At 66.3% G+C, this 176,394-nt stretch carries 156 protein-coding genes and 4 pseudogenes; 61 read left to right on the top strand and 99 right to left on the bottom strand.

What is annotated here, in order from left to right; translation table 11 throughout:
• Positions 1-39 precede the first annotated feature (39 nt).
• Positions 40-999 (bottom strand): SIR2 family NAD-dependent protein deacylase, encoded by a 960-nt coding sequence (locus ACX9NE_RS20080; RefSeq protein ID WP_459364214.1) that lies wholly within the window; start codon positions 997-999, stop codon positions 40-42.
• Positions 1,000-1,177: 178 nt separating this feature from the next.
• On the opposite strand from ACX9NE_RS20080, the gene ACX9NE_RS20075 reads away from it, so the two are divergent.
• Positions 1,178-1,459, top strand: coding sequence for a hypothetical protein (locus ACX9NE_RS20075; protein ID WP_459364215.1), 282 nt, complete (start codon positions 1,178-1,180; stop codon positions 1,457-1,459).
• 128 nt (positions 1,460-1,587) lie between these two features.
• Here the strand turns inward: ACX9NE_RS20075 and ACX9NE_RS20070 are convergent, their stop codons facing one another.
• From ACX9NE_RS20070 to ACX9NE_RS20050, 5 genes and pseudogenes are all read right to left on the bottom strand, one after another.
• Positions 1,588-1,830, bottom strand: a complete 243-nt coding sequence (locus tag ACX9NE_RS20070) for a hypothetical protein (RefSeq protein WP_459364216.1) — start codon at positions 1,828-1,830, stop codon at positions 1,588-1,590.
• Positions 1,827-2,822, bottom strand: coding sequence for a hypothetical protein (locus ACX9NE_RS20065; RefSeq protein WP_459364217.1), 996 nt, complete (start codon positions 2,820-2,822; stop codon positions 1,827-1,829). Before ACX9NE_RS20065 ends, ACX9NE_RS20070 begins: the two co-directional genes overlap by 4 nt.
• A complete protein-coding gene (locus ACX9NE_RS20060; RefSeq protein ID WP_459364218.1) occupies positions 2,823-3,122 on the bottom strand; it encodes a hypothetical protein in 300 nt (99 codons plus the stop codon).
• Positions 3,123-3,640: 518 nt separating this feature from the next.
• Entirely contained in the window at positions 3,641-4,237 is a 597-nt protein-coding gene (locus ACX9NE_RS20055) for an aldehyde dehydrogenase family protein (RefSeq protein WP_459364264.1), read from the bottom strand.
• A gap of 72 nt (positions 4,238-4,309) precedes the next feature.
• Positions 4,310-5,188: pseudogene (locus tag ACX9NE_RS20050) on the bottom strand (PE family protein); the annotation flags it as partial.
• Positions 5,189-5,511: 323 nt separating this feature from the next.
• Here ACX9NE_RS20050 and ACX9NE_RS20045 point away from each other — a divergent pair.
• A complete protein-coding gene (locus ACX9NE_RS20045; RefSeq protein ID WP_459364219.1) occupies positions 5,512-6,684 on the top strand; it encodes a pyridoxal phosphate-dependent aminotransferase in 1,173 nt (390 codons plus the stop codon).
• Here ACX9NE_RS20045 and ACX9NE_RS20040 read toward each other — a convergent pair.
• Genes ACX9NE_RS20040 through ACX9NE_RS20025 form a run of 4 tightly spaced genes read right to left on the bottom strand, consistent with a single transcriptional unit; the run spans position 6,681 to position 9,252 of the window.
• A complete protein-coding gene (locus ACX9NE_RS20040; RefSeq protein WP_459364220.1) occupies positions 6,681-7,118 on the bottom strand; it encodes an SRPBCC family protein in 438 nt (145 codons plus the stop codon). The two genes, ACX9NE_RS20045 and ACX9NE_RS20040, sit on opposite strands and share 4 nt — an antisense overlap.
• A gap of 37 nt (positions 7,119-7,155) precedes the next feature.
• Positions 7,156-7,611, bottom strand: a complete 456-nt coding sequence (locus ACX9NE_RS20035; RefSeq protein WP_459364221.1) for an SRPBCC family protein — start codon at positions 7,609-7,611, stop codon at positions 7,156-7,158.
• A gap of 57 nt (positions 7,612-7,668) precedes the next feature.
• Positions 7,669-8,802 carry a CaiB/BaiF CoA transferase family protein gene (locus tag ACX9NE_RS20030; protein WP_459364222.1) on the bottom strand — a complete coding sequence of 378 codons (1,134 nt, stop codon included), beginning with the start codon at positions 8,800-8,802 and terminating at the stop codon, positions 7,669-7,671.
• 6 nt (positions 8,803-8,808) lie between these two features.
• Positions 8,809-9,252: an SRPBCC family protein gene (locus tag ACX9NE_RS20025; RefSeq protein ID WP_459364223.1), complete on the bottom strand. Its 444-nt coding sequence runs from the start codon at positions 9,250-9,252 to the stop codon at positions 8,809-8,811.
• Positions 9,253-9,304: 52 nt separating this feature from the next.
• Here ACX9NE_RS20025 and ACX9NE_RS20020 point away from each other — a divergent pair, with 52 nt between their 5' ends.
• Positions 9,305-11,002: an alpha-keto acid decarboxylase family protein gene (locus ACX9NE_RS20020; RefSeq protein WP_459364265.1), complete on the top strand. Its 1,698-nt coding sequence runs from the start codon at positions 9,305-9,307 to the stop codon at positions 11,000-11,002.
• Here ACX9NE_RS20020 and ACX9NE_RS20015 read toward each other — a convergent pair.
• From ACX9NE_RS20015 to ACX9NE_RS19980, 8 genes are all read right to left on the bottom strand, one after another.
• Complete coding sequence (locus ACX9NE_RS20015) at positions 10,997-13,762, bottom strand: cellulose binding domain-containing protein (protein WP_459370752.1); 2,766 nt, start codon at positions 13,760-13,762, stop codon at positions 10,997-10,999. The genes ACX9NE_RS20020 and ACX9NE_RS20015 overlap by 6 nt on opposite strands.
• Before the next feature lie 137 nt (positions 13,763-13,899).
• On the bottom strand, positions 13,900-14,112 hold the full coding sequence (locus ACX9NE_RS20010; protein WP_459364225.1) for a (2Fe-2S)-binding protein: 213 nt from the start codon (positions 14,110-14,112) through the stop codon (positions 13,900-13,902).
• Between the two features lie 12 nt (positions 14,113-14,124).
• On the bottom strand, positions 14,125-14,754 hold the full coding sequence (locus ACX9NE_RS20005; protein ID WP_459364226.1) for a fatty-acid--CoA ligase: 630 nt from the start codon (positions 14,752-14,754) through the stop codon (positions 14,125-14,127).
• A gap of 7 nt (positions 14,755-14,761) precedes the next feature.
• Complete coding sequence (locus tag ACX9NE_RS20000) at positions 14,762-15,280, bottom strand: twin-arginine translocation pathway signal (RefSeq protein WP_459364266.1); 519 nt, start codon at positions 15,278-15,280, stop codon at positions 14,762-14,764.
• Positions 15,281-15,393: 113 nt separating this feature from the next.
• Positions 15,394-16,227 (bottom strand): hypothetical protein, encoded by an 834-nt coding sequence (locus ACX9NE_RS19995; RefSeq protein WP_459364267.1) that lies wholly within the window; start codon positions 16,225-16,227, stop codon positions 15,394-15,396.
• A 349-nt stretch (positions 16,228-16,576) separates the two neighbouring features.
• Positions 16,577-18,025 carry a FadD3 family acyl-CoA ligase gene (locus tag ACX9NE_RS19990; RefSeq protein WP_459364227.1) on the bottom strand — a complete coding sequence of 483 codons (1,449 nt, stop codon included), beginning with the start codon at positions 18,023-18,025 and terminating at the stop codon, positions 16,577-16,579.
• Positions 18,022-19,212: an amidohydrolase family protein gene (locus ACX9NE_RS19985; protein WP_459364228.1), complete on the bottom strand. Its 1,191-nt coding sequence runs from the start codon at positions 19,210-19,212 to the stop codon at positions 18,022-18,024. The genes ACX9NE_RS19990 and ACX9NE_RS19985 overlap by 4 nt, the downstream gene beginning before the upstream one ends.
• A gap of 108 nt (positions 19,213-19,320) precedes the next feature.
• On the bottom strand, positions 19,321-19,749 hold the full coding sequence (locus ACX9NE_RS19980) for a lipoprotein LpqH (protein WP_459364229.1): 429 nt from the start codon (positions 19,747-19,749) through the stop codon (positions 19,321-19,323).
• Between the two features lie 112 nt (positions 19,750-19,861).
• On the opposite strand from ACX9NE_RS19980, the gene ACX9NE_RS19975 reads away from it, so the two are divergent.
• Both ACX9NE_RS19975 and ACX9NE_RS19970 read left to right on the top strand, forming a co-directional pair.
• The gene (locus ACX9NE_RS19975) at positions 19,862-20,626 is read left to right on the top strand and encodes an enoyl-CoA hydratase/isomerase family protein (protein WP_459364230.1); all 765 of its coding nucleotides are present in this window, start codon (positions 19,862-19,864) and stop codon (positions 20,624-20,626) included.
• Entirely contained in the window at positions 20,623-21,054 is a 432-nt protein-coding gene (locus tag ACX9NE_RS19970; RefSeq protein ID WP_459364231.1) for a hypothetical protein, read from the top strand. The genes ACX9NE_RS19975 and ACX9NE_RS19970 overlap by 4 nt, the downstream gene beginning before the upstream one ends.
• On the opposite strand, the gene ACX9NE_RS19965 is transcribed toward ACX9NE_RS19970, so the two are convergent.
• Positions 20,970-21,665: a TetR/AcrR family transcriptional regulator gene (locus ACX9NE_RS19965; RefSeq protein ID WP_459364232.1), complete on the bottom strand. Its 696-nt coding sequence runs from the start codon at positions 21,663-21,665 to the stop codon at positions 20,970-20,972. The two genes, ACX9NE_RS19970 and ACX9NE_RS19965, sit on opposite strands and share 85 nt — an antisense overlap.
• Positions 21,666-21,872: 207 nt before the next feature.
• Between ACX9NE_RS19965 and ACX9NE_RS19960 the strand changes: the two genes are divergently transcribed.
• Positions 21,873-23,144 carry a cytochrome P450 gene (locus tag ACX9NE_RS19960; protein WP_459364233.1) on the top strand — a complete coding sequence of 424 codons (1,272 nt, stop codon included), beginning with the start codon at positions 21,873-21,875 and terminating at the stop codon, positions 23,142-23,144.
• Between the two features lie 5 nt (positions 23,145-23,149).
• Here the strand turns inward: ACX9NE_RS19960 and ACX9NE_RS19955 are convergent, their stop codons facing one another.
• From ACX9NE_RS19955 to ACX9NE_RS19940, 4 genes are read right to left on the bottom strand one after another with little or no spacing between them, the layout of a single operon-like run.
• Complete coding sequence (locus tag ACX9NE_RS19955; RefSeq protein WP_459364268.1) at positions 23,150-23,410, bottom strand: cytochrome C oxidase subunit IV family protein; 261 nt, start codon at positions 23,408-23,410, stop codon at positions 23,150-23,152.
• A gap of 24 nt (positions 23,411-23,434) precedes the next feature.
• Positions 23,435-24,013 carry a cytochrome c oxidase subunit 3 gene (locus ACX9NE_RS19950; RefSeq protein WP_459364234.1) on the bottom strand — a complete coding sequence of 193 codons (579 nt, stop codon included), beginning with the start codon at positions 24,011-24,013 and terminating at the stop codon, positions 23,435-23,437.
• Positions 24,010-24,765: a hypothetical protein gene (locus ACX9NE_RS19945; protein ID WP_459364235.1), complete on the bottom strand. Its 756-nt coding sequence runs from the start codon at positions 24,763-24,765 to the stop codon at positions 24,010-24,012. Before ACX9NE_RS19945 ends, ACX9NE_RS19950 begins: the two co-directional genes overlap by 4 nt.
• The gene (locus ACX9NE_RS19940; RefSeq protein ID WP_459364236.1) at positions 24,762-25,541 is read right to left on the bottom strand and encodes a hypothetical protein; all 780 of its coding nucleotides are present in this window, start codon (positions 25,539-25,541) and stop codon (positions 24,762-24,764) included. Before ACX9NE_RS19940 ends, ACX9NE_RS19945 begins: the two co-directional genes overlap by 4 nt.
• Before the next feature lie 109 nt (positions 25,542-25,650).
• Between ACX9NE_RS19940 and ACX9NE_RS19935 the strand changes: the two genes are divergently transcribed.
• Together ACX9NE_RS19935 and ACX9NE_RS19930 are read left to right on the top strand one after the other, a co-directional pair.
• The gene (locus tag ACX9NE_RS19935) at positions 25,651-26,229 is read left to right on the top strand and encodes a TetR/AcrR family transcriptional regulator (RefSeq protein ID WP_459364237.1); all 579 of its coding nucleotides are present in this window, start codon (positions 25,651-25,653) and stop codon (positions 26,227-26,229) included.
• Positions 26,230-26,288: 59 nt separating this feature from the next.
• Positions 26,289-26,576: a hypothetical protein gene (locus ACX9NE_RS19930; protein ID WP_459364238.1), complete on the top strand. Its 288-nt coding sequence runs from the start codon at positions 26,289-26,291 to the stop codon at positions 26,574-26,576.
• 15 nt (positions 26,577-26,591) lie between these two features.
• On the opposite strand, the gene ACX9NE_RS19925 is transcribed toward ACX9NE_RS19930, so the two are convergent.
• A complete protein-coding gene (locus ACX9NE_RS19925) occupies positions 26,592-26,987 on the bottom strand; it encodes a hypothetical protein (protein WP_459364269.1) in 396 nt (131 codons plus the stop codon).
• 181 nt (positions 26,988-27,168) lie between these two features.
• Between ACX9NE_RS19925 and ACX9NE_RS19920 the strand changes: the two genes are divergently transcribed.
• The 3 genes from ACX9NE_RS19920 to ACX9NE_RS19910 all read left to right on the top strand — a co-directional run bounded on the left by ACX9NE_RS19920 (position 27,169) and on the right by ACX9NE_RS19910 (position 28,990).
• The gene (locus tag ACX9NE_RS19920) at positions 27,169-27,876 is read left to right on the top strand and encodes a hypothetical protein (RefSeq protein ID WP_459364239.1); all 708 of its coding nucleotides are present in this window, start codon (positions 27,169-27,171) and stop codon (positions 27,874-27,876) included.
• A gap of 74 nt (positions 27,877-27,950) precedes the next feature.
• Complete coding sequence (locus tag ACX9NE_RS19915) at positions 27,951-28,397, top strand: twin-arginine translocation pathway signal (protein ID WP_459364240.1); 447 nt, start codon at positions 27,951-27,953, stop codon at positions 28,395-28,397.
• A gap of 77 nt (positions 28,398-28,474) precedes the next feature.
• On the top strand, positions 28,475-28,990 hold the full coding sequence (locus ACX9NE_RS19910) for an Rv2253/PknI dimerization domain-containing protein (protein ID WP_459364241.1): 516 nt from the start codon (positions 28,475-28,477) through the stop codon (positions 28,988-28,990).
• 12 nt (positions 28,991-29,002) lie between these two features.
• Here the strand turns inward: ACX9NE_RS19910 and ACX9NE_RS19905 are convergent, their stop codons facing one another.
• The 10 genes and pseudogenes from ACX9NE_RS19905 to ACX9NE_RS19860 all read right to left on the bottom strand — a co-directional run.
• Positions 29,003-30,634 carry an MCE family protein gene (locus ACX9NE_RS19905; protein ID WP_459364242.1) on the bottom strand — a complete coding sequence of 544 codons (1,632 nt, stop codon included), beginning with the start codon at positions 30,632-30,634 and terminating at the stop codon, positions 29,003-29,005.
• Positions 30,635-31,888 (bottom strand): MCE family protein, encoded by a 1,254-nt coding sequence (locus ACX9NE_RS19900; protein ID WP_459364243.1) that lies wholly within the window; start codon positions 31,886-31,888, stop codon positions 30,635-30,637.
• Positions 31,885-33,294, bottom strand: coding sequence for an MCE family protein (locus ACX9NE_RS19895; protein ID WP_459364244.1), 1,410 nt, complete (start codon positions 33,292-33,294; stop codon positions 31,885-31,887). The genes ACX9NE_RS19900 and ACX9NE_RS19895 overlap by 4 nt, the downstream gene beginning before the upstream one ends.
• Positions 33,291-34,373 carry an MCE family protein gene (locus tag ACX9NE_RS19890; protein ID WP_459364245.1) on the bottom strand — a complete coding sequence of 361 codons (1,083 nt, stop codon included), beginning with the start codon at positions 34,371-34,373 and terminating at the stop codon, positions 33,291-33,293. Before ACX9NE_RS19890 ends, ACX9NE_RS19895 begins: the two co-directional genes overlap by 4 nt.
• Positions 34,366-35,397, bottom strand: a complete 1,032-nt coding sequence (locus ACX9NE_RS19885) for an MCE family protein (protein ID WP_459364246.1) — start codon at positions 35,395-35,397, stop codon at positions 34,366-34,368. The genes ACX9NE_RS19890 and ACX9NE_RS19885 overlap by 8 nt, the downstream gene beginning before the upstream one ends.
• Entirely contained in the window at positions 35,394-36,653 is a 1,260-nt protein-coding gene (locus ACX9NE_RS19880; RefSeq protein ID WP_459364247.1) for an MCE family protein, read from the bottom strand. Before ACX9NE_RS19880 ends, ACX9NE_RS19885 begins: the two co-directional genes overlap by 4 nt.
• A 19-nt stretch (positions 36,654-36,672) precedes the next feature.
• Positions 36,673-37,518, bottom strand: coding sequence for an ABC transporter permease (locus ACX9NE_RS19875; protein ID WP_205874702.1), 846 nt, complete (start codon positions 37,516-37,518; stop codon positions 36,673-36,675).
• Between the two features lie 43 nt (positions 37,519-37,561).
• Positions 37,562-38,368 (bottom strand): MlaE family ABC transporter permease, encoded by an 807-nt coding sequence (locus ACX9NE_RS19870; RefSeq protein ID WP_055580562.1) that lies wholly within the window; start codon positions 38,366-38,368, stop codon positions 37,562-37,564.
• 267 nt (positions 38,369-38,635) lie between these two features.
• A complete protein-coding gene (locus ACX9NE_RS19865) occupies positions 38,636-39,841 on the bottom strand; it encodes a CaiB/BaiF CoA transferase family protein (protein WP_459364248.1) in 1,206 nt (401 codons plus the stop codon).
• Positions 39,838-40,020, bottom strand: a pseudogene (locus ACX9NE_RS19860) (aldehyde dehydrogenase family protein); the annotation flags it as partial. The pseudogene ACX9NE_RS19860 and the gene ACX9NE_RS19865, both read right to left, overlap by 4 nt.
• Before the next feature lie 468 nt (positions 40,021-40,488).
• Here ACX9NE_RS19860 and ACX9NE_RS19855 point away from each other — a divergent pair.
• Both ACX9NE_RS19855 and ACX9NE_RS19850 read left to right on the top strand, forming a co-directional pair.
• On the top strand, positions 40,489-41,190 hold the full coding sequence (locus tag ACX9NE_RS19855) for an SDR family NAD(P)-dependent oxidoreductase (protein WP_459364270.1): 702 nt from the start codon (positions 40,489-40,491) through the stop codon (positions 41,188-41,190).
• 267 nt (positions 41,191-41,457) lie between these two features.
• The gene (locus ACX9NE_RS19850) at positions 41,458-44,280 is read left to right on the top strand and encodes a PE family protein (protein WP_459364249.1); all 2,823 of its coding nucleotides are present in this window, start codon (positions 41,458-41,460) and stop codon (positions 44,278-44,280) included.
• A 104-nt stretch (positions 44,281-44,384) separates the two neighbouring features.
• Here ACX9NE_RS19850 and ACX9NE_RS19845 read toward each other — a convergent pair whose 3' ends face one another.
• Together ACX9NE_RS19845 and ACX9NE_RS19840 are read right to left on the bottom strand one after the other, a co-directional pair.
• Positions 44,385-45,572, bottom strand: coding sequence for an acyl-CoA dehydrogenase family protein (locus ACX9NE_RS19845; protein WP_459364250.1), 1,188 nt, complete (start codon positions 45,570-45,572; stop codon positions 44,385-44,387).
• Positions 45,556-46,554 carry an acyl-CoA dehydrogenase family protein gene (locus ACX9NE_RS19840; protein WP_459364251.1) on the bottom strand — a complete coding sequence of 333 codons (999 nt, stop codon included), beginning with the start codon at positions 46,552-46,554 and terminating at the stop codon, positions 45,556-45,558. Before ACX9NE_RS19840 ends, ACX9NE_RS19845 begins: the two co-directional genes overlap by 17 nt.
• 98 nt (positions 46,555-46,652) lie before the next feature.
• On the opposite strand from ACX9NE_RS19840, the gene ACX9NE_RS19835 reads away from it, so the two are divergent.
• Positions 46,653-47,153, top strand: a complete 501-nt coding sequence (locus tag ACX9NE_RS19835) for a nuclear transport factor 2 family protein (protein WP_459364252.1) — start codon at positions 46,653-46,655, stop codon at positions 47,151-47,153.
• A gap of 415 nt (positions 47,154-47,568) precedes the next feature.
• Here the strand turns inward: ACX9NE_RS19835 and ACX9NE_RS19830 are convergent, their stop codons facing one another.
• On the bottom strand, positions 47,569-48,210 hold the full coding sequence (locus ACX9NE_RS19830) for a nitroreductase family protein (RefSeq protein WP_459364253.1): 642 nt from the start codon (positions 48,208-48,210) through the stop codon (positions 47,569-47,571).
• A 480-nt stretch (positions 48,211-48,690) separates the two neighbouring features.
• Here ACX9NE_RS19830 and ACX9NE_RS19825 point away from each other — a divergent pair, with 480 nt between their 5' ends.
• Positions 48,691-51,294 carry a PE family protein gene (locus tag ACX9NE_RS19825; protein WP_459364254.1) on the top strand — a complete coding sequence of 868 codons (2,604 nt, stop codon included), beginning with the start codon at positions 48,691-48,693 and terminating at the stop codon, positions 51,292-51,294.
• 40 nt (positions 51,295-51,334) lie between these two features.
• Positions 51,335-52,123, top strand: coding sequence for a class I SAM-dependent methyltransferase (locus ACX9NE_RS19820; RefSeq protein ID WP_459364255.1), 789 nt, complete (start codon positions 51,335-51,337; stop codon positions 52,121-52,123).
• Positions 52,124-52,133: 10 nt separating this feature from the next.
• Here the strand turns inward: ACX9NE_RS19820 and ACX9NE_RS19815 are convergent, their stop codons facing one another.
• Entirely contained in the window at positions 52,134-53,681 is a 1,548-nt protein-coding gene (locus ACX9NE_RS19815; protein WP_459364271.1) for a CocE/NonD family hydrolase, read from the bottom strand.
• Positions 53,682-53,778: 97 nt separating this feature from the next.
• On the bottom strand, positions 53,779-54,783 hold the full coding sequence (locus ACX9NE_RS19810) for a LysR family transcriptional regulator (RefSeq protein WP_459364256.1): 1,005 nt from the start codon (positions 54,781-54,783) through the stop codon (positions 53,779-53,781).
• A gap of 175 nt (positions 54,784-54,958) precedes the next feature.
• Between ACX9NE_RS19810 and ACX9NE_RS19805 the strand changes: the two genes are divergently transcribed.
• Complete coding sequence (locus tag ACX9NE_RS19805; protein ID WP_459364257.1) at positions 54,959-55,609, top strand: TetR/AcrR family transcriptional regulator; 651 nt, start codon at positions 54,959-54,961, stop codon at positions 55,607-55,609.
• 267 nt (positions 55,610-55,876) lie between these two features.
• A complete protein-coding gene (locus ACX9NE_RS19800) occupies positions 55,877-56,599 on the top strand; it encodes a PPE family protein (protein ID WP_459364258.1) in 723 nt (240 codons plus the stop codon).
• 156 nt (positions 56,600-56,755) lie between these two features.
• On the opposite strand, the pseudogene ACX9NE_RS19795 reads toward ACX9NE_RS19800, so the two are convergent.
• The 6 genes and pseudogenes from ACX9NE_RS19795 to ACX9NE_RS19770 form a co-directional block, all read right to left on the bottom strand.
• A pseudogene (locus tag ACX9NE_RS19795) lies at positions 56,756-56,845 on the bottom strand (PPE domain-containing protein); the annotation flags it as partial.
• Positions 56,846-57,074: 229 nt separating this feature from the next.
• The gene (locus tag ACX9NE_RS19790; RefSeq protein WP_459364259.1) at positions 57,075-59,480 is read right to left on the bottom strand and encodes a PE family protein; all 2,406 of its coding nucleotides are present in this window, start codon (positions 59,478-59,480) and stop codon (positions 57,075-57,077) included.
• Between the two features lie 163 nt (positions 59,481-59,643).
• Positions 59,644-60,366, bottom strand: a complete 723-nt coding sequence (locus ACX9NE_RS19785; RefSeq protein WP_459364260.1) for an amidohydrolase family protein — start codon at positions 60,364-60,366, stop codon at positions 59,644-59,646.
• A 26-nt stretch (positions 60,367-60,392) separates the two neighbouring features.
• Positions 60,393-63,050: a PE family protein gene (locus tag ACX9NE_RS19780; protein WP_459364261.1), complete on the bottom strand. Its 2,658-nt coding sequence runs from the start codon at positions 63,048-63,050 to the stop codon at positions 60,393-60,395.
• 133 nt (positions 63,051-63,183) lie between these two features.
• Complete coding sequence (locus ACX9NE_RS19775; protein WP_459364272.1) at positions 63,184-65,406, bottom strand: PE family protein; 2,223 nt, start codon at positions 65,404-65,406, stop codon at positions 63,184-63,186.
• Positions 65,407-65,587: 181 nt separating this feature from the next.
• Positions 65,588-66,505, bottom strand: a complete 918-nt coding sequence (locus ACX9NE_RS19770) for a LysR family transcriptional regulator (RefSeq protein ID WP_459364262.1) — start codon at positions 66,503-66,505, stop codon at positions 65,588-65,590.
• Positions 66,506-66,929: 424 nt separating this feature from the next.
• Between ACX9NE_RS19770 and ACX9NE_RS19765 the strand changes: the two genes are divergently transcribed.
• Positions 66,930-75,581: a PPE domain-containing protein gene (locus ACX9NE_RS19765; RefSeq protein ID WP_459370751.1), complete on the top strand. Its 8,652-nt coding sequence runs from the start codon at positions 66,930-66,932 to the stop codon at positions 75,579-75,581.
• 9 nt (positions 75,582-75,590) lie between these two features.
• Here the strand turns inward: ACX9NE_RS19765 and ACX9NE_RS19760 are convergent, their stop codons facing one another.
• Positions 75,591-77,189: a PE family protein gene (locus tag ACX9NE_RS19760; RefSeq protein ID WP_459363428.1), complete on the bottom strand. Its 1,599-nt coding sequence runs from the start codon at positions 77,187-77,189 to the stop codon at positions 75,591-75,593.
• A 206-nt stretch (positions 77,190-77,395) separates the two neighbouring features.
• On the opposite strand from ACX9NE_RS19760, the gene ACX9NE_RS19755 reads away from it, so the two are divergent.
• Together ACX9NE_RS19755 and ACX9NE_RS19750 are read left to right on the top strand one after the other, a co-directional pair.
• A complete protein-coding gene (locus ACX9NE_RS19755; protein WP_459363427.1) occupies positions 77,396-78,610 on the top strand; it encodes a CaiB/BaiF CoA transferase family protein in 1,215 nt (404 codons plus the stop codon).
• Positions 78,611-78,715: 105 nt separating this feature from the next.
• Positions 78,716-79,618, top strand: a complete 903-nt coding sequence (locus ACX9NE_RS19750) for a LysR family transcriptional regulator (RefSeq protein WP_459363426.1) — start codon at positions 78,716-78,718, stop codon at positions 79,616-79,618.
• Positions 79,619-79,661: 43 nt separating this feature from the next.
• Here the strand turns inward: ACX9NE_RS19750 and ACX9NE_RS19745 are convergent, their stop codons facing one another.
• Complete coding sequence (locus tag ACX9NE_RS19745) at positions 79,662-81,371, bottom strand: PE family protein (RefSeq protein ID WP_459363425.1); 1,710 nt, start codon at positions 81,369-81,371, stop codon at positions 79,662-79,664.
• A 476-nt stretch (positions 81,372-81,847) separates the two neighbouring features.
• Between ACX9NE_RS19745 and ACX9NE_RS19740 the strand changes: the two genes are divergently transcribed.
• From ACX9NE_RS19740 to ACX9NE_RS19720, 5 genes are all read left to right on the top strand, one after another.
• Positions 81,848-82,228 (top strand): carboxymuconolactone decarboxylase family protein, encoded by a 381-nt coding sequence (locus ACX9NE_RS19740; protein ID WP_459363424.1) that lies wholly within the window; start codon positions 81,848-81,850, stop codon positions 82,226-82,228.
• Between the two features lie 186 nt (positions 82,229-82,414).
• Positions 82,415-83,512 carry an amidohydrolase family protein gene (locus ACX9NE_RS19735; protein WP_459363423.1) on the top strand — a complete coding sequence of 366 codons (1,098 nt, stop codon included), beginning with the start codon at positions 82,415-82,417 and terminating at the stop codon, positions 83,510-83,512.
• A 32-nt stretch (positions 83,513-83,544) separates the two neighbouring features.
• A complete protein-coding gene (locus ACX9NE_RS19730; RefSeq protein ID WP_459363422.1) occupies positions 83,545-84,690 on the top strand; it encodes an amidohydrolase family protein in 1,146 nt (381 codons plus the stop codon).
• A complete protein-coding gene (locus ACX9NE_RS19725) occupies positions 84,691-85,083 on the top strand; it encodes a Rieske (2Fe-2S) protein (RefSeq protein ID WP_459363421.1) in 393 nt (130 codons plus the stop codon).
• A gap of 17 nt (positions 85,084-85,100) precedes the next feature.
• Positions 85,101-85,967 (top strand): alpha/beta fold hydrolase, encoded by an 867-nt coding sequence (locus tag ACX9NE_RS19720; RefSeq protein WP_459363420.1) that lies wholly within the window; start codon positions 85,101-85,103, stop codon positions 85,965-85,967.
• Positions 85,968-85,972: 5 nt separating this feature from the next.
• Here ACX9NE_RS19720 and ACX9NE_RS19715 read toward each other — a convergent pair whose 3' ends face one another.
• Entirely contained in the window at positions 85,973-86,446 is a 474-nt protein-coding gene (locus tag ACX9NE_RS19715) for a hypothetical protein (RefSeq protein WP_459363419.1), read from the bottom strand.
• Between the two features lie 27 nt (positions 86,447-86,473).
• Between ACX9NE_RS19715 and ACX9NE_RS19710 the strand changes: the two genes are divergently transcribed.
• The 7 genes from ACX9NE_RS19710 (at position 86,474) to ACX9NE_RS19680 (ending at position 93,938) form a co-directional block, all read left to right on the top strand.
• Positions 86,474-87,742: an NADH-ubiquinone oxidoreductase-F iron-sulfur binding region domain-containing protein gene (locus ACX9NE_RS19710; RefSeq protein WP_459363418.1), complete on the top strand. Its 1,269-nt coding sequence runs from the start codon at positions 86,474-86,476 to the stop codon at positions 87,740-87,742.
• Entirely contained in the window at positions 87,739-88,035 is a 297-nt protein-coding gene (locus tag ACX9NE_RS19705; protein WP_459363417.1) for a ferredoxin, read from the top strand. The genes ACX9NE_RS19710 and ACX9NE_RS19705 overlap by 4 nt, the downstream gene beginning before the upstream one ends.
• Entirely contained in the window at positions 88,032-89,696 is a 1,665-nt protein-coding gene (locus ACX9NE_RS19700) for a thiolase C-terminal domain-containing protein (protein WP_459363416.1), read from the top strand. Before ACX9NE_RS19705 ends, ACX9NE_RS19700 begins: the two co-directional genes overlap by 4 nt.
• A gap of 38 nt (positions 89,697-89,734) precedes the next feature.
• Positions 89,735-90,613, top strand: coding sequence for an alpha/beta hydrolase (locus ACX9NE_RS19695; protein WP_459363438.1), 879 nt, complete (start codon positions 89,735-89,737; stop codon positions 90,611-90,613).
• 117 nt (positions 90,614-90,730) lie between these two features.
• Positions 90,731-91,936: a cytochrome P450 gene (locus ACX9NE_RS19690; protein WP_459363415.1), complete on the top strand. Its 1,206-nt coding sequence runs from the start codon at positions 90,731-90,733 to the stop codon at positions 91,934-91,936.
• The gene (locus ACX9NE_RS19685; RefSeq protein WP_459363414.1) at positions 91,933-92,124 is read left to right on the top strand and encodes a ferredoxin; all 192 of its coding nucleotides are present in this window, start codon (positions 91,933-91,935) and stop codon (positions 92,122-92,124) included. Before ACX9NE_RS19690 ends, ACX9NE_RS19685 begins: the two co-directional genes overlap by 4 nt.
• A gap of 113 nt (positions 92,125-92,237) precedes the next feature.
• On the top strand, positions 92,238-93,938 hold the full coding sequence (locus tag ACX9NE_RS19680; protein ID WP_459363413.1) for a PE family protein: 1,701 nt from the start codon (positions 92,238-92,240) through the stop codon (positions 93,936-93,938).
• Between the two features lie 5 nt (positions 93,939-93,943).
• Here the strand turns inward: ACX9NE_RS19680 and ACX9NE_RS19675 are convergent, their stop codons facing one another.
• From ACX9NE_RS19675 to ACX9NE_RS19655, 5 genes are all read right to left on the bottom strand, one after another.
• Positions 93,944-94,132 (bottom strand): ferredoxin, encoded by a 189-nt coding sequence (locus tag ACX9NE_RS19675; protein ID WP_459363412.1) that lies wholly within the window; start codon positions 94,130-94,132, stop codon positions 93,944-93,946.
• Positions 94,129-95,406, bottom strand: a complete 1,278-nt coding sequence (locus tag ACX9NE_RS19670; protein WP_459370750.1) for a cytochrome P450 — start codon at positions 95,404-95,406, stop codon at positions 94,129-94,131. Before ACX9NE_RS19670 ends, ACX9NE_RS19675 begins: the two co-directional genes overlap by 4 nt.
• Positions 95,407-95,775: 369 nt before the next feature.
• Positions 95,776-96,924 carry a thiolase family protein gene (locus ACX9NE_RS19665; protein WP_459363411.1) on the bottom strand — a complete coding sequence of 383 codons (1,149 nt, stop codon included), beginning with the start codon at positions 96,922-96,924 and terminating at the stop codon, positions 95,776-95,778.
• A gap of 96 nt (positions 96,925-97,020) precedes the next feature.
• Positions 97,021-98,187, bottom strand: a complete 1,167-nt coding sequence (locus tag ACX9NE_RS19660) for an acyl-CoA dehydrogenase family protein (protein ID WP_459363410.1) — start codon at positions 98,185-98,187, stop codon at positions 97,021-97,023.
• A 90-nt stretch (positions 98,188-98,277) separates the two neighbouring features.
• Complete coding sequence (locus ACX9NE_RS19655; RefSeq protein WP_459363409.1) at positions 98,278-99,576, bottom strand: amidohydrolase family protein; 1,299 nt, start codon at positions 99,574-99,576, stop codon at positions 98,278-98,280.
• A 303-nt stretch (positions 99,577-99,879) separates the two neighbouring features.
• On the opposite strand from ACX9NE_RS19655, the gene ACX9NE_RS19650 reads away from it, so the two are divergent.
• From ACX9NE_RS19650 to ACX9NE_RS19620, 7 genes are read left to right on the top strand one after another with little or no spacing between them, the layout of a single operon-like run.
• Complete coding sequence (locus tag ACX9NE_RS19650; RefSeq protein ID WP_459363408.1) at positions 99,880-100,431, top strand: carboxymuconolactone decarboxylase family protein; 552 nt, start codon at positions 99,880-99,882, stop codon at positions 100,429-100,431.
• Positions 100,432-100,433: 2 nt separating this feature from the next.
• A complete protein-coding gene (locus ACX9NE_RS19645) occupies positions 100,434-101,729 on the top strand; it encodes an aromatic ring-hydroxylating oxygenase subunit alpha (protein WP_459363407.1) in 1,296 nt (431 codons plus the stop codon).
• The gene (locus ACX9NE_RS19640) at positions 101,710-102,036 is read left to right on the top strand and encodes a hypothetical protein (RefSeq protein ID WP_459363406.1); all 327 of its coding nucleotides are present in this window, start codon (positions 101,710-101,712) and stop codon (positions 102,034-102,036) included. The genes ACX9NE_RS19645 and ACX9NE_RS19640 overlap by 20 nt, the downstream gene beginning before the upstream one ends.
• 3 nt (positions 102,037-102,039) lie before the next feature.
• Complete coding sequence (locus ACX9NE_RS19635; protein ID WP_459363405.1) at positions 102,040-103,254, top strand: metal-dependent hydrolase family protein; 1,215 nt, start codon at positions 102,040-102,042, stop codon at positions 103,252-103,254.
• Positions 103,238-103,657 (top strand): nuclear transport factor 2 family protein, encoded by a 420-nt coding sequence (locus ACX9NE_RS19630; RefSeq protein WP_459363404.1) that lies wholly within the window; start codon positions 103,238-103,240, stop codon positions 103,655-103,657. The genes ACX9NE_RS19635 and ACX9NE_RS19630 overlap by 17 nt, the downstream gene beginning before the upstream one ends.
• A complete protein-coding gene (locus ACX9NE_RS19625) occupies positions 103,654-104,742 on the top strand; it encodes an acyl-CoA dehydrogenase family protein (protein ID WP_459363403.1) in 1,089 nt (362 codons plus the stop codon). Before ACX9NE_RS19630 ends, ACX9NE_RS19625 begins: the two co-directional genes overlap by 4 nt.
• Position 104,743: 1 nt before the next feature.
• Entirely contained in the window at positions 104,744-105,532 is a 789-nt protein-coding gene (locus ACX9NE_RS19620; protein ID WP_459363402.1) for an acyl-CoA dehydrogenase family protein, read from the top strand.
• A 66-nt stretch (positions 105,533-105,598) separates the two neighbouring features.
• On the opposite strand, the gene ACX9NE_RS19615 is transcribed toward ACX9NE_RS19620, so the two are convergent.
• Positions 105,599-106,774: an acyl-CoA dehydrogenase family protein gene (locus ACX9NE_RS19615; RefSeq protein ID WP_459363401.1), complete on the bottom strand. Its 1,176-nt coding sequence runs from the start codon at positions 106,772-106,774 to the stop codon at positions 105,599-105,601.
• A 200-nt stretch (positions 106,775-106,974) separates the two neighbouring features.
• On the opposite strand from ACX9NE_RS19615, the gene ACX9NE_RS19610 reads away from it, so the two are divergent.
• The 4 genes from ACX9NE_RS19610 to ACX9NE_RS19595 all read left to right on the top strand — a co-directional run bounded on the left by ACX9NE_RS19610 (position 106,975) and on the right by ACX9NE_RS19595 (position 110,739).
• Positions 106,975-107,628 (top strand): TetR/AcrR family transcriptional regulator, encoded by a 654-nt coding sequence (locus ACX9NE_RS19610; RefSeq protein ID WP_459363400.1) that lies wholly within the window; start codon positions 106,975-106,977, stop codon positions 107,626-107,628.
• Positions 107,629-107,831: 203 nt separating this feature from the next.
• Positions 107,832-109,034: a cytochrome P450 gene (locus ACX9NE_RS19605; protein ID WP_459363399.1), complete on the top strand. Its 1,203-nt coding sequence runs from the start codon at positions 107,832-107,834 to the stop codon at positions 109,032-109,034.
• Between the two features lie 18 nt (positions 109,035-109,052).
• A complete protein-coding gene (locus ACX9NE_RS19600) occupies positions 109,053-109,892 on the top strand; it encodes a mycofactocin-coupled SDR family oxidoreductase (RefSeq protein WP_459363398.1) in 840 nt (279 codons plus the stop codon).
• A gap of 10 nt (positions 109,893-109,902) precedes the next feature.
• The gene (locus tag ACX9NE_RS19595) at positions 109,903-110,739 is read left to right on the top strand and encodes an SDR family NAD(P)-dependent oxidoreductase (protein ID WP_459363397.1); all 837 of its coding nucleotides are present in this window, start codon (positions 109,903-109,905) and stop codon (positions 110,737-110,739) included.
• Between the two features lie 66 nt (positions 110,740-110,805).
• Here the strand turns inward: ACX9NE_RS19595 and ACX9NE_RS19590 are convergent, their stop codons facing one another.
• The 11 genes from ACX9NE_RS19590 to ACX9NE_RS19540 all read right to left on the bottom strand — a co-directional run bounded on the left by ACX9NE_RS19590 (position 110,806) and on the right by ACX9NE_RS19540 (position 121,964).
• The gene (locus ACX9NE_RS19590; RefSeq protein ID WP_459363396.1) at positions 110,806-111,621 is read right to left on the bottom strand and encodes an SDR family NAD(P)-dependent oxidoreductase; all 816 of its coding nucleotides are present in this window, start codon (positions 111,619-111,621) and stop codon (positions 110,806-110,808) included.
• An 88-nt stretch (positions 111,622-111,709) separates the two neighbouring features.
• Positions 111,710-114,088: a CaiB/BaiF CoA-transferase family protein gene (locus ACX9NE_RS19585; protein ID WP_459363395.1), complete on the bottom strand. Its 2,379-nt coding sequence runs from the start codon at positions 114,086-114,088 to the stop codon at positions 111,710-111,712.
• Complete coding sequence (locus ACX9NE_RS19580; protein WP_459363394.1) at positions 114,088-115,059, bottom strand: enoyl-CoA hydratase/isomerase family protein; 972 nt, start codon at positions 115,057-115,059, stop codon at positions 114,088-114,090. The genes ACX9NE_RS19585 and ACX9NE_RS19580 overlap by 1 nt, the downstream gene beginning before the upstream one ends.
• Before the next feature lie 3 nt (positions 115,060-115,062).
• The gene (locus tag ACX9NE_RS19575; protein WP_459363393.1) at positions 115,063-116,181 is read right to left on the bottom strand and encodes a M24 family metallopeptidase; all 1,119 of its coding nucleotides are present in this window, start codon (positions 116,179-116,181) and stop codon (positions 115,063-115,065) included.
• On the bottom strand, positions 116,171-117,403 hold the full coding sequence (locus ACX9NE_RS19570) for a M24 family metallopeptidase (RefSeq protein WP_459363392.1): 1,233 nt from the start codon (positions 117,401-117,403) through the stop codon (positions 116,171-116,173). The genes ACX9NE_RS19575 and ACX9NE_RS19570 overlap by 11 nt, the downstream gene beginning before the upstream one ends.
• Entirely contained in the window at positions 117,400-118,557 is a 1,158-nt protein-coding gene (locus ACX9NE_RS19565; protein ID WP_459363391.1) for an amidohydrolase family protein, read from the bottom strand. Before ACX9NE_RS19565 ends, ACX9NE_RS19570 begins: the two co-directional genes overlap by 4 nt.
• A 13-nt stretch (positions 118,558-118,570) precedes the next feature.
• Complete coding sequence (locus tag ACX9NE_RS19560; protein ID WP_459363436.1) at positions 118,571-119,803, bottom strand: cytochrome P450; 1,233 nt, start codon at positions 119,801-119,803, stop codon at positions 118,571-118,573.
• Positions 119,804-119,818: 15 nt separating this feature from the next.
• Positions 119,819-120,013, bottom strand: coding sequence for a ferredoxin (locus ACX9NE_RS19555; RefSeq protein WP_459363390.1), 195 nt, complete (start codon positions 120,011-120,013; stop codon positions 119,819-119,821).
• The gene (locus ACX9NE_RS19550; protein WP_459363389.1) at positions 120,010-120,672 is read right to left on the bottom strand and encodes a TetR family transcriptional regulator; all 663 of its coding nucleotides are present in this window, start codon (positions 120,670-120,672) and stop codon (positions 120,010-120,012) included. Before ACX9NE_RS19550 ends, ACX9NE_RS19555 begins: the two co-directional genes overlap by 4 nt.
• Positions 120,673-120,717: 45 nt before the next feature.
• The gene (locus ACX9NE_RS19545; RefSeq protein WP_459363388.1) at positions 120,718-121,125 is read right to left on the bottom strand and encodes a DoxX family protein; all 408 of its coding nucleotides are present in this window, start codon (positions 121,123-121,125) and stop codon (positions 120,718-120,720) included.
• Positions 121,126-121,139: 14 nt separating this feature from the next.
• Positions 121,140-121,964, bottom strand: coding sequence for an SDR family NAD(P)-dependent oxidoreductase (locus ACX9NE_RS19540; RefSeq protein ID WP_459363387.1), 825 nt, complete (start codon positions 121,962-121,964; stop codon positions 121,140-121,142).
• Between the two features lie 193 nt (positions 121,965-122,157).
• Here ACX9NE_RS19540 and ACX9NE_RS19535 point away from each other — a divergent pair, with 193 nt between their 5' ends.
• A complete protein-coding gene (locus tag ACX9NE_RS19535; protein WP_459363386.1) occupies positions 122,158-123,093 on the top strand; it encodes a sulfotransferase domain-containing protein in 936 nt (311 codons plus the stop codon).
• Here the strand turns inward: ACX9NE_RS19535 and ACX9NE_RS19530 are convergent.
• Both ACX9NE_RS19530 and ACX9NE_RS19525 read right to left on the bottom strand, forming a co-directional pair.
• Positions 123,054-125,150, bottom strand: a complete 2,097-nt coding sequence (locus tag ACX9NE_RS19530; protein WP_459363385.1) for an MDR family MFS transporter — start codon at positions 125,148-125,150, stop codon at positions 123,054-123,056. The genes ACX9NE_RS19535 and ACX9NE_RS19530 overlap by 40 nt on opposite strands.
• Positions 125,151-125,245: 95 nt before the next feature.
• Complete coding sequence (locus ACX9NE_RS19525; RefSeq protein WP_459363384.1) at positions 125,246-126,055, bottom strand: SDR family NAD(P)-dependent oxidoreductase; 810 nt, start codon at positions 126,053-126,055, stop codon at positions 125,246-125,248.
• Between the two features lie 277 nt (positions 126,056-126,332).
• Here ACX9NE_RS19525 and ACX9NE_RS19520 point away from each other — a divergent pair, with 277 nt between their 5' ends.
• Complete coding sequence (locus tag ACX9NE_RS19520; protein ID WP_459363435.1) at positions 126,333-127,103, top strand: SDR family oxidoreductase; 771 nt, start codon at positions 126,333-126,335, stop codon at positions 127,101-127,103.
• 128 nt (positions 127,104-127,231) lie between these two features.
• Here ACX9NE_RS19520 and ACX9NE_RS19515 read toward each other — a convergent pair whose 3' ends face one another.
• Complete coding sequence (locus ACX9NE_RS19515; RefSeq protein ID WP_459363383.1) at positions 127,232-128,875, bottom strand: PE family protein; 1,644 nt, start codon at positions 128,873-128,875, stop codon at positions 127,232-127,234.
• 294 nt (positions 128,876-129,169) lie between these two features.
• Between ACX9NE_RS19515 and ACX9NE_RS19510 the strand changes: the two genes are divergently transcribed.
• A complete protein-coding gene (locus tag ACX9NE_RS19510; RefSeq protein ID WP_459363382.1) occupies positions 129,170-130,801 on the top strand; it encodes a multicopper oxidase family protein in 1,632 nt (543 codons plus the stop codon).
• Between the two features lie 173 nt (positions 130,802-130,974).
• Here the strand turns inward: ACX9NE_RS19510 and ACX9NE_RS19505 are convergent.
• From ACX9NE_RS19505 to ACX9NE_RS19465, 9 genes and pseudogenes are all read right to left on the bottom strand, one after another.
• Positions 130,975-131,461: pseudogene (locus ACX9NE_RS19505) on the bottom strand (PGRS repeat-containing protein); the annotation flags it as partial.
• Between the two features lie 4 nt (positions 131,462-131,465).
• Positions 131,466-132,284, bottom strand: a complete 819-nt coding sequence (locus ACX9NE_RS19500) for an alpha/beta fold hydrolase (protein WP_459377740.1) — start codon at positions 132,282-132,284, stop codon at positions 131,466-131,468.
• The gene (locus ACX9NE_RS19495; RefSeq protein WP_459363380.1) at positions 132,284-133,273 is read right to left on the bottom strand and encodes a cyclase family protein; all 990 of its coding nucleotides are present in this window, start codon (positions 133,271-133,273) and stop codon (positions 132,284-132,286) included. Before ACX9NE_RS19495 ends, ACX9NE_RS19500 begins: the two co-directional genes overlap by 1 nt.
• On the bottom strand, positions 133,273-134,088 hold the full coding sequence (locus ACX9NE_RS19490; protein ID WP_459363379.1) for a coniferyl-alcohol dehydrogenase: 816 nt from the start codon (positions 134,086-134,088) through the stop codon (positions 133,273-133,275). Before ACX9NE_RS19490 ends, ACX9NE_RS19495 begins: the two co-directional genes overlap by 1 nt.
• Positions 134,089-134,108: 20 nt before the next feature.
• Entirely contained in the window at positions 134,109-135,413 is a 1,305-nt protein-coding gene (locus ACX9NE_RS19485; protein WP_459363378.1) for an LLM class flavin-dependent oxidoreductase, read from the bottom strand.
• A 2-nt stretch (positions 135,414-135,415) separates the two neighbouring features.
• Positions 135,416-137,140, bottom strand: a complete 1,725-nt coding sequence (locus tag ACX9NE_RS19480) for an FAD-binding protein (protein WP_459363377.1) — start codon at positions 137,138-137,140, stop codon at positions 135,416-135,418.
• The gene (locus tag ACX9NE_RS19475) at positions 137,137-138,057 is read right to left on the bottom strand and encodes a 3-carboxyethylcatechol 2,3-dioxygenase (protein ID WP_459363376.1); all 921 of its coding nucleotides are present in this window, start codon (positions 138,055-138,057) and stop codon (positions 137,137-137,139) included. The genes ACX9NE_RS19480 and ACX9NE_RS19475 overlap by 4 nt, the downstream gene beginning before the upstream one ends.
• Positions 138,005-139,711 carry a bifunctional 3-(3-hydroxy-phenyl)propionate/3-hydroxycinnamic acid hydroxylase gene (locus ACX9NE_RS19470; RefSeq protein ID WP_459363375.1) on the bottom strand — a complete coding sequence of 569 codons (1,707 nt, stop codon included), beginning with the start codon at positions 139,709-139,711 and terminating at the stop codon, positions 138,005-138,007. Before ACX9NE_RS19470 ends, ACX9NE_RS19475 begins: the two co-directional genes overlap by 53 nt.
• Complete coding sequence (locus tag ACX9NE_RS19465) at positions 139,711-140,574, bottom strand: alpha/beta fold hydrolase (RefSeq protein WP_459363374.1); 864 nt, start codon at positions 140,572-140,574, stop codon at positions 139,711-139,713. The genes ACX9NE_RS19470 and ACX9NE_RS19465 overlap by 1 nt, the downstream gene beginning before the upstream one ends.
• Before the next feature lie 115 nt (positions 140,575-140,689).
• Here ACX9NE_RS19465 and ACX9NE_RS19460 point away from each other — a divergent pair, with 115 nt between their 5' ends.
• Together ACX9NE_RS19460 and ACX9NE_RS19455 are read left to right on the top strand one after the other, a co-directional pair.
• A complete protein-coding gene (locus tag ACX9NE_RS19460) occupies positions 140,690-141,355 on the top strand; it encodes an IclR family transcriptional regulator (RefSeq protein WP_459363373.1) in 666 nt (221 codons plus the stop codon).
• A 14-nt stretch (positions 141,356-141,369) separates the two neighbouring features.
• Positions 141,370-142,998: an FAD-dependent oxidoreductase gene (locus ACX9NE_RS19455; protein ID WP_459363372.1), complete on the top strand. Its 1,629-nt coding sequence runs from the start codon at positions 141,370-141,372 to the stop codon at positions 142,996-142,998.
• On the opposite strand, the gene ACX9NE_RS19450 is transcribed toward ACX9NE_RS19455, so the two are convergent.
• Positions 142,988-144,205, bottom strand: a complete 1,218-nt coding sequence (locus ACX9NE_RS19450; protein ID WP_459363371.1) for a sensor histidine kinase — start codon at positions 144,203-144,205, stop codon at positions 142,988-142,990. The genes ACX9NE_RS19455 and ACX9NE_RS19450 overlap by 11 nt on opposite strands.
• Positions 144,206-144,297: 92 nt before the next feature.
• On the opposite strand from ACX9NE_RS19450, the gene narL reads away from it, so the two are divergent.
• The gene (narL, locus tag ACX9NE_RS19445; RefSeq protein ID WP_459363370.1) at positions 144,298-144,951 is read left to right on the top strand and encodes a two-component system response regulator NarL; all 654 of its coding nucleotides are present in this window, start codon (positions 144,298-144,300) and stop codon (positions 144,949-144,951) included.
• Between the two features lie 11 nt (positions 144,952-144,962).
• On the opposite strand, the gene ACX9NE_RS19440 is transcribed toward narL, so the two are convergent.
• From ACX9NE_RS19440 to ACX9NE_RS19410, 7 genes are all read right to left on the bottom strand, one after another.
• Complete coding sequence (locus ACX9NE_RS19440) at positions 144,963-146,177, bottom strand: sensor histidine kinase (protein WP_459363369.1); 1,215 nt, start codon at positions 146,175-146,177, stop codon at positions 144,963-144,965.
• Positions 146,178-146,196: 19 nt separating this feature from the next.
• Positions 146,197-147,411, bottom strand: a complete 1,215-nt coding sequence (locus tag ACX9NE_RS19435; protein ID WP_459363434.1) for an MFS transporter — start codon at positions 147,409-147,411, stop codon at positions 146,197-146,199.
• Positions 147,412-147,535: 124 nt separating this feature from the next.
• Positions 147,536-149,032, bottom strand: a complete 1,497-nt coding sequence (locus tag ACX9NE_RS19430; RefSeq protein ID WP_459363368.1) for a glycosyltransferase family 2 protein — start codon at positions 149,030-149,032, stop codon at positions 147,536-147,538.
• A 32-nt stretch (positions 149,033-149,064) separates the two neighbouring features.
• Positions 149,065-150,312: an MFS transporter gene (locus tag ACX9NE_RS19425; RefSeq protein ID WP_459363433.1), complete on the bottom strand. Its 1,248-nt coding sequence runs from the start codon at positions 150,310-150,312 to the stop codon at positions 149,065-149,067.
• 225 nt (positions 150,313-150,537) lie between these two features.
• Positions 150,538-151,647 carry a PPE family protein gene (locus ACX9NE_RS19420; protein ID WP_459363367.1) on the bottom strand — a complete coding sequence of 370 codons (1,110 nt, stop codon included), beginning with the start codon at positions 151,645-151,647 and terminating at the stop codon, positions 150,538-150,540.
• Between the two features lie 16 nt (positions 151,648-151,663).
• Entirely contained in the window at positions 151,664-151,966 is a 303-nt protein-coding gene (locus ACX9NE_RS19415) for a PE family protein (protein WP_459363366.1), read from the bottom strand.
• 103 nt (positions 151,967-152,069) lie between these two features.
• On the bottom strand, positions 152,070-152,942 hold the full coding sequence (locus ACX9NE_RS19410; protein ID WP_459363432.1) for an ArgK/MeaB family GTPase: 873 nt from the start codon (positions 152,940-152,942) through the stop codon (positions 152,070-152,072).
• A 135-nt stretch (positions 152,943-153,077) separates the two neighbouring features.
• Between ACX9NE_RS19410 and ACX9NE_RS19405 the strand changes: the two genes are divergently transcribed.
• Together ACX9NE_RS19405 and ACX9NE_RS19400 are read left to right on the top strand one after the other, a co-directional pair.
• Entirely contained in the window at positions 153,078-153,938 is an 861-nt protein-coding gene (locus tag ACX9NE_RS19405) for a proline iminopeptidase-family hydrolase (protein ID WP_459363365.1), read from the top strand.
• An 85-nt stretch (positions 153,939-154,023) separates the two neighbouring features.
• Complete coding sequence (locus tag ACX9NE_RS19400; RefSeq protein WP_459363364.1) at positions 154,024-154,827, top strand: transglutaminase-like domain-containing protein; 804 nt, start codon at positions 154,024-154,026, stop codon at positions 154,825-154,827.
• Between the two features lie 3 nt (positions 154,828-154,830).
• Here ACX9NE_RS19400 and ACX9NE_RS19395 read toward each other — a convergent pair whose 3' ends face one another.
• Genes ACX9NE_RS19395 through ACX9NE_RS19380 form a run of 4 tightly spaced genes read right to left on the bottom strand, consistent with a single transcriptional unit; the run spans position 154,831 to position 158,973 of the window.
• On the bottom strand, positions 154,831-155,598 hold the full coding sequence (locus ACX9NE_RS19395) for an enoyl-CoA hydratase/isomerase family protein (protein ID WP_459363363.1): 768 nt from the start codon (positions 155,596-155,598) through the stop codon (positions 154,831-154,833).
• 1 nt (position 155,599) lies between these two features.
• Entirely contained in the window at positions 155,600-156,700 is a 1,101-nt protein-coding gene (locus tag ACX9NE_RS19390) for an acyl-CoA dehydrogenase family protein (RefSeq protein WP_459363362.1), read from the bottom strand.
• Positions 156,687-157,592, bottom strand: coding sequence for an acyl-CoA dehydrogenase family protein (locus tag ACX9NE_RS19385; protein ID WP_459363361.1), 906 nt, complete (start codon positions 157,590-157,592; stop codon positions 156,687-156,689). Before ACX9NE_RS19385 ends, ACX9NE_RS19390 begins: the two co-directional genes overlap by 14 nt.
• Positions 157,570-158,973 (bottom strand): class I adenylate-forming enzyme family protein, encoded by a 1,404-nt coding sequence (locus ACX9NE_RS19380; protein ID WP_459363360.1) that lies wholly within the window; start codon positions 158,971-158,973, stop codon positions 157,570-157,572. The genes ACX9NE_RS19385 and ACX9NE_RS19380 overlap by 23 nt, the downstream gene beginning before the upstream one ends.
• A 91-nt stretch (positions 158,974-159,064) precedes the next feature.
• Between ACX9NE_RS19380 and ACX9NE_RS19375 the strand changes: the two genes are divergently transcribed.
• Entirely contained in the window at positions 159,065-159,346 is a 282-nt protein-coding gene (locus tag ACX9NE_RS19375) for a 2Fe-2S iron-sulfur cluster-binding protein (RefSeq protein ID WP_459363359.1), read from the top strand.
• Positions 159,347-159,365: 19 nt separating this feature from the next.
• Positions 159,366-159,680: a hypothetical protein gene (locus tag ACX9NE_RS19370; protein ID WP_459363358.1), complete on the top strand. Its 315-nt coding sequence runs from the start codon at positions 159,366-159,368 to the stop codon at positions 159,678-159,680.
• On the opposite strand, the gene ACX9NE_RS19365 is transcribed toward ACX9NE_RS19370, so the two are convergent.
• The 5 genes from ACX9NE_RS19365 to ACX9NE_RS19345 all read right to left on the bottom strand — a co-directional run bounded on the left by ACX9NE_RS19365 (position 159,677) and on the right by ACX9NE_RS19345 (position 164,572).
• Entirely contained in the window at positions 159,677-160,528 is an 852-nt protein-coding gene (locus ACX9NE_RS19365; RefSeq protein ID WP_459363357.1) for a pyridoxamine 5'-phosphate oxidase family protein, read from the bottom strand. The genes ACX9NE_RS19370 and ACX9NE_RS19365 overlap by 4 nt on opposite strands.
• A gap of 71 nt (positions 160,529-160,599) precedes the next feature.
• Positions 160,600-161,580: a CaiB/BaiF CoA transferase family protein gene (locus ACX9NE_RS19360; RefSeq protein ID WP_459363431.1), complete on the bottom strand. Its 981-nt coding sequence runs from the start codon at positions 161,578-161,580 to the stop codon at positions 160,600-160,602.
• Between the two features lie 47 nt (positions 161,581-161,627).
• The gene (locus ACX9NE_RS19355) at positions 161,628-162,584 is read right to left on the bottom strand and encodes an LLM class F420-dependent oxidoreductase (RefSeq protein WP_459363356.1); all 957 of its coding nucleotides are present in this window, start codon (positions 162,582-162,584) and stop codon (positions 161,628-161,630) included.
• Positions 162,569-162,994 (bottom strand): cobalamin-dependent protein, encoded by a 426-nt coding sequence (locus ACX9NE_RS19350; protein ID WP_459363355.1) that lies wholly within the window; start codon positions 162,992-162,994, stop codon positions 162,569-162,571. Before ACX9NE_RS19350 ends, ACX9NE_RS19355 begins: the two co-directional genes overlap by 16 nt.
• A complete protein-coding gene (locus ACX9NE_RS19345; RefSeq protein ID WP_459363354.1) occupies positions 162,995-164,572 on the bottom strand; it encodes a methylmalonyl-CoA mutase family protein in 1,578 nt (525 codons plus the stop codon).
• A gap of 375 nt (positions 164,573-164,947) precedes the next feature.
• Here ACX9NE_RS19345 and ACX9NE_RS19340 point away from each other — a divergent pair, with 375 nt between their 5' ends.
• Positions 164,948-165,670, top strand: a complete 723-nt coding sequence (locus ACX9NE_RS19340; RefSeq protein ID WP_459363353.1) for a cutinase family protein — start codon at positions 164,948-164,950, stop codon at positions 165,668-165,670.
• Between the two features lie 3 nt (positions 165,671-165,673).
• On the opposite strand, the gene ACX9NE_RS19335 is transcribed toward ACX9NE_RS19340, so the two are convergent.
• Positions 165,674-166,489: a methyltransferase domain-containing protein gene (locus ACX9NE_RS19335; RefSeq protein WP_459363352.1), complete on the bottom strand. Its 816-nt coding sequence runs from the start codon at positions 166,487-166,489 to the stop codon at positions 165,674-165,676.
• Between the two features lie 156 nt (positions 166,490-166,645).
• Positions 166,646-167,422, bottom strand: a complete 777-nt coding sequence (locus ACX9NE_RS19330; protein WP_459363351.1) for a M15 family metallopeptidase — start codon at positions 167,420-167,422, stop codon at positions 166,646-166,648.
• A gap of 110 nt (positions 167,423-167,532) precedes the next feature.
• Between ACX9NE_RS19330 and ACX9NE_RS19325 the strand changes: the two genes are divergently transcribed.
• A complete protein-coding gene (locus ACX9NE_RS19325) occupies positions 167,533-169,245 on the top strand; it encodes a CocE/NonD family hydrolase (protein ID WP_459363350.1) in 1,713 nt (570 codons plus the stop codon).
• Here ACX9NE_RS19325 and ACX9NE_RS19320 read toward each other — a convergent pair.
• Positions 169,242-169,874, bottom strand: a complete 633-nt coding sequence (locus ACX9NE_RS19320; protein WP_459363349.1) for a sensor domain-containing protein — start codon at positions 169,872-169,874, stop codon at positions 169,242-169,244. The two genes, ACX9NE_RS19325 and ACX9NE_RS19320, sit on opposite strands and share 4 nt — an antisense overlap.
• 203 nt (positions 169,875-170,077) lie before the next feature.
• Between ACX9NE_RS19320 and ACX9NE_RS19315 the strand changes: the two genes are divergently transcribed.
• The 3 genes from ACX9NE_RS19315 to ACX9NE_RS19305 all read left to right on the top strand — a co-directional run bounded on the left by ACX9NE_RS19315 (position 170,078) and on the right by ACX9NE_RS19305 (position 171,798).
• Positions 170,078-170,662, top strand: a complete 585-nt coding sequence (locus ACX9NE_RS19315) for a TetR/AcrR family transcriptional regulator (RefSeq protein ID WP_459363348.1) — start codon at positions 170,078-170,080, stop codon at positions 170,660-170,662.
• Positions 170,663-170,739: 77 nt separating this feature from the next.
• Positions 170,740-171,390: a biliverdin-producing heme oxygenase gene (locus ACX9NE_RS19310; RefSeq protein ID WP_459363347.1), complete on the top strand. Its 651-nt coding sequence runs from the start codon at positions 170,740-170,742 to the stop codon at positions 171,388-171,390.
• A gap of 210 nt (positions 171,391-171,600) precedes the next feature.
• The gene (locus ACX9NE_RS19305) at positions 171,601-171,798 is read left to right on the top strand and encodes a hypothetical protein (protein WP_459363346.1); all 198 of its coding nucleotides are present in this window, start codon (positions 171,601-171,603) and stop codon (positions 171,796-171,798) included.
• Between the two features lie 202 nt (positions 171,799-172,000).
• Here ACX9NE_RS19305 and ACX9NE_RS19300 read toward each other — a convergent pair whose 3' ends face one another.
• Both ACX9NE_RS19300 and ACX9NE_RS19295 read right to left on the bottom strand, forming a co-directional pair.
• On the bottom strand, positions 172,001-173,512 hold the full coding sequence (locus ACX9NE_RS19300) for a wax ester/triacylglycerol synthase domain-containing protein (RefSeq protein ID WP_459363430.1): 1,512 nt from the start codon (positions 173,510-173,512) through the stop codon (positions 172,001-172,003).
• A gap of 191 nt (positions 173,513-173,703) precedes the next feature.
• Complete coding sequence (locus tag ACX9NE_RS19295) at positions 173,704-174,279, bottom strand: DUF5994 family protein (RefSeq protein WP_459363345.1); 576 nt, start codon at positions 174,277-174,279, stop codon at positions 173,704-173,706.
• Between the two features lie 651 nt (positions 174,280-174,930).
• On the opposite strand from ACX9NE_RS19295, the gene ACX9NE_RS19290 reads away from it, so the two are divergent.
• On the top strand, positions 174,931-175,734 hold the full coding sequence (locus ACX9NE_RS19290) for a transglutaminase-like domain-containing protein (protein ID WP_459363344.1): 804 nt from the start codon (positions 174,931-174,933) through the stop codon (positions 175,732-175,734).
• 170 nt (positions 175,735-175,904) lie between these two features.
• Entirely contained in the window at positions 175,905-176,393 is a 489-nt protein-coding gene (locus ACX9NE_RS19285) for a DUF5994 family protein (protein ID WP_459370749.1), read from the top strand.
• Position 176,394 lies beyond the last annotated feature (1 nt).

The raw sequence follows: 176,394 nt of genomic DNA, 5'->3' as shown, positions 1-176,394 counted from the left end.
CTAAGTTCCCTAGGCCGAAGTTACGACGGTTTGCACACTCTACTTCGCGAGCGCTTCCGCTGGGCCGATCCTTGTCAAGAAGTCGGGGAGGTCGTTCCAACTGTCAAGCCAGATCGTATTGATATCCAGAGAACGTAAGTAGCGCTGCTTTACCGGGTCGCGGCGTCCTTGGACGGTGTAGGAGGCGGGCACATTCATGCCGTATACCAGGCGGATGTCGTCGTGGAGCAGGTTGAAGTTAGGGTCGCTCAGGCTGAAGCCGACGAACAGGAATGCGGTTTCGATCATCTCGTTCCGGAGGAAGCTCAACATTTCTTTGCGCTGGGCTCTTGCCCGCGCGTAGTCGCTGCGTGTCAACACGATCGTCTCGGGCTGGTCGATCGATCCGTGTAGCTTGACCAAGTGGTGTGCCGGGGTATCGGCTCGCCGTGCTTTGAACTGCTGCTCGGAGATGCTGACCCGCAGTTGCAGGTCCGCTTGCCGGTACGCGTCTTCGATCAATTCGTCATAGTTCGTTGTAAACACCAATGGCAGATTCAAATGGACAAGCGCGGTATGGCTGGGCGTGGTCCGTACCAATGGGTAACGCGACGCGTCGAATTGGGAGAGTAGGAACTCGCGGTAGTTAGCGTCGCCGACTGTCTGGCGGAACAGCTGCGCGCAGTCGAGCGGCCCTTCCTCAATAAAGAAAGCTCGCAGTGAATCATGTTCCCTTGCTTCCGATTGGCTCACGATCTCGCGGCACATGCGGTTGATCAATTGCGGCCAGGATGGCAACGGTAAGTCATCGTCGTGGGGCACGATGTCGGTGAACGGGAAGTCGCGGGGCCACCAGCGGTCATAGCGGTTGTAGTCGAACGTGAACCGACTTTGAAACCGGGCAGCACCAAACGACAGCCCGGCTCCAAGGAATACGAGCAGCCGGCCTTGCCCGGCGATCAGGCTCTGCAATCGGTGCAGGAAGCTTGCGTTAGCTGCGTCTTCATGCCAGAAGGTCACTTGGGCTATTTTCAGCACTGCAGTCCGGGTGGGGCGAGATCGACCAAATCTGCCAGGTATCTCTTTGCTTGCCAAGCACAGGTAGTAGGAGATCGAGCTAGGAGCGGTGTTGTCGGTCGGTGTCGTTAGCTTCGCCATTAGTACTTTCCATCGCTTGCTAAGGACCCAGGAGGCAGCGTTGCGGGTTCAACAGGTGCGGTCCTCGGGTGGTGGCCCGGAGTCGTGGACGGTGGTAGATGAGCGGTTCGCGGTGGTGGATGAGGTCGATGAGATCCTGGCGCATCTGAGCGCGATCAAGCTTTCACCGGGCACGGTGCGTTCCTATGCGTTCGATCTGCGGGATCAATTCGAGTTCCTTGGTTCGCACGGGGTCGATTTGGCGCACGGTCCGTCTAGAACATTTGGGCCGATTCGTCGGGTGGCTTCGGCTGACGCCGTCGGCCCCGGTCGTCGACGGTGACAGCGTTGGCGAGTGGGGATGCGCATTGCTCGGCGGCCACGACTAGTCGCCTGTTGGCGGCGGTGGGTTCGCCTTACAAGTATCACCACCGTCACGGCGTGGACCAAGAAGCGCAATCGATCGTGAGGTCAGCTTCGTGAGTCCCGGGCTTTCTTGCCGATGAACACTGTCAATCCGCCGATCATCGCTGCTGTGGCCAAATATGTGACGTCGGAGCCGGTGGGCCGGTGCAGGTACCAGTCGATGACGGTCACGGCACCCAAGGCGGCCAGCAGTAGCGTCAACGTGATCCAGGCTCGCCGTGATCGTGCCGGAGCAGCGATGATCAAACCGACCCCGACTGCAGCAATGATCAGGGGTAGATAGCTCATTTGCATTGTGGTGGAAGCGGATGTTCTTTTCGGGTTTCGTTGAGGAACTCGCCCACGCCGCCCATTAAAGCTCCGCCTAGGGCGCCTTGGATGACACCGACGCCCTCGGTCGGTATTCCTGCAGCCAGACCGCCCAAGACCGCGCCACCGAGGGTCGCGCCCCCGAGGTCTTGCAGCAGGCTTTGCTGCTGCTCATCAAGTTTCTGCTGGCAGGCGGCGCTGCCCGGACCGGTCGCGGGTCGTGGCGCCGGCGATGGGGATGCGGGCATCGGTGGACCCGGCTGTGCAGGCGCTGGCGGTGCGGTGAGGTCCTGCTGGTACCGCGGAACGAACGCGGGCTGTGGCGGCGTCGGCGTTCCATCAGGGGTGTCCCACGGCGCAAATGGAGGTGGGTCGCCGCCGTTCTGTTTGAAGTCGGCCAGCTGGATTCCATTGCGGTAGGTGGCCGGAGCTTGCGCAACAGGGTTGGAGATCGGGTTCTCCGCAAAGCCGACGCTACCGAGACCAGCGGCTGCGGCGGCAAGTTGGCCCGCAACCTTGACCTCTGCCCCGTCCAGCTGTCCCGCGCGCAAGCGGATATCCCCGGCGAATGCATGCGCCTGGGCTTGTCGAGCGGCCTGCTCTGCCGCCGTACTGCTCGCACGGGCATCAGTGACCGATAAGTCTTCTCCCACAGTGAATCCCGCGTCCTGAGCGTCCTGGACGGCATAGAGGACCCTGCGCTGGGCTGCACTGATCTTGCTGGCGCCATTGCGCGCAGTCCAAGATGCCTGACGCAACAGATCGGCCTTTGCACTGACAATCGGCAGGTCGGCGCTCGTTCGTTGCCGCAGCGCGTCACCACCGGCGCCGTTCCAGGCAATCGCATAGGACTGGTTTCGCATCTGCAGGAACACGTCTTCCCACTGGTCGGCGGTCTTAGTCCAGTAGGCGGCTGCATCGATGAGGTGCTCGGTGCTCCATGCTCGGATTTGCGACAGGGTGGCTGGCATCTAGACCACCGTCACCTGCGTCACGGCGGCCATCTCGCTTGCGGCGCTGGCCTCTTGGTTGGCGTAACCTACGGTTGCTGTGGCTACCGCGGCAGCCGTGGCCTGAGTTCGGGTGGCCAAGGCCGCCGCCGTACCGCCGATCGCTGCGTCGATACCACTCACCGCCGCGGTAGTGGCTTGGAACGGGTGGCCAGCTGCCGGCGGCGTTGCTGTGGCGGCGAGTTGGGCGCCAAGGCCTTGCCATTGACTGGCCGTAACCCCCAGCTGACCAAGGACGACCTTCAATTCTTCCGATCCCACCCGCGCGAGTGTAAACGAGGGCACGTGGACGGGCCATACAGAGCGATCCCGCGAATCCGTTGACCATCTGACCGCATGGATCGTTGGATGCTAGGCGCACCGCCGACCACGTGGTCTCTCACTCCGGCAGGATGCCCAAACCCGAGAAATCCGATCTAGTCCCCCCGCCTCGGCCACCGCATCGGCAATTCCACTTGGCTGTTGGCAACGGCGCGTACGGCATCGCCACTGCGGCGCAACCGGCTTGCATCCGGCCTACCTCCCTCGCACAAGTTGCCTTGCATCGTTGTGCAGATGGCGATAGAAGCTGTGATCACCCCCGATCTCGGGAAACAAGACAGCCGATCTGACGACACCGACGCATTGTCGCAAGCCGGGCAAAACGGTTCGCTGGCCTACCGCAACGACCCGCTGCGGCGGCGCCGAGCCCGTGGCACGACTTTGCCAGCGGCACAATCGCTTTCAGCCGGACCCGGCGCGAGCTGGCGAACAGCACCGGCAGGGCGGCGACCAGGGCGTCATAGCTGCGCTGACGGTACGGGTACCAGTAGAACGCATGTCGCAGGTGAACGAGCTCCTCGGAGATGTGCAACTCGTCGACCATCTCCAGCAGACCGCGTTCGCCGCGCGTGAACCCCAGCCCCGCTGGCGCCCTGCCCGCCCCAGGGCGTCTCGATCGACGTGGCGACGGCGACGGCGTCGTTGTGCAGCACCACGTCGGCCAGGACCCGACGGGTCAGCCGCATCGCGTCGCAGCGGTTGCGGGTCCAGATCCAGGCGGTCAGGCCGTACTCGGTGGCGTTGGCCAGCGCGACCGCCTCGTCGGCGTCACGGACCCGGACGATCGGCAGCACCGGCCCGAAAGTCTCCTCGCGCAGGATCCTGGCGTCGTTGGGGACGTCGACGAGAACGGTCGGCTCGAACGGGGTGCCGGGTAGGTCGTCGCGCGCGCGGCCGCCGGCCAGCACCCGGGCCCCGCGGCCGACGGCGTCACCAACGTGGGCGGCGACCAAGTAGCGCTGGCCGGCGTCGATCACCGAGCCGACGTCGCCTTCAGGGCCGAGCCGTAGCTCGCGGGTGCAGGCGACGATCCGCGCGGTCAGTGCATCGGCGATCTCGTCTAACGGCTCAGACCCGCTCGACGCTGGCGCAGATCTGGCACACGTTGGCGAACGTCTGCGGCTTCAGCCACCGGGGGGCCTGCAGCCGCCGGTGCCGCCCGCACCGAACAGCGCACTACCGCCGGCACCGCCAGCCCCACCGGTGCCGGTTCCGAACCCTCCGGCGCCGCCGGCGCCGGCCAGAAACACCCCAGCGCCGCCAGCACCGCCAGCCCCGCCGAGCCCGCTAGCCACGAAAGCGGTCCCGCCAGACCCACCCGGACCGCCGGCACCGAACAGCCCGCCGGCCCCACCCACCCCACCGGCCCCGCCGCTCCGGAAGGCTGCTCTTGTCAACCCACCGGTACCGCCGGCCCCCCCGTCACCCCACAGCAGCCCCCCGGCCCCCCCGGCCCCACCCGCCCCGCCAGAGGCGACGTTCGAGTTCCCGCCCGCGCCGCCAGCCCCACCGGCGCCGAACAGCCCGGCGGCCCCGCCGGGCCCGCCGGGCCCGCCGGGCGCCCCGGACCCGCCGGCCCCGCCGTTGCCCCACAAGATCCCGCCGGCACCCCCGGCCGCCCCAGTGCCCGGGGCCGCGTTGGCGCCGTTGCCGATCAACGGGCGCCCCAACGCCGACCGGAAGGGCGCGTTAAGCACATTGAGCACGCTCTGCAGCGGCGAGGCCGCCGCCGAATCCGCAGCCGCATAGGTCTCTGCACCCGCACGCAATGACTGCACAAACTGGTTATGGAACGCCGCTGCCTGCACGCCCAGGGCCTGATAGGCATGGGCGTGGCCGGAAAACACCGCCGCAACGGCAGCCGACACCTCATCGCCGCCGGCCGCCAGCAGCCCCGTCGTCGCGGCCGCCGCGGCCGCGTTGGCGTCGCCCAGCGTCGCGCCGAGACCGGCTAAATCCATGGCCGCCGCTCCCATTGGGTCCGGAGCCGAGATCAGAAACGACATCTGACACCTCCAGCGAGTCATCACCACCACGGCAACCCTGCGATCGCCCGATCGTCATCGACCAGCAGGACAACATCGTCGCGCGGCGGGGCGCGGCGCGGCGGGGTTTCCGCGGTATTTCTGAGTCTTCGCCGTCGCGTGCCGCGGCCGTTTCGCCGGGAGCGGGTGCAATCGGTGCATGGCCCATCCAGCATGCCGACCGCATGCGCCTGGGAAGCCGGACTAGCACTGGTCCAGCTCGAGTCGTAGCGATGCTCGTCGCTCAATTGGGCCAAGCGCTCAAGCCGAGAGGTCGCAGAACTAAGGACCTAAGCTCGACCACCATGACGGTCACGCGGCTACAGCCCTACGCGACCACCGTGTTCGCTGAAATGTCGGCTCTGGCCGCGCGGATCGGCGCGGTGAACCTCGGCCAGGGTTTTCCCGACGAGGACGGCCCGCCGGAAATGCTCAGGGCCGCCCAGGACGCCATCGGCGCGGGGGTCAACCAATACCCGCCCGGCCCGGGCGCCGCACCGCTGAGGCAGGCGATCGCCGCCCAACGCCGGCGGCATTTCGGCATTGAATACGACCCTGACACCGAGGTGCTGGTCACGGTCGGCGCCACGGAGGCCATCGCCGGGGCGGTGCTGGGGCTGGTGGAACCCGGCTCGGAGGTGCTGCTGATCGAGCCGTTCTACGACTCCTACTCCCCCGTGGTGGCGATGGCCGGCGCCCACCGAGTTGCCGTACCCCTGGTCGCCGACGGCCGCGGCTTCGCGCTGGACGCCGATGCCCTGCGACGCGCGATCACCCCGCGGACCAGGGCTTTGATCATCAACTCACCGCACAATCCGACCGGCGCGGTGCTCAGCGATGCCGAACTGCGGGCGGTCGCCGAGGTGGCGGTAACGTCCGACCTGTTGGTGATCACCGATGAGGTCTACGAACATCTGGTGTACGACGGGCACACCCACGTGCCTCTTGCCGCCTTAAACGGCATGGCGCAGCGCACCGTCACCATCTCGAGCGCCGCCAAGATGTTCAACTGCACCGGGTGGAAAATCGGCTGGGCCTGCGGTCCCGCACACCTGATCGCCGGAGTGCGGGCGGCCAAGCAGTACCTGAGCTACGTCGGCGGGGCGCCGTTCCAGCCGGCGGTGGCGCTGGCGCTCGATACCCAGGACGACTGGGTGGTGACCCTGCGCAATTCGCTGCAGGACCGACGGGACCGCCTGGCGAAGGGGCTGAGCGAGATCGGCTTCGCCGTCCACGACAGCTGCGGCACCTATTTCCTGTGCGCCGATCCGCGGCCGCTGGGGTACGACGACAGCACCGCCTTCTGCGCGGCGCTGCCGGAGAAAGTCGGTGTGGCCGCGATCCCGATGTCGGCGTTCTGCGATCCGGGGGCAAAGCACGCCGAACTGTGGAATCACCTGGTGCGCTTCACCTTCTGCAAACGACCCGACACTCTCGACGAAGCGATCAGTCGACTCGCGGGGCTGCGCGACGGCTAGGGCCCCATCATGACCCGGCGTCGCAGCCCCTCGGTCGCCGCATCGAGGATCTTCTTGCGGGCCCGACTAGCCAGGAATTCGGGCAGTGGCGCCGACGGTTCGACCGTGAGCGTGAACCGCACCCGCGTCTTGTCGTCGCCCACACGGCTCAGGTTGTATTCACCGTGCTGGCCGTGTTGCTGCTTGGTCTTCTTGGCATCCCAAACCACCCAGTCCGGGCCCCAGTGATACTCGAGCAGTTCACGATCCCTGAAGCCGACCACTTTGATTGCGACCTTCACATATCGCGGGCGACCGTCCGGCCAGGTTTCCACAACCTCGGCCTGCTTGTGCACCGACGACCACAACGGCACCGCCTGCATGTCGGCAAGGGCGTCGATAATCACGTCCGGAGGTGCGTCTATGACGACTTCACTTGATGCTTGAATGGCCACTGCTGTTCAAACTAGCAATCACTGACCGGCAATAAAGTCACTTCGCATCCTGATCGTATTCCTCGCCCATAACACGTTTCTGCAGACCCTTGGCCGCTGCGTCCAGGATCTGCTCACTCGCCCGCCGGACGATGAATCCAGGTATCGGACCAGAGGGTTCGACGGTGACGTCGAACCGCACCCGCGTCCTGTCGACGCCCTCGGGTGTGAGCTTGTACTCCACGTGTTGACCGTGCTGCTGGAAGGTCTTGTCGGCGTCCCAGCACACCCAGTCCGGGCCCCAGTGGTATTCCAGAATCTCTTTGTCGACCAGACCAAGGATCTTGACCGTCGCCCGAACGTGATGTGGCCGACCGTCGGGGTAATAGTCGATCACTTCGACGTTTTTGTGCAGTGATGACCAAGACGTCAGATTGCTGACGTCTGCCAGCGCCTCCATGACCACTTCCTGGGGCGCATCAATGACGAATTCTCGTGATGCTTTTACGGCCACCGACTTCAAGCTAGCAACGACGCCGTGCACCCGGACACGGTTCGGGCAAATACTGTGTTACCAGCCTATGTCGCTGAGCGCCGTAATCACGGCCGGCGGTGGCCCCACGGGCGGGGCCGGCGTCCGGGAGAAGCGCGGCGCGGGCGCGGCCTGCTCGACACCGTGCGCAGTGATCACCGTCGACCGCGCGGTCAAATGAGCGTCCTGCGCGGCCTCTGCCCAGGTCAGCACCGGGGTCACGCACGCGTCGGTGCCGGCGAAGACCTCGGTCCACTCGTCGCGCGTTCGGCTGGCGAATTTCTCGGTGAACACCTCGCGCATCCGCGGATAGGACCCGGCGTCGAGCTGGCCGGGTACCTCATCAGCCGCCAATCCCAGGCCGCGGAGCAGGGCGGCGAAGAACTGTGGCTCGATGGCCCCGACGGCCATGTACTTGCCGTCGGCGGTCTCGTAGCACCGGTAGAACGGGGCACCGCCGTCGAGCAGGAACGATTCGCGTTGTTCGGGTAGCGCGCCGGTCGACTTCATCGTCCACATCATCTGCGCGAGCACGCTGACGCCGTCCACCATCGCCGCGTCGATGATCTGGCCCTGCCCCGAGTGCTCCCGCTCGTAGAGCGCCGTCACGATACCCAGCAGCACCAACATCGAGCCACCGCCGAAATCGGCTACCAGGTTCAGCGGCGGCATCGGTGGCCGGTCGCGATAACCCAGCGCCGACATGGCACCGGTCTGCGACAGGTAGTTGATGTCGTGGCCGGCGGTGGACGCCAGCGGTCCATCCTGGCCCCAGCCGGTGATGCGCGCATAGATCAGCCGCGGGTTGACGGCCGCGCATTCATCCGGGCCGATGCCGAGCCGCTCGCAGGTGCCGGGCCGGAAGCAGTCCAGCAGCACGTCGGCTCTGGCCGCCAATTCCAGCAACACACCGGGCTGCGACTTCACATCGAGGTCCACGATCCGCTTTCCGCGGTGCAGCAGATCACGGTCCTGGGCCGGCATCTGGAGGCCGCCTTTTCGGTGGCGACCCGTTTCCCCCGGCTTCGCCGCGCTCGCGATCGCCACGCCGGGCCGGCGCACCCGCACCACGTCTGCCCCCAGATCGGCGAGCACCATTCCGGCGTGCGGACCCGGTCCGATGCCGCCGAGTTCGATGACCTTGACCCCGGCCAGTGGCCCCCCGGCAACCACCGTCGCCTACTTGCCCTTCTTCACCTTCAGCACGCGCTCGCGCAAATCCCGGGTCGCCGAGTCGATCGTGCCCTTGACGGCCCGCTTGAGGACGAAGCCGGGCAGCGGCACATTCGGGTCCGCCAGTAGATCGAACTTGACCAGGGTGGAGTTTCCCTTGGGCTCCAGAACGTACTTTCCGTCCTGGGCCTTCTGCTGAGCCGAGCTCACCAGCTCCCAACTCACTTCGTTGTCACCCCAGGTGTAGGCCACCACTTGCTCGTCGGTGATTCCCGCGACCTTCACCTTCATCTTGACTTTGCTGGGCCGCCCGTCGGCTCCCGTCTCGAGGATCTCGGCGCTCTGATGCGGTTCGGACCACTCGGGCATCGCCTCAAAGTCGGCGATGACATCCAGGATCTCCTCTGGACTGGCTTCGATGACGATCTCGCGGGATTCTTTGATTGCCATGGACCGCACGATATCGCGGGCAGTGGCCGGCGGGAATAGCCGCGTCGGCGAAATATCCACTGCCTGGCGTACCGTCTTTTTCGTGACTGATCCCGCATACACCGTCGGTGATTATCTGCTCGATCGACTTGCCGAACTCGGCGTCACGGAGGTCTTCGGCGTTCCCGGTGACTACAACCTGGCCTTCCTTGACCACATCGTGGCCCATCCGAAGCTGCGCTGGGTCGGAAACGCCAACGAGCTCAACGCCGGCTATGCCGCCGACGGCTACGGTCGACTTCGCGGAATGTCGGCTGTGGTAACAACTTTCGGGGTTGGCGAGCTCTCGCTCGCCAACGCCATCGCGGGTAGTTACGCCGAAAACGTGCCGGTCGTCCATATCGTCGGTGGCCCGTCCAAAGACGCCCAAGCCACCCGCCGCGCCCTGCACCATTCGCTCGGCGATGGCGACTTCGAGCATTTCTTCCGGATCAGTCGCGAAATCACCTGTGCTCAAGCCAATCTGATGCCGGCAACGGCCTGCCGCGAAATCGACCGGGTGCTGTGCGAGGTGCGCGAACACAAGCGACCCGGCTACATCCTGATGTCCAGCGACGTGGCCCGCTTTCCTACCGAGCCACCTGCCGACCCGTTGCCTCGCTACGGCGGTGGCACCAGCCCCCGGGCTCTTGCGATGTTCACCGAGGCCGCCGCCACGCTGATCGGCGACCGGCAACTGACCGTGCTCGCCGACCTATTGGTCCACCGCCTGCAAGCGGTCAACGAACTCGAGTCCCTCTTGGCCGCAGACGTTGTGCCGCATGCCACGCTGATGTGGGGTAAGAGCCTGCTCGACGAGAGCTCCCCGAACTTCCTGGGCATCTACGCCGGCGCGGCCAGTGCCGAACGCGTCCGCACGGCGATCGAGCAGGCGCCGGTGCTGGTGACGGCGGGGGTGGTGTTCACCGACATGGTCAGCGGTTTCTTCAGCCAGCTGATCGATCCGACTCGCACCATCGACATCGGGCAGTACCAAAGCAGTGTCGCCGACCAGGTTTTCGCGCCGCTGGAAATGAGTGCCGCACTCACCGCGCTGGCGACAATCCTGACCGAGCGGGGGGTCACGTCCCAGCCCGTCCCACCACCGGCGGCCGAGCCACCGGCCCCCACACCAGGACACGACGAGCCGCTCACGCAACGGATGCTGTGGGACCGGCTGTGCGCGGCGCTGACTCCGGGAAACGTGGTGCTGGCCGACCAGGGTACTTCTTTCTACGGCATGGCCGACCACGTGCTGCCGCGGGGAGTCACCTTTATCGGCCAACCCCTTTGGGGCTCAATCGGTTACACGTTACCCGCAGCAGTCGGTGCGGCGGTGGCGCACCCGGATCGCCGAACGGTTTTGCTGATCGGCGACGGAGCGGCGCAGTTGACCGTGCAGGAGCTGGGCACCTTTTGCCGGGAAGGGTTGTCGCCCGTCATCGTCGTGGTCAACAACGACGGCTACACCGTCGAACGCGCCATCCACGGACCAGCCGCGCCATATAACGACATCGTCGGCTGGCGCTGGACGGAGGTTCCCCACACGCTGGGCGTCACCAATCATCTGACGTTCAGAGCGACAACCTACGGCGAACTCGACGAGGCGCTCACGGCCGCCGCCGAACACAAGGACCGCATGGTGTTCGTGGAGGTGGTATTGCCGCGACTCGAAATCCCACCGCTGCTGGGCCAACTCGTGGGGAGCATGCACCCGACACCCCGCTCATAGCCGGGGCGCGCCTTCGATCTGCTCGAAGATCTTCGAGAACTGGAACGGGGATTGCACGATTCCGCTTCCGTTGACGGCATCCACCGCACCCAAGGTGCCGGAGACATCGCGCGGCAGCTCCCACATGGAAAGTTCGCCGATGTGGTTCTGCACGGCAAAGCTGGTCAGCTTCTGCGCGTCGGCCAGGGTGAAGATCTCGAGCGGGTCGTCGTTGATGCCAACCAGTGGCGTCACCCCGAGCATCGACCAGGCCTGCTGGCTTGACATCGACGGATACAGCGTCAGCAACTGACTGTGGGTGGCCGTTGCGGCGTCGATCGCGTACTGGCCCATGCCGGGGTTCCCAGGTTGATCGAATCCGTTGCCGTAGTCCATCGCCATGATATTCACGTGTGAGATGTTCACGCCGTTGGCCGTTGCCGTCTGCAGAACATTCAAGCCCCCGCCCTGCCCCGGGGTCAGGCCGGTCGGCAGCACCGGAAGAGTGTAAGAGACGGATACGGGTGTGCCGTTGGCCGCCATCTGCTGCTGCAGCAGGGCGATGGCCTTCGACTGGGTCGACATCGCCTGGGTGTTGCCCTGCAGCGCGCCTTCGACATCGAAGTCGAGGTTGTAGATGTGATAGGTGTTCACTACCGACGCGTACTGCTGCGCCAGTGCGGCAGGGGTCTGACCGCTGACCGCGGACAGGTCCGTGCCCGAAGCGCCACCGAACGAGATGGTGCCGGTGATGCCGGCGTTTCGCATGCTGGCGATCTGGTTTTCGATGAAGGCGCTCTGCGAGCCGCCGGTGACGTCGTACGCCGGATAGCCACCCCAGGCCGCGTGACCGGAGGGGTCGGCGTTAATGAACGCGAGGGTCGCGTGGGTCACCCCGTTCTGGGCAGCGGGGGCGAAGTCGTAGCCGTTCGGTCCGGGCCAGAGGGTGACGTCGACATAGGGCGAGTACACGCCGGTGCCGGTGCCGGTGCCAGTTCCGGTGCCAGTGCCAGTTCCGGTGCCGGTGCCAGTTCCGGTTCCGGTTCCGGTGCCGGTGCCGGTGCCGGTGCCAGTTCCGGTTCCGGTGCCACCCGTCGATGTGCCACCGCCCGTCGTGCCGCCGCCGGTCGTGCCGCCGCCCGTCGTGCCGCCGCCGGTCGTACCGCCGCCGGTCGTGCCGCCGCCGGTCGTACCGCCGCCTCCGGTGACATGCTGGCCGTTGAGCATCACATTGGTTGGCGGCGAGTAAGAGCCGGTCTGTGTGCCCTGCAAGCCGACGGTCACCGAGCTACCGGGGGCAATCGTCTGCGTCCACGACTCCGGGGTCACCGTGTAATGCGTGCCTGATTGAGCAATATGACCACTCCAGGCACTGCTGACGGATTCGTTTGCCGGCAGATCGAATTGGAGTTGCCAGTTGGTCACCGGAGTCGTACCGGTGTTGGCGATCTTGTAGTCGGCGATGAAGCCGTTGTCCCAGTGCGACGTTGCGGTATACGTCGCGGTCAGCCCAGTGCCGCCGGTGCTCGTTCCGCCACCCGTCGTCGTCCCACCCGATGTACCCGTGCCCGTGCTGCCGGTTCCCGTGCCTGTTCCGGTTCCCGTGCCCGTTCCCGTTCCCGTGCCCGTTCCGGTCCCCGTTCCCGTCCCCGTGCCCGTTCCCGTCCCCGTGCCCGTGCCCGTTCCGGTCCCCGTGCCCGTGCCCGTTCCGGTCCCCGTGCCCGTGCCCGTTCCGGTCCCGGTCCCCGTCCCTGTTCCGGTCCCCGTTCCGGTGCTGCCGGTGCCCGTGTCACCGACCGGGTGGCCGTTCACCAAGAGATTTGTCGGTGGCGAGTACGACCCGGAGTGCGCCGCTTGGAACCCCACAGTGACCGAGCTACCAGGGGCAATAGTGCTGTTATAGCTTTCCGGCGTCACCGTGTATTGCGTGCCCGATTGTGACACGTGTCCGTTCCACAAATTTGTGATGGATTCATTTGCCGGCAGATTGAATTGAAGCTGCCAGTTGCTCATAGGGGCGGTCCCGGTGTTCGTGATCGTGTAATTGGCGACGAACCCGTTATTCCACTGCGAGGAGGTCGCATAAGTGGCCGTCAGGCCGGTGCCGGCACTGCTGGCCGCAGTCGTCGCGGCGCCGACCGCGGCTGTCGCAGCCGAGGGCGTGGTCGCGGCCGTCGCCGGCGAGGGCGTAGTCGCGGCTGTCGCAGCCGTCGCCGCCGAGGGCGTCGTCGCGGCCGTCGCCGCGCCGCCACCCGAGGCGCTCGCGGCACCCACTCCGCTTCCCGCGCCGGCAGTGCCGGCGCGCGGCGCGGCAGTGCCTGAGGAGGGCTGTGCCGCCGCAGTACCGGACGTCGTCGTGTCGGACGATCTCAAGCTCGCCTGGGCTTTCGCTGCGTCACCCGACGCCGAGGCGGCCGCAGCGGCACCACCGCCGGCCCGTCCGGTGGCGGCATTCACCACACTGGACACCTGCTGACCGAGCCCCCGCAGCAACGACGCACCGCTTGCCTCAGCGCCGGCGTACGACCCGGCGGCCGCCGTCAGGCCTTGCACCACGCGAGACGCGAACGCCGAGGCTTCTGCACTGAGCAGCTGATACTCAAGTGCATGGGAGTTGAACAACCCCGCGATGGCTCCCGAAATCTCGTCGGCAGCAGCCGCCAGTATCTTCGTTGTCGGAGCCGCCGCGGCGTTATTCAAACCACTCAAATTAGAATTGATTTCTGAAATAGAATTTGCAGTTGCCGCCAGAGCATCAGGTGTTGTTATCAGGTATGACATGCCCATCTTCCTTGATCACGTGCCAATAACTTGCTTATAACGAGCGGATAACAAGGAGAATTGCGGACGCATCACAGCGTGTCAACCATTTGACCTGCCCAGAATTTCTAAGGTTTCCGTAAGCCGTGGTCAGGGAGTTAGGAACCGAGCGCAGGGCGACACGCGGGCACCGCGGGATCTTCGGCAGATCGGTCCGCGGCGGCGATGATGGCCCGGACGGTACGCCGACAGCGCCCGCAATCGGTACCGGCCCCGCAAGCAGCGGCGACCTGGTTGGTCGTCGACGCGCCGGCCGCAACGACGTCCGCCACCTGTTGGCTCGTGACGCCGTTACACAGGCACACGAACATCGAGTGATCCGATCACTCCGCCTCGATCCGCATCATGTCGAAATAGCGACCGACGAACAGCGGCGGGTAAGCACCCACGCCCGCACCGCCCCGCATCCACTGCGCCGTCGCGTCGGGGTGGTCGATCCACTCTCGCGCGCTGTCCTCATCGGGGAACTCCTGCAGGATCAATACTTCATGAGAATCATCGAATGCCCGGAACACCCACGTCTTTCGCACGCCCGCCGCGGTGAACCGGTCCACGGCCTCGCCGACCTGGGCGGTCAGCCCCGACACGTCGTCCACCGACGCGAATGCGGCCAACACCACGCCGGGCGCCTTCGGTGCTGTGGGCGCGGTGGTAATGAACCTTTCGACGATCTCGCCGGCGAACACCGCCGGAATGTCCTCCACGCCAGCCTCATCGAACCAATCGAAGAACACTCGCGAACGCAGTAGCTCCACTATCGGCTCGCGACTGTGCACGCCGATCATCACCAGCACACGGCCGTAATCATGCGTCGACACGTAGACAAGCACATGGTGGGCGCCAATGTCAGCGAGCGCCGCTTTGTTGCGTTCGAGCAGCGGCCACACCCGGGTCGGGTCAGGGATGCGGTAGTCCGACGCGATCACCATCGAGTGAATGTCGCCGTCGCTCATCGCACCCCTAAGCCGGATTGAACTGCGAAATCAGCCACTTTCCATCGGCTTTCGTCAAAGTGACGAGCACGCTGCTGGAACTTGTCGCGGGCTCGGGCCGGTCCCGGCTCTGCGTGCTCTGGTTGATGAACAGCAGCACGACGGCCGAGTCGGGATGAAATTCGGTCAGTGCGCCACGCAATACCACCGCCGTGGTCTTGACGGCCTTCTGCTTGGCAGCGGGGGCGACGATCTGCTGTGTGAACTGGTCGTAATACGACAGGAAGTCACCGGTCAGATGAGCCCGCGCGGTGGAGAAGTCGCGGTCGAGAGTGTCCGGGGAATACGACAGGATGGCGATCGTTCCATCGCTGGCAGCCGCGATCGCCTCTTTGGCCGCAGCGGCATTTACCGCGTGGTCCGGTCGGTACGAGAACCAGTACACACCTGCCAGGCCCACAAGCGACCCCAGGGTAACCAGAGTCAATATGACGACACCGACCTTCGGCGACCACTTGCTCCGCTTCCGGGACGTGCGATTCCTCATCCGGCCGGTCAGGCGGTGCAACCGTCCGGCACGCGGTTCCTCGACAGCGCCGGCCACTTCGGCGACTTCGGTGTCCTGCGCGACCTCGTCGTCGATCGCGGTTTCCTCGGGGGTCACGGGACGAACTCGACCTTCGACATCTTGAGCTGCCCACCGTCACGAGTGACCGTCACGATCAGTCGGTACTTTCGTGGATCCTGTTTGGCACCAGCGGCATTGGTGACCTCTGAGGTGCTGGAGACCAGCACCACCGCCGAATTATCGGTCATGGAGTCGAGCTCCACCGCCGTGGCTTGAACGGACCCTTGCGACACCACCTTTGACTGCTCGACGACGTTGGTGAAATCCTCAGCCATCTTCAAGAAGTCGTCCTTGAACGTCCCTGTTGAGACGTCCAGGATGTTCTTCACCCCTTCCTTGGCGTGCTCGAAGTCCAGCGATGTCAGGGTCACGACGCCCTGTCGCGCCGCTGCGGCGTACTCGGCCACCTGCTGACGCTCGCGGACCGCCTGCTTGTGCAGCATCGCCATTTCGACGCCGGCCCCCACGGCGACGAGCGATACGACGACGGCAACCACCGCAGCGACCGACGACCACTTGGGAATTGCCGGCCAGCGTCGATCGGGCTCGGAAACCGCGATTTTCGGCGTACCGTCGTCGGCCCCGGCCGTTTCAGCCTCGGCCGCCTTCGGCTCAGTCTCGGCTACCGGGGATCCTTCGGCGGGCTCGCGTTCTTCGGTCTCCCCCCCGGCTACGGCTTCCACAGGTGCCGGAGGCCCGTTTGCCTCGGCGGGTGCGACCACGGTGTCTGCTTCGGCAGCTGCCCCGGCATCGGCGAGGCCAGCCTCACGACGCAGCTTGATCGCACGGGCGCGAGCACGGGCCGCAGCGGCAAGCGCTTCAGCTTCGGCGGCCTCCGCCTCGGCTTGATCAGCCAGCGAGCGCATCTCCTCGGCAGTGCGAGGTTGCTCGTCGCTCAATCTCAACTCCTCTACCGCTTGCCCGCCGGCGCCAGATTTGCTTGTAGCCGCCGGCTATCCGGCCGGGTCCGCTGAGTCCGATGCCGCGCCGGACACGACGGGCCGGTGTTGGCCAACCCTACTCGGCACCCACAACGGCGGCGAACAATCCGAAGGCGTACCACCACTCCCATCGGCAGTCCGCGGAGAGGAAGATTATCATCTTGCGCCCGACAGGCCACCGCCAGCTTCCCTGTCTGGGGCAACTGAGGCCGCTCACGCTGGGGAAATGGCGTTCTCCTTTTGGGTATACCGTCTCAAGGATCGCGGTCTGCGGTCAGCGGAGTAGGTCTTTGACTACCTTGCCGGTCGCATTCAGCGGTAACGCCTCGAGGAACTCGACCGATCGCGGCACTTTGTACCCCGCCATGCGGTCCCGGCACCAGCCGATCAGTTCTGCCGCGCTGACCGGACCTTTGCGGACGACGAACGCCTTCCCGATCTCACCGAGCCGCTCATCCGGAACGCCGATCACCGCCGCCTGCGCCACCGCTGGGTGATTGAGCAGAAGGCCCTCGATCTCGGCCGGATAGGCATTGAATCCGCCGACGATGAACAGGTCCTTTTTCCGGCCGGCGATGCGTAGCCGACCGCCGTCGTCGAGGTACCCCAGGTCGCCGGTATGCAGCCAGCCGTCGTCGTCGATCGTCTCCGCGGTCGCGCGAGGATCGTCAAGATACCCCTGCATGACGCCGTAGCCGCGCACCAGTACCTCGCCGTCGCCACCGATGCGCACCTCCACCCCGTCGCAGGGCAGACCCGCGGTTGTGGCCACCTCCTCGAGGGAATCGCCGGGCCTCGACAAGGTCACGTTGCCGGCTTCGGTCAGGCCGTAACCGGTCATCAAGGTCTGAAACGGCAACTCGTCGTGAACGCGGCGGACGAGTTCGACCGGAATGTCTGCGGCACCGGTCACGCCTGCACGCAACGTCGACAGCCGCGTTTTGTCGGCGACGGCAAGTAGCGACTGGTAAATCGTCGGTGGACCGGGAAGCATCGTGATATGTTCACGCTCAATAAGATTCACCATGGAGTTCGCGTCGAACACCGGGACCGGCAGCATCGTGGCGCCGCGCAGGAACGAGGTGACCAGTCCGGCTTTGAGCCCGAACGTGTGGAAGTAGGGATTGATCTGCAGATAGCGGTCGCCTGGACGCAGATCGGCGAGCGTCGCCCACTCGTCGTACATCCGCAGCGTCTGTTGATGATTCATCATCGCGCCCTTCGGGCGCCCGGTCGTACCGGAGGTGAAGATGATGTCGGAGATGTCGGACCCGGCTACCGGGCACTCGAAAGGCGTACCGGCGGAAAGGAAGCCAGATTTGAGGTCGATGACGGGGACGCCCGCGGGCACCGAGTAGTCCTGGCCGAGGAATCCCTGCTCGATCAGTACGGCCTTGACTCGGCTGCGCAGGATGATGTCAGCCGCCTCGTCCGCCTTGAAGCGGGTGTTGATCGGAACCAGGACCCCGCCCGCGGTGAGCAGCCCGAACGCCGCGACGATCCACTCCGCCGAATTGGGCGCCCAGACGGCCACCCGGTCGCCCCTGCCGACTCCGAGCTGAGCAAAAGCGCCTGCGGCGCAACGTATCCGATCGACAATCTCATCGAAGGTGTAGCGCAGCGGACCGTCGACGACCGCTTCGGCATCCCCGAATCGGTCCGCCGCGCTCAAGACCATCTCCGGGATGGTCTGCCAGGCCTGATGGGCCGGGTGGCCCGTCACACCGTGACGAGCCGACCGAGATTACCGCCCATGATCTTCGCCTGATCCTCGACGGCGAGATGCGACAGCGCGTTGATGTAATAAGTCGGCTCCGCCAGTCCCTCCGGGTGCGGCCAGTCCGAACCGTAGAGCACCTGGTCCACCCCGACCAGGTTGATCAGATCGTCGATGCCGTCTTCGAAGAACGGGCTCACGTAGATCCGGTTCTTGACCGTCTCGACCGGGTCGCTGGCGAACGCTTCCGGGGCCTTCCGGAAGACCTCGGCCAGCCCGTCCAGCAGCGGGGTCATCCACTTCGAACCAGCCTCGACGATCGCGACCTTCAGCTTGGGGTGGCGGTAGAGCGCACCGTGGATCACCCACGAGCCCACCGCATCCTGGATCGGCCGCCATTCGTTGAGGATGCCCATCGCATTGGTCTGGAACGGCAGCATCTCCTGGTCGGCGCCGTCCCACTCGGAGGTGTAACGAGAGTAGCCGCTGTCGCTGGAGTGCATGCCGACCAGCAGGTCGTACTCCACGACCCGCTCCCAGAACGGGTCGAACTCGGGCAACGCAAACGACCGCGGCCCGCGGAATCCGGGGACCGGCGCCGGACGGATCAGGATGCAACGGGCGCCACGCTTGACCACCCACTCCAGCTCCTCGATGGCCTTCTCCACGATCGGCAGGGTGATCACCGGGGTGGTGAAGATGCGGTTCTCGTAGTTGAAACCCCAGACCTCGTCCAGCCACTGGTTCAGCGCATGGATCAGGACGTGGATGGCCACCGGGTCGTCGCGCAGCCGCTCCTCGATCAGGCTCGCCAGCGTCGGGAACATCAGGGTGCGGTCCAGGCCCAGTTCGTTCATCTTCTCCAGGCGCGGCCCGGGCTCGAAGAACGCCGGTATCGCCCGCATCGGTTCTCCGAACAGCTCGCGCTTGGTCTTGCCGTCCGGGTTGCCGTACTTGAAGTACTCCTCCCAGGCCCCCGGCCGGGCGACGACCTCGAAGGTCGGGTTGGGAATGTAATTGCTGATCACGCCGCGGAGCGCGATCTTGGTGCGCCCGTTGACCTGGACGTACTGGACGAAGTCCCGGTACTCCTTGGGCAGGAACTTGGTCAGCGCCTCCGGCGGCTCGTACAGGTGGTTATCCGCGTCAAAGAGCGGGAACGGGACGTCCTCACGATGCGACAGCTGCCCCATGAAATCCTCCTTCGCAATTTACGAGAATCCTATTCTCTAGGCCTGCTGTTTGGCAACGCGGGTCCGCGAGCTGGGGGCATCTCCCGCTTGCGGGGCAGGCAAGTCTGATCAGCACTTGGCGGTGATCCGGAAATCCACCGTGGCCGCCTCGGTCGGTTTCGCCGTCGTGGCGCCGTTGACCGTTCCGGTGATCACGAAGTTGCCGCCGTCGAAGCGGGTGTCGGCAGCGCCGCCGCCGCCCGGCGAAGAGGTCGTGGTTCCGGTGAAGCCGCCGAAATTGTGGAAGCGCACCGAGATGGTGGTGGCGGGGTGCTGACGCTGGTCGAGGACGGCAGTGGCTCCGGACTCGTCGTTGCCCAGGGCGATGGTTCGGTACCACTCCTGCTGATAGCACCTGACCAGGTCGGGTCGCACTTCGGTGCCGTTGACGGTCACCGTTGCGGTACTCGCGAGCTGCCCCTGTGACGGTGTGCTGCAGGCGCCGAGGATAGCCACCGCGAATGCCGCCGATGTCACTGCCGCGGTTCTGTTCTGCACCTGCCACCCCCATGAACAACTTCCGTCAGCTTCTGGACCTGCACCGATGATGCTATTCTCCGGATACGAGAATGCCAATATCGCTGTTCTCGCGCCCGAGGAGCCAATCAGCATGGTCGACCTGGAGTTCGACGAGTTCGACGCCGGGGTGGCGGTGCTCACCATCGATCGCCCGCATGCCCGCAACGCCATCGCGCCGGAGACGATGGGACAGCTGGAGCAGGCCCTGCACGCGGCCGCCGGTGCCCGTGCCCTGGTCATCAAGGGCGCCGGTGACCGCGCTTTCGTCTCCGGTGGTGACCTCAAAGAGCTGAGCGCGCTGCGCACCGAGGAGGACGCGGCGGCGATGGCCAGACGGATGCGGGCCGTGTGCGATCAGATCGCCGCCTTCCCGGCTCCGGTGATCGCGGCGTTGAACGGTCACGCCTTCGGCGGTGGTGCCGAAGTGGCGGTGGCCGCCGACATCCGGGTTGCCGCTGACGACGTCAAGATCGCGTTCAATCAAGTGCAGCTGGAGATCATGCCGGCATGGGGCGGTGCCGAGCGGCTGGCCGCAATCGTGGGCAAGAGCCGGGCACTCCTGCTGGCGGGCAGCGGCATTGCGCTCGGCGCTGCAGAGGCCGAGCGCATCGGGCTGGTGGACGTGGTGCTGCCGCGCGAATCGTTCGATACAACCGACAAGGGTTGGCGGTCGGTCGCCACCTCGCTGGCCCGTCGTCCGGTGGCTGAGATAAAGCGGGTGATCGGCGGAGTTCCCGCCGATGACGCGATAGCATCGTTTGCGCGCCTGTGGGTGGCCGACGCGCATTGGCAGGCCGCAGATCGGGTTATGAACCGCACAGTCGATCCGCACCCGGCAGCCGGAGGAGCGATATGACGACTAGCACAAGCAGACCGCTCAGCGCTGGTGCCGCAGCGCTGCTGGCCGGAGCTGGTCTGCTGTGTGGCCCCGGACAGGCGAACGCCGACGACGACCCACCCATGCATCAGGTGGTCTACACCATCTCGGCCAAGAACCCGATCTACGCCGACATCTACTACCAAGACCAGGACCCGACCAAGTTCTCGGATTACAGCCACAACCCATACACCTTCACGCCGAACATCCAGGCCGACATCGCCCCTGGCCGGTCGTGGGTCCAGCAGGTGATGCTCATCAATCCCGAAGCGTGGGCGATGGTCAGCGTCAGCACCGGGCGCCAACCGGGTACGCCGGGGTTTCACTGCACCTTGTCGGTTGACGGGAACGTCGTCGTCTCCAAGGACGGAGACAAGGGCGTGCTCTGTTCGTTGCGGACCTGGTGACCTGCCGGCTGCGCAGGCATGTCCGTCACTGGTTCGCCTTCCAGACGGCGCAGGTGGTACTCGACGAAGTCGATGGTCTCGGTGTGACCGCTCGACATGCCCAGGGCCTGTTCGAGCACCAGAAACCGGGACAGGCTACTCATGAGCACGGTCCACACCACCGGCGGTACATCATCGGTGTTCACCGCATACCGTTTCAAGGCCGAAGCGATGACCCGGCGTTGTTCTTCGCGGAATCGTTCGGCGTAGTAAGCGATTTCCGCCCGCATCTCCTTGCGGTGGTTGGCCAGCGCCATGAACTCCATCGAGATGCGGGTGAAGCCCGGGTCGGCTCCGAACCTCCACAGGGCCCATAACGGCTGCGGCGACTGCAGTACCCGCGCCTGCGCCTGCAGGCCCTCCTCGGCGCGCCGGCGGAAGACGGCCAGAAACAGCTCTTCCATGGTCCTGAAGTAGTAGTGCACCAGCTGCGGCTTCAGCCCGGCCTTGTTCGCCAGCCGCCTCGAAGTCACTGCGGCGTAGCCTTCTTCGAGCATCAACCGTTCGGCCGCGTCGAGCAGCAAACCGCGATTCTTCGCGTCCGGCGCCCCGATCCTGCGGGCCGATGTCATGCCGCTTCTCCGCACTGTCTGCACTCACCTGGTGGTCACGCCGATCGTAGTCACCGGACTGCGCTGGTCCGACCGCGCAACCTTGACCCTGACATTACCTGTCTGCTAAGCAAGTGCTCAGCAGAGCATCTCATCCGGGCGGCGCCAGCTCTCGTCGCCGACTCAGCATGGCACCTCACGGAGCCGGCTTAAGGAGGCACGCACGACATGAGCAACTACGACACCATCGACTTTTTCACCGATCCGGCGCTGGTCCCCGATCCACACCCGTACTTCGACTATCTGCGTAGCCGCAACCCGGTCTTGCGGCTCCCGCACTACGGGGTCGTTGCCGTCACGGGGTACGAAGAGGCCACCGCTGTCTACAAGGACACCGATTCGTTCTCGAACTGCGTAGCACTGGGCGGTCCGTTCCCGCCGTTGCCGTTCACGCCGGAGGGCGACGACATCAATGCCCAGATCGACGCACATCGGGAAAGCTTTCCGATGTATGAACACATGGTCACCATGGACCCGCCCGAACACAGCCGGGCCCGGTCGATCCTGAGCCGTCTGCTGACCCCGAGCCGGCTCAAACAGAACGAGGAGTTCATGTGGCGCCTCGCCGACCGTCAGCTCGACGAGTTCCTGGTCAACGGGGAATGCGAGTTCATCGGCGAATATTCAAAGCCGTTCGCCACGCTGGTGATTGCTGATCTGCTCGGGGTTCCTGAAGAAGACCATAAGGAGTTCCGGGTGGTCCTGGGTGCTGACCGCCCCGGCCGTGTGGGAGGTCTCGACCACGAGTCGGTTGGCGTCAACCCGTTGGAGTTTCTGGACGAGAAGTTCTCCGCCTACATCGACGACCGGCGCGCGCACCCGCGCGACGATGTGCTGACGGCACTGGCCACCGCCAGGTACCCGGATGGTTCAACGCCGGAGGTCATCGACGTAGTCCGCTCGGCCACTTTCCTTTTCGCGGCCGGGCAGGAGACCACAGCCAAGCTCCTGAGCGCTGCATTGCAGGTGATCGGCGAGAGGCCGGACATCCAGCGGCAGCTCCGTGAGGACCGGGCCCTGATTCCCGGGTTCATCGAGGAATCGCTGCGCATGGAGAGCCCGGTCAAGAGCGACTCGCGGCTGGCCCGGCGGAACACCCAGGTGGCCGGGGTTGAAATTCCAGCAGGCACCGTGGTGATGGTGTTACCCGGTGCGGCCAACCGTGACCCGCGCCGGTTTGAGAATCCGCATGAGTTCCAGCTCGACCGCAAGAACGTCCGGGAGCACATGGCTTTCGCACGTGGTGTGCACTCCTGCCCGGGCGGGCCGCTGGCTCGGGTGGAGGGCCGGGTCTCCATCGAGCGCATCCTGGACCGGATGGCCGACATCGGAATCGACGAGGCACATCACGGACCCGCCGGCGACCGCCGCTATACCTACGAACCGACGTATATCCTGCGGGGGCTCAACCAATTGCACCTCACGTTCACGCCGCAGTAGGGGCTTCAGCGAAGGGCCAAGCCGACGAAGTAGCTGCCGAACAGTCCGGCGGCGATCAGCAGCACCCAGGCGTCCGTCAGCCGGCGAAGCAGTGCCGGGGCTTGCCTGACTTCCATGAACTCGCGAAAAATGATGCGCACCTTGACGAGTGCGATGACGATGACGCATGACGTGATCACGACGTTGGACCGCAGCGAGCCATCGGCGGAATGGTCCAGCCATAAGTAGCTCACCGTCAGCGCGGCCAGCGCCACCCACACAACCATGAGCCTCTTGTTGAATCTCACCCGTCACCTCACCACGTACAGCAGCGCAAAGATCAACACCCACAGGAAATCGACCGTGTGCCAGTAGGTCGCGCACGTCTCGATGAGCACCTGGGAGCGCCTGGCCGGGCTCCGCAGCTGATAGAGGACTATGCCCAGCGCGACGAAACCGATCAGCAGGTGCACGAAGTGGATCCCGGTGAGGAAGAAGTAATAGGTGAAGAAATCATTGCTGTCCAGGCCATTTCCGCCGCGCACCAACCGGACCCACTCGAGCACCTTGAAGAGCAGGAAGACTCCGGCACACCCGGCCGTGACGACCGCGTCCCGAAGTCCCGCCCGATAGCAGCCGGCGCGCGACGACTGCACACACCGCGCGACCGACCAGGAACTCAGCAGCAGGACAAGGGTGTTGAGTACCCCGATGTGGAGCTCCAGCCGTGCCTGCGAAAGCAGGAACAACTCAGGACTTCGGGCACGGTAGAAGAGGTAGCAGCCGAGGTACGCGGTGAAGACCAATGTCTCGAACAGCACGAACGCCCACATGTCCGGTTGACCCGGAACGAATTTCGCGCGCTCGGTCTTGGCGGTGAGGTCCGTCATGACACGGCAGCTCGTTTCCGAGACACGTCCGGCAATGGCCCGGTGCCGAAGTCTTCCCGCCGGATCAGCTGAAAGAGCATCACAACGAACGTCACCTGGTATACGCCGAACACGACCATGTCCAGCCACCAGGCAATCTGACCGTTCCAGGCCAACACCCCGCGCCCGAAGATCCAACACGGCGCCACCACCACCTCCGTGAGCGCGTTACACAGGTTCAGGTATCCGAACCACTTCGGAAATACCCGGTTGTTGTCGATCAGGATCGCAATCATCCAGATCAGCGAGCCGATCAGGAACACTCCCATGGTGCCGTCGAAAGACAGGAAGGCAAAGTCATAGAGCCAACCGAGCACTCTGGGGTCTCGGTGCGGACGAAGCGTGCCGACGATCAATGCGATACACAGCAACAGCAGGCCGGGAATCGCACTGAGCGAGTAGATGATCAGGTAGGTGTATCCGAAGATGCGGCTGACCGACATGCGTCGCATGGAGTATGCGATGAGGGCGTTGTTGATCGCGGTCATGCCGGCGATGACGAAGATGATGCCGAAGCCTACGGGTATACCGAGGTGGCGTTCGCGGAACCAGTGGGCCTGGGTCGCGAGGTCCCAGGTCGGCTGCGGCGGGGGCTGGACCTGCGCCACCACGAAGAACACCGGGAAGAAGATGGTGTAAAAGACCAGAAGTGTCCACCAGGCCAGCCACAGTTCGCGCTTCGGATTGCGCCGCAGCTTCGCCACCACGCTCACGCGCTGCCCAATTCTGTTGGCCGCGTAAGGTTCTCAGTCCGTTCTCGGTAAATTGCCCGAGCCAACACGATACCCATCACGACGATCCAGGCGCCGATAGCGACGTTTTTCACCCAGAACGACAAGACACCGTCCCACGCCAGCGGGCCGGACAACGACACGCCGGTGAAGGCCGCCGGCATCAGTGCAACGGCAACGAGCAGGTTGAAGTGGGCCACCCAGCGGCCGAAGACCGGTTGCGGCTGGTCATCGAAATAGATTGCCAGGCAGAGGATCACGCTTTGGCCGATCAGAAAAGGAACCAAAATGGTGAAGGTGATCCACGCGAAGTCGTTCAGCAATTGCGTCAGTTCCGGACTCCGCTCCGGGCGAAAGGCCGCCAGCAGCCAGCAGACATCGGCGACGAGAAACAACGTCGGAGCACCCGCCACGCACCCCAGCATCGCGTAGGAGAAGATCGGCGTCCGATGTGCCATCCGCCGTATCTGCATCACGATCAGCGTCAGGACCGGGACGAGGCACACACCGAACCAGTTGAAGATGATCATGCTGTAACGGATTTCGGGCAGATGTGCCGGGTCGCGGTAAAACGCGGCGACCTGCTCCGCCGACATGGTGGGTGACATCGGCGGGTTGAAGCCGGGAAACAGTAGGAAGGCGGCGAGCCAGATGGCCGCGGTAACGGGCAACGTCCATAGCAGGATCAACTCACCATCGCTGCGCCGCAACCCCACTCGCGACGGTCCCGGGTCACGAGCCGTGCCGATGTCTGTCATCAATTGAATCCTTCCACCGCACATCATCGTGTGGCTACGACCGGCCCAGCCACGAAAGTAGCCGATCGGCTAGTCCGGGGTCAATAGCCGATCGGCTACGCTTGCTGCTGTGGTCGAGTCGAAGGCGCGCAGCCAGTTCCGATTCATCACTCGCAGCGCTGCGCAAACGCGCGTCCTGGATGCCGCGCTGAGCTTGATCGGCGAGCACGGTGTCGGCGGAACCTCCCTGCAGATGATCGCCGACGCCATCGGCGTGACGAAAGCGGCGGTATACCACCAGTTCCGCACCAAGGAGCAGATCGTGATCGCACTGACCGAGCGCGAATTGGGCGGGCTCGAGGAGGCGCTGGAGGCAGCCGAAGCCCGCGACCACCGGAGCGAGGCACGCGACGTTCTGCTCACGCGCGTCATCGACGTGGCCGTGCAACGGCGGGGTGCGACAAGCACCCTGCAGTTCGACCCCGTCGTCGTCCGACTGTTGGCTTCCCACGAGCCTTTTCAGCACTTCATTGAACGACTCTTCGGCGTGCTGGTCGATGACGTATCTGAGGGTGCACGAGTATCGGCCGCGATGCTGTCGGGGGCGCTCGCCGTCGGAGTCATGCATCCACTTGTGGCCGGCATCGACGACGAGACACTGCGCATCCAGCTGCTGCGCATCACTCGACGGCTCTTGGATACCGAATAGTTCGAACGCATGCCCGCCGTTCCATTTTCACAAGCGTGCCACTCCGATAACGTTCTGGTATGCACAACCTCAGACGTCTTGTCACCGTGGCGCTGACGGTCGCGGTCGGCTTTGGGCTGGCGAACACGTCCAATGCGCGAGCCGACGACGGCGACGTCCCCTGGCCTTTCGTGGGATATCACTGGTGCCCGGGTAACCCCTTCAGCGCTGACTGGGGACCTCAGTGGGATCCGACCACGTGCCATGACGCGCATCATCGGGACATGGACGGCACGATGCACAACCGGGATTACTTCGGCCCCAGCCCCTTCCAGGACTGGCCCGAGATCCCGAACAACCGGCCGTGAGGTCCGGCCCCTTGTCTACGTGTCGCCGCGCTCCCAGATCTTCTTGCCGTCATGGGCATTACAAACCAGGAACAGCCCGTCGGGTGCCTGCGCTACGTAATACTCCGGGTACTCGACGCACGACGAGTTCTCCGCCTTGACGCCGGCCATCGGAGGCGAACGGAACCAGCGCGGCTCATACCTTCTCGGCGAACCGCAGAACATGAGACGTCCGGGTTCGGTAGCGAAGGACACGTAGTAGTCCGCGGTACCGAACACGTAGTAGGTGGTGTTATCGCACGGAGCGCCCAACACGACGTGCCCGGTGATACCGGGCGTGCAGTCCGGGTAATCGCAGGTTACCGGATCGGCAGCGGCCTGCGGTACCGCCACCACTCCCAGGCCGAGCAATGCGGCGATCGCTGCCACCATGAATCGCACTAGCTTAATTTGCCACAGCCGGAAAGAAAATTCATTACCTTGCCGAGAGCCGGTAAGAAAATTCTCCCAATCGGAGAGGACCTGGGATACCCCCGTCGATCCCTTCGGCACGGGCGTCAACGCCGGTCGATGATAATGTGACTGCTCGTAGTGCGGGGCGAGGAGGTGATTGGTGCCGCCACGCGAAACTTCGGCCCGGGAGCTCGATGCTGAGGATGGCGATCCAGCGACTGCTTCGGCGATCGAACCGGATGACCTCGCCGAGGCAGAGGCTCGCGCCGAGGCCGCCCGTGCCCGCGCCCTCGAGTTGCGCCGCCAAGCCGACGCGGCATCGCGTCAGGACGAAGCCGACGAGAAGCCGTCCCGCCGGCGCCGCGTGCGCTGGCGGCCGGGCTTTTCGAGCCGAAAGGCACGCGTCTTAGCTGCCGCGGTCCTTATCACCTGCACCGCTTCGGCCGGCAGCGGTTATCTTATGTGGCACCACCACCGCGTCGTGCAGCAAACCCAGCGTTCGGCGGAATTCGCGGCCGCCGCACGCAAGGCAGTTGTGATGATGATGTCGATCGACCCGAATAGGGCGAGAGACGACATGCAACGGTTCGCCGACGAAACCACCGGGCAATTCAAGGCCGGCGTGTTGATGGGCGCCGAGGATATGGTGCGGGCTCTCGAGCAGTCGAAGGTCGTTGCCAAAGCCGCGGTGCAAGCCGTCGGCGTGCAATCCATGACCGAGAATTCGGCGGTGGTCCTGGTCGCGGCGAAGTCTGAAATCACCAAGCCGGATCAGGCCAAGCCGGAACTGCGGACGTGGCGACTGGTGGTCGACGTCGAGCGAGAAGGCGGCCAACTCAAGATCTCCAAAATTGAGTTCGTTCCGTGACAAGTCCGCGGACGCTCCCGCGCTGGTTGCGTCGGTGCAGGTCACGGTGGCGCTCGATCCTGTTGATTCTTCTGGTGGTTACCACCGTGGGGTACGCCACCGGCTACTTCTTCTTCGTGTACCGCACCGATATGGACACCGATCGCGCGGTGTCACGACAGGTCGTCAAGGCGGCCGGCGACGGCGCCGTGGCGCTGCTGTCTTACTCGCCCGAGACGCTGAGCCGGGACCTGGCCAACGCCAAATCCCGGGTCACCGAGAATTACCTGCCCTACTACCAGCAGTTCGTGGACCAGATCGTGGGCCCTTCGACGCAGCGGGCACAAGTCACCACGTCGACTTCTGTTGTCAAGGCAGCGGTGGCCGAACTGAATCCGAATTCCGCCGTGGTCGTGGTTTTCGTTAAGCAAAAAACGGCGAGCAAGGAAAAGCCGGAACCGGTGGTGACATCGACCGCCCTTCGGGTAACGTTGAAAAAGGTCAACGGTTCATGGCTTATTGAGAAATTCGACGGCATGTGAGCGCACATCGTCTTTCGCTTTAATCTTTGGACTCCACGTGAAAATGCCGCAATGTAGCGCGTCGAGGAGCAGCAGTGATGCGTTCAATAACTGCGACGGTGAGCGCAGCCATGGCAGCGGCCGGCCTGACCGTCATGGTTCACACAGCTCCACCGGCACGGGCCTACAACCCGGCCGTCAACGGGCGGTTCACCGCCACCCTGATCGGCGACTGGGCGCGTACCAGGACCGTGTATCGCGACGAAGCCGTGGTGCAGAGCACCTGGACGATCAGCTCGTCGTGTTCGACCGCCCAGGACTGCACCGGTCAGGTCGTCAGCGATCAGGGCTGGTCAGCGCAGATGACCATGCATGACGGCCTCACCTGGTATGTCAAACGCGACATTCCGAACTGGGAGACTTGTGATGACGGCACCTCGTTCACCGGCCACGAGGTATTTTATTTCTATCCGGCCAACCCGGAAACCGGCGAAAACGCGCTCGGCTCATCGGTTCTGGCCGGTCGCGAACACACTGCGGGACCCAGCGGTGCGTGCGGAACCAATGCCCCGCTGTATGTCGAGCAGCCGTTCAGGCTGGACCGGATCGGTTGACCGCCGGCCGATTCAGGTGGCGAACATGTCCTTCCACGTCTTGGGTGCCTTCGACGGAACCAGATCCGTCTGACGGAAGACCTGTCCGTCGGGGGTCACGTAACTCCCGGTCTCCGGACTGTACTGAGCGAAAGCCACCGATGGACCCGACGGTAATCCGTTGCGGCCGAAGGCACTGGGAGCAGCCGAGGGTGTCGGACCGGGTGGGGCGGCAGCCGGGGTCGGGTTATTGGCCACGTCGAGCGGAGCGATCGAGGACACCTGACCCATCGGTGCCTGCGGGGTGATCCCCGGGGCTGCCGGTGCTCCCGCCGGCGGCGGCACCACCCCTGGAGGCAGCGGCGTTCCGTCGATCGGCCCGAAGATCCGTTCGCGGTTCCAGTTGACCCGGTCGTCGGGCGGGATGCCCTGCGCAAGCAGGTTCGGGTCCAGCGGGTAGGTGCCGAACGCGTGCTGCCTCATCGCCAGCGGCATGAACGGCTTGTCGCTGTCGCAGATCTCGACCGTCGGTGCCCGCTTTCCCGGGTGCCCCATACAGGGGTAGTTCCGCGCGCCGCGCACCCCGATCGGTGAATCCTGCGGCAGTTTGCAGTACAACCCGTCCGGCGTGTCGATGGTCGAGGTGTCTGACGGCGAACGCCATTGGCTCGGCGGAAGGAAACCCACGGTACACGCCGGCGGATCGCTGATCACGAGATTGAAAGCGCCCGTGGCCAATCCGGTCGGACTCTTGGTGCCCAGGAACGACTGAATGGCCGCGGTGAACGGCGGCAGCAGCACCAGCACCTGTTCCAGCGAGGCGTGGTAGGTCACGCCGATCTGGCCGATGGTGGTGAGATTGGCAAGCAGGACCGGCAGTGTGGGTTTGATCTGATCAAGCAGCCGAGACGCCTCGTTCAGCGCTTCGGGGCCGTTCTCGAGCAGGGTGCGCACCTGCGGATCGTTGGTCGCCAGCTGTCCGGTGAACCCGGCGAGGCTGTGGGCCCAGCGCCGGATGCTGTTGCCGGTCTGCGCTTGGGAGTCCAACAGCGGCCCGGTGTCCTCGGTCAGACTGCGCGCCCGGTCGGCCACGCCGTTGAGGTCGCCGGAGATCTGCGCCGAAGAATCGAACAGCGAGCCGAAATCGTAACTGGCGCCGTTGAACGCCTTGAACGACTCATCGAGCAACTGGGTGAGCCTGCCCTGCGGGATGCTGTTGAGTAGGGCACTGGTCTGGTCCAGCACGGGACCGATTGGCTGCGGAACCTTGGTGTCCTTGACGGCGATCACCGATCCGTCGTGCAGATAGGGCGGCGAGTCGGTCCGCGGCCGCAGGTCGACGTACTGCTCGCCCACGGCGGAGATGCTGCGCACCTCGGCGTCCAGGTCGGCCGGGATCTTCGGCGAAGTATCAAGGCGCAAAGTCGCTTTCGCTCCGCGTGCGGTCAGCTCTACGCCGGTGACCTTACCGATCTGCACACCGCGATACGTCACGTTGCTGAACCGGTAGAGGTTACCCGTCTCGCGAAGTTCCAGCGTGACAGTCATCTTGCCGATCCCGAGCAGTGTCGGAGCCTGGACGTAGTAGACGACCATGACGAACAGGCCGATGACTCCCACGATCGCGAAGATGACCAACTGGATACGGATGAAGCGGGTCAGCATTCAGCCACCCCCCTCCGCCGGTGCCACTGCGGGCGGCAGACCGTTGGGCAGCGTGGCACTTTGATCGGTGGCGGGTGCAGCGGCCGGCGGCGGCCCCGGCGCCTGCGGTGCCGCCGACGGGGGCGGGCCGGGCAGATATGAGCCGGGCGCCCCTGGCGCGCCGAATCGGAATTGCAGGTATTCCGGATCCCCGGGTGCGGGCACCCCCTCCGCGCCCAACCGCTCCCAGTGGGTACCGCGCAGAAGGCTCTTGCGCAGCCCGGCGTTCGTCAGGTCGATGATGAAATACCCGTTGACGTAATCGCCTCGGACGTAGCGGTCGATGAAGCCCTGCGTGAACGGGAAGGTGGGCGCATACGCAATCGCCGCATCGAGATCCGGCCCCACATCGGCCAGCGCGCTGATGGTCGGCTCCAGATTCTTCAAGTTGTTCACCAGGTCTGACCCGGCATCGTCGACAAGTCTGGTTGCGGTGTTGCTAAATGTCCCAAGCTTTTTCAGTGCGGTGGTGATGCGGGGGCGTTCCCGGTTGAGTACATCCAGCGCCGGTGGAATCTCGTTCAAGGCTCGGGTGATGATGTCGCGTTGCCCGGCGAGCGTGCCCGACAGCCGGTTCAGCGCCTGGACCGACGCCACGATGTTGTCGCGTTGCTGATCGAACGTGCCCACGAACCGGTCGAGCCGATTGAGTAGATCGCGCACATCGCCGGCGCGTCCGGACAGCGCGGCATTGAAATTGTTGATGATGTCGCCGATCTGACCCAGTCCCCCGGCGTTGAGAACCACCGACAGTGAGGACAGCGTCTGCTCCGTCGACGGGTAGGTCGACGAGCGGTTGAGCGGGATCGTGGCGCCCGGCTGCAGACGCCCGGCCGGCGCCTGACCCAGCGGCGTATTCAATTGCAGATGCATCGAGCCCAACAGGCTGGTCTGCCCCACACTGGCCACCGCGTTGGCCGGAATCACCACACCGGGCTGCACCGAAACCTCGACGTCGGCGTGCCAGCCGCGCACCGACAGCTTCCGGATGCTGCCGACGATGACATCGTTGATCATCACCGGTGAATTCGCTTCCAGCGTCCCGACGTTGGCGACCTCGACATGATACACGCTGGACCCTGGCCCGCGGCCCACGGCACCCGGCAACGGCAGAGAGTTCAAGCCGCTGAACGCACACCCGGTCGCGGTCAGCATGACGCACATACCGATGCCCAGCACCCTTCGGATGCGGCGCACCGCGACTCGGCGGGTCATGGTTGTGGCCTCTCTGCGGGCAGTAGCAGTTCCGGCACGGTTTGCGGTGCGGGAGCCGGCTGAGACGCCACGCTCGGCGGGGGCGGCTCCGGCATGGCCGCACCCGGTATCCGCGCGGGCGGACCGGGCGGTGGCGGCGCCTCCGGGACGTCGCCGGGCAGGCCGGTGTACGCGGACACTGCGGGCGGCAACTCGGGTGCCGTCGGCTTGGGGCCCTCGCCGCCGGGTGCGAGCCGTTGCTCGGTGTAGACCACGTTCTGCGGGTCGAAAGCCGGCGCCAGGATCGGGTTCACCGGAATCGGAAGGTAGTTGAAGTTGAAGTAGGTCAACGGGTTGAACACCTTCAAGGCCGGGCTCAGGTACAAACCACACAACTTGCCGGTCTCGACCGAGGTGACGTTCTCCAGCGCTCCGATCTGCGAGCAGAAGGCGTTCGTGGGATTACTGAGGTTCTGGACGCCGACCCCGCCGCGGACGTTGCCGACGTCGGGGTCGTAGTCGTTGTAGGCGTTGGCAATCGCGTTCGGCGCGACGTGCAGCACGTTCTGCAATGCGATCTTGTTGTCGACGAGAATCTGGGTGAGGTCAGCCAGTCGGGTGATCTGCTCGGCCGTCTGGTCACGGCTGCCCGCGATGAACCGCTGCACTTCGCCGACGGCACTGGACAAGTCGGTCAGCGCGGCGTCGAGATTGGCCTTGTTGTCGTCGAGCACGCTGGTGAGGGTGGCAAGCCGATCATTGAACTGGACGAGCTGAATATTGCTGTCGCGCAACGCACCGACGAAGGTCTGCAGATTCTTGATGATGTCGACGAGGTTGCCACTGCCGTTGGCGAAGATACGCCCCAGTGCTGACAATTGGGCCAGGGTCTCACGCAGCTTGTCGCCGTTTCCGCCGAGCGCGTTGGCGGCGGCATCGATGAATCGCGAGACCGAAGGCGTCGAGACCCTGCTATTCGGCCCGAAATCGGTTGCCAGGCGCATCAATTGGTCTTTGATCTCGTCCCACTCGACGGGTGTCGCGGTCCGATTGACCGGTATCACCGCGCCGTCGGCCATGGTGGCGCCCGCCGACCGGTAGGCGGGCGTGAGCTGAACGTAGCGCGCCGCCACCAGGTTCTGGGCGACGATCACCGCTTTGGCATCCGCCGGAATGGAGATGCCGTGATCGACGTGCATCACCATCTTGGCCTGGGTTCCGGCCGGTTCGATCGACTCGATGGTGCCGACCTTCAGACCCGATACCCGCACGTCGTCACCGGGATAGATCGCGGTGGCGGTGTGAAAGTAGGCGATTATCGTCGTGGGACGGAAGAACGTGTTGCGGATGGCGACTCCCGCGCCGACCACGAGCAGCAACGCCAGCACGATCGCCAGTGCGAGCTTGACACCCCTGCGCCGCATCATCGCGACCCTCCGGGGTTCTGGTTGAACGGGAACGGCAGCAACGCTCGCGGCCCTGCGTTGTCCGGTGGTTGTCCAGGAGCGCCATAGGCACGGAATCCGAACGCGTAGTCGAACAGCCATTGGAAGAACTGCATTGTGAACAAGTTCGGAATGAACGGGTTGTAGTAGAACCCGCTGGACACCGTCTCGCCCTGGGTCAGTTCGAACTTCGCCAGACCGGGGATCGCCTTGCCGAGGTTGTCGCGATTGTTCTCCAGCATCGCGGTCACCGAATTCAGCTTGGTCAGCGTCGGTGCCAGTTTGGCTTCGTTGTCGTGCACCAGGCCGGAGAGCTGCTTGGCCACTGCCGACGTGCTGGCCAGCAGCCGCACAATCGCCTGCCGCCGCTCCACCAGCATGGATAGCAGATCGTCGGCGTTGAGTATCAGGGTGTTCAGCTGTTGACTGCGCTCGGACAGAATGTGGGTGACATCCGCGGCGCCCTTGAGCAACTGGCTCAGTGTCTGATTGCGGTTGTTCAGCGTGGACGACAACCGGCTCACCCCGTCAAACGTCGGGCCCAGTTGCGGCGCAATCTGATTCAGAGTGTTCGACAGTGTGTCCAGGGACTGGTTGAGAGTGTCGGTGTTCGTTCCCGCTATGTCGGTCGCCAGGTCGCCGACAGCCTCGGACAGCGAATACGGCGAGGAGGTGCGCGACAGCGGGATGACGGACATCGGACGCATCGTGCCGCTTCCGGCGGATTCGACGGTCAACACCCGCTGACCCAGCAGCGAACCCGTGCGGATATGTGCGGTACTTGCCGACCCCAGTTGCACCGCCCCTTTGACGGTGAACGTCAAAAGCACATCGCCGTTCTGCAGTGACATCCCGGACACGCTGCCGACCTTGATCCCGGACACTGTGACGTCATTGCCGGTCACCAGTCCGCCGGCATCGCCGAACACGGCCTGGTAGCGGACCGTGGTGGCCCGCTGCAGCAACTGGTCGGGCGACAACCCGACGGCGATCACCAGCACTATCAACACCACGCCGATGAAGCCGGCCCGGATGAGGCGCGCTCCGCGGTACTTAAGCATCGGGTTCCGCGCACCTTCCGGTCACCTGGTGGGTGACGCCCACCTCTACCGTTCGGTACTGCAGATCGGAGACCCGCAGTGCGAGTCCGCACAGGTAATAGGGGAACCAGGCACCGTAGGCGCCCAACCTGGTCAGCTTGCGGTAGTTGTTCGGCAACTTCTTCAGCGAGATGTCGATGAGATCTTTGTCCTTGTCCAGCAACGGAGCCAGCCGATTCAGTTGATCGATGGTGCCGGACAACGGGGGACGAGCGCGGGTCAGCAGATCGGCGATCGAGGCCGTACCGTTGTCCAGCGCGGTGATCGCGGTGCCGATCGTGTCGCGGTCCGCTGACAGCCCGCTGATCAAGCGCTCCAGCCGATCGATCGCACCGGAGAACTTGGTGCCTTCCGCGTTGACGGTCCCCACCACGGTGTTCAGGTTGTCGATCAGAGCCTGCACCGTTTCGCTGTTGTCGGCCAATGTATTCGAGAACGATGACGTCTTGGACAGCAGCGACTGTAGGGTGCCTCCCTCGCCCTGGAACACTTCGATCAGTGACGCGCTGAGCGCATTGACGTCTTCGGCCTTGAGGCCCTTGGTAACCGGCTTCAGCCCGCCCAGCAGCAGATCCAGGTCGAGAGCCGGCGCCGTCCGATCGATCGGGATCTCTGAACCGGGCGGCAGCACTCTCGTATTGCCCGGCCCGTCGAGGAGTTCGAGATAACGGTCACCGACCAGGTTCAGATAGCGGATCACGGCCCGGGTGCCGCTGGTCAGCACGACGTCGCGATTGGCGTCGAATTTCACCAGAACCTTTTTGTCGGCCCGCAATTCGACGCTGTTGACGGTGCCCACCCTAACCCCGGCCACCCGTACCGTCTGCCCCCCTTTGAGACGTGAGACATCGGTGAAAACCGCGGAATACTCTGTGGTGGAACCGGTTTGGTACTGGCCGAAGATGAAGAACAGCGAAATGGTCAGCAGTACCATGATCAGCGCGAACGCGCCGAACTTGATGATCACCCCACGTGAGTTGCTCATCCGGGTTGTCCTACCTGGAAAGAGTTCCGCGGCGGCCCGTCGATCGGCCCGTACAGCAGTTGCTTGAGCGCGTCGGAGTTCAGCAGCCACTGGGGGTTGCCGTACTCCTGCGGGTTGGCGCCGACGTCGGCCACTATGAACGGCGGTGCCACGTCATAGGGCACCACCGGCAGAGTCTGGCACTGCGGACCACCGGTCGCGGCCACCTTCGGCAGGTTGCTCGGGTACCGATAACGTTCGGCTCCGACTCCGATGTAAACCAGCACCTTGATCATCGGCTCAGGAAGATTCGGGGCATGCAGATTCACCAGTGAACCGGACAGACCGCACCACAGCGCCTGGTGATACTCGTTGGTCAGGTTGGTGGTCGGCAGTAGCAGGTGCAGAACATCGGTCAGTGCCTGCCGGTTTCCGCCGATGACCTCGTTGCCGATGTCAGCCAAACCGATCGAGCTGATCAGGAATGCGTCCAGGTTCTGTTGCTCTTCGACGATCGACTTGCTGATCCGGATCGCATGCTCGGCCGACCCGATCAGGTCTGGTGCCGCATCGGCGTAGGCATTGCTCACCACCGGCAGGACGGAAAGGTCGTGATTCAGCGCGGGCAGCGCCGGATCCTGCTTGGCCAGAAACGCATCCAGGTCAGACAGTGCCTGCCCGATCTTGTGGCCGCGGCCATTCACCGCCGCGGCGATCGCGCCGAGCGTCTCGTTGAGTTTGGCGGGATCGATGCTCGACAGCAGGTTGGTGAGCTGTTGGAAGACCGTGTTGACCTCGACGGTGACGTTCTTGCCTTCGAGTACCTGATGCGGTTGCAGGCTCTGGTGGGACGGCTCATCGGAGGGGACCAGTTCCACGAACTTCGCACCGAAGACCGTCGTCGATGCGATGTCCACCAGAACGTTGTGCGGGATGAGGTGCATCGCCGACGGTTGCATCGCCAGGTGCAGCACGGCCTGTCCATTGGGGCGCTCCTCGATCGAATCGACCTTGCCCACGACGACACCGCGCATCTTCACTTTCGCCTCTGGGTTCATCACCAGGCCCGCGCGCGGCGACACGACGGTCACCGGCACGCTCTCGGTGAACTCGCTGTTGAACAAGCCGATTGCGACGGCGACGATCGCCAGGATCACGACCACGGTGGCCAGGCCCATCAGCGGGCGCACGTAACCGCGCGGCTTGGGGCGGCCGTGATGGTGCGACCGCCCCTTTGGACTCGGGCCATGGCGGCCCGCCGGCACGTTGGCAATCACTGAACTCTTTGCACCTCCCCTAGCCCGATAGGTTGAAGTTGCCGTTGGAACCGTAAATGGACAGCGAGATGAGCAGGGTCACCGAGACGACCACGATCAGCGATGTCCGCACCGCGTTTCCCGTGGCGACGCCGACGCCGGCGGGACCTCCGGAGGCGAAAAAGCCGTAATAGGTGTGGATCAGCAGAATGGTGATCGCCATCAGGACGGCCTGCAAGAAGGACCACAACAGGTCGATCGGGTTGAGGAACGTCGTGAAGTAGTGCTGATACAGCCCACCCGACTGCCCGAACAGGATCACCGTGGTGAACTGGCTGGCCAGGAACGACAGGCTGACCGCGATGCTGTACAGCGGCGTGATGGCCAGCATTCCGGCGACGATCCGGGTGCTGACCAGATACGAAACCGGCCGGATGGCCATGGATTCCAGCGCGTCGATCTCCTCGTTGATCCGCATCGCGCCCAGCTGCGCGGTAACGCCGGCGCCGAACGTGGCCGCCAGGCCGATGCCGGCCACGATCGGCGCGGCGATGCGGACATTGATGAACGCGGCCAGGAACCCGGTCAGCGCCTCGATTCCGATGTTGCCCAGCGAGCTGTACCCCTGCACGGCCAGTGTGCCGCCGGCAGCCAAGGTCAGGAAGCCGACGATCACCAGCGTCCCGCCAATCATCGCCAATGTGCCTGCGCCCATGCTGATTTCGGCGATGAGACGAATGATTTCGCGCCCGTAGCGGGTAACCGCGAAGGGGATACCGCCGAGCGCTTTGCCGTAGAACAGGGTGTGGTCGCCGATTCGGCCCAGGCTGCCGACCGGTCTCTGCAGTTGCCGCGTCAGACGCGGGTAGACGGCTCTCAGCGCCACAGCGTGTGCTCACACCTCCTTCGGCATGTTGGTCTCCCGGCGCCTACTTGGCCGACATTCGGATACCGATAGCGGTGACAACCACATTGACGACGAACAGCGACATGAACGCGTACACCACCGTCTCGTTGACGGCGTTGCCGACCGCCTTGGCGCCACCACCGGTGATCGTCAGTCCGCGGTAGCAGGCCACCAGACCTGCGATCAGGCCGAACAGCGCCGCCTTGACACAGGAAATGATCACCTCGGGCACCCCGGTCAACAGGGTGATGCCCGCAGCGAATGCGCCGGGATTCACGTCCTGGACGAACACCGAGAAGATGTAGCCGCCCAGAATCCCGATGATGACCACCAAGCTGTTCAACAGCAACGCGACCAGACCGGAGGCCAGCATCCGCGGCGTCACCAGACGCTGAATCGGGTTGATACCCAATACCTCCATCGCGTCGATCTCTTCGCGGATCGTTCGCGATCCCAAGTCGGCGCACATCGCCGTGGCGCCTGCGCCCGCAACGATCAACACCGTCACCAACGGGCCGACCTGCGTGACCGCGCCGAACGCAGCACCCGCGCCCGAGAGGTCGGCGGCACCGAGTTCACGCAGCAGAATGTTCAGGGTGAAACTCACCAGGACGGTGAACGGGATGGCTACCAACAACGTCGGCGCGAGCGCGACGCGGGCGACGAACCACGACTGCTCCAGGAATTCCCGCCACTGCACGGGCCGGCGGAACGCGAATTTGATGGCGTCGGCCGACATCGCGAACAGCGCGCCCACGGCCTCCATAGGTTTGGAGCCGCGGCCGAGCACGATGCCCGGCGTCCAGCGCTCGGCCCCCTTACTCGCCATCGGCCGAAGATCCCTTCCGGATCATGCTGTGCACCAGATGGATCCGGGCAGCACAACGCGTCATCGCCGGCGGCATCCCGCCCTCAACACGCGCTACCAATCTCACGCCGCTTTCTCCGTCCGGTTGCGTGAGCTGCCGCTTCCTGACCGTGTCAGCGTCCCGCGCGCCAACCCTGGAAGCGTTCGGCGATTATGACTCATGCCGAGTCCCGTGGGAACCGAAATCGCACAACCGTTATCTGCACCGACATCGTTGCTCCCCCGGTCCTAAGTGACCGCGCCCGCGGTCTTGAGTTCGATGATGCGGTCCCAGTCCAGTCCCAGTTCCAACAGGATTTCGTCGGTCTGCTCGGCGAAACCGGGGGCCGGGCCGGGCCGGGGCGCGGTGACGTCGAACTGGACCGGGTTGGCGACCAAGTCGAGTTCGCCTGCGCGCACCAGATATTCGTTGGCCCGGATCTGCGCGTCGTCGGCCGCTTGCAGGGTGTCCTGCACCGGCGCCCATGGTCCCGCGAGCGTCGCAAAGCGTTCGCTCCACTCGGCAAGAGTGCGGGTTGCGATGACTTTGGTCAAGATCTCCACCGCATCCGCGGTGTTGGCGGCGATGGTCTCCCCGGTTGCGAAACGCGGATCTTCGATGAGTTCGGGTCGGTCGATGTGCCGGCACACATCCGCCCAGAACTTTCCGGGCTGCATCATCACCAGGGAGATGTAGCGGCCGTCGGATGTCGGGTACACGCCCACCAGAGGATTGACCGGCGATCCGTGGATCCCTGGTGGCGGTGCCTGCATCAGCTGACCGAGGTGCCTGGTCAGCGCCACCGTGTGTCCGAGCGACCACAGCCCACTGCCCAGCAACGAGACGTCGACAACCGAGGGTTCGCCGGTGCGTTCGCGTTTGAGCAACGCCGCGGCGATGCCGCCGGCCAGGTTGGTACCCGAGATGGTGTCTCCGTATGCCGGTCCGGGCGGGTTGATGATGCCCTCATAGCCCATCGGGGTGATGGTGGCGGCGGTTCCGGCGCGGCACCAGAAGGCGGTCATGTCGTAGCCACCCTTAGTCGCCTCGTTACCGCGTGGCCCCAGCGCGCTCCCGCGCGCGTAGACGATCCTCGGGTTCACCGCTCTGATGTCGTCGACGTCGATGCCGAACTTCTGCCGGTGGTCGGGCAGGAAGCTGGTGAGGAACACATCCGAACGCCGGGCCAGTTCGTAGAGCACTTCCTTGCCCTGGGGGACCGACATGTCCAGGCCGATGCTGCGCTTGCCGCGATTGGCGTGCTCGATATTGGGGTTGGGATCGCCTTCGACTCGAAGCATGCCGGTCTGGCGGAGTCCACGTTGCGGGTCACCGGTCACCGCATGCTCGACCTTGATGACGTCGGCGCCCCACTCGCCGAGCACCGCACCCGCTGACGGGACAAAACCGTACATGGCCACTTCCAGTACCCGGATGCCTTCCAGCGGCCTCATGCGCCGGCTCCGATCGCGGGTAGGGCAAGGGTTTTGCGTCCCGGGAACTCTTGGAGCCCGGCCACACCCATCTCGCTGCCGACGCCGGACTGCGTGCAGCCACCGAACGGGCTGTCCGCACCGAAGTAGTTGCCGCCGTTAACCGAGAACGAGCCGGCGCGCCGGGCCGCCGCGATGGCTTGGCGGGCCTCTTTTTCCCCAGCGTCGGGGGCATGTCCCAGCACCTTGCCCGACGCGGGATTAATCGTGGCAAACGTCTGCTGCATCGCCACCAGCTGACCGTCGATCAGAATTCTGCGTGCGGGCTCACCGCCGGACTCGGCACTACCGGCCCGTTCCCCGACGTCGGTGTCCGCCGTGTCCTGCGCTGACATTGGGCCCCTCGCGCTCGGTGTGGTCGACATCACGATAATTTCATTCTCATCTCCGGCGAATCTTACATTCGAGATGCGAGAAGACAAGCCAGTCGTCTTGCCGGAGCCCCCAGGTCAAAGGCTGAGCGACCGCTCAGCGAGCGACCCTGTTAGTGACTTGCCGCGGGCTGTGCAGGGCTCTCGGGATTGCTTGCACCGCACTTTGGCGCGAGAGTACGATTCTCACAAATGTAAGGGAGATTCTTTGTGAATGAGATCGGCGACGTAACGCCTATCCGAACCGCGGTCGTCACCGGTGGCGGGTCCGGCATCGGGCTGGCGGTCGCGCGCCGGCTACGCGCCGACGGCCGCAACGTCGCGGCCATTGATCTCAAGCCTTCCGATGATGACCTCTGCTACACCGCCGACGTCACCGACCGCGGGCAGGTCGACGCGGCACTGTCGGCGATCCGGGAACGTCTGGGACCGGTCACGATTCTGGTCAACGCGGCGGGCCTGGACGGGTTCAAGCGCTTCACGAACATCACGTTCGGGGATTGGCAGCGGGTGATCGACGTCAACCTCCACGGGGTCTTCCACATGATTCAGGCAGTGCTGCCCGACATGCTGGAGGCGGGCTGGGGACGGATCGTCAACATCTCGTCGTCGAGCACGCATTCCGGGGTCCCGTACATGACCCACTACGTCGCCGCGAAATCAGCGGTCAACGGGCTCACCAAGTCACTGGCCCTCGAGTACGGGCCCAGCGGCATCACGGTCAACGCGGTACCGCCGGGTTTCATCGACACACCGATGCTGCGCAATGCCGACACGCAAGGGTTTCTGGGCGACATCGAACAGAACATCGCCAAGACGCCGGTGCGCAGGATCGGTCAACCCGAGGACATCGCTGCGGCCTGCGCCTTCCTGACTTCCGACGAGGCCGGCTACATCACCGGTCAGATACTGGGGGTCAACGGCGGTCGGAACACTTAAGCAAATGGCTGTCGGACAATCCCGATCAGCGTGAGCGGCTGAGACGCGAGCGCGCCACCCTGCTGGGCTCGGAGAGACCGACGAGTTTCTCCACTATTTCACGCCACAGCCACCGATGGCGCGTTGTAGCACGTCTTCGCGGGCCAGTATCCGCCACCGATCGATGTGCGCCCAGCGAAGTTTGTCCTCGTGCGCCGCAAACGTTGACTGAAGATAATCTCGTATATGAGACTTCCTTCACAAGAACCTCGAGGAAGGGCTGCGTCGATGTCGTACTTTCTGATCGCACCGGAGGTGGTCGACACTGCAGCAACGGAGTTGTCGGGCATGGGCTCGCTCATCGACGCCGCGAACGCGCGGGCAGCGGCCGCTACGACAGGGTTGCTGGCGGCGGGCGCCGACGAAGTATCGGCCGCTACCGCGTCGCTGTTCGATGCGTACGGCCAGGCTTATCAGGTGGCGAGCGCTCAGGTCGGCGCGTTTCACGACCGGTTTCTGGCGGCCTTGCGCGCCGCAGCGGGCTCCTACGCCGCCGCCGATGCCGCGGCCGCATCGCCGCTGCAAAGTCTGCTGGACGCGATCAACGCACCCGTCCAGGCGGCGACGGGGCGCCCGCTGATCGGTGACGGCGCCAACGGTGCCCCGGGCACCGGGGCAGCCGGCGGGGCAGGCGGCTGGTTAATCGGCAATGGCGGCGCGGGCGGCTCCGGGGCGGCCGGCATCGGCGGAAGGGGCGGCGCTGGCGGGTCCGGCGGGTTGATCGGGAATGGCGGGGCCGGCGGAGCAGGCGGGTCCTCAACGGTCGGCGCCGGCGGAGCGGGCGGCGCCGGCGGAAACGGCGGGTTGATCGGAGCCGGTGGTGCCGGCGGGGCAGGCGGTTTCTCTTCGGTCGCCGGTGCCAACGGCGGAGCCGGCGGCGCAGGGGGCAACGCCGGCGCGTTCTTTGCCGGCAGCGGCGCAATCTTCGGCGCTTCTGGTGCGGGTGGGGCCGGTGGCGCCGGCGGGTCTGCAGGTTCCGGAGGCACCGGCGGGGCCGGGGGCGCCGGCGGGGCGGGCGCACTGTTTGGCACCGGTGGGACGGGCGGCGCAGGCGGGTGGGGCCGAGGCGGGGACGGTGGGGCCGGCGGTAGCGGCGGCGCCGGCGGGTTGTTGGGCGCCGGTGGCGCGGGGGGCGCCGGCGGGTACGGGCTCGGCGCCACCGGCGGAGCCGGCGGCGCCGGCGGGGCTGGCGGACTGTTCTCCGGCGGTGGGCTATCCGGCGCCGGCGGCCCGGGCGGTACCGGCGGAAGCGGTAGTTTCGGCGGCGCGGGCGGTGCCGGCGGAAACGCCGGTTTGCTCGCCCTTGGCGCCGCAGGCGGCACCGGCGGTGCCGGCGGCGAAGGTTTGCTCGGCGCGGCCGGCGCGACTGGCGGGGCCGGCGGCGCCGGGGGCGACGCCGGCCTGCTGTTCGGCTCCGGCGGGGCCGGCGGGCCCGGCGGGTTCGGCGTCTCGGGTGGCGGAGCCGGCGGAGCAGGTGGAAAAGCGGGTCTGCTGTTCGGTTCCGGTGGCGCGGGCGGAAGCGGCGGTGCGTCCACCGACCTCATCCCCGGCGCCACCGGTGGCGCCGGGGGGGCCGGCGGAGCAGCCGGGGTGATCGGTAACGGCGGTAACGGCGGCGACGGCGGCGCCAGTGCGGCGACGCCCGGGACGGGGGGCGCGGGCGGCACCGGCGGCAATGGCTGGCTCATCGGTAATGGCGGCAATGGTGGTAGCGGCGGCACCGGTGCCACCGCGGGCGGCACCGGCTCCGGCGGCATAAGCGGACTACTACTGGGTCTAGACGGATCCAACGCTCCCACCAGTACGTCACCGCTGCACACGCTGCAGCAACAAATTCTCACCGCCATCAACGAGCCCATCCAGATCGTGACGGGGCGCCCTCTGATCGGCAACGGCGCCAACGGGACCGCCGGGACCGGTACTGACGGCGGAGCCGGAGGGTGGTTGTTCGGCAATGGCGGCAACGGCGGATCCGGGGCGGCCGGCCCGGACGGTTGGGCCGGCGGAGCAGGCGGGGCAGGCGGATTGCTCTTCGGCGCCGGCGGCGCCGGGGGGGCCGGCGGAGACAGCATCTCCGCGACCGGCGGGACAGGTGGGAACGGCGGGGCCGGCGGGGCCGCCTTCCTGAGCGGCAACGGAGGCACCGGCGGGGCAGGAGGGTTCGGCGCCGCCGCCGGCGGGACCGGCGGAGCAGGCGGAAATGCGGGCACGATCTTCGGCGCCGCCGGCGCTGGCGGTACCGGCGGGTTCAGCACCCTCGGGGGGCCGACCGGTGGAGCCGGCGGCGCCGGCGGAGCTGGAGGACTCTTCGCAGGCGGTGGGACCGGTGGCCGGGGCGGACTCGGCAGCGTTAGCGGCGGAGCCGGCGGGGCCGGCGGGGCCGGCGGCGTGTTCGCCGCGGGTGGAACAGGCGGCACCGGTGGCGTGAGTTCTTCGGGCACCGCCGGGGACGGTGGCGCCGGTGGCGCCGGCGGGTTATTCGGGGCCGGCGGAACCGGCGGCTCCGGCGGGTTCGGGATCACGGGCGGGGCCGGCGGAGCGGGCGCTTCAGCAGGCCTGCTCTCACTCGGTGCGTCGGGCGGGGCCGGCGGTACCGGCGGTGAGGGCGCGACCACGGGCGGAGCCGGCGGTGCCGGCGGAGACGGCGGAGAACTGTTCGGTTCCGGCGGTGCGGGCGGCGCCGGCGGGTACGGCCGATTCGGCGGCGGCGCGGGCGGGGCCGGCGGCAATGCCGGCCAGCTCCAAGGTTCCGGTGGTGCCGGCGGCGCCGGCGGCGCGGGCGGCAATTTGAACGCCAGTGTCATCGGTGGGGCCGGCGGGGCAGGTGGCAGAGCCGGCCTCGTCGGTGACGGTGGCGCCGGCGGTGCCGGCGGCGCCAGCGCCGCGTCGGCGGGTACCGGCGGCGCGGGCGGCAGGGGAGGTGACGCTGGGCAGATCGGCAATGGCGGCAACGGCGGCAACAGTGGAACCGCGACAACCAACGGTACCCCCGGCACCGGCGGGAACGCCGGCCAGCTGTTCGGCATCAATGGCAACAACGGGTTGTCGTAACCGGCGAATACCCGTCTTGCTCGCGAGGAACATGGCGCCCCCTGCGGCCGAACGTGAAGCTGGCTTCACGCTCGTCGCCGAACGTGAAGCTAGCTTCACGCTCGTCAGGCGCGTGGCAGGCCCAGCACTCGCTGGGCAATGATGTTGCGCTGGATCTCCGAGGTGCCCCCGGCGATGGTGCCGGAGAAGCTGCGGGCGTAGCGCTCGAACCAGCTGGCGAAATAGTGATCCAGGTTCATCGGCGCGTACGGTCCGGTGAGCGCGGGGTGAACCAGGCCATCTCCACCCGCGGCCGCCAGCGCGTGCTCGCTGATCCGCAGTTCCGCCTCGGAGCCAAGTAGTTTCAGCACCGAGATCGCCGAGGTGTCGTCCTCACCGCGGGAAGCGCGCGCCAGCGCCACCGAACCCAGCAGGCGCAGGGCCTGCTTGTCCATGATGGTGGTGGCGTACTGATCCCGGTCGAGGTCGCCGTCGGGACGGAAGTCGGCGAGCATGTTGTCCATCCGGTCGGCGAATCCCAGCCACATCATGGTGCGTTCATGCCCCAGCGAGCCATGGGCCACCCGCCAGCCCTGATTGAGCTCGCCCACCAGGTTCTCCGCGGGCACCTTCGCGTCGGTGAAGAACACTTCGTTGAAGTCCAGGTCATCGTCGGCGCAGATGGACGCGAACGGCCGCCGCACCACACCTTCGGTGTCGGTTGGGATCAGTAATGCGCTGATGCCCTTGTGTTTCGGAGCGTCGGGATCGGTCCGCACAAACGTCAGCAGCACGTCGGCGTCATGGGCACCGGAAGTCCACACCTTCTGTCCGTTGACGACGAAGTGATCCCCGTGCGGATCGGAGACCAGCACCGCCCGGGTGCGCAGCGACGCCAGGTCCGACCCGGCACTCGGTTCGCTCATCCCCAGCGACGCGGTGATCTCGGCCCGCAGGATCGGCACCGCCCAGCGTCGCTTCTGCTCCGCGCTCCCGAACGAAATCAGCGACGCCGCAACGATATTGACGCCCTGTGGGTTGAGGCTGTGATAGATCCGACGGCGGCACAGCTCTTCGAGGTAGACGTACTGCTGCAGGACCGTCGCATCGCGGCCGCCGAACTCCGGAGGCTGGGTCGGCAGCAGCCAGCCGTTGTCGAACAACAGTCGCTGCCAACGACGTGCCCAGGCCGGCATGTGCGACACCGAGCGTGGGCGCTCCACCGCTTCACTGGCCTCGGGCTGGTTTTCCTCGAGGAAAGCGACGAACTGCGCCCGGAATTCCTCGACGTCGGAATCAAAAGTCAGCTGCACGGTACTCCTCTGCGATCCGCGCGCGATGTTCGGCCGCGCCGCCGAGCATCAACTCACCCGCCTTGGCGCGCTTCAGCGCAAACTGCAGGTCATTCTCCCAGGTGAAACCCATCGCGCCATGCAACTGCAGGCCGTGACGGAACACCAGCGACTGACACTCCCCCGCCGATGCTTTGGCCATCGCCGCGGCCAGGCGGCGGCGCGGATCGTCGGCGGAGATGGTCAGCGCAGCGAAATACGCCAGCGCCCTGGCTCTTTGCACCGCGACGTGCATGTCGGCCGCCTTGTGCTGCACCGCCTGGAAGGAGCCGATGGGAACGCCGAATTGGTGCCGGCTGCGAACGTGCTCGAGCGCGAGGTCCAAGATCCGCTGGCAGGCACCCACCATGGTGATAGCCATTCCCGTCAGGGCGATGTGGTGCGCACGTTCACGGTCGACGGTCATCCGGTCGCTCTCGGGGACCCGCACGTCGTGGAACGATAGGTCGGCCACGTGCAGCACCGGGTCGAACACCGATTCGCGCCGAGCCGATACTCCGCCGGCATCGACGAGGAACACGCCGGCTTCGGCGACCACGGCGACGCGCTCGGCTCGATCACCGTCGAGAACGTGGCGGGCCGTGCCGTCCAGCACCCAGCCCTCGGCATTGCGGCGCGCGGACACACCGCTGTAGACGGCGGTGCCGGACTGGTTCGGGTCGAATCGGTCCCCCGCCAGCGGGGCGAACTGGCTCATGGTTGCCAAAAACGGCGTGGGGTCGGTCGCGTGGCCGAGTTCTTCCAGCACGATCGCCAGTTCGACCGCGCTGGCCGGATCGTTCAGCTCCGTCCAGCCGAGCTGGCGATAAAGCTTCCAGAGCGGCTCGGTGTCAGCGCCGTTCTCGGCCACACTGCGAACCAGAGTGGGCGGGCATTGCTTGGTGACGACGTCGCGCACCGTGTCCTGCCACAGCCGCTGATCAGCATCGAACTCCAAGAGCATCCGGGCCGCCTCCCGTCACGGGTACCTGGCGAGAATACCATTCTCCATGGTGAAAGTAGTAATCTCAGATTCTGCCTACGATCTACGGAGGGCCCGCCATGCCGGATGCCGCAGCCGCGCTGTGGGAGGTCGAGGCGATCAAGACGCTGAAGGCCCGCTACTGCCGTTACCTGGACACCAAACGGTGGGACGACTGGCGGCGACTGTTCACCGACGACTTCGTCAGCGATACCTCGGCGGCCGGCGGAAAGCTGATCGTCGGGGCCGACGAGTTCGTGGCCTTCGTGCGCGGCACGCTGGGCAAGCCCTCCCGGCCCACCGCCCATCAGGTGCACGCGCCGGAGATCGAGTTGACGTCGGAGACGACGGCAGCCGGGATATGGGCCCTCGAGGACGTGGTGCGCCTGGGCCCCGGCCTCAATCTCCTGGGGCGCGGGCACTACCACGAAACCTACGAGAAGGTCGACGGACGCTGGCTGATCAAGTCCTCGACGCTGACCAGGCTGCGCGAGGATGTCTCCAATCCGCTTTTCTCCGTGCGCGTCACGCCGAGGCTCCGAGCTGCCGGGGCGACGCTGGCACGCAGGCTGGGCCGCTGAGGCGCGATCAAGAAGCTCGTCATCGGCGCCAGTGGCTTTCTGGGCTCCCACATACCCGGCGAAGACGTGCGGGTCATGGTGCGAAAGACCAGCTCTACCAAGGGCTTCGATGAGCTCGGCGGCGCGCGCTGTCACGGAGACGTGTTCGACGACGAGATCGCGGCTCCAGCCGTCGGCCGGCGCCCGCCGCGTATCCCCGATCCCGATGAGTGTCATGTACGCGGTCTCCCGCATCAACGACATTGCCGTGCACCTCTTCAACCGTGACCTGCCGATCGCATACGTCGGGGCACGGATGGCGGACCCGATGTCGCCGCTGGACCACAGTAAAGCCGAGCGCGAACTCGGTGGGACACCAGAGCCTGTCGAGGAATCCGTCGAAGGCGGCGAGGTGGTTCATCGCACCGTCCGCCGGCTAGCCGCTCGCGGGGAAGGGCTCACCCCAGTGGTCGAGGTTGACGGCTTGGGCCAGCGGGCGCCGCCGCACCGGTCCGTGCCTGCCCTTGGGCCAGCCGACCGCGACGTGCCCTGCCAACATCCAATCATCAGGCACACCAACAGCGTTCCGCAACAACGGCTCACCGCCGTAGGAAGCCCAACTCGTCATACAGGCACCGAGCCCCTGAGCGCGAGCCGCGAGGAGGAAGTTTTGCATGGCGGGAAAGATCGATCCGCGCAGCAACAGTTCGGACGCCGTCGGATAGTGAATCTGCGCAAACAGCACAGAGGTGAATTCTCCTGCCCGGTAGTGCAATTCGTAGGTGGCGCGGTTGTTGCGGGCCTGGCGGCTGTCATCGTCGGAAGTAGGGCGGCTCATGCCGTATACGGCCTCGATCACCGTTAGAGCCTGCGCCGCGGCCCTGGCCACCACCGCGCGCATCTCCGGTGACCGCAGCACGATAAAACGCCAACCCTGCGCGTTGGCACCCGACGGCGCCCACCTTGCCGCGTCCAGGCATCGGGTCAGGGTGGTGTCATCGACCGGCTCGTCGGTGAAGCGCCGGATGGCGCGCGCGGTCGACATCACTTCCCAGACGTCATCGCTTGAGGCGGTCATCGGCCTCCCTCCGAATTTTGCCTGCGTCAGTGACTTTCGCGCCTCTCGCCGGTGCGCAACCAGGAGCACGGGGCGTGACAGTACGCGTCATGACTGTAACGGGTCGGCCCCAGCCACCCGTGGGCGGCATCGCCGATCGCGACACCCGTTGCGCCGCCGAGCCTTGATCATGCGAGATGTCGCAAACCTTGTAGGCCCTGCAAGAAACCGCGTGACGGCTTCCACGGCTCACGTTGTCGTCAGCAGCGTCAACGCAAGTTGCACCAGCCGAACGACCGGGACTCGCCCCGCTACTGCAACTTAGCGTCCGAAAAGTCCGAAATGTCCTGTCGAGCAGTCTATTTGGTTCGAAACGTTCTACTGGACGCCACGCTGCGCGGGCCGCACGCTGCTAGAGCGCCCTGTGAGCAGCGTGGTACTCACACCGGAGCTTCCTCGCATGGCGCATCACTTGTCTCGCACGTCGGCGGAAGGAACGCGATGTCGTTTGTCAACGTGGCGCCCGAATATCTGGCAGCCGCAACCGAGGACCTGTCAGGCATCGGTGCGGTAATCATCGAAGCCAATTCGGTCGCGGCAGCGAAGACCACTGTCATTGCTGCCGCGGGAGCCGATGAAGTCTCCGCGGCCATTGCTGCGTTGTTCGGTTCGCACGCCCACGACTACCAGGTTCTCAGTGCCCAGGCCGTGAGGTTTCACGACCGGTTCGTGCGCACGCTGACAAGTGCGGGAAGCTCCTACGCCGCCGCAGAGGCACTCAACGCTTCGCCCCTGCAGACCTTGAAGAGCGATGTCCTGGGCCTGATCAATGCCCCTACCGAGACGCTGCTGGGCCGCCCGCTCATCGGGGACGGCGCAAACGGATCGGCACCGGGGCAGGCCGGCGCCGCCGGCGGGCTGCTCGTTGGCAACGGCGGCAACGGCGCTGCCGGCACCAATCCCGGTATGACCGGCGGTGCGGGCGGTGCTGCCGGGTTGATTGGTAGCGGCGGTGCAGGCGCAGCCGGAGGCGCCGGTGCTTCCGGAGGTGCCGGCGGTAGCGGCGGTTGGCTATGGGGCAACGGCGGCGCCGGCGGATCCGGTGGCGTCGAGGCAGGGTTCGGCGGCAACGGCGGCCGCGCGCTGTGGTTTGGCAACGGCGGTGCCGGTGGCGCCGGCGGATCCAGCAGCGGGACCGGCGGGGCGGGCGGCAACAGCGGCTGGTTCTGGGGCGACGCGGGTGCCGGTGGCATGGGGGGCGCTTCCACGAGCACGGACATCTCCGGCGGGTTGGGCGGTAACGGCGGCCATGCGGGACTGATCGGCCTCGGCGGCGCGGGTGGCTCCGGAGGCCTGGGAGCTCCCGGCGCGCCCGGCAGTGGCGGTACCCTCATCGCCCCCGCAGGCCCGGGCGGCAGCGGGGGAACCGGCGGAGCCGGAGGGGTTGGCGGGTCTGGCGGGATTCTGTGGGGTGACGGTGGGGCCGGAGGCGTCGGCGGAGTCGGAGGCACGGGCGGCGCCGGAGGTCTTGGTTGGTTTGGCTCGACTGGCGGCGCCGGAGGCGACGGCGGTATCGGGGGCCACGGTGGCGCCGGCGGGACTGGCGGCGATCTCCGGATCGGACCGCTGGGCAGCCACGGCGGCGCCGGCGGTGCCGGCGGTGCCGGCGGCGTGGCTGGCGACGGCGGCGCCGGCGGTGACGGCTCCATCCTTATCAATCGAGGAATCGGCGGCGACGGCGGACACGGCGGCAACCCCGGTGCCGGCGGCGCCGGTGGCCCCGGCGGTTCCGGCAACATCGCCGGCGCAACCGGTGCGACCCCTACCAGTGGCGGAAACGGCGGAGTTGGTGGCGCCGGCGCCCCGGGGCCCGACGGCAATGGCGCCCGGGGCGGAAACGGCGGCGACGGCGGCCTGGTAGGTAACGGCGGCAACGGCGGAAGGGGTGGCAACGGCGACGCAGGCGCCCCCGGCCTCAACGGCGTCAATCCGGGCGACAGCGGCGGCTTCGGGAGCGATGGTGGCACCGGCGGTGACGGCGGGACCGGCGGGGCGGCGGGGGCTCATGGTGGCAACGGCGGGCAGGGCGGAGCCGGCGGCAATGCCGGCAACGGCGGGACCGGCGGCAACGGCGTCGACGGCGCCTACGGCGGCGACGGCGCCGACGAGGGCAACGGGGGTACGGGTCAAAACGGAGGAGCCGGCGGCAACGGCGGAAAGGGCGGAACGGGCGGAAACGGCGGAGCGGGCGGGACCGCGACCGTCGGCAACCACGGCACCCAGGGCGATGGCGGCACGGGCGGGGACGGCGGCGCCGGCGGCACACCGGGCGGCGGCGGCAACGGAGGCAATGCCGGCAACACGGACAGCGATGCCGGCCACAGCGGCGGCAACGGTGGCAATGGGGGCGATGCGGGTGCCGCTGGCACCGGAGGCACCGGCGGGACAGGGTTCACTCACGGTGCGAACGGCACGGCGGGTGCCACCTCGCCCGGCGGTGCCGGAGGGAGCGGCGGCAATGGTTCAGAGGCGTACGGCATTCACCACAACAACGGCGGGGCCGGCGGCAACGGCGGCGCGGGCGGCGCGGGCGGCGGAGGTTCCCAGACTGGCGGTGCCGGCGGGACCGGAGGTGCCGGAGGCAGCGGCGGCGCGGGGGTTCCGTGGGGTGGCAACGGCGGGCCCGCCGGGAATGGCGGTAAAGGCGGCGCGGGTGGCACAGGACTTCATACCGGCGGGGCCGGCGGGACCGGCGGGGCCGGCGGTACGGGCGGCATCGGACTCGACGACGGCAGCCCGGGTGGATCCGGCGGCACCGGAGGAAACGGTGGAGACGGCGGCAGTGTCGGCGGCGTGGGTGGCACCGGCGGTCAGGGCGGTTACGGCGGCACCGGCGATGGAAACCAGCCTGGTGGTCAAAGCCATGGTGGCACCGGCGGAACCGGCGGACCGGGCGGAACCGGTGGCGCCGGCAAGAGCGGCCCCGGGGCCCCGGGGCTGCCCGGCACGCCGGGAGTCGCCGGCACCGAGGGATACCCGGACCCGAACGGGATGTCCTACGGCGGTGCCGGCGGTGCCGGCGGCACCGGCGGAAACGGCGGATAGTACTTCGCTGCAATGACAATGGAGATTGGAAAGGCCTGAGATGACGACGTCAGCACTCTCCGCTATCGGTTCGATGCCGCGCGGTGGCCCGGATTCGTCATGGCTGGACCGTCGGCTGCAAACCAACATTTTGGAATACACCGACCGCTACGACGTCCCGGACCAAACCAAGCAATACGTCATCACCGCGCTCGACGACATGGGGACCCGCAACGCCACCCACCAGACGATCGCTCGATACGTCGTCGATCTGGTTGCCGGAATCGAGAAGCCGCGCATCCTTGAACTCGGCGCCGGTCATGGCCGCCTCTCGGAGCAGATTCTGCGGCAACACCCGACCGCGGCGCTCACCATCTCCGACCTCGACGCGCACTCGGTGCACAACGTCGCCCGCGGTCCGCTCGGACGCGACCCGCGTGTGAGAACGAAGGTCGTTGACGCGACCGGCATCGACGATCCCGACAATAGCTACGACCTGGTCGTCTTCGCCTACGCGTTCCATCATCTGCCGCCGTCGGTCGCGGCCAGGGCGATCGCCGAGGCCACCCGCGTCGGCAAGATATTCTTGGTCGTCGACATCATGCGGTGGCCATCCCCGGCTCTGTTGGCGGTGCCGCTCGTCATACCCCTCATCATCGCCTGGCGCGTGCGACCGTTCGCGGCCATACGAGCGGTCACCCATGACGCCCTCATCAGCCATCTGCGTGCGTACAGTCCTTCGGCCTTCATCGCACTGGCAAAGGCCGTGGACCCGGAGATGCGGGTCGAGTTCTTACCGACGCCCACCTTTCGCCCCCGCGCCCGCGCCCTGACGTTTCGGCGGTCCTGACGACCGGAGCTCAGCGCGCAATGTCTCTCGGGATGACGGGCACCCGCAGCCGCGCGGGTCGGTCGGATCCCCAATGCAGGGTGCACCGCGCGGGTGGACTGGGAACATATCGGGCAGGAAATGAACCGTATAGCGGATTGCGTGGAGCGAGTTGCCGACCGGCGATGAGTAGACGAATGCGGTCGCCGGTGTGAAACACGGTGGCCGACGGCCCGAGCGCGATTTCGAGGGGGACGACTTCGCCGCGTGAAAGGGGTTGGCGGCGCATAAAAGTGTGGACCGGCTCGTAGGGGGTGGACTGCTGTCGATCGAGTTCACGCAAGGACGCGCGCTGCCATCCCGTGGTAACCCGTTCCCGCCCAAAGCCGTAGGATCCTTCGAACGGAATCCATTGTTCACCAATCCATTTCTCCACTCCGACGAACAGTGTCACGTCGTCGGACCCGTCGACTGACACCCACAGCGCCACGCTCATCGGGCCGGTGAGTTCGAGATCACCGTCAACGGCAAGAGTGAATGCCGCCGCACGCCGACGGGTGTGGAAGGTGACCGTGCCGTCGGCCGTCGGCGGCACCGCACCGAGCCAGCCGTTGTCGCCTAGGTAGAGATCGCGCCATTGCGTGCGCGCCAGGGGCCATTCCTGCTCGGTACGAATCTCGGCAACAGTATCGCCGCGCTCACGCACCTCGAGCCGGACCGGCGGCGGTTTGGGCACGTCCCGGTGCTTGAGGTAACACTCGAAGAAGTCCAGCTGGGCCCGCCGTGCAGCGTCGCTGTAGAAGGTCGCCCATTTTCCGCTTCGGTGGGTGTAGGCGAATTTGTCTGTCGCACCGACCCTCTCGAACGCACGGAAAGAGCCCCTGCTGTGCAGGTTGTTGTCCGAGAAGCTGGCGCAGACGAGCATCGGAACCTCGATCTTGCCGAGGTCGGGAACCAGCGACTGCCACCACTGGTCCCGAAGGGGGTGGTCCCTGCGCTGCGCTGCGATGTCCTCGGTGGTGCGCATGACATGTCGGACACCGGTCTGCCAGATGCGCGAAAAGCCGTTCTCGACCACTCCACCCGGGGCGAACATATCCCGGTAGGCATCGGTGAATCCCTCCCAGGGGCAGATCGCCTGGAGACTGGACGGAGCGAGCGCGGCCGCCTTGTATTGCGACATCGCCAAGTACGACACACCGAGCATGCCGACGCTGCCGTTGGACCACGGCTGCGCGCCGGCCCACTCGATCAGGTCGTACACATCCTGGGCCTCCTGATCAGAACACAGCGCTCCTGCGCCGTCGGAGTTGCCGGCACCGCGTAGATCGGCGTTGACAAAGGCGTATCCCTGCGTGAGCCACCAGACGGGATCCGGCGCTTCCCAACTGGTTTGGCTGGAGATGTCGATTGGACCAGTTTGGCGCATGACGTGAAACTGCGGATTGAGACTCCACCGGCGCCGCCTGCGCCTGGGCAATCTGTCTTTGCCATACGGGTGGGCCGACATGAGCACCGGAAACGGGCCCTTACCGGGGGGCCGAAAGACATTGACTCGCAGGACGACACCGTCCCGCATCGATACCGGGACGTCATGATCTACCAGCAGATCCGCCGGGGCTGCCGCGACCCGCACGGGCGGACGCACAATCTCTCGCAGCCGCGCAACCGCATACCTAGTGGCTCCGGGACGCTTCCAGGGGCGGTCGTAAATTGGATGCGGTATCGCCACAATAACTCCTTGCTTCACAACAGATTTCACCCTGCGACGGGAGACGCAGGCTGTTCAGGTCGTGTTCCGGCAGGCCACGAGACGCGATGACGGTGTCTCGAAACGCGGCAGCCGACGGCGGCAGATACCTGTCCGCCACCCAGCCGACCGCGATCGGCCGGAACAAATGTTGGTCGTCGATCGCGATTTCAACGATGCCGGGAAGCAGTACGGCCGCTTTGGGCAGCACGCCGACTCCCAACCCGGCGCCGATCAAGCCGCGCAGTGTCGTGATGTCGGTTCCCTCGAGCGCGATCGTGGGGGTGACGCCATGGCGCGCGCAGGCCTCGTCGAAGATCCTGCGCAACGTGTGTCCTCGGTCAAGGGCCACGAACGCGCAGTCAGCGAGCTCCTCGAACCCGATCACCGCTCGGCGAGCCAAGGGGTGCTCGGGGTCGACCACGGCGTAAAGCCGCTGTGTGAACAAGTTGTGCCACCTCACGCCGGGAGCATCGTCACACGTCATGGGATATCCGAGGCAAACGTCGATCACGCCCTTGGCCAGATCCTCGGCGAGGGCTGGTCCCGAGCCCTGGCGCAACACAAAATGCGACCCGGGATGACGCTCGTGATGACGACGCAGCAAATTGGGCACGGTCGAAACACCGAGTGAGCCAAGGAATCCGAAAGCAACCGTGCCGGCATCGAACCCCGCGAGTTGGCGAACGTCGGAGACGGCCGCCTCGAGACCGCGCTGAGCACTCCGAATCGCCCGCAAGAACGCCTGCCCGAAACGGTTGAGTTCATTGGCACGCCCGCGTCGGGTGAAGAATTCGACCCCGATCTCGGCTTCGAGCATCGCGATGGCCCGGCTGACCGACGATTGCGAGACCGCCAACTGCTCGGCTGCGTCCCGCAGCGTGCCGACATCTGCGACCGTCTGAAAATACCGCAGCTGATAGAGCTCCATACGGCCTCCGACTCTCTTCGAACACTGAGTGGTGCGCGATAGGCCCGTGCAGGTGTGTCGATCGCGCGTCGGACCGATGAAGGTCTGGCTCAGACTTTCCCTGGTCGGACCTTATTAGAGTAGCACTCTAACCGATTTAGGTGCCACTCTAATTTTATGCGGTAGGGTGTGGTGGGTGGAAGGCAAACGGCCACGCAACACCGCCCGACTGCGTGAGGCGGGAGCGGCCTCACGCGCTGAAACTCGCAGACTGCTACTCGAAGCCGCCGCCGCGGAATTCGCTCGCGTGGGCTATGTCGCCGCCACTGTCAATCGCATCGCCGAAGGCGCCGGGGTCACCGTGCAGACGCTCTACCTCGCGTGGGGCAGCAAACGCGCGCTGCTTCGGGCGTACCTGTACAGCACACTTACTCCGGGCACGAGTCCGTCGCCGAAGTACTATGCCTCGCAACTAGTTCCGGACACACCTGCCGCTGTCCTCAGCCAAGTTGCGTCATTGTTCTGCCGGATCGCCCAGCGGTCCGCCGTAGCGTGGCAGGCCTATCGAGACGGAGCCGCCGTCGACACGGCAATCGCCGAAGAATGGCAGGAACTCCAGAAGCTGCGCCATGGGACGTTCGGAGAGCTGCTGTCGAGTATCCCCGACGAGGCCCTGCGGCTTCCGCGACAGGAAGCCGTCGACACGGCGTGGGCGATGGCCAGCCCGGCCGTCTATGAACTGATGACCGGTCCCGGTGGGTACACCCTCGAGCAGTTCGAGACCTGGCTTGCCACGAATCTGCAGAGCGCCGTTCTGCGATCATCTGAGACCACGACGCCGTCCTGACCCAGCGGCCCCCGGGCGCAGAAATTCCCGCCGGGGGCGCCGAATCGTCGAGCCCGATTGATGTCGAGCGCCTGATCGAACGCATTATTCGATATTATGTACGCTTTCACCCTCCGATTCCTACTGATATTGATGCCGAATAGCGATATCGTCAGCTCACCATTCACTGTGCATTGAACAATTCAATCGTCCAACTCACCGGCACAATACCTATAGTGATCATCCAACGGCGCTGACGGCGCTGCTTTTCCACGGAAAGAATCCGAAATGAATTACGCTGCCCTCCCCCCGGAAATCAATTCAGCGCTCATGCACGCGGGCGCCGGCCCGGGACCCATGCTCGAGGCGGCCTCTTCCTGGGCCGGCCTTGCCGGCGAGTTGCGTTCGGCCTCAGAGTCGTTCGCGTCGGTGACGAGGGAACTCACCGGCGGCCCCTGGCAGGGTCAGGCAGCTGCGAAGATGGCCGAAGCGGCGGCGCCATACGCAGCGTGGCTCGCAGCGGCGGCGGCTCACTCCGAATGCGCGTCCAACCAAGCCGCCGCCGTGGCTGCTGCCTTTGAGGCGTCGTACGCCGCCACCGTGCAGCCGGTGGTGATCGCTGCCAACCGCACGGTGATCGCCGCTTTGGCCAACACGAACTTCTTCGGGCTCAACCTCCCGATAATCGCCGCCCTGGAAGCGGATTACGAAGAAATGTGGGCCCGGGACGTGAATGCGATGTTCGCCTACCACGTCGACGCCTCAGCGGCCCTCTCGAGACTGGCGCCCGTTGCGCAACTGCTCGGGCCTCTTCCCGGCTCGTCCCCCGCCACGCCAACCAGCCCGTCGAGCACATCGGTAATCACCGCACCGCAGGCCCCGGCCTCACCAGCCCTGCCTGGAACACCCTCCACCCCGGCGGTGCCACCACCCACCAAGATGCCCGCGCCACCACCCGGCAGCGGCAGAATCTACCCGCCAGGACCAGTGAAGATTCCTGTCTACGGATGACGACCAGGCCGGTCATCGAATTCGAGACAGGTTCCCCGGGGCCGTGTTGCTGTCCGCTGCTTGCACCTTCTGGCCGTAAGCAGTGGCCTGCCACAGAGCACCTGCGGAGCAAAACGCCCCGCCATGTCCCGCATGGCGTGCGGGTCGGTCATGAACCGACAGCCCGTCCCAGGCAGCCGCCGCACGATACATCGGATCCGCACCGGCGCCCGCATAAATAGGTGCTGAATTAATTTCCGGTGGCAGTGCCGCGAATCCATGACATGCTCCTCAACGGGACCACCAAAGGAATGATTGGTACCCATCACGCGGCGCTCAAAGCCAATGTTTGCGAACTTTATGCGGGAACTGTGCCCACGGCAACCACCGTCATCCGCGGTCCAGCTTGCGCGGCAAACAAAGTGGTGCTTACCCACATAATTTCCCAAAGTGATTCACGGAGCGGGGATGCGCATAGCACCGCAGATCGGCCGTGTCAGCCGCGCTGGCCGGCTTTGCCGGCATGGCCGGCAATGCCGTTGGCGCCTGGCCGCCCGTTTCGGCCGCCGACGGTGGTGCCGCCTGCACCCCCGGCTCCCGAATCACCACCGGCGCCGGCCGTACCGCCCGCACCACCGTCGGCGGCCGATCCGCTGCCACCCGGACTCCCGATCAGGCCGCCCTGGCCGCCGGCACCGGCGAGCCCAGCGGCGCCACCATTGCCGCCGTTTCCACCATTGCCGCCATTGCCTCCGTCACCGCCATCCCCGGCGGTGACGTCGGTGCTCCCAGTGAGCCCGGTGGCATTTCCGCCGTGGCCGCCGGCCCCACCGCCGCCGCCCGCGCCGCCCGAGCCACCGGCCCCGCCCGCGCCGGCGCTACCGCCGGCGCCCCCGGTGCCGAAGACCTTGCCGGCGCTGCCGCCGTGACCGCCCGCGCCGCCGCCGCCGCCGTCACCTCCTCTGGAGGCGGCGTCGGCACCATCGCCTCCGCCACCACCGGAACCGCCGACCGCCTGGGTCGAAGCGTTAGCACTGCCGCCGTCTCCACCGGCCCCGCCGGCAGTGCCGGAGCCGCCGCTACCGCCGGACCCGCCGACACCGCCCGCTCCGCCCGCGCCGCCGTCGCCAAACAACAGCCCGGCGTTACCCCCATTGCCTCCGGCGCCGCCCGCTCCTCCATTGCCACCGGAGACTTTGCTTGCGTCGCCGAGACCGCCGCCTCCGCCGGCCCCCCCATAGGCCTGTCCGTTCGTGGCGGTTGCCGCGCCACCGGCACCACCGGCCCCGCCGGCACCACCCGGGTGATGTCCACCCATTCCACGGCCGCCGTCGCCGCCCTGGGCGATGGCGAACTGGCCGTTGACATCCGCGAGTCCGCCGGCACCACCCGCGCCGCCGTTGCCCCCCGGGCCTGGACGACCGCCGTCGCCCCCGGCCCCACCCGTTGCATAGTCCGCCCCATAGGCGTTGCCACCAGCGCCACCGGCGCCGCCGCTCGGGTTGGTGCCGCCATTGGCACCGGCTGAGCCTGCATCAGCGGTCGCGAAGTCCGGTCGGTCGCCGTTTGGGCTCCCGGCATTCTGCCCGTTGGTGGGAGGAGTGTCGTTGATGGGGGGCACGTAGAGTTTCGCGTCGGCTCCGGCCAGACCGGCGCCGCCATGACCGCCGTTGCCGCCGGAGCCAGATAGCGCCGCGGCGTTGCCGCCGTCCCCGCCGCGACCGGCGTTACCGTTGTTGAAGCCGGCGATGCCGGCACCACCCTGGCCGCCGTCTCCACCGTTGCCGATCAGCAGTCCACCGTTGCCACCCTGGCCGCCCTGGGCACCGGCGCCGCCCACGCCGCCAATCGCACCGTTCCCGAACAGCAGCCCGCCGTTGCCGCCGTGCCCGCCGAACGCGCCGATACCGCCCGCGCCCCCGACACCGCCCGTCCCAATCCAACCGGCGGAACCGCCGTAGCCTCCGGCGCCCCCAGGGCTGTAGAAGCCGTGCACCACGTCCTGTCCACCGGCACCCCCCGCGCCACCCGCGCCGCCGGCGCCGTACAAAAGCCCACCCGTGCCACCATTTCCGGCTGCGCCTCCCCAACCGCCGGTGGCGCTCGAAGCACCGACCCCTCCAGCACCTCCGGCGCCGCCGAATCCGATGAGCCGAGCGGCCCCGCCGTCGCCACCAGCGCCCCCGGCACCGCCTGTCAACAGGTCGTCCCCGCCGAGCCCGCCGTTCCCGCCGGCACCGCCGGCACCGATCAGCCAGGCAGACCCGCCCACGCCGCCGTTACCACCCGTCCCACCCGCCAACCCGATACCGCCGGGCCCGCCGGTCCCACCGTTGCCCCAGAGCCATCCGCCGGATCCGCCGTTGCCCCCCGCGGCAGCATCCCCGCCGGCGCCGCCGGCCCCGCCCTGGCCGAACAGCCCGGCGGCCCCGCCGTTGCCGCCAGACTTCCCGACCGCCCCGGATCCACCATTTCCGCCGTTGCCGAACAGCAAACCACCGGCGCCGCCGTTCGTGCCCGTGCCCGGTGCCCCGTCGGCACCGTTGCCGATCAGCGGACGCCCCAACAATGCCTGGGTCGGCGCGTTGACCACCTCCAGCAGCCCCCCCAACGGCCCGGCGTTGAGGGCCTCCGCACCGCCGTAGGCACCCGCACTCGCCGTCAGTGCGGCGACGAACCGATCATGGAACAGCGCCACCTCACGACTTGCCGTCTGAAACTCTTGACCGTGGCCGGCGAATAAGGTCGCGATCGCCGCTGACACCTCATCGGCTCCGGCAGCCGCCAGCTGCGTGGTCGACCGCGCCGCCGCATTATGGGCCGCGGAGACTGCCGAACCTATCCCGGCCACGTCGGAAGCCATCGCCGCGACCAGTTCCGGTGAAACACTGATAAACGACATCGAGGCACCTCCGCGATGAGGATGTGACCCCGAGGTTCACCGAACCTTCCGGCCGAACCACGTGATCTCGGTCACTCTGGACGCTAGGCAGGCCTGGTAGCAGCGTCTAGCAAAAGATTCAGAAGACAACGATGCGCTGGTCGCAAGTGTCCTAGCAAACGCTTCAGGAGCGATACCAAGTGCGGGCGTTCGCGCTAAGCCGTTGCAGTGCAGTGTCTCCGAGGGTTGTGGCGATGAGGTCGAGATCTTCACGGGCGAACACGCGTGGGGCCCGGGTGCCGGGCAGGTCGGTGCCGAACAACAGCGCTTGCGGATTGACGGCGTCGATGCGGCGCAAGGCGTCGGCGACGTCGAGTTGCAGGCGACCGAATCCGGTCGCTTTGACTCGGAGTCCCCGGTCGACCGCGTCAAGGAGATGAGGCAGCCCGGCCGCGCTCAGGCCGAGGTGGTCGATGCTTACCCGGGGTAGTCGGGCCAGGCGTGGGGCCAGCTCGGGAAGTTGCGCCGAATCCACGTAGAGCTCGGTGTGCCAGCCACACATGTCATGGACGCGCAACGCCAAATCGACGTCCAGTGCGCCGCCTCGAGCCAGGGTGAAGCGGACCGCGCGCACTCCCGCCAGGTCCAGACTCACGATGTCGTCATCGGGCGTGGCAGGGTCGAGGTGGGTGACGCCGACCCAGCCCGGTCCCAGTTGCGACAACGCAGAGGTGAGGTAGCCCTGGTCGAAGCCCTGGAACGATCCCGAGACCACGGCCCCGCCGGCGATGCCGTACGGCGCCACACGTTGGAGGTAGTCGGAGACGGTAAACGGAGTGGGAACAAACCCCTCGTTCGGGATCAGGGGATGCGCGGGGTCGATGACGTGGAAATGGGCATCGAACATGGCAGGCCATTCCACCATGCGACGGGTCAGCCCGGCAGGCCGGGCGTTCCATCGGCGCCCGCTTTTCCGTTTGTGCCGGGGCTTCCAGCGCCGGTTCCCTGACTGACCGTGCCGCCCGCTCCGCCGGTTCCATAGGCACCGCCGGCCCCGCCCGGGCCTCCCGCACCGGCCGCGCCAGCGGCGCCATGGGTGCCCGGGAGCCCGATCAGCCCGCCCTGTCCGCCTGCGCCGCCAGTGAGCCCGGGTGCCCCGCCGTTACCGCCGTTTCCGCCGTCGCCGCCGTCACCGCCGTCACCGCCGTTGCCGGCAACAACCCGAATTGCACTGTCGATAGGGGCAACAGCGTTACCCCCTTGGCCACCGGCTCCACCTGCCCCTCCGGCACCTCCGGCACCACCGAATCCGCCGTCGCCTGCACTACCGCCGGCGCCGCCGAAACCGAGCAGCCGACCGGCGTTGCCGCCGTTGCCGCCCGTGCCGCCGGTCCCGCCCGTGCCTCCGGTGGACGCCGCGTCGGCGCCATTGCCTCCGTCGCCACCAGAGTTCGGGTTGCCGTCGGGATACCCCAAGGCCCCGGTGCTACCGGTTGCAGTGCCTGCCGCCCCACCGGCACCGCCAGCACCACCGGCAGCACCCGCACCGCCGTCGCCGCCGATCCCGCCAGCACCGCCGGTGCCACCATTACCGACCAGCAGGCCCGCATTGCCGCCGTTGCCACCTGCGCCGCCGGCTCCGCCGCCACCACCGGAGTTGCCACTGTGGGCACCGTTACCACCTTGGCCGCCGCTCCCAGCGAAGGCCCCGCCCCCGGCAGAGTTGCTGGAACCGCCGGTACCCCCGGCGCCGCCAGCACCCCCGGGCCCGCTGCCGTTGCCCCCGTTGCCGCCGTTCCCGCCGACCGCAGCGAAGGCTGTTGCTTGCGCAAAACCGCCTGCCCCTCCGGTACCGCCGTTGCCTCCAGTGCCGCCGGTACCGCCGTCGCCGCCGCTGCCGCCAATGGTGGGGTTGTTCGGGTCTCCGCCCGAATAGATGCTGCCGCCGGATCCACCGGCGCCACCGTTTTGGCCGAAACCACCGTCCGGTCCGGGACCGCCGGCACCGGCGGTATAGGTACCGGATTCGGGTTGTGAGGGGCTGCCGTAGCTCTGCCCGTCAGTGCCGGGCGTGTTGGCAGAGCCGGCCGGGTTCACACCCGGTGATCCGGCAAGGCCCCCGCCACCCTGCCCGCCATGGCCGCCCGAGCCCATCAGCGCTGCGGCGTTGCCGCCGTCACCGCCTCGCCCGGCTACGCCGCCGTTGACGCCCGCCTGCGCGGACCCGCCCTGGGCGCCGTCGCCGCCATTGCCGAACAACCGGCCGCCACTACCTCCGTGACCACCGTCCGCACCGGCGCCGCCCTGCCCGCCCGCTCCGCCATTGCCGAACAGGAGTCCACCGCGGCCGCCGTTGCCGCCGGCCGAGCCCAGGGCTCCGGCTCCTCCGTCACCGCCATGTCCCCACCAACCCGCAGCACCACCGTTCCCGCTGTATCCCGATGCGGCCGGATTTTGGTCACTGTCGAAACCACCGGCTCCACCGACACCCCCGGCGCCGCCCGCGCCACACAACAACCCGCCGTCACCGCCGCTACCGGCCGCCCCGCCTGGTCCAGCGCCCGTACTCGACTGACCGGGCCCACCGTCGCCTCCAGCCCCGCCGACGCCGAACAGCCGCGCCGCGCCACCGTCGCCTCCGGTCCCCCCACCGCCGCCGATGTATCCGCCGCCGCCGTTGCCGCCGCCGCCGCCGATGCCCCCGTTGCCGTAGAGATATCCGTTGGCGCCACCCTGACCACCGTCGCCGCCGTAACCGCCCTGGGTGCCGGAACCGCCGCCGCCGCCCACCCCGCCGGCGCCACCGGACCCGAGCAGCCCTCCGCTACCCCCCACTCCGCCGGTTCCGCCGGTACCACCGGTTCCTTCGAAGCCACCGGACGCGCCGCCAGTTCCGCCTGCCCCGCCTACTCCACCTGTTCCGATCAGGCCGGCGACCCCGCCCCGACCGCCCATGCCTCCTTGCCCGGCTATGCCGTTTGGCGAGAATGCGCCGACTCCGCCCGTCCCGCCGGCGCCGCCGTTACCCAATAACCAACCGCCAGATCCGCCGTTTCCGCCGGTTGCGAGGCTGCCGCCGGTGCCGCCCGTGCCGCCGCTCCCGATCAGCCCGGCAGCCCCACCATTACCGCCGTTCTGCCCCGGGGCACCAGAGCCGCCGGCCCCACCGTTTCCGACCAACAATCCACCGGCCCCCCCGTCGGCGCCACTGCCCGGCGCCGCATCGGCGCCATTGCCGATCAGCGGACGGCCCAGCAGCGCCTGAGAGGGCACATTGACCGCGTTCAGCAAACCCTGCAGCGGCCCGGCATTGAGCGCCTCGGCACCGGCATACGAGCCGGCGCTCGCACCCAGCACGGCGGCAAACTGTTGGTGGTAATGCGCCGCCTGCCGGCTCGCTGCTTGAAAGTCCTGAGCATGGCTGCCGAAGAGCTTCGCGATGGCCGCCGAGATCTCGTCGCCCGCGGCGGCACTCAGCACCGTGGTCGGGCCGGCCGCGGCTGAACTGGCCTCCTGGATCGCTGCACCGATTCCCACTACATCCCGGGCCACACCCGCGACAACGTCGGGCGCCACGCTGACAAGAGACATTCGACCTACCTTCCCAATGCGAACGTGGCCACCGCCGATGTGGTCCGGGTCACACCACGACGCTAAACAGGGGCGAATCAACGCGTCTATCAGAAGTTTCTGAATATTTCTTTTCGTTTGAAGCAAGTGACTGTTAGCCGGGTTGCCCGTTCGTGCCATCGCTGCCCTGCAGACCGATGGCGCCTTCGCTCCCGGACAGGCTGCCGCCGCCGCCTGCGCCGGCTGGTCCATAGGCGCCACCGGGTCCTCCGGCACCGCCGATGCCACCCAAGCCACGGCCCCCGGGGATACCTGCCAGTCCAATCAGCCCGCCGGACCCGCCAGAACCACCAGTCGTCCCCGCCGGGCCGCCGTTGCCGCCGCTGGCGCCACCCCCGCCGTTCCCGCCGTCGCCGCCGCCACCGCCAATGGAAATGGCCCCACTCGATGCATCGCCGCCTCTGCCACCCGAGCCGCCGGCTCCTCCAGCCCCGCCCGTACCACCTGCCCCGCCGTTGCCGCTGTCGCCTCCCGCACCACCGATGCCGAAGAGCCGGGCTCCATTTCCGCCGTTGCCGCCGGCGCCACCGGCACCACCGGTGCCGCCGCTGGACGTGGAGTCGCCGCCATTACCGCCATGACCTCCGGAAACGGTCTGACTGTCGACGTTCGGATACCCATAGGCGGCCCAGTCTCCGGTAGCCGTTCCGCCGGCCCCGCCCGCGCCACCGGCTCCGCCCGGGGCGCCGCTACCGCCGACTCCTCCGGTCCCACCGGCACCGCCTGCGCCTCCGCTTCCCACCAGCAGGCCTGCGCTACCTCCGTTGCCTCCGGCGCCGCCAGTACCGCCGATACCGGCGATCGCGTCGCTTGAGGCAGCCTGTCCACCGTCGCCGCCCACACCCCCATACGCGGTTCCCTGCGATGCGATGCCCGGGCCACCGGCGCCGCCCTCACCCCCGGCACCCCCAGGTCCGGCGCCGTTTCCGCCGTCGCCACCGTCGCCACCGCTACCGTACGAGAGAACGCCGTTGGTGCTTCCGAGCCCGCCAGCCCCTCCGGCGCCGCCGTTGCCGCCGCCGGGTGCGCCGTTACCGCCTGTTCCGCCGTCGCCACCCTTCGTGCCGGGCGAGGTGTAGTCCGTTGCGGTCGAATCGCCGCCCTGGCCCCCGGCGCCACCACTTTGGCCGGCAGTGATCCCGGCGACCCCGGCTTCGCCGTTTCCGCCGTTGACAGGAGCACCGCCCTCGTAACTCTGCCCCGGTGTTCCCACTGCGGAGTTGGGCACGGCTGTTGGATTGGCGGCGTCAGCACCGGAAAGGCCGGCACCGCCCGCCCCGCCGTTACCTCCCGACCCGATCAGGCCCCCGCCATCGCCGCCGTCGCCTCCCCGTCCGGCGCTGCCGCCAAACACTCCCGCCATTGCCGCCCCACCATGACCCCCACCGCCGCCATTGCCGACCAATCCCCCGCCGGCACCCCCGTGGCCACCGCCGGCACCGGCTCCGCCGGCCCCGCCCGCTCCGCCATCTCCCCACCACAAGCCGCCGCCACCCCCCTGCCCCCCAGCCATCCCCAATCCGCCCGCACCCCCGGCCCCGCCGCTGCCGAACAATCCCGCTGCGGACCCCCCGTCACCACCGGCCCCGCCGGTCAGGGGGTATCCATGCGCGTCGGCGGTGCCGGCCCAACCACTGCCGCCGCTCCCGCCGTCGCCGTAGAGCAACCCCCCATTGCCGCCGCTTCCGGCTGCCGCGCCGATGCCACCATTACCGCCGATGCCACCGGAACCGAATACCACCGCGGACCCACCCTGGCCACCGACTCCACTGACCCCGCCAGAGCCGCCTGACCCGCCGTTGCCCCAGATGGTGCCGCCAACTCCGCCGTTGCCGCCGGCCGCGCCGACACCGGCGACTCCTCCGGCTCCTCCGTTGCCGATGAGTCCCGCCGCTCCGCCGCGGCCGCCGTTCTGGCCAGGCGCGCCGGAGCCGCCAGTACCGCCGTTGCCGAACAGCACACCGCCCGCGCCGCCATCGGCGCCCGTCCCCGGCGCCCCGTCGGGACCGTCACCGATCAACGGACGGCCCCACAGCGCCCGCGTCGGCGTATTTACCGCATCCAGCAGGCTTTGCAGCGGGCCGGCATTTGCCGCTTCAGCACTGCCATAGGCGCCTGCCGCCGCACTCAACGCCGCGACGAACCGCTCGTGAAGCCAGGCCGCCTGCCGGCTCACTTCCTGGAACTCGTGCCCGTGACCCTCGAACAACGCCACCACGGCCGCAGACACCTCATCGGCACCCGCAGTCGCAAGCGATGTAGTCGGTCCTGCGGCCGCCCCATACGATCGGCTCACGGCCGAACCGATTCCGGCCATATCCGAAGCCGCCGCGGCCAATGCCTCGGGATTCACGTCGACAAACGGCACCGACTACCTCCAGTCGACAAACAGATCACCGGTTGATATGTCGACGCTAAGGAGGGTGGGTACCGGCGTCTAGCACAAGCTTGCGATCACGCTGTTGCGTACTGCGCAATTGGGGAGAGCAGTGACGCTGTCAACCCGGCAGTCCGCAACTGCCGATCGCCGTGTCGCGAAACGACGCGGCTGATGGCGGCAGATATCTGTTGGTCATCCAACCGACTGCGATGGGACGAACCAGTCGTGGGTCGTCGACGGCGATCTCGACGATGCCGGGCGCCGGAATAGCCGCCTTCGGTAGTAGCCCGACGCCCAACCGCGCCCCGATCAGACCGCGCAAGGTGGTGATGTCGGGGCCCTCGAACGCGATTGTCGGTGTCACGCCGTGACGTTCGCATGCGTCGTCGAATATTCTGCGAAGCGTGTGGTCCCGGTCCAGAGCAACAAACGGTTCGCCGGCGAGTTCCTCGAATCCGATTATTTCGCGGCGGGCCAGTGGATGCTCTCGGTCGACCACCGCGTAGAGCCGCTCGGTGAATAACGGATGCCATTTCACGCCGGGCGATTCGTCGAACGGCAGCGGATAGCTGAGGCACACGTCGATAACACCGCTGGCCAGCTCGCCGATCAACGCCGGCGCAGCGCGTTGGCGCAGCTCGAACCTGGTCCCGGGATGGCGGTCGTGATGGCGGCGGATCAGGCGGGGCACGGTTGCTACGCCCAGTGAATTCAGAAAACCCAGGGCCACCGTCCCGCCGTCGACGCCGGCGAGTTGGCGTACCTTGACCACCGCCGTCTCAAGGTTGCGCTGAGCGGCCAGGGTTGCTCGCAAGAAAGCCCGCCCGAATTTGTTGAGTTCGTTGGCCCGACCGCGCCGGGTGAACAATTCGACGCCAATCTCGTGTTCCAACAAAGCAACTGCCCGGCTGACCGCCGATTGCGACACCGCCAGTTTCTCAGCGGCGTCGCGCAGCGTGCCGACCTCTGCGACGGTCTGGAAGTAGCGCAATTGATACAACTCCACCGGACTCACCATCCCGACCCGGTTGCACACACGACCGAAACTCCTTGCAACACTGTGAAGTTCGGGACCGAGAGCTTCGGGCACAGCTGTCCACGACAAAGCCGATGTTGTGTTCGCATGAGACGACCTTCGGTTTGAGTGCGTTCGGACCGACGCTATCCAGGGCGATTCATGGCGTCTAGTAGAAGCTTGTTCAAACTATCTTGCGCAAAGCGCAACTCAGCTCACCGTCTCACGTTTGCATCAGTCACAACAGTTTGTTCGTAAGCTTCTGCTAGACGCAGATAAACACTGCTGCATAGCGTGGTGGCACAGCGAAAACGCGCTAAGGAACGCCCGACATCCAGCGTGTTTCACGCGATAAACGCAGACCGAAGTCCGGCGGCATCAGTTCTCACCAGGATTCCTGGTCCAAACCCACGGTCACGGCCTCGGATCCAGTGAGGACGGTGTGATGAGTTTTGCGGTGTTGCCGCCCGAAATCAACTCGGCGCGAATGTATCTTGGCGCCGGCTCGGAAACTTTCCTGCAGGCCGCGACCGCCTGGGCGGGACTTGCCGACCGGCTGGGCGCTGCCGCGGCGTCGTTTTCAACGGTGACCACGGAGCTGGTGGGCTCGTCATGGCAAGGTCCCGCCTCGGTGGCGATGACCAACGCTGCCGCACCATATCTCAGATGGTTGAATGCGGCATCCGCACAGGCGGAGCAGGCGGCGGCTCAGGCTCAGCTGGCTGCCGCCGCCTTCGAGGCGGCGCAGGCGGCGACGGTTCACCCGGGCCTCATCGCCACCAACCGCGCCCGCATGGTGTCGCTGGTGAGCTCGAATCTTCTGGGTCTGAATACTCCCGCGATTGCAGCGGCCGAGGCTCACTACGAGCAAATGTGGGCCCAGGACGTGACCGCGATGTTCGACTATCACGCGCGGGTGTCGGCTGCGGCCGCGGCACTGACGCCGTACCCCCCGAGCTTGCAGAGCCTGCTGGGTCTGTTCGGACGGACCGATTCGTCACCCTCCCTCAGCACATTCGCCAAGGATGGTCTGGCAAACATCGGCGCGGACAACCTCGGCGCGGACAACCTCGGCAGTGGCAACCTCGGCAGCGGGAACCTTGGCAACGGGAACCTTGGCGACAACAATGTCGGCTCCGGCAATCAGGGGAACAACAATTTCGGCCCGGCCAATTCGGGCGACCGTAATCTCGGGTTCGGCAACGCCGGCGACAGCAATCTGGGGATAGCAAACAGCGGCATCGGCAACATCGGCCTGGGCAACACCGGTACCGGCAACATCGGCATCGGACTGACCGGCGAGAACCAGATCGGGTTCGGCGCCGTGAACTCCGGAAGCGGCAACCTCGGCCTATTCAATTCCGGCAGTAATAATGTCGGCTTTTTCAACTCAGGCAGCGGAAACGTCGGTATCGGTAATGCCGGCGTCGGGAACTGGGGCTTCGGCAACTCCGGCGCCGAAAACGTCGGCATCATGGACGCCGGGAACTACAACACCGGGTCTTACAACACCGGAATTGCCAACTCCGGCGTCGTCAACTCAGGCAGCTACAACACCGGAGTTTTCAATACCGGAGACGTCAACACAGGCAGCTTCAATGCCGGGAGTCACAACAGCGGCGACTTCAACACCGGAAATTACAACACGGGCTGGTTCAATTCGGGTGACCTCAACACCGGGGGCTTCAACTCGGGCAGTTTGAACAATGGATTTTTTGTCAGTGGCGACAACCGCGGCCAAGTCAGCATCAACCTCGGGATCTCGATCCCCACCGTGCCGTTCAATTTCAGCTACACCGTCCCGATCAATGAAGTCGAACAGTTCGGGGGCAACACAGTCACCATTCCCGGTTACTACTACTCGCAGACGTATTTCCTCAACGGCTACTTCTACCTGGGCCCCATCAACATCCCGACATCCGCAATCACCCTGCCGGTGGTGACGATCAACATCGGCGGACCAAACACTGCCATCGCGATGAATTTCGCCGGCGCCCTCGAGGGTCGGACGATTCCCATTCTGAGCATTCCGGGCGGCCCCGGCTTCGGGAACGCGACCACCGGTCCGTCCTCGGGCTTCTTCAACAGCGGCACGGGGAGTTCCTCGGGATTCGGCAACTTCGGTCCCGGCAACTCTGGCTGGCAGAACGTGTCGACGGCGGCGTTGGGCAACTCGGGCCTACAAAATATGGGTGCGCTCCAATCCGGCGTCGCCAACCTGGGCAACTCGATCTCCGGCTTCTACAACACCGGCACCACCGGCCTGACCACACCGGCCGGGGTCGCCGGAATAGCCAACGTCGGCTCTCACCTCGCCGGCATCCTGCAGGGTCCCAACGGCACCATCGTCAATGTCGGATTGGGCGATCTGGGCCAGTTGAACCTCGGCCTGGGCAACGTTGGCGATGCCAATATCGGCAGCGGCAACATCGGCAACCTCAACCTCGGCAGCGCCAACCTCGGCGACTTCAACATCGGCAGCGCCAACATCGGCAGCTCCAACATCGGCTTCGCCAACACCGGCCCCCAGCTGCACGCCGGCCTGGCCAACATCGGCCTGGCCAACATCGGCAACCACAACCTCGGCTTCGCCAACTCCGGCGACGCCAACACCGGCTTCGCCAACACCGGCACCAACAACATCGGCATCGGCCTGACCGGCGACCACCAAATCGGCATCGGCGCCCTCAACTCCGGCACCGGCAACCTCGGCCTGTTCAACTCCGGCACCAACAACATCGGCATCGGCAACTCCGGCACCGGCAACTTCGGCCTGTTCAACTCCGGCACACTCAACACCGGCCTGGCCAACACCGGCACCCTCAACACCGGCCTGCTCAACACCGGCACCCTCAACACCGGACTGGCCAACCCCGGCACCTACAACACCGGCGCCTACAACACCGGCCACACCAACACCGGCCTCGCCAACACCGGCAACTACAACACCGGCATCGCCAACCCCGGCAACACCAACACCGGCATCGCCAACCCCGGCAACATCAACACCGGCGCCTTCAACACCGGCAACATGAACAACGGCATGCTCTGGCGCGCCGACTCCCAAGGCCTGCTCGGGGCCGGCTACACGATCCATATTCCGGAAATCCCGGTACACATGGTCGGAACCATCCCGATCAACATTCCCATCACCTCCACCGTGACGGACGCCGTCTACAGCGGGATGGTCATCTCCAACATCCCGTTCGGCTTCACCGTCGGCATCGGGCCGGTGCCGGCCTTCACCGGCGTAATCAACAGCCTCACCGTTCCTCAGATCGCGATCGGCTACATGCCCGGGGTGCCGACGCCGCACGGGTTGATCGGGGGCCCCAACACTTCGATCGATATCACCGGATTTGCCGGCATCGGCCCAGTCGACTGGACCATTATCGGGTTCGGCGGGCAGCCGGGTTTCGGGAACTCGACTGCGGTACCGTCTTCGGGCTTCTTCAACAGCGGCACCGGTAGTTCCTCGGGCTTTTTCAACGTCGGAGCCAACAATTCCGGTTACCGCAACATCGACTTCGGAAATTCGGGCCTGGCCAATATCGGTGCGCTGCAATCCGGGATTTCGAACCTGGGCAACAGCATTTCAGGCTGGGGCAACACAAGCTCGCTCGGGTTCGGCGCCCCCGCCAACCTCTCCGGGCTGCAGAACGCCGGCTCCGATGTAGCCGGGCTCTTGCGCGACGGCACCAACGGCACCGTGCTCAACGCCGGAGCGGCAAACCTCGGCGGCCTCAACCTGGGAAGCGCCAACGTCGGCGGGCTCAACATCGGCAGCGGCAACATCGGCAGTCTCAATTTCGGCAGTTCCAACACCGGAAGCTTCAACCTCGGCAGCGCCAACTTCGGCGACTACAACCTCGGCAGCAGCAACATCGGCAGCTCCAATTTCGGCGTCGCGAACACCGGCCCCTTGTCCACCGCGGGCCTGGGCAACGTCGGCCTGGGCAACACCGGTAATCACAACCTGGGGCTGGGCAACTTCGGTGACGGCAACATCGGCCTGGCCAACACCGGTACGGGCAACCTCGGCATCGGCCTGACCGGCGACCACCAGATTGGTTTCGGCGCCCTCAACTCCGGCACCGGCAATCTCGGCCTGTTCAATTCCGGCAGCGACAACGTGGGCATCGGAAACTCCGGCACCGGCAACTTCGGCCTCTTCAATTCCGGCAAATACAACAGCGGAATCGGCAACACCGGCAGCACCAATACCGGGTTCTTCAACACCGGCGTCGCGAATACCGGCATCGCCAACAGCGGCAACTACAACAGCGGCAGCTTCAACGCGGGTAACTTCAACACGCTCGGCTTCAACACCGGCAGTTACAACACCGGCAGCTTCAACACCGGTGATTACAATACCGGAATAGCGAATACCGGCAGTTTCGACACCGGCGCGTTGATTTTCGGCAGTTACTCGAACGGGTTGCTGTGGCGCGGCGATTACCAGGGTTTGTACGGGACCTACGTGGGGCTGTCGGTGCCCACGACGGCTATTCCGGTCACCCTGGACGTCAGAATACCGATCAATATTCCGGTCGAGTTCTTGTTCGGTACGATTGTTATTCATCAGTTCGTATTGCCGCAATACACCGCCGACATCGACATACTCGGCATTGGTGGCCGTGCCCTCCAGGTAGGGCCCATAATATTCCCGAATGCCGGGTTTGATCTGCCGGGTATCGTAGGGAACATCGGGAGCGCCGATACGGTGATCGAATTCAGCGGCAGCGGCGGCCTCGGCCCGATCAGGATTCCGATCATTGACCTGCCGGCCGTTCCCGGCTTCGGAAATTCGACGACCGGGCTGTCATCCGGGTTTTTCAACAGCGGAACCGGCAGTGCGTCGGGTTTCGGCAATAGCGGCGCCAACCTGTCCGGGTTCTTCAACATCGCCTCCGGCAGTTCGGGAATTTCGGGGTACCGGAATTTTGGCGAGTTGGTGTCGGGCATCGCGAATATCGGGAATTCGGTTTCCGGTTACGTCAATACCAGCGAACTGAATCTCTGGACCCCGGCCGATGTCTCCGGCCTCGGAAACGCCGGTAGCCGGCTTTCCGGCGTGCTGCACAATCCATGGCACTTCAACGCCGGCTTCGCAGATGTCGGCGGATCGAATGTCGGGAGCGCGAATATAGGCAGCCTTAATCTCGGCACTGGGAACATCGGCGACGTCAACATCGGCAGCGCGAATATCGGCGTGTCGAATCTGGGCGGCGCGAACCTCGGCTCGTTCAACATCGGTATCGGGAACCATGGCAACAACAACATCGGTGTCGGCAACCTGGGTGCTCACAACCTCGGCTTCGCCAACCTCGGCGACGACAACGTCGGATTCGGGAGCGCCGGCCACGCCAATATCGGTGTCGGTAACAGCGGTACTGGCAACGTCGGCTTCGGCAACACCGGCGTCAACAACATCGGCTTCGGTCTCACCGGCGACCATCAGGTGGGGTTCGGCGCCCTGAACTCCGGCACCGGCAACATCGGTCTGTTCAATTCCGGCACCGGCAACATCGGTTTGTTCAACTCCGGCACCGGCAACGTCGGGATCGGCAATGCGGGCAGCTACAACGCAGGAGTAGGCAATACCGGCAACTCTAATACCGGCATCTTGAACTCCGGCGACATCAACACCGGCTTGGTCAACGCCGGTAACTACAACACCGGGGCACTCAACACCGGCAACACGAACACGGGTGCTTCCAACTCGGGCAACTACAACACCGGTTCGTTCAATGCGGGCAGCTACAACACCGGTCTTGCGAATTCGGGCAACGTCGACACGGGCGCGTTCAACACCGGCAGCTACTCGAATGGATTCTTCTGGACTCAGGACTATCAGGGACTCGTCGGCATCCACGCCGGTATCTATATTCCCGAAATACCACTACTGAACATGGGCGTGACGGTGCCCATCAACATCCCGATCGCCGTTGACTTGGGAGGCACCGATTTCCAGGGCTTCAGCATCCCGGGGTTCGACATCAAGGTGCTGGGATTCTTCGACCTCCAGCTCGGCAACATAGATATCCCGAACCCCATCATCGGCCGCCTGCCCGTCGTCACAGGTCTCATCGGTGGCCCCGATACGACGATCGACATCGGCATCACCAGCGGAGTAGGCCCCATCAGCATTCCGGTGATCGACATTGCGGCGGCTCCCGGTTTCGGCAATTCGACCGCTGGACCGTCATCAGGTTTCTTCAATCAGGGCACGGGCAGTTCGTCGGGCTTCGGCAACGCCGGCGCCAACACCTCCGGCTGGCACAACGTGGCGACGGGCTTGCTCGGAAATTCCGGACTTGGGAACGCGGGCGCCCTGCAATCAGGTCTGTACAACATGGGCAATTCCGTCTCGGGCCTGTACAACACCGGCATCACCGGCCTGACCACACCGGCCGGGGTCGCCGGAATAGCCAACGTCGGCTCTCACCTCGCCGGCATCCTGCAGGGCCCCAACGGCACCATGATCAATGTCGGATTGGGCGATCTGGGCCAGTTGAACCTCGGCCTGGGCAACGTTGGCGATGCCAATATCGGCAGCGGCAACATCGGCAACCTCAACCTCGGCAGCGCCAACCTCGGCGACTTCAACATCGGCAGCGCCAACATCGGCAGCTCCAACATCGGCTTCGCCAACACCGGCCCCCAGCTGCACGCCGGCCTGGCCAACATCGGCCTGGCCAACATCGGCAACCACAACCTCGGCTTCGCCAACTCCGGCGACGCCAACACCGGCTTCGCCAACACCGGCACCAACAACATCGGCATCGGCCTGACCGGCGACCACCAAATCGGCATCGGCGCCCTCAACTCCGGCACCGGCAACCTCGGCCTGTTCAACTCCGGCACCAACAACATCGGCATCGGCAACTCCGGCACCGGCAACTTCGGCCTGTTCAACTCCGGCACACTCAACACCGGCCTGGCCAACACCGGCACCCTCAACACCGGCCTGCTCAACACCGGCACCCTCAACACCGGACTGGCCAACCCCGGCACCTACAACACCGGCGCCTACAACACCGGCCACACCAACACCGGCCTCGCCAACACCGGCAACTACAACACCGGCATCGCCAACCCCGGCAACACCAACACCGGCATCGCCAACACCGGCAACATCAACACCGGCGCCTTCAACACCGGCAACATGAACAACGGCATCCTCTGGCGCGCCGACTCCCAAGGCCTGCTCGGTGCCAACTACACGATCACCATTCCGGAAATACCCGGATACTTCGATATCAAGATTCCCATCAATATTCCGGTCACGGCTTCTGCCACCCCCGCCGATATCCAAGCGTTCGGAGCGGATCCGGTCGAATTCTCGGCGCTCGACGGCGCGGTCTTCGGCTTCATCGGCCCCTTCAAGTTCTCCCAAATCGAGTTCGACATCGCCAATCCCGCCGTAGTGCTCAACATCGGCGATCCGGACGGCTCGACCGTGATCGACATCGCCGGAACCGGTGGCATCGGCCCGATCCGCATCCCGCTCATCGACATTCCCGCGACACCAGGATTCTTCAACTCCGGCGGTTCCTCGTCGGGCTTCTTCAACAGCGGCACCGGCAGCTCCTCCGGCTTCTTCAACAGCGGCGCCAATAATTCGGGAGTGCAGAACATCGCGTTGGGAAGTCTCGGCAATTCGGGCTTCAGCAATGTCGGGGCGCTGCAATCCGGCCTGCAGAATCTGGGCAACAGCATCTCCGGCTGGGGCAATGCGAGTCCGCTGGGTTTCTCCACGGCTGCCCAGTTGTCGGGTATCGACAATGTAGGCGACAACCTGACCGGGCTGTTGCGCGACGGGGTCAACGGGACGACATTCAATGTCGGCCTGGCCAACCTCGGTGGGTTGAACCTCGGCAGCGGCAACATCGGCGAGGCGAACCTCGGCAGCGGCAACATCGGCAGCCTCAATCTCGGCAGCGGCAACATCGGCAGCTTCGACGCGGGCAGCGGCAACATCGGCAGCTTCAATATCGGCAGCGGCAACCTCGGCAGCGGCAACCTCGGGTTCGGCAACTCCGGCCCACTGCTCACGGCAGGCCTGAGCAACGCCGGCTTGGGAAACACGGGCAGCCACAACCTCGGCCTGGGCAACTCAGGCGACGGCAACATCGGCTTCGGCAACACCGGCACCGACAACATCGGCATCGGCCTGACCGGCGACCATCAGATCGGCTTCGGCGCCCTCAATTCCGGCACCGGCAACATCGGGCTGTTCAACTCCGGCACCAACAACGTCGGCATCGGCAACTCCGGGACGGGCAACCTCGGCCTGGGCAACTCCGGCACCAACAACATCGGCATCGGCAACACCGGTAGCGCCAATACCGGGTTCTTCAACGCCGGCACCGGGAACCTGGGGATCGCCAACGCGGGCAGCGCGAATACCGGTCTGTACAACACGGGCAACGGCAATACGGGCAGCTTCAACCCCGGCGATCACAACACCGGCGGGTTCAACTCGGGTAGGTACAACACCGGTTACTTCAATGGGGGAAATTTCAACACCGGCCTAGCCAACACCGGTGACGTCAATACCGGCGCATTCAACATCGGCAGTGACAACAACGGCTTCTTCTGGCGGGGCGATGACGAAGGTCTGGCCAGGATCGGCTACCACATCACCATCCCCGAAATCCCCTATCGTTATGACATACACATCGACATGTCGGTGCCTATCACCGGCACCATCGGCGCAATCACGTCGGCGCAGTTCACGATTCAGGAGATTCACTATGTGATCTTTGCCGCCGGCGGCGAGAAACTCAAAGAGGGTGACTTCGGTGGATGGACCATCGACCAGAGCACACTCTTGTCGCCGACGCCCATTGATTACGTCATCCACGAGGTCCTCGACTACCCCGGCACCGGCACCTTCGGCCCGTTCACGATCGGTTTCGACTTTCAGCAGCGTCCGGGATTCTTCAATACCGCGGGCGCTCCGTCGTCGGGATTCTTCAATTCCGGTAGTGGCGTTTCGTCCGGGTTCTTCAACGATGGCGCGTTCATCTCCGGCATCGCGAACTTCGGTACCGATGTGTCCGGCTTCTTCCGAAACCTCAGGCTGCCCTAGGAAACCCTGTCAGCGGCTCGGCCACCCGTTGGTGCCGCGCAACCCGAGCAGCAACCCTCCGATTCCACCGGTGCCGCCGTTGCTGCCGAAGTCCGAGCCGAAACCGGCGTCACCACCGTCACCGCCGTTCCCGAACAGCCGCGCATCGCCGCCGTTGCCACCGGCACCCCCGCCGCCAGAGGCAGCCATTCCTCCGACGCCGCCGTCACCACCCACGCCCATCAAGCCGGCCCTGCCGCCACCCCCGCCGGTACCACCGGCGCCGAACGCGGCAAACCCGCCCGAACCGCCGACGCCACCCGGGCCCCCGAAACCGTAAAGCAGGCCGGCGTCCCCGCCCGCGCCACCGGCCCCGCCGTCCGTGCCGCTGGCTCCGCCGGGCCCGCCTGCCCCACCATCACCGAACAAGAGGCCGGCATGGCCGCCGGCACCGCCCGGCCCGCCCTGGATATGACCGATGCCGCCGGCACCTCCGGCGCCACCGGTTCCGTAGAGCATGCCGGCCTCTCCGCCGGTTCCGCCGGCCCCGCCCAGAGCGCCGCTGGTTCCGCCCTCGAGGTGGCCCGCGCCGCCTGTCCCGCCGGCACCACCTACGCCGACCAGCCTTGCGGCACGACCACCGTCTCCACCCTCACCACCCGCAGCACCGCCGGTACCGCCGGCCCCGCCCGCACCACCCGCGCCGTACAGCAAGCCGGCGTCCGCACCGGCCCCGCCGCTGCCACCGTCCACTCGACCCGCGCCGCCGGACCCTCCGGTCCCTCCGGTACCGAACAGCCAGCCGGCATGGCCGCCGGCACCGCCTGCTCCACCGGTGCCGTTGACGCCCAACCCGCCCGTGCCGCCAACCCCGCCATTTCCCAACAACTGGGCGGCTCCCCCGGCCCCACCGACTCCGCCGACACCCGTTACGCCGAGCCCACCGATACCGCCGGAGCCTCCCGCGCCGAACAGACCGGCCACTCCGCCGGCACCGCCGGCCCCGCCGCTCACCTGCCCGCTGCCGCCACCGCCGCCGGAGCCGCCCTTTCCGAAGGCTCCACCCGGCCCGCCGGCGCCGCCCGCGCCACCGTTGCCTGTCGTGGACGACCCCCCGGCGCCGCCGGCACCACCTCGGCCGAAAAACCCACCGGCTCCGCCACTTCCACCATTCTGACCGCTCGCACCCGAGCCCCCGTTACCCCCGTCGCCGTAGAGCATGCCGCCGGCGCCCCCCGCGGCGCCGGTTCCCGGCGCCCCGTTGGCGCCGTCACCGACCAATGGGCGGCCCCACAACACTTGCGCCGGAGCATTGACGGCGTCGAGCAATTCCTGAAGTAGTGCGGCACTGCCGGCCTCGGCGGTCGCATAGCTTTCCGCACCGACGGCCAACGTCTGCGCGAACACGTCGTAGGACGCTGCCGCTCGTGCGGTGACGACGCGGAACTGCTGCGCGTAGGCCCCGAATAACGCGGCCACTGCGGCCGACACTTCGTCCGCTGCCGGGGCGAGGATCTCAACCGTTGAACCGGCTGCGATCAGGCTGGCGTCGCTGATGATTGAGCCGATGCCGGTCAGATCGGCGGCCGCGGCTGCCAGCATGCCGGGCTCCACGTTGACAAATGACATCGTGTTCCTAACGCAAGCGTGACGAACGTCACCTTTGACGCTAGGCAGGGCGGCGATCGGGGACCAGCACAATGTTGAGAACAGACCGTTGCGCGGCTCACAACTGTCGGCGCACCCGTAACAAGTTGCGCCTCAAGCAATCTTAGGTGCAAAAGCTTCTGATAGACCCTCGATGCAGTGCACCGATAGCCTAGGTTGCGAGCAGAATGGAGCGCTGTTATGGAAACCTGGCTGGGCTGTCGATGAAATATACCGGCAATCAACCACTTTCATCGCTATTGGTCGCCGACTTCTCCCGGATACTGGCCGGGCCCTATTGCACGATGACACTCGGGGATCTGGGCGCTGACGTCGTGAAGGTGGAAAGACCCGACGGAGGTGACGACACTCGGGCCTGGGGTCCTCCCTACGTCGACGGGGACAGTACCTACTACCTCGGAGTCAATCGCAATAAACGCAGCCTCGTCCTCGATCTGCGCGACGCCGAAGACCTGCGGCTGGCCAAGATACTGGCCGACAACGCCGACGTGCTGGTGGAGAACTTCCGACCCGGCACCATGGCCCGATTCGGCCTGGACGAACCCACCACCCGACAGACCAATCCCGCGTTGGTGTATTGCAGCGTAAGCGCTTTCGGAACCGGCCCCGGCGCTCGTCTGGCCGGCTACGACCTGCTCGTACAGGCGCTCGGCGGCTTGATGAGCGTCACCGGCACAGACCCGGAACACCCCACCAAAGTCGGGGTGGCTGTTGTCGATGTGTTGGCGGGTCTGTTCGCCACTGTGGGCATCCTGTCGGCGCTGCGGGAGCGCGACCGCACCGGGCTGGGCCAGCATGTGCAAATCGACTTGATGTCGGCGCTGTTGTCCGCGCTGGCCAACCAGTCGGCCAGTTACGTTCTAGCGCAGGAAATCCCACGTGCCATGGGAAACTCGCATCCCAGCATCGTCCCGTACGGCACGTACCCGACCGGTGACGGAATGATCGTGCTGGCGGTAGGAAACGACAAGCAGTTCAGCGGACTGTGTGAGGTCCTCGGTGTGACCGAACTCGCACAGGACGAGCGATTCAGCACCAACGACGCAAGGGTGCGCAATCGGGCACAGCTGCGGGACCGGCTGGAATGGGTGCTGTCTGCCCAGTCCGCTGAGCATTGGACCACCGCGTTGGCCGATCGGGGCGTGCCCGCCGGAGCGGTCAACAATCTCGCCGAGGCTTTCAGCTGCGCGGACCACCTGGGGCTGCACCCGATCCGCCAGACGAGCGACGACGACGGACCCCTCGGTCGGCAAGTGGCCAGCCCGATCAATTTGTCCGGCACACCGGTGAGCTACCGGACCCGGGCCCCTCGACTGGGAGAGCACAGCACCGAGATCCGTTCCTGGCTCGCCGGTCTCGAGGCAGAACGTCAAACCGCCTAACGGAAGCAACCATGACCAACACCGCCCGCCCATATCGACCAGCCTGGCCCTCAATCGAACGTTTTGTGTCATTTCTTGCCGCTTGCGCAACTAACATCTGACCTCGTGGAGCTTTATCAGCTGCGTTACTTCCAGACCGTCGCCGAAGTCGGCACGCTTCGCGACGCTGCGGAAAAACTTGCCGTGTCGCAATCGGCCGTTAGTAGGGCAATCGCGATGCTCGAACACGAAATCGGAGTGGAGTTGTTCACCCGTCGCGGCCGGGCCAACGAACTCAACCGGTTCGGGGAGGCGTTCTTGCGAACCAGTCTGGCCTCTCAGCGCAGCCTGGAAACAGCCGTCGCGGGCGTGCGCCAGCTGGCGGGCGTCGACGCGGGGACGGTAGCACTCGGTTTCCTGGTGTCGCTGGGCGTGTCCACGGTTCCGCGACTCATCCGCCGCCATCACGACCAGCATCCGGCGGCGCGCTTCGAGCTGCGTCAGTGCGCCGGTCCCGCCTTGGTCAACGATCTGACCACCGGTGTCATCGATGTCTGCCTGAGCTATCCGATGGCGTTCGACGAATCGCCAGGAGTGAAGTGGCACAAGCTTTTTACCCAGCAGCTCTACGCTGTCGTGGACCGGGACCACCCGCTGGCACACCGGGACGTGATCGGCTTCGAGGAACTCTGCGATCAGAAGTTCGTGGCCCTTGACCGCAACCACACGCTGCGCAGAATCTTCGACGACGCGTGCGCACGCCATGACATGACGCCCGCCATTGCCTTCGAAGGCACCGACATCACCACCCTGCGCGGTCTGATCGGGGCCCGGTTGGGCGTCGGAGTGCTCCCGAGGGCAGCCACCCCACCGCCGGACATCGTCGAAATCGCAGTCGACGACCCGCAGTTGGTTCGGCCCATCGCCGTGGGATGGATGATCAACCGATACCTACCGCCTTCGGCCGCTGCATTCCGCGACACGGCGATAGCATCGTGCGGCCTGCCAGATCAGGACTTCAACGCGTGACTACGCGGTCGACGATCCGGCAGCACAACCCCCATTGGGATTTCTAGGCGGGTCCGTCAGACCCGCTCTGACCCAACAGCTGACCGCCACGGCCACCGGCACCACCGGTGCCGCCCTGGGCCGCTCCGGCGCCGGCGCCGCCGTCGCCGCCGTTGCCGAACAGTTGGGCGCTGCCGCCATTGCCGCCCACGCCATTGTTCAGCGGCGCCGCGAAACCCGGCGGTATGGCGCCCGCGTTGCCGCCGGTGCCGCCGTTGCCGAAGAAGAATCCGCCCTGTCCGCCGTCGCCACCGACACTGGTCTGCCACACTGCGCCTTGGGCGCCCGGGGTGCCGGTAGCTCCTCCATCGCCGCCGGCGCCGCCGCTACCCCAGAGTTGGGCGTCTCCGCCGTATCCGCCGAGCGCGCCCGGGCCGGCATCGCCGCCGTGGTTGCCGCCGTTGCCGCCGTTGCCGCCGGTGCCACCGGCACCGGCGTTGCCCCCGTTACCGATGAGGCCGCTCTGGCCGCCACCGCCGCCGAAACCGCCGAAGCCGCCGTTCCCATTGAATGTCAGGCCGCCCGGATTGACGCAATCACCGCCGTTGCCGCCGGTCCCTGCGGCGCCGCCGGCTCCGCCGTTGCCCCAGATCAAGCCGCCGTTGCCGCCGCTGCCGCCGTCGGCGCCGAAGCCGCCCGCACCGCCGCCGATTGCACCTGCCACGGTCGCTGGTTGGCCCGCCCCGCCATCCCCTCCGGCGCCGCCCGCCCCACCATTGCCAAACAGCCCGGCGTTGCCGCCGGCCCCACCCCTGACGTCGAGATTACCTCCGTTGGCGCCGCTGACCACGGTGGTATCCGGCACGAATGCGCCGCCGTTGCCGCTGTTTCCGCCGGCTCCGCCATCCCCGTACAGCCAGCCCCCGTGGCCCCCGTCGCCCCCGTTGCCGGCGGCTCCGGCGCTGCCGCCTACCGGCCCTGACGCAGCCGTACCGGTAGCGGCGCCGCCGTCGCCGCCCGTGCCGCCGACTCCGCCCTGCCCGAACAGCAGTCCTCCGGCGCCGCCGACGCCACCGGCACCGCCATTGCCACCGTTCTGGCCGGGATTGAAGCCGGGAACGGCGGCACCGCCGACGCCACCGTCGCCTCCAATGCCACCCTGGCCGCCGAGCCCGTACAACCACCCGCCCGCGCCGCCGGCGCCACCATTGCCGCCCGCCTGCCCGGGCTGGCCCACAGCGCCGTCAACGCCCGCCCCACCGGCGCCGCCCACTCCGCCGGCGCCGAGCAGGCCGGCCGCGCCGCCGTTGCCGCCGTTCTGCCCGGCACCGCCGGAACCGCCGCTACCGCCGTTGCCCAGCAGCCAGCCGCCGTTGCCGCCGTTCTGACCCGTCCCGGGGGCGCCGTCGGCGCCGTTGCCTATCAGCGGACGCCCCGTCAGCGTCTGTACGGGGTCAGCAAGAAAGCCCGAAAGTTGTTGTAGCGGTGAGGCATTGACGGACTCAGCGATGGCGTAGCGGCCCGACCCGGTCGCGATCAACTGGACGAATTGATCGTGGAAGAGTCCCGCTTGAGCACCGAGGGTCTGATACCACTGACCGTGCGAGCTGAACAGGCTCGCAATGGCGGCCGATACCTCATCAGCGCCGGCGGCCAGGACCGCGGTGGTGGGCCCCGCCGCGGCGACGTTGGTGTCGCTGATCATGGAGCCGATAGCAGCGAGATCGGAAGCCGCCGCGCTGAGAATGTCCGGCGCTGCAATCACATACGACATCGAAACTCCCTACCGCTCCACAGCGTGAAGCCAACTGACACCAACGGTATGGACAGCGGATATCGGCTTCCAGTAGAAGTTTGCGATCAGACTTTTGCGCGGCGCGCAAAGGAGGCGCCCCATGCCGCGCCGAACAGAATCGTCTGACGACTATGAAAGCCGTCGTGGCACAGGCCCGCTCAGTCATCGGCCGGGCCGCACACCTGGGTTGCGGCATCGGCCGGGTCAGGACCAACGCGGTCCTTGGCGGCAGGGCCGGCCTGCCGCGTACCTGCCCACGACCGCACGACCTATCACGGCGGGGTGGGCCTCTCCCGACAGGCTGCCGAACAACGCGCCATCGCCAATCTCGGCGGCGGCTGGGTCGTCAACTGGGCTTGCCATTGACCTGAGCGCTCAATCCCGTTTTCCGGCAGAATATTTCGCAGGCCGCCTAGACTCCTGGCTACTCGCACTCGTAGCAAAGGAGCACGGCATTGGACAGCGAAACCTACCAACGGGGACGGCAGATTCGCTCCGAAGTTCTGGGCAAGGAATATGTCGACAACGCGATCGCGCAAGCCGATGACTTCACCGGACCGTTGCAGGATCTGGTCACCGAGTACTGCTGGGGTGCGGTGTGGGGACGGGACGGCCTGACACGCAAGACTCGCAGCATGCTCAATCTGGCCATGACGTCGGTGCTGAATCGGCCGCACGAACTGCGCACCCACCTTCGGGCCGCGGTGACCAACGGTGTCACCCGCGACGAGATCCGCGAGGTCTTTCTGCAGGTCGCGGTCTACGCCGGTGTTCCGGCCGCGGTCGACAGCTTCCGTACCGCGGGTGAGTTTTTCGCCGAACTGGACGACGCTTAGCACATGACCATCGGCTTCATCGGTCTTGGCAGCACGGGATTTGCCCACGGCGCGGACCGCTTTTGGGGTTGAGTTACATTTCTTCGAGAGAATGTTATTATCCGGATTTAAGAACAACGCTCACGCTCTGGGCAGCAAAAGCTCCGTTAACAGGACAGATGCAGCTACGGCGGGAGGAAGGCCTTCGTGATCGAACGCCCGGACGGGACACGCACGCCGGTTATCGACGCCAGCGTGCACATCTTCTTCCCGACCAATCAGGACCTGCGTAGCTTCCTGCGCGAGCCGTTCAGGAGCCGCGGCTTTCCCGACTACGAGATGGACTGGTACGGCGCCCCCGGCAGTGAGTACGCGCCCCACACCGAGGGGCCGGAGCGCGACCGGCGTTACCCCGGTTCGGATCCGGATTTCGTTGCCAATGAGCTGTTTTCGAAGCGAGGGGTGGATGTCGCGGTTCTGCACCCGATGGGACGCGGCATCATGCCGGACCGTCACCTGGGCACCGCGCTGCATGCGGCACACAACGAGATGATGGTGTCGCGCTGGCTCGAGCACCACGAATTCGGCGAACGGTTCCGGGGCACGATCCGGGTCAACCCGGACGACATCTCCGGTGCCGTGCGTGAACTCGACAAGTGGCGCGGGCATCCGCGGGTGGTGCAGATCGGCGTGCCGCTGCAGTCGCGCGAGGTCTACGGCAAACCGCAGTTCTGGCCATTATGGGAGGCCGCGGCCGACGCGAACCTGCCGGTGGCGGTGCACATCGAGTCAGGCGAGGGCATCGGGTTCCCGCCGACCCCGTCCGGGCACACCCGCACCTACGAGCAGTACGTCAGCTTCATGGCGCTGAACTACCTGTATCACCTGATGAACATGATCGCCGAGGGCGTGTTCGAACGCTTTCCCGCGTTGAAGTTCGTCTGGGCCGACGGTGCCGCAGATTTCGTGACACCGTTCATCTGGCGGATGGACACGTTCGGCCGCCCGCATCTCGAACAGACGCCGTGGGCGCCGCGCATACCGAGTGACTACCTGCCCGGTCACGTGTACTTCGTGCAGGGCGCCATGGACGGCCCCGGCGACGCGGACTTCGCCGCTGAATGGCTGAGTTTCACCGGCAAGGACGACATGGTGATGTTCGGGTCGAGTTATCCGCACTGGCAGTGCGGCGACGTCGGCAAGTTACCCCGGGCACTGTCGGCCGAGCAGCACGAGAAGTTGTGTTGGCGCAATGCCGCCGAGCTGTACGGCATAGACATCGCCGTCGGCTCGGGCGCACAGTAGAAGTACGCAAGACCTATGGCAGGGAGAACGCAATGTCGCTGACTCACATGCACGAGCGGGTACCGGCCGCCGAACGCATCGCTGTGAGGTGCGTGGACTCCGACGTCCACCCGGTGCCCCGGCGGGGGGAGATCACCCAGTACATCCCGGAGCCGTGGCGCAGCACGTTCTTCCTCGACCACAAGGTCGGTGAGTTGATCTACTACGACGCACCCGATTACGCGCACTCGTTCGCGATGCGGGTCGACACCTTCCCACCCGACGGCGAGTTCCCGGGCAGTGACCCGGACATGGCGTTTCGTCAGCTGATCATGGAAGCCGGCTCCGACATCGCGATTCTCGAGCCGGGCGGGCGCACCCCGCGACTACCCGAAGCCCATCAGGCCTACTCGACGGCGCTCAACCACTGGCAGGCCAACCACTGGCTGGACAGCCACAACAACTGGCATCAGCGCTGGCGCGGTTCGATCTGTGCCGCCGTCGAAGACCCGGCCGGCGCGGCCCGCGAGATCGAGGAGTGGGCCGGCCACCCCTACATGGCACAGATTCTGATCAAGGCCGAGCCGCGCCCCTCATGGGGCCACCCCATGTACAACCCGATCTGGGAAGCGGCCACCAAGCACGACATCACGGTGAGCTGTCACCTGTCCCGCAGCAACTACGAGATGCTGCCGACACCGCCCGTCGGTTTTCCCAGCTACAACCACGACTTCATGGTCACCTACTCGCTGCTGGCCGCCAACCAGGTGATGAGCCTGATCTTCGACGGCGTCTTCGACCGGTTCCCGACGCTGCGCATCGTTTTCGTGGAGCACGCCTTCACCTGGATCCTGCCGCTGATGTGGCGGATGGACTCCATCTACGAGGCCCGCAAGTCCCGCGTCGACATCAAGCGCAAGCCGTCGGACTACGTCAAGGAACACATCAAGTTCACCACCCAGCCGCTCGACTATCCCGAAGACAAGACCGAGCTGACCCGCGCGCTGGAATGGATGGAGTGCGACAAGATCCTGTTGTTCTCCTCGGACTATCCGCACTGGACGTTCGACGACCCGCGCTGGCTGGTCAAGCATCTGCCCAAAGGTGCCCGAGACGCGGTGATGTACAAGAACGGCATCGCGACCTACCACCTGCCGGAGACCGTCCCGGTCCTCGAGGGTCAGGTCCGGGTGCTCTGAATGCCGGAGGACAAACCGCGACCCCGCCTGGCTCAGGGTCGCGAACATGTCGTCGCGACGGTGGACGAGATCCCGCCGGGGACACACAAACTGGTGCCGATCGGACGGCACGGCGTGGGTGTGTACAACGTGCACGGCACCTTCTATGCAATCGCGAATTACTGTCCCCATCAAGGCGGCCCGCTGTGCTCGGGACGGGCGCGTGGCCGCACCATCGTGGACGAGACCGCGGCCGGCGATGCCGTCATGGTGCGCGATCTGGAGTACATCTACTGCCCTTGGCATCAATGGGGTTTCGAGTTGGCGACGGGCACCACCGCCGTCAAGCCGGAGTGGAGCATTCGCACCTACCCGGTCCGGGTGATCGGCAACGACGTATTGGTGCAGGCGTGACGCGACAGGAGCGTGACGTGTCTTCGATCGAGATCAACGGCGGCAACGTCGTCTATGAAATCCTCGGCGATTCAGGCGATCTCATCGCCTTGACGCCGGGCGGACGGTTCAGCAAGGACATCGACGGATTGCGTCCGCTGGCCGATGCTCTGGTCGGCGGCGGCTACCGGGTGCTGCTGTGGGACCGGCCCAACTGCGGCGCCTCCGATGTGCAGTTCTACGGGCAGAGTGAATCCCACATGCGCGCCGAAACCCTGCACAAGCTGGTGACGGGCCTGGGATTTCACCAGTGCATCCTGGCCGGAGGTTCCGGCGGCGCAAGGGATTCCATGCTCACCACGATGCTGTATCCGGAGATGGTCACCAAGCTGGTGGTGTGGAACATCGTCGGCGGAATCTACGGCACGTTTGTGCTGGGATCCTTCTACATCGTCCCGAGCATTCTCGCGGTGCGGGGCACCGGCATGGACGGCGTGATCAAGGTGTCGGAGTGGCGCGAACGCATCGAGGAGAACCCGGCGAACAAGCAGCGGTTCCTCGACTTCGACTCCGGCGAATTCCTGAAGGTCATGCTGCGCTGGCTCAACGCGTTCGTCTCCAAGCCGGGGCAGACCATTCCCGGTGTCGAGGACGAGATGTTCGACCGCATCAAGATCCCCACGCTGATCATCCGCGGCGGCGAGAACGACATGGACCATCCCAAACGCACGTCGCTGGAAGTGCATTGCCTGATCAAGGGTTCCGAGCTGATCGACCCGCCGTGGCCGGAGGACGCCTGGGAGCGCGCGTCCGAAGACCGTGCGGCCGGCCGGGTCACCCACTTCAACATGTTCGACACCTGGGTGCAGGCCGCGCCGGCGATCCTCGAGTTTGTGGGTCGCTGATGGATTCACCTGGTGCGGATGTGGACCTCGCAGTTGAGCGAGGCCTCGAGCGCGGTGTGGACGCGACTTTCCGGGACCCGATCGAGGTCGGTCTCGCGCAACGTGACGTACACGATGTCGTAGCCGTCGTCGCCGGGTTCCCGCGCGATGTCGCCGGCGAGGCCGAACGCCGACAGCACACCGTACGCGTCGTCGTCGGTCCCGCGGCTGATGAAGGTGACCACGCCGACCACCGGCTTTGTGCCGAAGGCTTTGCCGCACAGCTCTATTGCCGCGGTCTTGGTCACCTCGACGTCCTCGCCGGCGATCAGCAGTTCAACCTCCCGGCGGTGGGGCGGCCGGTCTGCGAGGTCGTTCTCGACGACATCAGCACCCATTTCGCGAGTAAGACCGAGGAGCGTGGCCATGCCCTCACCTAACTGCGCCGCCGAGAGTACCCCGGTCTGGTCGACATTGACGCGCACCACCGCAGTCCGCATGCGGCCAAGCCTAACGGGAGCCGTGCGATGACCGCCGCGGACATCGCGATCAGCACGGTCGCCTGGCCCGGTTTCCCACCGCGGCTACTGGCGGAAGGTCGCGAGGACTTGGCCGCCTACCGCGAGCGGGGTGGATACCGGCTGTTGCCTGACGCCGATGAACTGCTGGCCGAAGTCGAGGCCAGCGGGCTGCTCGGCCGGGGCGGTGCGGCCTTCCCGCTTGCGATAAAACTGCGCGCCGTGCGCGCCAATGGCCGCCGACCCGTCGTCATCGCGAATGGCGAAGAGGGCGAGCCCGCTTCGGTCAAGGACCGCTGGCTGCTGCGCAACCGGCCGCACCTGGTGCTCGACGGGCTGCGTCTGGCGGCGGCGCTGGTTGGTTCAACCCGCGCCTATGTCCTTGTCTCCGAGACTGATTCGGCGCACAGCATCGAGTCAGCGTTGGGCGAACTCGACTCCCGCGATGTCAGCATCGAGGTGTTCTCGGTGCAGCCGGGCTATGTCGCCGGCGAGGAAACCGCTGCCGTGCAGGCAATCAACGGTGGGCCCGCCAAGCCGACCGACAAGCCGCCACGCCCCTTCGAAGCCGGCGTCGGCGGACATCCCACGCTGGTGAGCAACGTCGAGACACTGGCCAACCTGGCTTACATCCACGGTCACGGCTCGGTGGTTTTCCGCTCACAGGGCACCACCAACTCGCCCGGCACCTTCCTGGCCACCATCACCGGGGCGGGTAAAGCGCCCGTGCTCTATGAGCTGCCACACGGTCTGCCGTTCACCGAACTGCTTGCCCGGCATGGTGTTTCACCGGCCGAGGTGCGCGGTGTTCTGATGGGCGGCTATTTCTCCGGCCTGGTCAACCGGCGGGTGCTGGACACCACGCTGGATCACGAGACCATCCGCGGCATCGGCAGCGGACTGGGTTGCGGCGCAATATCTTTGATCACCGGCGAATGCCCGGTCGCGGTGGCGGCCGCGGTGGCGAGCTATTTCGACCGTGAGAACGCCGGACAGTGCGGTTCATGTTTCAACGGGACTGCGGCCATGGCCGCCGCGGCCGGGGCGTTGCGCGACGGTGTAGCGACGACTGAAGACCTCGACCGGCTCCGGCGCTGGTCGGTGGTGCTCCGTGGCCGCGGGGCGTGCGCGACTCTGGACGCAGCCTGCAACGTGGCCGGCACCCTACTCGACCAGTTTCCCGACGAGGTGGCGCGCCATCTCGACGGAACCTGCCCGGACTGCGGTCGCGGCGCATATCGCGCCGAACGCCCCTACGAGGCCATTGGGGGATCATGAAGATTCGTCTGGACCGCACCGTGTGCGACGGTTTCGGCTTGTGCGGTAAGCGTGCGCCGGGCTATTTCTCGCGCGACGACTGGGGCTATGCCTGCCTGGTCGGCGACGGCAACGTGCCGGAAGAAGACCACGACAAGGTCATGCGGGCATTACTGGATTGCCCGGTGCATGCCATCACCGAGATCGGCGAGCCCAAGCCGAGCATCCCGCACCCCGAACTGCACGACGAGGACGATCCCGCCTCGCACCTCAAGACCGAGGACAACGAAGCGGAGTGGGGTTTCATCCGTTGACAGGCGGGTCAGCAGCACCGGGACGTCCGCTGCCCCAGCTCACGGACGAGAACGAGTTTTTCTGGACCTCCGGCGCCGACGGCGTATTGCGGTTTCGGGAATGCCGGACGTGCGAGTCGCTGATCCACCCACCCGCACCGGTGTGCCGCTACTGCCGCGGCCGCGACATCGGTGTGCGTGACGTCTGCGGCAAGGCGACGCTGGCCGGGTTCACCGTAAATCACCGCTTCAGCGTTCCCGGCATGCCGGCGCCCTACGTCATCGCGCAGGTCGCCGTCGTCGAGGACCCCCGGGTCCGGTTGACCACCAACATCATCGACTCCGATCCCGGAGAATTGCGGCTCGGCCAAACCGTCGAGGTGGTGTTCGAACACATCGAAGATGTGTGGCTGCCGCTGTTTCGCCCCGTCCCCGACGTTGAGCCGGTCCCGCTGCCCGAGGACGAGATCGCGCCGGACTGCTTCGGCGAGTACGTGCGCCCGATGCTGACCACAGAGAAGTTCGAGGACAGAGTCGCGCTGACCGGGATCGGCATGTCACCGATCGGTCGCCGGCAGATGGTGTCCGCGTTGTCGCTGACGGTGCAAGCCTGCGAGGCGGCGATCGCCGACGCCGGACTGACATTCGCCGATATCGACGGTCTGTCGACCTACCCAGGCGGTGGCAACTTCGGCGGCTTCGGCGAAGGGGGTGTCACCGCGCTGGAGGCCGCCCTTGGCCTGCGTCCCACATGGCACCACGGCGGTATGGAGACGTTCGGCCCCGGCGGGTCGGTGATCGCGGCCATGCTCGCCGTCTCGGCCGGTCTGGCGCGTCACGTGCTGTGTTTTCGGACGTTGTGGGAAGCCACCTTCAACGAGCTGATGAAGCAGGGCAAGATCCTGCCCTCGGGCGGCCGCACCGCCAGCTGGCAGTGGCCGTTCGGCGCCACCTCGGCCGCACACACGCTGGCACTCAACGCGCAACGACACTTCCATCGCTACGGCACCACAAGGGAGACGCTGGGCTGGATCGCGTTGAATCAACGCGCCAACGCCGCACTCAACCCCACCGCCATCTACCGCGACCCGATGACGATGGATGACTACCTCAATGCGCGACCGATCACCACACCCTTCGGCCTCTACGACTGCGACGTCCCCTGCGACGGTGCCGTCGCCGTCATCGTCTCGGCCGTCGAAGCGGCCCGCGATCTGCCCAAGCCACCCGTGCTCGTCGAGGCGGTCGGAACCCAGATCATCGAGCGCATCGACTGGGACCAAAGCACGCTCACCCACGAGCCGCAGGTGCTCGGTCAGGCAGCGCACCTCTGGACCCGAACGTCACTGCGTCCCGGCGATGTTGACGTGGCCGAGCTCTACGACGGGTTCACCATGAACTGCCTGTCCTGGATCGAGGCCCTCGGATTCTGCGGCATCGGTGAAGCCCGGGAATTCCTGGACGGCGGCAAGAACATCGCCCGCGACGGCGCCATACCGCTGAACACCCACGGCGGCCAGCTGTCCCATGGCCGCACCCACGGGATGGGCTTGCTGCACGAGGCCGTCACCCAGTTGCGCGGTGAGGCGGGCGAGCGCCAGGTCGCCGACGCCCGCGTCGGCGTGGTCAGTAGCGGCGGCCTCACGCCCAGCGGCGTGATCCTGTTGCGGGTTCAGACGTGAGTCCCCGCCCGCGGGTCGTCATCGTCGACGGCGTGCCGATGTCCGGCGTGATCGCGGAGACGGCCGATCCCACGGCGGTGATCGTCGCCATCCACGGCGGCGGCACCACCGCCGTCTACTTCGACTGCCCGGGCCATCCCGAATTGTCGTTGCTGCGGGTGGGTTCGGAGCTGGGCTACACGGTGATCGCGCTGGACCGCCCGGGCCATGGCAGTTCGGCGCCCTACCCGGAGGCGGTGCAGACCCCGCAGCAGCGCGTCGATCTCGCTTACGGTGCCGTCGAACGGATTCTCGGTGAGCGGTCACGCGGTGCGGGATTGTTCCTGCTGGGCCATTCCGGCGGGTGCGAGCTGGCCACCCGGATGGCGGCCGACGACCGGGGCGCCGGATTGCTGGGACTGGAACTCGGCGGCACCGGCCGGCGCTACCACGACGCCGCCAAAGAGATCATGAAGGCCGCCGCCGTCAAGGAGCGTCCGCCCGGTACCCGGGAGCTGCTGTGGGAGCCGTTGCGCCTGTACCCGCCCGACGTCTCGCGCGGGGTCACCAACGCGGCGACGGCACCGGCCTACGAGCGGGATGTGGCGGTGAATTGGCCGCACCGATACTTTCCCGAGCTGGCGCCTGCGGTGCGGGTGCCGGTGCGGTTCACCATCGGCGAGCACGATCGGGTGTACCGGGGCGACGACCACAACCTTGCCGAAATCGCCGAAATGTTCTCTCGGGCAACCATTTTCACTAGTAACCGGTATCCGGACGCAGGCCACAACCTGAGTCTGGGCCGCAACGCCGCCGACTATCACCGCAGCGTGTTCGCGTTCGTCGACGAATGTGTGGCGGCGCGCGCCTCGAGTGTGAAGCCGGCTTCACAGTCGGACTCGAGTGTGAAGCCAGCTTCACACTCGGCGGAAGACTGACGAAGTCGGGACCATGCGCTCCTTTTCGGCACGCCCGGAAGCCGCTACCGTTAGCGTTACAGTCAGGCGTTCAGCTGTAATGGCCTCAGCCCGCAGCTCAGCAGCAAGGAGCGGTACATGACCAAATCGAAGGTCACCTTCGATCCGTTCTCCGAGGACTTCTTCAACGGCGCCTGGGACACGTACCGGCGCATGCAGGAAGAAGCGCCGGTCTACTACAGCCAGGAGTACGACTTTTATGCCCTGACCCGGCACGCCGACGTGGCGGCGGGTCTGAAGAATTTCCAGACGTACTCCTCGGCGTTCGGCATCGACCTGTCGATGGTGCGGACGGGCAAACCGCCGCAACAGAAGTCGATCATCTTCATGGACCCTCCGGACCACCGGCACATGCGCAGCCTGCTCAACAAGGTCTTCACGCCGCGTGCCATCGAGGCCCAGCGCGAGATGGTCGGCGAGAAGATCGACAAATATCTCAGCAGGGTCGATCCGGAGCGGTTCGACGTGGTGCAGGACTTCTCCGGGCCGTTCCCCGTCGAGGTGATCACCACGATGCTCGGCGTGCCCGAAGAGCACGCCCAGCGGATCCGGTATCTGATCGACGAGTCGCTCCATCGCGAGCCGGGGCAGGTGGAAGTCGGCGAGCGCGGCATGCAAGCCAACATTGAAACCGGAATGCTGTATTACGGACTCCTGCAGCAACGCCGCGCCGAGCCGCAGAACGACCTGTTCACCAAGTTGATCAACGCCGAGATCGAACGTGAAGACGGCCAGATGACCAAGCTTGATGACATCGAGATAGCCGGCTTCGCAACGTTATTGGGCGGGGCCGGTGCGGAGACGGTGACCAAGCTGCTGGGCAACGCGCCGGTGGTGTTCGCGCGCTTTCCCGAACAATGGCAGAAGCTGCTGGATGACCGCAGCAAGATCCCGGCGGCGGTCGAGGAACTGCTGCGGTACGAGGCGCCCTCCCAATATCAGGTGCGTTGCTCGCTGAAAGACGTTGAGCTGCACGGCGTCACGATCCCGGCAATGAAGCCGGTTTTCCTGATCAACGCCGCGGCCAACCGCGATCCGTCAGCCTGGACCAATCCCGATGAGTTCGACATCGACCGCGACCGGCACGAAGCACTGAACCTGAGCTTCGGCTACGGGATCCACAGCTGCCTGGGCGCGGCACTGGCACGCATGGAGAGCTGTATCGCGCTGGAAAAGCTGCTGGACTTCATGCCACGTTATGAGGTGGACTGGGAGAACTGCAACCGCGTCCACATGCAGAATGTTGCGGGTTGGAAGAACGTACCGGTAAAGGTGCTGCGATGAGAATCGAAGTTGACTGGGATCTCTGCGAGAGCAACGCGGTGTGCATGGGCATCGCACCCGACATATTCTTGCTCGGCGAAGACGATATGCTGACCGTCTTGCAGCCGGAAGTCACTCCGGAGAACGAAGAACTGGTTCGCGAAGCGGTGCGCCAGTGCCCGCGGCAGGCGATCTCGATCGTCGACTAGCTGGCTGTACCTTTGCCGAAAACGCGGGTGCGCTGACAACAGCGGCGATACCATTGCCTCTCCGCCGGTGCGCGGGATGACCCTGCGCAATCCAAGCTCTAACGGGGGGCATCATGTCGTTCGTTGTCGCCGAACCAGACTTATTTGCCTCCGCAGCAGCAGATTTGGACGGCATCGCCAACACACTGAGGGTCGGTAACGCGGCCGCAGCTGTTCCAACCACGGCGCTGGCGGCCGCGGCCGCAGACGAGGTATCGACCGCGATCGCAGGTGTCTTCGCCGCGCACGCCCAGGCGTATCAAGTACTCGCGGGGCGGATGGCGTTCTTCGGCGAGCGATTCACCGAAACCCTCAGTTCCTGCGCGCAGTCTTACGCCGCCGCCGAAGCCGCCAATGCATCACCGCTCGAGCAATTGCTGAACGTCATCAACGCACCCACCCAGGCGCTGTTGGGCCGCCCACTGATCGGCAACGGCACCGATGGTGCGGCGGGGACCGGCGCGAACGGTGGTCCTGGCGGTCTGTTGTTCGGCAACGGCGGCAACGGTGGCTCCGGCGGCTCAACGCATCCCGGCGGTGGGCACGGCGGCGCCGCCGGACTACTCGGCAACGGCGGCAGCGGCGGGCTGGGCGCGCCAGGGGCAAACGGCGGCAACGGCGGAGCGGGCGGGTTGCTCTATGGCAATGGCGGCGCCGGGGGGTCCGGCGGCAACGCCGCCGTTGCAGGCGGCAACGGCGGCAGCGGCGGCACCGGCGGACCTGCGGTCTTCTGGGGGCAGGGAGGCGCTGGCGGCAACGGAGGGCTGGGGGCGACCGGCGCCGCCGGCGTCAACCCCACCCCGCTGCCGGCAGGTCCGGCAGCGCAAGCAGGCACCCCGGGTGCGAACAACAGCGCAGGCAACGGCAACCCCGGCGGACCCGGTGCCCATGGAGTCAGCACGGCGACCGTCGGTGAGCCCGGCGGCAACGGGGGTACCGGCGGCGCCGGCGGCGCGACGGGCTTCACCAGCGCGGTGATGGGCGGCGCCGGCGGAGTAGGCGGCGACGGCGGCTATGGCGCCCCAGGCGGGACAGGAGGAACCGGCGGGACCGCATCGTCCAACTTCGTCAATGTGCCGCCCTTCAGAGGCACCATCGGCGGTCCGGGTGGCGCCGGCGGTGCCGGCGGCGCCGGCGCCTCGGGCGGCCCGGGAGGCACCGGTGGTAACGCCCTCTTTGCCGGTGTAGGAGGCCCGGGCGGCACCGGTGGACCAGGCGGCACGGGCGCCTCGGGCGGTACCGGCGGCACAGGTGGGGAAGGCAGTTCCACCAGCACATTCATGGGAATGGGAGGCGCAGGGGGGACTGGCGGCGCCGGTGGTGTCGGTGCCGCAGGCGGACATGGCGGTAACGGCGGAGCTGGCGGTGTCGGCGGTCGTGGCGGTCTGCTGATCGGCGACGGCGGAGCGGGCGGCGCCGGCGGAGACGCCGGTGCCGGCGGCGCAGGCGACACCGGCGGACGAGGCGGGACAGGAGGCAACGGCGGATTCGGGTTCAACTCCGCGCAGGGCGTCGGCGGCAGCGGCGGCACAGGCGGCGACGGCGGCGACGGCGGCGACGGCGGTGACGGCGGCAACGGTGCTGCCGGTGGCGCCGGTGGCTTGTTCGGGCATTCGGGAGCCTCCGGCGCGGGCGGATTCGCACGCGCTGGTGGGGATGGTGGAACTCCGGGTCAGGGCGGCACGGGCGGTGGGGGCGTCCCAGGCGGCCTACCTGGTCGTTCCGGCCAACACGGCGCCCAGGGCAATGCCGGCGTCGACGGCCTGCCGGGCTGATCCGGTCAGCGCTCTTTGATCGCCTGCTCCGGGCAGCACTCGATAGCCTCGCGGGTAGCCGCCTCGAATGCCATTGGGACTTCCGTGGTGATCGCCTCGGCATAGCCGTCGTCGGTCAGGCTGAACACTTCCGGGCACAGCGTCAGGCACATGCCGTGGCCCCGGCACGTGCCGTCGTCGACCCACACCCTCATGCCGGCGTGAACTCCAGATGCAACTCGGTCAGCCCACGCAGAATGTAGGTCGGAACATATTGATAGCGGCGATCATTCGCCGGACCGTGCTCCCTCTCGTCGAGCCGGATGTCGGAGGTTCGGTCCAGCAGGCGTTCCAGAGCGACCCGGGTTTCGGCCCGCGCCAGCGGGGCGCCGGGGCAGCTGTGAATGCCGCGCCCGAAAGACAGATGCTGGCGGGCGTTCTTGCGGGCCGGGTCGAATGTGGCGGGATCGTCGAAGCGACGCGGGTCGCGGTTGGCGGCGGCTTGCAGGATCATCAGGGTGGTGCCGGCCGGCAGGTCCACACCGCCGACGTTGACGGGGACGCGGTTCAGGCGGAAATCACCTTTGACCGGACTCTCGACGCGCAGCGCCTCCTCGATGAAGTTGGGAATCAGACTGCGATCCCGGCGCAATTGCCGCTGGATGTCGGCCCGCTCGGCCAGGAACTGCAGCGCCGCGCCCAGCAGCCGCACGGTGGTCTCCTGCCCCGCTGAGAAGACGTTGCTGGCAACGCGGGCCACGTCCTGGATCTCCGGCACCGAGCCGTCAGGGTAGGTGGCGGTCGCCAGGCCGGTCAGCACGTCATCACGGGGTTCCCGGCGGCGATCCCGGACATAGTCGGAGAACAGGCCATAGAGGAATTCCAGCGGGCTGTGTGCCAGCGCCTCCTTGCCGGTGCTCCCGACGCCACCGCCCGAGTGCCGGCGGATGCCTTTGACGAAGGAGTCGCGGTCTTCCATCGGCACGCCCAGCAGGTCGGCGATCACCAGTAGCGTGAACGGGCCGGCGAAGCCCTTGATGAACTCGCCCTCGCCCGGCGCCAGGAACCCGTCGAGCACCTGGTCGGCCAGCACCCACATGGCGTCCTCGTTCTCCTTGAGGCGCTTCGGGGTGATAAGCCGCATCAACAACGAACGGTGATTGGTATGGGTGGGTGGGTCCAGCGTGGGCAGCTGGTCGCTGAAGGGCAACTCGTCACGGTGCTGCTCGATCAGCTCGGTGATGTCGGTTCGGCCGGTTAGCGACACCGGGAAGCCCGGGAACGGACCGGTCACCGAGATGCACGAGGAGAAGGTCTGCGCGTCGTTCAGTACGGCGCAGGCCTCGTCCCAACCGGTCACCATCGCGACGTCGTGGTGCGGCTCGCGGGTGACCGGGCACCGCTGCCGCAGCGCCTCGTAGTACGGGTAGGGATCCTCGACGAGCCGGCGGTCACGGAAGAAATCCATCTCGGTGAAGTCATCCACCATGTCACGCTCCGTTAGAATCTCGACAGGCGAGAATGTGCCTCTCACTGATGAGTATTACATTTCCACACGGCATAGCGCACCGCAATGCCGCGGGGCGGCGTCTCAGGCGGGAGGCAGATCGGGCGGCGACCGACGGGCAGGCCATCAGGCCGCTGCGTAACGTCTCAACAGGCGGCACCGGCGGGTGCGACGCCGCAGCGCCAGTGCTGGACTCGCCCCACGCTGTCGTCGAGTTCAATCGGCCAGCTGGTGCCCCACAGCGCGACTTCTGGCACCAAATTCCTCGTCGAACCGTCGTGGTAATCGACCTAGTCAATACGCAGTAGGTTGGTTGGGCCGGACGTGGCAAGGGTTGGATCGCGGTGCGCGTCAGCCCACCAACTCCACCAGGGTGGCGTTGGCGGTGCCGCCGCCTTCGCACATGGTCTGCAGCCCGAAACGAATGCCGTTGGCGCGCATGTGATGCACCATCCGCGTCATCAGCACCGCACCGGACGCACCCAGCGGATGGCCCAACGCGATCGCGCCGCCCAACGGATTCATTCGCTGCGGGTCGGCGCCGGTCTCGGCGAGCCAGGCCAGCGGTACCGGCGCGAACGCCTCGTTCACTTCGAAGACGCCCACCTCGTCGATCCGGACGCCGGACTTGACCAGCACTTTCTCGGTCGCCGGAATCGGGCCGGTCAGCATCAGCACCGGGTCGGCACCGGCGACCGCGCCGGCCCGGTAACGCACGATCGGCGTCAGACCCAACTCCAGGGCGAGCTCCGACGTCGTCACCAACAACGCGGCCGCGCCGTCAGAGATCTGCGACGAGTTGCCCGCGTGGATCACGCCATCGTCGACGAAGGCCGGTTTCAGTCCGGCGAGTTTCTCGACCGTCGTCCCGCGCCGCACACCCTCGTCCTGGTGTACTACCGAACCGTCGTCGCAGAACACCGGCACGATCTGCTCGACGAAAGCGCGGCTGTCCTGCGCGGCGGCGGCCAGCTCATGGGACCGGGCCGAGTATTCGTCGAGCGCCGTGCGCGACAGCCCCCACTTCTTGGCGATCAGCTCCGCACTGATTCCCTGATTGAATGAGAAATCGTCATAGCGCGCAAGGACTTTCGGGCCGTAGGGCATGCCGGTCGCCCGGGCCGCGCCGAGCGGCACCCTGCTCATGACTTCGACCCCGCCGGCCACCACCACATCCTGCTGGCCCGACATCACGGCCTGGACCGCGAAGTCGAGGGCCTGCTGGCTGGATCCGCACGCGCGATTGACGGTGGTCCCCGGGATGCTCTCCGGCCAGCCGGCGGCCAGCACGGCGTAGCGGCCGATGTTGGCGGACTGATCGCCAACCTGGCTGACGCAACCCCAGATCACGTCGTCGACGAGCTCAGGGCTGACGCCGGCGCGCTCCATCAGCTCGTTGAGGACGACGGCAGAAAGGTCGGCGGGGTGCACACCGGACAGTCCGCCGTTGCGCTTGCCGACCGCCGTGCGCACCGCCTCGACGATGACTGTTTCGCGCATGCCTCGCTCCGCCTCTCAATCGCCGAACGTGCATCCGCGGCGGAGAAAACGCGAAAAACTCGCCATCAGTTCACGTTCGATGGCTATTAAGGTACGTCAGTAGCTCCTGGGCAGCTTCAGCGCATGTGTGCCGAGGAAGTTCAGGATCATCTCCTGGCTGATCGGCGCGATCTTCATCAGCCTTGCCTCGCGGAAGTAGCGCGTGATGTGATACTCCTCCGCGTATCCCATGCCCCCATGGGTCTGCAGCGCCCGGTCGGCGGCGGCGAATCCGGCGTCGGCGCACAGGTATTTGGCGGTATTCGCCTCGCGCCCACAGGGTTTGCCGCTGTCATACAGCCATGTCGCCTTGCGGAGCATCAGTTCGGCGGCGTCGAGGCGGGCCAGTGAATCCGCCAGGGGGAACGCGATGCCCTGGTTCATTCCGATCGGCCGGCCGAACACCTCGCGCTCGTTGGCGTACTTCACCGCCTTGTCCAGTGCCACCCTGCCGATGCCCAGCGCCTCGGCCGCGATCAGCATCCGCTCCGGGTTCAGTCCGTCGAGGATGTACTGAAAGCCCTTGCCTTCCTCCCCGACCCGGTCTTCGATCGGGATTTCGAGGTTGTCGATGAACAGCTCGCTGGAGCTCACGGCGTTTCGGCCCATCTTGTTGATCGGCCGGACGTCGATCCGGCTGCGGTCGAGGTCGGTGAGAAACAGGGTCATGCCGTCGGTCTTTTTGGAGACTTCGTCATAGCCCTGCGTCCGGGTCAGCAGCAGTATCTTGTCGGACTCCATTGCCTTGGAAATCCAGACTTTTCGGCCGTTGACGATGTAGTGATCGCCGGTGCGCTTGGCGAACGTGGTGATGCGTGACGTGTCAAGCCCGGCGCCGGGTTCGGTGACGCCGAAGCAGACATGGACCTCCCCAGTCGCCACCTTGGGCAGGGTGCGCGCCTTGAGCTCGTCGGAGCCGTGCACCACCACCGGTTGCATGCCGAAGATCGTCAGGTGGATGGAGCTCGCCGCGTTCATGGCGCCGCCGGACTTGGCGACCTCTTCGAGCAGAATCGTGGCCTCGGTGATACCCAGGCCGTGGCCGCCGTACTCGGCGGGAATCGTCATCCCCAGCCAGCCGCCGTCGGCGATGGCGCGGTAGAACTCGGTAGGAAACTCGTGTGCCTGATCTTTTTCCATCCAGTAGTGGTCGTCGAACTTGGCCGCCAGCTCGGCGACCGACCGCCGGATGAGCTCCTGATCATCGGTGAGCTCGAATTCCATGCGCCCGCACCTTTCATTGCGCGAGCAGCCGCAAAAGCGCCCTACAATCACCGGATTTGGGGGCTTTTGCGTCTGCTCGCCGGTGGAACCTCAGTCCGTGTTGCCGGTGAGAGATTTCGCGTTGGCCGCGAATTCGGCGAACGACGAACCAGCCCGGGTGTCCTTGTGATGGCTCGACGGCCGGATGGACACGTCATGGCCTTCGGCGGCCTTGCGCAGCGCGCCGACCGTCGCCTGCTCAGGCGTGATGTGGGTGAACGGGTCGAACGAGTACCAACGCATTGCGTTCTGGTGGGTGATCTTGTGGATCTCGTCGTCGGGCACGTTGTTGAGCGACAACACGTCCCACAACTCTTCGGGCGCGCCGGGCCACATGGAGTCGCTGTGCGGGTAGTCGGCCTCCCAGCAGATGTTGTCGATGCCGATCATGTTGCGCAGCGCCACACCGACCTTGTCGCTGATGAAGCAGGTGAGGAAGTGCTCGCGGAAGATCTCGGACGGCAGCTTCCCACCGAAGTTCTGGTGTGTCCAGGTCGAGTGCATCTCGTAGGTCCGGTCGGCCCGCTCGAGGAAGTAGGGAATCCACCCGGTGCCGCCCTCCGACAGCGCGACCTTGAGGTCCGGGTACTCCTTGATCGGCCGCGACCACAGCAGGTCAGCTGCGGCCTGCACGATGTTCATCGGCTGCAGGGTGATCATCACGTCCATCGGCGCGTCGGGCGCGGTGATCGCCAGCCGGCCCGAGGAGCCGATGTGCACGTTCATCACGGTGTCGGTGTCGCACAACGCTTTCCACAGTGGATTCCAGTAGTCGTTGTGGAAGCTCGGGTAGCCCATCGCGGCCGGGTTCTCGGTGAAGGTCAGCGCGTGCACGCCCTTCTTGGCGACCCGGCGCACTTCTGCGGCGCATGCCTCGGCATCCCAGATCACCGGGATCGCCATCGGGATGAACCGCGCCGGGTAGGCGCCACACCACTCGTCGATGTGCCAGTCGTTGTACGCCTGCACCAGCGCGATCGAGAAATCGTGGTCGTCGGTGGCGAACAGGCGTCCGGCGAAACCCGGGAAGGAGGGGAAGCAGATCGAGGCCAGGATCCCGCCGGCATTCATGTCCTTGACGCGTTCGTCGACGTTGTAACAGCCGGGCCGGATCTCGTCCAGACCGGTGGGCTCGATCCCGTACTCCTCCTTGGGCCGGCCTGCCACCGCGTTGAGCGCCACGTTCGGGATCACGGTGTCGCGGAACTTCCACATGTCCGAGCCGTCCGGGTTGTGCACCAGACGCGGCGCGTCGTCCAGGTACTTGGACGGGAGATGGTTCTTGAACATGTTCGGCGGCTCGACGGTGTGATCGTCCACGCTGATCAGGATCATGTCCTCTTTGTTCACGGGTATTCCCTTCTCGTCTGATCCACTGATCGGGTGCCCAGAGCGGGCTCCAAGCCGCAGAGCAGAGCCCACCTGCGCCGAGCTCTCTATATGTTGAAAACTATCTTCTCGCGAAGCGAGAATCAACATCCAGCATAGCCGCCCGGACCGCCGACGACCGCTTTGTGCCGCGGTCACGTGCCCGCTGCCGGGCACCCGTCGGGCCAGCATTGACCCGCCGACCGATACATGCAAGTCTGTTGGTTGGAAATGAGAATATAATTCTCTCTCAGTGAGAGGACGCACGTGAGAAGGATCGAACCGATGCGTTTAGCCCCACTGCCCGCCGACCAGTGGGACGAAGCCGTCGACGGTGCGCTGGCCGTCATGCTCCCCCCGGAGCGCCGCAATCCGCGCGACGCCTCCAACGTCTTGGCGACGTTGGTCAACCACCCGGTACTGACCAAGGCGTTCCTTCGGTTCAACGTCCACCTCTTGTTCTCGTCCACCCTGCCGCCACGGGTCCGCGAACTGGCCATCCTGCGCGTCGCGCACCGCCGCGAGTGCGCATACGAGTGGACCCACCATGTCGACCTCGCCAAGCGAGAGGGCATCACCGATGCCGAGATCGACGCGGTCCGCCGGGGTGACGGCGCCTTCGACGAGTTCGAGCGCGCGGCGCTCACCGGTGTCGACGAGCTCGACGAGAAATCCCAACTGTCCGACGAGACCTGGACCAGGCTCGGTACCCGCTTCGACGACCGTCAGCGCATGGACTACGTCTTCACGGTCGGCTCCTACATCATGCTGGCCATGGCCCTGAACACTTTTGGCGTTCAGCTCGAGACACACACCGAACTTGACGAGGAGAGCTAACAGTGGCCCACTTCCCCAAGCCAGCCGCCGGGAGCTGGACGCAGAACTACCCCGAGTTAGGGACCGCCCCGGTCGACTACACCGACTCCATCGATCCCGCGTTCTTCGAAGCCGAGCGCGAGGCGATCTTCAAGCGGACCTGGCTCAACGTGGGCCGCGTCGAGCGTCTGCCGCGCACCGGCAGCTACTTCACCAAGGAGCTGCCATCGGCCGGCAAAGGGATGTCGGTGATCGTCGTCAAGACCCGGGACGGCTCGGTCAAAGCGTTCCACAACGTCTGCCGGCACCGCGGAAACAAGCTGGTGTGGAACGACTTTCCGAACGAGGAGACGTCCGGCACCTGCCGGCAGTTCACCTGCAAGTACCACGCCTGGCGCTACAGTCTCGACGGCGATCTGACCTACGTCCAACAGGAGGACGAGTTCTTCGACCTCGACAAGGGCGACTACGGGCTGGTGCCGGTGCGCTGCGAGGTGTGGGAAGGCTTCATCTTCATCAACCTCGACCGCAACGCCCGGCCGCTCGTCGACTACCTGGGCTCGTTGGGCAAGGGCATCGAGGGTTACCCCTTCCACCAGATGACCGAAACCTATTCCTACCGAGCCGAAGTCGGCAGCAACTGGAAGCTGTTCATCGACGCATTCGCCGAGTTCTACCACGCGCCGGTGTTGCACCAGGGGCAGTACACCAAAGAAGAAGCCGCCAAGATCATGAAGTACGGCTTCGAGGCGCTGCACTACGAGCTGGCCAGCCCACACGGGATGATCTCCACCTGGGGCGGCCAGGCACCGCCGGCCGATATGAGCATGGTGAAGCCGATGGACCAGGTGCTGCGCAGTGGGCTGTTCGGTCCCTGGGACAAGCCGGAAGTCATGGCGAATCTCGACACGCTTCCACCGGGTGTCAACCCGAAAAAGGTCAAGCAGTGGGGTGTTGACTCCTGGCACTTCTACCCGAATTTCATGCTGCTGATCTGGGAGCCGGGTTGGTTCCTCACCTACCACTACTGGCCGACCGCGGTCGACAAACACATCTTCGAGTGCACGCTATATTTCGTCCCGCCGCGAAATGCCCGGGAGCGCCTGGCTCATGAGCTGGCCGCGGTGACGTTCAAGGAGTACGCGCTGCAGGACGCCAACACCCTGGAAGCGACGCAGACCATGATCGGCACCAAGGTGGTCAACGACTTCCCGTTGTGCGACCAGGAGATCCTGCTGCGCCATCTGCACAAGGTGACCGGCGACTACGTCGCCGACTTCGCAAAGGAGAGCCGCAACAATGGCAAAGTTACCGTCTGAATTCGCCGACCTGGAACCGTATCTGGATTGGGATCTGGCCACCGAGCCAGAGCGCTACGCCAAGCGGCTGGCCTCCACGATGGGCCAGATGCAGCAGTTCTACGACGTTGCGTTCCCGCGCCTGAACGACGTCATCGCCTACTGTGACAGGTACCCACTGGACGATCTACCCGAGGACGCACGCACGCTGATGCATTTGATGCAGTCGCTGGTGATGGTGTCCTTCCCGATCGAGGCGTGGAAGCAGCCGAGGGTGCCCGACAGCGGCGCCGCCTGGGTGGAGTGCATCAGGGAACCGGTGATCTGAAGCGTGTTGACGCTCAAGGCGGCCGGGCTACTCGATGTCGATGCCGGCGAGATCGTCTCGCCGGGCGTCGTGCGGATCGACGGCGACCGGATCGTCGGCATCGGAGGTGAGCCCCAGGGCGAGCTGATCGACCTGGGCGAGCAGATCCTGTTGCCCGGGTTGATGGACATGGAGGTCAACCTGCTGATGGGCGGCCGCGGCGAGAAGCCGGGACTGTCCCAGGTGCAGGACGACCCGCCGACCCGGGTGCTGCGCGCGGTCGGCAATGCCCGGCGCACGCTGCGCGCCGGGTTCACCACCGTGCGAAACCTGGGTCTGTTCATCAAGACCGGCGGCTATCTGCTCGATGTGGCGCTGGGCAAGGCCATCGACGCGGGCTGGATCGAGGGGCCCCGCATTGTGCCTGCCGGACATGCCATCACACCCACCGGCGGACACCTGGACCCGACGATGTTCGCGGCCTTCGCGCCGCACGTGCTGGACCTGACGATCGAGGAGGGCATCGCCAACGGCGTCGACGAGGTCCGCCGGGCGGTGCGCTACCAGATCAAGCACGGCGCCCAGCTGATCAAGGTCTGCTGCTCCGGCGGCGTCATGTCGCTGACGGGACCACCCGGCGCACAGCACTATTCGGATGAAGAGCTACGCGCGATCGTCGACGAGGCGAACCGGCGCGGCCTGCGGGTGGCCGCACACACGCACGGCGCCGATGCGGTCAAGCACGCGGTGGCCGCCGGCATCGACTGCATCGAGCACGGATTCCTGATCGACGACGAAGCCATCGCCCTGATGGTCGAGAACGGCACCTTCCTGGTGAGCACCCGGCGACTGGCCGAGGGCATGGACGTCTCTCACGCCCCGCCCGAACTGCAGGCCAAGGCCGCCGAGATGTTCCCGAAGTCGCGCACCTCGATACTGGCCGCCTACCAGGCCGGGGTGAAGATCGCCCTCGGAACCGACGCGCCGGCGATACCGCACGGGCGCAACGCCGACGAGCTCGTCACCCTGGTGGACTGGGGTTTGCCGCCGCTGGCGGCGTTGCGTGCGGCGACCACGACCGCCGCGGAGCTGATCAACTCGACCGACCTGGGCCGCCTGGCCGAGGGCATGCTCGCCGATGTGATTGCGGTGCCCGGAAATCCGTTGCAGGACATCACCGTAACCCGCAACGTCAGCTTCGTCATGAAAGGCGGCAAGGTTTATGCCAACCAGAACTGACGACCTGGTGGAGATCCAGCAGTTGCTGGCCCGGTACGCCGTGACCATCACCCAGGGCGACATCGAGGGACTGATCGGTGTGTTCACGCCGGATGGCACCTACAGCGCGTTCGGCGACACCTACACCCTGGACCGGTTCCCGGAGCTGGTCGCCGCCGCACCCAAGGGCCTGTTCATGACCGGCACCTCTCTGGTTGAACTGGACGGTGACTCGGCCACCGGGACCCAACCGCTGTGCTTCATCGAACACTCGGCCCACGACATGCGCATCGGCTACTACCGCGACACCTACCTGCGTACCGCCGACGGATGGCGGCTGAAAACCCGCGCCATGACCTTCATTCGGCGCAGCGGCGCCCACGACTCGGGGCGACCGCACGCGGTGGGCCGCCCCTCTCCGTGAAGGTCGAGCAGTTCCGGACGGGACTGTGCGCGTGGCTCGACGAGCACGACCTGACTCCGGGGCCCGACCATTCGCTAGCGGGCCACATGCGCCAGTTCGCCCGCGTCAGCGAAGCGCTCTACCAAGCCGGTTGGATGCGCTACGGCTGGCCCACCGAAGTCGGCGGCCTGGGCGGGCCCGCCCTGCTGCGCGCGATCGTCGGCGAGGAAGTGGTGGGCCGGAGGCTGGCCGAACCGGGCCCCTACTCGATGGTGGAGGTACTGGCACCCACGATGATCGATTACGCGCCAAGCGAACTCGCCGCCGAGATGGTGCCGCGGCTGCTCAGCGGCCGCGAGCGGTGGTGCCAGGGGTTCTCCGAGCCGGGCTCCGGCAGCGATCTGGCGTCCTTATCGACCCGGGCGGTCCCGGACGGCGACAACTGGATCGTCAACGGGCAGAAGGTCTGGACCAGTTTCGCGCAGTTCTGCACCCGGTGCGTCCTGCTCACCCGCACCGCGCCGGGCCATAGCGGTATCACCGCGTTCTTCGTCGACTTGGACACGCCGGGCATCACCGTCCGCCCGCTGCGCACCATGCACGGCGTCGACGAGTTCTGCGAGGTGTACTACGACGATGTGGTGATCCCGTCCAGCCGCATGCTGGGCAAGCCGGGTGACGGTTGGCGGCTGGCGATGGACCTGTTGCCGTATGAACGGTCGACCTGTTTCTGGCAGCGCATCGCCTACCTGTACTCGAGATTCGACGCGCTGATCGCCGAGACAACCGACCCGGACGAGTCCGCTTTAGGGGCAGCCTATCTCGCGTTGCACACGCTACGTTGCCGATCCCGCGCCACTGCGCACCGGCTGGCCGACGGGGCGCGGCTCGGCCCGGACACATCCATCGACAAGGTGCTGTTGGCCGCCGCCGAACAACGGCTCTACGACACGGTCCGCGACCTGCTCCCCGGCACGCTCGAACTCGACGACACCGCCTGGCGCCCCGAGTACCTCTATTCGCGGGCGGCGACCATCTACGGCGGCACCGCGGAGATCCAGCGCAACATCATCGCCCGTCGGTTGCTAGATCTGGGCAAGGAGTGACATGGACCCGGAGCTGACGCTGCTGGCCGACTCGTTGCGGACCGCGATGACGGCCGCTAGTGGCGCCACGCTGGACGCCGCGCTGGCCGATCTCGGCTGGCTCGACATGCTCGACGAAATACCTTCGACTGCAATCCCTTTGGTATTCCGGTTACTCGGTGAGACCGGCGCGCACGCACCGGTGCTCAACGACGTGGTGCTGCGAGCCGCCGGGCGGGTCGGCGGCTCTACGGTGCCCCTGCCGTATGCGGGCGGTGCCTGGGTGATCTGGGAGCGCACCAACTCAGCAGCTTCGACACTCGACGACGAACTCCCCATCCACCGGACCGCGGCCGGGGATCCCTTGCCGCTCGGCACTGGCCGGCAAGCGCTGGGCTGGTGGCTGGCCGGCACCAGCCGGGCCATGCTGTCGCTGGCCCGCCGGCACGCACTGGACCGCGTCCAATTCGGCAGGCCCATCGCCTCTTTCCAAGCGGTGCGCCACCGGCTTGCCGAGACGCTGGTCGCCATCGAGGGCGCCGAGGCCACGCTGCAGGCCGCCACCGATCAGCCCGATGAGCTGGTCTGTCTACTGGCCAAGGCCGCGGCCGGCCAGGCGGCACTGACCGCCGCCCGGCACTGCCAGCAGGTGCTCGGTGGCATCGGCTTCACCGCCGAGCATCGACTGCATCGCCACGTAAAGCGGGTGCTGGTGCTCGACGGATTGCTCGGCAGCACAGAGGAGTTGACGCGCGAAGCGGGAGCGCACCTACGTGCCGTGGGCTCGGCGCCCCGGCTTGTCCACCTCTAGGCGCCGAGTGTGAATCCTGCGACGCGACCCGCCGTCGCAGCGTCGTGAAATTCGCACTGGCGCAGCCTAATTGCGCGGCATCCCGAGCACCCGCTCGGCGATGATGTTGCGCTGGATCTCTGACGTACCGCCGGCGATGGTGCCGGCGAAGCTGCGGGCATACCGGTCGAACCAGCTGCCGTAGTGGGCGTCCAGGTTCAGCGGCGCGAACGGTGCGGTCATCGCCGGATGAACCAGGCCCTCGGCGCCCTTGACGTTCAACGCGTCTTCGGAAGCGCGCTGGACCGCCTCCGAGCCGAGCAGCTTCAGCACCGACTGGCCGGGCACGTCCTCTTCACCGCGCGCCGCTTTGGCCAGGGTCACCGAGCCGAGCAGCCGCATCGCCCAGGCATCCATCACCAGTGTGGCGTAGCGATCTCGCTGCAATGCTCCGGTCGGCGTGAAATCCGTTGTCTGCTGGTCCAATAGGTTGGCGTAGTCCAGCCAGAGCATGGCGCGCTCGTGCCCGAGCGCGCCGGTCGCCACGCGCCAACCACCGTCGAGGTCGCCCACCAGATTCTCGGCGGGCACCCGCGCGTCGGTGAAGAACACCTCGTTGAATTCGATGTCGTCGTGGTCGCACACCGAGGCGAACGGCCGACGGACCACGCCCGGTGTGTCGGTCGGAATCAGCAACGCACTGATGCCCTTGTGTTTTGGGACATCGGGGTTGGTGCGCACGAAAGTCAGCAGCACGTCGGCGTCGTGCGCCCCCGACGTCCACACCTTCTGTCCGTTCACCACGAAGTCATCGCCGTCCCGCACTGCCCGTGTCTTCAGAGACGCCAGATCCGAACCGGCTCCGGGTTCGCTCATGCCCAGCGACGCAGTGATTTCCGCGCGAAGGATCGGCACCGCCCAATGCTGCTGCTGTTCGGGGGTTCCGAAGGACAACAGGGACGCCGCGATGATCCCGACGCCCTGCGGATTGAAACTGCGGTAGATCCGCCGCCGCGCCATCTCGTCGGCATGCACGTACTGCTGCAACAAGGTCGCATTGCGGCCACCGAATTCGGGCGGGTTTCCCGGCAGCGACCACCCGGTGTCGAACAGCAAGCGCTGCCAGCGGGCCGCCCAACCCGGCACATGCGAGCACGACCGCGGGCGTAGGACGCCCTGAGCCTCATCGGGCAGGTGCTCGTCGAGAAACGCGACGAATGCTGCGCGAAATGCCTCGACATCGGCGTCGAAAGTCAGCTGCACGCAATCCCCTTCCGCGCCGATGGGTGCCACTCTCGCCGATGTGCTTCCCAAACACCCGATCAAGAGAATACTATTCTCGTCGTGAGGAAGTTACAATCTCCAAGACATCGTCCGTGAGGAGGTCGAGCACAGCGATGGCGCGACGTTCTCCGGTACAGTCCAACCATGTTCTTTCCTCGCGGCAGCCTGCTGAGCCGCCCGTGACCAGCCCGGGCGAAGAGCCGGCTTGGAAGCAGCGGGCGGTCGAGCGATCCATCAAGACCGCGAAACTGCGGGCGGCACAGCGTGTTCAGCGCTTCCTGGACGCGGCGCAGGCCATCATCATCGAAAAGGGGAGCACGGACTTCACCGTGCAGGAGGTCGTCGACCGGTCACGTCAGTCGTTGCGCAGCTTCTACCTGCAGTTCGACGGCAAGCACGAGCTGTTGCTCGCGCTGTTCGAGGACGCGCTGAGCCGGTCCGCTGATCAGATCCGCGCGGCCACCGAGAGTCACAGCGACGCGTTGGAGCGGTTGCAAGTCGCTGTCGAGCTGTTGTACGAAGCGTCACGGCCGGACCCCACCGCCAAGCGCCCGCTGTTCACCGACTTTGCACCGCGTTTGCTGGTTTCGCATCCCGCGGAGGTTAAGGTGGCCCATGCGCCGCTGCTGGCATTGCTCACTGAGTTGATGGAGGCCGCCGGCGAAGCCGGAGAGCTGCGCTCCGGCGTCAACCCCAAGCGGATGGCCGCCATGACCATGCAGACGGTGATGTTCATCGCGCAGTCCAGCGGCGGGTCCGACGACGCGACGGTTCACCCGATCAGCGCCGACGAGGTGTGGGACTTCTGCTCACGGGGGTTCGCCGGCAGCTAGGCCTTCCGGGTCGATGACGCTGGAGTGAATTTCGCTCACCCGCTGCCTGTGAGAACACAATTCTCTGATGTACAGAATCATGATTAGCAGAAATGAATTCCACGTTGACACTCATCGGTGGGTGATGCCAGAGTTCTAGGGGCGGCATGATCGCGCGTCCGTAGCAGTGGCGGCGCGCGCAACCGGCGGGAGGGCCATTGCTCGTGACAGTAAGCGCAGCCAGCGATGTCTATTTCGACCCCTACGATGTCGAGTTGATCGCCGACCCCTACCCGACGTTCCGGCGGTTGCGCGAGGAGGCGCCGCTGTATTACAACGCGAAGCACGACTTTTACGCGCTCAGCCGATTCGCCGATGTCGACAACGCGATCGTCGACTACCAGACGTTCAGTTCCGCGCGCGGCGCGATCCTCGAACTCATCCGGGCGAATATCGAGATGCCGCCGGGCGTACTTATTTTCGAGGATCCACCCGTCCACGACATCCACCGCAAGTTGTTGTCGCGCATGTTCACTCCGCGCAAGATCAGCGACTTGGAGCCCAAGATCCGCGAGTTCTGCGCGCGCAGCCTGGACCCGCTGATCGATAACGGCAGGTTCGATTTCGTCAGGGACCTCGGCGCCCAGATGCCGATGCGGGTGATCGGTATGCTGCTGGGTGTCCCGGAGGAGGATCAAGAAGCCGCGCGTGATTTCGCCAATGCGCAGATGCGCACCGAGGCCGGCAAGCCGATGGAGTTCTCGGCCGAAACCATGCTGAACGGCCAGTTTTTCGGCCAGTACATCGACTGGCGTGCGCAGCATCCCTCCAACGACATCATGACCGAACTTCTCAACGCCGAGTTCGAGGACGAGACCGGAACCGTCCGGCGCATGCGACGCGACGAACTGCTCACCTACGTCACCGTGGTCTCCGGCGCCGGCAACGAGACCACCACCCGGCTGATCGGTTGGGCGGGAAAGGTTTTGGCCGAACACCCGGACCAGCGTCGCGCGCTGGTGGACAATCCGGGCCTGATTCCGGCAGCCGTCGAGGAATTGCTGCGCTACGAGCCACCGGCGCCGCACGTCGCCCGGTATGTCACGCGCGACGTCGAGTACTACGGCCGACGGGTGCCGCAAGGCAGCGTGATGATGATGCTGATCGGCGCGGCGAACCGCGACCATCGCCAATTCCCGCCCGACGGAGACGTTTTCAATATCCACCGCGAACCGCGTCAGCACCTGACTTTCAGCGTCGGCACGCATTACTGTCTCGGCTCGGCACTGGCCCGGCTGGAGGGCCGGATCGCGCTCGAGGAGATTCTGAAGCGATTCCCCGACTGGGATGTCGACCTTGCCGAGGCCACGCTTTCCCCGACGTCGACAGTGCGGGGTTGGGAGTCCATGCCGGCTGTCTTCGGCTGAATCACGCAGGAAGGAAACATGACTGGACGGGTAGAAGGAAAGGTCGCCGTCGTCACCGGGGCGGCGCGGGGCCAGGGGCGCAGCCACGCGCTGCGGTTGGCCGAGGAAGGCGCCGACATCATCGCCGTCGATGTCTGCAAACCGATCGTCAAGAACACCACCATCCCGGCGTCCACCCCTGAGGATCTGGCCGAGACCGCCGATCTCGTCAAGGGCCTCAACCGCCGAATCGTCACGGCCGAAGTCGATGTGCGCGACTTCGACGCGCTCAAGGCGGCCGTGGACAGCGGGGTGGAGCAATTGGGGCGATTGGACATCATCGTGGCCAACGCCGGTATCGGCAACGGCGGCGACACCCTGGACAAGACCAGCGAATACGACTGGCAGGAGATGATCGACGTCAACCTGTCGAGCGTGTGGAAGACGGTCAAAGCGGGGGTGCCCCACATCCGGGCGGGGGGCAAGGGCGGCTCCATCATCCTGACCAGCTCGGTCGGCGGGCTCAAGGCTTACCCGCACTGTGGTAGTTACGTCGCCGCCAAGCACGGCGTGGTGGGCATCATGCGCTCGTTCGCAGTCGAGTTGGGGCAGCACATGATTCGCGTCAACTCGGTACACCCCACGCATGTAGCAACGCCGATGCTGCACAACGAGGGAACCTTCAAGATGTTCCGGCCGGACCTGGAGAATCCCGGACCTGACGACATGGCCCCAATCTGCCAGATGTTCCACACCTTGCCGATTCCGTGGGTCGAAGCGCAGGACGTCAGCAATGCGGTGCTGTTCTTCGCATCCGACGAATCCCGGTACATCACCGGCGTCACCCTGCCCGTCGACGCGGGGGCCTGCCTCAAATAGGGTTTTGACCATGGACGGATTTGACGGGCGCGCAGCGGTCATCACGGGCGGGGCGAGCGGTATCGGCTTGGCTACCGCCACCGAATTCGCGCACCGCGGTACGCGGGTCATGCTGGCCGACGTCGACCAGCCGCGGTTGGAATTGGCGGTCGCACACCTGCGTGGCCAGGGCTTCGATGCCCACGGCGTGATGTGCGACGTCCGGCATCTCGAAGAGGTCGTGCACCTTGCCGATGAAGCCTTTCGGTTACTCGGCCAGGTCGACGTGCTGTTCAGCAACGCCGGCATCGTGGTGGCCGGACCCATTGCCCAGATGACGCACGACGACTGGCGCTGGGTGATCGACATCGATCTGTGGGGCTCGATCCACGCCGTCGAGGCGTTCCTGCCGAGGTTGCTCGAGCAGGGCACGGGCGGCCATATCGCGTTCACCGCCTCCTTCGCCGGCCTGGTGCCCAACGCCGGGCTCGGCGCGTACGGCGTTGCCAAGTACGGCGTGGTGAGCCTGGCCGAGACGCTGGCGCGCGAGGTGAAGGGCAACGGCATCGGGGTGTCGGTGTTGTGCCCGATGGTCGTCGAGACCAAGTTGGTGTCCAATTCCGAACGCATCCGCGGCGCGGACTACGGTTTGGCTTCGGCACCCGACGTGACCGGATCGGTGGGTCCGCTCCCCGAGCAGGATGCGACGCTGGGCGTCGCCGATCTGGCCCGCCTGACCGCCGACGCGATCCTGGCCAACCGCCTGTATGTGCTTCCGCACGAGGCATCGCGGGCGTCGATCCGGCGCCGGTTCGACCGCATCGACCGGACTTTCGACGAACAGGCCGCCGAGGGCTGGCGCCACTAGCTCCCGCGAGCAGTCGCAAAATCGCACGCGCGGGGCCCGCGCCGTGCGATTTTGCGACTGCTCGCGCTAACTGGGGCCCAGGCGGTAGTTCCCGGTCCGCGGGTCGTGGTACCAGCCGCCCGCGGCGTGGGTACCGCCGTCGACGTGCAGCGTCTGCCCGGTGATGTAGGTCGACATGTCCGAGGCGAGAAATATTGCAGTGCCGGCTATTTCGTCGACGTGCCCAGGACGTTCCCATGGCACTATGGCATCCATGGCGGCCGTGGCGGCCGTGGCGGCCTCGCCGCCGAGCTGAGCCAGTCCTTCGGTCAGGGTGATGTCGGGTGCTATCGCGTTAACCCGGATGCGGTGCGGCGCCAGTTCGAGCGCGGCGGTCTTCGTGTAGTTGATGACCCCGGCTTTCGCGGCGGCGTATGCCGCGTAGCCGGGCGCCGCCCGCACCCCTTCGATGGAGGTGACCGCCATGATGCTGCCGGGCAGACCATCGGCCACCAGCAGGCGGGCGACCCGCTGGGTGCACAGCAACACATGCCGCAGGTTGGCGCGATACAAGGCGTCCCAGCCGTTTTCGCTGGTCTCCAGCAGCGGCGAGGTGAATACGCCACCTGCGTTGTTGACAAGAATTGTCGGCGTCCCCAGTTCGGCCACCGTCTGCGTCAGGGCGGTATCGACCTGGCCGCTGTCTCTGACATCGGTGGTGATACCCAGTGCGCCAATCGATTCCGCGGCCAGGGCGCAGGAATCGGGGTTGCGTTCCCAGATAGCCACTCGCGCGCCGAAGGCCGCGAAGCCCGCGGCGATGCCGCGTCCGATGCCCGCTCCCCCACCGGTGACCACCGCGACCCGGCCGGTCAGCAGAATGTTCAACGGATCGATCGCCACGGCGCCCCCTACCCCGCGCGAGCAGACCCAAAATCGCACGCGCGGAGCCCGCGCCGTGCGATTTTGCGACTGCTCGCCCCAGAGCGGGTCATGCGGGGCTCCGGCCGATCACCCCGTCGGCTTCCAGCTCCGCGATCTCGGCACCGCTCAGCCCCAACTCCGTCAACAGCTCCCGGTTGTGTTGACCCAGCAGAGGTGCCGGTTGGGTGTGGAATCGGCACGGGCCACCGGACAGTCGCATGGGCACGCTGCTGAGCCTAGCCGGGCCGCACACCGGATGATCGACGACTTCGAAGAAGCCCCGCGCGGCGAGCTGCTCCAGCTCCGTCTGCCGGTGCGGCTGCATGACCTTGGCGACGGGCACCCCGGCCTCCCAGAGGGTGGTCACGATCTCGTCCCGCGTGCGACCTCCACACCATTGCGCGAGCCGTTCATCGATCAGGTCCTCGTGCGCGCGCCGACCCTCCGCGTTAGTCAGCTCCGGAGCCGTTGCCCAGGAGGGGCACCCGAGCACGCGGCACAACCGGGCCCAATGCTGGTTGGTGGCCACCGCGATCGCGACCCAGCTGTCGAGGCGGCCGAACTCGTCGACATCGGCACTCAGGTAAAGGTTCTGGGGCACCGCCGCCGGACCGCGATTGCCGGCCCGCTCCAACAGGGCGCCGTAAGCGGAGTATTCGATGACCTGCTCGGCGGCGATGTTGAGGGCCGCATCGACCATGGCGGCCTCCACCATGACGCCCTGACCGGTGCGGCGGCGGTGGTGCAGCGCCAGTAACAGGGCGTTGAGCGCGTGAACGCCGGCGTTGGGATCGCCCACGGAATAGGGCTCGAAGGGCGTGCGGTCGGGGTAGCCAGTCAGCCAGCTCAACCCCGACGCCGACTCGATGACGTAGGCGAACGCCGGATTGTCGCGCCAGGGACCGTCCAGTCCGAAGCCGGGCATGCGCAACAGGATCGCGTCGGGCCGAACCGCTTGCACCGCCGCGAAATCCAAGCCGAGGTGATCGAGCACGCGAGGGGTGAAGTTCTCCGCGATCACGTCGCAGGTGCCGATGAGCCTGAGCAGGAGTTCACGCCCCCGCGGGCGCTGCAGGTCCAGGGTCAGGCCCTTCTTGTTGGTGTTGAGCGCCGCGAAGATCGGCGACTTCTCCCACCATTGGTCCTCAGTGACCGGAATGCCGGCGATGAGCCGGGTGCCGTCCGGGCGCCGTGCGGACTCGATGTGGATCACCTCGGCGCCGAACAACGCCAGCAGGTGCGTGCAGGACGGCCCGGCCCAGAACGCGGTCATGTCCAGCACCCGAAGTCCGGCCAGCGGCAATCCTGTTGCGGCCCTGGCCGCCACCGCCCGCGGCGCCGCCGTCGCCGCGCGGTAGCGAGCGGTGTGTTCGCCGAGCCGGGGTGCCCTGCCCGGATCCCGCAACTGTGCCTGGCGCATCCGGTAGGGGTGACCCGGTTGCTGAAATCCACGGCCGGGATTGCGCTGGAACGAACCGCGCTCGACGAAGTGATCCAACGCAACGATGTTGGCGCCGTTGGCCACCGGGGCGTTGGGGATCCGGAAGGCGGTGGCCAGTTCGCGGATCTCGTCGGCCCGGTGGCTGCGCACCCACTCGTAGATCTCGTCGGCGTAGACGTTGGCCAGTTCGGTGATCGACAGCGGGGATTCCTCGTCGATCCACTCCGGGTGCCCGACCATCGCACACAGGTCGAACCATTGTTGCGCGGTCCCGCAGCCGAGGTCCACCAGTCCGTCCTGAGCGGCGGCTACGCCGGGGACGGTGAGGCGGCGGGCGTCCCGCCAGGGCCTGCCGAGCATGTCGAAATAGGTCACCGGATAGTAGGTCAGGCCGAGGATCTGAGTCTCCAGCATCGACAGGTCGATGAGCTGGCCCTGACCGCGGCCGCCGTAGAGCGCGGCCAGGATGGCGGCACTGGCGTAGGCACCGGCGAGGTACTCGCCGACCTGACCGCCGACGTACACCGGGGCGCGATCTGCCACACCGCGCCCCACGCCGATGATCCCACCGGACCAGGCCTGCAGGGTGAACTCGGTTGCCGGGCGGTCCCGCCAGGGGCCATCCAAACCGAACGGGGTGATCGACGCCACGATGAGGTGCGGACAACGCTCCAGGATCGCAGCAGGCGAGACACGCTCGGCCACAGTCGATCCCGCTGACCACACCACGGCGTCGGCGCCGGCCAGCAACTGGCCGACGAACTGGGCATCCGCGTCCGGATCGGCGACCACACTGTGTTTGGACCCAGCCAGGAAGCTGAACAGCGCGCCGTCGCCAGCCAGGTCAGACCGCGACGCCGACCACGATCTCAGCCAATCACCCTCGGGTGACTCGATTTTGACGACGTCAGCGCCACCGTCGGCGAGCAGCTTGGTGCAATAGGCGCCCGCGATACCGGACGAGAGGTCGATCACGGCGTAGTCGGACAGTGGTGGTTGCGTCACTACTGCTTGGCCTTTCGGGCCTTGCGGCGCGCTTTCTTGCTCAATCGCCACTCCGGCGGGAAGTTGTCGTCGTTGGCCTTGACGGCGCCACCGAGACCCCGGCCGATCGCGTCGTCGAGCAGGAAGTCGTCGCCGTCCGCGCGCACGTTCGCGCCGGTGGATTCGAAGAACCCGCTGAGCAGGCTGCCCATGTACTCGCCTTGAAACTGCTTCATGATCTCGAAGAAGGTCTTCTGCATGAAAACCGTGTCTGTGGGGCGGTTGCGGGCGCACGCCAGCGCGTACTTCTCCACCTCGGCCTCGAGCGCCGCACGTGGCACCACGCTGTTGAGAAAGTTGCAGTCATACATCTCGGCGGCGGTGAACGCCCGGCCGGTGAACACCATTTCCTGAAACTTCCGGATGCCCATGGTCTGCGCCCACCACCACATCCGCGGGCCCCAGCCGTAGTAGCGGAATGACGGATGCCCGAAAAGCGCGTCGTCAGAGGCTATTACCAGGTCGGCGTCGGCAGCCTGATAGAAGTGCCAGCCGTAGCAGTACCCCTTGACCTCGAGGATGGATATCTTCTTGAAGTCCTGCAGTCCGCGGATCCCCGAGTTCGGGTTGGCATACCACTGCCCCACCGAGGCGCTGTGCCGGAACGACCCCTTCGGCGGGTAGGTGACGTCGCCGGTCCCCAGCCGGAATTCGGCCAGCAAGGGTCCCGGATCATCAGAATCCCTGGCCTGCATGAACTCTTCGAGATCCGCGCCGGATCCCAGGTCGTCACCGCTGCCGCGGATCACGACGACCTTGACGTCGTCGTCGATGCCGGCCCGGTGCAGCAGGTCGGCATAGCGTTGCCGCGCAGCGATGGTCGGCGCGTTGAGATACTCGGGCCGGTCGAACGTGATGGTGGCGATTCGGGTCCCGGCGTCCTTCTCGTACCGAATCATCTTCTTGGCCTTCGGATCCGGTCGCGATGACATGGGCTAGACCCGCCAGAAGGGACTGCCGGTCAGCACCTCCGGACCCTCGGCGGTGATCAGCACCGCTTCGCGCCCGAACACCGCTCCGACTCCCTGCTCCCAGACGTAGCCGGTGACCGCCAGCATCATGCCAGGCTCGAGCCGCTCCTGCGCCGCGGTGCGGGGCAGGCGTGCGGAGATGACCGGCGGGTCGAACCCCATGCCCAGACCCCGTGCCACCGGCATCGGGGGCGCCGATTCACCCGCTGCGGCATAGGCAGCCAGCAGTTCACCCGCGCCCGCGCCCGGCCGGCACACCGCGATCAGCATGTCCCACAGTCGGTCCCAACGGCCGAACAGCGCCGCGGCACCGGAGACGTCTCCCACCGGCCAGGTGCGACCCACCTCTCCGATGTAGCCGCCCGCAAGGACGCCGGCGGACAGCGCCACCAGGTCGCCGGGCTGCGCGCGGCCGTCACCGGTTGCGCGCCGCCAGGGATGATCACGCGAAGTCACCCAGGCCACATCCTGATTCGACGGCGTGCTCACCCCGCCCGCGGCCACCGCCTCGAGCAACACCCCGGCAAGTTCCCGTTCGCTCACACCGGGCCGCAGTTCGGCCACCGCCGCGGCCAGGCCGGATTCGGCCACCGCGATGGATTCGCGTAACGCAGCGATCTCCTCGTCGGTCTTGATCCGCCGGGCCGCGCGCATGGCCAGTTCACCGTCGACCAGTTCGGCGTCGGGAAACGCGGTTGGCAACAGCTGCGCGAAAACCGGTGACAACGCGTCGGTTCCGACGCGGCGGGCGGTGGACGCACCTTCGATCCGGCTCAGCGCGGCAATGGTGTTCGCCGGATTCCAGGATATGCCGTACAGGTTCTCCCGGGGGATGTCCTCGGGGATGCCCTCGTCCCAGGTACTGAGCAGATGAACGGCACCCGTCGCCCGCACCAGCACACAGGTGGGCCCGAACGGCCGCGTGCCGGCCACCCAGAGTTGCGGGGCGCCAGTCACATAGCGGACGTTGGCCTGCCGCCCCAGCACGAGCACATCCAGGTCATGGGCGGCCATCTGGGCCAGGGCACGCTCCCGGCGTCCCAGGCGCAGCGCTTTGGTGTCGGGCAGGACTTCAGTCGACATAGGGGTCATAGGGGTAGTCGGTCAAACGAATCGAGCCTTCCTCGGTGATCACCAGTACCTCTTCGCTGCGATAGCCGCCGGTGCCGTCTTCCCATACCACCGGTTCCAGCACCAGCACCATGCCCGGCTGCAGGACGAAGTTCTCGTCGAACTCCTCGCCGAGATCCGTTCCGATCATCGGCATTTCGGCGGCATTCGCCCCGATGCCGTGGCCCAGGTAGAAGTGCGGCAGCCAGGGCCGGATACCGCCGTTGGCCGCGGTCGCCGCCCGGCCCAGATCGGCCGCGGTGGCTCCGGCGCGAGCGACGCCCAGCACGGCGTCCATGATCGACCGCCACCGGTGGAACTGTGCCAGCTGGCGCGGCGACGGGTCCTGTCCGACGATCCAGGTGCGGCCGAAATCGGAGCAGTAGCCGGCATAGGTGATGCTGACATCGGTCCACAGCACGTCGCCCTTGACCAACTCGCGTTCGGTACTCAACAGCGGCAGGGCCAGATCCCCGTGGGTGGTCCAGACACCTTCGGCCTTGCTGTGCGGCATCACCTGCCAGATCGGTTCCAGCATGCTGGTCATCGCCCCGAGCTCGAAGGCCCGGCGCACAAAGCGTGCCGACAGGTCGATCTGGCGGATCCCCGGAGCCAGTGCCCGATGGACTTCAACCATCGCCTCGTCGGTGATGCGCACCGCGGTGCGGATGCAGGCCAGCTCATCCGGAGTCTTGATCACCTTGGCGGCGCTGATCACCGCCGCCGCGTCGACGGGAAAACCGCTGGGAAACAACACGTTGCGGGCTCGCGACATGGCACCGGTCAGTTCATCGGCCGCGACCGTGGCCCCGGCCGGAACCAGATCCGCCAGTACCCGCGCGAAATCGGCCACCCCCTCGTCGAATTCGAGGTAGACCGGCCCGTGCAGGTGATCGGCCGGCAGTTCGGACTCCTGAGCGGCGCCCTCGCGGAACGGCAGGAACAGGTGCGGCCACTCGTCGTCGGCGAGCACCACGGCCACCGGCCGTTCGACGTACGACAGGCCGGCATCGCCCAGCGGCCAACTGGTCCCGGTGGCATAGACCACCGCGTTGTTGCCGAGCAGCACCAGGGCGTCGACACCACGCTCGGTCATCGCCGTGCGCAGCCGCACCCCGGTTTCGCGGCGCATCCGCGACAGGTCAGGAGCCTCGGGTATCGCCAGCCCATTGTCTGGTTGCGCGAAAATGGTCATAGGCCAAGGAATTTGCTGATGTTGCCGCTGACGATCCGGACGGCGTTGTCCGGTCCGACAGCCTCGACGACGGCCGCCAGTGATTTCTCGGAATATCCGTACGTACTTTCGTTGTGCGGGTAGTCCGATGACCACATCACCTTGTCGACCCCGATCCGGTCGATCAACTCCAGGCCGAGTGGGTCGACCATGAACGAGGCACTCATGTGGGTATCCCAGTAGTAGCTAGTATCGTGTTCCAGCGGTCGGTTGAACATGTGCTGGTAGGACGCAACCAGGTGCTGCGCGTCCTGCAGGGCCCAAGGCACCCAGGCGATCCCGCCTTCGAACCAGCCGATCCGGAGCCTCGGATGCTTGTCGAGGATGCCGCCGAAGATGTACTTGGAGAACGTCTCCCGGAATCCGTCGATGTTGATCATCATGCCGACGACGACGCTGTTGAACTCGCAGGGACTCTTCGGCGGCGTCTCGCCGATGTGGTGGGCGATCGGCAGACCGGCGGCCTCGATCTCGTCCCACACGGCGCTCATGGTGGTGCTGGAATAGTCGATCGGGTTGCCGTCGTCGTCCTTGCCGGGGTTCAACGGCATCAGAAATGTCTTCAGCCCCAGCGACTTCAGTTCGGCGAGGGTCCTGCGGGTGCCGTCGGGGTCCCACCAGTTGATCAGGCCGGCGCCGTAGAAGTGGCCGTTGGAACGCTCCTGCAACTCGGCGATGTAGTCGTTGTAGATACGGAAGGTCAGCTCGCGCAGTTTCTTGTCCGGGTAGTGGAACAGCGCCAGCACCGCGTTGGGGAAGGCGAGTTCCCTGTCGATGCCGTCTTCGCGCAGCTCCCGGATCCTGGCCTCGATGTTGGTGCTGGCCGCTCCGGGCAGGTCGTCGTACTGCATCAGGACCGCGCTGAAGTCCTCCGGCAGGAACGACTGGCCCTTGCGCCCAACCTGATACGCGCCTTCCTCGTACCAGATCCGGGGCGCCCTGTCCTTCAGGTCTTCGGGGAACCGTTCGTAGAAGATGTCGGCTGCCAGTGAGATGTGGTTGTCGGCCGAGAACACCTCGGTCCCGGCCGGCAGGCCTACCTCCCTGCCGAGAGCGTGCCCCTTCCGATCCTTCGGCGCGCCAAAGCCTTTGGGCGGGTACAGCGTGCTTGTCATCATTGACCTTTCGTTACCAGGTGACCGGCAGTTCGTAGACGCCGTAGGCGAGGCGGTCGTGTTTGAACGGAATGTCCTGAAGCGCCGCAGCCAGTTGCAGTGTCGGGATGCGCCGGAACAGGGTGCGGAAGACGATCTGCATCTCGGCGCGGGCCAGCTGCTGGCCTACGCACTGGTGCCGGCCGTAACCGAAGGCCACGTTGCGCTCGGCGCCGGAGCGGTGCAGGTACAGGCGTTCGGGTTCGGTGAAGGCGTGGGCATCCCAGTTCGCCGGGGCCAGGTCGATGATGATGCCCTCGGCGGCGCGGATCAGCTCGCCGGCGATCGGGATGTCCTCGACGGCGACCCGGCGTTGTCCGTTCTGAATGATGCTGAGATAGCGCAGTAATTCCTCGACGGCATTGGCGAGAATCTTGGGATCGTCGGCGTCCCGAATGGCGGGCAGCTGGTCTGGATTTTCCAGCAGCGCAAGGACACCGAGCCCGATCATGTTTGCGGTGGTCTCGTGTCCGGCGATCAGCAGCCCGGTCGCCAGCTGGGCGGCCTCCTTCACGGTGAGCTCTCCGCCTCTGACACGCTCGGCCAGGTCCGAAACCGCGTCCTCGGCCGGGTTTTCCATCTTGGCGTGCACCAACTCCGCCAGATATCGGTGCAGGCTCATCGCGCCCTTGACGGTGTCTTCGCCCGTCGCATAACGCGCCAGCCCGACATTGGCGTGGTGCTGGAACATCTCGGCATCCTGATAGGGCACCCCGAGCAGCTGGCTGATTACCAGCGATGGCACCGGCAACGCCAGAGCACTGACGATGTCAGCCGGCTTGGGCCCGGCCAGCATCGCGTCGATGTGCTCGTCGGTGATCTGCTGGATGGCCGGGCGTAGGCCTTCCACCCGCCGAAAGGTGAACGGCTTGGCTAACATTCGCCGGAACCGGGTGTGCTCCTCGCCGTCCGCGGTGAACACCGAGCGCGGGCGCTTGTGCACGGTCGCCAGCATCCCGGCGTTCCAGTGCGGGAAGCCGGACAGCCGGTCGTCGACGCTGACGCGTGAATCCGAAAACAGTTCGCGGCACTGCTCATAGCCGGTGATGAGCCACGGAGTGCTGCCGTCCCAGATCTTCACCCGGCACAGCGGCCTGGCTTCGGCCAGCGCCATCACCCCCGGCGGTGGGGCGAAGGGGCAACCGGATGCCCGGGGCATCGGATACTCGGGAACGTCGGCGGCCGTTTCCGTGGGGGTGCTCGCCATGGTCTCGGACACGACTCACTCCTCGATGTGGATGGCCAGCGCCGGGCAGGATGCGGCGGCTTTGCGGGTGGCCTCGGCCCGGTCGGCAGGTGGGTTCGGGTCGAGCAGCACGACGACGCCGTCCTCGTCGCGCTGGTCGAAGACTCCCGGCGCGTTCTTCACGCAGTTGCCCGAGGATGCGCAAACGTGCTGATCGACAGTGACTTTCATCGACCCTGCTCCTCGGTCACCGGCGCCAGCCACAGTCCGACGATGGCGTCGATGAGGCCGGTGGCGGCGGCCCGCCAGGACGGTCGCGGCATCGAGGTGCCTTCGGCCAGCGCCCGTTCGAAATCCGCGCAGGTATGCATCAAAAGGTTGCGGGCCATCATGTTTCGCTCGAAGCGGACGGCCACCGGCAGTTCCGGGAGGCAGCCGTTGATGCCGTCGATCACCTGGACCAGCGACGGCGAGCTGAGCGCGTCCTTGACCACGATGCTGTGGTAGGCCGGGTCGGTCATAGCCTGCGCCGCGAACCGGGCATACCAGGTGGGATTGCCCAGGTCCTCGAGGTGCTCGGTGAGCGGGCAGACCAGGCAGGCCACCCAGTCGCGCATCCCGGCCGACTCGGGCAGCGCGGCCACCATCTGCTCCCGCAACCGCTCGACGGGCGCACGATGCTTCTGCTCGATCGCGCGGACCAGGTCGGCCTTCGTACCGAAGTGGTAGCCGACCGCGGCGTTGTTGCCCTGCCCGGCGGCCTCGCTGACCTGCCGGTTGGAGACCGCGAAAACCCCGTGTTCGGCGAACAGCCGCTCGGCCGCCACCAGGATCGCCTCCTGAGTGGAGCTGGCTCGCTCGCCGCGAACCGCGCGCCCGACTGTTGTCATGCCGCCCAGTCAACGCGTCCGAAGCAATTAAGTCAAGCGACTGATTTAAAGCTTCGAACGGTGTCGCTGCCGAACCGCGGCCCACGCCCCGGTACACCAGAGCGCCCAGAGGACCAGGAGCGGCTGGAAAAGCAACCGAATACCGCGGGCAAGATCGGAGTCGAGCCCGAAAGCGTTTGTGTGCGTGATGAATTGGGAGATGTTACCGGGGAAGACCACGACGAAGAAGACCGCCACCACCCATCCGGCCAGGACGCGGTGCCGGGTCAGGAAAAGCAGACTTGCGCCGAGCCCGATCTCCACCACTCCTGATGCGATGACGACGAAATCGACGTTCAGCGGTAACCACGGTGGCACCTGGGCGTCGAACGAGGTGCGAGCGAAACTCAGATGAGCGATACCGGCGAAGACCAGAAATGCGCCGAGAATGATGCGCGCCGAAGTTCGCGGCATCGATGTCAAAGCCGCTAGCGGCCGGACTGGAATCGCGCCGTCATCGGGCCGAGGATGCGCTGGTAGCCCGTCGGCGCCAGACGCACCAGCAGTTCATAGGCCTTGGCATCCGGACCGACCACCACCCGTCCCTTCTTCCTGCGCACCGCCTTCAGGATGATCCGCGCGGCACGCTCGGCGCTGGTGATGGCGACCTTGTCGAAGACCCGGATACCGGCTTGCTTGTCCAGACCTTCCGCGTGTCCGGCGTTGGCCGCGATCGCGGTCTTGACGAAGCCGGGGTGTACGACGGTGACCGCGACGGGGTGACCGGCAATCGCCATCTCCTGGCGCAGCGCCTCGGTGAATCCGCGCACCGCGAATTTGGCCGAGTTGTAGGCGGCCTGGCCCGGTACTCCGAAGAGGCCGAACATGCTCGACATGTTCACGACGTGGCCGTCGCCCGAGGCGATCAGGTGCGGCAAAAAGGCCTTGGTGCCGTTGACCACGCCCCAGTAGTCAACGTCCATCACCTTCTCGATGTCCTTGAACTGGGTGACCTCGACGTCGCCCAGAAAGGCGATCCCCGCGATGTTGTAGATCTGGTGGACCGTCCCGAAGTGGGCGTGGACGGTGTCCGCGTAGGCGACGAATGCCTCGCGTTCGGTGACGTCGAGCCGGTCCGCCCGAACCGGGGCACCCATCTGCCGGATCATCCGCTCGGTCTGTGCCAACCCTTCGGCGTCGACGTCGCTGATCGCCAGCAACGCACCGGATCGGGCCAGCTCCACCGAAAGTGCCCTGCCGATCCCGGACCCCGCACCGGTGACTGCCGCGACCTTCCCGGCAAAATCGTTCATGGCCAACCTCCCGGGACTCCCTGGTCTTCGCGACACCGGCTGATGGAACCGAGAGTAGATGGTCGGCGTCGCGACGAAAACGGCTGGGCAGAACCCTTGTCGAGGTGCCGCGACTCCTGGTCACCCGAACGACATTGTCGTATCGTCTGTCCCGGCCGTTGTTCTATGGAAACCCCGTTCGGAGGACGTCGCCATGACAAAATCATTGATGGCTCCGACGCGCGTTGTTCGGGACTATTTGCACAATTCGTTGATATGGGACGGATTTCTGGCCCTCGGCGGCTTTGTCGAAGGCGACATCGTCATCGCCACTCCGGTCAAGGCCGGCACGACATGGACCCAGCGAATAATCGAGCAGATATTGCACAACGGGGAAGAGAAGGACGGCTCTTTGTCGGACACCTCGCCGTGGCTCGAATCCAGCTGGGGTGACCACGCTGGAATGCTTCGGGTACTCCGGGAGCAGCACGAGGCGGGTAGTAGACGCGTCATCAAATCGCACCTGCCCGCCGACGCGATGCCGATATCGCAGGACGCCCGGTACGTGTTTGTCGGCAGAAACGGCAAGGATGCGGTGATCAGCCTGCACCACATGATTCGCAACTACTCTGCATCGACGATGTCGACGATCAACCAGATCCACGCGCAGTGGTCGGGCAGTGCCGCTCCGCTGACGATTCCCGAGGATAAGCAGGTATTTTTCGACTTATGGCTCGACACGGACGGCTACGGCTGTTCGGACTTGTTCGACATTGCGAAATCGTGGTGGCAACGTCGTGAAGAGCCGAACGTCCTGCTGCTGCACTACCAGCAGCTCAAGGAGGACATCACGGGTCAAATCGCGCGGCTTGCGGAATTCTTGGGCATCGATCCGGCCTCACTTCGAATGGACGTCATCGCCGAGCATTGCTCGTTCGAGTACATGAGTGGCCGAGCGGATCAAATGGCCCCGTTCAACGGAGCACACATGTCCAGCGCCAAGGCCTTCTTCCACAAAGGGCCTGCCCGCGACTACCGCGGCGAGCTAACCCCGGCGCAAATCGAGCGCTTCGACCGGGTCGCCCTGGAAAGATTGGGCACGCAATGTGCTCACTGGCTGGAAACGGGTCGACTGCCCATCGATGACTGACCCGCCGGTTCACCGAGGCCGGCAAACAAGTCCCGTTCCACCAGTAGCCCCTCGGCGATGCGTTGCAGGGCCGCACCGAATTCCTCGTCGTCGGCAAGTCCGGCAGAACTGGCCGACAAGGTAAGGTGCTCGACCAGCCATCGCCGCACGAAGGCTGCCACGTGCTCGACCTGTCGCAGGCCGGTAGTGGTCAGGCAGAGTTGGTCGCCGTCGCGGAGGGCGTGACCCGCGTCGACGAGGTGACCGAAGACTGGTTCGAGGACTTGGTGGGGTAAGCCCAGGTGTGCGGCGATATCGGTGAGTCGCGCCGACCCGAAGAGCCGCTCGTATCGGTAGATCCGCAGCAGACCCCACAGGCCGACCACGTCGAGTTCGCTGCCGCACCGGTCGGCAACATCGTCCAACCGAATCTTCGTCGCTTCGTGCAGCACGTGTCCCACCGCGATCTCCAGAACATCCTCGGGCGATTTGACCCTCGGCACAGCAAAACCGTCGCCCAGGCAGCCGGGGCTGTCATGGATTCCGGTGAGGGGGGTCTCGCGCAGAAACAACGCGAAGACGAATCCCACCAGGGCGACGAATGCCGCGCAGAGAAACACCTGCGCCAACGACCCGGCATACGCATGCACCACGGGCGCCGACAGGTTCACCGGCAGCCGGTGCAGAGCGGTTGGTGAGTGCATCGCCTCAGCGGGTGTGCCGCCCGGGGTCGACGTCGAAGCCAAGCGACTACTCAGGAAGTTCGCGAACAATGCCCCGAATATGGCTGCGCCGAATGCACTTCCGATCAAGCGGAAGAACGTCACCCCGGAGGTGGCCAGCCCCAGGTCCTCAAAACAGGCGGTGTTCTGCACGATGAGGATGAGGACCTGCATGGCGAAGCCGATCCCGGCGCCCAGAATCACGAGGTAACAGGCCTGCACCAGCCACGGGGTCGACTCGTCCATGCGAGCCATCAGCAGAAAACCGACTGCCATCAATGCCGTTCCGGCAAGGGGGAAGATCTTGTACCGACCGGTTCGGCCGACCAGGATGCCCGCGACCACCGAGGTGCTCAGCAGACCCACCACCATCGGCAGAGTCCGAAGACCCGAGATGGTGGCCGAGACGCCGTCCACGTAGCGCAGGTACATGGGCACGAAGGTCAAGGCGCCCAGCATCGCGAAACCGACCACCAGCGACAGGACCGAACAGACGGTGAAAACCGGACTGCGAAACAGCCGGGGCGGCAGGATGCCCGCCGCCGCCCGGGCCTCCACCCAGCAAAAGAGGAGCAAGGCCGCCGCAGCACCGGCGAATAGTGCGATGATCGGTGCCGAGGACCACGGAAAGGTGGTCCCACCCCAACTCGTAGCCATGATGAGGGCGGTGGCGGCCAGGCCGATCACCAGGATTCCCACGTAGTCGATGGCCGGCTTGGCGCGCCGGGGCAGGGCGGGGATGGCTGCGACGGCCAGCACGAGAACCGCTACGCAGATGGGCAGGTTGATCCAGAAGGCCCAGCGCCAGCTCAGATAATCGGCGAAGAAACCGCCGAACAAGGGACCGGCGACCGTGCCGACTCCGAACACAGCACCCAGGAGGCCCTGAAAGCTGCCGCGATCGCGGAGCGCAAAGACCTCGCCGACGAGGGCTGCGGCGGTCACCGTCGTGGCGCCCGCGCCGATGCCCTGCACCATCCGAGAGACCGCCAACATGAGCATCGACTGCGAGAAACCGCACAACATCGAGCCGACCAGGAAGATCACGACGCCACCTTGCAGGACCCGCGTGCGCCCCAGCAGGTCTCCGAGCTTGCCTGCCGCCGGGACGACGACGATGCCGCCTAGTAGATAAGCGGCAACTGCCCACGACTGCTGGCCGGGGCCGCCCAGGTCCGCCACGATCGTCGGAAGGGCGGGCACCACCATCGCCTGGTCCATCGACGCGGTCAGGACCCCGAGCGCCAGCGCACCGAAAATGACGTTGCGCCGCGCGGGACCGATCGAATCGCAGGGCGACCGTGTATCAACCGAGGCGATCACAGGTGCCGTCGTCGGTGCCGTCCGGACTGTCATGTGTGAGCTCCCGTCGATGTTCGAGCCCCGGGGTAGTCCAGATGAAGTCTCTCACCAAGCACGATGTTTCGGGCCGGCAATTTTGCGGTAGGAACTCATCCCTGGCCGCCGCGGGGTCGGATCACCTTGCCCGCAACGGTTCCCCCGTCGACCGGAAGCACCGTCCCGGTGACGTAGCGCGATCGGTCGGTGGCGAAATAGAGGGCGGCCTCGGCGACGTCGTCGGGCGTGCCCTCACGCTTCAGGGGGCGGTCGTCGCGCATTCCCTGCCGGATCCGGGCCTCGAACCGCTCGAGCTCGTCGGGGTCCAGCTCCCCGGCCGAGGACGCCAACATCGGCGTTGGGATGTTGCCCGGGGCTATCGCGTTCACACGAATCTCGTTGTACGCCAGCTCAATTGCTGCTGATTTGGTGAACTGGACGACCGCGGCTTTGGACGCCCGGTAGGTCATCACGCCACCACCGGCCTGTATGCCGCCGATGGAGGTGAGATTGATGATGGACCCTCCCCCATGGGCGGCCATGTGCCGCGCAGCATCGCGGGTACCGGCCATCACGCCAAGAACGTTCACCGCCATGACGCGATGGAAATCCGACAAATCGTCGTCGAGCAACCGGCGCAGCGTTCCCGCGACACCGGCGTTGTTCACCATGACGTGCAGGGCGCCGAGTTTCTCCACGGTCGTCGCCACCAGGGCGCCGACCTGTGCCGGATCCGAGACATCCGTGCGCTGGAAGATCACGTCGGGTCCCAACTGGGTGGCCAGCGCCGTGCCGCCGTCGGCATCGACGTCCGCAATGACGACGCGCGCACCCTCGGCAGCGAACCGCCGGGCGATCCCACGGCCGAGACCCGAGGCCGCCCCGGTGACGATGGCGACCTTGTCCCGCAATTCGTTGACCACCCGTCGAGTTAAACCGGGCCCCAACATTAAGTCAAGCAGTTGATTTAATGCGCGCGACGCGCCATCGGCTCAGCGGAGTTTCTGTTCGAGGGCAATCGAGAAGCCGGCCAACATCCGGATCGCCGCGCAGCTGGCCGGCATCAAGTCACGCCGGCAACTTCGTACCAGCGCTGCGACTGACTACAGCCCTTTCACGAGCACTTTCGAGGGTTTCGCCGAGCCGCGGTGACGGGCCATGCTGAAAAGGTCTGCAACAGGGAATGTGAAAGGCATGGCGATGAGGATTGTGGTTTTCGGGGGTACCGGGCTCATTGGATCGCAGGTCGTCAGCGACCTCACCGAACTCGGACACGAGGCCGTGGCGGCCTCTACGCGTTCCGGTGTCAACAGCGTGACCGGCGAGGGCGTCACCGCCGCGGTGGCCGGCGCCGACGTCGTCGTGGACGTGACGAACTCGCCGTCGTGGGCGGACGACGACGTACTGAATTTCTTCACCGACTCGACCAGAAATCTGCTCGAGGCGGAAAACACTGCCGGCGTCAAGCACCATGTCGCACTCTCGATCGTCGGAACGGACCGGGTGCCGGGCAGCGGTTACCTACGGGCAAAGGCGGCCCAGGAGAAGCTGATCACCGAATCCGGCGCGCCGTACTCGATTGTCCGGGCGACTCAGTTCTTCGAATTCGCCCTGGGAATCGCCAACTCGGCTACTGACGGCAACACCGTGCGTCTTTCACACGATGCTGCCATCCAGCCCATCGCCGCCAAGGACGTCGCCACGGCGGTCACCCGCGCGGCCGTCAGCGGCCCGCTCAACGGCGTCACCAACATCGCCGGGCCGGACAAATTCAGCATGGACGACCTGGCTCGCGCGGCGCTGGCGGCCCAGGGTGATTCACGCGAGGTGGTCAACGACCCGTCGGCCCGCTATTTCGGCGCTGTGCTCGACGACCGCAGCATCGTTCCGGTCGACGGCGAAGACGTGACCATTTACCCAACGCACTTCAGCGACTGGGCGGCCGATCACCTGCCCAGCCCCGCGCGCTGAGGGAACGGCCGTGACGGAACTGATCGACCACACCGCGATCCGCGATCGGCCTAGAGTCCGCGCGGTTGCCCGGCGGCGAGGGCGTACTCGGCATGCGTACGCGGGGCTGCCGGCCTCGCGCTCTGCGGCTAAGCCGAGCCGTTCGTCCCGTCGGCACCCAGAAGTAGCCCGCCGGTGCCGCCTTTGCCACCGGCTCCACCGTTGACGCCGTGGCCGCCGTCGCCGCCGTTACCGAAGAAAGTCTGAACGAAGGACCCGTCGGATATCGCACCGACGTTTCCGCCGTGACCTCCGTCGGCCGGTCCGACGCCACTGCCGGCGTTGCCGCCGTTACCGCCGAGCGCGACAGCGAGCAGTCCCCCGGCGTCGCCTCCGGCCCCGCCGGCACCGCCGGTCGCCAAGATGCTGCTGCCACCGGCACCGCCGACACCGCCGACGCCGAGGCCGGCGACGAGGACGCCCGGACCGCCGGTGCCACCGGAGCCGCCGGCACCGTTGAGGCTGAAGCCGCCAGCACCGCCCATACCGCCGACACCAAATCCCGCGACCGCGACGCCGGAGCCACCCTGACCGCCGGCACCGCCGGTGGCCCCGTCGAGGTCGGCAGCGCCCCCGATGCCGCCGCCGCCACCTACGCCCACGCCCAGCGCTGCCGCTGCGATACCACCCTGGCCAGCCGCACCACCGGCAGAGACGCCGAAACCACCCATACCGCCGGCGCCGCCCTGCGCGTAGCCCCACAACACGCCAGAAACGCCGCCGGCTCCCCCAGCGCCACCGACACCGTCGACGTTGTGGGCAGATCCGCCGGCTCCACCGGCACCGCCGAAGCCTACGAAGTAACCCCCGGCGGTACCGCCGGCACCACCGGCACCACCCTGTATCGTCCCCGGCCCGCCGGCACCGCCGGTGCCACCCAGTCCGAACAAACGGGCGGCGGCTTCGCCGCCGGCCCCGCCGGCGCCGCCGGCGGGGCCGTACCCGCCCTGCCCTCCGGTGCCGCCGATACCCGCGAGTCTTCCGCCGGCACCACCAATGCCGCCAGCTCCGCCGGTGCCCAGGGCAGATTCACCGCCCGCCCCACCGTGGCCACCCCAACCGATCGAGGGGGCGTTGCCGCCGGCACCACCGGCACCGCCAGTAGTGGCAGCGGCCACCACCCCTCCGGAACCGCCGGCGCCGCCGCTGCCGATGAACCACCCGCCGCTACCGCCGGCCCCACCGTTCGCGCCCGCGTAGCCGTTACCGCCGGCACCCCCGTTGCCGATAAATCCGGCGGCCCCACCGCTGCCACCATTCTGCGTGGTGGCTCCGCTGGTGACGCTGTAACCATTGCCCCCGTCGCCGAACAAAATCCCGCCCCCACCGCCGTTGGGACTGGCGGCGGTCCCATTGGCACCGTTGCCGATCAGCGGACGTCCCAACAACGACTGCGCGGGCGCATTCACCACGCCCAGGACGCTGCTTGTCAGCGCTTGCAATGGCGAGGCATTCGCCGCCTCCGACGCGGCGTACGCCCCGCCGGCCGCATTCAACGTTTGCAGAAAGCTCTGATGAAATTGCGCAGCGGCAGCACTCAGCGACTGAAACCGCAAGCCGTGATCGCCGAAAAGCGCAGTAACCGCCGCCGATATTTCGTCAGCACCGGCCGCCATTATTTCGGTGGTAGACGCGGCGGCGGCGGCATTCGCACTGTGCAGCGACGTACCGATGCCCGTGACTTGCTGTGCAGCACTCTCCAACATTTCCGGAACAGCGAAGACGAACGACATCACGTGCCTCCTACCTGCCACCAACTGAGCACGGGCCAGTATGCACCCGACACATGGTTTCGTCACTGACAATCCCGAAGTGCCTTCATGCAGCTACCGAACCAAGGCGCTCTCCGATACTTGCGGGTTCTCGGCGGGGCAATGACGAGGTGGCGACGGATTTCCGGCCCCGACCAGCTCGCCATCCCCGGCACGCGACGGAACGCGCAGACCAGGTTGCGCGATCCCGGCGAGCTGAGCAGTGTGTGGAAGGCGTCTTCGCTTCGACCAGGACCCACGACCAAGGAGCGGTCAATGCCGGCACCGCCGACCAGCCGAAACCCCTTCGACACGCCGAACCTCAGCAGGCGTGGCTTCATCGCGACCGGCATTGCCGGCGGACTCACGCTGGCTGGATGCGGCCGAACGGGGAAGCCGGCCTCACCGATGGCCGCCGCGATCGCCGCCGCCGAGGCTGCCCGCCCACACAGTGACCGGACGGTGACCGTCAGCCTGACCCCGCAACCCGCAAAGGTCGACATCGGCGGCCGAATCGTCGAGACATTCGCATACGGTGACACCGTTCCCGGGCCGCTGATCCGCGCCACCGTGGGCGACGAGGTCGTCGTGTCCGTCACCAACAAGCTCGGTCGTCCCACGTCGGTTCACTGGCACGGCATCGCGCTACGTAACGACATGGACGGCGCCGCACCCGCTACCCCGAACATTCCCGCGGGACAAAGCTTCACCTACCGTTTCTCGGTACCGAACTCCGGCACATACTGGGCCCACCCCCACACCGGCTTGGACGGCGACCGGGGTCTGTATCTGCCGTTCATCGTCGACGATCCAACCGAACTGGGCCGCTATGACGCCGAATGGATTGTCATCATTGATGATTGGACCGACGGCGTAGGGAAGTCGCCACAGCAACTCTACGACGAGCTGAGCAACAAACCGGCCACACCCGAGCCTGCCGCGACCTTTACGCCACCCACGACTTCCGCGACGACCACGACGGGGGCGCCCGCAACGACCGGCAGCACCCCGACAACCGCGTCCGCACCCACGTTATCGAATTCTCCCGGTCCGACCAGCGTCATGCCGGGCATGCCGCGCGGTGAAGTGGGAAAGAGCGATCTGCTCGGCGGCGACGCCGGTGACATCGCCTACCCCTACTATCTGATCAACGGGCGGATACCCGAAGCCGCAACCACATTCGACGCCCAACCCCGGCAGCGAATCCGCATTCGTATCATCAACACCGCCTCGGACACCGCGTTCCGGGTCGCTCTTGCGGGGCATTCGATGACGGTCACCCACACCGACGGTTTCCCGGTGCTTCCGACTCAGGTGGACGCGTTGCTGGTCGGCATGGCCGAACGTTACGACGTCGTGGTGACCGCAGCCGACGGCGTTTTTCCGTTGGTCGCGTCCGCAGAAGGCAAGAATGCGGTGGCCCGCGCGCTGCTGGTCACCGGCAAGGGCAGTCCGCCGGACCCGGAATTCCGGCCGAGTGAACTCACCGGAAGAGTGGGCACAATCGAAATGTTCACCGCGGAGACGGTGGCCAATCTGGGCCGGCCCGACCCGGGATTCGATCTCCCCGTCCTCCTCGGCGGCACGATGACCAAGTACGACTGGACGATCAACGGCGAACCGTACAGCGAGACCAAGCCGCTGCATGTGCGCGACGGCCAGCGCCCCACCCTGGTCTTCGACAACACCACCATGATGTGGCATCCGATGCATCTGCACGGGCATACATTTCAGGTCATCCGCGCCGACGGCACGCTGGGCGCCCGCAAGGACACCGCGATCGTGCTGCCCAAGCAGCAGCTCCGCGCTGTCCTGGTGGCCGACAATCCGGGCACCTGGGTGATGCACTGCCACAACACCTATCACGAGTTCGCCGGCATGCAGACGCGGCTCGACTACCTCTACTGAGGGAGCCCTATTGCATCAGAACGTTTTTGGCGATTGGGGCGGCACGCCTGATTGGCCACCGATGTCGCCGATGGGCGCCGGAGGAAGTCGATCGCTGCCGGATTCGGCGAATCGCTCTGTGAATTGTCCATCGCGGCAGCTACTTTCATAACAACGGAGTCCGTCTAGACGGCGCCGTCGGCCCCAGGCCGGCCGAACAACCGTCCGCCCATGCCACCGGCGCCGCCGGGGGCTCCGCCCTGACCGGCTCCGCCATCACCACCATTGCCTGCCCCGTGGGCGTTACCGCCGTCGCCACCCGGGCCTCCGGTGCCGGGGGCACCGTTGATCAGGCCCGCACCAGCGGTGCCGCCCCGACCTCCGGCTCCGCCCGCTCCGCCGTTGCCGATCTGTCCGGCAGCACCCCCGGCTCCGCCCGCCATTCCGGCGGTCGTCGAGGAGAAGCCGTTACCGCCATTGCCGTACAACAGTCCGCCGGCCCCGCCGTTGGGACTGGCAGCCGTACCGTCGGCGCCATTGCCGATCAGCGGGCGCCCCAGCAGTGCCCTGAGCGGGTGCATTGACCACACCCGGAATGCCGTCCTGAAGAATTTGCAACGCAGATGCACTGGCGGCATCCGCGGCCGTATAAGAATTTCCTGCGTCAAGCAGGGCTTCGACTACCTTATCGCCCGAAGAATTCGAGTAGCAACTCGTTCACCACCGACGCCTGTTCGATCTGGGGGCAGTGCCCGGCGTCGTCGACGACCACCGAACGGGCACCGGCGATCTGCTCGGCGATCTGTGCCGCCCAACCGGATGGCAGAAGTTTGTCGCCGGCCCCCTCAATGACGAGCGTCGGCACCCGGATCCGTTCATAAGCCTGGGCACTGGAAAATGCCACCGGTGCAGCCGCGTTGGGACGGCGAAATCGCGCGGCCGCCACCGCCTCCCATGCCCCGGGCGCGGTGCTGGCCTCGAAGCGGCGCCACACGTAGTCCTCGTCCGCGGGGTAGCCGGCTTCGTAGAACAACGCCTCGACGATGTTGCGCATGGCCGGCAACGTCGCGTCGTATTGCTGTAGGGCATCGAAATGGTGATTCTGCGTAATCTCCCCGCCCCCGCAGATGATTGCCAGGCTGCGCGCCGGCAGCAGCGGCGCATTCGACGTAGCGTCGGTGAGTAGGTTGATGGCTCCCATGGAGTTTCCTGCGAAGTGCGCTGCCTCGACGCCCAGTGTCTGGCAGAACCGCGCCACATGCCGGATCCGCATCGCCCGGCTGTTGACGAAGTCAATGACTTTCGCCGATTGACCGAATCCGAGTTGGTCGGGCGCGAGCACCCGGTAGTGCGCGGCGAGCGCGCCGATGTTGCGCTCCCAACCCAACTCGGCACCGGCACCGAACTCACCGCCGTGCAACAGCACCACCGGATCACCGTCACCCGCCTCGAGGTAACTCGTTGTCAGACCGTCGATCTCGACGGTCCTGCGGTGTACCTGCATTACTTGATCGCGATCGGATTCACCGGGGAACCGACGGCGCCGGTGAACCTCAGCGGCGGCGCGATCAGCTGGAACTCGTATACGCCGTCGGCCGCGCAGTCCTCGGCCAGTGCCGTGAGATCCCAGTACTCGCCCAGCATCAATCCCATGTCGCGCAGGCAGAGAAGGTGGAACGGCAGGAACAAGCCCTCGACACCGGATACCGGGTCCTCGACCTGAAGATTGTCGGCAGCAACCGCAGCAACCTCGTTGTCATGCAGCCAGCGAGCGCAGCTCCAGTCCAGTCCGGAATATGGCTCGACTTTGTCCCCGGTCATCAGAAACCTGGTCCACCAACCGGTTCGGACCAAAACGATGTCGCCGCTTTCGATCCGCACCCCCTGCCCTCGCGCCACGTCGTCCAGTTCGGCTGGCGTGATGGGGTTTCCGTGCTCGAGAAACACCTCTGCTCCCCGGTGGCGCACCACGTCCAAAAGCACGCCGCGCGAGGTGATGCCCTTGACGTCGACCTTGTCGATGCCGCAGTGAAATGCCCCCAGGCTGGTGACTGAGTCGGCCGGGAAGCCGTTGTAGAGCCGATCTTCGTAGTACACGTGGGACAGGGCGTCCCACTGGGTGGCGGCCTGCAACGGCATGATCACCAGGTCGTCGTTGAACCGGAACGGACTGTCGGTTACATAACTGCTCAGTTGCGCCGCGGTGGGATTCTTGGCCCACCCGGGGCCGTACTGCGCCAGCGAGTTCGCGTCACCGCCGTCCACCGTCATCACGTGAATGGGGTTGTGCCGGAAGCCGAAAGCGCCCTGTGGCCCGGATGAGCCGAAGTCCACGCCGAGCGGAAATACCTTGCCGTGACGGACCAGTCCGGCCGCCTGCCGCACCTTGTCGGGGGTGATGAGGTTCAGGGTGCCGAGTTCATCGGCAGCACCCCATCGTCCCCAATTGCTCACTTCGCTTGCGGTCCGGCGGAAGTCAATCATCGTGGCCATCAGGCCCGTCCTTCCTCGAGTTCCGCGGCGATGGCAGCACCCACATTGCCGCCGTCCACCCACACCACCTGGCCCGAAATATAGCTGGCGGCCCGGCTGTTCAGGAACACCAGCACGGCCGCCTGTTCGGCCGGGTCGCAGACGCGGCCGAGCGGCTTGGCGATGTCGTCGAGGTAGGCGGATCCGTAGGCCGTGCGCAATTGATCGAGGATCGGGGTTTCGGTGACTCCCGGTCCCGTGCAATTGATCCGGATGCCTTTCGCGCCCAGGCCGGCGGCGCAGCGCATGGTGTGAAGGATGATGGCTTCCTTGGACAACTGGTAGCCGGCGCCCAGGATGTTCCGGTGGCGTTCACACCACTGCATGCCCTCGTGCATTGAGGTTGTGCGCAGCAACGGTGCGACCTGCCGCAGATGTTCCCGATATCCCGCCGCCGCGAGCGACGACACGCTCGCGATCGACGAACCCGCGGGCATGCGAGAGATCAGCCCCTCGGTGAGATGGCGCAGCCCCAGGAAGTTGACCGTCACCACCAGCAGCGGGTCACCGATTCCCGAAGAGACGCCGGCGACATTGAACAGCGCATCGATCGGGCCGGCGATGGCGGCGACGGCCCGATCAATCGACGCCGGGTCGGCCAGGTCGACTTCGTGAAAGTCGTTCAAGGTCAGGCTCGGTGGCTTCAGGTCCAGCCCGATGACCTGCGCGCCGAGTTCGCTGAGCTGCAGGGCCACCTGCGCGCCGATCCCCGATGCGCACCCGGTCACCACGGCACGACGACCGTCGTAGCGCAACAACTCCTCGATGCGCGCCAACGCTCAGCCGCCTTCCGGTGTCACTTGGCCTGCTGCTCCTTCAACCGCTGCGCCGCCTGTACCCGGCCCTCGTTGATCTCGGCCATGGCCTCGGGAATCTCGCTGGCGGTGAATTTACCGCCGCGTCCGGTCGGCAAGCCACCGAACGAGTAGTTCTCGTCGAAGGGCGGGATGGTCGACTCGGGCCGACGCGCCTCCACCTTCTCGATCACCGGCGCCAGTCTCGCGGCCTTCTCGGCCGCGGCTTTCTCGTCGCGCTCGATGAACTCGGGCAACACTTCTTTGCCCATCAGCTCAATGGATTCCATGGTGCCCTCATGACTGCGCGGGTTCAGCAGCAGGATGATCTCGTCGACACCGCTCTCTTCGTAGCCGCGCAGGAACTCCCGCACGGTGGATGGTGAACCGATCGCGCCCCGACCAGGACCGTATGCCAGGGTCGGGTCCTTGTCGACCTCTTCGAGATAGCGGTCCCAGACACCGGTGCGTCCGGGTGTGTGCACGCCGGTCATGTAGTAGTGCATGATGCCGAACGAGAAGAATCCGCCGCCCTTTCCGAGGCGCTGCAGCGCACGGTCGTCGGTCTTGGCCACCATCATCGACAGGTCACCGCCGATGGCCAGGATGTTCGGGTTGATCTGCGGAGTCACGGGGACCCCGTTTTCCTCGAACTCCTTGTAGTAGCCGTTGACCCGCTCGGTGAGCGGGCCGGGACCGGTGTAGGCGAAACTCAGTGCGCCGATGCACTTCTGAGCGGCCATCTGAACGCTGGCCGGCCGGGTGCAGGCCACCCAGACCGGCGGATGGGGTTTCTGCAGCGGCTTAGGGATCACGTTGCGCGCGGGCATCTCGATGTGCTCACCTTTGAAACCTGAGAAAGGCTCCTCGACCATGCAGCGGATGGCGACCTCGAGGGCTTCCTCCCACTGGGCCCGCTTGTCGGCGGGGTCGATGTTGAAGCCGCCGAGTTCACCGATGGAGGAGGATTCTCCGGTCCCGAATTCAACTCGGCCGTTGGAGATCAGGTCCAGGGTCGCGATGCGCTCGGCCACTCGGGCCGGATGATTGACGGCCGGCGGTAGATGCATAATGCCGAATCCGAGCCGAATGTTCTTGGTGCGCTGGCTGGCCGCAGCCAGGAACATCTCCGGCGCGGTGGAGTGACAGTATTCCTCGAGGAAGTGGTGCTCGGTGAGCCAGACGATGGAGAAGCCGGCCCTGTCGGCAGCTTCCACCTCGTCGAGGCAGTCCTGCAGCATCTGACGCTCGTCATCGGCGTCCCACGGCCGTGGCAGGGCGAACTCATAGAACAGCGAAACTTTCATGGCTACCTCCTACGGGAATTAAGGGTCTGTGCGGCAAGATGTTCGGCGGCGACAAAGCCGAAGGTCATTGCGGGTCCGATGGTCGCGCCGGCACCTGCGTAGCTACGTCCCATGACCGGCGCCGAAGTGTTGCCCACCGCGTAGAGGCCGGGCACCACGGTGTCGTCGGGCCGCAGCACCCGGGCGAACTCGTCGGTGCGCAGACCCCCCGAGGTCCCCAGGTCGCCGGGCACGATGCGGAACGCGTAGTAGGGCGGGTTGCCCAGCGGATACAGGTTGGGATTGGGCAGGGTCGGATCACCGTAGTAGTTGTCGTAAACACTGTCGCCACGGCCGAAGTCGTCGTCGTGTCCGGCGCGCGCGAGTTCGTTGAACCGCGCCGCGGTTGCCTCGAGTTCCGCTGGTGGGACACTGATCTTGGTGGCCAGTTCCGCCCACGTCGAAGCGGCCTTCACCACGCCGGCCTCCAGCCAGGCCTTCGGCATCTTGCGTCCGGTGGGCACCGGTGCGCCGGGAATTCGCGGTATCGGCAGGTGCCCGGCGACGACGTAGCGGTTGAATGACCGGTGATCGGTGATGAGCCAGCAGGGGATGTGCGTGACGCCGGACTTGTGGCCTTCGATCATGGCGTGACCGAAGTCCATGTAGGGCGCCGCCTCGTTGATGAACCGCCTGCCGTCGCCGTTCACGATGAACTGCGACGGCATCATCCGCTCGTTGAGCATGAATTGCATTCGCCCGTCCGGCCATTGGATGGCGGGGAACCACCATGCTTCGTCGAGCAGGTCGGCTGCCGCGCCGAGCCGCTGCGCGGCGCGGATGCCGTCGCCCGTGGCCGCCGGGTTGCCGAAACTCCAATCCTGGTCCAGCACCGGTTGGTGCTCTTTGCGCCAGGCCATGTCGTGGTCGAAGCCTCCGGATGCCAGGATCACCCCACGCCGCGCGCCGACCCGTTGTGGCTTACCGTCCCGATGCACCCACGCGCCGGTCACGGTCCCGTCGACGTCGGTCAGCAGATCGCCCATCGGCGCGTTCAGCCACAACGGGACTGCGCGCTCTTTCATCGCCAGTCGCAACCGCGCGGCCAGTGACTGCCCGATGGCGGCGATGCGTTCGCCGAGCAGCCGCGCCCGGACCATTCGCGAAATAAGTTTCAGTAGAACACCTTTGCCGGCCCACGACTGGCGGATCAGATAGAAGGACCGCAACTCTTTCGGCCCCAGCCATATTCCCCTGGGGGCCAGTGCCAGCGGTTGCAGCAAATTGGGCTCGTCGTCGCCCAGCGCACGCAGGTCGATGGGCGGGACATTGATCGTGCTGCCTAGTCCGGAGCCGCCGGGTAGCTCGGGATAGTAGTCGGCATAGCCTGGCTTCCAGACGAATTCGAGCCACGAACTGAGACCCTCCAGAAAATCCAGCATGCGGGGCGCCGAAGCCACGTACTGCCGAATCCGTGCCTCACTGACCAGGCCGTCGGTGATCTGCTGTAGGTACCGGACCGTTTCCTCGGGCGCCGGTGAGTAGCCCGCCCGGCGCTGGGCGGGCGCGCCCGGAACCCAGATGCCGCCGCCGGACAGGGCGGTGGAACCGCCGAACTGCGAGGACTTTTCGATCACCAGGGCATCGAGTCCGCGTGCCGCCGCGGTCAACGCGGCGGTCATACCGCCACCTCCCGAACCGACGACGAGGACGTCGACCAGGTGATCGAAGTCGTTGCATGTCGTCACTTCGCCGGCACCGCCGTCCGGATGGCGAATCCGGCGATCAGGTCGGCCGCCTGCCGGTAATAGCGCTCCGTGATCCGGTAAGGCCCCGCCGTGGCCAGTGCCGCGAAAGCTGCTATCCAGCTGCGTATTTCGTGTGCAGAGCTGCCTCCCTCGTGGGTCACGAACTGGTTCGACCACTGGTCGAGGTCGGACAGGTGCCCGCCGTCCACGAGGTCGAGGAATCGGTGATCCCAGGCCGGGTTGAGCGGTTGGAGGTCGCTGCGGCCATCGGCGAAGCTTCTGGCTGCCTCGATCACCTGCATTTGCCGGGCCTGCCGCTGTTCGGCGGTCATCGGCCGGCCTTGCACGATCCGTTGCCGTTGCTCCGCAGCGGCCGTGGCGAGGGTCGGCACCGGTGGGCTGTGCGACAACCCGCCCGAACCCAGCACCAGCACCCTCTTGTCCAGGGTGCACAGAAACTCTCCCACCGCGGTCCCCAGCGCACGGCAGCGGTGCAACGGCCCCAGGGGCACCGCCACCGCGTTGATGAAGATCGGGAGCACCGGGTGGGCGGTGGCGGACCCGAACAGCTTCTCCAGCGGCTGGACGGTGCCGTGATCGACGTCCATACTCGCCGAGACCGCCACGTCGACGCCTGCACCCAGAACGCTCTGCGCACATGCCGCGGCGGTGTCCTCATCGACGCACAGGGGACCGTCGTAGGTGCCGTAGTCGCCGACGGCGTTGGCCTGCAGGCCGATACAGAACGGCGGCATCAGCTTGTAGAAGAATCCGTTGTAGTGGTCCGGGGATATGGTGACGACCAGCTCGGGGTCGTAGGTGTCGACGAATACGCGCGCCCGGGCGATTGCGGCGTCGACGTCGTCAAGCAGATCCTGCGGCGGCCCCGGTAGATTCAGCAGCGGGCTGTGGGACATACAGCAAAGAACCAGTGGCACTGTCAGATTCACCCCCTCCCGGTATCAATGAGAGGGCCCGGATCAGTGCGTCACTCAGCTCGGCGGAGCGCTGGGCGATGCAAGCTCCGGCGATGCAGCGATCGGGGCGCAGAAACACCACCGACTCTTCGTGTTCATCGAACCAGGCCTTCAGGTCGCCGCGCCGGTCGCCGATGATGACCACGTCGGGATCGTCCTGCTCGGTCCAGTTCAGCTGGGTCGCCGGCCGCAGCGCGACGAAGCGGGCGCCGAGGGCTTTCCACTCTTCGAAAGCGCGCTGCCCGAGGATACTGCGGGGGTTGTTGTTCCAGCACAGCACCGCGAACCAGGTGCCCAGCACATCGTCGAGCAGGATGTCGCGTTGCGTGCGAGTGTCGACACGGGGCTGAATGAACAGCGTCCCAACCGGCGAGCCCGGACGGCCCGGCTGCGCGACGACGTGTGCCACCGCTCCCTGCTCGTAGCGCGGCATGGGTTTGAACCTCATCTCCAGCACGTACCGTTTGAGGGAAGGCACTATCGACGCCGACCGGATGACGGCGTCGCGGGCGGTTGCCACTGTGCGACTGGTCGGTGAGATGACCCGACCCACAATGGTGGACAGGTCGATCATGGCCCGGGCGTGCTTGCGCCTCTCTACGTCATAGCTGTCGAGCAACGAGTCGCGGGCGCTGCCGCGGACCACCGCGGCCAGCTTCCAGCCCAGGTTGGCCGCGTCGCGGATCCCGCTGTTGTAGCCCTGCCCCTGCCACACCGGCATCAGATGTGCCGCGTCACCCGCGAGCAGCATCCGGCCGCTCCGGAAGGTGGCGGCGATCCGCGAGTGGTGGGTGTAGATGCGCCGGCGGATGACCTCGACGCGCTCGGGGTAAGGCACCATGCGCGCCAGCATCCGGGTCAGGAAGGCCGGGTCCTCGGCCTGTTCGTCGGTCTCGTCCGTGTGAATCATGAACTCGAACCGCCGGATTCCGTGCGCGATCGAGATCGAGGCGTAAGGTCGTGCCGGGTCGGCGCCGACCTCACTGTTCGGGTGTCCGAGCGGATCGTTGGCGACGTCGACGACCAGCCACCGGGTGGACGACGTAGTGCCGTCGAAGTGGACGCCCATCATTGCGCGCGTGGTGCTGCGACCGCCGTCGCAGCCCACCACGTATTTTGCCCGCACTGTCCGGGATTTCGCGCCGCCGAGTTCGATCCGCACGCCGTCCCCGGTTTGCTCACATCGGACCATCGGGCTGTTCCAGCGAACCCGGACGTGATCGAACCGGTCCAGCCCGCGTAGTAATTCGGCGTCGACCAGCGGCTGTACGAATCCGTTGCGCCTGGGCCAGCCGAATCGCGCGTCCGGTGGCGCCATTTCGGCGAGGATCCGGCGCTTGGCGTCGTAGAACCGCAGAATCTGGTTGGGCACGGTGTGCGGCAGGACCTGCTCCACCAGACCGATCGACTGGAAGGTCCGCAACGCCTCGTCGTCGAGACCCACACCGCGGGGATAGTCGATCAGCGTTGCGCGCGCCTCGACCACCAACGTCCGAACATGCTGCAGGCCAAGGATATTGGCGATGGTCAGGCCGACCGGACCGGCCCCGACGACGAGAGCGTCGACCTCTGCCGCGCGCGTGCCTGCGGACATCAGCGGTCCAGCAAGAAGTCGAGATGGATGCGATTGAACGTTTTGGCGTCCTCGTACTGCGGCCAGTGGCCGCAACCCGGCATCACCTCGAAACGAGCCCCCGGAATCATCGCCGCCATGCGGCGTCCTTCGGGCACGTCGGCGGTGGGGTCATCGCTGGTCCACAAGACCAGCGTCGGCGCGGTGATGGATCCGTATTCGTCGGGCCCCAACATATTTCGGGCACGGATCTGCGCATCCTGCAGAGCCATGATGTCACGCATCGCCGCAACGAAGCCCGGTTGCCGGTAGATGCGCTGCCGGCTGGCGACCAGGTCGTCGTAGTCCTTCGACTTGTCGGCCATCAACCACTTGATGCGTGCCTGCACGGTCTCCCAGGCCGGGTCCTCGGCCGCGGCCATCGACAACGTGATGATCCGCTTCATCACCACCGGGTCGGCCTGGGAGCCACCGGCGGTGTTGAGCACCAGCCGCTCGATGGCATCGGGATGATCGATGGCGGCGCGGGCGGCGACCCAGCCACCCAGCGACTCGCCGCTGAGGTGGATGCGATCGGCCCCGATGGCACGCACCACCGCCATCAGGTGGTCAACGTAGTGCCAGATCTCTAGCGGATGTCCCGGCTTGTCGGTGTACCCGTGCCCCAGCATGTCGATCGACCAGGTAGAGAAATGCTCTGCGTGGGCGGCCAGATTGCGAACGTAAGCCTCCGCATGGCCACCGGAACCGTGCAGCAGGATCAGCACCGGCCGGTCGGGGTCGCCCGACTGCAGATAGCGGGTGCGGACTCCCGCTGCATCCAGGTAGCCCTGGGAAAACGGGATGCCCTGAAGATCGCTCCAGATGCTCTCGAACTCGGTCACGGTCCCTTCCTGCGGAAATGGTGTTCTCGATTTCGCGTCAGCATGTGTGCTAATATCGCACATCGATGTGCATTATATGTAGAGCTTTGCTCTCCCCTCGAGGTCTGTCAAGACCATGACGGGTTCGCAGACACTGGCCCGGGGCCTTACCGCGCTGCAATTGGTGGCCGCCGCGCCGGCCGGGCTGACCATGCAGGAGGTCGCCGACCAGGTAGGAGTGCACCGAACCATCGCGTACCGGCTGCTGGCCACTCTGACCGAGTTCCGGCTGGTGTCAAAGGGAGAAGACGGCCGCTTCCGCCCTGCCGCTGCCCTGGCGACGCTCGGCGCGTCCTTCGACCACAATGTGCGCAGGCTCTGCCTGCCGACGCTGCGCTCTTTGGCCGACGAGCTGGGCACAACGGTCTCCCTGCTGGTCGCCGAAGGTGACGAACAGGTGGCCGTCGCGGTCATCGTGCCGACGCAGGTCGCCTACCAACTCGCCTTTCACGAAGGCAGCCGTTACCCGCTGGACCGCGGCGCGGCCGGCGTCGCGCTGCTGGCGAGCATGCCGCCGCGTCCGGGCGAGCGGGACCTGGTCACCGCGGCACGTCAGCGCGGTTGGGTGACCACGCACGGCGAAATCGAGCCGAACACCTATGGACTCGCGGTGCCGGTGCGGCGTCTGGCGGCGTCGCCCCCGACGTGTATCAATCTGATCTCCCACCGCGAGGACGTGGTGATGCGCGGCAAGGACGCGGTCGTCAGTGCCGCAGGGCAGTTGTCCATGCTGCTGAGCTGAAAGGACTTTCGGGTATGGCCAAGGACGAAAACCGGTACTGGGACCACGAATACGATGTCGTGGTGCTCGGCAGTGGCGCCGCCGGGTTGACGGCCGCGTTGACGGCGGCGATCGCAGGCGCCACCGTAGCGGTGTTCGAGAAATCCGAGACCGTCGGCGGGACCAGTGCCGTGTCCGGCGGGATAGCCTGGATTCCGGCCCATGACCGTTGTCCGGCAAGGGAATTGACGGTAGAGGACGCGTTGCGTTATCTCCGTGCGCAATCCTTCGGTTCGATGGACGACACGTCGGTGGACACATTCGTGCGGACTGGACCATCGATGCTCGACTTCGTGGAGAAATACAGTGGCCTGCGCTTCGAGGTCGCCGACGGCTTCCCCGACTACCAGCCGGAGTTGCCGGGTGGCCAGCCGGCCGGCGGTCGCTCACTGGGTGCGGCACCGTTCGACCTGACCCAGATCGGCGACTGGGCGACCCGAATCACCGCTTTCCCCGCCGACTGGTCCAACGTCGGGTTCGATGCCGAAACCAAAGCCCGTCTGCACGCCGACGTGGACCGCACCGGTGACCTGTGCGTAGCGGGCACCGCCCTGATCGCCGGTCTACTCAAGGGTCTGCTCGACGTTGGTGTGGCGCCGTGCACCAACGCCCGGGCCACCGAGCTCATCGTTGAGCAGGGAAGCGTCACCGGCGTCCGAATCGTAGGTCCCGAGCAGAGCGTGGACGTGCACGCGCGACGCGGCGTGATCCTCGGCACCGGTGGTTTCGAATGGGACCCGTCGCTGGTGAAGGCTTTTCTGCGCGGACCTATGCATGGCGCCGTATCGCCGCCGAACAACACCGGCGACGGGCTGCGGATGGCGATGGCGCTGGGCGCGGACCTGGCGAACATGGGCGAGGCATGGTGGGTGCCGATCGTCCAGATCCCCGACGACACCATCAACGGCCACCAGCGCAGCCGCAGCGTGCGACTGGAACGCACCCGCCCGCGCAGCATCATCGTCAACCGGGCCGGCCGGCGCTTCGTCAACGAGGCTGGCGAGTACAACTCGATGGCGGGCGCGTTTCACTACCTCGATCCCCGGGGTGGCTACGTCAACGACCAGGCGTGGATGGTCTTCGACGCGGTGCACTTGAGCAGCTACGGATTCCTGGGAGTCGCGCCGGGGGAACCGGTTCCGGACTGGTTCTGCGAGTCGGCCGACCTGGCGCAACTGGCCGCCAGGACCGGCATCGACGCCGCGGGACTGAGCCGGACCGTCGAACGGTGGAACCGCGACGTCGCCGCCGGCACGGACCCGGAGTTCGGGCGCGGTGCCAGCGCATATGACGGTTACTGGGGCGACGACCGCGCGAGCACCCCGGCCGGAAGAACCCTTGGACCCATCGACACCGCTCCCTTCTACGCGGTACCGATCCGGGTGGGATCGATGGGTACCAAAGGCGGACCGCGGACCGATCCCGACGGCAGGGTGTTGCACGTACGCGGCCAACCGATTCCGGGCCTGTTCGCGGCGGGCAACGCCATGGGCGGGGTAACAGGCCGAGCCTATGGCGGGGCCGGCGGAACCCTGGGCCCAGCGATGGTATTCGGATACCGGGCGGGCTATGCGGCGGCGACCGGAGAGTCCGTCAAGCCTTGAGCGGCACCTCAACGCAGACATGCGTTCCGGTCGGAGCGTCGAGAAAGACGAAGGTGCCGCCGGCGGCGTCCACCCGGGCCCGGTGCGAAGCCAGTCCGATGTGCCCTTCGCCCAGCCGCCGCGCCATCACGTCGCCGTTGACCCCCACTCCGTCGTCGGCGACGTTCAGCACGCACATCTCGTCGGTGATACCGAGCATCACCGACGCGCTCTCGGCCCGGGAATGGTGTACCACGTTGGACAACAACTCTCGCACCACGCCGAACACGATCGGATCGATCGGGTTGCGAATCGGATAGTCGATGTCGGTGTTGACCTTGATGCCCGAGCGCTTGGCGGTGAACCCGGCGATCTGCTCCACGGCGGCCCCCAGCCCGACCTCTTCGAGCACCGCCGGATGCAATTCGAAAGTAGCCTGCCGCAACCGCTCCGACGCACTCTGCAACCCTGCCAGCGCACGACTCACCCGCTCGTCGTCGGGATGGTCGAGTTCGAGTTCGATGAGTTCCTGACGCGCGGCCAGCACGTCCTGCAGCGGCCCGTCGTGGATGGCCTCCGAGATCCGGCGCTGCAGCTCTTCTGATGCCGTCATCGTCTGTGCCAACAATTCCTCCCGCAACGCGCTGAGGCCGGCGATCGAGTGCGTGTGGCGTTCCTCGATGCGCACCACGACCAATGCGGTACCGCACAAAAAGGCGTACAGCGCGAACCGGAAGACGGCTTCTGGCCACCCGATCGCCCGGACCATCACAGGGTCTTCGATGACGGCGAGGGCGAACCCGACCAGGGTGAAGACCAGCACCACCGCCGCCCGCCGGGTGGACACATCGAGTCCGACCAGCACGGGCAACATGGTCATGATCAACAGCGGGTAGATCCCGTCGGTGGACAGCATCTGGTAACCCGTCAGCGCCACCACGTCGATGGCGGTGAACGCGAACGGTTCCAGCCGACGCACGCCGACCAGCGGTCCCATGCCGACAAACGCCCGTGACGGCGCGTAGGCCAGCACCAGCGAACACACCGCGATGCCGCCGTAAAGGGAGATCAGCACGATTTGCTGAGGCCATTCGGACCGCCGGGTGCCGATGAGCATGGCGGCCACCATCAGCAAAACGACACCGATCCGCAACACCGAAGCGATCCGGTATGAGCGCAATCGGTGCACTCTGCGCACCCGGTCCAGTTCCAGGTTGCTGATCGCCACAGGGACACCGTACTCACCGCCCCGAGAAGGTGCCGCCCCCCGGTGTAAGCGAATATCACCGGAACTTTGCCGGCAGCCGCTACACTTTCGCCATGGTCGGCGCTGCGACCCCCGAGAAGGTCCGTGTGGTGGTCGGTGATGATCACCCACTGTTTCGCGAGGGCGTGGTGCGCGCACTTTCGCTGAGCGGTTCGGTGAATGTCGTCGGTGAAGCCGACGACGGTTCCTCCGCGCTGGAGCTGATCAAGGCGCACCGGCCAGACGTCGCATTGCTGGACTACCGGATGCCCGGAATGGACGGTGCACAGGTCGCGGCCGCGGTGCGCAGCTACGAGCTACCCACCCGGGTGTTGCTGATCTCCGCGCACGACGAGTCGGCAATCGTCTACCAGGCGCTCCAGCAGGGGGCCGCCGGATTCCTGCTCAAGGATTCGACCCGCACCGAGATCGTCAAGGCTGTACTCGACTGCGCCAAGGGCCGGGACGTGGTAGCGCCGTCGCTGGTGGGCGGGCTCGCGGGGGAGATCCGCCAGCGCGCGGCCCCCAGCGCTCCGGTGCTCAGCGCGCGGGAACGCGAAGTGCTCCTGCGCATCGCCCGCGGCCAGAGCATCCCGGCCATCGCGGCCGAACTGTATGTGGCGCCCTCAACCGTCAAGACGCACGTGCAGCGCCTGTACGAGAAGCTCGGTGTCAGTGACCGCGCCGCGGCGGTCGCCGAAGCGATGCGCCAGAAGCTGCTCGACTGAGCGCGCCGCGGTCAACTCTTCAGCGGCACTCGCACGCAGACCCGGGTACCGGCGGTCGCTTCGAGGAAGACGAAGGAACCGCCGGCGGCGTCGACGCGCGCCCGGTGTGACGCCAGCCCGATGTGCCCCTCCCCCAGCCGCCGCGCCATGGTGTCGCTGTTGACCCCGACACCGTCGTCGGCCACGGTGAGCACGCACATGTCCTCCTCGACGCGAAGCGCGACCCAGGCGTTCTGAGCTTGGGAGTGGCGCACCACGTTGGACAGCAGTTCTCTCGCCACACCGAACACGATGGGATCGATCTGATTGCGGATCGGGTAGTCGATGTCGGCGCTGACCTTGATGCCCGACCGCGTCGCGGTGAACTGGGCAAGTTGTTCCACCGCGGGACCCAGCCCGACCTGCTCGAGCACCGCCGGATGCAGTTCGAACGTGGCCTGCCGCAATCGTTCGGAGGCGCTCTGCAATCCCGTCAGCGCACGACTCACCCGGTCGTCCTCGGGGTCGTCGAGTTGCAACTCGACCAGCTCCTGACGCGCGGCCAGCACATCCTGCAACGGTCCGTCGTGGATGGACTCCGAAATTCGGCGCTGCAGTACTTCCGATGCCGTCATGGTCTCCGACAACAACTCCTCGCGCAGCGCGCTCAAGCCGGCGATCGAGCGGGCATGCCGCTCTTCGATACGCACCGTCAGCAGCGCCGCGACGCACAGGAACGTGTAGAGCGCGAACAGGAATGCGGTGTCCGACCAGTCGATCGCCCGCTTCTGCAGGTGGTCCTGGATCCCGGCGAACGCGAACCCGACCAACGTGAAGGACAGGATCACCGCCGCACGCCGGGTCGACATGTCCACACCCACCAGCACCGGCAAAAGGATCATGATCAGCAGCGGATAGATACCGTCGCTCGAGATCAGCTGCAAAGCCGTCAACACGACCACATCGATGGCGGTGAAAGCGAAGGGTTCCAATCGGCCCACGACGAAACGGCTCATGCCGAGCCGGTCGAACGGTGTGAACGCCAGCACCAGAGCACACACGGTGGCGAACGCATACAAGCTGACCAGTGAGATCTGGCCGCCCCACTCCGACCGGGGAGCGGCCACGACCATGGCGCCCAACACAAAGGCGAGCACCCCTATCCGGAGGATGGCGACAATCCGGTAGGAGCGCATCTGGTGAATCCTGCGCACCCGGTCGAGTTCCACACCGCTGGCGGTCGCCACCGAAACACCCTACTGAGTGCTAGTTCACCCTGGAAAGCGAACGCGCCATCGGCGAGCAGGATGCGGCGCCGAGCAGTCCCACGGCCACCAGGGCGACCGCCAACACCGGACGTCCGCCGTGGGGCAGGACGCACGTCACCAGAATGGGCGCGACCACCGCTGCGGCCGCGGTGGTCATCGACCAGATCCCTTGATAGAGACCACGATTGCCGGCCGGAGCAATCCGGTGCACCACGCCGGCGGCGACGACGAACCAGGCGATCTCGGCCGGTGAACACGCCGCTGCGGCCAGGGTGAAGGCCACTGTGGTGTGCGCCAGCGCCACCGCACCCATGCACAGCGCCAACCACACCCCCGCGACGGCCAGGATGTCCAGCCTCGGCGCGATCGCCAGTCGCGCGCTCAGCCAGGGTGTGATTGCCGGAGTCAGGACGACCACCGCCAGGGAGTTCGTCAACTGCACCAGACCGTAGGCTCCGGCGCTCAGTCCAGACGCGGACATCAGTATCGGCATGGCGACAAAGATGGTCATCAGCGCCGTCAGCGTCGCGAGGCTGGACCCCACCATCAGCATCAGACGACTGTCGGAAAGCGCTTGTCGGTAGCCGCCATTCGCCTGACGCGCGGTCACCGGGTGCGAGCTGCCCACCGGAATGCACCTCATGGCCAGTACCGCGAAGGCCGCACACGCAATACCGTTGACCCAGTACAGCAGCGGGGTACCGGCCCAGCCCGCGAGCAGGCCACCCAGCCCACCGGTGAGTGCCGCGCCCACATTGAGCGCCCACCCGAAACGCCAGCCGTCCAGCCGCGCCCGTTGCCGCGGATCAGCAACCAGCTCGGTGATCGCCGCCCCCAGTACCGTGCGGGGCGCGTCGCAGACCAAACCTGCGACCAGTGCACCGGTCAGCAGCATTGGCAGGCTGCGCGCCTCGGCCATCAGGAGCAGGACCGCCGCGGCCAGTGACATGGTGGCCACCAGCGTCGTGCGGGTACCGATCCGGTCCACCAACGACCCGGTTGCCAGCTGACCGACGGCCCAACCGACACCGTAGGACGCCAGCACCGCCCCGATCGCGCCCGCGGCGTAACCGCGCCCGGCGACGTGATAGGCCAGGAACGGGTAGGCGAACCCCGCCGATCGCACCACCAGGCTTCCGATCAGCAACAGCCAGATCACCGACGGAATGGCCTGTTCACGCCCGGTGTCGGGCGTCCGCGGCCGGACTTCCAGGACCCCCGATGTGCTCACCAGACTGAAGGTAGAGATTCGGGCGGCACCGCAGTACCTCTGATCGGCCCCAATGGGTGACGAACGCCTATCCGCCGATCGGTGGACATCCCAAGACGGCCGCGCGTCACGCGGCGGCCGTCAGCTCCACCGGCGATGCCGTCGTCGCAGGACCGCGATGCGCGGTCTTCTCCCACAGGAAGGGTGCCGTCACCAGCTGGTACAACGCGCGCCACGCCGCCACCCAGTGTGCGATCCAGTACAGCGGCAGTGCGGCGACCGCGCGCACGTGGCTCCTGCGTTGTTCGCCGCAGGCCAGGTAGGTGGCCGCCAACCAGGTCAAGGTACCGACCGCTTGCACGGTGGCTACCACCGCCGGGTCGATCTCGATCGCGACCAGCCCGCCGTAGCCGAGCGTGTCGGCAACGCTGAGCCCGAAAATCATTGTCTGCGCCAGGAATTGCAGCGGCATGCCGAGCACGAACACCAGCAGCGTCAGCAGGCCGCGCGGACCGAACCGGCGCACCGCGGCGCGCGGGGAACGGGTGTGCACCAAAGCGGTGAGAAGGAAGCCCTTGTGCCAGCGGGTGCGTTGAGATATCCAATCCCGCAACCGGTCTGGTGCATCACCGTAGGTGACGGAATCCACCACGTCCGACCGGTAGCCCAGGGCGTGCAGCCGCATGCCCAGATCGGCGTCCTCCGATACGTTCCAGGCATCCCAGCCGCCGACCTCCCGCAGCACCCGGGTGCGGAAGTGGTTGCTGGTGCCGCCCAAGGGAAACGGCGCACCCAATGCGGCCAGTCCCGGCACCGTCATGCGGAAGCGCCGGGCGTACTCCACCCCGAAGCAGTGCGCGAGCAGATTGGACTTGATATTGCTGGTCTGCAAGACCGCTTGCACGCAGGCGAGTTCGCCCGAATCGGCGGCGAAGACAGCGGCGGTACGCCGGAGCTGATCGGGCTGGGGCCGGTCCTCGGCATCGTAGATCACCAGCAACTCGCCCTTGGCGACCAGCAATCCGGCGTTGCAGGACCGCGGCTTGGTGCGCGGTGGTCCGGCCGGAACCTGCAGAATCCGCATGTGAGACGGCGGTCGGGCCGCGGCGATCGCGGCCTGGGTCTCGATGTCGGTGCGCTCCACGAGGAAAAGCACCTCCAGCCGGTCCTGCGGATAGTCCAACTCGGCCAGGCAACGCACCAGGTCTCCGATCACCTCTTCCTCCCGGTACGCCGGCACGAGCACGGTGTAGCTGGGTAATTGGCGCTCAGCCAGCTCCGGCTTGGGCCGGCGCGTGCGGTCATTCCAGCGCCGCAACCCGGCGATCGCCACACCGAAGGACACCAGCACGATCAGCGACGTCACGGTCAGTAGGGTGAGCAGCAACACCGAGGGCGCCACGACCGCCATGACGACGCACAGCGCCGCCACGCCTTGGGCAACTCGTTTCTGCCACAACAGGATTCCATGCCGAGCCGACATCTCGGAGTTGGCCTCAGCGAAGTCGTGGACGATGTGATGCGCAACCTGAGCTTCTGCCTCGACAAAGTATTGATCCTGCAGCGCCGCCGGCCGAGAGTGCAGATCGTTAAGGTCGATCTGCCGAGTCTGGTTGGTGCTCAAAGTGACTGACTCTCCTTGTTGGGATGGACGGGTTAGACGGTTGACCTGTTCAGGGTCCGGGCCAGTGGTAGGCACAGGGCGGCACCGAGAGCTCCGGCCCCCACCGTGATGACAGCTACGAGCGCATGGCCGCCGTGCACGAGGCTGAAGGAGGCCAGGATCGGGGCGATGACCGAGGCCACGGCCACCGACATCGACCAGATTCCGTGGTAGCGGCCACCAGTGGCGGGCGGAGCGATCCGGTGCACGACGCCGGCCGCGATGACGAACCACGCCAGCTCACCGGGCGTCGACATGGCAGTGGCCAGTCCGAACTCGAAGGTGGTGTGCGCCATCGCCGCCCAGCCCATGCTGATCGTTGTCCACAAGCCGGCAAGAGCAAGGATGTCCAGTCGCGGCTGCACACGGGCTGCCACTTTCCTGCCGACCCAGGGCGTGATCACCGGGGTCAGGGCCAGTCCGGCCAGCGCGTTGGCCAGTTGCGCCCAACCGAATTGGCCGGCGCCCAGACCGCGGTCGGCCATCAGCATGGGGACGGCGGCGTACAGCCCCCGCACCGCGATCAGCGTGGCCAGGCTCGAAGCGAACAGCAGCGTCAGACGGGTGTCAGCGAATGCCCTGCGGTAGCCGAGGCTGCGGGGCTTGGGTGTGCCCCTCGCCGGCCTGCGGCCACGGCCGGGCACGCAACCGGCTGCGACGACCGCGAACATGAAGCAACCGACGGCGTTGATGAAGAACAGCACCGGCACGCCGAGCGCGCCGACCAGCATCCCGCCGACCCCGCCGGTGATGGCACGCCCGATGCTCACCACCCAGCCGAAGCGGAAGGCGTCGAGTTTGGCGCGGCGCGCAGGGTCGGGAACCAGCTCGGCGATCGCGGCGCCCAGGACCGGGCGCGGCGCGTCATACACGATGCCGGTGATCACGGCTCCGATGAACAGGGCCGGCACGCTGGACGCCTGCGCCATCAACACCAGCACCGTGGCAGCCACGAGCATGGTGGACACCAGGGTCATCCGGGCACCGATCCGGTCGGCCAGCCATCCGCACAACAGCTGCCCGATAGCCCAGCCCACGCCGAAGGCGGCCAGCACGGCACCCACCGCATCGGCGGCGTGATGGCGACCAGCGACGTGGTAGGCCAGGAAGGGATAGGCGAAGCCCGCCCCGCGCACCACGAAGTTGCCGCCCAGCAGCAGCCAGATGACCGCCGGATATTCACCGCGAGCCGACTGGGTGCGCCCGCTGTCTCGGTGCCGCAGTAACGGGGTGCTGCGCAGTGCTGTCCTCGCGCGCGACCGTGTGCTTCCGCGCAGGGCGCCACCGCCGGTGCATACGGCCGGCCGGGGGGCGGACCTCCCCTCGGAAGTCTGGAGTCCGGCTACTGCGCCTGGCACCGCGGTCGTCACCCGTGGAACGTTATGGGCGATCACGGTTTGATAACTCCACCGATCGGGCCCAAGTGTGGCGGACCCACGTCAGCCAATCGGGGGACACGGTCGCGGTCAGCCGATGAGACTCGGCAGCACCCGCAGCGGTGTGATGCCGTCCTGGAGGGTGCTGCCGCCGGAGTCGGCCCGACCCTGGCCACCGGACAACGGCAACCCTCCTAAAAGGCCGGGAGCGGCCGAGCCGACCGACGGAGCGGCGGCACTCACGGCGCCCGGCAACGCCGCCACGGCGGCATGGCTCAGTGTCGGAGCCGACGCTGCCCAGGCGGCCGGAACCGACAGTCCGCCGACCGACTCGGCTGCACCGAGGCTCGCGGCCACCGCGCTGGTGAGACCGGCCGATTCCAAACCGGCCGCGCCGGTGGCCGCCGAGGCCGCGATCTGGCTGCCGATGGCGGCGGCGGCAGGAAAGAGGCCCTTGATCGTCGACAGCATCGACATCATCAGTCCGGCCGAGGAGGTGCACACGAAGAACGGTGTGCCGAAGATGCTCATCACGGTGTCGAGATCGGTGATCCAGCCCGGCAGCACGCCATCCCCGAGACCCATCGAACCCAGCCCCGACAACACCGACGCGACCGTACTCGCCAGAGAGGTGCCGCTGGTCTGAGCGACTGAGGCGGCCTGACTGACCAAGCCCGCGACCATCTGGGGCGGCGCGGTGAACGGCGTCAGCTGCATTGCTGCCGCCGATGACGCGACATAGCAGTACATCGCGGCGGCATCCTGAGCCCACATTTCTCCGTACTGCATCTCGGTGAGCGCGATCGCGGGGGAATTCTGTCCCAGGAAGTTGGTGGCGACCAGGGTCGCCAGCTGCGCGCGATTGGCCGCGACGAGCGCCGGATGCACGGTCATGGAGTAGGCCGCCTCGTAGGCCGCGGCGGCGGCTTTCGCCTGTCCGGCGGCCTCCTCGGCCTGCGCCGCAGAGGCGTTCAGCCAAGCGACGTATGGTGCGGCCGCGGCGGCCATAGCGACGGACGTCGCACCCAGCCAGGGCCCGCTGATCAATCCGGTGATCACCGCGTCGAAGCCCGTTGCCGTCGAGATCAGATCGACCGCGAGCCCGTCCCACCCGGCTGCAGCAGCCATGAACGAACCCGCTCCAGGCCCTGCGTACATGCGCCCGGAGTTGATCTCGGGCGGCAATGCCCCGTACACCATTGGTTGCTGTGTGTTCTCAGCGCGCCGCTACCGCGTTGGCAGCCTCGGTCGCCGCGTAGCAACCGGCACTGGAAGTCAGGGTGGACACGAACAGCTGATGAAACGCCGCGGCCTGAGCGCTGATTGCCTGGTAGAGGGCACCGTGGGCGGCGAACTGGGCCGCCGTCAGCGCCGACACCTCGTCGGCGGCGGCTGGTACGACGCTGGTAATCGGCGCGGCAGCGGCAGTGTTGCTCGCGATCATCGCGGTACCGATGGACTCGAGGTTTCCCGCGGCCGATGTCAGCAGTTCAGGCTGGCTGGTCACGAATGAGTTCATGCCAATGAGATTGCCCGTACTCGTCGTTGCTGTCTGTCGGGTGAGCGGCCACCGACAGGGTTGAATTCCATGTCCTCCGATTGCCGGAACCGCCGTCCCCCGGTCAGTCGGGTTCCGGTGACAGCAGATGTTCGGCGGCGGTGTAGGGATCGCTGCGTCCGTCGACCACCGACTCCGCCAGCAACTCCAGATCCGTGCGGGTTCGCAGCCGAGTCTGCGCCAGCGACAGAATCTGCGCTCGGGCCCGGGCCAACCGGCGCGTGCGACTGTCAGTGCGGTGGTGGGCGTCGATAGCGGCCAACAGATCCCCGAGCCCGTCCCCGCGCGCGGCGATCAGGCTGACGATCGGGACACTGGTTTCGGCGCGCAGATCGCGCACGGTCTGCGCGGCGCCATCGCGGTCGGCCTTGTTGACGACCACAATGTCGGCGATTTCCAGCAGACCGGCCTTGGCGGCCTGCACGGCGTCGCCGGCACCGGGGTTGAGTACGACGACGGTCGGGTCGGCGACCGCGGCGATCTCTATTTCCGACTGCCCCACTCCGACGGTTTCCAGCAGCAGGACCTGATAGCCGATGGCCCCGAGCAGCCTGATCGCCGCGGGGACCGCGGCGGCGAGGCCGCCGAGATGCCCACGGCTGGCGACTGAACGGATGAGCACATCGGCGTCGTTGATGTGCGCGGTCATCCGGATGCGGTCACCCAACAGGGCGCCACCGCTGAACGGCGACGAGGGATCCACGGCCAGCACCGCGACCCGGCTCCGCCGCTGCCGGTAGGCGCCCACCAGGGCCCCGATCGTCGTCGACTTGCCGGCACCGGGCGGGCCGGTAACGCCGATCACGCGGACGGGCTGTGCCGGCGGGATTCCGGCCAGTACCTCGTCCCGGCGATCGCTTTCGACCAGGCTCAGCAGGCGACCGGCAGCGCGCGGAGAACCGCTGCGCGCCTTGGCAATCAGATCGGAGACGTCCAGGATTGCGTCCGTTCGGCGGGGGCGGGTGTCGGCGAGAACCCCATTCTCTCACCTTCCCGCGAGCAGACACAAAATCGCACATTTCCGAAGGGAATTGTGCGATTTTGTGTCTGGTCGCGGAACCATAATGGCACCGTGAAATCAATCGAGGTTCCCGGCGGCCGGGTGTGGTTCAAGCGGGTGGGTTCCGGGGACGGCCTACCTCTGCTGGTGGTGCACGGCGGTCCGGGTCTGCCGCACGATTACCTGTGCTCCCTGGAGCGACTGGCCGATGAACGCGAAGTCATCTTCTGGGATCAGCTCGGCTGCGGCAACTCCGAACGCCCGTCTGACCCCGGGCTGTGGACCATGGAGCGTTCGGTGGCCGAAATGGACGCCGTCATCAAGGCTCTGCAGCTCAAGGCCTTCCACATCTTCGGCAACTCCTGGGGCGCCATGCTGGCACTGCAGTACGTATTGGATGTCCCGTCCGGCGCCGCCAGCTTCACCATCTCCAACAGCACGGCGTCGATACCCGTGTTCGCCGAGAACGTGATCCGACTGAAGGCCGAGTTGGACACCGCCACTCAAGACGCGATCGACCGCCACGAAGCCGCCGGCACCACCGATTCCCGGGAATACCAGGCCGCGATCACGACCTGGAACCAAACCTTTCTGTGCCGCTCGCTGCCCTGGCCGCGCGACCTCTACCGGGCCTTCCAGAATATGGGCACGGAAATCTTCCGAACGATGTTCGGGCCCAGCGGCTTTCACATCCTCGGCACCATCCGGGACTGGGATGTCGTCGACCGGCTGGGCGAGATATCCGTACCTACGTTGCTGCTGGCCGGCAGGTATGACGAGTGTTCGCCGGAGCACATGCGGGGAATGCACGAGCGCATCACCGGCTCGTGCTTCGAGTTCTTCGACAACACCGCTCACGTCCCCTTCATCGAGGAGCCAGAGCGTTTCGACGCGGTGATGCGCGAGTTCCTGGGCCACCACGACAGAACGTGAATATCAGCGAATGCGGGCACGGGCGAGCTGTGGTTGGCTACAGGCATCGTAGTTGCGCCGTGATCGTCACAAGGGGGACGCGTTGATGAAGCGCGAGGTCGGGGCCAACTTGCAGGTCAAAGTCAACGATCCCACGACACTGGAATTCCAGATCGCGGTCGCGTCCCTGCCCGGACTGCGGATCGACGAGTCGTTGAAGGTGCAGCTGGACGGCGAACCGGTCTCGGTGCGCGAGATCACCGGCGAGCACGGCACCCGGATCCACACCGCCGAAATCGGAACGGGCAATCTACAGGTCTCCTACGAGGCCACGGTTACCGGCCGTGCCGATCCGATTGCGGTCCGTGACCTCGATGTGTCGACCTACCTGCGGCCCAGCCGCTACGCCGAGGCCGACAAGTTCTTCGGTTTCGCCGCCACCGAATTCGGGCGGTACACCAACTCCGTGACGTTGCTGGAGAACGTTTCGTCATGGGTGGGAACGAGGCTGAAATACGTTCCGGGGTCCAGTGATCCGATCGACGGCGCGACGGACACCCTGCTGGCCGGGGCAGGTGTGTGCCGCGACTACGCGCATCTGGTCGTCGCGCTGCTGCGCGCGGTCAACGTGCCCGCCCGCCTGGTTGCGGTGTACGCACCGGGATGTGACCCGATGGACTTCCACGCCGTCGCCGAGGCCCTGATCGACGGGAAGTGGCAAGTGGTGGATGCGACCTGCCTGGCACCGCGCCAGACGATGCTGCGCATCGCCACCGGACGCGACGCCGCCGACACCGCCTTCCTGGACAACCACGGCGGCGCGATCGAATTGACCGACTCGGTGATCACCGCCGTCGCCGACGGCCCGCTGCCGCGCGATTCGGTGGAAGACCTGGTCTCGCTGGGCTGAGTTTCAGTTCTTGGCGGCGTTGAGCTTGCTGACGATCGCCCGAAAGTCCTCGGTCACGAACGACTGGTGCTCGGCCGACAGCGCATAGTCCAGACTGGCCAGCACTGCGCGCTCCAGATGGATATTGAGCACGCGCTTCGTACTTTCCACCGCCTGCTGCGGCAACTCCATGATCTTCTTGGCGCAGTCCACCGCCGCCGCGAACGGATCCTCGGCAACGTGATTGGCCAGACCGAGCTCGACCGCCCGGTCGGCGCCAATCCTGGTGCCGGTCAGCGCATATTCCTTGGCCAGCATCAGGCTGATGTGCAGGGGCCAGGTCAGCGGTCCGCCGTCGGCGGCCACGAGCCCCACCTGCACGTGCGGGTCGGCGAGAAACGCGTGCGGGGCGATGTAGACGATGTCGCTCAACGCCACCAGGCTGCAGCCCAACCCGACGGCGGGGCCGTTGACGGCCGCGATCACCGGGATCCGGCACCGCGCCATGCCGAGCACGATCTCGCGTCCATCGCGAATCGTCTTGGCGCGCAGGTCGGCGTCTTCGGCCAGCTCGGCCAGGTAAGCGAAATCCCCACCGGCCGAGAAGGCTTTGCCACTGCCGGTGATGACGGCTGCGCGCGCCGACGCGTCGTCGGTCAGGCGCTGCCACAACCGGGCGAGGCCGACGTGCAGACTGTCGTTGACGGCGTTGAGATCCTCCGGCCGGTTCAGGGTGATGATGCGCAGCGCCCCTTCTGCGCGGACGTCGATTTCGCTTGGCATGTCGTACATGTCAGACTCCCAATCCCAGAATTCGCGAGGCGATGATGTTCTTCTGAATCTGTGATGTCCCGCCCATCACGCTCTGCGCGCGGCTGTACAGGTAGGCGCTGAGCAGACCCGGGTCGCGGGTGCCGCCGACGGCCAGCGCCGCGTGCCCGACGGCCTGTTCCACCCAGGTCATCAGCAGCTTGTCCAGCGAGCCCTCGGGACCGTGCGACACGTTGTCGAGCTGCTCGGACAGCCGACGCCGCACGTGATGGGTCAGCATCTCGGCCTGCACCGCAGCCCAGGCCACCTCATCTTTTGCCGAGTCGTCCGCCTGGCCCTGGCCGCGGGCCACCAATTGCGCGACCAGTTTGTTGTAACGGGCCGCGTAGCCCAGCGTGGAAGGTTCCCGTTCGTGCCCGACAACGGTCATTGCGACTGCCCACCCGTCCCCGTGGGCGCCGACCATGCGGTCGGCCGCGACGGTGGCGCCGTCGAAGAATACCTGACCGAATTCGTTCGTGACACCGTTGATCATCTGCAGCGGACGTTGTTGCACGCCAGGCTGTTTCATCGACAGCACGAAGGCCGACAGGCCGCGGTGCCGCTTGGCGGCCGGGTCGGTGCGGGCCAGCAGCAGACACCAGTCGGCGACGTCGGAGTAGCTGGTCCAGATCTTGTGCCCGTGGATCACGTAGTGGTCGCCGACACGCGTCGCGGTGGTGGTCAGCGCGGCCAGGTCCGAGCCCGCACCAGGCTCGCTGAACCCCTGACACCAGCGCTCGGACCCGTTGATGATGCCGGGCAGGAATCGTTGCCGCAGTGCATCACTGCCGTGCCGGCCGATCCCGATGACCAGGTATCCGACGCTGGGGCGCGGCGGTGCGCCGGCGCGTGCGATTTCCTCGTCGACGATGACGTCATACACCGGCGGCAATTCGAGGCCGCCGTACTCGCGTGGCCAGGACAGCCCGAAGAAGCCCTCGTCGTAGAGTGCTCGGTGCCAGTCCGCCTGGCGGGCCCAGTACTCGTCGCCGGATCCACCGAACTCCTTGGCGTGCAACGAAAGCCAGGTTCGGAGTCGCTGCCGGAACTCTGCCTCCTGCGCTGAATCACGAAAGTCCACGGAAGACCTCCTTCAGGCTGACCGGCCACAGTTCGGTCGATGTCAGCGCCCGGCGCAGATACACGTGCGCCAGGCATTCCCAGGTGTTGCCGATGCCGCCGTGCACCTGAATCGCAGTCTCGCACACGGTTCGGGTAGCGCGGGCACAGTACACCTTCGCCACCCGCGCGGCATGAATCGCTTGCGCCGGTTCCAGTTCGTCCACCGCCCACGCGCCGTGCCGCAGCACACTGACCGAGCCCTCGACCAGCGCCAGGCTTTCGGCCAGCAGGTGTGCGATGGCCTGATAGGACCCGATCGACTTGCCGTACTGCTCACGGATTTTCGCGTAGTCACAAGCCAGGGCATGCGCGCCGCGCGCCGCACCGAGCAGGTCAGCAGCGGTGCCGACCAGCGCGAGGGCATGCCATCGCTGTGCGGCCTCGTCCGTTAGCTCACCCAACACGGCGGGCGTGTCCGCGATGCCGGCGCAGGCGCGGGTCAGGTCCGCACCGTCGCAGTCGCCGTCGATGCCGGCCGCCAGCACGCTGGTGCCCGAGAGCAGCAACGCGCGCCCAAAGCCGCGGGTGTCGAACGCCACGCCGTCTACCGCGATCGTCGCGTCACCGATGTTCGTCCCGAGGTGCCGCGCCAGCTCGTCGGCAAGTACCGGCCCCAGGAACGGTGCGTCGACCAGCCGGCGCCCGAATTCCTCGGCAATCAACGCGACTTCAACCCCCGACGCGCCGTCGGATCGCAGCGACCGCCAGCCCGTCATGTCAATCTGCTTGTCCAGCCGGGCCCTTCGGCTCTGATCGGTCAGCTCCCGCACGGCGGCCGGCCCGAGGTCGTCGGCCATCTTGGCCGCGGCATCGCGAAGTTGCTGCTGTTCAGTGCTCAGACGTACATCCATAGCTCTCCTTGAGCACTCTTCGTAACACCTTGCCCGAGGGCAGGCGGGGAATTTCGGTCACGAACACCACCCGGCTCAGCTGTTTGTAGGACGCGAGCGCCGCACCCACCCGGGCGGTGAGTTCGTCGGCGTCGACCTGGGTGTGGGTGGCGACGGCCGCCACGATGGCTTCACCGTTGACGCCGTCGGCAACGCCGAAGACCGCACAGTCCTTCACCGCGGGATGGCCGTGCAACACGGTCTCGATTTCGGCGGGCGCGACCTGAAAGCCCCGCACCTTGATCATCTCTTTGAGGCGGTCGGTGATCCGCAGCCAACCATCGGCGTCCAGCCAGCCGACGTCTCCGGTGCGGTACCAGCCGGCGTCAAGGACTTCGGCGCTCGCCCCGGTCGGCAGGTAGCCCGCCATCAGCGAGTCGGACCGGGCCTGGATCTCGCCGACCTGACCCGGACTGGCGGGCTCCCCGGTTTCCAACGAGACCACCCGCACCCGGACACCCGGCACCGCGCGGCCCACCGAATCCAGCCGGGCGCCGCTCAACGGATTACAGGCGATCACCGGAAGTTCTGTCGTGCCGTACGCCGGCACCCAACCGATGCCGGTGCGCCGGGTCACCGATTCGGCGATGCCGGCGGTCACCGGCGTGGCGCCCCACATGATGTACCGCAGCGACGACAGATCATAGGACTCCAGGACGGGGTGCGACGCGATGGCCAAGGCGATTGGCGCGACGGCCATTTCGACGGTGATGCGGTCGCTTTCGATGTGCCGCAGCATCCGGTCGACGTCGAAGCGACGGTGCAGCCTGACAAAAGCGCCGGTGCGCAGCGCGGTAAGGATGTTGAGCAGTCCGAGGATGTGTGACGGCGGGGTGGTCACCTGCAGCCGGTCCCGCTCGGTCAAGCCCAGTGCGCCGCGCCAGTGCCGAACCGCCGCGTTCAACGATGCGTGTGTGTGCCGCACGGCCTTGGGCAGCCCGGTGGTGCCGGAGCTGAAGACCAGCACCGCGTCACCGTCTACCGGCACCGGAGCCGGTGCGAATTCGACCGGCGCGACGGGTTCGTCCAGGTGCAGCATCGGCATCATCGCGGCCAGCACCGGATGGTCGCCGACCGCATCGGCGGGCTCCGTCAACGCCAGTGCGTGCTCGACTTCGTCGCGTTTCCACGCCGGGCTGATCAGAACGGCCGACGCGCCGAGTCGCCAGATCGCGTGCACGGCGGCGATGAACTCCGGCCGGTTGGACGCCATGAGCGCGACCCGCCGGCCGGCACCAACGCCTCGCTTCCGTAGGGTCGCGGCCAGGCTGCCGGTCAACGCATCGAGTTCAGGCCGGCCCACGTGTTGATCCTCGAATGCGAGCGCCGCCGATCCGGTCACGTCTCGATCCCTCCCGCAACCTTGAGAAGGTCCTATCTTTTGGTGAGAATAGTATTCTCAATACTGAAGAATACAAGTACGGAAGGTGCCCATGACGGAGGCCGCCGTGGTGACGATTCACCTTGAGCGCAGGAAAGTGTCGGTGCCGCGCGTCCCGGGCGAGACATTGTTGGAAACCGCGCGCCGGGCCGGGCTGGACCCGCCGTTCAACTGCGAAGCCGGCAATTGCGGCACCTGTATGGCCAGGCTCACCGAGGGCAGCGCCACCATGCGCGTCAACGACGCCCTCGACGACGACGAGGTGGCCGACGGCTACATTCTGACGTGCCAGGGCATTCCGGACACGACGCGGATCACCGTGCATTACGAGTAGTCACGAAAGGCTAGCCACTATGGCCAAGGGCATCATCTATGTCGAGACCTATCCGAGTTCGCCCGACCGCGAACAGGAATACAACACCTGGTACGACGAGGTCCACCTGCCGGAACTCGTCGCCCTTGACGGGATCGTCTCGGCGCGCCGGCTGCGACCGGTCAACGGCGAAGGACCCTACGTCGCCCTCTACGAGATCGAAGGCGACGATCTGCAGGCCGTCCTGCAGGGCATGAGCGGGGCCAAACTGACCATGTCCGGTGCGCTGCAACTGGATCCGCCGCCGATTCCGCGACTGCTCGAGGTGATCGCCGATTGCCATCCGGTGGGCTAGACGGACGCGTCGACCGCGATCACTTCCTCCGGGGCGAACATCACCCGCCTGTCGCCGGCGTCGCCGTCCCAGCGCACCGAGGCGGTACCGGACAGCTGAAGCGTTGCGCCGCTGTCGGAGTCGACGAACAACAGGGCGGCAGAGGGATCGACGAACAGATTCCCGAAGCTGTTGAACATCTTGTTGCCCGGGTAATCTGGCCACCACACCAGCCCAGGTGCGGCGCGGACGAATCCGGCGGGGCCGCCGCGGTGCGATGCGTCATTGCCGGACTCAGGGTGGGAGGTGCCCAGGAAGAACGTGTCGGCGGCCTGGACGAATTCGATGTCCTGGTGCCGTAGTTCGGTCCCGCGCAGGACGTTCGAACGCTGAGCGGTGCCGATGGACAGGTGTCGCGGCGTGATGTACTGCGGGCAGTTGCCGTACGCCTGCTCCACGGCGATCGTCAGCCCGTCGTCTCCGGCGCGGGTCAGCATGCCGTTGACGCGCAGCCGGCGACGGGTGGCGAAGTCCATCGCGACCACGCCGACCGGTTGGTGCACAGGCAACACGCGCAAGGGGTCTGCCGCTGGGGGTGGCGTCTGGATCTGCAGCGTGGTGGCGGACGCGACCCGCAGGAATCCAGGAGGACCGGACAGAGGCGACACCCAGAGCCGGCCGGCTCCGTCGCGGGCGGTCAGAGCGGCGAATGTCACCTTGGCGAGAAAGGTACCGGCGCCGCCGCGCAGCTCGCCGCCGGCAACCATCGGGGCCAGCCTGGCCGCGGCTGCCTGCACGCCCGCCTGTTGCTGGACGGCAAGCTCGCCGGGATGGAAGCCGAGGGCGCCGGCTCGAGGATTGTCAGCCATTGCTCGGCCTCCCTTGTCGTAACGAGAGCAACCGCAATCGCTCGGGAAGTATTTCCACCGCGCGGAAGCCGCTAGCCCTCCAATACGGGCGGCGGGCGGTAGTCGGGCTGGTAGCCCCAGACCTGGATCGGACTGCCGACCAATCTCATGTCACCCGCCTGCACGATCACTTCCGGTGTCGCATCGAGCGCCTCGGGCAGCGTTCGCACCGCCGCCGCGGGCACGCCGAGGATGCGCAGCCGGCGCTCCCAGCGCGCCGCGGTGTCGGTCGCCAGGGCCGCGGTGACCACGGCCAGCACCTCGTCGCGCTGCGCGACCCGCTGGGCCATCGTCTCGAATCCGTCGATACCGGCCTCGGTGGCGAAGCATTTCCAGAATTCGTCATGAGTGATGAACAGTGCGAGATACCCGCCGGCCGTCGGAAACAGCTGTGCCGGAACATAATATGAGTGGGCGCCGCCCGGACGGCGCCGCGGCTCGGTACCCCCGTTGAGATAGGCCGCCGCGTGGTAGTTCAGTTGCGAGAACATCACGTCGCGCAACGACACGTCCACCTGTCCGCCGCTGCCGGAGATGATTTTGGCCAAAAGCGCCAGCGCCGCGCACATTCCGGTGGAGTTGTCCGCCGACGAATAGCCCGGCAGGGTAGGCGGGCCGTCCGGATCGCCTGTCAGTGCGGCGATGCCGACCCCGGCCTGTATCACGTAGTCGAACGCCGGATCGTCACCGCCGTCGAGACCGAAGCCGGTGATGGCAACGCAGACGATCTTGTCGTTGTGCTGCCGCAAGGCTTCGTAGGTGAGCCCCAGCCGACGGATGGCCGAGGGCTTCAGGTTCACCAGCAGCGCATGTGATTCCGCGACGAGTTCACCTAACCGCTGTTGCCCCTGCGGTGAATTCAGGTCAAGGCAGACACTGGACTTGTTGCGGTTGAGGCTGGCGAAGTAGCTGGCTGAGACCCCGCGGGAGATCTCGCCGCCTACCGGTTCGATCTTGGTGACGTCGGCGCCCAGATCGGCGAGCAGCATGGTGGCGTACGGGCCGGCCAGCATGGTGCCGACTTCGAGGATGCGGATCCCTGCCAGCGGCCCGCGGGCCGTCACCGCAACTCCGTTGCCAGCTCGGCGATCATCTCCCGCGTCCGGCGCTTGGATGCGACGAGTTCGTCGCGGGTGTCACCGATCGGCAACAGCCGCACCGACAGGTCCGTCACGCCCGCAGCTGCGAAACGGCGCATGCGGGCCAGGATCTGTTCCGGGTCACCCGCCGCACACAGATCACCGACATCGCGGGCATCGCCGCGTTCCAGCAGGCGCTGATAGTTCGGCGACACCTCCGCCTCACCCAGGATGCGGTTTGCCCGCTCTTTGGCCGTCTCGACTTCCGAAGGCGCACAGAGGCATACCGGGATGCCGGCGACGATCCGCGGCGCCGGGCGGCCGGCATCCGCGGCGGCCTTGGTGATGTTGGGCGCGATGTGGTCACCGACCGCGCGCTCGTCGGCCATCCACAGCACGGTGCCGTCCGCGAGTTCGCCGGCCAGCTGCAACATCACCGGCCCCAGCGCGGCGACCAGCACCGGCATCGGGGGATCGGCCGCCAGCACGGTCGGATTGTGCACCGTGAACGAATTGTTCTCGACGTCAACCGATCCCGGTCCGGCGATGGCGGCGTTGAGCACCTGCAGATAGTCGCGGGTGTAGGCCGCCGGCTTCTCGTACGGCAGCCCGAGCATGTCGCGGATGATCCAGTGGTGCGACGGCCCGACGCCCAGCGCCAGCCGGCCGCCCGCCACGGCATGCGTCGAGAGCGCTTGGCGGGCAAGAGCAATGGGATGCTGGACCTGCAGCGGCACCACCGCGGTGCCCAGCTCGATGCGCGAGCTGTGCGCGGCCATCAGCGACACCATGGTCAGGCAGTCGAAATCGTCGGGCACCTGTGGCATCCACGCGGTATCCAGTCCCGCGGATTCGGCCCATTCGATATCGGCGATCAGCTTGGCCACCTTGCGGGCCATGTCACCCCGCTCGGCGCCGATCATCACTCCGACGCGCACGGTTCCTCCTGTGCGGGTTCCGGCGTTCCGGTGAGCGCGCGGATCTCGCGGACCAGAACGTCAAGTGACGTTCCGGTGGGAAACACCGCGGCCGCACCGGCGGAGAGCAGCTTGGGCACGTCGGCGTGCGGGATGGTGCCCCCGACGATGACGGCGATGTCCGCGGCGTCGGCGGCGCGCAGGGCCTCGACGGTGCGCGCGGTAAGGGCCAGGTGCGAGCCGGACAGGATGCTCAACCCCACCACGGCGACGTCTTCCTGGACCGCGATGGACGCGATGTCTTCGATGCGCTGACGGATACCGGTGTAGATGACCTCGAACCCCGCGTCGCGCAGGGTGCGGGCAACGATCTTGGCGCCCCGATCATGACCGTCCAGACCGGGTTTGGCGACCAGAATACGGGCGGCCATCTAAAACACCACCGGCTGCTGAAACTCGCCCCAGACCGCTTTGAGCGCGGAGACCATCTCTCCGACCGTGCAGTATGCGTTGGCGCAGTCGATCAGCTTGTGCATCAGGTTGTCCGATCCCTGCGCGCTGCGCGAGAGCGCGGCCAAGGTCATTTGCACTGCGCCGGCGTTTCTTTCGGCCTTCACCTTGGACAGCCGTTTGAGCTGCAGATCGCGGCCCGTGGCGTCGAGTTCGTAGCTGACGACGTCTGGCTCCGGCTCCTGGGACACGAACCGGTTGACTCCGATCACGGGCCGGGCACCGGACTCGATGTCCCGGTGGATCCTGTAGGCCTCGTCGGCGATCAGTCCCTGCAGGTAACCGTCTTCGATTGCACTGACCATGCCCCCGTGCTGCTCGAGGTCGGTCATGATCTCGATGATGCGGGCTTCGGTGGCATCGGTGAGAGCTTCGACGAAATAGGAGCCGCCTAACGGGTCGGCGACCTGCGCGACGCCGGTCTCGTAGGCCAGGATCTGCTGCGTACGCAGCGCCAGGGTGGTGGACTCCTCGGACGGCAGCGCGAACGGCTCGTCCCAGGCCGCGGTGAACATCGACTGGACACCACCCAAGACCGCCGACATCGCCTCGTAGGCCACCCGCACCACGTTGTTCTGGGCTTGCGGGCCGTATAGCGAGGCGCCCCCGCAGACGCAGCCAAACCGGAACATCGACGCCTTGTCCGTACTGGACCCGTAGCGCTCCCGCACGATGGTGGCCCAACGTCGTCGTCCCGCACGGTATTTGGCGACCTCTTCGAAGAAGTCGCCGTGGGTGTAGAAGAAGAAGGAGACCTGCGGCGCAAATTCGTCGATGCTCATCCGGCCGCGCTCCACCACGGTGTCGCAGTAGGTGACGCCGTCGGCCAGGGTGAACGCCATTTCCTGAACAGCGGTGGCGCCGGCGTCGCGAAAGTGCGCCCCCGCCACCGAGATTGCGTTGAACCTCGGCACCTCGGCCGCGCAGAACTCGATGGTGTCCGCGATCAGTCGCAGCGACGGTTCGGGCGGCCAGATCCAGGTGCCGCGCGAGGCGTATTCCTTGAGGATGTCGTTCTGGATGGTTCCGGTGAGCCTGGCTCGCGGGATTCCTTTTCGCTCGGCGGCGGCGACGTAGAACGCCAACAGGATGGCCGCCGTGCCGTTGATGGTCATGCTGGTGCTCAGTTCATCCAGCGGGATGCCGTCGAACAGGATCTCGAAATCGGCCAGGGTGTCGACCGCGACACCGACCCGGCCGACCTCCTCACCGAAGTCGGGATCGTCGGAGTCATACCCACACTGGGTCGGCAGGTCCAGCGCGACGGACAATCCGGTACCGCCCTGGTCCAGCAGATAACGGTAGCGGCGGTTGGATTCCTCGGCGGTGCCGAAACCGGAGTACTGCCGGAACGTCCACAGCTTGCCGCGGTATCCGGACGCGAAATTGCCCCGTGTGAAGGGATACTTCCCCGGCGGCGGCGGCTCGACGCGCCGGTCCGCCGGGCCATACACCGGCGCGAGCGGGATCCCCGATGGGGTCTCGGGTGCGTTATCCATCAGTGCATAACGTACTTGCAAAAAAAGAGAATGCCAATACCGCTTGGCTGAGCTGGCCGAACGTCACTTTCGAGCGCCGAGACCGAGTGCCCGAAAGCTGGCCATGCGGCGCCGACGACGGCCGAGGCGCGCTGTGAGGCTCAGCACACTTGCCACCTCCGCAACGCCCCCTGGCCGCTCGCCGACACGCCCGTCATGTGCGCAAACACGCCAAACCAGCTGCCGCATGCCGGTCCCGCGCGCGCTGCGTGCAGTTCGATGGTGTTTTACGCTCTGCATGCGCCTGAAGAAGACGGGCCTGAACATCCGGAACAAACTGCCCCCGCCACAGGTTCTTCATCGGCGGAACTCCCAGCCCGAAGAAAAGAGCTGACCTTGAGCTGCAGCCGTTTGTCCGCCGTGTCGTTGTCCCGGGTGGCGCCCTTGCTAGCCGCGGTCGCCTTGTCCGTCGTCGCCCTGGTAGCAGCACCGAGCGGCGCCGTGGCGCGCGCCGGCGCAGATCCCGGTTGCCCGGACGTCGACGTGGTGTTCGCGCGCGGGACCTTCGAGGCACCCGGCGTGGGTGCAACCGGGCAAGCGTTCGTCGATGCTCTCACCGCGCGCCTGGCGGGCAAAACGGTGGCCGTCGATCCGGTCAATTACCCCGCGTCGCTGGACTTCGGCAGGGCAGTCGACGGCGTCGCCGACGCCAGCACGAAGGTCCGGGCTTCGGCCGCGAACTGCCCCAACACCAAGATCGTGCTGGGCGGCTACTCCCAGGGCGCCGCCGTCGCCGCGTACACCACCACCGATTCGGTCCCGGACAGCATCGCCCTGCCCGACGGGATAACCGGGCCGATGCCGCCCGCGGTTGCTTCCAAGGTCGCGGCGGTCGTGCTCTTCGCCGCACCGTCGGACTGGTTCCTGCACCTGGTCGATCACGACGCACCGCCGATCAGCATCGGCTCTCTGTATGCCGCGAAGACCCTGCAGCTGTGCGCCGACGGAGATCCGGTGTGTTCCCCCGGCGGGCGTGACCGCGCGGCACACAGCACCTACCGGGACAACGGGATGGCCAACCAGGCCGCCGACTTCACGCGCAACGCGCTGGCACGTTAACGATCACGCGCGACAGAGAATCTCACCGCAGGGGACGCCCAGCCACCCGTCGGGTGTCGCCGCCCATTCCCGCCAGGCCGCCGAAATCCCCTCTAGTTCTTCGTCATTGGCCAGACCCGTGGTCAATAACTGGCGCGCCAGGTCGGAGTGCAGTATGCGATCGGCCCACATGCCACCCCACCAGTGCCGGGTTTCCGGTGTCGCGTAGCACCAGATACCGGCAGTCGGGGTGACGTCGTCAAAGCCCGCCCGCCGCGCCCACGACAACAGCCGCCGGCCCGCGTCTGGTTCACCGCCGTTGGCGCGCGCCGCCGAGTCGTAAAGCTCGAGCCATCGGTCCAGCAACGGGATCCGGGGGAACCAGATGAAACCGCCGTAATCGGCGTCGCGCGCGGCGACCAGCCCACCCGGCACGCAGACCCGTCGCATCTCGCGCAGCGCCTGTACCGGATCGCCCACGTGCTGCAGGACCTGGTGTGCGTGGACGACGTCGAAGGTGTCGTCGGGAAAATCGAGCGCATGCACGTCGGAGGTGACGAATGAGATGTTCGTAGCGTTGCGCCGTTGCGCCTCGGCACGCGCCAGGTCCAGCGCGTCCTCGGTGAGTTCGACGGCCGTCACCGAACCCCCGGGTTCCACCCGGGCGGCCAGGTCGACGGTGATCGTCCCTGGGCCACAACCGATGTCGAGCAGTGACAACCCTGGCCGCAGATGCGGCAGCAGGTAGCCCGCGGAGTCCTCGGCAGTGCGTCGCCGGTGACCACGCAGCACCGATTCGTGATGCCCGTGCGTGTAGACGGCTCGATGTTGCCCGCTCATAGGCGACCACTCCTGACGTTCTTGGCGCGAGCAGACGCGAAATCGCACTACAAGCACGCGTTTCGTGCGATTTCGCGCCTGCTCGCGGTAGGTAGTGGCGCCCAGCCTATCGCACTAATCCACAATTCGAGACATCTATCCCACTATTTGGGAAAGTCAATCAAGCGGTACGTTGACGATCGGGCGTTGCACGCCGGCGCCGGGACCGTCGAAATGCCACCACTCGCCGGAATAGACGGCCAGCCCTCCGTAATTCATCGCGTCGCGCAATTGTCTACGATTGGCCTGCGCCTCGACGGTGACGTCCTGGGTTGCGTAAGCGTTTGCACGCGTGGTGAAGTCGTCGAAATCGGTGCCCATGTCGGCGAGGCAGATTCCGGTAACCTGCCGCTGCGTAGGGCACTGGGATTGCGCACCGGCGTAGGTGACGTCGACCGATCGCCCCGCCTCGTGGCTGGTGGCGTACGGACCGGGGCGCGCCACCCAGGCGGGGTTCGGCACTATCTGAAACATCCTGACCTGGACGTCGTGTGGCCGGTAGCAGTCCCAGAACACCAGCACATGCCCCTGCGGACGTAACGCGTTGGCCGCGGCGGCAAGGCCGGGCGCCATGCTCTGGTGCACCAGGCAGCGCGCATCCGCGGGGTACAACCGCGTCTTGGTGAAATTGTTCGTGCTCGCGTACCGCAGGTCGATGATCGCGTCGGGAACCACCGTCCGGACGTCGACGAATTGTGCGGCCTGCGCCTCCCCGCTCAGCGGCGGGATGCCGGGGCCGGGCGGAACGGAGGTGCTGACGGGCCGGACCGGCATCCAGCTCGCCGAGGAATCGAGCGACCCGCCGGACCCGGCAGACACCTGCCATGCACCCAACGCCGCAATCAGCGCCGCGACAACCACCCGGACGACAGTCTGAATTCGCCGACAACGCACGTCACCATTGTCGCGGGCCCCGGTGCGCCCGTCCCCCCCGCCACGCTACCGGCGCACGAGCGCCCAAAATTCCTCTTGCGTTGAGATTAATCTCAACGTAGCGTGAAACTATGACGCACATGCTCAACGGCCCCCAGACCACCGGCCGCGAATATCACAACCTCAGCGAACCGCAGTACACCTCGCGGCGGGAGAACAATGTGGCGGTCGGGATGCGGGACGGCACCACGCTGCTGGCCGACGTGCATCGCCCTGACGCGCAGGGTCGCTTTCCGGCACTGCTTGCGGCGTCGCCGTATCCGCGACAACTGCAGGACTTCGGCGCCCCAGCCGGATTCATCGAGGCCGGCGTGACCGACTTCTGGGTGCCGCGGGGGTACGTACACGTGATCGCCAATCTGCGCGGCACCAACGGCTCCGGTGGCACCTTCGGTTTCGCCGACGCCCAGGAACGTCGCGACCTGTACGACCTCGTCGAATGGGTCGCCGCGCAGCCGTGGTGCGACGGAAACGTCGGCATGATCGGTATCAGCTACTTCGCCGTATCCCAACTCGAGGCGGCCGTCGAGCGCCCGCCGCATCTCAAAGCGATCTTCCCCGTCGCCGCGACAGCCGACGTCTACGAGGCCGCCAGCCACCACGGGTTATTCAGCTCAGCATTCGTCACGCCGTTCCTGTCGATGATCGGCCTGACCGCCGAGCGCAGTGACAAACTGTGGCGCAGCGCACCGATCGCTCTGGCCCGCCGGGTTCTGCACACGCCGCGGCTGCACAAGAAGTTCGCCACCATGAACGGCGAGGCTGCGGTCACCATGCTGCGCCAACTGATGAAGCTGCCGCACGACCCGCACCCGTGGGACGAGCTATGGCTCGACGCAGCCGTCAACCACCCCACCCATGATGAATGGTGGGACGAGCGAAACCTGTTGCCGCTGCTCAAGGAAGTCGACATCCCGGTGTATCTCGGGTGCGACTGGGAGAACGTGCCGCTGCATCTGCCCTCGACGTTCGCCGCGTGGAAAGGCTTGTCGGACAACGCCTGCGTGCGGATGGGCATGCTGGGCAAGTACGGACTGACCTGGCCCTGGGAAAGCATGCACACCGAAGCGCTGGCCTGGTATGACCACTGGCTCAAGGGCCGCGACACCGGCATCCTCGAGGGCCCGCCCATTCGCTACTTTCTGCCCGGGGCGGACGAGTGGCGCACGGCCGAGTCGTGGCCGCCGTCCCAGGCGGCACATCGCGAACTCGCGCTGCGGGCCGACGGCGTCCTCAGCGAAGACGAGGGCGAGCCGGGCTGCCGCGAATATTTGGTCCTGGGCACGGGCCTGGGTCGCGTCACCCCCAGCAAGATCGATCCGCCGTCGCTGCTGAAGTGGACCAGCGCCCCACTGGCCGAAGATCTCGACGCGGTTGGCGACTTCGAGCTGCGCCTCGTCGCGTCGGCCACGGCGATCGACGTCGGCTGGATGGTGACCCTGCAGGACGTCGCGCCCGGCGGCGAGGTCACCGATGTGACCGCGGGTTGGTTACGGGCCAGCCTGCGCGAGGTCGACGAGGCGGCCAGCCGCCCCGGGGCACCGGTGCTGCCCTGTCGAAATCCGCAGGCGGTGCCGCTCGGCGAGGACGTGGTATATCGAATCCCCTTGGTCGGCAACGCAAGACGGTTCCAGGCCGGTCACCGCATACGGTTGGTCTTGACCAGTGACGACCAGGACCCGTCGACCCCGGCGATCATGAACTTCCGGCACGCCAGCGTCGGCACCAGCAGCCGCAATACCGTGCGCTCGTCGTCTCGCTTGTTGGTTCCGGTTCTGGGCTAGCCGATGCGGTCAGTGGCCTCATTCAGGATGGTCCGGGCGATCTGGTCGGCCGGTTCGAGTCCCAACACTCCGATGGACATCAACACGGCCGACTTCTCCCGGTACACGTGGTTCCACCCGCGACCGTTGATCCGCACGGTCGCCGAGTCGGGCCGATCGAGGGTGAAGTCGTAACGAGGGTCACCAAGTGCCGCGCAGGCCTGCAGCGTGGAATCCAACTGATGCAGGGCACCGCGCGCCGTGCTTGTGTCCGGATAGACCGCGACGGCCTGACTCACGGTCTGGATCATGGCCGGACCGCCGGGCTTGAGGTCGTCGGTGATGCCGTGATAGCCCGCGCTACGAAACTCCGACCAGCCGGTGCCGAAGGTAACGTCGCTGATTCCGGCCGCTCGGCACGGCCCCGGCGCATTCAGGTCTCCGGCCGGCGGCTGTCGCAGATCCGCGTGCGAATGCGCGGTCAGCTCTTCATAGTTGGCGATGCGACGAACTTCCTCGATGCTGACGATCAGCGAATCGGCACGCGACGCGGTAGGGGCGGTGGGGCTGGCCGAAGCGCCGTCGTGACCACACGCAGGGACGGCCACCAGGATGCAGCCGAGCAGGACGCTGCCCAGTGCCGATCTCATCTGCTGTGCGCGTAGCGGTTTCATTCTCGACGAGCCGTTCTGTGCAGACTGGCTGCTGAGGTAGCTGAGGCATCGCCAGCGTTCGAATGTGCCGGGTGGTCGCACCCGCCCTGTCCCCTTTGTTTGGCGTCCACCCGCAATCCTACGGGCCTGGGCGCGGGCGACGGGGCAGGTGCAGACATGAAAACGGTTAGAGTCGCGGCGTGCCGAAGATCAGCGCCTCCTCAGTTGAGGAGCACCGCGAACAAGTGCAGCGACGGGTCTTCGAGGCCTTTGCGATCCTCATGGCCGAGCACAGTTTCGACGCCATCACCATGGCCAAGCTTGCGGCGGCAGCCGGCATCGGCCGGACCGCGATCTATCATTACTTCGCGGACAAGGAAGCGGTGGTCGTCGCCTTCGCCTCCCATGAGACCAGCCGCTACATCCACGGCCTGCGTGCCGACCTCGCCGGGGTCAAGAACCCGGTCGACCGCCTGGCCATCTACATCAGGCATCACCTCAACGCAGGCGAGCAGTTCCATATGGGACTGGGCCCCCAGCTTTACGGCGCACTGTCCCACCACACGCTGCGCGCCATCCGTGAGCACGTGGTCGCCGTCGAGGACGTGCTGCGGGAGATCCTGACCGACGGCGTCGCGGGCCGGCAGTTCGTTGTTGAGGATCAGGCCGCCACGATATCGCTGATCCACGCCTGCCTGGGGCCGCGCGACCTTCCGGCACCGACGATCGAGCGATTCGTGCTGCGTGCGCTCGGTGTGCCCACGGACCCGGCGAGGTTGTGGTAGGTTTTTGACAGATTGTCAGAATCTTCCCGCCGCCGCTGCTGTCGCGCGTTGCCGTAGTCCCAGTCTCCGGAGTCGACATGCCACCGAGAACCGTCGAGGCCGTCCGCCCCTTTTCTGTTGCCATGAGGGAAGGGTCGATGGCCGAGCACGAGGCGGCGGAGCACTCTTCGTATGTCTCAGAACTGCTCGCCGGCCGGGTCAACCGGCGGGGCTACGCTGACTATCTGCTGCGACTGCGGGTGATCTACGAAACGCTGGAGGCCGCCGTCCGGGCCCATCGTGACGACCCGTTGGTTGCCGCGGTCTATGACCCGTCGCTGGAACGACTGACGGCCATTGACGCCGACCTCGAGTACTGGGCCCCCGGTGCCGCGCGCCAGATCGACTCGCCGGCGGCCCAAAAGTACCGGGAGCGACTGGCCGGCGCCGGCTGTTGTGGCACGCTGGTGGCCCACCATTACACCCGCTACCTCGGCGACCTTTCCGGCGGACAGGCAATCGGCCGAATCCTCGACCGCACCTTCGCCCTGGAAGGGGCCGGGCTGGCGTTCTATGACTTCCCGATGCGCCCGAAGCCGTACAAGGATGCTTACCGGGCGAGGCTTGACGACCTCGACCTGACCGCCGAGGCAATCGATCGCGCGGTTGACGAGGTGCGCGTCGCCTTCAACCTGAATCAGGCGTTGTTTGACGAGCTTGCGCAGAACCTGCCGGACTACCGACGCTGACGAGGCGAGGAACGGAATCCGGGCGACTGCGCACCAATGATCTTCGGAGACTCCCGAACCGGGAGCAGCCCCGTATCCGCAGACTGGTGAACGCTCCACCGTGCGCCGGATCGGCCGGCAGGCAACAACCGTTGCCACAGTAGGGTTTACCCGCCCCCAGCCAGGGGTAGTCGACGACCGGTCCGGTAAATCCTCGAGGAGTCGCAGCGAATGATCACCAACATCTGCCCCGCGTGCGGCTATCCGACACTGGAGGCCGCGCTGTGCGCATTCTGCTGCCCCAGCGACGCGATGACCGGTACTCAGGGGTTTGAGCCATATCGCAGGTCGCTGTGGTACAGGGCGAAAGACTCCGGCTCCTATCCGGCGGCGCGTATTGCCACCTACCCTGACCCGCTCGCCAGTTGACCCGGCGAGAAAGCCGGCCGAACTCAACGCATTTCACATATTCGAGGCAACCACAGAGCGCCCGTGGTGCGTATAACCTTGCGCCGGATGAGAAATCGCTGGACGGACCGAAAGTAACGGCCGATGCTCGTGAACCACAGGGGACGCCCCGCAGAAGGGCCAGTTCTTCCGAAATCGCAGGTCGATCTTCCTTACGCCGGTCTCAGTTGAACCCGTCATAGCTTCTGCCGCGTGAACGATTCACGGGGTGCGACGTCATCTCGGTAACTACGGAACGGCCCTGCCCCCGAGGAGATTCCTGTGCGGCCGCCAGCAGAATCTGGAGAGAGTGCGCGATCCCGGTCGCGAGCTCGTCAACCGCGGGCACGTTGTCGGGGCATGCACACACGCTTACATCCAGATCTGCACCGCGGCGGGTCAGCGCGATATTCAACCCGCTTCCCTCAGCTAGCGGCGCCACCGTATGCATGCCCACAATCTTGGCGCCCGCACAGTAGCCCGGCACCGGCTCGATGACTGTCGATGAGACACTGCCGTGACAGGTCGGCATGAGCTGATGCCGCAGGCCTGACCGAGCGTAGAGCTGCATACCTACACGAGCCAGCGCCGGCGGGATGAGCGAGGCCATCGCCTCGGAATCGATTGTGGGACTGGTTTCGTTGCCGCGGCCGCGGATTGCGTTCAGTCTCTCGGTGGCGGTATGGAGGTTGGCGAGGACTTGCACCGGGTCATCGAGTTGTACCGGGATGCGAAGCCGCCCGACAGTCAACGCCTGTCCAATTCGAGGGGGTTCCGTGGCTGGCAACTCGAAGGGCATCCGCATCAGGAGCGGACCGTTGGGCACCGTGTCGTGCCGTTGCAGCCACGCGCGCAAAGACAATGCGCAAGAAGCCAGTACGACGTTGGTGACGCTGCCCCCGAACGCATCGCTGACCGCCTTCACATCTGCAAGCGAGATCGAGGCGAATGCCAACGCGCGCCGCTCGGTCAGCGGCGCGTTGAACACCGTGCGTGGCACCGGCGCACTCATCGACGATGCCGCCGGCGGCGTCGGTCCCCGTCCACGCGCGCGGAGCACCCGCGTGGTTACGTTCTGCAGCACACCAGATACCGTCTCGGCGATCAGCCGCATGCTGGTGACGTGGTTCTCGACGAGCTCGGCCACCACGTCGATAACGAGTTCGCTTGCAGAAGGGGCCGAACCGAGGCTCGGCTCGATCGGCAGATCGTTGGCCGGGTCGGCGTGCGGCCGGGCGGTCAGCAGCCGCGGCCACACGGACGCTGCCCCTGCCGCCCCGTCATTGAGTGCAGGCGACATCTTCACCGCCAGCGCCCACCGCCCGCCCGCCAAACCGCTGATGCTCCATGCTTCCCAGAGCTGATCACGGCGATCCCGTCGTCCGGTACTCAAGTCGGCGATGAGATCGGCCAGTTCGCGGCGACCGCCGGGAGCGCGCACCGTCGCGCAATGAATTTGCCGATAGGGGTCATAGTTCTCAATCTCGGCCCACAGCGGCTGCCCTAGCCCCAGCGGCTTGTTCACCAGCCGGCTGCGGAAGCGCGCCATCTGCGGCAGCGACGCCGCCACCAGTTCATGGAGCCGCTGGTGGCTGAGCTCATCGGACGCGTCGATAATGGCCAGCGTGACCGTGTGAGCAGGCGCCTTGGAGCTCTGTGTGTGCAGTGACAGCGCATCGACCCGCGACAATCGCACAACCATCAGCGCACCATCCCTCGTCCAGCAAAACCTACAGCGCCACAGCTCTAATCGACACGCCTCCGCGCGATGCCAACTGAATCACTGTGAGCGAACGGTCCCGCTTCCACCATCGGGTGCGCGACAACGCTGGACGTCAAGGACGGCGCGCGCGGCGGAGGGACACCATGACTGTGGCAAGTGACGACCTAGCTAGGCTCCGGGCGGGCACTGCGGTACGCGAAAGACGACGGACGAAACTGCCGCCGGGTCGAGGGGCGTTCGGCTCCGTCCTGCGAATCCCAGCGCTGCCTCGCGGCGTCCCTGCGTGTGCGGCTTTCCCTGTCCTTCACGCTGATCATGAGCAGGGCGTCGACGCTTGCCACGTTGTCGGGCGCGGCGGCCGCCACCACGATCGCATGCGCCTGGTCTGGATCGATATGCGCCGGCACGACCAGCAATACGACCTTACCTCCCTTGGTGTCCAGGACTTCGACCGTGTTAGGCAGCTGACCACGAGATCCGACAAGCTGGACCAGCCGATGGCTGATGACGAGTTCGGTAGGCGTTGTTGCCCATTCGTCAGGGCGGTACACCACACGACTGGTGGCGCCCAGGTGCACAGACAGAACGGCGATCAGGTCTGGCAGCTCGGTCATCAGGTCGTCACTGCGTGGCCACCAAGCACCATCCACATTCCCGCACGCGGGTGACAGGGGCTTCAATCGAACCCGCGTCGTGCGGACGTCCGGCGCGTCGTCCCACTTCAGGCTGTTGCCGGCCATTTCTCGCGTCATCGAGACGCTCCCGTCTTGACCGCAAGACCGGCCACATCATCCGAATCAGCGACGACACAACCAAGAACGGTCACGCACCAAAAGCCGCCGACGCTTTTCACACCCTACTCCAATCGGATGTGGCACGCGGGGACGCCGCTGCCGGCACGTTCCCCGGCGAACGTCAGACCCAGGTGTCGCAGACATGCGCAGTAGCACTTAATCACGTGACCCTGAGCTGGCTTGACGTCCGGCGATTTGCGAATTATCGGCTCGGTCGGTGAGCCGTGCTGCGTTTGTCCACACAGCGAAGATTCGACGGCGGCCAGCCCGGTGCTGACTGCTTAACACCACAGTTGCGCACCAACGGCCATCTAGCAACAGACCACGAACGCAACCTGCTCAAATCCGTCGCTGACTCCCAGCGTATGCGACGCCCGGCCAAAACAGAAGCGAAGCCGAACCGCCTGTATTCGGACGCGGGTATCTCAGGCGGGCGACGCGACGGCGAACCAGCGCGCGTCGGTGCCCGAGAATTTCGGCGCGTCCGACGGCGCCGACGGCCCCCGATTCAGGTCGGCCGGTACAGGACACATCCCCTGCCTGGCCGACACCGTCACTTGCCTGGCGAATACCCAACGAATAGCGCAGTATCGCGCTATGAGACGTGAAGTAGGTGCCGAAATCGAAGTCGAAATCACCGCGCCCACAACGCTGGAGTTTCAGATCGCCGTCGCCCCGCATCCGGGCACTGAGGCCTTCGAATCGCTGCGTTTCGTCTTGAACGGAAGCCCAGTCCAGCCCTTGGAAGTCAGCGGTGTGCATGGCAACCGCATCCACAAGTTCGATGCGGCAGTGGGCACGCTGAAAGCCGACTACGCGGCGACGATCGTGGGTCAGACTGATCCGGCACCGGTGACCGAGTACGACCTGTCGATGTATCTGCGACCGAGCCGCTACGCCGAGACCGATAAGTTCTACGGTTTCGCTGCAACCGAATTCGGCACCTACGGTGATTCGGCCACGTTGTTGGAGAACGTGAGCTCGTGGGTGGGCACGAGGCTGAACTATGTGCCTGGCTCCAGCGATCCGATCGACGGGGCGGTGGACACCTTGCTCTCCGGCGCAGGTGTCTGCCGCGACTACGCGCACCTGGTGGTGGCCCTGCTGCGGGCCGTCAATGTCCCGGCCCGCGTGGTGTCGGTCTATGCACCCGGGTTGTACCCGATGGACTTTCACGCCGTGGCCGAGGCTTTCGTCGAGGGCCAATGGCGGGTGGTCGATGCGACGCTGCTAGCGCCGCGGCAAACCCTGGTGCGCATAGCCACCGGTCGTGACGCCTCCGACACCGCGTTCCTCGACAATCACAAGGGCGCGATCATGCTGAATCAACTCGCCGTGACCGCCGTCGTGGACGGCGACTTGCCGGCGGACTCGATCGACCAATTGGTATCCATCCGCTGAAAACGCCGAGCAGATCGGCCGATCACCACAAGCACCGATGCGGCATTCGCTCTGGACAACGCGTGTAGCGTAGAAATCATTGGCGATATTCCGCACCTGACTATTCAAAGCCATCTCGTCGCCGATTCGAAGGATCTGACCGTTTTTGCGGTCAAGATGGGAGCGTCGCTATGGCGCCGAACACTGACCACATCGACGCTGGGCGCCGGCATGAACCGCCGGCGCACACACCACGCTTGAGGCTGAAACCCAAAGCGCCCCAGAGCGGATACGTCGACGGCGCATGGTGGCCGCACAGTGACGACCTCACTGCGGAGCTGCCGGATCTGCTCTCGGTGCTGTCAGTGCGACTCGGGCCGATCGGTCGCGTGCTCTACAAACTGGACGACTGGGCAACGGCACCAGCAAAGTTCGAGACCGGCGGGCGAACGGTGCGACTCGACGGATATCACCGTCAGCCGGTCAACACGGTCGAAATCCTCGGGATAAACCGCAACAAGATCGTCCTGCTGGTCGTTTCCCCACATGCCGAGCCTGATCAGGCACACGCCGTCATGATGACAGCAGCGGGCCCAAGCAATGCCTCGACCGTCGAGAGTCTCCTGGTGCACAGCGGGGAGGAACCGGAAGTCGGCGTATCGGCTCGGTCTGCCGAATAAC

It is taken from the genome of Mycobacterium sp. ML4, from assembly GCF_054515735.1.
This window is presented reverse-complemented; position numbering and strand designations above follow the sequence as displayed.

Coding starts and splice junctions, on each gene's coding strand:
- ACX9NE_RS19995 (WP_459364267.1), bottom strand. CDS start 16,227: ATGCGCTCGCTGGCTGATCAAGCCGAGGCGGAGGCCGCCGAAGCTGAA.
- ACX9NE_RS19560 (WP_459363436.1), bottom strand. CDS start 119,803: ATGGCGAGCACCCCCACGGAAACGGCCGCCGACGTTCCCGAGTATCCG.
- ACX9NE_RS19345 (WP_459363354.1), bottom strand. CDS start 164,572: ATGGATAACGCACCCGAGACCCCATCGGGGATCCCGCTCGCGCCGGTG.
- ACX9NE_RS19420 (WP_459363367.1), bottom strand. CDS start 151,647: ATGGTGTACGGGGCATTGCCGCCCGAGATCAACTCCGGGCGCATGTAC.
- ACX9NE_RS19840 (WP_459364251.1), bottom strand. CDS start 46,554: ATGCTCTTGGAGTTCGATGCTGATCAGCGGCTGTGGCAGGACACGGTG.
- ACX9NE_RS19775 (WP_459364272.1), bottom strand. CDS start 65,406: ATGGCCGGAATCGGTTCGGCCGTGAGCCGATCGTATGGGGCGGCCGCA.
- ACX9NE_RS19600 (WP_459363398.1), top strand. CDS start 109,053: ATGACTGGACGGGTAGAAGGAAAGGTCGCCGTCGTCACCGGGGCGGCG.
- ACX9NE_RS19790 (WP_459364259.1), bottom strand. CDS start 59,480: ATGTCGTTTATCAGTGTTTCACCGGAACTGGTCGCGGCGATGGCTTCC.
- ACX9NE_RS19375 (WP_459363359.1), top strand. CDS start 159,065: ATGACGGAGGCCGCCGTGGTGACGATTCACCTTGAGCGCAGGAAAGTG.
- ACX9NE_RS19665 (WP_459363411.1), bottom strand. CDS start 96,924: ATGCGCGAAACAGTCATCGTCGAGGCGGTGCGCACGGCGGTCGGCAAG.
- ACX9NE_RS19360 (WP_459363431.1), bottom strand. CDS start 161,580: ATGCTGGCCGGCCCGTACGCCACCATGCTGCTCGCCGATCTGGGCGCC.
- ACX9NE_RS19640 (WP_459363406.1), top strand. CDS start 101,710: ATGGCAAAGTTACCGTCTGAATTCGCCGACCTGGAACCGTATCTGGAT.
- ACX9NE_RS19495 (WP_459363380.1), bottom strand. CDS start 133,273: ATGGCCACGATGATTGACTTCCGCCGGACCGCAAGCGAAGTGAGCAAT.
- ACX9NE_RS19745 (WP_459363425.1), bottom strand. CDS start 81,371: ATGTCGTATGTGATTGCAGCGCCGGACATTCTCAGCGCGGCGGCTTCC.
- ACX9NE_RS19910 (WP_459364241.1), top strand. CDS start 28,475: ATGCGTTCAATAACTGCGACGGTGAGCGCAGCCATGGCAGCGGCCGGC.
- ACX9NE_RS19830 (WP_459364253.1), bottom strand. CDS start 48,210: ATGACCGCCTCAAGCGATGACGTCTGGGAAGTGATGTCGACCGCGCGC.
- ACX9NE_RS19725 (WP_459363421.1), top strand. CDS start 84,691: ATGCCGGAGGACAAACCGCGACCCCGCCTGGCTCAGGGTCGCGAACAT.
- ACX9NE_RS19580 (WP_459363394.1), bottom strand. CDS start 115,059: ATGTCATCGCGACCGGATCCGAAGGCCAAGAAGATGATTCGGTACGAG.
- ACX9NE_RS19385 (WP_459363361.1), bottom strand. CDS start 157,592: ATGGATGTACGTCTGAGCACTGAACAGCAGCAACTTCGCGATGCCGCG.
- ACX9NE_RS19710 (WP_459363418.1), top strand. CDS start 86,474: ATGACCGCCGCGGACATCGCGATCAGCACGGTCGCCTGGCCCGGTTTC.
- ACX9NE_RS19400 (WP_459363364.1), top strand. CDS start 154,024: ATGAAGCGCGAGGTCGGGGCCAACTTGCAGGTCAAAGTCAACGATCCC.
- ACX9NE_RS19985 (WP_459364228.1), bottom strand. CDS start 19,212: ATGGGGCAGCTGTCGCATCGTGAGGACGTCCCGTTCCCGCTCTTTGAC.
- ACX9NE_RS19970 (WP_459364231.1), top strand. CDS start 20,623: ATGACGACTAGCACAAGCAGACCGCTCAGCGCTGGTGCCGCAGCGCTG.
- ACX9NE_RS19305 (WP_459363346.1), top strand. CDS start 171,601: ATGATCACCAACATCTGCCCCGCGTGCGGCTATCCGACACTGGAGGCC.
- ACX9NE_RS19650 (WP_459363408.1), top strand. CDS start 99,880: ATGCGTTTAGCCCCACTGCCCGCCGACCAGTGGGACGAAGCCGTCGAC.
- ACX9NE_RS19295 (WP_459363345.1), bottom strand. CDS start 174,279: ATGGCCGGCAACAGCCTGAAGTGGGACGACGCGCCGGACGTCCGCACG.
- ACX9NE_RS19350 (WP_459363355.1), bottom strand. CDS start 162,994: ATGGCCGCCCGTATTCTGGTCGCCAAACCCGGTCTGGACGGTCATGAT.
- ACX9NE_RS19335 (WP_459363352.1), bottom strand. CDS start 166,489: ATGAGCGGGCAACATCGAGCCGTCTACACGCACGGGCATCACGAATCG.
- ACX9NE_RS19675 (WP_459363412.1), bottom strand. CDS start 94,132: ATGAGGGTGTGGGTCGACGACGGCACGTGCCGGGGCCACGGCATGTGC.
- ACX9NE_RS19885 (WP_459364246.1), bottom strand. CDS start 35,397: ATGAGCAACTCACGTGGGGTGATCATCAAGTTCGGCGCGTTCGCGCTG.
- ACX9NE_RS19835 (WP_459364252.1), top strand. CDS start 46,653: ATGCCGGATGCCGCAGCCGCGCTGTGGGAGGTCGAGGCGATCAAGACG.
- ACX9NE_RS19325 (WP_459363350.1), top strand. CDS start 167,533: ATGACGCACATGCTCAACGGCCCCCAGACCACCGGCCGCGAATATCAC.
- ACX9NE_RS19820 (WP_459364255.1), top strand. CDS start 51,335: ATGACGACGTCAGCACTCTCCGCTATCGGTTCGATGCCGCGCGGTGGC.
- ACX9NE_RS19940 (WP_459364236.1), bottom strand. CDS start 25,541: ATGACAGACATCGGCACGGCTCGTGACCCGGGACCGTCGCGAGTGGGG.
- ACX9NE_RS19975 (WP_459364230.1), top strand. CDS start 19,862: ATGGTCGACCTGGAGTTCGACGAGTTCGACGCCGGGGTGGCGGTGCTC.
- ACX9NE_RS19965 (WP_459364232.1), bottom strand. CDS start 21,665: ATGACATCGGCCCGCAGGATCGGGGCGCCGGACGCGAAGAATCGCGGT.
- ACX9NE_RS19540 (WP_459363387.1), bottom strand. CDS start 121,964: ATGAACGATTTTGCCGGGAAGGTCGCGGCAGTCACCGGTGCGGGGTCC.
- ACX9NE_RS19570 (WP_459363392.1), bottom strand. CDS start 117,403: ATGACCATTTTCGCGCAACCAGACAATGGGCTGGCGATACCCGAGGCT.
- ACX9NE_RS19485 (WP_459363378.1), bottom strand. CDS start 135,413: ATGAAAGTTTCGCTGTTCTATGAGTTCGCCCTGCCACGGCCGTGGGAC.
- ACX9NE_RS19925 (WP_459364269.1), bottom strand. CDS start 26,987: ATGGTGGCAGCGATCGCCGCATTGCTCGGCCTGGGAGTGGTGGCGGTA.
- ACX9NE_RS19500 (WP_459377740.1), bottom strand. CDS start 132,284: ATGCAGGTACACCGCAGGACCGTCGAGATCGACGGTCTGACAACGAGT.
- ACX9NE_RS19810 (WP_459364256.1), bottom strand. CDS start 54,783: ATGGAGCTCTATCAGCTGCGGTATTTTCAGACGGTCGCAGATGTCGGC.
- ACX9NE_RS19290 (WP_459363344.1), top strand. CDS start 174,931: ATGAGACGTGAAGTAGGTGCCGAAATCGAAGTCGAAATCACCGCGCCC.
- ACX9NE_RS19730 (WP_459363422.1), top strand. CDS start 83,545: ATGTCGCTGACTCACATGCACGAGCGGGTACCGGCCGCCGAACGCATC.
- ACX9NE_RS19660 (WP_459363410.1), bottom strand. CDS start 98,187: ATGGAATTCGAGCTCACCGATGATCAGGAGCTCATCCGGCGGTCGGTC.
- ACX9NE_RS19905 (WP_459364242.1), bottom strand. CDS start 30,634: ATGCTGACCCGCTTCATCCGTATCCAGTTGGTCATCTTCGCGATCGTG.
- ACX9NE_RS19630 (WP_459363404.1), top strand. CDS start 103,238: ATGCCAACCAGAACTGACGACCTGGTGGAGATCCAGCAGTTGCTGGCC.
- ACX9NE_RS19415 (WP_459363366.1), bottom strand. CDS start 151,966: ATGAACTCATTCGTGACCAGCCAGCCTGAACTGCTGACATCGGCCGCG.
- ACX9NE_RS19320 (WP_459363349.1), bottom strand. CDS start 169,874: ATGAGATCGGCACTGGGCAGCGTCCTGCTCGGCTGCATCCTGGTGGCC.
- ACX9NE_RS19310 (WP_459363347.1), top strand. CDS start 170,740: ATGCCACCGAGAACCGTCGAGGCCGTCCGCCCCTTTTCTGTTGCCATG.
- ACX9NE_RS19595 (WP_459363397.1), top strand. CDS start 109,903: ATGGACGGATTTGACGGGCGCGCAGCGGTCATCACGGGCGGGGCGAGC.
- ACX9NE_RS19510 (WP_459363382.1), top strand. CDS start 129,170: ATGCCGGCACCGCCGACCAGCCGAAACCCCTTCGACACGCCGAACCTC.
- ACX9NE_RS19470 (WP_459363375.1), bottom strand. CDS start 139,711: ATGTCCGCAGGCACGCGCGCGGCAGAGGTCGACGCTCTCGTCGTCGGG.
- ACX9NE_RS19515 (WP_459363383.1), bottom strand. CDS start 128,875: ATGTCGTTCGTCTTCGCTGTTCCGGAAATGTTGGAGAGTGCTGCACAG.
- ACX9NE_RS19395 (WP_459363363.1), bottom strand. CDS start 155,598: ATGTACGACATGCCAAGCGAAATCGACGTCCGCGCAGAAGGGGCGCTG.
- ACX9NE_RS20015 (WP_459370752.1), bottom strand. CDS start 13,762: ATGTCATACCTGATAACAACACCTGATGCTCTGGCGGCAACTGCAAAT.
- ACX9NE_RS19620 (WP_459363402.1), top strand. CDS start 104,744: ATGGACCCGGAGCTGACGCTGCTGGCCGACTCGTTGCGGACCGCGATG.
- ACX9NE_RS19670 (WP_459370750.1), bottom strand. CDS start 95,406: ATGGTGGATGACTTCACCGAGATGGATTTCTTCCGTGACCGCCGGCTC.
- ACX9NE_RS19865 (WP_459364248.1), bottom strand. CDS start 39,841: ATGAGGCCGCTGGAAGGCATCCGGGTACTGGAAGTGGCCATGTACGGT.
- ACX9NE_RS19765 (WP_459370751.1), top strand. CDS start 66,930: ATGAGTTTTGCGGTGTTGCCGCCCGAAATCAACTCGGCGCGAATGTAT.
- ACX9NE_RS19930 (WP_459364238.1), top strand. CDS start 26,289: ATGCACAACCTCAGACGTCTTGTCACCGTGGCGCTGACGGTCGCGGTC.
- ACX9NE_RS19535 (WP_459363386.1), top strand. CDS start 122,158: ATGACAAAATCATTGATGGCTCCGACGCGCGTTGTTCGGGACTATTTG.
- ACX9NE_RS19755 (WP_459363427.1), top strand. CDS start 77,396: ATGGAGCGCTGTTATGGAAACCTGGCTGGGCTGTCGATGAAATATACC.
- ACX9NE_RS19870 (WP_055580562.1), bottom strand. CDS start 38,368: ATGGCGAGTAAGGGGGCCGAGCGCTGGACGCCGGGCATCGTGCTCGGC.
- ACX9NE_RS19760 (WP_459363428.1), bottom strand. CDS start 77,189: ATGTCATTTGTCAACGTGGAGCCCGGCATGCTGGCAGCCGCGGCCGCC.
- ACX9NE_RS19900 (WP_459364243.1), bottom strand. CDS start 31,888: ATGACCCGCCGAGTCGCGGTGCGCCGCATCCGAAGGGTGCTGGGCATC.
- ACX9NE_RS19555 (WP_459363390.1), bottom strand. CDS start 120,013: ATGAAAGTCACTGTCGATCAGCACGTTTGCGCATCCTCGGGCAACTGC.
- ACX9NE_RS19815 (WP_459364271.1), bottom strand. CDS start 53,681: ATGCGGGACGGTGTCGTCCTGCGAGTCAATGTCTTTCGGCCCCCCGGT.
- ACX9NE_RS19825 (WP_459364254.1), top strand. CDS start 48,691: ATGTCGTTTGTCAACGTGGCGCCCGAATATCTGGCAGCCGCAACCGAG.
- ACX9NE_RS19520 (WP_459363435.1), top strand. CDS start 126,333: ATGAGGATTGTGGTTTTCGGGGGTACCGGGCTCATTGGATCGCAGGTC.
- ACX9NE_RS20000 (WP_459364266.1), bottom strand. CDS start 15,280: ATGAGGAATCGCACGTCCCGGAAGCGGAGCAAGTGGTCGCCGAAGGTC.
- ACX9NE_RS19370 (WP_459363358.1), top strand. CDS start 159,366: ATGGCCAAGGGCATCATCTATGTCGAGACCTATCCGAGTTCGCCCGAC.
- ACX9NE_RS19780 (WP_459364261.1), bottom strand. CDS start 63,050: ATGTCTCTTGTCAGCGTGGCGCCCGACGTTGTCGCGGGTGTGGCCCGG.
- ACX9NE_RS19685 (WP_459363414.1), top strand. CDS start 91,933: ATGAGAATCGAAGTTGACTGGGATCTCTGCGAGAGCAACGCGGTGTGC.
- ACX9NE_RS19460 (WP_459363373.1), top strand. CDS start 140,690: ATGACGGGTTCGCAGACACTGGCCCGGGGCCTTACCGCGCTGCAATTG.
- ACX9NE_RS19690 (WP_459363415.1), top strand. CDS start 90,731: ATGACCAAATCGAAGGTCACCTTCGATCCGTTCTCCGAGGACTTCTTC.
- ACX9NE_RS19365 (WP_459363357.1), bottom strand. CDS start 160,528: ATGGCTGACAATCCTCGAGCCGGCGCCCTCGGCTTCCATCCCGGCGAG.
- ACX9NE_RS19960 (WP_459364233.1), top strand. CDS start 21,873: ATGAGCAACTACGACACCATCGACTTTTTCACCGATCCGGCGCTGGTC.
- ACX9NE_RS19575 (WP_459363393.1), bottom strand. CDS start 116,181: ATGTCGACTGAAGTCCTGCCCGACACCAAAGCGCTGCGCCTGGGACGC.
- ACX9NE_RS19545 (WP_459363388.1), bottom strand. CDS start 121,125: ATGCCGCGAACTTCGGCGCGCATCATTCTCGGCGCATTTCTGGTCTTC.
- ACX9NE_RS19785 (WP_459364260.1), bottom strand. CDS start 60,366: ATGTTCGATGCCCATTTCCACGTCATCGACCCCGCGCATCCCCTGATC.
- ACX9NE_RS19285 (WP_459370749.1), top strand. CDS start 175,905: ATGGCGCCGAACACTGACCACATCGACGCTGGGCGCCGGCATGAACCG.
- ACX9NE_RS19955 (WP_459364268.1), bottom strand. CDS start 23,410: ATGGTTGTGTGGGTGGCGCTGGCCGCGCTGACGGTGAGCTACTTATGG.
- ACX9NE_RS20005 (WP_459364226.1), bottom strand. CDS start 14,754: ATGAGCGACGGCGACATTCACTCGATGGTGATCGCGTCGGACTACCGC.
- ACX9NE_RS19895 (WP_459364244.1), bottom strand. CDS start 33,294: ATGATGCGGCGCAGGGGTGTCAAGCTCGCACTGGCGATCGTGCTGGCG.
- ACX9NE_RS19800 (WP_459364258.1), top strand. CDS start 55,877: ATGAATTACGCTGCCCTCCCCCCGGAAATCAATTCAGCGCTCATGCAC.
- ACX9NE_RS19565 (WP_459363391.1), bottom strand. CDS start 118,557: ATGACAAGCACGCTGTACCCGCCCAAAGGCTTTGGCGCGCCGAAGGAT.
- ACX9NE_RS20025 (WP_459364223.1), bottom strand. CDS start 9,252: ATGGCAATCAAAGAATCCCGCGAGATCGTCATCGAAGCCAGTCCAGAG.
- ACX9NE_RS19475 (WP_459363376.1), bottom strand. CDS start 138,057: ATGTCCCACAGCCCGCTGCTGAATCTACCGGGGCCGCCGCAGGATCTG.
- ACX9NE_RS19695 (WP_459363438.1), top strand. CDS start 89,735: ATGTCCGGCGTGATCGCGGAGACGGCCGATCCCACGGCGGTGATCGTC.
- ACX9NE_RS19890 (WP_459364245.1), bottom strand. CDS start 34,373: ATGCTTAAGTACCGCGGAGCGCGCCTCATCCGGGCCGGCTTCATCGGC.
- ACX9NE_RS19850 (WP_459364249.1), top strand. CDS start 41,458: ATGTCGTACTTTCTGATCGCACCGGAGGTGGTCGACACTGCAGCAACG.
- ACX9NE_RS19550 (WP_459363389.1), bottom strand. CDS start 120,672: ATGACAACAGTCGGGCGCGCGGTTCGCGGCGAGCGAGCCAGCTCCACT.
- ACX9NE_RS19455 (WP_459363372.1), top strand. CDS start 141,370: ATGGCCAAGGACGAAAACCGGTACTGGGACCACGAATACGATGTCGTG.
- ACX9NE_RS19705 (WP_459363417.1), top strand. CDS start 87,739: ATGAAGATTCGTCTGGACCGCACCGTGTGCGACGGTTTCGGCTTGTGC.
- ACX9NE_RS19715 (WP_459363419.1), bottom strand. CDS start 86,446: ATGCGGACTGCGGTGGTGCGCGTCAATGTCGACCAGACCGGGGTACTC.
- ACX9NE_RS20010 (WP_459364225.1), bottom strand. CDS start 14,112: ATGTTCGTGTGCCTGTGTAACGGCGTCACGAGCCAACAGGTGGCGGAC.
- ACX9NE_RS19950 (WP_459364234.1), bottom strand. CDS start 24,013: ATGACGGACCTCACCGCCAAGACCGAGCGCGCGAAATTCGTTCCGGGT.
- ACX9NE_RS20065 (WP_459364217.1), bottom strand. CDS start 2,822: ATGCCAGCCACCCTGTCGCAAATCCGAGCATGGAGCACCGAGCACCTC.
- ACX9NE_RS19680 (WP_459363413.1), top strand. CDS start 92,238: ATGTCGTTCGTTGTCGCCGAACCAGACTTATTTGCCTCCGCAGCAGCA.
- ACX9NE_RS19530 (WP_459363385.1), bottom strand. CDS start 125,150: ATGACAGTCCGGACGGCACCGACGACGGCACCTGTGATCGCCTCGGTT.
- narL (WP_459363370.1), top strand. CDS start 144,298: ATGGTCGGCGCTGCGACCCCCGAGAAGGTCCGTGTGGTGGTCGGTGAT.
- ACX9NE_RS20045 (WP_459364219.1), top strand. CDS start 5,512: ATGACGGTCACGCGGCTACAGCCCTACGCGACCACCGTGTTCGCTGAA.
- ACX9NE_RS20070 (WP_459364216.1), bottom strand. CDS start 1,830: ATGAGCTATCTACCCCTGATCATTGCTGCAGTCGGGGTCGGTTTGATC.